The sequence below is a fragment of the Pseudomonas sp. ADAK21 genome (assembly GCF_012935735.1).
Taxonomy (GTDB): Bacteria; Pseudomonadota; Gammaproteobacteria; order Pseudomonadales; family Pseudomonadaceae; genus Aquipseudomonas; species Aquipseudomonas proteolytica.
The window spans coordinates 4757821-4988506 of sequence record NZ_CP052857.1 but is presented as its reverse complement, the minus strand read 5'-3'; the positions used below and the strand labels follow the sequence as shown (position 1 = coordinate 4988506).

Annotated in this window: 197 protein-coding genes and 1 pseudogene (2 of these 198 running past the window's edge); 98 read left to right on the top strand and 100 right to left on the bottom strand. The window is 61.9% G+C overall.

Translation table 11 applies throughout. The annotated features are described in order from the left end of the window. Window positions 1–580 carry the beginning of a fatty acid cis/trans isomerase gene (locus HKK57_RS22570; protein ID WP_169390803.1) on the bottom strand. Its footprint begins 1712 nt before the window's first position, so the window shows 580 of its 2292 coding nt (coding positions 1–580); it begins with the start codon at window positions 578–580; its stop codon lies off the left edge, out of view. Window positions 581–745: 165 nt separating this feature from the next. On the opposite strand from HKK57_RS22570, the gene metH reads away from it, so the two are divergent. Beyond that, window positions 746–4456: a methionine synthase gene (metH, locus tag HKK57_RS22565; protein WP_169390802.1), complete on the top strand. Its 3711-nt coding sequence runs from the start codon at window positions 746–748 to the stop codon at window positions 4454–4456. 880 nt (window positions 4457–5336) lie between these two features. Here metH and HKK57_RS22560 read toward each other — a convergent pair. Further along, the gene (locus HKK57_RS22560; RefSeq protein WP_169390801.1) at window positions 5337–12446 is read right to left on the bottom strand and encodes an NEL-type E3 ubiquitin ligase domain-containing protein; all 7110 of its coding nucleotides are present in this window, start codon (window positions 12444–12446) and stop codon (window positions 5337–5339) included. 132 nt (window positions 12447–12578) lie between these two features. On the opposite strand from HKK57_RS22560, the gene HKK57_RS22555 reads away from it, so the two are divergent. Next, a complete protein-coding gene (locus HKK57_RS22555) occupies window positions 12579–12794 on the top strand; it encodes a DUF2970 domain-containing protein (RefSeq protein ID WP_029291403.1) in 216 nt (71 codons plus the stop codon). A gap of 4 nt (window positions 12795–12798) precedes the next feature. On the opposite strand, the gene HKK57_RS22550 is transcribed toward HKK57_RS22555, so the two are convergent. Beyond that, entirely contained in the window at window positions 12799–13878 is a 1080-nt protein-coding gene (locus tag HKK57_RS22550; RefSeq protein ID WP_092236967.1) for an ABC transporter substrate-binding protein, read from the bottom strand. A gap of 452 nt (window positions 13879–14330) precedes the next feature. On the opposite strand from HKK57_RS22550, the gene HKK57_RS22545 reads away from it, so the two are divergent. Together HKK57_RS22545 and HKK57_RS22540 are read left to right on the top strand one after the other, a co-directional pair. Continuing rightward, window positions 14331–15989, top strand: a complete 1659-nt coding sequence (locus HKK57_RS22545) for a nitrite/sulfite reductase (RefSeq protein ID WP_029291399.1) — start codon at window positions 14331–14333, stop codon at window positions 15987–15989. After that, window positions 15973–16467, top strand: a complete 495-nt coding sequence (locus tag HKK57_RS22540; RefSeq protein ID WP_029291397.1) for a DUF934 domain-containing protein — start codon at window positions 15973–15975, stop codon at window positions 16465–16467. The genes HKK57_RS22545 and HKK57_RS22540 overlap by 17 nt, the downstream gene beginning before the upstream one ends. A gap of 84 nt (window positions 16468–16551) precedes the next feature. Here HKK57_RS22540 and HKK57_RS22535 read toward each other — a convergent pair whose 3' ends face one another. Then, window positions 16552–17109, bottom strand: coding sequence for an NADPH-dependent FMN reductase (locus HKK57_RS22535; RefSeq protein ID WP_169390800.1), 558 nt, complete (start codon window positions 17107–17109; stop codon window positions 16552–16554). Window positions 17110–17336: 227 nt separating this feature from the next. On the opposite strand from HKK57_RS22535, the gene HKK57_RS22530 reads away from it, so the two are divergent. Both HKK57_RS22530 and HKK57_RS22525 read left to right on the top strand, forming a co-directional pair. Continuing rightward, on the top strand, window positions 17337–17561 hold the full coding sequence (locus HKK57_RS22530; protein ID WP_029291392.1) for a hypothetical protein: 225 nt from the start codon (window positions 17337–17339) through the stop codon (window positions 17559–17561). A gap of 92 nt (window positions 17562–17653) precedes the next feature. Then, entirely contained in the window at window positions 17654–18553 is a 900-nt protein-coding gene (locus HKK57_RS22525) for a LysR substrate-binding domain-containing protein (protein ID WP_169390799.1), read from the top strand. A gap of 208 nt (window positions 18554–18761) precedes the next feature. Here the strand turns inward: HKK57_RS22525 and HKK57_RS22520 are convergent, their stop codons facing one another. The 3 genes from HKK57_RS22520 to dnaQ all read right to left on the bottom strand — a co-directional run bounded on the left by HKK57_RS22520 (window position 18762) and on the right by dnaQ (window position 22519). Further along, window positions 18762–19325 (bottom strand): GNAT family N-acetyltransferase, encoded by a 564-nt coding sequence (locus tag HKK57_RS22520; RefSeq protein WP_071609994.1) that lies wholly within the window; start codon window positions 19323–19325, stop codon window positions 18762–18764. An 8-nt stretch (window positions 19326–19333) separates the two neighbouring features. Continuing rightward, on the bottom strand, window positions 19334–21589 hold the full coding sequence (locus HKK57_RS22515) for an Orn/Lys/Arg decarboxylase N-terminal domain-containing protein (protein WP_159907789.1): 2256 nt from the start codon (window positions 21587–21589) through the stop codon (window positions 19334–19336). A 189-nt stretch (window positions 21590–21778) separates the two neighbouring features. Beyond that, window positions 21779–22519, bottom strand: a complete 741-nt coding sequence (gene dnaQ, locus HKK57_RS22510; protein WP_166647897.1) for a DNA polymerase III subunit epsilon — start codon at window positions 22517–22519, stop codon at window positions 21779–21781. 200 nt (window positions 22520–22719) lie between these two features. On the opposite strand from dnaQ, the gene HKK57_RS22505 reads away from it, so the two are divergent. Beyond that, the gene (locus HKK57_RS22505; protein ID WP_070994263.1) at window positions 22720–23025 is read left to right on the top strand and encodes a DUF2388 domain-containing protein; all 306 of its coding nucleotides are present in this window, start codon (window positions 22720–22722) and stop codon (window positions 23023–23025) included. Between the two features lie 29 nt (window positions 23026–23054). Here the strand turns inward: HKK57_RS22505 and rnhA are convergent, their stop codons facing one another. Together rnhA and HKK57_RS22495 are read right to left on the bottom strand one after the other, a co-directional pair. After that, the gene (rnhA, locus tag HKK57_RS22500) at window positions 23055–23507 is read right to left on the bottom strand and encodes a ribonuclease HI (protein WP_029291380.1); all 453 of its coding nucleotides are present in this window, start codon (window positions 23505–23507) and stop codon (window positions 23055–23057) included. An 84-nt stretch (window positions 23508–23591) separates the two neighbouring features. Further along, window positions 23592–24350 carry a class I SAM-dependent methyltransferase gene (locus HKK57_RS22495; RefSeq protein ID WP_029291378.1) on the bottom strand — a complete coding sequence of 253 codons (759 nt, stop codon included), beginning with the start codon at window positions 24348–24350 and terminating at the stop codon, window positions 23592–23594. A gap of 65 nt (window positions 24351–24415) precedes the next feature. Here HKK57_RS22495 and gloB point away from each other — a divergent pair, with 65 nt between their 5' ends. The 11 genes from gloB to HKK57_RS22440 all read left to right on the top strand — a co-directional run bounded on the left by gloB (window position 24416) and on the right by HKK57_RS22440 (window position 39653). Then, the gene (gene gloB / locus HKK57_RS22490; RefSeq protein ID WP_169390798.1) at window positions 24416–25183 is read left to right on the top strand and encodes a hydroxyacylglutathione hydrolase; all 768 of its coding nucleotides are present in this window, start codon (window positions 24416–24418) and stop codon (window positions 25181–25183) included. Between the two features lie 98 nt (window positions 25184–25281). Continuing rightward, complete coding sequence (locus tag HKK57_RS22485) at window positions 25282–26694, top strand: lytic transglycosylase domain-containing protein (RefSeq protein WP_029291374.1); 1413 nt, start codon at window positions 25282–25284, stop codon at window positions 26692–26694. 236 nt (window positions 26695–26930) lie between these two features. Continuing rightward, entirely contained in the window at window positions 26931–28760 is a 1830-nt protein-coding gene (locus tag HKK57_RS22480) for an extracellular solute-binding protein (protein WP_029291373.1), read from the top strand. Then, the gene (locus HKK57_RS22475; RefSeq protein WP_092236988.1) at window positions 28757–30595 is read left to right on the top strand and encodes an extracellular solute-binding protein; all 1839 of its coding nucleotides are present in this window, start codon (window positions 28757–28759) and stop codon (window positions 30593–30595) included. Before HKK57_RS22480 ends, HKK57_RS22475 begins: the two co-directional genes overlap by 4 nt. Window position 30596: 1 nt before the next feature. Continuing rightward, window positions 30597–31670 (top strand): microcin C ABC transporter permease YejB, encoded by a 1074-nt coding sequence (locus HKK57_RS22470; RefSeq protein ID WP_029291370.1) that lies wholly within the window; start codon window positions 30597–30599, stop codon window positions 31668–31670. A gap of 1 nt (window position 31671) precedes the next feature. Then, window positions 31672–32691, top strand: a complete 1020-nt coding sequence (locus HKK57_RS22465) for an ABC transporter permease (protein ID WP_029291368.1) — start codon at window positions 31672–31674, stop codon at window positions 32689–32691. Window position 32692: 1 nt separating this feature from the next. Next, window positions 32693–34303, top strand: a complete 1611-nt coding sequence (locus tag HKK57_RS22460; RefSeq protein WP_169390797.1) for an ABC transporter ATP-binding protein — start codon at window positions 32693–32695, stop codon at window positions 34301–34303. A gap of 218 nt (window positions 34304–34521) precedes the next feature. Then, on the top strand, window positions 34522–35052 hold the full coding sequence (locus HKK57_RS22455) for a sigma-70 family RNA polymerase sigma factor (RefSeq protein WP_169390796.1): 531 nt from the start codon (window positions 34522–34524) through the stop codon (window positions 35050–35052). Further along, window positions 35049–36017 carry a FecR domain-containing protein gene (locus HKK57_RS22450; protein WP_169390795.1) on the top strand — a complete coding sequence of 323 codons (969 nt, stop codon included), beginning with the start codon at window positions 35049–35051 and terminating at the stop codon, window positions 36015–36017. The genes HKK57_RS22455 and HKK57_RS22450 overlap by 4 nt, the downstream gene beginning before the upstream one ends. Window positions 36018–36258: 241 nt before the next feature. Beyond that, the gene (locus HKK57_RS22445) at window positions 36259–38727 is read left to right on the top strand and encodes a TonB-dependent siderophore receptor (RefSeq protein WP_169390794.1); all 2469 of its coding nucleotides are present in this window, start codon (window positions 36259–36261) and stop codon (window positions 38725–38727) included. Between the two features lie 104 nt (window positions 38728–38831). Further along, entirely contained in the window at window positions 38832–39653 is an 822-nt protein-coding gene (locus tag HKK57_RS22440; RefSeq protein ID WP_169390793.1) for an AraC family transcriptional regulator, read from the top strand. Window position 39654: 1 nt separating this feature from the next. Here the strand turns inward: HKK57_RS22440 and HKK57_RS22435 are convergent, their stop codons facing one another. Then, a complete protein-coding gene (locus HKK57_RS22435) occupies window positions 39655–40242 on the bottom strand; it encodes a LysE family translocator (RefSeq protein ID WP_029291356.1) in 588 nt (195 codons plus the stop codon). Window positions 40243–40338: 96 nt separating this feature from the next. After that, entirely contained in the window at window positions 40339–40935 is a 597-nt protein-coding gene (locus HKK57_RS22430; RefSeq protein ID WP_029291354.1) for an NUDIX domain-containing protein, read from the bottom strand. Between the two features lie 183 nt (window positions 40936–41118). Between HKK57_RS22430 and HKK57_RS22425 the strand changes: the two genes are divergently transcribed. Then, window positions 41119–42288: a GGDEF domain-containing protein gene (locus HKK57_RS22425; RefSeq protein WP_169390792.1), complete on the top strand. Its 1170-nt coding sequence runs from the start codon at window positions 41119–41121 to the stop codon at window positions 42286–42288. Between the two features lie 74 nt (window positions 42289–42362). Continuing rightward, on the top strand, window positions 42363–43241 hold the full coding sequence (locus HKK57_RS22420; protein ID WP_092237003.1) for an alpha/beta hydrolase: 879 nt from the start codon (window positions 42363–42365) through the stop codon (window positions 43239–43241). 202 nt (window positions 43242–43443) lie between these two features. Here the strand turns inward: HKK57_RS22420 and HKK57_RS22415 are convergent, their stop codons facing one another. Together HKK57_RS22415 and HKK57_RS22410 are read right to left on the bottom strand one after the other, a co-directional pair. Next, window positions 43444–43656: a PLDc N-terminal domain-containing protein gene (locus HKK57_RS22415; protein WP_029291348.1), complete on the bottom strand. Its 213-nt coding sequence runs from the start codon at window positions 43654–43656 to the stop codon at window positions 43444–43446. A gap of 289 nt (window positions 43657–43945) precedes the next feature. After that, the gene (locus tag HKK57_RS22410; RefSeq protein WP_029291346.1) at window positions 43946–44155 is read right to left on the bottom strand and encodes a DUF3079 domain-containing protein; all 210 of its coding nucleotides are present in this window, start codon (window positions 44153–44155) and stop codon (window positions 43946–43948) included. Window positions 44156–44331: 176 nt separating this feature from the next. Between HKK57_RS22410 and HKK57_RS22405 the strand changes: the two genes are divergently transcribed. The 4 genes from HKK57_RS22405 to HKK57_RS22390 are packed head-to-tail and all read left to right on the top strand — an operon-like array spanning window position 44332 to window position 47404. Then, window positions 44332–44862: an iron transporter gene (locus HKK57_RS22405; RefSeq protein ID WP_029291344.1), complete on the top strand. Its 531-nt coding sequence runs from the start codon at window positions 44332–44334 to the stop codon at window positions 44860–44862. After that, window positions 44863–45186: a cupredoxin domain-containing protein gene (locus HKK57_RS22400; protein WP_029291342.1), complete on the top strand. Its 324-nt coding sequence runs from the start codon at window positions 44863–44865 to the stop codon at window positions 45184–45186. It begins immediately after the preceding gene. Window positions 45187–45203: 17 nt separating this feature from the next. Further along, the gene (locus tag HKK57_RS22395; protein ID WP_070994255.1) at window positions 45204–46046 is read left to right on the top strand and encodes an FTR1 family iron permease; all 843 of its coding nucleotides are present in this window, start codon (window positions 45204–45206) and stop codon (window positions 46044–46046) included. A gap of 32 nt (window positions 46047–46078) precedes the next feature. Then, window positions 46079–47404 carry a 4Fe-4S binding protein gene (locus tag HKK57_RS22390; RefSeq protein ID WP_169391238.1) on the top strand — a complete coding sequence of 442 codons (1326 nt, stop codon included), beginning with the start codon at window positions 46079–46081 and terminating at the stop codon, window positions 47402–47404. A gap of 201 nt (window positions 47405–47605) precedes the next feature. Here HKK57_RS22390 and HKK57_RS22385 read toward each other — a convergent pair whose 3' ends face one another. The 13 genes from HKK57_RS22385 to HKK57_RS22325 form a co-directional block, all read right to left on the bottom strand. Continuing rightward, window positions 47606–49225 carry a methyl-accepting chemotaxis protein gene (locus HKK57_RS22385; protein ID WP_070994254.1) on the bottom strand — a complete coding sequence of 540 codons (1620 nt, stop codon included), beginning with the start codon at window positions 49223–49225 and terminating at the stop codon, window positions 47606–47608. Between the two features lie 99 nt (window positions 49226–49324). After that, the gene (locus HKK57_RS22380) at window positions 49325–50020 is read right to left on the bottom strand and encodes an anaerobic ribonucleoside-triphosphate reductase activating protein (protein ID WP_133715711.1); all 696 of its coding nucleotides are present in this window, start codon (window positions 50018–50020) and stop codon (window positions 49325–49327) included. After that, complete coding sequence (gene nrdD / locus HKK57_RS22375; RefSeq protein WP_029291331.1) at window positions 50017–50172, bottom strand: anaerobic ribonucleoside-triphosphate reductase; 156 nt, start codon at window positions 50170–50172, stop codon at window positions 50017–50019. Before nrdD ends, HKK57_RS22380 begins: the two co-directional genes overlap by 4 nt. Window positions 50173–50309: 137 nt before the next feature. Then, a complete protein-coding gene (locus tag HKK57_RS22370; protein WP_029291329.1) occupies window positions 50310–52310 on the bottom strand; it encodes a ribonucleoside triphosphate reductase in 2001 nt (666 codons plus the stop codon). Window positions 52311–52406: 96 nt separating this feature from the next. Beyond that, a complete protein-coding gene (locus HKK57_RS22365) occupies window positions 52407–53459 on the bottom strand; it encodes a PDDEXK nuclease domain-containing protein (protein ID WP_169391237.1) in 1053 nt (350 codons plus the stop codon). Window positions 53460–53592: 133 nt separating this feature from the next. Further along, window positions 53593–54579 carry a GTP 3',8-cyclase MoaA gene (gene moaA, locus HKK57_RS22360; RefSeq protein ID WP_029291325.1) on the bottom strand — a complete coding sequence of 329 codons (987 nt, stop codon included), beginning with the start codon at window positions 54577–54579 and terminating at the stop codon, window positions 53593–53595. Window position 54580: 1 nt separating this feature from the next. Next, window positions 54581–55477: a peptidylprolyl isomerase gene (locus tag HKK57_RS22355; protein WP_070994251.1), complete on the bottom strand. Its 897-nt coding sequence runs from the start codon at window positions 55475–55477 to the stop codon at window positions 54581–54583. 10 nt (window positions 55478–55487) lie between these two features. Beyond that, window positions 55488–56165, bottom strand: a complete 678-nt coding sequence (gene narI / locus HKK57_RS22350; RefSeq protein WP_169390791.1) for a respiratory nitrate reductase subunit gamma — start codon at window positions 56163–56165, stop codon at window positions 55488–55490. After that, complete coding sequence (narJ, locus tag HKK57_RS22345) at window positions 56158–56913, bottom strand: nitrate reductase molybdenum cofactor assembly chaperone (RefSeq protein WP_029291318.1); 756 nt, start codon at window positions 56911–56913, stop codon at window positions 56158–56160. Before narJ ends, narI begins: the two co-directional genes overlap by 8 nt. A 3-nt stretch (window positions 56914–56916) precedes the next feature. Continuing rightward, the gene (narH, locus tag HKK57_RS22340; RefSeq protein ID WP_029291316.1) at window positions 56917–58455 is read right to left on the bottom strand and encodes a nitrate reductase subunit beta; all 1539 of its coding nucleotides are present in this window, start codon (window positions 58453–58455) and stop codon (window positions 56917–56919) included. 1 nt (window position 58456) lies between these two features. Beyond that, a complete protein-coding gene (locus tag HKK57_RS22335; RefSeq protein ID WP_029291314.1) occupies window positions 58457–62230 on the bottom strand; it encodes a nitrate reductase subunit alpha in 3774 nt (1257 codons plus the stop codon). Window positions 62231–62300: 70 nt separating this feature from the next. Further along, the gene (locus tag HKK57_RS22330; RefSeq protein WP_070994248.1) at window positions 62301–63698 is read right to left on the bottom strand and encodes a NarK family nitrate/nitrite MFS transporter; all 1398 of its coding nucleotides are present in this window, start codon (window positions 63696–63698) and stop codon (window positions 62301–62303) included. Then, window positions 63695–64960 carry an MFS transporter gene (locus HKK57_RS22325; RefSeq protein ID WP_050492699.1) on the bottom strand — a complete coding sequence of 422 codons (1266 nt, stop codon included), beginning with the start codon at window positions 64958–64960 and terminating at the stop codon, window positions 63695–63697. Before HKK57_RS22325 ends, HKK57_RS22330 begins: the two co-directional genes overlap by 4 nt. Window positions 64961–65270: 310 nt before the next feature. Between HKK57_RS22325 and HKK57_RS22320 the strand changes: the two genes are divergently transcribed. Next, entirely contained in the window at window positions 65271–67076 is a 1806-nt protein-coding gene (locus HKK57_RS22320; protein WP_092237037.1) for a HAMP domain-containing protein, read from the top strand. Continuing rightward, window positions 67073–67720 (top strand): two-component system response regulator NarL, encoded by a 648-nt coding sequence (narL, locus tag HKK57_RS22315; RefSeq protein WP_029291304.1) that lies wholly within the window; start codon window positions 67073–67075, stop codon window positions 67718–67720. Before HKK57_RS22320 ends, narL begins: the two co-directional genes overlap by 4 nt. A 139-nt stretch (window positions 67721–67859) precedes the next feature. On the opposite strand, the gene HKK57_RS22310 is transcribed toward narL, so the two are convergent. After that, window positions 67860–68720: a DMT family transporter gene (locus HKK57_RS22310; RefSeq protein WP_237150437.1), complete on the bottom strand. Its 861-nt coding sequence runs from the start codon at window positions 68718–68720 to the stop codon at window positions 67860–67862. Window positions 68721–68833: 113 nt separating this feature from the next. Here HKK57_RS22310 and HKK57_RS22305 point away from each other — a divergent pair, with 113 nt between their 5' ends. The 3 genes from HKK57_RS22305 to HKK57_RS22295 are packed head-to-tail and all read left to right on the top strand — an operon-like array spanning window position 68834 to window position 71647. Further along, window positions 68834–69721, top strand: a complete 888-nt coding sequence (locus HKK57_RS22305; protein ID WP_070994245.1) for a LysR family transcriptional regulator — start codon at window positions 68834–68836, stop codon at window positions 69719–69721. A gap of 47 nt (window positions 69722–69768) precedes the next feature. Further along, on the top strand, window positions 69769–70449 hold the full coding sequence (locus HKK57_RS22300) for a Crp/Fnr family transcriptional regulator (RefSeq protein WP_029291299.1): 681 nt from the start codon (window positions 69769–69771) through the stop codon (window positions 70447–70449). Between the two features lie 49 nt (window positions 70450–70498). After that, entirely contained in the window at window positions 70499–71647 is a 1149-nt protein-coding gene (locus HKK57_RS22295; RefSeq protein WP_092237046.1) for a MalY/PatB family protein, read from the top strand. Window positions 71648–71666: 19 nt separating this feature from the next. Here HKK57_RS22295 and HKK57_RS22290 read toward each other — a convergent pair whose 3' ends face one another. From HKK57_RS22290 to HKK57_RS22270, 5 genes are all read right to left on the bottom strand, one after another. Then, the gene (locus tag HKK57_RS22290; RefSeq protein ID WP_003173733.1) at window positions 71667–71882 is read right to left on the bottom strand and encodes a TOBE domain-containing protein; all 216 of its coding nucleotides are present in this window, start codon (window positions 71880–71882) and stop codon (window positions 71667–71669) included. A 164-nt stretch (window positions 71883–72046) separates the two neighbouring features. Further along, window positions 72047–74437, bottom strand: a complete 2391-nt coding sequence (locus HKK57_RS22285) for a TonB-dependent receptor (RefSeq protein WP_029291281.1) — start codon at window positions 74435–74437, stop codon at window positions 72047–72049. Between the two features lie 221 nt (window positions 74438–74658). Beyond that, the gene (locus HKK57_RS22280; protein ID WP_169390789.1) at window positions 74659–75594 is read right to left on the bottom strand and encodes a FecR domain-containing protein; all 936 of its coding nucleotides are present in this window, start codon (window positions 75592–75594) and stop codon (window positions 74659–74661) included. After that, entirely contained in the window at window positions 75591–76109 is a 519-nt protein-coding gene (locus tag HKK57_RS22275) for a sigma-70 family RNA polymerase sigma factor (protein ID WP_029291277.1), read from the bottom strand. The genes HKK57_RS22280 and HKK57_RS22275 overlap by 4 nt, the downstream gene beginning before the upstream one ends. A 107-nt stretch (window positions 76110–76216) precedes the next feature. Beyond that, window positions 76217–77161 (bottom strand): LysR family transcriptional regulator, encoded by a 945-nt coding sequence (locus tag HKK57_RS22270; protein ID WP_029291275.1) that lies wholly within the window; start codon window positions 77159–77161, stop codon window positions 76217–76219. 122 nt (window positions 77162–77283) lie between these two features. On the opposite strand from HKK57_RS22270, the gene HKK57_RS22265 reads away from it, so the two are divergent. From HKK57_RS22265 to HKK57_RS22225, 9 genes are all read left to right on the top strand, one after another. Continuing rightward, window positions 77284–78579 carry an MFS transporter gene (locus tag HKK57_RS22265; RefSeq protein WP_169390788.1) on the top strand — a complete coding sequence of 432 codons (1296 nt, stop codon included), beginning with the start codon at window positions 77284–77286 and terminating at the stop codon, window positions 78577–78579. A 17-nt stretch (window positions 78580–78596) separates the two neighbouring features. After that, window positions 78597–79781, top strand: a complete 1185-nt coding sequence (gene rhmD / locus HKK57_RS22260) for an L-rhamnonate dehydratase (RefSeq protein WP_070994240.1) — start codon at window positions 78597–78599, stop codon at window positions 79779–79781. Window positions 79782–79792: 11 nt separating this feature from the next. Then, complete coding sequence (locus tag HKK57_RS22255) at window positions 79793–80593, top strand: aldolase/citrate lyase family protein (RefSeq protein WP_029291270.1); 801 nt, start codon at window positions 79793–79795, stop codon at window positions 80591–80593. Between the two features lie 10 nt (window positions 80594–80603). Continuing rightward, entirely contained in the window at window positions 80604–82037 is a 1434-nt protein-coding gene (gene aldA / locus HKK57_RS22250) for an aldehyde dehydrogenase (RefSeq protein ID WP_070994239.1), read from the top strand. A 67-nt stretch (window positions 82038–82104) separates the two neighbouring features. Further along, entirely contained in the window at window positions 82105–82989 is an 885-nt protein-coding gene (locus tag HKK57_RS22245; protein ID WP_029291267.1) for an amidohydrolase family protein, read from the top strand. Beyond that, a complete protein-coding gene (gene rhaM, locus HKK57_RS22240) occupies window positions 82989–83309 on the top strand; it encodes an L-rhamnose mutarotase (RefSeq protein ID WP_169851606.1) in 321 nt (106 codons plus the stop codon). The genes HKK57_RS22245 and rhaM overlap by 1 nt, the downstream gene beginning before the upstream one ends. 43 nt (window positions 83310–83352) lie before the next feature. Then, window positions 83353–84411, top strand: coding sequence for an L-rhamnose/proton symporter RhaT (rhaT, locus tag HKK57_RS22235; protein WP_070994237.1), 1059 nt, complete (start codon window positions 83353–83355; stop codon window positions 84409–84411). Between the two features lie 150 nt (window positions 84412–84561). Beyond that, entirely contained in the window at window positions 84562–85332 is a 771-nt protein-coding gene (locus HKK57_RS22230) for an SDR family NAD(P)-dependent oxidoreductase (protein WP_169391236.1), read from the top strand. A gap of 165 nt (window positions 85333–85497) precedes the next feature. Further along, a complete protein-coding gene (locus tag HKK57_RS22225) occupies window positions 85498–86820 on the top strand; it encodes a carbohydrate porin (RefSeq protein ID WP_169390787.1) in 1323 nt (440 codons plus the stop codon). 162 nt (window positions 86821–86982) lie between these two features. On the opposite strand, the gene HKK57_RS22220 is transcribed toward HKK57_RS22225, so the two are convergent. From HKK57_RS22220 to HKK57_RS22210, 3 genes are read right to left on the bottom strand one after another with little or no spacing between them, the layout of a single operon-like run. Next, window positions 86983–87204 (bottom strand): cytochrome C oxidase subunit IV family protein, encoded by a 222-nt coding sequence (locus HKK57_RS22220; protein WP_224791084.1) that lies wholly within the window; start codon window positions 87202–87204, stop codon window positions 86983–86985. Then, window positions 87201–87767 carry a cytochrome c oxidase subunit 3 gene (locus HKK57_RS22215; RefSeq protein WP_169390786.1) on the bottom strand — a complete coding sequence of 189 codons (567 nt, stop codon included), beginning with the start codon at window positions 87765–87767 and terminating at the stop codon, window positions 87201–87203. Before HKK57_RS22215 ends, HKK57_RS22220 begins: the two co-directional genes overlap by 4 nt. Further along, a complete protein-coding gene (locus HKK57_RS22210) occupies window positions 87751–88527 on the bottom strand; it encodes a CbbQ/NirQ/NorQ/GpvN family protein (protein ID WP_029291253.1) in 777 nt (258 codons plus the stop codon). Before HKK57_RS22210 ends, HKK57_RS22215 begins: the two co-directional genes overlap by 17 nt. A gap of 302 nt (window positions 88528–88829) precedes the next feature. Here HKK57_RS22210 and nirS point away from each other — a divergent pair, with 302 nt between their 5' ends. The 11 genes from nirS to HKK57_RS22155 all read left to right on the top strand — a co-directional run bounded on the left by nirS (window position 88830) and on the right by HKK57_RS22155 (window position 97783). Further along, the gene (gene nirS / locus HKK57_RS22205; protein WP_224791098.1) at window positions 88830–90398 is read left to right on the top strand and encodes a nitrite reductase; all 1569 of its coding nucleotides are present in this window, start codon (window positions 88830–88832) and stop codon (window positions 90396–90398) included. A gap of 24 nt (window positions 90399–90422) precedes the next feature. Next, window positions 90423–90737 carry a c-type cytochrome gene (locus HKK57_RS22200; protein WP_029291248.1) on the top strand — a complete coding sequence of 105 codons (315 nt, stop codon included), beginning with the start codon at window positions 90423–90425 and terminating at the stop codon, window positions 90735–90737. A 16-nt stretch (window positions 90738–90753) separates the two neighbouring features. After that, window positions 90754–91080: a c-type cytochrome gene (locus HKK57_RS22195; protein WP_178121973.1), complete on the top strand. Its 327-nt coding sequence runs from the start codon at window positions 90754–90756 to the stop codon at window positions 91078–91080. Continuing rightward, window positions 91077–92249, top strand: a complete 1173-nt coding sequence (locus HKK57_RS22190) for a cytochrome D1 domain-containing protein (RefSeq protein ID WP_169390785.1) — start codon at window positions 91077–91079, stop codon at window positions 92247–92249. The genes HKK57_RS22195 and HKK57_RS22190 overlap by 4 nt, the downstream gene beginning before the upstream one ends. Before the next feature lies 1 nt (window position 92250). Beyond that, the gene (locus HKK57_RS22185; protein WP_029291240.1) at window positions 92251–92709 is read left to right on the top strand and encodes an Lrp/AsnC family transcriptional regulator; all 459 of its coding nucleotides are present in this window, start codon (window positions 92251–92253) and stop codon (window positions 92707–92709) included. Continuing rightward, window positions 92706–93221, top strand: a complete 516-nt coding sequence (gene ahbB / locus HKK57_RS22180; RefSeq protein WP_029291237.1) for a siroheme decarboxylase subunit beta — start codon at window positions 92706–92708, stop codon at window positions 93219–93221. Before HKK57_RS22185 ends, ahbB (HKK57_RS22180) begins: the two co-directional genes overlap by 4 nt. After that, on the top strand, window positions 93214–93657 hold the full coding sequence (locus HKK57_RS22175) for an Lrp/AsnC family transcriptional regulator (protein WP_092237071.1): 444 nt from the start codon (window positions 93214–93216) through the stop codon (window positions 93655–93657). The genes ahbB (HKK57_RS22180) and HKK57_RS22175 overlap by 8 nt, the downstream gene beginning before the upstream one ends. Beyond that, the gene (ahbB, locus tag HKK57_RS22170) at window positions 93632–94165 is read left to right on the top strand and encodes a siroheme decarboxylase subunit beta (RefSeq protein ID WP_070994233.1); all 534 of its coding nucleotides are present in this window, start codon (window positions 93632–93634) and stop codon (window positions 94163–94165) included. Before HKK57_RS22175 ends, ahbB (HKK57_RS22170) begins: the two co-directional genes overlap by 26 nt. Before the next feature lie 81 nt (window positions 94166–94246). Continuing rightward, window positions 94247–95425 (top strand): heme d1 biosynthesis radical SAM protein NirJ, encoded by a 1179-nt coding sequence (gene nirJ / locus HKK57_RS22165; protein ID WP_029291229.1) that lies wholly within the window; start codon window positions 94247–94249, stop codon window positions 95423–95425. 67 nt (window positions 95426–95492) lie between these two features. After that, entirely contained in the window at window positions 95493–96326 is an 834-nt protein-coding gene (gene cobA, locus HKK57_RS22160; RefSeq protein ID WP_169390784.1) for a uroporphyrinogen-III C-methyltransferase, read from the top strand. Beyond that, window positions 96323–97783 (top strand): cytochrome D1 domain-containing protein, encoded by a 1461-nt coding sequence (locus HKK57_RS22155; RefSeq protein ID WP_169390783.1) that lies wholly within the window; start codon window positions 96323–96325, stop codon window positions 97781–97783. Before cobA ends, HKK57_RS22155 begins: the two co-directional genes overlap by 4 nt. Window positions 97784–97961: 178 nt before the next feature. Here HKK57_RS22155 and HKK57_RS22150 read toward each other — a convergent pair whose 3' ends face one another. Continuing rightward, on the bottom strand, window positions 97962–100064 hold the full coding sequence (locus HKK57_RS22150; RefSeq protein WP_169390782.1) for a PTS sugar transporter subunit IIC/EAL domain-containing protein: 2103 nt from the start codon (window positions 100062–100064) through the stop codon (window positions 97962–97964). 446 nt (window positions 100065–100510) lie between these two features. Between HKK57_RS22150 and HKK57_RS22145 the strand changes: the two genes are divergently transcribed. Continuing rightward, entirely contained in the window at window positions 100511–100723 is a 213-nt protein-coding gene (locus HKK57_RS22145; protein WP_224791085.1) for a hypothetical protein, read from the top strand. 32 nt (window positions 100724–100755) lie between these two features. Continuing rightward, complete coding sequence (locus HKK57_RS22140; RefSeq protein ID WP_092237085.1) at window positions 100756–101094, top strand: DUF6388 family protein; 339 nt, start codon at window positions 100756–100758, stop codon at window positions 101092–101094. Here the strand turns inward: HKK57_RS22140 and HKK57_RS22135 are convergent. From HKK57_RS22135 to tssA, 16 genes are read right to left on the bottom strand one after another with little or no spacing between them, the layout of a single operon-like run. Next, entirely contained in the window at window positions 101091–101978 is an 888-nt protein-coding gene (locus HKK57_RS22135) for a serine/threonine-protein kinase (protein ID WP_169390781.1), read from the bottom strand. The two genes, HKK57_RS22140 and HKK57_RS22135, sit on opposite strands and share 4 nt — an antisense overlap. After that, window positions 101975–102706, bottom strand: coding sequence for a PP2C family protein-serine/threonine phosphatase (locus HKK57_RS22130; protein ID WP_029291217.1), 732 nt, complete (start codon window positions 102704–102706; stop codon window positions 101975–101977). The genes HKK57_RS22135 and HKK57_RS22130 overlap by 4 nt, the downstream gene beginning before the upstream one ends. Next, window positions 102703–106101: a type VI secretion system membrane subunit TssM gene (gene tssM / locus HKK57_RS22125; protein ID WP_169390780.1), complete on the bottom strand. Its 3399-nt coding sequence runs from the start codon at window positions 106099–106101 to the stop codon at window positions 102703–102705. Before tssM ends, HKK57_RS22130 begins: the two co-directional genes overlap by 4 nt. Before the next feature lie 15 nt (window positions 106102–106116). Beyond that, window positions 106117–106983 (bottom strand): type IVB secretion system protein IcmH/DotU, encoded by an 867-nt coding sequence (icmH, locus tag HKK57_RS22120; protein ID WP_169390779.1) that lies wholly within the window; start codon window positions 106981–106983, stop codon window positions 106117–106119. A 4-nt stretch (window positions 106984–106987) separates the two neighbouring features. Further along, window positions 106988–108310 (bottom strand): type VI secretion system baseplate subunit TssK, encoded by a 1323-nt coding sequence (gene tssK / locus HKK57_RS22115; protein WP_169390778.1) that lies wholly within the window; start codon window positions 108308–108310, stop codon window positions 106988–106990. 1 nt (window position 108311) lies between these two features. After that, window positions 108312–108797: a type VI secretion system lipoprotein TssJ gene (gene tssJ, locus HKK57_RS22110; protein WP_070994223.1), complete on the bottom strand. Its 486-nt coding sequence runs from the start codon at window positions 108795–108797 to the stop codon at window positions 108312–108314. A gap of 5 nt (window positions 108798–108802) precedes the next feature. Further along, window positions 108803–109930, bottom strand: coding sequence for a type VI secretion system-associated FHA domain protein TagH (gene tagH, locus HKK57_RS22105; RefSeq protein WP_169390777.1), 1128 nt, complete (start codon window positions 109928–109930; stop codon window positions 108803–108805). Window positions 109931–109945: 15 nt separating this feature from the next. Further along, entirely contained in the window at window positions 109946–110083 is a 138-nt protein-coding gene (locus HKK57_RS22100; RefSeq protein WP_169390776.1) for a type VI secretion protein TagU, read from the bottom strand. Between the two features lie 41 nt (window positions 110084–110124). After that, entirely contained in the window at window positions 110125–111648 is a 1524-nt protein-coding gene (locus tag HKK57_RS22095; protein WP_169390775.1) for a sigma-54 interaction domain-containing protein, read from the bottom strand. Next, a complete protein-coding gene (gene tssH / locus HKK57_RS22090; protein WP_169391234.1) occupies window positions 111648–114221 on the bottom strand; it encodes a type VI secretion system ATPase TssH in 2574 nt (857 codons plus the stop codon). The genes HKK57_RS22095 and tssH overlap by 1 nt, the downstream gene beginning before the upstream one ends. Before the next feature lie 2 nt (window positions 114222–114223). Continuing rightward, the gene (gene tssG, locus HKK57_RS22085) at window positions 114224–115240 is read right to left on the bottom strand and encodes a type VI secretion system baseplate subunit TssG (protein WP_169390774.1); all 1017 of its coding nucleotides are present in this window, start codon (window positions 115238–115240) and stop codon (window positions 114224–114226) included. Continuing rightward, window positions 115204–116973 (bottom strand): type VI secretion system baseplate subunit TssF, encoded by a 1770-nt coding sequence (gene tssF / locus HKK57_RS22080; RefSeq protein WP_169390773.1) that lies wholly within the window; start codon window positions 116971–116973, stop codon window positions 115204–115206. Before tssF ends, tssG begins: the two co-directional genes overlap by 37 nt. Next, the gene (gene tssE, locus HKK57_RS22075; RefSeq protein ID WP_104912489.1) at window positions 116963–117382 is read right to left on the bottom strand and encodes a type VI secretion system baseplate subunit TssE; all 420 of its coding nucleotides are present in this window, start codon (window positions 117380–117382) and stop codon (window positions 116963–116965) included. Before tssE ends, tssF begins: the two co-directional genes overlap by 11 nt. A gap of 14 nt (window positions 117383–117396) precedes the next feature. After that, the gene (gene tssC / locus HKK57_RS22070) at window positions 117397–118872 is read right to left on the bottom strand and encodes a type VI secretion system contractile sheath large subunit (protein ID WP_029291196.1); all 1476 of its coding nucleotides are present in this window, start codon (window positions 118870–118872) and stop codon (window positions 117397–117399) included. Window positions 118873–118900: 28 nt separating this feature from the next. Next, on the bottom strand, window positions 118901–119398 hold the full coding sequence (gene tssB / locus HKK57_RS22065) for a type VI secretion system contractile sheath small subunit (protein ID WP_029291194.1): 498 nt from the start codon (window positions 119396–119398) through the stop codon (window positions 118901–118903). Between the two features lie 32 nt (window positions 119399–119430). Continuing rightward, entirely contained in the window at window positions 119431–120984 is a 1554-nt protein-coding gene (gene tssA, locus HKK57_RS22060; RefSeq protein ID WP_169390772.1) for a type VI secretion system protein TssA, read from the bottom strand. Window positions 120985–121527: 543 nt separating this feature from the next. Here tssA and HKK57_RS22055 point away from each other — a divergent pair. After that, a complete protein-coding gene (locus HKK57_RS22055) occupies window positions 121528–122043 on the top strand; it encodes an Hcp family type VI secretion system effector (protein ID WP_029291189.1) in 516 nt (171 codons plus the stop codon). Window positions 122044–122097: 54 nt separating this feature from the next. On the opposite strand, the gene HKK57_RS22050 is transcribed toward HKK57_RS22055, so the two are convergent. After that, window positions 122098–122919 carry an aldo/keto reductase gene (locus HKK57_RS22050; RefSeq protein WP_104912491.1) on the bottom strand — a complete coding sequence of 274 codons (822 nt, stop codon included), beginning with the start codon at window positions 122917–122919 and terminating at the stop codon, window positions 122098–122100. 87 nt (window positions 122920–123006) lie between these two features. Continuing rightward, window positions 123007–124032, bottom strand: a complete 1026-nt coding sequence (locus HKK57_RS22045) for an AraC family transcriptional regulator (protein WP_104912492.1) — start codon at window positions 124030–124032, stop codon at window positions 123007–123009. Between the two features lie 225 nt (window positions 124033–124257). Between HKK57_RS22045 and HKK57_RS22040 the strand changes: the two genes are divergently transcribed. Further along, complete coding sequence (locus HKK57_RS22040) at window positions 124258–125196, top strand: SphA family protein (RefSeq protein WP_092237133.1); 939 nt, start codon at window positions 124258–124260, stop codon at window positions 125194–125196. Window positions 125197–125279: 83 nt separating this feature from the next. Here the strand turns inward: HKK57_RS22040 and HKK57_RS22035 are convergent, their stop codons facing one another. From HKK57_RS22035 to HKK57_RS22015, 5 genes are all read right to left on the bottom strand, one after another. Further along, a complete protein-coding gene (locus tag HKK57_RS22035) occupies window positions 125280–126491 on the bottom strand; it encodes a DSD1 family PLP-dependent enzyme (protein ID WP_169391233.1) in 1212 nt (403 codons plus the stop codon). A 68-nt stretch (window positions 126492–126559) separates the two neighbouring features. Beyond that, window positions 126560–127888 (bottom strand): D-arabinono-1,4-lactone oxidase, encoded by a 1329-nt coding sequence (locus tag HKK57_RS22030; protein ID WP_169391232.1) that lies wholly within the window; start codon window positions 127886–127888, stop codon window positions 126560–126562. Between the two features lie 77 nt (window positions 127889–127965). Continuing rightward, a complete protein-coding gene (locus tag HKK57_RS22025; RefSeq protein ID WP_029291174.1) occupies window positions 127966–128322 on the bottom strand; it encodes a c-type cytochrome in 357 nt (118 codons plus the stop codon). Window positions 128323–128465: 143 nt separating this feature from the next. Continuing rightward, window positions 128466–129218, bottom strand: coding sequence for an outer membrane beta-barrel protein (locus HKK57_RS22020; RefSeq protein WP_029291171.1), 753 nt, complete (start codon window positions 129216–129218; stop codon window positions 128466–128468). Between the two features lie 148 nt (window positions 129219–129366). Further along, the gene (locus HKK57_RS22015; protein ID WP_169390771.1) at window positions 129367–130200 is read right to left on the bottom strand and encodes an arylamine N-acetyltransferase family protein; all 834 of its coding nucleotides are present in this window, start codon (window positions 130198–130200) and stop codon (window positions 129367–129369) included. Between the two features lie 160 nt (window positions 130201–130360). Here HKK57_RS22015 and HKK57_RS22010 point away from each other — a divergent pair, with 160 nt between their 5' ends. After that, window positions 130361–130603: a DUF6555 family protein gene (locus HKK57_RS22010; RefSeq protein WP_029291166.1), complete on the top strand. Its 243-nt coding sequence runs from the start codon at window positions 130361–130363 to the stop codon at window positions 130601–130603. A 59-nt stretch (window positions 130604–130662) separates the two neighbouring features. On the opposite strand, the gene HKK57_RS22005 is transcribed toward HKK57_RS22010, so the two are convergent. Then, complete coding sequence (locus tag HKK57_RS22005) at window positions 130663–130872, bottom strand: DUF6021 family protein (RefSeq protein WP_029291164.1); 210 nt, start codon at window positions 130870–130872, stop codon at window positions 130663–130665. A gap of 144 nt (window positions 130873–131016) precedes the next feature. On the opposite strand from HKK57_RS22005, the gene HKK57_RS22000 reads away from it, so the two are divergent. Then, the gene (locus tag HKK57_RS22000) at window positions 131017–131538 is read left to right on the top strand and encodes a DUF3087 domain-containing protein (RefSeq protein WP_169390770.1); all 522 of its coding nucleotides are present in this window, start codon (window positions 131017–131019) and stop codon (window positions 131536–131538) included. Window positions 131539–131574: 36 nt separating this feature from the next. Here HKK57_RS22000 and HKK57_RS21995 read toward each other — a convergent pair whose 3' ends face one another. Beyond that, a complete protein-coding gene (locus tag HKK57_RS21995) occupies window positions 131575–132441 on the bottom strand; it encodes a Dyp-type peroxidase (RefSeq protein ID WP_169390769.1) in 867 nt (288 codons plus the stop codon). Window positions 132442–132581: 140 nt separating this feature from the next. On the opposite strand from HKK57_RS21995, the gene HKK57_RS21990 reads away from it, so the two are divergent. Beyond that, entirely contained in the window at window positions 132582–134207 is a 1626-nt protein-coding gene (locus HKK57_RS21990) for an NADP-dependent glyceraldehyde-3-phosphate dehydrogenase (protein WP_169390768.1), read from the top strand. Between the two features lie 87 nt (window positions 134208–134294). Continuing rightward, window positions 134295–135356 carry an FUSC family protein gene (locus HKK57_RS21985; protein ID WP_159907860.1) on the top strand — a complete coding sequence of 354 codons (1062 nt, stop codon included), beginning with the start codon at window positions 134295–134297 and terminating at the stop codon, window positions 135354–135356. A 363-nt stretch (window positions 135357–135719) separates the two neighbouring features. Here HKK57_RS21985 and HKK57_RS21980 read toward each other — a convergent pair whose 3' ends face one another. Next, window positions 135720–136475 (bottom strand): TetR/AcrR family transcriptional regulator, encoded by a 756-nt coding sequence (locus tag HKK57_RS21980; protein WP_029291156.1) that lies wholly within the window; start codon window positions 136473–136475, stop codon window positions 135720–135722. Window positions 136476–136830: 355 nt separating this feature from the next. Here HKK57_RS21980 and HKK57_RS21975 point away from each other — a divergent pair, with 355 nt between their 5' ends. The 9 genes from HKK57_RS21975 to HKK57_RS21935 all read left to right on the top strand — a co-directional run bounded on the left by HKK57_RS21975 (window position 136831) and on the right by HKK57_RS21935 (window position 146330). After that, on the top strand, window positions 136831–137538 hold the full coding sequence (locus HKK57_RS21975) for an ABC transporter ATP-binding protein (RefSeq protein ID WP_029291154.1): 708 nt from the start codon (window positions 136831–136833) through the stop codon (window positions 137536–137538). Next, window positions 137535–138734, top strand: coding sequence for an ABC transporter permease (locus HKK57_RS21970; RefSeq protein WP_169390767.1), 1200 nt, complete (start codon window positions 137535–137537; stop codon window positions 138732–138734). The genes HKK57_RS21975 and HKK57_RS21970 overlap by 4 nt, the downstream gene beginning before the upstream one ends. Continuing rightward, complete coding sequence (locus HKK57_RS21965) at window positions 138727–140208, top strand: TolC family protein (RefSeq protein ID WP_169390766.1); 1482 nt, start codon at window positions 138727–138729, stop codon at window positions 140206–140208. Before HKK57_RS21970 ends, HKK57_RS21965 begins: the two co-directional genes overlap by 8 nt. Continuing rightward, entirely contained in the window at window positions 140198–141457 is a 1260-nt protein-coding gene (locus HKK57_RS21960; protein ID WP_070994206.1) for an efflux RND transporter periplasmic adaptor subunit, read from the top strand. The genes HKK57_RS21965 and HKK57_RS21960 overlap by 11 nt, the downstream gene beginning before the upstream one ends. A gap of 143 nt (window positions 141458–141600) precedes the next feature. Further along, window positions 141601–142785: an aminotransferase class I/II-fold pyridoxal phosphate-dependent enzyme gene (locus tag HKK57_RS21955; RefSeq protein ID WP_070994205.1), complete on the top strand. Its 1185-nt coding sequence runs from the start codon at window positions 141601–141603 to the stop codon at window positions 142783–142785. 43 nt (window positions 142786–142828) lie between these two features. Then, entirely contained in the window at window positions 142829–143995 is a 1167-nt protein-coding gene (locus HKK57_RS21950; RefSeq protein WP_169390765.1) for an MFS transporter, read from the top strand. A gap of 1 nt (window position 143996) precedes the next feature. Continuing rightward, entirely contained in the window at window positions 143997–144860 is an 864-nt protein-coding gene (locus HKK57_RS21945) for an HpcH/HpaI aldolase/citrate lyase family protein (RefSeq protein ID WP_420917541.1), read from the top strand. After that, the gene (locus tag HKK57_RS21940) at window positions 144857–145393 is read left to right on the top strand and encodes a MaoC family dehydratase (protein WP_070994202.1); all 537 of its coding nucleotides are present in this window, start codon (window positions 144857–144859) and stop codon (window positions 145391–145393) included. The genes HKK57_RS21945 and HKK57_RS21940 overlap by 4 nt, the downstream gene beginning before the upstream one ends. Window positions 145394–145400: 7 nt before the next feature. Continuing rightward, on the top strand, window positions 145401–146330 hold the full coding sequence (locus HKK57_RS21935; RefSeq protein ID WP_104912508.1) for an ornithine cyclodeaminase family protein: 930 nt from the start codon (window positions 145401–145403) through the stop codon (window positions 146328–146330). Window positions 146331–146335: 5 nt separating this feature from the next. Here the strand turns inward: HKK57_RS21935 and HKK57_RS21930 are convergent, their stop codons facing one another. Both HKK57_RS21930 and HKK57_RS21925 read right to left on the bottom strand, forming a co-directional pair. Further along, window positions 146336–147757, bottom strand: a complete 1422-nt coding sequence (locus tag HKK57_RS21930; protein ID WP_169390763.1) for an FAD/NAD(P)-binding protein — start codon at window positions 147755–147757, stop codon at window positions 146336–146338. A gap of 147 nt (window positions 147758–147904) precedes the next feature. Beyond that, window positions 147905–148555 (bottom strand): annotated as a pseudogene (locus HKK57_RS21925) (AMP-binding protein); the annotation flags it as partial. A 334-nt stretch (window positions 148556–148889) separates the two neighbouring features. Between HKK57_RS21925 and HKK57_RS21920 the strand changes: the two are divergent. Together HKK57_RS21920 and HKK57_RS21915 are read left to right on the top strand one after the other, a co-directional pair. After that, on the top strand, window positions 148890–150053 hold the full coding sequence (locus HKK57_RS21920; RefSeq protein WP_169390761.1) for an L-dopachrome tautomerase-related protein: 1164 nt from the start codon (window positions 148890–148892) through the stop codon (window positions 150051–150053). A 59-nt stretch (window positions 150054–150112) separates the two neighbouring features. After that, entirely contained in the window at window positions 150113–151006 is an 894-nt protein-coding gene (locus tag HKK57_RS21915) for a glycine betaine ABC transporter substrate-binding protein (protein WP_169390760.1), read from the top strand. Between the two features lie 42 nt (window positions 151007–151048). Here the strand turns inward: HKK57_RS21915 and HKK57_RS21910 are convergent, their stop codons facing one another. Continuing rightward, complete coding sequence (locus HKK57_RS21910) at window positions 151049–152224, bottom strand: integrase core domain-containing protein (RefSeq protein ID WP_169389806.1); 1176 nt, start codon at window positions 152222–152224, stop codon at window positions 151049–151051. A gap of 234 nt (window positions 152225–152458) precedes the next feature. On the opposite strand from HKK57_RS21910, the gene HKK57_RS21905 reads away from it, so the two are divergent. Beyond that, on the top strand, window positions 152459–153112 hold the full coding sequence (locus HKK57_RS21905; RefSeq protein ID WP_029291141.1) for an oxygen-insensitive NAD(P)H-dependent nitroreductase NfsB: 654 nt from the start codon (window positions 152459–152461) through the stop codon (window positions 153110–153112). Between the two features lie 135 nt (window positions 153113–153247). Here the strand turns inward: HKK57_RS21905 and HKK57_RS21900 are convergent, their stop codons facing one another. The 3 genes from HKK57_RS21900 to HKK57_RS21890 all read right to left on the bottom strand — a co-directional run bounded on the left by HKK57_RS21900 (window position 153248) and on the right by HKK57_RS21890 (window position 156891). Next, window positions 153248–154189 (bottom strand): p-hydroxyphenylacetate 3-hydroxylase reductase component, encoded by a 942-nt coding sequence (locus tag HKK57_RS21900; protein WP_070994197.1) that lies wholly within the window; start codon window positions 154187–154189, stop codon window positions 153248–153250. Between the two features lie 63 nt (window positions 154190–154252). Further along, complete coding sequence (locus HKK57_RS21895; protein ID WP_029291137.1) at window positions 154253–155422, bottom strand: p-hydroxyphenylacetate 3-hydroxylase oxygenase component; 1170 nt, start codon at window positions 155420–155422, stop codon at window positions 154253–154255. 377 nt (window positions 155423–155799) lie between these two features. Then, window positions 155800–156891, bottom strand: a complete 1092-nt coding sequence (locus tag HKK57_RS21890; protein WP_169390759.1) for an NADH:flavin oxidoreductase/NADH oxidase — start codon at window positions 156889–156891, stop codon at window positions 155800–155802. A 58-nt stretch (window positions 156892–156949) separates the two neighbouring features. On the opposite strand from HKK57_RS21890, the gene HKK57_RS21885 reads away from it, so the two are divergent. Next, window positions 156950–157285, top strand: coding sequence for an ArsR/SmtB family transcription factor (locus HKK57_RS21885; protein ID WP_169390758.1), 336 nt, complete (start codon window positions 156950–156952; stop codon window positions 157283–157285). Between the two features lie 64 nt (window positions 157286–157349). Here HKK57_RS21885 and HKK57_RS21880 read toward each other — a convergent pair whose 3' ends face one another. The 16 genes from HKK57_RS21880 to HKK57_RS21805 all read right to left on the bottom strand — a co-directional run bounded on the left by HKK57_RS21880 (window position 157350) and on the right by HKK57_RS21805 (window position 174998). After that, the gene (locus HKK57_RS21880; protein WP_029291130.1) at window positions 157350–158204 is read right to left on the bottom strand and encodes a transporter; all 855 of its coding nucleotides are present in this window, start codon (window positions 158202–158204) and stop codon (window positions 157350–157352) included. A gap of 86 nt (window positions 158205–158290) precedes the next feature. After that, window positions 158291–160390, bottom strand: coding sequence for a PQQ-dependent dehydrogenase, methanol/ethanol family (locus tag HKK57_RS21875; protein ID WP_169390757.1), 2100 nt, complete (start codon window positions 160388–160390; stop codon window positions 158291–158293). Between the two features lie 113 nt (window positions 160391–160503). Next, entirely contained in the window at window positions 160504–161445 is a 942-nt protein-coding gene (gene feaR, locus HKK57_RS21870; protein ID WP_104912515.1) for a transcriptional regulator FeaR, read from the bottom strand. Between the two features lie 80 nt (window positions 161446–161525). Further along, complete coding sequence (locus HKK57_RS21865; protein WP_169390756.1) at window positions 161526–164090, bottom strand: bifunctional diguanylate cyclase/phosphodiesterase; 2565 nt, start codon at window positions 164088–164090, stop codon at window positions 161526–161528. Window positions 164091–164207: 117 nt separating this feature from the next. After that, a complete protein-coding gene (gene gspN, locus HKK57_RS21860; protein ID WP_169390755.1) occupies window positions 164208–164870 on the bottom strand; it encodes a type II secretion system protein N in 663 nt (220 codons plus the stop codon). Next, window positions 164867–165298 carry a type II secretion system protein GspM gene (gene gspM / locus HKK57_RS21855; protein ID WP_081041723.1) on the bottom strand — a complete coding sequence of 144 codons (432 nt, stop codon included), beginning with the start codon at window positions 165296–165298 and terminating at the stop codon, window positions 164867–164869. Before gspM ends, gspN begins: the two co-directional genes overlap by 4 nt. Then, entirely contained in the window at window positions 165295–166404 is a 1110-nt protein-coding gene (locus HKK57_RS21850; protein ID WP_169390754.1) for a GspL/Epsl periplasmic domain-containing protein, read from the bottom strand. The genes gspM and HKK57_RS21850 overlap by 4 nt, the downstream gene beginning before the upstream one ends. Window positions 166405–166418: 14 nt before the next feature. Continuing rightward, a complete protein-coding gene (locus HKK57_RS21845; RefSeq protein ID WP_070994189.1) occupies window positions 166419–167009 on the bottom strand; it encodes a PulJ/GspJ family protein in 591 nt (196 codons plus the stop codon). After that, a complete protein-coding gene (locus HKK57_RS21840) occupies window positions 167006–167371 on the bottom strand; it encodes a type II secretion system protein (protein ID WP_029291117.1) in 366 nt (121 codons plus the stop codon). Before HKK57_RS21840 ends, HKK57_RS21845 begins: the two co-directional genes overlap by 4 nt. Next, window positions 167368–167817 carry a type II secretion system minor pseudopilin GspH gene (gspH, locus tag HKK57_RS21835; protein WP_169390753.1) on the bottom strand — a complete coding sequence of 150 codons (450 nt, stop codon included), beginning with the start codon at window positions 167815–167817 and terminating at the stop codon, window positions 167368–167370. The genes HKK57_RS21840 and gspH overlap by 4 nt, the downstream gene beginning before the upstream one ends. A gap of 2 nt (window positions 167818–167819) precedes the next feature. Continuing rightward, window positions 167820–168278 (bottom strand): type II secretion system major pseudopilin GspG, encoded by a 459-nt coding sequence (gspG, locus tag HKK57_RS21830; RefSeq protein WP_154906057.1) that lies wholly within the window; start codon window positions 168276–168278, stop codon window positions 167820–167822. A gap of 29 nt (window positions 168279–168307) precedes the next feature. Next, on the bottom strand, window positions 168308–169510 hold the full coding sequence (gspF, locus tag HKK57_RS21825) for a type II secretion system inner membrane protein GspF (RefSeq protein WP_070994187.1): 1203 nt from the start codon (window positions 169508–169510) through the stop codon (window positions 168308–168310). Next, on the bottom strand, window positions 169510–170958 hold the full coding sequence (locus HKK57_RS21820) for a GspE/PulE family protein (RefSeq protein ID WP_178121981.1): 1449 nt from the start codon (window positions 170956–170958) through the stop codon (window positions 169510–169512). Before HKK57_RS21820 ends, gspF begins: the two co-directional genes overlap by 1 nt. 5 nt (window positions 170959–170963) lie before the next feature. Further along, entirely contained in the window at window positions 170964–172913 is a 1950-nt protein-coding gene (gene gspD, locus HKK57_RS21815; RefSeq protein WP_442962258.1) for a type II secretion system secretin GspD, read from the bottom strand. A gap of 7 nt (window positions 172914–172920) precedes the next feature. Continuing rightward, window positions 172921–173373: a pilus assembly protein PilZ gene (locus HKK57_RS21810; protein ID WP_154906058.1), complete on the bottom strand. Its 453-nt coding sequence runs from the start codon at window positions 173371–173373 to the stop codon at window positions 172921–172923. Further along, complete coding sequence (locus HKK57_RS21805; protein ID WP_070994185.1) at window positions 173346–174998, bottom strand: lipoprotein UxpA; 1653 nt, start codon at window positions 174996–174998, stop codon at window positions 173346–173348. Before HKK57_RS21805 ends, HKK57_RS21810 begins: the two co-directional genes overlap by 28 nt. 232 nt (window positions 174999–175230) lie before the next feature. Between HKK57_RS21805 and HKK57_RS21800 the strand changes: the two genes are divergently transcribed. After that, entirely contained in the window at window positions 175231–177261 is a 2031-nt protein-coding gene (locus tag HKK57_RS21800) for a PhoX family protein (protein WP_169390751.1), read from the top strand. An 838-nt stretch (window positions 177262–178099) separates the two neighbouring features. Here the strand turns inward: HKK57_RS21800 and gspK are convergent. Further along, entirely contained in the window at window positions 178100–179062 is a 963-nt protein-coding gene (gene gspK, locus HKK57_RS21795) for a type II secretion system minor pseudopilin GspK (protein ID WP_169390750.1), read from the bottom strand. A 161-nt stretch (window positions 179063–179223) separates the two neighbouring features. On the opposite strand from gspK, the gene tatA reads away from it, so the two are divergent. Genes tatA through tatC form a run of 3 tightly spaced genes read left to right on the top strand, consistent with a single transcriptional unit; the run spans window position 179224 to window position 180478 of the window. Next, window positions 179224–179439 carry a twin-arginine translocase TatA/TatE family subunit gene (gene tatA, locus HKK57_RS21790; protein ID WP_029300590.1) on the top strand — a complete coding sequence of 72 codons (216 nt, stop codon included), beginning with the start codon at window positions 179224–179226 and terminating at the stop codon, window positions 179437–179439. Further along, entirely contained in the window at window positions 179439–179735 is a 297-nt protein-coding gene (tatB, locus tag HKK57_RS21785; RefSeq protein WP_169390749.1) for a Sec-independent protein translocase protein TatB, read from the top strand. Before tatA ends, tatB begins: the two co-directional genes overlap by 1 nt. After that, the gene (gene tatC, locus HKK57_RS21780) at window positions 179732–180478 is read left to right on the top strand and encodes a twin-arginine translocase subunit TatC (RefSeq protein ID WP_169390748.1); all 747 of its coding nucleotides are present in this window, start codon (window positions 179732–179734) and stop codon (window positions 180476–180478) included. Before tatB ends, tatC begins: the two co-directional genes overlap by 4 nt. Before the next feature lie 5 nt (window positions 180479–180483). Here tatC and HKK57_RS21775 read toward each other — a convergent pair whose 3' ends face one another. Then, window positions 180484–181467 (bottom strand): helix-turn-helix transcriptional regulator, encoded by a 984-nt coding sequence (locus tag HKK57_RS21775; protein WP_070995707.1) that lies wholly within the window; start codon window positions 181465–181467, stop codon window positions 180484–180486. A 280-nt stretch (window positions 181468–181747) separates the two neighbouring features. Here HKK57_RS21775 and HKK57_RS21770 point away from each other — a divergent pair, with 280 nt between their 5' ends. Both HKK57_RS21770 and HKK57_RS21765 read left to right on the top strand, forming a co-directional pair. Beyond that, window positions 181748–183751, top strand: a complete 2004-nt coding sequence (locus HKK57_RS21770; RefSeq protein ID WP_237150439.1) for a TonB-dependent receptor — start codon at window positions 181748–181750, stop codon at window positions 183749–183751. Between the two features lie 301 nt (window positions 183752–184052). Further along, window positions 184053–185228 carry an integrase core domain-containing protein gene (locus HKK57_RS21765; protein ID WP_169389806.1) on the top strand — a complete coding sequence of 392 codons (1176 nt, stop codon included), beginning with the start codon at window positions 184053–184055 and terminating at the stop codon, window positions 185226–185228. A gap of 388 nt (window positions 185229–185616) precedes the next feature. On the opposite strand, the gene HKK57_RS21760 is transcribed toward HKK57_RS21765, so the two are convergent. From HKK57_RS21760 to HKK57_RS21750, 3 genes are read right to left on the bottom strand one after another with little or no spacing between them, the layout of a single operon-like run. Next, entirely contained in the window at window positions 185617–187758 is a 2142-nt protein-coding gene (locus HKK57_RS21760) for a TonB-dependent receptor (RefSeq protein ID WP_169390747.1), read from the bottom strand. Window positions 187759–187791: 33 nt separating this feature from the next. Beyond that, complete coding sequence (locus HKK57_RS21755) at window positions 187792–190896, bottom strand: hypothetical protein (protein ID WP_169390746.1); 3105 nt, start codon at window positions 190894–190896, stop codon at window positions 187792–187794. Then, window positions 190893–192059, bottom strand: a complete 1167-nt coding sequence (locus HKK57_RS21750; RefSeq protein WP_224791090.1) for an ABC transporter ATP-binding protein — start codon at window positions 192057–192059, stop codon at window positions 190893–190895. The genes HKK57_RS21755 and HKK57_RS21750 overlap by 4 nt, the downstream gene beginning before the upstream one ends. Window positions 192060–192090: 31 nt before the next feature. Between HKK57_RS21750 and HKK57_RS21745 the strand changes: the two genes are divergently transcribed. The 11 genes from HKK57_RS21745 (at window position 192091) to HKK57_RS21695 (ending at window position 205689) form a co-directional block, all read left to right on the top strand. Then, window positions 192091–193812 (top strand): ABC transporter ATP-binding protein, encoded by a 1722-nt coding sequence (locus HKK57_RS21745; RefSeq protein ID WP_070995703.1) that lies wholly within the window; start codon window positions 192091–192093, stop codon window positions 193810–193812. After that, on the top strand, window positions 193809–195554 hold the full coding sequence (locus HKK57_RS21740) for an ABC transporter ATP-binding protein (RefSeq protein ID WP_169390745.1): 1746 nt from the start codon (window positions 193809–193811) through the stop codon (window positions 195552–195554). The genes HKK57_RS21745 and HKK57_RS21740 overlap by 4 nt, the downstream gene beginning before the upstream one ends. Window positions 195555–195673: 119 nt before the next feature. Then, on the top strand, window positions 195674–196186 hold the full coding sequence (locus tag HKK57_RS21735) for a MarR family winged helix-turn-helix transcriptional regulator (protein WP_154906067.1): 513 nt from the start codon (window positions 195674–195676) through the stop codon (window positions 196184–196186). A gap of 50 nt (window positions 196187–196236) precedes the next feature. Beyond that, on the top strand, window positions 196237–197166 hold the full coding sequence (locus tag HKK57_RS21730; RefSeq protein ID WP_169390744.1) for a GNAT family N-acetyltransferase: 930 nt from the start codon (window positions 196237–196239) through the stop codon (window positions 197164–197166). Window positions 197167–197200: 34 nt separating this feature from the next. Then, a complete protein-coding gene (locus HKK57_RS21725) occupies window positions 197201–198067 on the top strand; it encodes a class I SAM-dependent methyltransferase (protein ID WP_169390743.1) in 867 nt (288 codons plus the stop codon). Continuing rightward, window positions 198057–199694: an FAD-binding oxidoreductase gene (locus HKK57_RS21720; protein ID WP_169390742.1), complete on the top strand. Its 1638-nt coding sequence runs from the start codon at window positions 198057–198059 to the stop codon at window positions 199692–199694. Before HKK57_RS21725 ends, HKK57_RS21720 begins: the two co-directional genes overlap by 11 nt. Further along, window positions 199691–200455: a DNA alkylation repair protein gene (locus HKK57_RS21715; protein ID WP_169390741.1), complete on the top strand. Its 765-nt coding sequence runs from the start codon at window positions 199691–199693 to the stop codon at window positions 200453–200455. Before HKK57_RS21720 ends, HKK57_RS21715 begins: the two co-directional genes overlap by 4 nt. Window positions 200456–200474: 19 nt before the next feature. Further along, window positions 200475–201116, top strand: coding sequence for a peroxiredoxin-like family protein (locus tag HKK57_RS21710; protein ID WP_104912536.1), 642 nt, complete (start codon window positions 200475–200477; stop codon window positions 201114–201116). 63 nt (window positions 201117–201179) lie between these two features. After that, on the top strand, window positions 201180–202850 hold the full coding sequence (locus tag HKK57_RS21705) for an NAD(P)/FAD-dependent oxidoreductase (RefSeq protein WP_154906070.1): 1671 nt from the start codon (window positions 201180–201182) through the stop codon (window positions 202848–202850). Window positions 202851–202855: 5 nt separating this feature from the next. After that, on the top strand, window positions 202856–204328 hold the full coding sequence (locus HKK57_RS21700; RefSeq protein WP_070995709.1) for an amidase: 1473 nt from the start codon (window positions 202856–202858) through the stop codon (window positions 204326–204328). Window positions 204329–204351: 23 nt separating this feature from the next. Then, window positions 204352–205689: a cation:proton antiporter gene (locus HKK57_RS21695; RefSeq protein ID WP_050493066.1), complete on the top strand. Its 1338-nt coding sequence runs from the start codon at window positions 204352–204354 to the stop codon at window positions 205687–205689. A gap of 158 nt (window positions 205690–205847) precedes the next feature. Here HKK57_RS21695 and ycaC read toward each other — a convergent pair whose 3' ends face one another. Both ycaC and HKK57_RS21685 read right to left on the bottom strand, forming a co-directional pair. After that, window positions 205848–206474: an isochorismate family cysteine hydrolase YcaC gene (gene ycaC, locus HKK57_RS21690; protein WP_029300559.1), complete on the bottom strand. Its 627-nt coding sequence runs from the start codon at window positions 206472–206474 to the stop codon at window positions 205848–205850. A 63-nt stretch (window positions 206475–206537) separates the two neighbouring features. Continuing rightward, entirely contained in the window at window positions 206538–207227 is a 690-nt protein-coding gene (locus tag HKK57_RS21685) for an isochorismatase family protein (RefSeq protein WP_169390740.1), read from the bottom strand. A 305-nt stretch (window positions 207228–207532) separates the two neighbouring features. Between HKK57_RS21685 and HKK57_RS21680 the strand changes: the two genes are divergently transcribed. Together HKK57_RS21680 and HKK57_RS21675 are read left to right on the top strand one after the other, a co-directional pair. Next, window positions 207533–208522, top strand: a complete 990-nt coding sequence (locus tag HKK57_RS21680) for a LysR substrate-binding domain-containing protein (RefSeq protein WP_169390739.1) — start codon at window positions 207533–207535, stop codon at window positions 208520–208522. A 55-nt stretch (window positions 208523–208577) separates the two neighbouring features. Continuing rightward, window positions 208578–209099 (top strand): ClbS/DfsB family four-helix bundle protein, encoded by a 522-nt coding sequence (locus tag HKK57_RS21675; protein ID WP_169390738.1) that lies wholly within the window; start codon window positions 208578–208580, stop codon window positions 209097–209099. Window positions 209100–209178: 79 nt separating this feature from the next. Here HKK57_RS21675 and HKK57_RS21670 read toward each other — a convergent pair whose 3' ends face one another. Then, window positions 209179–209979 (bottom strand): AraC family transcriptional regulator, encoded by an 801-nt coding sequence (locus HKK57_RS21670; RefSeq protein WP_224791092.1) that lies wholly within the window; start codon window positions 209977–209979, stop codon window positions 209179–209181. Window positions 209980–210463: 484 nt separating this feature from the next. On the opposite strand from HKK57_RS21670, the gene HKK57_RS21665 reads away from it, so the two are divergent. Continuing rightward, window positions 210464–211720, top strand: a complete 1257-nt coding sequence (locus HKK57_RS21665; protein ID WP_029300551.1) for an MFS transporter — start codon at window positions 210464–210466, stop codon at window positions 211718–211720. 41 nt (window positions 211721–211761) lie between these two features. On the opposite strand, the gene HKK57_RS21660 is transcribed toward HKK57_RS21665, so the two are convergent. From HKK57_RS21660 to HKK57_RS21635, 6 genes are read right to left on the bottom strand one after another with little or no spacing between them, the layout of a single operon-like run. Next, on the bottom strand, window positions 211762–213105 hold the full coding sequence (locus tag HKK57_RS21660; protein WP_154906074.1) for an MFS transporter: 1344 nt from the start codon (window positions 213103–213105) through the stop codon (window positions 211762–211764). A gap of 16 nt (window positions 213106–213121) precedes the next feature. Then, window positions 213122–214336 carry an MFS transporter gene (locus tag HKK57_RS21655; RefSeq protein ID WP_070995692.1) on the bottom strand — a complete coding sequence of 405 codons (1215 nt, stop codon included), beginning with the start codon at window positions 214334–214336 and terminating at the stop codon, window positions 213122–213124. A gap of 60 nt (window positions 214337–214396) precedes the next feature. Further along, window positions 214397–217114, bottom strand: a complete 2718-nt coding sequence (locus HKK57_RS21650; protein WP_070995691.1) for an AMP-binding protein — start codon at window positions 217112–217114, stop codon at window positions 214397–214399. Continuing rightward, a complete protein-coding gene (locus tag HKK57_RS21645) occupies window positions 217111–218913 on the bottom strand; it encodes a CoA transferase (RefSeq protein ID WP_050492811.1) in 1803 nt (600 codons plus the stop codon). Before HKK57_RS21645 ends, HKK57_RS21650 begins: the two co-directional genes overlap by 4 nt. Then, complete coding sequence (locus HKK57_RS21640; RefSeq protein ID WP_029293811.1) at window positions 218910–219947, bottom strand: methyltransferase; 1038 nt, start codon at window positions 219945–219947, stop codon at window positions 218910–218912. Before HKK57_RS21640 ends, HKK57_RS21645 begins: the two co-directional genes overlap by 4 nt. Before the next feature lie 17 nt (window positions 219948–219964). After that, window positions 219965–221974, bottom strand: a complete 2010-nt coding sequence (locus HKK57_RS21635; protein WP_029293809.1) for a TonB-dependent receptor — start codon at window positions 221972–221974, stop codon at window positions 219965–219967. Window positions 221975–222300: 326 nt separating this feature from the next. On the opposite strand from HKK57_RS21635, the gene HKK57_RS21630 reads away from it, so the two are divergent. The 8 genes from HKK57_RS21630 to kynB all read left to right on the top strand — a co-directional run bounded on the left by HKK57_RS21630 (window position 222301) and on the right by kynB (window position 229197). Beyond that, window positions 222301–223119 carry a helix-turn-helix transcriptional regulator gene (locus HKK57_RS21630; RefSeq protein ID WP_237150452.1) on the top strand — a complete coding sequence of 273 codons (819 nt, stop codon included), beginning with the start codon at window positions 222301–222303 and terminating at the stop codon, window positions 223117–223119. Window positions 223120–223152: 33 nt separating this feature from the next. Beyond that, window positions 223153–224244: an aminotransferase class I/II-fold pyridoxal phosphate-dependent enzyme gene (locus HKK57_RS21625; RefSeq protein ID WP_050492808.1), complete on the top strand. Its 1092-nt coding sequence runs from the start codon at window positions 223153–223155 to the stop codon at window positions 224242–224244. Between the two features lie 106 nt (window positions 224245–224350). After that, window positions 224351–225514, top strand: coding sequence for a molybdopterin-synthase adenylyltransferase MoeB (gene moeB, locus HKK57_RS21620; RefSeq protein WP_070995689.1), 1164 nt, complete (start codon window positions 224351–224353; stop codon window positions 225512–225514). 10 nt (window positions 225515–225524) lie between these two features. Next, the gene (locus HKK57_RS21615) at window positions 225525–225938 is read left to right on the top strand and encodes a M67 family metallopeptidase (RefSeq protein ID WP_029293800.1); all 414 of its coding nucleotides are present in this window, start codon (window positions 225525–225527) and stop codon (window positions 225936–225938) included. Between the two features lie 21 nt (window positions 225939–225959). Continuing rightward, complete coding sequence (locus HKK57_RS21610; protein WP_029293797.1) at window positions 225960–226232, top strand: MoaD/ThiS family protein; 273 nt, start codon at window positions 225960–225962, stop codon at window positions 226230–226232. 24 nt (window positions 226233–226256) lie between these two features. Continuing rightward, window positions 226257–227111 carry a tryptophan 2,3-dioxygenase gene (locus tag HKK57_RS21605; protein ID WP_029293795.1) on the top strand — a complete coding sequence of 285 codons (855 nt, stop codon included), beginning with the start codon at window positions 226257–226259 and terminating at the stop codon, window positions 227109–227111. A gap of 23 nt (window positions 227112–227134) precedes the next feature. After that, window positions 227135–228520: an FAD-dependent oxidoreductase gene (locus tag HKK57_RS21600; RefSeq protein ID WP_029293793.1), complete on the top strand. Its 1386-nt coding sequence runs from the start codon at window positions 227135–227137 to the stop codon at window positions 228518–228520. Window positions 228521–228540: 20 nt separating this feature from the next. After that, on the top strand, window positions 228541–229197 hold the full coding sequence (kynB, locus tag HKK57_RS21595) for an arylformamidase (protein WP_070995688.1): 657 nt from the start codon (window positions 228541–228543) through the stop codon (window positions 229195–229197). 52 nt (window positions 229198–229249) lie between these two features. Here kynB and HKK57_RS21590 read toward each other — a convergent pair whose 3' ends face one another. Beyond that, the gene (locus tag HKK57_RS21590; protein ID WP_169390736.1) at window positions 229250–229768 is read right to left on the bottom strand and encodes a cysteine hydrolase family protein; all 519 of its coding nucleotides are present in this window, start codon (window positions 229766–229768) and stop codon (window positions 229250–229252) included. Between the two features lie 181 nt (window positions 229769–229949). Next, window positions 229950–230686: the 3' portion of a MocR-like pyridoxine biosynthesis transcription factor PdxR gene (gene pdxR, locus HKK57_RS21585; RefSeq protein WP_169390735.1), read on the bottom strand. Its footprint extends 712 nt past the window's final position; only the last 737 of its 1449 coding nucleotides appear in the window; the start codon falls outside the window, past its right edge; it ends in the stop codon at window positions 229950–229952.

Below are 230686 nucleotides of genomic sequence, written 5' to 3'. Positions count from 1 at the left end.
GGCCTTGCTCATCAATCGGCGCGCCGGACGCGAGCCAGCGCTGCAAGGTCTGGTATTGCTGGTCGGTCAGCCCAGTGACGGCCAGGGGCATGCCTTCCTTGGGATGCGCGCCTGCGTAGGCGTCGAACTCCCCCGGCAGCGGGCACATGTTCTGGCGGTTCAGGCCCAGCACAATGTCATCGGGCAACTTGGCATTGGGTGCCAAGGGGGTGTTATGGCCCAGTTCCAGCATGCGCGCCATCATCGCAGCCTGGGTGCCCTGGGCATCCAGTACCGAGGCAAAGCCCTGGCGTTGCCAGGCGGCCTTGCCAAAGGCGTCATAAAACAACCGGGTCGGCTGCGACGCCTGGCTGCGCTCGCCGTCATACACCGGCGCCTTGCTTGCGCCGCGTGCCGCGCCTTCGCCACTGCCCAGGTTGAGCTGGCAGGCAGAGTCATAGCAGGCATGGCAAGCCACGCATTTCTCGGTGAAGATCGGTTGAATGTCGCGGGTATAGGAAATCGCCGGGGCGGGTCCGTTGGCCTGTGCGATACAGGCAACCAGCGCCAAGGCGGCGCTGGTAATGAGGCGAAGTGACATGTATCCGGTCCCGATTCAATGCGTGCGCTGAAAAATTGCCGCGATTCTACCGGTGTCGGCACCCCATCAACATGAGCGATATTCATGCAAAACCAGGGCATGCTCTAAAAGCGCACAGGTTTGCTATGATCCACGCCCTCCGTAATGCCTGATTAGAGTAGTCCCATGTCCGATCGTAGCACTCGCCTGCAAGCCCTCCAGCAAGCCCTCAAGGAACGCATCCTGATCCTCGATGGCGGCATGGGCACGATGATCCAGAGCTACAAGCTGGAGGAAGAGGACTACCGCGGCAAACGCTTTGCCGACTGGCCAAGTGACGTCAAGGGCAATAACGACCTGTTGATCCTGACCCGCCCGGACGTAATCGGCGGGATCGAGAAGGCGTACCTGGATGCCGGCGCCGATATCCTCGAAACCAACACCTTCAACGCCACCCAGGTGTCCCAGGCCGACTACGGCATGGAGGCGCTGGCCTATGAGCTGAACCTGGAAGGCGCGCGCCTGGCGCGTAAAGTCGCCGACGCCAAGACCCTCGAGACCCCGGACAAACCGCGCTTTGTCGCCGGCGTGCTCGGCCCGACCAGCCGTACCTGCTCGCTGTCGCCCGACGTGAACAACCCCGGCTACCGCAACGTCACCTTCGATGAACTGGTGGAGAACTACACCGAGGCCACCAAAGGCCTGATCGAAGGCGGTGCGGACATGATCCTCATCGAAACCATCTTCGACACCCTCAACGCCAAGGCTGCAATCTTCGCCGTACAAGGCGTATATGAAGAGCTTGGCGTCGAGCTGCCGATCATGATTTCCGGGACCATCACCGACGCCTCCGGGCGCACCCTGTCGGGCCAGACCACCGAGGCGTTCTGGAACTCCATCGCCCACGCCAAGCCGATTTCCGTGGGTTTGAACTGCGCCCTGGGCGCCAGTGAGTTGCGGCCGTACCTCGAAGAGCTGTCGAACAAGGCCGACACCTACGTGTCCGCCCACCCCAACGCCGGCCTGCCCAACGAATTCGGCGAGTACGACGAGTTGCCCTCGGAAACCGCCAAGGTCATTGAAGAGTTTGCCCAGAGTGGCTTCCTCAATATCGTCGGCGGCTGCTGCGGCACCACGCCGGGGCATATCGAAGCCATCGCCAAGGCCGTGGCCGGCTACGCGCCGCGCCCAATCCCGGACATCCCCAAGGCCTGCCGCCTGTCGGGCCTGGAGCCGTTTACCATCGATCGCCAGTCGTTGTTCGTCAACGTCGGCGAACGCACCAACATCACCGGCTCGGCCAAGTTCGCCCGGTTGATCCGCGAAGACAACTACACCGAAGCCCTGGAAGTTGCCCTGCAGCAGGTGGAAGCCGGCGCCCAGGTGATCGATATCAACATGGACGAGGGCATGCTCGATTCGAAGAAGGCCATGGTGACCTTCCTCAATCTGATTGCCGGCGAACCGGATATCTCGCGGGTACCGATCATGATCGACTCCTCCAAGTGGGAAGTGATCGAGGCCGGCCTCAAATGCATCCAGGGCAAGGGCATCGTCAACTCCATCAGCATGAAGGAAGGCGTCGAGCAGTTCATCCATCACGCCAAGCTGTGCAAGCGCTACGGCGCGGCGGTGGTGGTGATGGCGTTCGACGAAGCCGGCCAGGCCGACACCGAGGCGCGCAAGAAAGAAATCTGCAAGCGCTCCTACGACATCCTGGTCAATGAGGTGGGCTTCCCGCCGCAAGACATTATCTTCGACCCGAACATCTTCGCCGTGGCCACCGGTATCGAAGAGCACAACAACTACGCCGTGGACTTTATCAACGCCTGTGCCTATATCCGCGATGAGCTGCCCTACGCGCTGACCTCGGGCGGCGTGTCCAACGTGTCGTTCTCGTTCCGTGGCAACAACCCGGTGCGCGAGGCGATCCACTCGGTGTTCCTGCTGTATGCGATCCGCAACGGCTTGACCATGGGCATCGTCAACGCCGGCCAGTTGGAGATCTACGACCAGATCCCCGCCGAGTTGCGCGACGCTGTCGAAGACGTGGTACTCAACCGCACGCCGGAAGGCACCGATGCCCTCCTCGCTATCGCCGACAAGTACAAGGGGGATGGCAGCGTCAAGGAAGCCGAGACCGAGGAATGGCGTGGCTGGGACGTCAACAAGCGCCTGGAACACGCGCTGGTCAAGGGCATCACTACCCATATCGTCGAAGACACTGAAGAGTCGCGGCTGTCCTTCGCGCGCCCGATCGAGGTGATCGAGGGCCCGCTGATGTCCGGCATGAACATCGTCGGCGACCTGTTCGGCGCCGGCAAAATGTTCCTGCCCCAGGTGGTCAAGTCCGCCCGGGTGATGAAGCAGGCCGTGGCTCACCTGATCCCGTTCATTGAACTTGAAAAGGGCGAAGAGCCGGAAGCCAAGGGCAAGATCCTCATGGCCACGGTCAAGGGTGACGTGCACGATATCGGCAAGAACATTGTCGGTGTGGTACTCGGGTGCAACGGCTACGACATCGTCGACCTGGGCGTGATGGTACCGGCGGAAAAAATCCTGCAGGTGGCCAAGGAGCAGAAGTGCGACATCATCGGCCTGTCCGGGCTGATCACGCCGTCCCTGGATGAAATGGTGCACGTGGCCCGCGAAATGCAGCGCCAGGACTTCCACCTACCATTGATGATCGGCGGCGCCACCACCTCCAAGGCGCATACGGCGGTGAAGATCGAACCCAAGTACAGCAACGATGCGGTGATCTACGTGACCGACGCCTCGCGTGCGGTGGGCGTAGCCACACAGCTGCTGTCCAAGGAACTGAAGGCCGGCTTTGTCGAGAAGACCCGCCTGGAATACATCGACGTGCGTGAGCGCACTTCGAACCGCAGCGCCCGCACCGAGCGCCTGAGCTACGCGGCGGCCATCGCCAAGAAGCCCCAGTTCGACTGGGGCACCTACACCCCGGTCAAGCCGACGTTTACCGGGGCCAAGGTGCTGGACAATATCGACCTCAAGGTCCTGGCCGAATACATCGACTGGACGCCGTTCTTTATTTCCTGGGATCTGGCCGGCAAATTCCCGCGCATCCTCACCGATGAAGTCGTGGGTGAAGCCGCCACCGCGCTGTACGCCGACGCCCAGGAGATGCTCAAGAAGCTGATCGACGAAAAACTCATCAGCGCCCGCGCGGTGTTCGGCTTCTGGCCGACCAACCAGGTGCAGGACGATGACCTGGAAGTGTACGGCGACGATGGCCAGCCGATTGCCAAGTTGCACCACCTGCGCCAGCAGATCATCAAGACCGACGGCAAGCCGAACTTCTCCCTGGCCGACTTTGTGGCGCCCAAGGACAGCGGCGTGACCGACTACATCGGCGGGTTTATCACCACCGCTGGCATCGGCGCCGAAGAGGTGGCCAAGGCCTACCAGGATGCGGGCGACGACTACAACTCGATCATGGTCAAGGCCCTGGCCGACCGCCTGGCCGAGGCCTGCGCCGAGTGGCTGCACCAGCAGGTGCGTAAGGACTACTGGGGTTACGCCAAGGACGAAGCGCTGGATAACGAGGCTCTGATCAAAGAGCAGTACAGCGGCATCCGCCCTGCCCCAGGCTACCCGGCGTGCCCGGATCACACCGAGAAGGCCCAATTGTTCCAGTTGCTGGACCCTGAGGCCCGCGAAATGCACGCTGGGCGCAGCGGTGTGTTCCTCACCGAGCACTACGCGATGTTCCCGGCAGCGGCGGTCAGCGGCTGGTACTTCGCCCACCCGCAGGCGCAGTACTTCGCCGTGGGCAAGATCGACAAGGACCAGGTAACGAGCTACACCGCACGCAAAGCGCAAGACCTGAGCGTGACCGAACGCTGGCTGGCGCCAAACCTGGGATACGACAACTAAGGGCTGCATGGGTCCCTCTGGCTAGAGGGACAAGCCCCCTCGGTGTATCTGGCAGGACTTGGTGAGGCTATTGGGGCGGCTTTGCCGCCCAGCGCGGGGCAAGCCCGCTCGCCACAAGAAAAGCCAGTGGTGGGCAGCGACGCCCAGGGTGCTGCGTAGACCTCTGTGGCAAGGGGGCTTGTCCCCCGCTGGGCTGCGCAGCAGGCCCAAAACCATTCCCCTCGGTGTATCTGACAGAGCGTGGTGAGGCTGTTGGGGCGGCTTTGCCGCCCAGCGCGGGGCAAGCCCGCTCGCCACAAGAAAAGCCAGTGGTGGGCAGCGACGCCCAGGGTGCTGCGTAGACCTCTGTGGCAAGGGGGCTTGTCCCCCGCTGGGCTGCGCAGCAGACCCAAAACCATTCCCCTCGATGTATCTGGTAGAACTTGGTGAGGGTGTTGGGGCGGCTTTGCCGCCCAGCGCGGGGCAAGCCCGCTCGCCACAAAAAAAGCCAGTGTTGGCAGCGACGTCCAGGGTGCTGCGTAGACCTCTGTGGCAAGGGGGCTTGTCCCCCGTTGGGCTGCGCAGCAGACCCAAAACCATTCCCCTCGATGTATCTGGTAGAACTTGGTGAGGGTGTTGGGGCGGCTTTGCCGCCCAGCGCGGGGCAAGCCCGCTCGCCACAAGAAAAGCCAGTGGTGGGCAGCGACGCCCAGGGTGCTGCATAGACCTCTGTGGCAAGGGGGCTTGTCCCCCGCTGGGCTGCGCAGCAGACCCAAAACCATTCCCCTCGGTGTATCTGGTAGAACGTGGTGAGGGTGTTGGGGCGGCTTTGCCGCCCAGCGCGGGGCAAGCCCGCTCGCCACAAAAAAACCAGTGCCGGGTCACGGTTCTCCTTGGCCGCTTAGAGGTTCAGCGCCTGTCGCTCCTGCCGGGTCAGGCGGATCGCCAGGGCCGTGCGCTGCTCTTTGCTCCAGGCTCCCAACGCAGCATAGTCTTGCAAGTAGTCCGAACCATTGTCGGGATAGCGCTCTTCCAAGGCTTCGGCCTTTTGCTCCACCTCCTGGGCCAACGCCGAAAAATCAGCGGCGTACTTCTGCTTCAGGTAATTGAGCCAATACTCCAGCCCCACCAGCTTTTCCTCGAACGTCGAGGTGCGCTCACGTTCCAGCACCGTGGCAAAGGCGCTGTCCAGATCGGCCGGGGTCACTTCCGATAACTCGTTGTACAGCATGCTCAACGGTTGCCGCGGCAGTTCCAGACGCTGGGCAAGACCGATGCGCAAGGCCAGGCGAATCTCTGCTGGGTCAATGTCCTCGCGGCTTTCGATAGTGGCCTGGGCAATCTCTTCCACAGCCTCCAGGCGCAGCATGCTGCGGGCAAATTTCAACAGCGTGGCACCGTCCTGGCCCTTTTCGGCGAGGGCCAGCGCATCGAACTCGAAGGCTCGGGTCTCAAGCTCATTGAACATCAGGATGCGGCCATCCCCACAGGTCACTTCGGGCATCAGCGCCGTGGCCCGGGCAAACAGATCGCGGCGCAAGGACGGCTTTTTATCCATCGCCTCCAGCAGCGCCCACACCCGTTGCGTCAGGTCCGCTGGCGTCTCAAGAAAGTCCTCGGTATTGCGCAATTGCGAGAGCGTGAAGAAAAAGTCACCACTGCCTTCCTGGGCGAACAGTTGATGCCACAGCCGGTGCTTTGACGAATACGGCGCGACACCGCCAAACCAGCGGGCTTTCTGCTCCTGAGGTGTTTCGATGTCGGGATGATTGAGGGAGTAATCCGGGGAGTCGAAAGCGGCCAGTTCGTCGCGTTCCTGATAGCTGCGGATCATGGCGTCGAGTTGCTCGGTGGAAAAGCCCAGGCCGCTGCCCGTCTGGGCCAGATAGACCTGCAGGCGCTCACAGGCAGGTTGCTCAAGGCGGTTGCGCGCCAGATTGGTCCCCGCCAGCAGTTGCCGATGCTGGGGTTCGAGTGCCGCCTCCGACAGGGTCTCGATCCAGTTGTCTTGCAAGTCCAGGGTGCGTAGGCGTGGCAGTTCCAGGACCGCCATGGGCCAATCTTCTAGCAGGTTGTACTGCAGACACAGCGTTTCCAGCCGGGCCAGGCCGCCCAGCTCCACCTCGGTCAACAGGTTCTCGCTCAAGTCCAGCCATTCCAGTTCGCCCAGGGCCGACAGTGGTGCCGTGGCCTGCAGTTCATTGCTGGCCATATCCAGGTGTCGCAGCCCCCGAAACTCAGCGATGGCATCGGGTATGGCGCGCAAGCCGTTGTGGCTCAGGGTCAATTTACGCACATGGGTAAAGGCCCGCAGAAACCCATTGGAGCCCTGGGCGGTAAGCCGGATTCGGCTCAGGTTCAGTTCGCTGACATGCGCAAAATAGTCAGGCAACCTGGGCAGATCCCCCAACGAGAGCTGGGAAAAGTCCAGCAATTGCAAGCCGTCCAGCCCAGGTGCGGGCGGTGTGGCGCGCAGGGTGTGCCGCCAACTCTCCAACAGGCGATCCGCCGCCCGGCGGCGATCCAGGGCACTGACCCAACTGCCGTCCAAATAGCCGTGAACATCCATCCAGTCGTTGAGCAGCGACACCCAATGCGCGTATTGCGCTTCCCATTCATCCAGGCGGGCGTGGACCTGCTGCGCATCCAGGCCCTGGCTGTGCAGCTCGTCTATGCGAGCCGCCGCCTGCAGGTCGTCCAGGGCTGGGGCCAGCCGTTGCAAGCGGGCGCTTGGCGCTAACCGCACCGCGTCGGCAGCGGACGCCGTGGGCAGCGCCACCAGCAGCTCAGGACGGCGCAAGGCATCTTCGGGAAAATATTCGGGCTTGCCCCCCGTCAGCCCCTGGGCAAGAAGGTCGCGGGGGATACCCAGGGGGTTTTCCAGCCGGGTTGCTGGGTACCGGCGCGCAAAAAGCCGCGCCTCGGCGCGCGTCGCCATGTCGAGGCGGCAACCCCGCAGGTGGGTGTTGAGCAACAAGGGGTCATGCCCGCTCAAAGCCGCCTCGGGGATACCGGTCACGGCGCTGTAACTCAGATCCAGACGTTGTAACGACGGCAGTTCCAGCACCCCTTGCGGCCACTCGTCGAGCGCACTGTGGCTCAGGTCCAGAGTGTGCAGGTCATGCAGGGCACTGACATCCAGGCTGCGGATCGGGTTATACGATAGGCGCAGCGACACCAGCCCCGTCAGTTGGCTGACCTGCGCCTGTATCGTCGGGCTGACGACCAGCCAGTTATGGGAAAGGTCCAAATGGCGCAGGGATGGGCATTGCACGAGCACTGACGGCAGTTCGATCAGGTTGTTTCGGGCCAGGCTCAATGTCTCGAGCTGGGCGAATTGGCCGATCCAGCCATTGATGCCTTCCAATGAGACGCCTATATCACTCAGGTCCAGGCTGCGCACATGGCTGAACCCAGGGGCAGGCAACCGTGGCAAATCGACCAGTCTGGCGCCGGACAGATCCAGGTGCGCGCCCATGGCAGGCAACTCGCCGTCGGTCACCAAGCGCGGCTGCAGCCCGTGGCGCCAGCAATCGAGGATTTTTTCAGTCGCCACCTGACGCTCGACCTCCACTCTACCGACACTGGACTCGTGATCCGACCATTGCTCCAGCACCTCGAACAACTCGCGGTATTCCTTGCGCAAGGTATTGACCCGATCCAAGCGTTGACGCGCGCTCAGGCCCTGTGCCCTGAACCCGGCGAGGACTTTATCGGCAAAGCCCTGGTCGCCATCTTTCAAGCCGGACAAGGCCCCCTCGCAATAGGTTTGCACCAGGCGCTGTTCATCCACCAGGTGGGCCGGGTTGTCGTGCAGGTGCTCATACACCCTCATGAAATCCTGGGGTTGGTATTCCGACCAATTCATGTGCAAGCCCCGCCACAGGCGATGGTGCCCGGCAAACATTTCGGGCGGCACGTTACGCAGCGGCGTGCCTGTGAAATCCACAAACTCCAAGTGCTCAAGTGCCAATAGCCCTTGAGGCCAGGCAGACAGCGTGCCGGATACGCTCAAGCGGCGTAATGAGGTCAGGCCACTGAGGTCCAGGGCCGGCAAGCTACCGACCAGGGACAGTTGCTGGAGGCCGGTCATGCGCTCAAGGGGCTGTAGCGCTTGCGGGGTGTAGGTCAGTTCCGGGCCGGTGATCGACACGGCCGTGAGGCCTGAAACGTCCGCCAGTCGCTGGGTCGCGGCCTCGAGTTGCTCGGGGCTCACGTACAACTCCAATTGCTGCACACGGGGAAACGGTCGCAGTAGCTGTGTTGGCTCTTCGGCCAGCAAGCGCGCCCCCGACAGGTTCAGGGTCTGCACATGGGAAAAGTCCGCCTCCCACTCAGGCAGCACCTGATCCGCGCGCAGATTCAATGTGGCGTGGGGAGCGCGTTCCCGATCCAGGCCCTGGCGCCAACAGTCAATGACATCGTTCACGGCGGGCAGGCGCGCCGCATCATCCCCTGCCCATTGCTCCAGCGTCGCGCGCAAGGTCGTCAATTCGCGCTGTCGGTTGGCAAACAACAGGGCGATTTTCCGCTCGCTTTCGCCGTCGCGTCGGCGGGCCTCGATGAACCCCAGGACCTCATCGTCCGCCAAGTTCGGATAGACACCCCGAGCCAGGACAATCAAATACTCATCCATGCCCAGCAGCGGGCCGCGACCGGACAACGCATAGCCCAGGCGCCCGCGCTGCAGGCGTAGCGAAGGCCGGGACCTGGGGACGCGCAGCTTCAGAAGCTGCTCGGCGACGATCTGCCGATGCGCCCTGGCGTAAGTCGCCAACAGCGTCTGCAAGTCCGTGCCCTGCCCCGTCAGCGCCAACGCCTGGCGGGTGTCATCGGGCAGCGCAGCAAGGATCGACGGGAACAAGTTACGCCCTGGGGCATCGGCGCTATTGAGCGCGTTGCCTGCGGCATCAAAGGCCTGGAAGTGATCGCCGTGCTTGACCAGGTAGCGGCGCACGGCGGCGTCGGCATCCCCGATGCTGTCCACCAGGGGCCCGCGATGACTGTCCAGGCGCAGCTCAAGACGCAGGCCCTGGGGCCAACCCGGCAGGCGCTCCAGGCCATGCAAGGCCAAGCGGTCGCTGTCAGGGCTGGCAAGCCGTTCGCGATGCAGCCCACTGATCGCACGGCTCACCCGGCCTTGTTGCACCGCGGTACGGGCCAGGTGATCAAGACGGGCACTGACCCGGGCGTGGTGGTGCAGGTTGGTCAGTTCCTGCGGGCTGGCATGGTTCAGCACCTCACTGCGGGCGCGGTGGGACAGCGAGGGAAACCGGCGCGCCAGTAACCCTGTATCGGCGGGGGGCGGCCCCTTGGCGCGCAGCAGGGCGTCAAACAGCGCCTGTTGCCTGTGCAGGGCATGCTCGGCGAGGCGCTCATTGAAGCGCTGCGCCCTGGTCAGCTCGCCTGTATTTGACGCAGTGCCTAACAGAGCGGCCGTTTCCTGCTCGTCCAGGCCCGCCAGTACCGCTTGGGCGAGCCTGCCTTGCAGCAGGTCGGCACGGGTGATTTTCAGGGTGGGCCGAAGGTCGTCGGCCGACGCCGAACTGCCATAACGCACAGAGCGGCCAGCGGGCTGCGGTGCCGTGCCGGCGGGGCTGCCCCACTCATCACTCAGGGGCACGCCCTGTAGGCTTTGACGATCAGGCGTGCCGAGCAGATGACGCGCCTGTGCTTCCCCCAAGCCTGACAAAGCCTGCCGCTCTTCAACGCCGGGAAGATCTGTGGCGGTCTGTTCAAACACCTCCAGCACCCGCCCCCGTGGCCAGCCGCGCATTTCAAGCGCAAGGGGCACGGCGTAGGTATCGCGGCTATCCAACCCGTCGCCACGGCGCAGCCGGCCAATCAGCGCTTCGACCTCCTGATCGACCTGGAACTGCTCCAGGGTATCGGCCAGCGCCGCAGGTACTGGCAAACCATCCATGTGTACCTTGCGCAACACGTCGTCATCAACGCCGCTGACCTCGCCAATAACCCTCAAGGTCTCATCCGCGAAGCTATCAGTGATGTGCCCCAGGCGCCGCAGCAAGGTCAGGCGGTCCCACGCCAGGGGCGACTCATGACGATGGCGCCAGGCGCCCAGCCCGTTGTGTTCGAGGACCGGCTGATAGGCCATGGGGTCATGGGGATGTTGGATGCGCCATTTTTTCAGCTGCGGGTCAAAGGCCTTCTCGTAGACGCCGTTATCGATACGCACGTAATGCCGGTTGCCGACCGTGTATTGCCCCAAGGCATTGGGCGTGTTCCCGGCAACAACGCTGTCGGCCTGCTTGTAGGGGGCCAGGTCAGGTTTCCACAGGCGTACCTTGGCGTTGGGCAACTGCACCGGCACCAGGCCCTCGATTACCGGCTCGGGCTTGAGCCGACTCAAGGCGGCGCCACCCGCTGCCGTCAGCCCGATCAAAGCCAGGTTTTGCGCCAGATCGATGATATGCGCCTTGGCAGCCTTGCGATCGCCCTCACTCCATTCCTGCGCGGCCTCGATCACCTCGCTCAACAGTTGCTCGACCATCACCGCCATCATGATTTCCCCCAGCACCGGCACGAACCCCGCAACCGCGCTGAGCCCGAACAGCCCCACATTCAGCAGCATCGCCAGTTTACGTTTGCGCACTCTGGCATCGACATCGGCCGTGGGCACCGCACGACTGGCTGCATCAGCGATACATTTTTGCCGGTGCTGTTCATACAAGTAGTTCCACAGGTCGACCTTGTCGCTGCCGTACACCTGGCCTTTTAACGCCAGCGCTATAGGTGCCAGATGAGGCTGCGGGTTCGGGACCTGCGGCGCTACCGGCATGGCCGGCAGATTGTTCACGGTGAATCGCGTCAGTTTGCTGATCAGTTCGTATGTCTGCCCAAGGCCAGCAAAGTTAGAACCGATTTTTTCCAGCAAGGTGGCATCGGCAGCATCCTCGGTGAACTCGCTGAAATAGTGAGGGCGATCGGCGTCGTCAACGAACTGACTGAAGAACCGTTGGTAATCCGTCGGGCGGGTCACGCGGGTTGACGCCGAGCCCGGCGTGATCAGGCGCTGTGTGAGGGTTTCCAGCATCTGCGTGAGGGAGGCGTAGCGCTTTAGCGGGGTATAGGGGTCGTGGGGGATGTACAAGATAGGGAAATGGGCGCGGGCGTGATCGAAAGCCAGAAACAACACGCACCCAGTCATGCGCAGCTTCATCAGGCCCAGGTCGCAGATCCATACCGGTTGGCCGCCACTGCGCGGCGAACGCTCGCCATCGATCACCGACAGCAGCATGTTGTAGTCGTCCTGGGTTATGTCCTCGCCCACCAGGGCCAGTTCGGCGGCCGCCCTCATCGCCGTCTTTTGACTGGCAATGAACTGTTGGCGCAGGGTTGTCTCGACTGCGGCATCGCTGGGGTTGAAGAATTTACTGATGTAACTGCGGTACTTGCCACCGAGGTCCAGGGTCCGGCACATGGTCATGAACTGATGGACTTCAAGGCCTCGCATGCGCAACGGCAACAAGGAATGTTGGGGTGATACACCGCGCGTCGGTACTTGCCACTTGAAACCCGATGACGGGTGAAACGCGCCCTGCTCGCACTCGGCTTCCTCAAAGTTATGCAGCGCCGCTTGCAGCAGTTCCAGTTTCAGAAAGTCATAGGCCAGCGTGTCCACGTTGAAGTGAGTCACTTGCAGTGATTTGCGCAGGCTCAGCCAGGTTTCGATCCGCGGGGCCAGCGTCACGCCGAACTGGTCTTTGAGGGCGTTGACCAGCAGCGGCCGGGCAAAGGTCTCTATGTCCTGCAGGGCTGACATCGTCTTGTCCAGAGCATTCTGCGCGGTGAAACTGGCGACAATGCAGTCGCGCACTCGCTGGCGTTGCTCGGGGGGCGCGCGCCGGTAGGCGGGCGGCACAGGCGCATCGCTGCGCTTGAGTGCCTCGCGGCGTGGGGAGGTGGCGTCGATCAGCCATTGCGGCGTACGTGTCTTCAACAACCGCCCGTGGATGCTGGGGGTTGGGGGCAATACAGGAGAGTCGGTCATGGTGCGGCTCCAGGAAAAGCCACAGCACACCACGCTCACTGGAAAGCGCGGCGGTAACTACGTCTGCACATTCCCGGGGGGTTGGCTATTCTCTGTGGAGTCGCCCACGTACCCACCCCAGCAGGAGGACTTATGGATGCCCCCGACAACAAACCGCCGACCTTCTGGCAGATGCTGCATAGCGTGATGGCCGCCGCGTTCGGCGTACAGAGCGGGAAAAACCGCGCCCGGGACTTTACCCACGGCAAGCCCAGTCATTTTGTGGTGCTGGGGATTGTGTTTACCGTGCTGTTTGCCCTGACCCTGTTTGCCATCGTCAAGCTGGTGGTGCATCTGGCCGGGGTCTAGGGGTTCAGTGCAGCACGCTCTGCATGCTGAAGGGATACTGATAGGCCGCAGGCTTGCCCTGGGCCGACAGCGCGCGAAAGTCCACGCCCTCGCCCTCGCGGCCCGCCCTGTCGAGCAAGCGTTGGGCCTGTGGCTCGGCGATCACCTGAAACAGCTTCACCTGGCGCTCGCGCCCGCCATGGCGCTGGATATCCACGCCCCGTGCATCATCATGCAGCAGCACCATCGCCCAGCCACCGACCGTGAAATGCCCAGCGACCAGGGCGCTGAGCTGCCCGTCGAGACGCGCTCGCAGGACGTCGGGCGAGCTGTTGACCGCGCTGAACAATACGTCCTTGCCGGGCGTGCGCCCACTGGCCTTGAGCGCCTGCATTGCGCCCAGGGCCATTTCATCATTGGCCGACCAGACGAGCGCGGTGCGCGGGTAGCGCTTGAACATTTGGATGGCCTGTTCAAACGCGCGCTCCCGCTTCCACTCGCCGTAGACCAGTTGGCGCAGATGCACTTGGGGATGTTCGCGCAGGGCACGCTGCAGGCCCTGTTCACGCAGTTGCGCGGTGGGGGTGTTCTTGGCGCCGGAAAACGCCAGCACGTCGAGGGTCGTGCCCGCCGGGACCGGACCGTATTGGCGCAATAACTCCGTGAACATCAGGTAGCCGCCCTCCTCGTCATTGGCGACCATGCTGCCCAGCAGGTTGGGGTATTTGCCCGCGTCCAGCAATTGCGCCTGGTCCGGCGTCAGCGCGTTGTTGACGATCAATAACTTGACCGTGCTGCCCTGGGCCATGCGCAGGATCTGCGGGGCAATGTATTGCTCGTTGACCAGCACCAGGTAATCCGGGCGCTGCGGCCCCTGCAATGCTTCGCGGGCCTGCTGCAGGGTATTTTGCGGATCACGCTCCGAATAGCGCACACGCAAATCCAGGCCGAGGTCCTTGGCCGCAGCCTGCATGAATTGCGCGTAACTGACCCAGAAGGCTTCAGTGGACATTCCAGGGTTGAGAAACACCACTGACGTGGCATGGGCCATCGCCCCGAACGTCATTCCCACCCACCACACGCACCCGCAGAGAACCTTCAACATTACAGCCCGAACCCCGGAAATTGACCGATCATGATAATGGCAACGAGCCTTTTGATCTTGGCTATTTACCGGCAGATCGGACAGCTTCGCAGGGATCAGCGCCGGTTATTGATGGCTGACCCAGAACACGGCGGTTGAAACCACCAGGATAATCAGGAACAGAATCGCCCAGGCGTCCACGGTACTGTCGGTTTTACGGGCTTTGATTGGATTGCTCATCGCATCGCCTCTTGTCGGTTTTATAGGTGATTGCACTAAGACTCGACCACAGTAAAGTCGATGATTGCCCTTATGACAAATGGGGGTATCGCGATAAACGTTCTCATTAGTCGATTTGGTTCTTTGCATATACTAAAACATCACTTTTGCGCATAAACGCAAGCTGGTATCGTGCGCCGGCTCCGTTGGGAGTGCGCGGCCGTGCGCGCAGATTTGCCGAGAACAGGACCTATATGTACGTATACGACGAATACGATCAGCGCATCATCGAGGACCGCGTCAAGCAGTTCCGTGATCAGACCCGACGCTATCTGGCAGGTGAACTGAGCGAAGAAGAGTTCCGCCCTCTGCGCCTGCAAAATGGCCTTTATGTTCAGCGCTTTGCGCCGATGCTGCGGGTGGCCGTGCCTTACGGCCAGTTGACCTCGCGCCAGACGCGCATGATGGCCAAGATTGCCCGCGACTTCGACAAGGGCTACGCCCACATCAGTACCCGCCAGAACGTACAGTTCAACTGGCCGGCCCTGGAAGACGTGCCAGACATCCTGGCTGAATTGGCCACCGTGCAGATGCACGCCATTCAGACCAGCGGTAACTGCTTGCGCAACGTGACCACCGACCAGTTCGCCGGTGTTGCCGCCGACGAAGTGATCGACCCGCGTCCGTGGTGCGAGATTGTTCGTCAGTGGACTACGTTCCACCCAGAATTTGCCTATCTGCCGCGCAAGTTCAAGATCGCCATCAACGGCTCGACTTCCGACCGCGCCGCGATCGAAGTCCACGATATCGGCCTGGAGCCGGTGTACAACGCCGCCGGCGAACTGGGCTTCCGCGTCCTGGTGGGTGGCGGCCTCGGTCGGACCCCGGTAGTTGGCGCGTTCATCAATGAATTCCTGCCCTGGCAAGACCTGTTGAGCTACCTCGACGCCATCCTGCGTGTGTACAACCGCTATGGCCGTCGTGACAACAAGTACAAGGCGCGCATCAAGATCCTGGTCAAGGCCCTCACTCCAGAGGTATTTGCCCAGAAGGTCGACGCCGAGATGGAACACCTGCGCGGCGGCCAGACCACCCTGACCGAAGCCGAAGTGCATCGCGTGGCCAAGCACTTCGTCGACCCGGACTACAAGGCCCTGGGCAACCAGGACGCCGAGTTGACCGCACTCGACCAGCAGCACCCCGGCTTTGCCCGCTGGCGGACCCGCAACACCCTGGCGCACAAGCAGCCGGGCTATGTGGCGGTGACCTTGTCACTCAAGCCCACCGGCGTGGCGCCTGGCGATATCACCGACAAGCAACTGGACGCCGTCGCCGACCTGGCCGACCGCTACAGCTTTGGCCAACTGCGCACCTCCCACGAGCAGAACATCATCCTTGCGGACGTTGAGCAGAGCCAACTGTTCACCCTGTGGGGCGAACTGCGCGAAGGCGGTTTCGCTACGCCGAACATCGGCCTGTTGACCGATATCATCTGCTGCCCGGGCGGCGACTTCTGCTCCCTGGCCAACGCCAAGTCAATTCCCATTGCCGAGTCGATCCAGCGCCGTTTCGACGACCTGGACTACCTGTTCGACATCGGCGAGCTGGACTTGAACATCTCTGGCTGCATGAACGCCTGTGGTCACCACCACGTTGGCCATATCGGCATCCTGGGGGTGGACAAGAAAGGCGAAGAATTCTACCAAGTGTCCCTGGGTGGCAGCGCCAGCCGTGATGCGAGCCTGGGCAAGATCCTCGGCCCATCCTTCGCCCAGGAAGCCATGCCCGAGGTGATCGGCAAGCTGATCGACGTCTACGTCGAACAGCGCACCGAAGATGAGCGCTTCATCGACACCTACCAGCGCATCGGCATTGACCTGTTCAAGGAGCGCGTCTATGCAGCGAATCATTAAGAACAACGAAGTCGTCGACGAAACCTGGCACCTGCTGCCCAAGGACGCGACGTTCGATGGCATCTCCAACTGCGACGACCTGATCGTACCGTTGGCCCTGTGGCGTGAGCATGGCCACGCCCTCAAGGCCCGCGATGGCGGCCTGGGTGTGTGGCTGGACGCCGATGAAGAAGCCGAAGAAATCGGTGATGACGTGCAGCACTTCCAGGTCATCGCGCTGAACTTCCCGGCCTTCACCGACGGGCGTAACTACTCCAACGCGCGCCTGCTGCGTGACCGCTATGGTTATAAAGGCGAACTGCGGGCGATTGGCGATGTGCTGCGCGATCAGCTGTTCTACCTGCACCGCTGCGGTTTCGATGCCTACGCCTTGCGCGCCGACAAAGACCCGTACGAAGCGCTGGAAAGCCTCAAGGACTTCTCGGTGACGTACCAGGCCGCAACCGACGAACCGCTGCCGCTGTTCCGTCGTCGCTAAGCCCTGACGGGAAACAAAAAAACCGAAACCTGGCGTCGCAGGTTTCGGTTTTTTTATGGGCTCCGAGAGGCGCCGTTGTGTACGTCAGCCCTTGTGCTGTTCGACCCAACGGCCATAGGCATCGATAAACGCCTGCAGGAACGGCTTGGTTTTCTCCGACAGCGTGCCCGACTCATCGAACGCGCCGCCCGCGCCTCCGAGGTAGGCTTCTGGCTGCTGCATGCAAGGCACATTCAGAAACACCAGGGACTGGCGCAAATGATGATTGGCGCCAAAGCCACCAATGGCCCCCGGCGAAACACTGATGACCGCCCCTGGCTTGCCGCTCCAGGCGCTCTGGCCGTAGGGGCGTGAGCCGACATCAATGGCATTTTTCAGGGCTGCCGGCACCGAACGGTTGTATTCAGGGGTGACGAACAGCACTCCATCGGCCGCCGCCACCTGCTGGCGGAACGTGGTGTAGGCCGCTGGTGGCGTTGCACCATCAAGGTCTTCGTTATAGAGCGCCAATTCGCCGATTTCGACGATGTTGAGCTTGAGATTGGCCGGCGCCAACTGTGCCAATGCCAAGGCGACCTTGCGGTTGATCGACTCTTTTCTCAAGCTGCCGACCAGTACGGCAATCGTATAGACCTTGCTCATGGGGCTTTCCCGACATCTGACTAAAGGAACCTGTAGTTATAGAGCCTTCGCCGGCCTATCACCAGCAGGTTTTGCTCAATCGGCAGCGGTTTGGCCCCGTCGCCGGCTCGTAGGAAAAATAAGCGGAACATCAACGAATAGTATTTTTTTGATGTAGGTAAACTACCCGCCTTAATGACGGTCTACAGAACCGCAAATCGGTGTTTTTCTCCAGAGGTTCTAAGCAGATGGCAGCAGTACTTGTCGGACAATTCCATGCTCGTGACGCGGAAGGTCGCGTTTATTCCGTGCATGAATTCCAGGAGTCCACCTCGTCAGGCGACGGTTCAGAACCGGTAATTTCCTACAAGCTGGCGATTGGCGACCGGGTCAACAAGGTCGATGAGAACACCTTCGTTTTGGTTCAGTCGCAGGTATCCCTGACCCGCGAGCCTGAAAACATGCCTGTTTGACAAGGCTGTGCCTCCAGGCAGAAGTCATATGAGCGGACTTGGGTTAGGATTCACCCGGTGAATCCCTTACCTGCTGAACATGGACTTCATGCATGCGTTTACGTCATATCGAAGTGATTCAAGCCATTTTGCAGACCGGACACCTCGGCACGGCCGCCGAATGGTTGCAACTGGCTGTGTCCGATGTGGACGCTACCCTAAGAGACGCTGAACAACAGTTGGGCTTCATGCTGTTTGCCAGCGTCCGCGGGCGATTGCAGGCCACCCGTGAAACCCTGGCCATGCAGGCGCAGATCGCCCACCTCTACGAAGCACTGGAACCCATACAGCGCCTGGCCAGCAGCCTCAAGCACCATCATGCCCCGCCGCTGCGCACGCTCTGTACCCCGCCTTTGGCCAACCAGCTATTGCCGCAAAGCATCGCGCTGTTGCGCCGCCGTTTCCAGGATACGCCCTGCAACCTGTCCAGCCAACCGACACGCGACATCGTCAGGAGCCTGCTGCTGCACGAGGCGGACCTGGGGATAAGCCTGCATGACCCCGAACACCCGCAAATCACCAGTACCCTGTTGGGCCAGGGCAAGCTGCAGTTGCTGGCGCCCCATGGCTGGCTCAAGCCACGGCAAAAATACATCGCCCTGCAAGAACTGGCCGGCCAGGCAATGATCGGCCTGGAGGGGCAAGACCCGTTGAGCCAGTTGCTGGACAGCAAGCTACAAGCGCTGCGGCCGTTGCCGGTGATCCAGACACGGGTGCAGACCTACCAGATGATGCGCAGCATGGTCGAAGCTGGCGAAGGGTTGGCAGTGGTCGACCCCTTCACCGCCAGTGGCGCACGAGAAGCCGGGCTGGATACTTGCCCATTGTCACCACCGATCCTGGTGAGTTTGTACGGGTTGACGGTCAAGGACAGCAACCCGAGCCCTGCGCTGAATGCGTTGCTGGAAATTGTCACGCAAAAGGCACAAGCCCTGCTGTCCCCGATCAACTAGCTGAGAGGGCCTATTGTGGAGTTGTGGGGGCCAGTTGTGGCGAGGGGGCTTGTCCCGCTGGGCTGCGCAGCAGCCCCAAATTCTGGCTATGCGGCCTGCCTGATAAACCGCGGCGGTCTTATTGGGGCTGCTGCGCAGCCCAGCGGGGGACAAGCCCCCTCGCCACAAAAAGCGCCATAAAAGACCCATAGCCACCACCTGTCTCTGGTCAGTGGAACAGCCGATACCAGAAAATCGCCACTTCACGCGTCTGCGGATCAATCCCGCGATAACGCAGGTGGTCGATGCCACCCATCACATAGCCGCTGCGTTCATACAGCCGGCACGCCCCCAGATTATTGTTCTGCGTCTCCAGCATCATCCCCGGCAGGTTTTTCTTGCGGCTCCAGAATTGCGCAACATCAAGCAAAGCCTTGGCCACGCCATGCCGACGGGCCGGGAGCACCACCGCCAGTTCATCGACATGGGCAAAGCCGTTCCAATTGGTACTGACAACAATATGCCCAACCGGCCGATCATCCAGGTACGCCATGAATACCGCACTGTCGGTGGCATTGCGGTAACTGGCGAACTCCTCGGGATCGATGCCGTAGCATTTGCGGTACGGCAATATCTGCTCCACCGCCCACTGGTCAACAGGCTTGCCCAGCTCCGGCGTGCCATATGTGCACACCTCGAAGCTGAAATCATTGCCCCACACGTAGGCGTCAAATCCCTCGTCGGCGACTCGCACACTGAGCCCCGGGTACTTCGGATTCATTACAGCTTGCATAACCATCCTTAACACTTGATGCAATCGACGGTGTAACAACGACCGTTGCCGTCGTCTTCGTGTTGTAAGCCATGCACATCGGCGACAAACCCAGGGAAACTGCTATCAAACTCCCGGGCGAAGGCCAGGTAGTCGATGATCGAGCGCGTCGATTCGGTAAAGCGCTCCCCCGGCATGATCAGCGGAATGCCGGGCGGATAAGGTACCAGCATTACGGCAGCGATACGCCCTGGCAAGGCGTCGATGGACACCGCCTCGACTTCGCCGCGCACCAACTGGTCATAGGCATCGGCCGGTTTCATGGCAATCTCCGGCAGCACCGTGTACATGCGTTTGAGGTGTTTGGCCGTGGCGTTGCTGCGATAGCAGCCGTGCAACTGGTCGCACAAGTCCTGCAAACCCATGCCCTGGTAGCGCGCCGGGCCTTGCTGGAACACCGACGGCAGGCAACTGGCCAGGCTGGTATTGGCGTCGTAACTGCGCTTGAACTCCAACAATTCGGTGAGCAGGGTACTCCACTTGCCTTTGGTAATGCCCATGGAGAACAGCACCAGGAACGAATACAGCCCGGTTTTTTCCACCACCAGGCCACGTTCCCAGAGGAATTTGCTGACCACCGCCGCCGGAATTCCGCAATCGCTCAAGGCGCCACCCGCGGTCAGGCCGGGCATGACCAGCGTGACCTTGATCGGGTCGAGCAATACATAGTCCTCGGCAATATCGCCAAAACCATGCCAGTCGGCCTCGGGCTGCAGCAACCAGTCAGCTGTCGCCACCCGGTCGATACCCGCCACCGAAGGCGGTTGCCAGATGGAAAACCACCAATCATCGGCGGCGATATGCTGGCGCAGATTGGCCAGAGCGCGGCGAAAGCTCAAGGCCTCATCGAACATTTCCTGAAGCAGCGAACGCCCAGCGGGCCCTTCCATCATGGCCGACGCCACGTCCAGCGAGGCGATGATGCTGTACTGCGGCGAGGTGGAGATGTGCATCATGAACGCCTCATTGAAGCGATCACGATCCAGCTGCCGAGCCCCACCGTCCTGGACATGGATCATCGAGGCCTGGCTGAACGCGGCCAGCAGCTTGTGGGTCGAGTGCGTGGTGAAGACCAGCGGGCTGTCGGGCGTACGCGAGGTCCCCATGCCATAGCGCCCGGCGAAAAACTCATGGAAGGCCGCGTAGGCGTACCAGGCTTCGTCAAAGTGCAGCACTTCGACACTGTTGCCCAATTGCTGCTTGATCAGCTCGGCGTTGTAACACAGGCCGTCATAGGTCGAGTTGGTCACCACCGCCAGCTTGACCTTGGGTTCGCGACCACGGGTCAACGGGCTGGCCTCGATCTTCGCGCGAATCGATTCGCGGCTGAACTCAGTCAGTGGGATGGGGCCGATGATTCCCAGTTCATTGCGCTCCGGGCACAAGTACAGTGGGATCGCCCCAGTCATGATGATCGAGTGCAATACCGATTTGTGGCAGTTGCGGTCCACCAGCACTAGGTCGTCACGCCCGACCATAGAGTGCCAGACGATCTTGTTAGCCGTGGAGGTGCCGTTGATCACAAAAAAGGTATGGTCGGCGCCAAAGTTACGCGCCGCGCGGGCTTCGGCTTCAGCCAAGGGGCCGGTGTGATCCAGCAGCGAACCCAGCTCCGGCACTGACACCGACAAGTCCGAGCGCAGGGTGTTTTCCCCGAAAAACTGATGAAACGCCTGCCCCACCGGGCTTTTACGATAGGCAACGCCGCCGCCGTGACCGGGGGTATGCCAGGAATAATTGGAGTCGGCGGTGTGTTGTACCAGGGCCTTGAAGAAGGGCGGCAACAGGCCATCGAGATAAGTACGCGCCGCGCGGGCCACCTGCCGGGCCAGGAACGGCACCGTGTCTTCGAACAGATAGAGAATGCCGCGCAGTTGGTTGAGCTCGCTCATGGCATCGGCCGGGGCGTTTTCCAGGGTGACTTGCTCGCCCAGGGCAAATATCGGCAGGTTGGGTGCACGCAGGCGCGCCAGGCGGATCAGTTCCACCATGTTCTGCAACAAATGGGTATTTTCCCCGGCACCTTCGGCGGCGATCAGCATGCACGCCAGACCATGGTGGGTCGAGGCCACCAAACGGCCCTCGGCGTAATCCATGGCGGAAAAGATGCTGAAACCCTCTTGCTCCAACTCCCGGGCGATCCCCCGGACCCGATCACCGGCGACGGTGTCGGCCTTGATGTCGCGATGCACGATCAGGATGGGAAACTTCAAGTCTTTGTACATGAGGGCTTGGCGTCCTGAGGGCGATGTACTCAGGGTAGAAGCTGGGAGCGAATGTGGCGAATGAAGATAATAACTAATGTAGGAATGGGCGTGTGTGGGCTTGCCCGCGATGGCGGTGGGTCAGTAACGAATGCGCTGACTGTCACACCGCAATCGCGGGCAAGCCCGCTCCCACATTTTTGACCGCGATTATTGCTGGGTCAGTTGGGTCCACAACGCCGGCGCACCTGCCGATTTGGCGATCGCCTCCAGGCGTGCCGCGTGCTCGGCCATGTCCTGCTCGCTGGCGCGGATGATGGCGGTGGGCTTACGGTCAGCCGGCAGGCGGCGGATTTCCGAAGGCCGGTTGCCCGAGCCTTCTGCCGAGCCGTTGCCATCGGAGGCGTTGCCGGCCAGGGACAGGCTGGTCTGCCCACCGGTCATGGTCAGGTAGACGTCCGCCAGAATCTCGGAGTCGAGCAAGGCGCCGTGCAGTTCACGGCCTGAGTTGTCGACGCCATAGCGCTTGCACAAGGCGTCGAGGCTGTTGCGCTGGCCCGGATGGCGCTCGCGGGCCATCATCAGGGTATCGAGGATCGAGCAGTGACGGGTGATGTCCGCGCGATCCGTCTGGCCCATCAGGGCGAATTCGTTGTTGATGAAGCCAACGTCGAACGCCGCGTTGTGGATGATCAACTGCGCGCCGTTGATGAACTCGAAAAACTCATCGGCAACTTCCGCAAAGCGCGGCTTGCCGACCAGGAATTCGTTGGTGATGCCGTGGACGCCAATGGCGCCTTCGTCACTTTCCCGGTCCGGTTGCAGGTACACGTGGAAATGGCGACCCGTGAGGCGACGGCCCATCAATTCGACACAGCCGATTTCAATGATCCGGTGGCCATCGGTCACCGGCATGCCGGTGGTTTCGGTATCGAGTACAACAGATCGGATGGCCATCAGGGTTCAGCTCTCAACGGTGTGTGTATTTCAAGGGGCGGGATATTAACACGCTCTATACCCGACGCGCCCCATGGCGGAGCGCCATGCCCCCTCGCCCAACAGTTTTTAACAAGGTTTAGCAAAGCTTGCGCAGTTTGCCATCACGCCCTTTGGTAGCCTGCGCCGCTCTTTACTATGCGTAAAAACTACCCATGTCCACACCAAACTACCTGCTCGCCCTGTGCCTGATCAGTGCCGCCAATGCCCAGGCCACCAGCTTTGTGATGACCACGGATGCCCTGGTCAGCCTGTCGATGAGTGCCACCAAGGGCACCAGCAGCAGTTTCAAGGATGACAAAATCGTATTGGCGGCAAAGGACGATGCGGCGGCTTACGTCGCAAGCGGGGGTGAAATACGCGGTGCGCGGCTGGAGTCTGCATTGCTGCATATCCGCCGCACTTTGCCGGCGTTGCGCGAGACAGACGAGCAACTCGCCTGCGCAATGCTGGCGCTGTAACTTCCAGCCCCGGCGAGGCGATGGGAGCTTCAGCTCTGTTTGTACCCGCGAACTTCATCCACGCCACGATTGGCCAACTGGTCTGCGCGCTCGTTGCCGGGGTGGCCGATGTGCCCGCGCACCCATTTCCAGGTGATGTTGTGGCGGTTGCACTGCTCGTCCAGCAACTGCCACAGGTCAGCGTTCTTCACCGGCTCCTTGGCGGCGGTTTTCCAGCCGCGCTTTTTCCAGTTGACCATCCACTCGTTGATGCCCTTCATGACGTATTGCGAGTCCGTCACCAGTAATACATCGCAACGGCGCTTGAGCTCTTCGAGGCCGCGAATCGCGCCCATCAGTTCCATGCGGTTATTGGTGGTGTTGGCTTCGCCGCCCCACAACTCCTTCTCCACCCCCTTGCACACCAGCAAGGCGCCCCAGCCCCCGGGACCAGGGTTGCCCTTGCAGGCGCCGTCGGTAAAGAGTTCTACGCTATCGGTCATTACGCTATCCATCAAAGCGGGTTACCGGCAATCGACCGGCAGTTCCCGAGGTCGAACATGGCGACCTGAATTCCAAAAAATGATTTATGGCTCGCTGGAGCGACGGTTGACCTTGGCCAGGGGCATCGGCACCAGTTTACCCATGGGCTCGCGCCTCACCTGGCTCACCGGCCGCAGCCCGACCACGATCTTGCGGGCTACCAACAGGTAGAAACCGCCACCGGACAACTGCCATGCGCCGGCCCGGCGCTCCCAGCCAGCCAGGCGGCCCTGCCACTTGGGCGAGGCAAGCGGCGGACGATAGCACCCGAAGCGGCGTTTCTCCAGCGCGAAGCCCAGCAGGTTCAACCAGTCGCTGACCCGCGAGGGCGAGATGCAGCGGGCCTGACGCAGCGCATCATGGGCAAAGACGTGCCGCAGGCCCCACGAACTCCAGGGGTTGATGCCAACGATCAATAAATGCCCGCCTGGGCGCACGGCGCTGGCCGCTTCACGCAACAAACCATGGGGCGACAGGCAGAAATCCAGGCCATGCTGCATCACCACCACATCGGCGGCATGCTCGCTCAAAGGCCAGGCCTGCTCTTCACAGACAATCTCGACCCCCGGCAACGGCGCACCCAGGCGCACATTGCGCTGCACCTGGGGTGCGGGCGGTGGGGTCTGGGCCGAAGGGCCGTAGTGCACCAAGTAACCGCCAAAGAAGCGTTCCAGCTCTTCTTCGAGCATAAGCCGCTCTTGTTCCAGCAGAAATTGCCCGATCGGCCCGGACAGCCACTCACGGGCTGCGCTGATCAAGGCCAGCCACTCAGGATCGGCCTGGGCGAACGCTTTATCAGTCATTGCATTCTCCAACTCGCCAAGACGTTCTAAGATGCACCAATGTGTTCAGCTTGGCGAATAGAAGAATGATACAGATCAGTGCCCTGCCCGCCTTCACCGATAACTACATCTGGTTGTTACAAGATCATCGCAGCCATCGCTGCGCGGTGGTTGACCCCGGTGATGCCGCGCCCGTACTGGCGTGGCTTGCGCAGCACCCCGGCTGGACCCTCAGCGACATCTTGGTGACCCATCATCACCCAGACCACGTCGGCGGTGTGGAGCAGCTCAAGCAGGCCTCGGGCGCCACGGTCTATGGCCCGGCCAACGAAAAGATCCCGGCCCGTGACGTCGCGCTCCACGATAACGACCGTATCGAGGTACTGGGCTGGAACCTCCAGGTGTTGGCGGTGCCCGGACATACCCTGGGACATATAGCTTTTTATCATCATGGCTTGCTGTTCTGCGGCGACACCCTGTTCGCCGCCGGTTGCGGGCGTTTGTTCGAGGGCACGCCAGAGCAGATGTACCACTCCCTGGAACGCCTGGCCGCCCTGCCCGCCGACACGCTGGTCTACTGCCCCCACGAATACACACAAAGCAACCTGCGCTTTGCCCAGGCAGTGGAACCGGATAACGCCGATATAGCCGAACGAGTGGCAAAGGTCAGCGAGCTGCGGGCAGGCGGCAAGATGACATTACCTTCGACCTTGGCCCTGGAAAAGTTGACTAACCCTTTTCTGCGCACCGCTGAAACATCCGTTAAACAAAAAGCGGACGAGCGGAATGGCCGCGATAACCGCTCTGGGAGCGAGGTGTTTGCTAGCTTGCGCGCTTGGAAAGATACGTTCTAAGCAGAGAGGTTCTGGTACGAAATTTCTGAATGGTTGACCGGAACCAAAGCGCTTTCTAGAATCGCCCGACATTTTTGCCCGGAACTAACTTCCAGCCAATGTCGTCATCTATTCGTAAATCCAACCATTCAGACGCATTGACCCGCCTGGCTCAAGCCATTGCGGTGGCCGTATCCGCAACTCTGGCGGGCTGCCAAACCAATAATTTCGCTGCACAATCCACCGTGCAACCCAAACCCGTATTTGCTGCCAAGATCAAGCAAAAACCCCTTTGGCTCTCAGAGAAGCCAAGCCCGCAGGTACCCCAGGATGTCTGGGAACGCATGCGCCAGGGGTTCCAATTGCAGGATGGTGTGGGCGTCAACCCGCGTATCGAGCAACAGCGCCTGTGGTTCGCCAGCAACCCATCGTTCCTGGAGAACGCCGGCGAACGCGGCAGTCTCTATATTCATTACATCGTAGAACGCCTGGAAGAACGCAACATGCCCCTGGAGCTGGCGCTGCTGCCAGTGATTGAAAGTGCCTACAACCCAATGGCCTATTCACGCAGCGATGCGGTCGGCCTGTGGCAGTTCATTCCCTCCACCGGGCGCTACTTCAACCTGCGCCAGACCCGCGCCTACGATGGCCGCCGCGACATCACCGCCTCCACCACTGCTGCCCTGGACTATCTGACACGTCTGCATGACATGTTCAACGGCGACTGGTTGCTGGCCCTGGCAGCCTACAACGCGGGCGAAGGCACGGTCAGCCGGGCCATCGAGCGCAACGAGAAGCTTGGCCTGCCCACCGACTACTGGAACCTGCCGCTGCCCCAGGAAACCAAGGACTACGTGCCTAAGTTCCTGGCGCTGTCCCAGGTGGTGCTGGCCCCCGAGGCCTACGGCGTCAACCTGAACCCGATTGCCAACACGCCGTACTTCGAAATGGTTGAAGTCAAGCAAAGCATGGACCTGTCCCGGGTCGCCGCGCTGGCCGAGATCGACGAAGACGAACTGTTCCAACTCAACCCGGCCTTCAAGCAACGCACCACCCTGGACGGCCCCCAGCATTTGCTGGTGCCCACTTCCAAGGCGCAATTGCTGGCCAGCAGCCTGTCCTCGATGAACCCCGAGGAACTGTTGAGCCTGCGCCCGAAAAAACCGGTGTTTGACGAAGTCGAGCACAAGGCCGTGGCCGGGCGTTCGCGCAGCTACAAGGTCAAGAGCGGCGACAACCTGACGCTGATTGCCAAGGCCAACAAGGTCGATGTGCATGACCTGCAGCGCTGGAACAAGCTCAATGGCCAGGCCTTGAAAGTCGGCCAGACCCTGGTGATGCAGGACACCCGCAAAGTCGTGGCCAAGGCTGGCGGCAAGAAGCCGGTGCAGTACAAGGTCAAGAAAGGTGACTCGCTTTACATGGTTGCCAAGCGCTTCAACGTAGAGATGCAACATCTCAAGCGCTGGAACCCACGCACTGGCCAGGCGCTGAAGCCGGGGCAGATGCTGGTGGTTTCCGGACCACGCTGACCCCTTGTGGGAGCGGGCTTGTGTGGGAGCTGGCTTGCCTGCGAATGCATCTACGCGGTGTGACTGATTCACCGCGGCACTTGCATCGCAGGCAAGCCAGCTCCCACATTGGGTCCGCGCACCACTCAAGATTTCGCCGGGCCTGAAAATGGCCTTTTCAACAGTCTTTTTCCAAGTGGAACAAGCTGTTACTGTACCGATCATAAAGCCCAAGCCGCCCGGATCGGATCTCTGACTTGAAGCGTTCCCTCCTTCTACTAATAAGTCTGGCCTTGAGCTTTTCCGCGAACGCGACCATTACCGAGAACCACGGTTATGCGCAGTTCGGTACGCTCAAGTACCCGGCCAAATTCACCCACTTCGATTGGGTAAACCCCGCAGCGCCCAAGGGCGGTACCTTGCGGGTCATGGCGTTTGGCACGTTTGACACCCTCAACCCGTACACCTTCAAGGGCTCAAGCCCGGTTTCCACCGCCAATTTCCTGCAATACGGCGTCAATGAGCTCAACGAGCCGTTGATGGTCGGCACCGGCCAATACGCCCCTTCCGGCGACGAGCCCACGTCCAGCTATGGCCTGATTGCGCAATCGGTGGAGTACAGCGAAGACCGCAGCTGGGTGGTGTTCAACTTGCGCCCGCAAGCGCGGTTTCATGACGGCAAGCCCATCACCGCCGACGATGTGGCGTTCTCCTACCGCACATTGCTGACCGAAGGCCATCCGCAGTACCGCACCAACCTGCAGGAAGTGGCCCGGGTAGATGTGCTCAACCCCCACCGCATTCGTTTTGTATTCAAGCGCGCCGGCAACCCGCTGTTGATCCTGCGCCTGGGCGAACTGCCGGTGCTGCCCCAGCACTACTGGAAGCACCGTGACTTCAAGGCCACCACCTTCGAGCCGCCGCTGGGCAGCGGGCCCTATCGGATCAGCCAGGTCCAGCCAGGCCGGCAATTGGTGTTCGAGCGGGTCAAGGACTACTGGGGCAAGGACCTGCCGGTCAATCGCGGGTTCTACAACTACGACAAGGTCGAGGTGGAGTTTTACCGCGACAGCGACGTGGCCTTCGAAGCGTTCAAGGCCGGCGAGTTTGATATCTACATCGAACACCAGGCCAAGAACTGGGCCAATGGCTACAACTTCCCGGCGGTCAACCGTGGCGAGGTGATCAAGGCACAGATTGCCCACCAGATCCCGACCCAAAGCCAGGGCCTGTTCATGAACAGCCGCCGCGCCACCTTCAGCCAGGCCAAGGTGCGCGAGGCACTGGGGCTGATGTTCGACTTCGAGTGGACCAACCGCACGCTGTTCAGCGGCGCCTATAAACGTACCTTGAGCTATTACCCCAACAGCGAATTCTCCGCCAGCGGCCTGCCGGTGGGCCATGAATGGCTGATGCTCTCGCCTTACCGCGAACAATTACCGGCCAATCTGTTTACCCAGGCATTCAGCTTGCCGCAGACCGACGGCCGCGGTATCCCCCGCGAAACCATGCGCCGCGCCCTCGGCCTGCTGGCCGAAGGGGGTTGGAAACTGTCCGGCCAGCGCCTGCTCAATAGCGACGGGCAGCCGCTGCGTTTCGAAATCCTGCTGGTCAATCCGAACCTGGAGCGGATCCTGCAGCCCTATGTGGAGAACCTGCGCTACATCGGCATCGATGCGCGCTTGCGCACCGTGGATCGCGCGCAGTACAAGCAGCGCCTCGACCAGTTCGACTTCGACATGATCCTGATGACGCTCAACCAGACCCTCAGCCCCGGCCTTGAGCAGTGGCAGTACTTCCACTCCAGCCAGGCCGGGATCAAGGGCAGCAAGAATTACGCGGGCATCGCCAACCCGGTGGTCGACCACCTGCTGGAGCAGTTGCTCGCCGCGCAGACCCGCGACCAACAAATCGCCGCCGGCCGGGCCCTGGATCGGGTCCTGCTGTGGCAGCACTACAGTATTCCCAATTGGTATCTCAACTATCATCGCCTGGCGTACCGTAACCGGTTCGCCTTCGTGACCACGCCGCCCTACAGCCTGGGCCTGAGCGCGTGGTGGCTGAAAGCATCGGAGAAACCCCAATGATGGCTTTGCGTACTGCGATTATCAGTGGCCTGTTGTTGTGCACCCAGGCTGTAGCCGCTCCCCAACATGCCTTGACCCTGTATGACGAACCGCCCAAGTACCCGGCCAATTTCAAGCACGTCGACTACGTCAATCCCGACGCACCCAAAGGCGGCACCTTCCGCGAGTCGGCCATGGGCAGCTTCGACAGCCTCAACCCGTTTATCAGCAAGGGCGTGCCGGCGGATAACATCTCCCTGGTCTTCGACACGCTGGCCCAGCAAGGCCTGGACGAACCCATCACCGAGTACGGCCTGATTGCCGGCAAGATCGAAAAAGCCCCGGATAACAGCTGGGTGCGCTTTTACCTGCGCCCCGAAGCGCGCTTCCACGATGGCCATCCGGTGCATGCCGAGGATGTGGTGTTCACCTTTGACACCCTGATCAAGCAAGGCAGCCCCATCTACCGTACCTACTACGCCGATGTCGCCGAAGTGGTGGCCGAAGACCCGCTGCGGGTGCTGTTCAAGTTCAAACACACCAGTAACCGCGAACTGCCACTGATCCTCGGCCAATTGCCCGTGCTGCCCAAGCATTGGTGGGCCGGCCGCGACTTTGCCAAGAGCAGCCTGGAGATCCCCCTGGGCAGCGGCCCGTACAAGGTGGCCGAGGTCAAGCCGGGGCGTTCGATCCGCTACGAGCGGGTCAAGGATTACTGGGCCAAGGACCTACCGATCAACAAGGGGCTGTACAACTTCGATTACCGCATCAGCGATTACTACCGGGACAGCACGGTGGCCCTGGAAGCACTCAAGGCCGGGCAGTTCGACTATTGGCAGGAAACCACGGCGAAGAACTGGGCCAATGCCTACAACGTCCCGGCCGTCGCCGAGGGGCGACTGATCAAGGAAGAACTGCCCAACGGCAATCCCACCGGGATGCAGGGCTTTGTGTTCAATATCCGCAAGCCGATGTTCCAGGACGTGCGGGTGCGCAAGGCCATCAGCCTGTTGCTGGACTTTGAATGGAGCAACAAGCAACTGTTCAACGGTGCCTACACCCGCACCCGCAGTTACTTCGAAAACTCGGACATGGCCGCCACCGGCCTGCCCGGCCCCGCCGAACTGGCGATTCTCGAACCGTTGCGCGGCCGCATCCCGCCCCAAGCGTTCACCGAAGCCTTCGCCCCGCCGAAAACCGATGCCAGCGGCATGATCCGCAGCCAGCAGCGCGAAGCCTACCAACTGCTGCAGGAAGCCGGCTGGCGCATCGTCGACGACAAGATGGTCGACACCAACGGCAAACCGGCGAGCATCGAATTCATGCTATTCCAGACCGACTTCGAGCGCATCCTGCTGCCCTTCAAGCGCAATCTGGCGGACCTGGGTATTGAACTGGTGATCCGCCGGGTCGACGTTTCACAGTACGTCAACCGCGTACGCTCGCGGGATTTCGACATGATGGTCGGCAGTTTCCCGCAGTCCTCGTCACCCGGTAACGAGCAGCGTGAATTCTGGCAATCGAGCAGTGCCGACAACCCCGGCAGCCGCAATTACATCGGCCTCAAGGACCCGGCCATCGACGAATTGGTGGAACAGTTGATCAACGCCGACTCACGCAACAGCCTGGTGGCCCACGCCAAGGCCCTGGACCGGGTCTTGCAGTTTGGCTACTACGTGATCCCCAACTGGCATATCAAGACCTACCGCGTGGCCTACTGGAATCACCTTGGTCACCCCGAAGTCCCGCCGCGCTATGACGTGGGTATCAATACCTGGTGGATCAAACCCAACACGCCACCGGCAATGACACCGCCCACAGACACCAGCGCCGACCCGGCGAGCGGAGGCGACTGACATGCTGGCATATATTTTTCGCAGGTTGCTGCTGATCATCCCGACGCTGTTCGGTATTTTGCTGATCAACTTTGTCATCATCCAGGCCGCGCCCGGCGGCCCGGTGGAGCAAATGATCGCCAAGCTCGAAGGCTTTGAAGGCGCCACCAGCCGTATCGCCGGTGGCGGCGCCGAAGTTTCGGTGGCAGGTTCCAGCTACCGCGGGGCCCAGGGCCTGGACCCGACGCTGATCAAGGAAATCGAGAAAATGTACGGCTTCGACAAGTCGGCGCCGGAACGCTTGTGGATCATGGTCAAGAACTACGCCCAGCTGGATTTTGGCGACAGCTTCTTTCGCGATGCCAAGGTCATCGACCTGATCAAGGAGAAGATGCCGGTGTCCATCTCCCTCGGGTTATGGAGCACCCTGATCATGTACCTGGTCTCGATCCCCCTGGGGATCGCCAAGGCCACCCGGCATGGCAGCCACTTTGACGTGTGGACCAGTTCGGCAATCATCGTTGGCTATGCAATCCCGGCGTTTCTGTTTGCCATCCTGTTGATCGTGGTGTTTGCCGGCGGCAGTTATTTCGACTGGTTCCCCTTGCGCGGGCTGACGTCCAACAACTTTGACGAACTGAGCTGGGGCGGCAAGGTCCTCGACTACTTCTGGCACCTGGCACTGCCGGTCACGGCCCTGGTGATCGGTAACTTCGCCACCATGACATTGCTGACCAAAAACAGTTTTCTCGACGAGATCAACAAGCAGTACGTGATCACCGCCAAGGCCAAGGGCCTGACCAATCACCGCGTGCTCTACGGCCACGTATTCCGCAACGCCATGTTGTTGGTGATCGCAGGCTTCCCTTCGGCGTTTATCGGGATCTTCTTTACCGGCTCGTTGCTGGTGGAAGTGATCTTCTCCCTCGACGGCCTGGGGCTGATGAGCTTCGAGGCGGCGATCAACCGCGATTACCCGGTGGTGTTCGGCACCCTGTTTATCTTCACCCTGTTGGGCCTGGTGGTGAAACTGATTGGTGATTTGACCTACACCCTGGTCGACCCACGCATCGACTTCGAAAGCCGGGAGCATTGAGATGAACCTATCCCCCCTCAATCGCCGCCGCTTCGAACGTTTCAAGGCCAACAAACGCGGCTGGTGGTCGCTATGGCTGTTCCTGATCCTGTTTGGCCTGAGCCTGGGCGCCGAGTTGATCGCCAACGACAAACCGCTGGCGGTGCATTACGACGGCGACTGGTACTTCCCGGCGCTCAAGCGCTACCCAGAGACCACCTTCGGCGGCGAATTCCCCCTGGAAGCCAACTACAAAAGCCCGTATATCCGCGAACTGCTCAAGGCCAAGGATGCCTGGACGCTCTGGGCGCCGATCCCCTACAGCTACCAGAGCATCAACTACGACCTGAAAGTCCCGGCACCGGCACCGCCGTCGGCCGATAACCTGCTGGGCACCGATGACCAAGGGCGCGATGTGCTGGCGCGGGTAATCTATGGCTTTCGGGTTTCGGTGCTGTTTGCCCTGACACTCACCGTATTGAGCTCGATCATCGGCGTGGCGGCCGGCGCCTTGCAGGGTTTCTATGGCGGCTGGGTCGACCTGGCCGGCCAGCGCTTCCTGGAAATCTGGTCCGGTTTGCCGGTGCTGTACCTGCTGATCATCCTGGCCAGCTTCGTCCAGCCCAACTTCTGGTGGTTGCTGGGGATCATGCTGCTGTTCTCGTGGATGAGCCTGGTGGACGTGGTGCGCGCCGAGTTCCTGCGCGGACGCAACCTGGAATACGTACGCGCCGCACGGGCCCTGGGCATGCAGAACGGGGCGATCATGTTCCGCCATATCCTGCCCAACGCCATGGTCTCGACCATGACGTTTATGCCGTTCATCCTCACCGGCGCGATTGGCACCCTGACTGCCCTGGACTTCCTGGGCTTCGGCCTGCCCGCCGGCTCGCCGTCCCTGGGCGAGTTGGTAGCCCAGGGCAAATCCAATCTGCAGGCACCGTGGCTGGGCATCAGCGCCTTTGCGGTGCTGGCGATTATGTTGAGTTTGCTGGTGTTTATCGGCGAGTCCGCTCGCGATGCCTTCGACCCGAGGAAATGAGATGAACCAGGACAATCTGATCGAAGTCCGCGACCTCAGTGTCGAGTTCGTCACCGGCGAGCAGCATCAGCGCGTGGTGGAAAACATCAGCTTCGATATCCGCCGTGGTGAAACCCTGGCCCTGGTCGGCGAAAGCGGCTCCGGCAAATCGGTGACTGCCCACTCGATCCTGCGTCTGCTGCCCTACCCCCTGGCGCGGCATCCGTCCGGCACGATCGGGTATGCCGGGCAGGATCTGCTGACCATGAAAGAAAAACCCTTGCGCCAGATCCGCGGCAACCGCATTGCGATGATCTTCCAGGAACCGATGACCTCGCTGAACCCGCTGCACTCCATCGAGAAGCAGATCAACGAGGTGCTGGGCCTGCACAAGGGCCTGACCGGCAAGGCCGCGACCCTGCGCACCCTGGAGTTGCTGGAGCTGGTGGGCATCCCGGAGCCACACAAGCGCCTCAAGGCCCTGCCCCATGAATTGTCCGGCGGCCAGCGCCAGCGGGTGATGATCGCCATGGCCCTGGCCAACGAGCCGGAACTGCTGATCGCCGATGAGCCAACTACCGCACTGGACGTAACCGTGCAGTTGAAGATCCTCGAACTGCTCAAGGAGCTGCAGGCGCGCCTGGGCATGGCGCTGCTGCTGATCAGCCATGACTTGAACCTGGTCCGGCGCATTGCCCACCGCGTGTGTGTGATGCAACGCGGTTGCATTGTCGAACAGGCGTCTTGTGAGGAGCTGTTCCGTTCCCCGCAGCATCCGTACACCCAGGAGCTGCTGGCCGCTGAACCTAGCGGCGGGCCAGCCAGCAACGCCATTGGTCCACCGTTGCTGGAAGTCGACGACCTTAAGGTCTGGTTCCCGATCAAGAAAGGCTTCTTGCGCAGCACCGTCGATTACGTCAAGGCCGTGGACGGTATCCACTTCAGCCTGCCCCAGGGCCAGACCCTGGGCATCGTCGGCGAAAGCGGCTCCGGCAAATCCACCCTTGGCCTGGCGATCCTGCGGTTGATCGGCAGCAAGGGCGGGATCCGTTTTGAAGGCCAGCAACTGGACCAACTGACCCAACAACAGGTGCGGCCATTGCGCCGGGAAATGCAGGTGGTGTTCCAGGACCCATTTGGCAGCCTGAGCCCGCGCATGTGCGTCAGCGAGATCGTCGGTGAAGGCTTGCGCATCCACAAGATCGGCACGGCGGTGGAGCAGGAAGCGGCGATTATCGCCGCGCTCAAGGAAGTGGGGCTGGACCCGCAGACCCGCCACCGCTACCCCCACGAATTCTCCGGCGGCCAGCGCCAGCGCATCGCCATCGCCCGCGCCCTGGTGCTCAAGCCACGCCTGATCCTGCTGGATGAGCCGACCTCGGCCCTGGACCGCACGGTGCAGCGCCAGGTGGTAGAACTGCTGCGCAACCTGCAGGCCAAGTACAACCTGACCTACCTGTTTATCAGCCACGACCTGGCGGTGGTCAAGGCGCTGAGTCACCAGTTGATGGTGGTCAAGCAAGGCCAGGTGGTGGAACAGGGCGATGCCAAGACCATCTTCGCCGCTCCCCAGCATGCCTATACCCGGCAGTTGCTGGAGGCCGCGTTCCTGGTGCCGACCTCTCGCATCTGATTCAGGGGATCCTGTGGGAGCTGTCTCGCCCGGCGAGGCTGCGATAGCGGTGGGTCAGGCAACACACCGCTATCGCAGGCAAGCCAGCTGCCACATTTGATCTGTGCAGATCTGCAGGCAAAGTCTTTCGCAAAAGCAAACCAATATCATTTGCGCTGCCCGCAGCCCTTTGCTTTAATCGCGACCAATTCCTATTCACGTCATGGCGTCAGCGCCGGTTGGATATTGTGTCGACTTCCCCCACTTCATTCAGTCAGCTCTATGGCAGCCACCACTCGTGGCTGCTCGGCCTGCTGCGCCGACGCCTGAGCAATCGCTGGGATGCAGCCGACCTGGCGCAAGACACTTTTATCCGCGTGCTCAAACGCCCACCCGAGCAGGCCGATGCGGTGCGCGAGCGCTCGTACCTGGCGACCATCGCTCGGGGCCTGTGCATCGACCATTGGCGCCGCCGCCAACTGGAGCAGGCCTGGCTGCAAAGCCTCGCCGACCGCCCGCAAGCGATGCAACCCTCGCCGGAGCAGCGGGCGATCATCGTCGAAACCCTGTACGAGGTAGACGCCATGCTCGCGCGCCTGCCGCGCAAGGTCAGCGACGCCTTCCTGCTGGCGCAACTGCATGGCCTGACCTACAAGCAAATCGCCGTGCAATTGGGGGTCTGTGAGCGCATGGTGAAAAAATACATGGCCCAGGCGCTGTTGCACTGCGCGGTGCTGGAAGCCGAACTCGACGGGTTGCTCGTGGAATGAACCCCAGCGCAAAACTCAGCCACGCCAGCTTGCAGCAGGCAGCCCTATGGTATGTGCGCCTGCAAGACCCTCAGGGCGGCAACCAGGCACAACAGCATTGGCAGACCTGGCTTGGACAGAGCCCAGAGCATCAGGCGGCTTGGCGGTACGTCGAGCGCGTCAGCCAGCGCTTTGCGCCCCTGACCGACGAGCCCATCGGCGCCAGCCGGGCCCTGCGCGGTACCCGACGGCAAACCCTCAAGACGCTACTGGTGCTGGGTGTAGGTTCGGCATTGGCCTGGGGCACCTGGCGCGGCACCGCCCTGCCCCGGGTGGTCGGCGGCTGGAGTGCCGACTACGCCACGGCCAGCGGCGAGATCCGCGATGCCTTGCTCGGTGACGGCACGCATATCTGGCTCAACGCATTAAGCGCCATGGACGTGCGCTTCGATACACATCAACGCTTGCTGCACCTGCGTTTTGGCGAAGTGCTGATCGACACCGCCAAGGACCTCCAGCGCCCGTTCCTGGTCGACACCGCGCACGGCCGCCTGCGTGCCCTGGGCACCCGCTTCAGCGTGCTGCAAGGCGAGCACGATACCGCCCTCAATGTCTTCGATGGCCGGGTAGAAGTGCGTACCGCCGACGGCCAACAGGTGCGCATTATCGAGGCAGGGCAACAGGCGGTATTCGATCGCCACGCCATCCGCGGCACCAGCACGGCATCCGCCACCCGCGAGGCCTGGAGCCGGGGCGTGCTGCTGGCGGACAACCTGCCACTGGGCCAATTGATCAGCGAACTGAATCGCTACCGCCCCGGCCACCTTGGATGCGATCCGGCCGTAGCGCACTTGCCGGTGATGGGCTCATTCCCACTCAAGGACAGCGAGCACGCGTTGCAACTGCTGGAGGCCGCGCTGCCGATCCAGATAGACAAAGTGATGCCGTGGTGGGTCAGCGTGGGACCGAAAATACACGCCACCTGACTGCCTGGTTGTTGTGGTGAGGGGGCTTGTGTGAGGGGCTTTGTGGCGAGGGGGCTTGTCCCCCGTTGGACTGCGTAGCAGGCCCACTTTTGGGGTCGCTGCGCAACCCAACGGGGACAAGCCCCCTCGCCACAAAGCCCCATTGCCATGCGAATTGCGTTCCCCCAGTTCCCCTTTTCAACGTTCGTTCGGTTAACCCAGCAGACGCTTTCAAATTCGCCGAACCCCTAGGGAACCTTCCATGCCGCAACCCGCTGCTTTCACGCTGCGCCCTCTGGCGCTGGCTATCACCGCAACCCTGCTCTGCCTGGGCCCGCTTACCGTGCAGGCGACAGAAACGCCGGCAACCCAGGAAACCGCCCGCAGCTACAGCATCGGCGCAGGATCCTTGGTCAGTGTGTTGAACCGCTTTGCCGAACAGTCGGGGATTTTCATCGCCGGCCACAATAGCCTGGCGGCAGGCAAGACCAGCCCGGGCCTGAGCGGCAGCTACACCCCGGCTGCCGGTCTACAACGCTTGTTGCAAGGCAGCGGTCTGCAGGCCCAGCCCCAGGGCAACAATGGCTATGTGCTGGAACTTGCGCCGCTCAATACCGGCGAACTTGAACTGGGCGCTACCACTATTTCCGGCGTGGCACTGGGGGCCACCACCGAAGACAGCCACTCCTACACCACCGGCTCGATGGCCTCGGCCACCGGCCTGCCATTGTCGATCCGCGAGACCCCACAGTCAGTCACCGTGATCACCCGCCAGCAGATGGACGACCAGGGTTCCAACAACATCGCCGACACCCTGCGCCGCGCCCCTGGGGTCAGCGTGCAGAACTACGACAGCGAGCGCTGGGAATTCTCCAGCCGGGGCCTGCCAATCACCAACTTCCAGTACGACGGCGTCAACTCCACCTATGACGGCGTGTATGACTACGGCACCACCAGCACCGACATGGCGGTGTACGACCATCTGGAAATCATCAAGGGCTCGTCGGGCCTGATGAGCGGTTCCGGCGATCCCTCGGCCACGGTCAACCTGATCCGCAAAAAGCCCACCAAGGAATTCAAGGCCTCGGTGACCGGCACCGTGGGCTCCTGGGACAACTACCGCACCGAAGGTGATATCTCCGGGCCGTTGACCGAGTCGGGCAATGTGCGTGGGCGTTTTGTCGGGGTCTATCAGGATCGCTCGTCCTACCTTGACCACTACCAGAACACCAAGGACATTGCCTACGGCATCCTCGAAGCCGATCTGACCCCCGACACCCTGCTGACCTTCGGTATCGACCAGCAGGACACCCGCTCCCGTGGCGCCAGCTGGACCGGGTTCCCGATGTACTTCAGCAACGGCAATCGCACGAACTTCTCGCGCTCGTTCAACCCGGCCGCCGACTGGAGCCGCCGCGACTTCCAGAACCAGACAATCTTCGCCTCGGTCCAGCAAAAGCTGGCCAACGACTGGTCACTCAAAGTCAGCCTGGACCGCAAGCACAGCCAGCACGACACCCTGCTCGCCTCCGCCAGCGGCGGCAACCCGGACCAGGTCACAGGCGAAGGCATGTACATGTTCATGGGCAAGTACAAGGGCGACCAGGTGCAGAACACCCTCGACGTCAACCTCAGCGGCCCGTTCAGCCTGTTTGGCCGCGAGCATGAGTTGATCATGGGCTTTATGGCGACCCGCTCCAAACAGGACGTGCCGGTCTACGGTTCGGTCTACCCGCCGGTGGGCGGCAGCATCTATGACTGGCGTGGCGAATATGCCAAGCCGAACATTCCACGCAGCGGCCAGAACGACATTGTGCAACGCCAGACCGGCGCCTACCTGGCGACCCGCCTGAAACCTACCGACGACTTGTCGGTGATCCTCGGCACCCGCGTGAGCAATTTCAGCAACAACGACACCACGGATTTCTACGATCCGACCGCCACCGACGCGCGCACCAGTTACAAGCAGACCGGCGTGGTGACACCCTATGCCGGGGTGGTCTACGACCTCAACGATATCTGGTCGGTGTACAGCAGCTACACCAAGATCTACCGCCCGCAGAACACCAAGGACGCCGACCGCAAGCTGCTTGACGCGATTGAAGGCGACACCTACGAAGCCGGGCTCAAGGCGGCCTTTTTCGACGGCCGCCTGAATGCCAGCTTCGCCGCCTTCCGTATTGAGCAGGACAATGTTGCGCAATACGTCTCGGGCTTTGAAAGCGATTCGATCTACCGCCCGATTGCCGGCGCCACGACCAAGGGCTTTGAAGTGGAACTGGCCGGCGAAGTGCTCGACGGCTGGAATGTCTCGGCCGGCTATACCTACCAGCACACCCGTGATGCCAACGACGACTATGTCTACAGCTCCGTCCTGCAAACCACCACGCCGCAGCAGGTAGTGCGCCTGTTCAACGCCTATCGCCTGCCGGGGGCGCTGGATAAGGTGACGATCGGTGCCGGGGTCAACTGGCAGAGCGAGTTCTTCGGCAATGTGTTCCAGCCCAACCCGAATGACACGGTCAACTTCGGCCAATACGCGCGCATCACCCAGGACAGCTATTACCTGGTGGACCTGATGGCACGCTATCGCTTCAACGAGCACTTGAGCACCACGTTGAACGTGAAGAACGCCTTCGACAAAAAGTACTACACAGGCCTGGGCAACTTCGGTACCGGTTTCTACGGCGAGCCACGTAGCCTGCAACTGGCCACACGCTGGGACTTCTAACCCAACACAAACGTAGGAGCCGGCTTGCCGGCGCCTAGATAAGGTCGGCGGCGTATTTATGTGCAATCATCGAGGCCCTACAAGGCCCATTGGAGATTGCCATCATGTCGCTGCCCGACCTGGCCGCCCCGCGCTTCTGGCGTGATGCCAGCCTGCCGTTTATCGAAGCACGTACCATCGATGATGGGCGCAAGGTCTGCTACACCCGGCATGCACACGACCATTTCTCGATTGGCGCGATCACCGCCGGGCAGAGCCTGTATATCCATGGCGCAGACACCTTCCATATCCATACCGGCACCGTGGTGCTGATGAACCCCGGCGACGTGCACGCCTGCAACCCGATCGACGACCAACCCTGGTCGTATCACATGCTCTACATAGACACGCCCTGGCTGACCGACCTGCAACACCAGTTGGGGTTTGCCAGCGAGTTGGACTTTCGCCGTTTCAGCACCCCCCATACCGATGATCCGCAGCTGTTTGCCGGCCTGCTCGAACTGTACGCCGTGCTGACCGACGAACACGCCGAGCACCTGCACAAACACAGCGCCGTGGTGAGTTTTTTCAGTGACGTGCAATTGCGCCTGAACCCAGCGGCAACAGTGGTACGGGAGGTCAATCACAAGTTGGAGCGCGCCGCCGAGTACATCCGCGAACAGTGCACCGAGGCGCTGAAACTCGAAGACATCTGCCAGGCCGCGCAGCTGTCGCCGTCGTACCTGATCCGCGCGTTCAAGCAGTATTACGGCATGACGCCCCACGTATTCCTGGTCAACCAGCGGATCCAGTTTGCCCGCCAGCAACTGCGCAGCGGCCAGTTGATTGCCGATGTGGCACTGGCCGCGGGGTTTGCCGACCAGGCGCACTTCCAGCGCACGTTCAAGCAGCACCTGGCAGCCACGCCGGGGCAATATCGCGGCTGAATCAGCCCAGCAACAGGTACGCCACACTGATCACCAGCAACAACGCCATCACCCGGTTGAACAGGCGCATGCCCCGCGCATTGCTCAGGTAACGCCGAAAAAACGTGCCCACATACGACCAGCACGCCACCGACAAGTAGCAAATCACCAGGTACACCGCCGCCAGTTGCCAGACCCGCGCGGCTTCGCCGTCGGCCGCAAACAGGCCCATACCGGCGACACATGCCAGCCAGGCCTTGGGGTTGAGCCACTGCATGACCGCGCCATACAGCATCGAAGGCGCAACGCTGGCATCTTGCGCATCCAGCCGGCCGTCATCGGTCGCCAGCTTGTAGGCCATGTACAGCAGGAATATCACCCCACCCCACTGGATGCCCTGGGTCAAGACCGGCCAACGGATCAATAATTCGTGCAAGCCCAGGCCGATCAACACCAGCAACAACGTAAACCCCAGCGCCGCGCCAGCCACGTGTTTCTGGCTGGCGACAAAACCAAAGCGCGCCCCCGAGCCGAGGGCGACGATATTGACTGGGCCGGGGGTGATAGAGGTCGCCAGGGCGAAGGCGGCCATGGACATGATCAAACTCATTGCATTTCCTTTTTCTACTCACAGGGAGCGGCGCCTGTACGCTACGTGCCTGTAGCCAATGCGTATTGAACAAAATGCCCCTGTAGCAGCCGGCTCCTACCTTCCCGCCAGGGTTGCCTTGAGCAATCGCAGCTCCAGGTATTGCAGGAGCATGATGGTCTTGCCATCGACAATCTCACCGCGCGCAACCATGGCGATAGCCTCGTCGAAGCCCAGTTCCAGCACGTCGATATCCTCGCCTTCCTCCGCAAGCCCACCGCCCTCGCTCACGCGGTCGCCGGGTTGATACTCACCGATAAAGAAATGAATGCGCTCGGTTACCGACCCGGGGCTCATGAACGCCGAGTAGATTTTTTCGACATGGCCGATGCGGTAGCCGGTCTCTTCCTCGGCTTCCAGGCGGATACGTTCCTCTGGGCTGGCGTTGTCCAGCAGGCCTGCAGCGGCTTCGATCAGGTAGCCGTCATGGCCATTGACGAAGGTCGGCATGCGGAACTGGCGAATCAGCAACACCGTGCGCTGCTGGGTGTTGTACAGCAGGATGGTCGCTCCGTTGCCACGGTCATACACCTCCCGCGTCTGGGCTTGCCAACTGCCATCACGGCGGCGCAGGTCAAAGCTGTACTTTTTCAGCAGGTACCAGTTGTCCGAGAGCAGCTCTTGGGAGGTGATGCGTACGGGGCTGTTGTCCATGGCAGGTCCTTTTGGTCGCAGGGGGCGCAGCATGTCGGGGACATCCTGTCAGCGTCAAGCTGTCCATCGGCCAGCATCGGCGCGCGTTATCCGGCTACAATCGCGCCCTTTCTGTACCGGATGACCGCCCACGCGTGTGGCTGACGGGGTTATCTCGACAGTGCATCTTGCGGGGTCAAGGACATGATGCTGCACATACCGACGCTCTTGATGGTCGCGGTTTTCGTTTTCTGCCTGATGGGCCTGCTTACCGTCCACGCCTGGCATCGCGTGCGTGAGCCGACCCTGGGCTACCTGGGGGTGATGCTGTTGCTGGCTTCCCTCGGCACCACGCTGATCGTGGTGCGCGGCGTGGGCGTGGATTTTGTCGCGCTGGTGCTGGGCAATGTGGTGCTGCTGCTCAGTGCCGCCATGAACTGGACCGCCATGCGCCTGTTCGTCCATGGCAGGCCGCACCTGCCGGGCATCCTCGCAGGCCCCGCGCTATGGCTGTTGATGTGCCTGGTGCCGCAGTTCTATGGGTCGATGTCCAGCCGGGTGTCGCTGTACTCCCTGCTGGCTGCCAGCTATGGCGTGCTGTCGGCGCTGGAGTTGTGGCGCCATCGCCGACACCTGGAAGTGGCCTATCTGCCAGCGATGGGGCTGATGCTGTTTCATACGACGTTTTACTGTGTACGGGCGGTGATTGACCCCGGCATGCCGCTCAAGAATGAACATGCGCTGATGGGCGAAGGCGTGCCGTTTTTTTCGTTCATGCTGTTCGAATCCATGCTGTATGCGATCGGCATCGCCTACGTCACCCTGGCGATGGTCAAGGAGCGCGCCGAACTCAACTTCAAGGCCGCTGCATTCAGCGATGTATTGACCGGCATCGGCAATCGCCGGGCGTTCATGCTGCATGGCGAGCAACTGCTGGCCGACAGCCAACAACGCGGCAAGCCGGTGACATTGCTGTTGTGTGACCTGGACTACTTCAAGCGCCTTAACGACAGTTTCGGCCACCCCATGGGCGACCAGGCATTGATAGCCTTCAGCAAACTGACCTCGTCGATTTTGCGCAAGCACGATCTGTTTGCGCGCATCGGCGGTGAAGAATTTGCCTGCCTGCTGGCCGACACCGATGAACAAGGCGCGGTGCAGGTGGCCGAACGTATCCGCCAGCGGTTCGCCGAACTGGACTTGTTGGCCCCCGGGTTCCTCAGTGTGAGTATCGGGGTGGTGACCAGCACCGCCGCGTGCCACGATCTGTCACGGCTGCTGTCCCAGGCAGACCAGGCGCTGTATCGCGCCAAGGATCAGGGGCGCAACCGCGTACAGACGGCCTGTAACACTTTGCAAGCAATCGCCCCCTGACGGCGGTCTGAATAATTCCTTCACGGGCAAGGCTTCTGGTAAAAAACCTGCTTCGCTTCTGTCCTGGAACCTCCATGTCCTCACGTTCTCTCTCGCGCTGGCGCTGGCTACCGCTGCTGTGCATGGCGCTACTGATCCTCGGCCTGCCGGTAGGGTGCAATGTGCTGCAACACAAGGAGCGGGAGCTGGTGTTTCGTATCGAACCCGGCCCTGCCAGTTGGTATCGCGGGCTGCCCAGTGATGTGCAGGAGTTCGAGCTCAAGCCCGCCAGCTTCAAGTCCGGGCAGAGCCTGCATGGCTGGTGGTGGCCGGCGGCGAAAAAAGACGCGCCGGCGATCCTGTATCTGCACGGCGTGCGCTGGAACCTTACCGGCCAGCTGTTTCGCATCGAGCAACTGCATGCCCAGGGTTACTCGGTGCTGGCCATCGACTATCGGGGCTTTGGCCAAAGCCGGGGCGACCTGCCCTCAGAATCCAGTGTCTACGAAGATGCACGGGTGGCCTGGGAGCGCTTCCAACTGCTGCAACCCGACCCGGGCAAGCGCCTGATCTACGGCCACTCCCTGGGCGGCGCCGTGGCCATTGACCTGGCGGCCGAACTGGGCCAGCAGGCCGTCGCTGAACACCTGCCGCCGCCGGTGCGTGGGCTGGTGATCGAATCCACCTTTACCTCCCTGGCCGATGTCGCGGCGGCGGTGGCCAACACCTCGCTGCCGGTGCGGTGGTTGCTGTCACAGAAGTTTGACTCCATCGACAAGATCGCCGATATCCACATGCCCTTGCTCGTCGTGCATGGCCTGGATGACCGCTACGTGCCGCCGCGTTTCAGCCAGCAACTGTTTGATGCCGCGCAAGAACCCAAGCACTTGCTGTTGGTACCGGGAGCCAGTCACAACAACAGCCTGAGCCTGGGCGGCCGCAGCTATCGCCAGGCACTCCAGGGTTTGCTGTAGAACGGCGAATCCGGCACCGGTTGGAGCGACGCGTGTCAAGCGCATGCCACGCGCCAAAAGGCTTGCAAACGTTCCTGATCAAATATTGATCGCAGGTCGAATCGCCAGTGGCACCGGGGCCACGCAAGGTTATCCACAGAGATACCCACGGTTTTCGTGGACAACTCTTTTTGCATTTAAACGATTTTTTTACGCTGATGGTTCACCGGCTGACGTCAGCCTTTTGCTTGGCAATCGCCTTGGGGCCAGTGATCGCCCACAGAATCACACCCAGCAGGGGTACGAAGACAATCACCACAACCCATAGCATTTTGGTTTCGGCTCGACTGGCACTGCGCAGTACACAGTTGATGGCCCACAACTCAACCAGCACCAACAGCGTGGCCAAAATAATCCAGACGTATTCGATTTGCATGGTTCACCTCCTGAGGTCATACACCTTAGGGCCAGGGGTGAACGCGAGGGTTCAGAAAAAATACCAACGACTGCTCAGGTTTGTGGCGAGGGCGCTTGTTGTGGGAGGGTGGCTTGTTGTGGCGAGGGGGCTTGTCCCCCGCTGGGCTGCGCAGCAGCCCCAAAGCCAGCCGCCTCGGTATATCTGGCAGAACGTGGTGAGGCTATTGGGGCGGCTTCGCCACCCAGCGCGGGGCAAGCCCGCTCGCCACAAAAAAAGCCAGCGGTGAGCTGCAAGTTGCAGGCTTAGGTCAACCAGGGTCTGGCACCTTGTCTGTCGCAATCGGCAGTTCAATCCCCCAATCGCCATGCAAGTACCAATCCTCACCGATCATTTCGGCCGGGTGCATGGTGCGGTCGGCACCGTTGCCGCAGGCCAGGGCGCTAGTCGCACAATAACGGTCGCAGCCCCAGCAGATACGCTCAGGGTGTTTGGGGTTTAGCGGGAATGGCTTGGCCATGAGCAGGCTCCACGGCAGTGGGCGGTGATTTGATCCTACGGCCGCCGCCCGCCCACAGCCTTGACCAACGTCAAGAATGGTTGTGGTTATATCCCTGGAAACTTGACAGGAATCATTATTATTTACAGCAAAGCTTTCTAGACTCGGACTCTCTTTTGCCCTGTCAGGAAGCCCCCATGCGTATCCCCTTCACGCTGTCACTGGCCTTGCTGTTGTCGACTGGCGCGGCCGTCGCCAAGGAATACCCGATCGGCGAGCCACAAATGTGCCCCGGCCTGGAAGTCGGTGCGGTCTATCTGCAACCGATCGAGATGGCGCCACCAGGCATGATGCGCGCCACCGCCGATTCGGATGTGCATCTGGAGGCCGATATCCGCGCCACTGCCGACAATCAACAGGGCTTCCAGGAAGGCAGTTTCGTGCCTTACCTCAACGTCTCGTTCCGTCTGCAGAAGCAAGGTGCAGCCAGCCCGATCATCGGTGAGTTCCACGCCATGGTGGCCAACGACGGGCCGCACTACGGCGATAACGTCAAGCTGCTGGGTCCTGGCAAGTACCAGCTGACTTTCACCGTGATGCCACCCAGCGGCCACGGCTCACTGGGCCGGCATACCGACAAAGAAACCGGGGTCGCGCCGTGGTTCGAGCGCTGCGAAGTGCACTACGAATTCGTCTACGCGGGTATTGGCAAGAAAGGCGGCTACTGAATGCGCCGCGCCCTCGCCCTGTGCGCCCTGCTGGCCGCTGGTGCGGCCCTGGCAGCACCTTTGCCGACCTATGAATTGACGCTGCAGGACGGCCACTTCAACCCGGCGCAGCTCAAGGTGCCGGCCGGCCAGCGCTTCAAGATCGTGTTGAAAAACATCGGCCAAGGCCCGGCCGAGTTCGAGAGCACGCCGCTGCGCGTAGAGAAAGTGCTGTCGCCTGGGGTGACCACCTTTGTGGTGATCCACCCGCTCAAACCGGGCACTTATGGGTTTTTCGACGAATTCAACCCACAGTTGCCCGAGGGCAGCATCCTCGCCGAATAACGGCCCAGGAGCATTTGATGAATCAATCGATGTTTATCGTCTGGCGCGAAAGCGTCGAGGCGTTGCTGGTGATCGGCATCCTCCAGGCCTGGATCAGCCAACAATCCGAGGCCTCGCGCCTGGGGCGTTTCCTGTGGGCCGGAGTGCTCCTGGGGCTGCTGTGTTCCGCCGGGTTGGCGGGCTTGATGCTGTGGGCCGGTGAAGCCATGAGCGGGCCCAGCGGTGAATGGTTCCAGGCCGGCATGACCCTGGTGGCAAGCCTGTTGATGGTGCAGATGGTGTTCTGGATGCACCGCCACGGGCCGGGCCTCAAGCACACACTGTTACGGGACGCCGAGCAGCGCGCGGCGCGCCAGGGCGGCCTCGGTGTGTTGTTGCTGGCGTTATTGGCAGTCAGCCGCGAAGGCAGCGAGACCGTGGTGTTCCTGTATGGCGCCGGCGCCCAACTGCATGGCCCGGCATTGGGCCTGTTCGCCATTGGCGGGGGGCTGGGCCTGGTGTTGGCCGGGTTGACAGTCATGCTGCTGCGCAGCACGCAGCGGTTGATTTCGTGGTCGCGTTTTTTCGCCCTCAGTGAGGTGCTGTTGCTGCTTTTGGCGGCCTCCTTGCTGGTCGCTGCCGCAGAACGCATCGGCGGGCAACTGTTGGCGATGGACATGCCCGATTGGGTCTACACCCTGGTGGGCGAAGCCTGGTGGGACAGCAGCGCCCTGCTCAGTGACAGCCACGGCCTGGGCGCAGTGCTCGCCGGCTTTGCCGGGTACCGCGCAACGCCCAGCACGGTCACCCTGCTGGTGCTGGCCGGCTATTGGTTGCTGGTGGGCCAAGGGCTGTATCGCACCCGGCGAGCAGCGCTGTGAACACCCCCTGGCTGCAACGCCTGGGGGATGGCATGCGCCGCCACGCGCGGCTGATTCGCGGTATGCAATGGGCGGTGGTGCTGTTCTACGCGGGATTGCTGGTGGTACCCGCGCTGCTGCCGCTGCCCGCCAGCCAGGCGCGTTTGTTGGATAACCTGACGCTACTGGCACAGTTCCTGTTCTGGGGCGTGTGGTGGCCGTTCGTGGTGCTGTCCATCGTCGTGTTCGGCCGCGTGTGGTGCGGCGTGCTCTGCCCTGAAGGCTCGTTGAGCGAATGGGCCAGCCGCCATGGGCGCGGCCTGGGCATTCCGGGGTGGATCCGCTGGGGCGGTTGGCCCACCGTGGGTTTCTGCCTGACCACCCTCTACGGGCAATTGATCAGTGTGTACGACTACGCCCAGGCGGCCCTGCTGATCCTCGGCGGCTCGACCGTCGCCGCCGTGCTGGTGGGGCTGCTGTTTGTGCGCGGCAAACGGGTGTGGTGCCGCTACCTGTGCCCGGTCAGCGGTGTATTCGCCCTGCTCGCGCGCCTGGCGCCCGTGCATTTCCAGGTTGATGAACAGCGTTGGAAAGCCAACGACGGCCCACGGCTGCCCCTGCCCAACTGCGCGCCGCTGCTGGACATCCGCCGCTTGCAAGGTGCCAGCGATTGCCACGCCTGTGGCCGCTGCAGTGGGCAACGCGGCGCGGTGCAGTTGATTGCGCGCTCGTGCAATAGCGAAATCCTCCAGGCCCCACGCAAACCCGCCTTGGCCTGGGATACGCGCTTGTTGTTGTTTGGCGTGATCGGCCTGGCGATGGGCGCCTTCCAGTGGACCGTCAGCCCGTGGTTCATCACGTTCAAGCAAGCCCTGGCGCAATGGTTGGTGGAGCACGACTGGTTGTGGCCGTTGCAGGACAACGCGCCCTGGTGGCTGTTGACCCATTACCCCCAGGCCAACGACAGCTTCAGCTGGTTGGATGGGTTTTGTATCGTTGCGTACCTGGGTGCCAGCAGCCTGCTGATCGGCGGCGCATTGATGGGGCTGGTGCACCTCGCCGCACGACTGAGCGGTGAGCGTGCACGGTATTGGGCCCTGGCGCTGACCTTCACGCCCCTTGGCGGTGCAGGACTGTTCCTGGGGCTGTCGGCAACCACCGTCAAGTTGTTGCGTTATGAAGGGTTGTTGCTCGACTGGGTACAGCCGGCACGCGGCGCGCTGCTGGTTGGGGCGATGGGCTGGTGTTTATGGCTGGGGTGGAAACAGCTGGCCGACACGCCACTGGCACGACAGTGCGCCGCCTGGACATGCCTGCTAGTGGGCAATGGGCTGGTGGGGTACGGCTGGTGGCTACAGTTCTGGGGTTGGAATCTCTAGGAGCCGGCTTGTCGCAGTGAGCGGGCTTATTGTGGCGAGCGGGCTTGCCCCGCGCTGGGCTGCGTAGCAGCCCCAACTGAGCCGGATACGGTGTATCAGATGCTCCGTAGCGTCTGGATTTAGGGCTGCTGCGCAGCCCAGCGCGGGGCAAGCCCGCTCGCCACAGCAAGCCCGCTCGCCACAATGGCCCGTCTTGCGCGGTTAGACGCGGAACCTGGCAACCGTCAGGTGCAGTTCCCCAGCCATTTGCGCCAGTTCATGGCCGGCCGTATCGGTATGCCGTGCGCCGAGCAAGACTTGCTCCGACAGATTGCGAATCCCCACCAGATTGCGGTCCACCTCCCGCGCCACCAATGCTTGCTCTTCGGTGGCGCTGGCGATCATCAGGTTGCGTTCGTTGATCTGCGAGATCGACTGGGTAATCGCTTCCAGGGCCTGGCCCGAACGCTCGGCCACGCTCAAGGTAGCCCGTACCAAATCACTGCTGCCCTGCATCGCGGTCACAGCTTGTTCGGTGTCCAGGCGGATGTTGCCGATCATCTGCTCGATCTCCTGGGTCGAGGCCTGGGTGCGATGGGCCAGGGCCCGCACCTCATCGGCCACCACGGCAAACCCGCGCCCGGCATCCCCGGCCCGTGCCGCCTCGATGGCGGCGTTGAGGGCCAGCAGGTTGGTCTGGTCGGCAATACTGCGGATCACCTCCAGCACGCCGCTGATGTCCTGCACCCGCCCGGCCAGTTGCTGGATGCGCACCGAGGTGCCACTGACGCCCTCTGCCAGGGTGTTGATGGACGCGACGGTTTCTTGCACCTGATCGCGCCCCAGTTGGGCCGTCTGCGCCGATAACCGTGAGGCTTCACTGGTGCTCACTGCATTGCGCGCCACTTCATCTACCGCCGCCGTCATCTCATTGACCGCCGTGGCGGCCTGTTCGATCTCCATGCCTTGCAGTTGCAAGCTGCTGCTGGTCTGGCTGCTGACCGCGCTCAACTCCTCGGAAGAACTGGCCACGCGGTCCACCGACGTGGCGATCTGGCGCACCATTTCATTGAGGTTGTCCTGCATCTGTTGCATGTTTTTCATCACGCTGCCGTCGGCGCTGCCCGCCGTTGGCACTTCGGTAGTCAGGTCGCCCTGGGCAATCTGGCTCAATACCCGCGCGGCCTCGTCGGGCTCGCCGCCCAGGGGCCGGGTCACGCTGCGGGTGACAATCACCCCCGCCGCCACCACCAGGGCCACGCACAGCAGGAACAGCCCCAGCATGTTGCGCCGCGCCTCGCTGTACAGGGTCTGCGCCGCGCGCTCGCGCTCGGTAAAGATCTGCCCCTGCAAGGCCATCATCGCCTCCAGGCTCTTGAATACGGCCTGCTCGGCGGGTTGCACATTCTGCTTGAGCTGCGCCACACCCTCGGCATGGGCGCCCTGGCGGATAAGTGCCTGCACCTGGGTAAAGGCGCCCACATAGGCTTCGCGCCGCTGCTTCAGGTCGGCATAGGCCGCCTGGCCCGCAGGTGTGTTGAACAGCGGCTCCAGTTGGGTGAAGGCATCGGTAATGCGTTGGCGGGTGGTACCAATGGCCTGTTGTGCGGCCTGGTTGTCCTCATCGATCAGCAAGTCGCGGGTATTACGGCCGTTGTCGCGCACACCGGTGGCAATCACCATGATCGGCGCGATTTTCGGCCAGTCCTGCTGCACGATCAGTTCCGATTGTTCCTTGAGGGTGCCCAGGTCGTGCAAGGCGTAGAGCGCCATGCCCGCCAGGGCCAAGGGGGCGATGGCAAAGCCGATCGCGATGCGGCGGGCGGTGGTTAGTCGAGTCATGTCATAAGCTCCCTGATGAATACCTGCCCCCAGGGGGCAGCATCTTTGATAATCCGGTGGGAGTTCAATCGCCACGCTTGAAAGGGCTCCGCGAAGGGATCAACCCCGTAAAACAAATGCCGGGAACAGTGCCCGCATTTTCTCCCATAGTTCAGGCAGCAAGGCCTGTGCCGAAACGCTCGGCAATTGCTCATCGAGCATGCGCGCGGTGCGCACCAGCTGTACGGCGAAGCGCTTGACTCCCCGCTCTTGCAAACGCTGGGCCAGCAGCAGCAGGCGCTGCGGGTCGATCAGGTGCCAATGCACGGTGGTGCGGCATTCGTAGTCCACATCGCTGTGCAGCAGCAGGTCGAGGCTGCGCCAATTGGCGGTGCCGCTGCCCTTGACCTGGGTGATCAACTGGCAGTCCTCGGCCAGGGACTTGACGTCAAAGCCAACCCAATCGGCATGGGCCAGGGCATTGGCGAACGCCGCAGGCTTGATCCCGGCACTGTGCAGGCCGATGCGAAAGCCCATTTTGCGCACTTCGTCCATGGCTGCCGGCAGGCCTTCCTGCAGGGTCGGTTCACCACCGCTGAACACCACGGCATCCAGCAGGTCCTGGCGCCGTTGCAGAAACAGCAAAACCCGGCGCCAATCCACCTCATCGCTACCGCGAGGGGGGATCAGGTCCGGGTTATGGCAATATCGACAACGCCAGGCACAGCCCTGGCAAAACAGCACGCAGGCGAGCATGCCGGGGTAGTCGAGGGTGGTCAGGGGCACGAGGCCCCCGACCCGTAGTGCTCGACTCATTGGCGCCCGGCCGCCGCCGCACTTTCGGTAAAGTGCGCGCGCTCACGGTGCTCCGATTGTTTGCCGGGGTTAAAGGCCGAAACCGGTCGGTGGTAGCCCATGACACGGGTCCAGACTTCACAGCGTTGGCGTTGTGGCTGGGTGGTTTGCATGGTGAATCTCCTTGGGGTTGGAAAACGGTTAGCACCTTGCTCTGTAGGAGCGAGCTTGCTCGCGAAGAACGTCAACGATCACGCGTGCTGCCTGGTTAAACGCGGTGTACTTGAGTGCTTCGCGAGCAAGCTCGCTCCTACAAGGTGGCGTTAAGGGCCAGGACCTCGTCGCACTTGGGGCAGAATTCATGTTCGCCCGCCAGGTAGCCGTGCACCGGGCAGATGGAGAACGTCGGCGTCACCGTCAGGTACGGCAGGCGGAAGCGCCCCAGGGCCTTGCGCACCAGCTGCTTGCAGGCCTGGGCCGAGGAAATCTGCTCGGCCATATACAGGTGCAGCACGGTGCCGCCGGTGTATTTGCATTGCAGTTCGTCTTGCAGCTCCAGGGCTTCGAACGGGTCTTCGGTGAAGCCCACTGGCAACTGCGAAGAGTTGGTGTAATACGGCGCGCCAAGGCTGCCGGCCTGGAGGATCGCGGGGAAACGCTTGAGGTCTTCCTTGGCAAACCGGTAGGTGGTGCCTTCGGCCGGCGTGGCCTCCAGGTTGTAGAGGTGGCCGGTGTCTTCCTGAAAGCGCAGCAACGTGGCGCGCACATGGTCCAGCACCTGCAGCGCAAACTCGCGCCCGCGGGCGGTATGGGTGCCCTCCTCGTCGCCAGTGAAATTGCGCAGCATCTCGTGCATGCCATTCAGGCCGATGGTTGAGAAGTGATTGCGCAAGGTCCCCAGGTAGCGCTTGGTGTAGGGGTACAGGCCGGCGTCCATATGGTGCTGGATCACCTTGCGCTTGACCTCCAGGCTCTCCATCGCCAGTTCCATTAGGTGGTCCAGGCGTTGCAGCAGGCCGCTGGTGTCGCCCTTGAACAGGTAACCCAGGCGGGCGCAGTTGATCGTCACCACCCCCAATGAGCCGGTCTGCTCCGCCGAACCGAACAACCCGCCGCCACGCTTGAGCAACTCGCGCACATCCAGCTGCAAGCGGCAGCACATCGAGCGCACCTGGTTGGGCTGCATATCGGAGTTGAGGAAGTTCTGGAAGTACGGCAGGCCGTAGCGCGCGGTCATCTCGAACAGGCGGTCGGCGTTTTCGCTGTCCCACGGGAAGTCATGGGTGATGTTGTAGGTGGGGATCGGGAAGGTGAACACCCGGCCCTTGGCGTCGCCGGCCTGCATCACTTCGATATAGGCGCGGTTGATCAGCTCCATCTCCGCTTGCAGGTCACCGTAGGCAAATGGCATTTCTTCACCGCCGATAATCGGGATCTGCTCGCGCAGGTCTTCCGGGCAGACCCAGTCGAATGTCAGGTTGGTAAACGGCGTTTGTGTGCCCCAGCGCGAGGGCACGTTGAGGTTGTAGATAAACTCCTGCACCGCCTGGCGAATCTCGGGGAACGTCAGTTGGTCCTTGCGCACAAAGGGCGCCAGGTAGGTGTCGAACGAGCTGAAAGCCTGGGCACCGGCCCACTCGTTCTGCAGGGTGCCGAGGAAGTTGACCATCTGCCCCAAGGCACTGCCCAGGTGCTTGGGCGGCCCGGCTTCGACGCGGCCGGGCACGCCATTGAGGCCTTCGTGCAGCAGCGTGCGCAGGGACCAGCCGGCGCAGTAGCCGGCGAGCATGTCCAGGTCATGGATATGCAAGTCCGCCTCGCGATGGGCCTGGCCGATCTCCTGGCTATAGACCTCGTCCAGCCAGTAATTGGCGGTGACCTTGCCCGACACGTTGAGCACCAGCCCACCCAGGGAGTAACCCTGGTTGGCGTTGGCCTGCACACGCCAGTCTTCACGGTCGAGGTACTCGTTCATCGAGGTGGCGACTTCCACCAGGGTCTTGCGATCCCGGCGCAGGCGCCCGTGCTGCTCGCGATAGACGATATAGGCACGCATCGCCAAAAAGTACCCGGCGTCCATCAACACCCGCTCGACACTGTCCTGGATCTGCTCCACATCCAGGCGGGTAATCCCGCGTAGTCGGGCGAGCACCGCCCCTAACAACAGATCGACTTCGGCGTCCTGATACTCACCGGTGGCGTTACCCGCGGCGATCATCGCCTGACGGATTTTCTCGGCGTCAAAGGCTACGAGGGTGCCATCGCGCTTGTGTAGGCGGGTACTGACCAGCGGGCTTGAGGTGATCTGCATGGGGGCTCCAAAACACTACATATAGATTTAATAGTTCGTATAGACACAAGATGCAGTGATGGTACGCAGTGAAAGGTGGGTTGCAATTGATCAGGGTCAAGTTTGCGCAGAGGTATCGTCACGGGCCAGTTCACGTTCAATCTGTTCGATGCTGGGTAAGCTGGTTTGGAGTTCTGCCGGGAGGGCGCCGACCAACTGGTACTCCGCCACCCCGATGGGTCGAGCGCTGTCACGCAAAGCATATTCAGCCACTATCTTGTTTTTGCTTTTGCACAGCAGCAAACCAATGGTGGGGCTGTCTTGCGGGTGCTTGAGTTGGGCGTCCACCGCTGCGAGGTAAAAACCCAACTGCCCCAGATGCTCTGGCTTGAACTTGCCGGCCTTGAGCTCAATAGCGACGTAACAGCGCAGTTTCAGGTGATAAAACAGCAGGTCAATGAAGAACTCCTCGCCGCCCACATCCAGCAGGACCTGCTTGCCGACAAAAGCAAAGCCTGCCCCCAACTCCAGCAAAAAGTCGGTGACATGCCTGATCAGAGCGCTTTCGATCTCACGCTCCTGCGCGTCCAGGGTCAGCCCCAGAAAATCGAAACGATAGGGATCTTTCAGTGACTCGCGGGCCAAGTCCGACTGGGGCTTGGGCAGCAGGGTTTCGAAGTTGCTGACAGCATTGCCACTGCGCTCCAGCAAACGGGTCTCGATCTGCATGACCAGAATGTTGCGTGACCAGTTGTGCTCAATGGCTTGGGCGGCGTACCAGCGGCGGGTTTCGGGGCCGGGCAGTTTATCGAGCAGGACCAAATTATGACCCCACGGCAATTGTGCAGCAGCCTGTTGCACAAACTGAACATCAGGCCAAGCCTCGGCAAATGCGCGCATGTACTTGAGGTTGCGCGGCGAAAAACCTTTCATATCAGGAAAAGCTGAACGCAAATCCTGCGCCAGGCGCTCAATGACTTTTGCTCCCCACCCTTGCTGCGCCTGGCGGGTCAAGATGTCCTGGCCAATCTGCCAGTACAGCAGCACAAGCTCACGGTTTACTGCCAGCGATGCACGCTGCTGGGCAGAGTGAATACGGTTTTTCAGCTCCTTCAACCAGTCGCCATATCCCTCAGGAGGTGTAGTGAGGCCTTCAGCGGATCGATTCATTCCGGGTTCCTTGTCGATATTGCCCGTTGTAGAAACCAGCAATGGTAACGACGGAAAAACGCCACGCGGGCCAGCGGAATGCCCTTGATACAAAACAACGGGAACTACTATGCGACAGGGTTCCAGCACCTCCTCACCCCCCACTCATGTTCATAAACCGCACCACCTGCACCTCGCCCTCCCCGGTAAAGTCATGGCGCAGTGGTTTACCCCGCAACGCCTTGTGCAACGCTTCCACCAACGGCCGGTCATCCAACGGATAGCGGCGCAGCAACGCACGAAAATCCACCGCGTTGTCCTGCCCCAGGCACAGCAGCAACTGCCCTTCCACCGTCATCCGTACCCGGTTGCAGCTGGCGCAGAAGTTGTGGGAGTTGGGCGAGATAAAGCCGATGCGCGTCTGCGCGTGCCTGGCCAGGCGCACGTAGCGTGCCGGGCCGCCGCTGTTTTCGGTGCTGTCGAGCAAAGCGTGGTGCTCGCTGATCAATGCACGCACCTGCTCGCTGGAGCAAAAGGATTCGCCCCGCGAACGCCCCACATCCCCCAACGGCATCTCTTCGATAAAGCTGATATCGATGCCCTGGTCGATGGCGTACTGCACCAGCGCCGGCACTTCATCAAAGTTGCGACCCTTCATCACCACGCAGTTGAGCTTGACCCGCTCGAACCCGGCATCCCGAGCGGCCTCGATGCCGTCCAGCACCTGGCGCAAGTCGCCGTTGCGGGTGATCGCGCGAAAACGTTCGGGGTCGAGGCTGTCGAGGCTGATATTCATGCGTTTGACCCCAGCCTCCACCAGCGGCCGCGCCAAGCGGCCCAGTTGCGAGCCGTTACTGGTCATGACCAGTTCGCGCAAGCCGGGCAACGCGGCGATGTGGCGGCACAGCTCGACAATGCCCGGACGGATCAGCGGCTCGCCCCCGGTCAGGCGGATCTTGCGCACACCCTGGCTGACGAACACCGTCGCCAGCCGTTGCAGCTCCTCCAGGGTCAACACCTGCTGGCGCGGCAGGAAGGTCATGTTTTTTGCCATGCAATACACACAGCGAAAATCACAACGATCAGTCACCGACAACCGCAGGTAGTCAATGGAACGGCCCACACCATCCACCAGGCTCATGTCACTGCACCAACGGCGAGTCGGCGCCCTGCAGCGCGATGCCACGTACATCGGCCGCGCCAATCAGGGTTTGCAGGTATTGCACCAGTGCCTTCTGCCACACCCCTTGCTGCAACTGGGTGCGAATCGCCGTGGCGACTGCCTCGTAGGGCAGCGGCTGGCCTTCGATGCGCTGATCGACGCAGATCACATGCCAGCCGTAGCGGCTTTCCAGGGGTTTGCTGGCCAGGCCCGGGGCCAGGGTAAACAATTGGCGCTCCAACTCTGGCACGGTCTGGCCTTTGCTCACCTGCCCCAACGAACCGCCCTGGGCCTTGGACGGACACGCCGAGTATTTCAAGGCCAGGTCGGCAAAGCTGGCCGGCGACTCTTGCAGGCTCAACAACAACACCTCGGCCTGGGAATGCGCGACATGCCGCGCCTCGGCGTCGTCCGGCGCACACTCCAGCAAAATGTGCCGTACCGCGAGCAACGGCGCGCTGTGAAAGCGCCCGCGGTTGCTTTCGAAGTAGCGCACACAGGTGGCCTCGTCGCAGTCCGGCACCTTGACTTCACGCTCCAGCAACAGGCGGGTCGCTGCCTCTTCTTCGTTCTCGCCGGCGCCAACTTCCAGCAACACTCCCAGCTCACGAATCCGCTGCTGTAGCAGCTCACGGATCACCAAGGCGCGGGCGGCGAGGAACACCGCCTCCTCGCGACTCTCAGCCGGGTGATATTGCAGTTCCTGAGCCATCGCCTCGGGGGCAATCTGCACCCCGTTGACGCTGACAATCGGCCATTCCTGTTCGCTGCTGGCGATCAGTTGAGGCTCGACGGCCACCACCACTTCCGGCTCTTTGGCCGAAGAGCTGCAACCACCACCGCCGCTGCCGCCACCACATCCGCATCCTGTAGTCATGACGTTCTCCTCACTTCTGCCGCACGATTTGATAACGACGGCCCAGGTACCAGATCGGCGCACTGACCATGTGCACCAGACGGGTAAACGGGAACAGTACAAACAGGGTCAGGCCCAGCGCCACGTGCGCCTTGTAGATCAGGCTCACCGGGGCAATCGCCGCCGCTGCTTCCACCGGCCGCAGCAACACCACGTTCTGCGCCCAGTCCGCGAGCATCACCATCACCGAACCGTCCATATGCCCGGTCGACGCAACGATAGTCAGCAAACCCAAGACCAGCTGCGCCAGCAACACCAGCAAGATCAGGATGTCCGATGGGCTTGATGTGGCCCGTACCCGTGGATCAGTGAGGCGACGATTGACCAGCATCACCAGGCCCACCAGGCACAGCAGGCCGAAGAAACCACCGGAGACCATCGCCAGCAGCTGCTTGTTTTCGGTACTGATCACATGGTGGTAGATCGACGCCGGCGTCAGCAGGCCGACAAAATGCCCGGCCAGCACGAACAGCACGCCGATATGGAAGAAGTTGCTCGCCACACGCATGCCACGGTTATTGAGCATCTGGCTGGAGCCGGCCTTCCAGGTGTACTGCGACAGGTCAAACCGCGCCCAACTGCCTAACAGGCAGATGGCCAGGGCGACATACGGATACACGCCAAATACCAGCAAATTCCACTTAGACATTACCCACCTCCTTGGCTGGCACGGCGGCCAGCCCTTCGTGCTGAAAATCCACCCAGTGCAACGGCACCGCACTTTCTTCGCGGGCCTTGCCCGGCGCGCTGGGCATGGCGCTGCAACGGTCCTGCTGCTCGGCCTGCATGAAGTCCACGGCCTCCTCTTCCCAGACCTTGTCCAGGGCTTCGAGGGAGTCGTCGCGCACTTCGGCGGCAACCTGGGCACGCAACTCGGCAATCGCCTGGTGCGGCTCGGCGCCGCTGATCTGCAACAGCGCACGGAAGCAACTGGCATAGGCGCTTTCGCGCTCGTCCAGGCGCGCCGCCAGCAAGGCCAGCAGGTGCGCCACATCCGCCAGGCCCTCGCGGGCCTCGATGTCTTCGCGGGTGGACAGAAACTCCAGGTACAACGGGATGTAGTCCGGCAGCTCCTTGACGCCGATGGCGAACCCGGCCTCCTGGTACTGGGCCATCATGTCGACCATGGCCTGGCCGCGATCGCGCGACTCGCCATGCACGTGTTCAAACAACAGCAGCGACAGCGAGCGACCGCGGCCAAACAGTGCACCGTAGTGCTCCTGGCCATCCATCAGGTCATTGCTGCAGATCAGCTCCAACAGCTCGAACAACGCACCACGCTGCTTGGGGCTGATTTCCCGCGATTCGAGAATCGCCTGCTCCAGTTCATCGCGGCCGTTCACCAGGGTTTCGGTGGGATAGTCCAGCAGCAACGAGATCACTTTAAGAATGCGCATGGCTCAGTCCTCCCAGATCTGTACGGTTTTCAGCACGTCGCGGCGGTTGGCCTTCTTCGCCCCGAACATATTGGTGTCGGAGCTGCCACTGCAGCCGCTGCCAAAGCTGAAACCACAACCGGAACGCTCGGCAAACGCATCGCTCATCGCGTCTTCACGGTGGGCGCTGGGCACTACAAAACGGTCTTCGTAGTTGGCAATCGCCAGGTAGCGGTACATCTCTTCCACCTGGGCAACGCTCAGGTCGACGTCGGCCAGCACTTGCAGGTCCTCCACACCGTCCACTTGCTGTGAGCGCTTGAAGGCGCGCATGGCCAGCAGGCGTTTAAGCGCACGCTTGACCGGCTTTTCGTCACCGGCAGTCAGCATATTGGCCAGGTAGCGCAGCGGGATGCGCAGGCTGTCGACATCCGGGATCACCCCGTTCATGCCCACGGTGCCAGCTGCGGCGGCGTTCTGGATCGGCGACAGCGGCGGCACGTACCAGACCATCGGCAAGGTGCGGTATTCCGGGTGCAGCGGCAGCGCCAGCTTCCAGTCCACGGCCATTTTGTACACCGGCGAACGCTGGGCCGAGTCGATCACCGACTGCGGTACACCATCGGCCAGGGCCTGGCGGATCACCGCCGGGTCATTGGGGTCGAGGAAGATTTCCAGCTGCTTCTCGTACAGGTCGTGCTCGTTGGCGGTGCTCGCCACTTCGCTGATGCGGTCGGCGTCATACAGCAACACGCCGAGGTAACGGATCCGCCCGACGCAGGTTTCTGCGCAGACGGTGGGCATGCCGGCTTCGATCCGTGGGTAGCAGAAGATGCACTTCTCGGATTTGCCGCTTTTCCAGTTGAAGTAGATTTTCTTGTACGGGCAACCGCTGATGCACATGCGCCAGCCGCGGCATTTTTCCTGGTCGATCAGGACGATGCCGTCCTCTTCACGCTTGTAGATCGCGCCGCTGGGGCACGACGCCGCGCACGCCGGGTTCAGGCAGTGCTCGCACAGGCGCGGCAGGTACATCATGAAGGTGTTTTCGTACTCGCCATAAATGTCGGCCTGGATCTGGTCGAAGTTCTTGTCCTTGCGGCGCTTGGCGAACTCGGTGCCGAGGATTTCTTCCCAGTTGGGGCCCCACTCGATTTTCTCCATGCGCTTGCCCGACACCACCGAACGCGGGCGCGCAGTGGGTTGGTGCTCGCCCAGGGGCGCGGTGTGCAGGTGCTGGTAGTCGAAGTCGAACGGCTCGTAGTAGTCGTCCAGGCTCGGCAGGTCCGGGTTGGCGAAGATGTTCGCCAACACGCGGAACTTGCCGCCGATACGTGGGTTGATCGAGCCGTTGGCGTTACGGATCCAGCCGCCCTTCCACTTGTCCTGGTTTTCCCACTCCTTGGGGTAGCCAATGCCCGGCTTGGATTCAACGTTGTTGAACCAGGCGTATTCCATGCCTTCGCGGCTGGTCCAGACGTTTTTGCAGGTGATGGAGCAGGTGTGGCAGCCGATGCACTTGTCCAGGTTCAGGACCATGCCGATTTGTGAGCGAATCTTCATCTCAGTTCTCCTCGATATCGGTCGGCAATGGACGCGGCAGATCATCACCGCTGGAACCATCGAGCCAATCGACCTTGACCATCTTGCGCACCACCACGAATTCATCGCGGTTGCAGCCGACTGTGCCGTAATAGTTGAAACCGTAGGCCTGCTGGGCATAGCCGCCGATCATGTGGGTCGGCTTGAGCACCACGCGGGTCACCGAGTTGTGGTGGCCGCCACGGGTCTTGGTGGTTTCCGAACCCGGTACGTTCACGATGCGTTCCTGGGCGTGGTACATCATCACCATGCCTTCCTTGACCCGCTGGCTGACCACCGCACGGGCGGTCAGGGCGCCGTTGACGTTGAAGCACTCGATCCAGTCGTTGTCCTCGATCCCGGCGCGCTTGGCGTCGATTTCCGAGAGCCACACAATCGGGCCGCCACGGCTGAGGGTGAGCATCAGCAGGTTGTCGCTGTAGGTGCTGTGGATCCCCCACTTCTGGTGCGGAGTAATCCAGTTCAGGACGATTTCGGTCTCGCCATTGCTGCGCTTGCCCTTCACCCCTTCGATGGTGCGGGTGTTGACCGGTGGCCGGTAGCTCATCAATTGCTCGCCGAACGCCTGCATCCACGGGTGATCCTGGTAGAACTGCTGGCGGCCGGTGATGGTGCGCCATGGGATGTTTTCATGGACGTTGGTGTAGCCGGCGTTGTAGCTCACGTGCTCGTCTTCGAGGCCCGACCAGGTGGGGCTGGAGATGATCTTGCGCGGCTGCGCCTGGATATCGCGAAAGCGGATCGCTTCGTGGGCCTTGGAAATCGCCAGGTGGCTGTGGTCGATGCCGGTGAATTCCGACAGCGCGGCCCAGGCTTTCAAGGCCACCTTGCCGTTGGTTTCCGGGGCCAGGGACAGGATCACTTCGGCGGCGTCGATGGCGGTGTCGATCTTTGGCCGGCCATGGCTGATGCCGGCATCGCCTTCGTGGTGGTTGAGTTCGCCAAGGAACTCGACCTCCTCATCGGTATTCCAGTTGATGCCCTTGCCGCCGTTGCCGAGTTTTTCCAGCATCGGGCCCAGGGACGAGAACTGCTTGTAGATGTTCGGGTAATCGCGCTCCACCACCGCCATGTTTGGCGCGTTCTTGCCCGGTACCGGCGCCACACCGGCGCTTTTCCAGTCGGTGCCGCCAAACGGCTGGGCCAGTTCGCCGACGCTGTCATGCATCAACGGCACGGTGACCAGGTCTTGTTCCACGCCCAAGTGGCCGACCGACATGGCCGAGAACGCCTTGGCGATACCTTTGTAGATTTCCCAGTCCGAACGCGACTCCCACGCCGGATCGATCGCCGCCGACAGCGGGTGAATGAACGGGTGCATGTCCGAGGTGTTCATGTCGTCTTTTTCGTACCAGGTTGCGGTCGGCAACACGATGTCGGAATAGACGCAGGTGGAGGACATACGGAAGTCCAGGGTGGTCACCAGGTCCAGCTTGCCGATGGCGCCGTCTTCGACCCACTCGGCCTCGGTCGGCTTGCATTCGGTGCTGTGGCCGATGTCTTCGTTCATCACCCCGTTCTTGGTGCCCAGCAGGTACTTGAGCATGTACTCATGGCCCTTGCCCGACGAACCGAGCAGGTTGGAACGCCAGATAAACATGTTGCGCGGGAAGTTCACCGGGCTGTCTGGCTGCTCGCAGGCAAAGCGCAAGCTGCCGTCCTGCCAGGACTTGACCACGTAGTCTTTCGGGTCCATGCCAGCGGCCGCCGCGTCGCGGCAGATATGCAGCGGGTTGGTATTGAGTTGTGGCGCGCTGGGCAACCAGCCGGCGCGTTCGGCGCGGATGTTGTAGTCCAGGGCATGCTCGGGGAACTGCGACTTGTCGGCCAGCGGCGAGAGGATGTCGTGCATGCTCATCTTCTCGTGGCGCCATTGCGAGCTGTGGCCATAGAAGAAGCTGGTGCCGTTCATTTGGCGTGGCGGACGGTTCCAGTCCAAACCAAAGGCCAGGGGCAGCCAGCCGCATTGCGGGCGCAGTTTTTCCTGGCCCACATAGTGCGCCCAACCGCCACCGGTCTGGCCGACGCAACCGCAGAGCATGAGCATATTGATCAGCCCGCGGTAGTTCATGTCCATGTGGTACCAGTGGTTCATCGCCGCGCCGACGATGATCATCGAGCGACCACGGGTCTTGTCGGCGTTGTCGGCAAACTCGCGGGCGATCTGGATCGCCTTCTCGCGGCTGACGCCGGTGATTGCTTCCTGCCAGGCCGGTGTACCCGGCACGCTGGCGTCGTTGTAGTCCTTGGCCACATTGCTGCCGCCCAGGCCACGGTCGATGGCCAGGTTGGCGGCGGACAGGTCGAACACCGTCGCCACTTTGGCCACCGTGCCATCAGCCAGGGTCACGCTGTGCACCGGCACCCGACGGAACTGCACGGCATCGCCGGCCACGTGCTGGAAGTAGTCGTGGGCTTCACCGGCAAAATACGGGAACGCCACTTCGGCGACGTCATCGCCGATCAGGCTCAGTTTCAGGTCGATCTCGCGGCCTTCACCGCCTTCTTTGGCGAGGATGTTCCACTTGCCCTTCTCGCCCCAGCGATAGCCGATGGCGCCTTGTGGCGAGACCAGTTCGCCGCTCTCGTCGAGGGCGATGGTTTTCCATTCCGGGTTGTTGTCCTGGCCCAGATTGTCGACCAGGTCCGACGCGCGCAAAAAGCGGTCGGGCTGGAAGCCTGCGCCCGGGGCAAAGCCGGTCATGGGCTTGAGCATCACCAGCACCGGCAAGTCGGTGTAGCGCTTGGCATAGTCGGTGAAGTACGCGCTGGGCTTGTCCAGGTGAAATTCTTTGAAGATCACATGGTTGAACGCCTGGGCCAACGCGGCGTCAGTGCCCTGCTTAGGGTTGAGCCACAGGTCGGTAAGCTTGGCCACTTCCGAATAGTCGGGGGTGATGGCCACGGTCTTGGTGCCCTTGTAGCGCACCTCGGTGAAGAAGTGCGCGTCTGGGGTACGGGTCTGCGGGACGTTGGAGCCCCAGGCAATGATGTAGTTGGAGTTGTACCAGTCGGCCGATTCCGGCACGTCGGTCTGCTCGCCCCAGACCATCGGCGAGGCCGGTGGCAGGTCGCAGTACCAGTCGTAGAAACTCAGGCACACGCCGCCAATCAACGACAGGTAACGGGAACCGGCGGCATAGCTGACCATGGACATGGCCGGGATCGGCGAGAAGCCAACGATGCGGTCCGGGCCATATTGCTTGATGGTGTAGACGTTGGACGCAGCGATGATCTCGTTGACTTCATCCCAGTTGGAACGGATGAAGCCGCCCATGCCGCGTTTGCTTTTATAGGAGTCGGCCTTGACCTTGTCCTCGACAATGCTCGCCCAGGCCTCGACCGGCGACAGGGTCAGGCGCGCCTCGCGCCACAGTTTGAGCAATGGCTTGCGGATCTTCGGGTACTTCAGGCGGTTGGCGCTGTAGATATACCAGCTGTAGCTCGCGCCACGGGGGCAGCCGCGCGGCTCATGGTTGGGCAAGTCGTTGCGGGTGCGCGGGTAATCGGTCTGCTGGGTTTCCCAGGTGATCAGGCCGTTCTTCACGTAGATCTTCCACGAGCACGAGCCGGTGCAGTTCACCCCGTGGGTGGAACGCACGATCTTGTCGTACTGCCAGCGCGAACGGTAGACGTTCTCCCAGTCGCGGGACTCTTTGCGGGTCTCGCCGTGACCTTCGGAGAATTCGTCTTGCTTGCGATTGAAGAACCGCAGTTGATCGAGTAAATGACTCATGGTGCTTTCCTCTCAGGCTTGCTGCGGGGTTCTGTGCCCCGCCCACGCAAGGTTTGAATTCGGGGTCGACTCAGCAGGGGGTCTCGGCGCCTTTGCGCGCATACCACCACCAGGTCACGACAATGCAGCTCAGGTAGAAGCCGACGAACATGTAGAAGGCCAATGCCGGGCTGCCGGTGTAGGCCATGGACGAGCCAAAGGTCTTGGGAATGAAGAACGCACCGAAGGCGCCCATGGCCGAACTGAAGCCCAGCACGGCTGCCGATTCCTTGGTCGCATCCTTGAGGGCTTGCTCACGCACGGCGGCAGGTTTGCCGGCGCTGGCTTTTTCATGCTGGGTGCGGAAGATCACCGGGATCATGCGGAAGGTGGAGCCGTTGCCGATGCCAGTGGTGATGAACAGCAGCATGAACAGGCCAAGGAAGCCGTAGAAGCTGCCGCCCTGGCCGTTCAGTGGCAGAAAGTGCAGGACGCCAAACACCATCACGATCATCAGCACGAAGTTCCACAGGGTCACCCGCGCACCGCCCAGTTTGTCTGCCAGCCAGCCGCCCAATGGGCGTACCAGGGCGCCTACCAGCGGGCCGAGGAATGCGAATTTCAAAGCGTTGACGTCCGGAAACGAAGTCTTGATCAGCATCGGGAAGGCGGCCGAGAAGCCGATGAAGGAACCGAAAGTCGCCAGGTACAACCAGCACATCAACCAGTTGTGCTTGCGCTTGAAGATCACTGCCTGCTCGCTGAACGAAGCACGGGCGCTGGACAGGTCGTTCATGCCGAACCAGGCAAACAGGGTCACGGTGATAATGAACGGCACCCAGATAAAGCCAGCGTTCTGCAGCCACAACTGGCTGCCGTCTTCCAGGGTCTGCGGCTGACCACCGAGCAGGCCGAACACACCAAAGGTGATCACCAGCGGCACGCAGAACTGCATCACCGACACGCCGAGGTTACCCAGGCCGGCGTTCAGGCCCAGGGCCGTGCCTTGCTGGGACTTGGGGTAGAAGAAGCTGATGTTGGACATGCTCGAGGCGAAGTTGCCGCCGCCGAAACCGCACAGCAGCGCGATCAGCACAAATACGCTGTAGGAAGTGCTGGGGTCCTGCACCGCAAAGCCCATCCACAACGAGGGAATCAGCAGCGACGCGGTGCTCAGGGCGGTCCAGCGGCGGCCACCGAAGATCGGCACCATGAACGAATAGAACACGCGCAAGGTGGCACCGGACAGGCCCGGCAAGGCGGCCAGCCAGAACAGCTGATCGGTGGTGAAGCTAAAGCCGATGGCGTTCAGGCGCACGATTACCGTGCTCCATACCATCCATACAGCGAAGGCCAACAGCAGCGCCGGGATCGAGATCCACAGGTTGCGGGTCGCGGTCTGTTTGCCGCTGGCGCCCCAGAATGCAGGGTCTTCGGGGCGCCAGTCGTGGATCACCGGGCCCGAATTGGGCTTTTGCGCGATAGTCATGCGGATTCTCCTTGGAGAGGCTGGGCCACCGCTTTACCGAGCAGCGGTTGCTTGCGGATTTCACTGAAGTACATCCAGGTCAGGGAGACCCAGACCACGCCGTACATCAACATGAAGCAGGAAGAGCGCACGCCGGTGAGGTCCACCAGGGCGCCGAACATGATCGGCAGCACGAAGCCACCCAGCCCCCCGGCCAGGCCGACGATGCCGGACACCGCGCCCATGTTTTGCGGGTAGTCATTGGCGATGTACTTGAACACCGAGGCCTTGCCGAAGGCGAAGGCGATGCCCATCACAAACAGCAGGATGGTGAAGACGGTGGCGTTGAGGCCGATATGGAAATCCAGCGGGCCGTTGACGGTCTGCACCTGCAATTGGGTCTGCGGGTAGCTGAGCAGGAACAGGCAGATCCAGCTCACCCACAACACCCACCAGGTCACGCTTTGTGCGCCCCAGCGGTCGGACATCCAGCCGCCTACGGCGCGCAACACCCCACCCGGCAGGGAAAAACACGCGGCCAGCAGCGCGGCACTTTGCAGGCTGAAGCCGTATTCCTGCACGTAGTACTTGGTCGCCCACAGCGCCAGGGCCACGTAGCCACCGAACACAATCGAGTAGTACTGGCAGTAGCGCCACACGGCCGGGTCCTTGAGGCACAGCAACTGCTCGCGAAAGGTCGCGCCACTGGCATTGCGGTGGGCCTTGTTTTCGCTGGTGAGGAACCAGAACAGCAGCGCGGTGATAAACAGGATCGCGCTGAACACCTTCGGCACCAGGTGCCAGGTACCCAGGGCGATCAGGGCCGGCGCAAGAAACTTGGTCACCGCCGCCCCGGCGTTGCCGGCACCGAACACGCCCATGGCAAAGCCCTGGTTGTCCTTGTCGAACCACTTGGCGACATAGGCGATGCCCACCGAGAACGAGCCGCCCGCCAGGCCGACAAACAGCCCCAGCACCAGGAATTGCCAGAAGGCGGTGGCATAGGTGATCAGGTACAGCGGCAGCACGCAGGTGAGCATCAGTACAAAGAACACGATGCGCCCGCCGAAGCGGTCCGTCAGCAGGCCCAGGGGCAGGCGCACCAGGGAGCCGGTCAACACGGGGGTGGCGGCCAGCAGGCCGAACTGGGTTTCGTTGAGTTGCAGCAGCTCTTTGATCGGCACGCCAAGGACGGCGAACATCATCCAGACCATAAAGCACACGGTGAAGGCCAGCGTACTCATGCCCAGCACCAGGCCTTGTCTTACACGGGGTTGAGTCACGGTTTGCGCTCCCAGAAGTGATTCCATGAGCGCAGGTTAGGGGCGACGTCCTCGCAGAACTTGACCCAGATCAACGTCCGCCTGGGGGGTATTGGCCTATGCTTGCCCCATCTACCTCCAAGGAGGTAGGCCAAATAACAAGAGAAAGTCTTTACTTATCAATGGATTGGTCTCTTGTGCCGGTTTTTTCCCGTGGGAGGGTTCGCCGGCAACTCTTTAGAGGTAGTGCGCCAGGGATTGCAGAATTCAATGCTGTTTTCCTTGCCAGGTGCCGCCATGCTGCTGTTCTTCCTCCTTCGATTACGCCGTGATGTTTAACTGGCTGCGCAGCTCCCTGCCCGCGCGGGCCGGTGTCGCGGTGATCCTGATTGCGATCCTGGCCCTGGCCAGTTCCCTGAGCGCCGGGCTGATCGCCTGGTTCAGCCAGGGCGACGGCGCGGCCATCAACACCGCAGGCTCGGTGCGCATGGAGACCTACCACCTGAGCTGGAAACTCGCCGACCATGCCCCCGCCGACGAGATCCAGGCCATCACCCAAAGCCTGCAACGGCGCCTGGACAGCCAGTCATTGAAAGCAGTGCTGGAAGACGGCCCCCAGAGCGCCCTGCAACAGAGCTACCAGCAGATCCAGCAACACTGGAACCTGGAGCTGCGCCCGGCCATCGAGCGTGGCGACGGCGCCCTGTTCCGCGAACGCGCGCCAGCCTTTGTCGAGCAACTGAACCAGTTCGTCAGCCTGTTGCAGCAGCAGAGCGAGCACAAACAAGGCTGGCAACAGCTGATCCAGGGCCTGGCGCTGTTCAGCACCCTGATCATCCTGCTGCTGGGGCTGTATGAATTGCAGTACGGCGTGGTCACGCCCTTGAAGGAGTTGGTGGATGCAACGCGACGCTTTCGTGAGGGTGACTACACGGCGCGGGTCAATCACCGCTCCCAAGACGAGCTTGGCCAGTTGGCCCTGAGCTTCAACACCCTGGCCGAAACCATCGAGCAGTCCCACCGCACCCTGGAAAGCCAGGTGCAGCACAAGACCCTCAACCTGCAACAAGCCAACGCCGCCCTCGAGTTGCTCTACGAGAGCAGCCGCAGCCTGGCCACGCGCCTGGCCAACGCCGAAGGCCTCGACGAATTGATCCGGCGCTTCCAGAAGCGCCTGCCGGGCCTGCGCCTGTCGCTGTGCCTGCAAGGGCACTTCCTCGCCCCGGCACAGCAGATGCTCGCGCTGCATGGTGAAAACAGCCGCAACGTCTGCGCCATTGGCGACTGCGCCACCTGCGAACGGCATCACGTGGCCCCGCCCCAGGTGTTCAGCATCAGCAACCAGGGCGCAGAGTTGGGCGAACTCAAGGCGCATTTCGTCGACGGGCATGCGCCCCAGGACTGGGAAAAACAGCTGATCCAGGCGCTGGCCAACCTGATTGGCACCTCGCTGTCCCTCAAGCGCCAGCGTGAACAGGACCACCGCCTGTTACTGCTGGATGAACGCACGATCATCGCCCGCGAACTGCATGACTCCCTGGCGCAAGCGCTGTCGTATATGAAGCTGCAAGTCAGCCGCATGCAGACCCTGCTGCGCCGTGACGAACCCAAGGCCACCCTGGAAACCGTCACCGGCGAACTGCGCGAAGGCCTGAACAACGCCTATCGGCAACTGCGTGAGTTGCTGACCACCTTCCGCCTGCAAATCCACGATGCCGGGCTGGTCCAGGAGCTCAAAGACACCGCCGAGGAGTTCTCGCGCCGTGGCGAATTCCAAGTGCACCTGCATGTGGACGCCCTCGCCTTCCAACTGTCAGCCAGTGAACAGATCCACCTGTTGCAGGTGACCCGTGAAGCCTTGTCCAACTGCCTGCGCCACGCCCATGCCGAGAACGCCTGGCTGCAACTGCGCCAGCACGGCGAAACCGTGAGCTTGAGCATTGAAGACGACGGCCGCGGCTTCAGCGAGCCGGTGGACCAACGCGAACACCACGGCCTGAACATCATGGATGAACGCGCCCGCAGCCTGCACGGCCAACTGGATATTTCTGCCCGCGAGCCCCAAGGCACACGGGTACATTTGCTGTTTCGCCCGGAATTCCTCGGGCAGTCTTTACAACAAGGTAGCCTGTCATGAACACCCCACACCGCCACGGCATCCTGCTCGTCGACGACCACCCGATGATGCGCCACGGCATGCGCCAGATGCTCGAACTGGAAGATGACCTGCACGTGGTGGGCGAAGCCGGCAATGGCGAGGAAGCCCTGGGGCTGATCGAATCGTTGCAACCGGACCTGGTGTTGCTGGACAACAACATGCCGCAAATGAACGGCCTGGAAACCCTGCGCCGCCTGCGCGCCATGGCCTATGGCGGCAAGGTCTTGCTGTTTACCGTGTCCGATGCCGAAGACGACATCCGCGACGCCCTGCGCCTGGATGCCAACGGTTATCTGCTCAAGGACATGGAGCCGGAACTGCTGATCCAGTACATCCGCGATGCCCTGCACGGCGCCCTGGTGATCAGCCCTGGCCTGACGCGCGTGCTGGCCCAGGCCCTGCGCTCACCCCAACCCCATGCCGCGGTTGAACTGACCGAGCGCGAGCGGCAGGTGTTGAAGACCATCGCCGGGGGTTACAGCAATAAGGTGATCGGGCACAAGCTGGGGATTACCGAGGGCACGGTGAAGGTGCATGTGAAGAATCTGCTGCACAAACTGGGGTTGCGCTCGCGGGTGGAGGCTGCGGTGTGGGCGATGGAGCATTTGCGCCAGGCTGGGTAGGGTTTTGTGGGAGCTGGCTTGCCTGCGAGGGTCGTTAACGATGACGTTGGGTATCTGACACCCCGAGGTGTTCTTGCTGGCGTGATCGCAGGCAAGCCAGCTCCTACAGGGGAATGCAGCTGCGCGCTCTGGCGTTGCATTACCGCACTTTCACCGTCAACGCCCCCACACTCGCCAAAACAATAACCGTCCCCACAATCACCATCATCGAAGGTCGCTGCGCCAATATCACCCATGCCATCACCATCGCCACCGGCGGTATGAGATAAAGCGCAATCGCTGCCCGACTGACCTGGCTGTGCGTCAGTACATAAGCCCAGGCCAGGTAGGCCAGCGCACTGGGAAAGATGCCCAGCACCAGCACTGCCAGGTTCACCGACACCGGAGCCTGGGCCACTTCCTCCGGTAATCCGGGCAGATACACCAGCAGCAACGCCGTACCTGACCAGAGGGTGAAACACACCATTGTCAGTCCGTCATAACGCTGTGAGTAACGCTTTTGCAGGGCGAAATACAGGCTCCAGGACGCCGCTGCCAGCAGGATCAACACGCCATGCCCATCCAGTTCGCCCAAGCCCCGATCCCCCACCGCCACGACTCCGGCACCGAGCAGGCCGCCGAGGACACAAGCCCATTGCCAGGCGCCGAGCCGCTCCCTGAACAACGTGCTGGCGAGCAATGCGCTGAACAGTGGCGTCGATTGCGCCAGGACGCTGGCGGCGCCGGCACTCACACCGCGCTGGCCGTAGTTGAGGGCGATGTGGTGCAGCGTCACCGCAAACAATCCCAACACCGCAAACAAAGGCAAATCCCGGACCCGGGGCCGTGCAATACCCTTGCACCAGGCCACCCCGGCCATAAACACCGAAGCAATCAAAAAGCGCAGCACAGCCAGATTGTCGGGCGCATAGGCCTGCAGCGCGATATGGATGCCGACAGGCGAATACGCCCAGCAGAGGATGACGAAGAGGGTCGCCAGGACAACTTTTGCGTGGGGCATGAGCATTCTCAAGGACGTGGCAGCACACAGGCACTGCCTGGCAAAAGTATGAGAAAACCCAAGCCCTGAAAAAAGTGACTTAAACTGAGCCCACTCTTCACTTCAGGTGAACCATGGAACTGTCCCAACTGCGCATGTTCAAGACGGTCTACGAGTTGGGCAGCATCGCCCGTGCAGCCGCAAAGCTGCATTGCGTGCCGTCCAATATCACCGCACGGCTCAAGTCCCTGGAGCAGGAGCTCGGGGTCGCGTTGTTCCTGCGTGAGGGCCGGGGCCTGCGGGTCAGTCCTGCGGGCGAAGTGTTTATCGAATACGCGACGAAAATCCTCGACCTCACCGAAGCCTCCCGGCGTGCCGTCGCACCTGGTGGCGCGCCCCATGGGCACCTGCGGATCGGGGCTATCGAGTCCAGTGCTACGGGGCGCTTGCCCCATTTGCTGGCGCGCTACCACGCGCTGTACCCACAAGTGTCGTTGGCGTTGAGCACCGGCACCTGGTCGCAGTTGCTCGATGATATCCAGCACCATCGGCTGGATGCGGCGATTGTCGCCGTGGATGTGCAACGCCCCGGGCTGGAAAGCACGCTGCTGTATAGCGAAGACCTGGTGCTGATCGCCCCCACGTCCCTGGGGCCGGTGCGCACCGTGACCGACCTGCAGGGCCTGACCCTGTTTATGTGGCCGACCGGCTGCCCGTATCGCCTGGCACTGGAGCAGTGGTTGTCACGCCACGGCCAAGTCGCGTCAATCGTCAGCATCGCCAGCTACGGTACGATTATCGGCTGTGTCAGCGCCGGCAGCGGCGCCGCGCTGGTACCACGGGGGATCTACGAGCAATATCGTCAGGGCGCCAACTGGCAAGGCCACGAGTTCGCGGAACTGACGCGCATCGACAACCGGTTTTACTGGCACGCCAACACAGGCTGCCATCCGGCCCGGGATGCATTTTCGGCACTGCTGCGCGATCACTGCCTCCTCGGGGCTACCTCCAACGAGGCATAGGCCCGGCAAGCCTTGCGCCCTACCATGGGGGGGAGCGGAGGTACGCCATGCTGACCCACCCATCCATCGTTTTAACCCTGCGCCGGCATCATCTGTTCAGCCCCTTGCCGGAAAAAATCTTCCAGGACGTCTGTACCCTGGCCAATCTCAAGCGCCTGCCCGGGCACGCGACCTTGATGCATCAGGGCGACCCCGCCGAGCGGTTTTTCCTGTTGATCAGTGGCCAGGTCAAGTTGCACCGGGTCACCGGTGAAGGCCAGGAGCATCTGGTGGAAGTCATTCGCCCCGGCCAGACCTTTGCCGAAGCCCTGCTGTTCAGTCAGGCCAAGGCCTACCCGGTGAGTGCCACGGCGCTCAAGGACAGCGTGCTGGTTACCATCGAGGGCCATCATTACCGCAAGGCCCTGGAAGACCAGCCGCAGATCTGCCTGGCAATCCTCGGCACCATGAGCATCCACCTGCATCAACGCCTCAAGGACATCGACACCCTGAGCCTGGCCAATGCCAGTCGCCGGGTCATCAACTTTCTGATCCAGGAGCGCGACCTGGCCAGCGGCGATGTGGTGCTGCAGGTGCCCAAGCGTCTGGTGGCCTCCAAACTGGGGATTCAGCCAGAGACGTTTTCGCGGATCCTGCATCGGCTGGTAGACGCCGGACTGATCGATGTACAACGGCGCACGATCCGCATCCTGTGCGAGGAGCAGTTGATGACCTATCAGGCCGGCTGACTTAGAATCGACGCCATTCTTCGCCCGCCTTCCTGACACGAGCGCCCCCATGAGCTTTGATTTCGACACGATCCACCCTCGCCTCGGCACCGGCAGCACCAAGTGGAGCCGCTACCCCGAAGACGTCTTGCCGATGTGGATTGCCGACATGGACATCGCCGCCCCGCCGGCGATCCTCAAGGCCCTGCACGCGCGCCTGGACCAGCAGATGCTCGGCTACAGCGTCGCCCGGCCTGAAGTGCGCGAGGCGATCATCAGCGACCTGTGGCACAAGTACGCCTGGCGCGTGCAGCCCGATGAATTGCTGTTCCTGCCGGGTGTCGAGCCAGGCTTCAACATGGCCTTGCATGCCTTTGTCCAACCGGGCCAGTCGGTGGTCTTGCAAACCCCCAACTACGCGCCGCTGCGCCATGCAGCGGGCAACTGGAACCTGCCGAAGATCGAAGTGCCGTTTGAACTGAGCGACCAGGGCGAATACCTCACCCCCCTGCCCGCCTTGCGCCAGGCCTTGAAAGGTGCCGGTGCACTGCTGTTGAGCAACCCCCACAACCCTCTGGGCAAGGTGTTTGCCCGCGAGGAACTGCTGGCCGTCGCCAATGCCTGCCTGGAACAAGGCACGCTGATTGTCTCCGATGAGATCCATGCCGAGCTGTGCTTCGACGGGCGCCGGCATATCCCTACCGCCTCGTTGAGTGCAGAGATCGCACGGCGCACCATCACCCTGATGTCCGCGAGCAAGGCCTACAACGTCGCCGGCCTGAAGACCTGCTTTGCGATTGTCCAGGACCCACTCATCCGCGAGCGCTTCAACAAGGCACGCTGCGGCATGGTCGATAGCGTCAGCCCGTTGGGCCTGGAAGCCACCTGGGCGGCGTATAGCCAATGTGGTGAGTGGTTGGAGGCGTTGGTCACGTACCTGCAAGGCAACCGCGACTACCTGGTGGATGCCGTGCAAAAACGCCTGCCGGGGGTGGTCATGCATGCGCCTCAAGGTACCTACCTGGCCTGGCTGGATTGCAGCGCCCTGGGCCTGGAAGACCCACAGCGGTTTTTCCTTGAGCAGGCCAAGGTAGGCTTGAGTGCGGGCGTGGAATTTGGCGATGACAGCCAACAGTTCGTACGCTTGAACTTTGGCTGCCCGCGGGCATTGCTCGAAGAAGGTATTTCACGCCTGGAACGCAGCCTGCAAAACCTGTAGGTGCGGCCCTGGCGGCTGATCAGAGCTTGGCGATGGACACCTCGGTGGATTTGACGAAGGCAATCACTTCACTGCCCACCTTCAACTCCAGGTCACGCACCGAACGTGTGGTGATCACCGAGGTGACAATCCCGGACGCGGTTTGCACGTCGATCTCGGACACCACTTCGCCGAGCAGGATTTCCTTGATCACGCCTTTGAACTGGTTGCGCACGTTGATCGCTTTGATGGTCATGTCGGTTTTCCTTTCACTGTTGGGTCAATCCGCACGAATGCGCAGGCCTTCAAAATGCGCCATTCGCACCAACAACAAAAGGAATAAATAACTATTTATTTATTCCATATAGGAATATGTAAAACCCTGTAGGAGCCGGCTTGCCGGCTCCTACATGGGTTTGGTCAAAAACCTACTGTTGCCGACACCAGCCAGGTACGCGGCGTAGACAGGGTCAGGCCTGGCGCGCTGTCGCTGGAGGTCGCGGCCGATGCCCAGTAGGTCGTGTTCAGCACGTTCTCCACAGTCGCACGCAGGGTCACTGGGTTTTCCTTGACCTTGAAGGTGTAGCGCGCCCCCAGGTCGTAGCGTTCCCAATTGTCGATCTTCTGCTGGTTGGCCGCGTCCAGGTACTGCGCGCCGGTATGAATCGCGCGGGCGGTCAGGGTCAGGCCTTGCAGGCGTGGGATATCCCATTCGGCACCCAGGTTGACGTTGGCCACTGGCGCACCGGTGCCGCGCTTGCCGTCGGTCAGGCCCTGGGCGGTCTTGGTCTGTTCGCTGTCGAGCAGCATCACCCCGCCGAGCAGGCGCACGCCGGCCAGGGGTTCGCCAAACACGTTCAGTTCCACGCCCTGGTTGCGCAATTCGCCATTGGGTTTGAAGAAGCCCTGGTTGTCGATGCCATAGGCCGGCTGCTTGATCTGGAACACGCTGGCCGTCATGCCAAAGCTGCCCATGTCGTACTTGGCGCCGACCTCCACCTGCTTGCTCTTGGTCGGTGGGAAGATCGCGTTTTCATTGTTTACCCCGCTCGAAGGTGCGGTCTCGCCCTGGCTCAGGCCTTCCATGTAGTTGGTGTACAGGGACAGTTGATCGGTGACTTTCACCACCAGGCCCAGGGCCGGCGAGGTCGCTTGTTCGTCGTACTCCGGCTGGTCCTTGATGCCATTGCTCCAGGACGTGACCTGGACCTTTTGCAGGCGTGCACCCAGGGTCAGCAGTACCCGTTCATCGAAGAAGGCCAGGGTGTCGGCCAAAGCCAGGCTGGTGAAGCGGTTTTCGGTGTGGGTGCTGGTGTCCCAGCGCACAGCCTGGCCTGGACGGGGCAACACCACCGGGTTGTAGAGGTTGCTCCTGCCGGGGGTATAGCGCTCGCCGGCATTGTCGAAATCCATGTTGAACTGGTTGAGGCTGACATTGAGCGTGTGCCCTACAGGACCGGTATTGAACCAACTGCGCGCGCCCACAGTGGCGGTCTTGACGTCTTCGTCGCGGCGGAAGCTGCGCGGCACTACCGTGAAGTCGCCATTGCTCTGGGTCGCCTGCACGCCGTGGCGCAGGAAGTCGTAGTTGCCTTTGCGCGCACCGGCGGCGGCGTAGACCATCAGCGAATCGCTGACATCAAACTCGCCACGCACCGCGCCAAAGGTGTCCTTGGTATGGGAGTACGTCCAGGATTGGGCAAAGTTGTCGCGGATGTCGCGGGCCTTGGGCATCACGCTGCCCCTGGCAACTTCCACGCGCTCCTGGGGCGCGTCGGCGGTGCGTTCCTGACGCCCGAGGTCGAGGGACAGGCGCACTCGCTCCTTGCGGTAGTCGAGGCCGATCACGGTCATTTCGCGGTCGACCTCCTGGTGATCCCATTCGGTATCGCCGGATTGCTTCACGCCATTGAAACGCACGCCAAACTGCTGCTCGTCGCCAAACCGCCGACCGATATCCACCGCACCACCGAACTGCCCGGCCGAGGCATAGCTGCCAGTGAACTCGGTAAGCGGTGCATCGGCGGCACGCTTGGGCTCGATATTGATCCCGCCACCGATACTGCCCCGCGGCGCGATACCACCGAGCAAGGCGCCGGGGCCCTTGAGGATATCGACGCGCTCGACCATTTCCATGTCGATGGCGTAAGTCGGCAGCACGCCATAGAGGCCGCCGTAGGACACATCGCTGTTGAACAGGCTGAAACCACGCACCGAAAACTGCTCGAAACGCCCACCGGCGGGGTTGGTGATGCGCACCGAAGGGTCGCTGGCAACCATCTCGCCGAGGGTCCGCGCCTGCAGGTTCTTCACCGCCTTGGCGGTGTAGGACGTGAGGTTGAACGGGGTATCCATAAAATCGTTATCGCCCAACAGGCCCTGGGCGCCTTTGCGTGTCACTTGGTCACCGGCGTAGGTTTGGGCAACGGGTGTGTTCGCGGTCCCCAGAATCGAGGTGGCTGGCAACTGATAAGCACCGCCCTGTGGTGCGGGGATCAAGGTGTAGGCACGCTCACCCACCGTTTGCAATTGCAGGCCCGAGCCTTGCAGCAGGCGTGCGAAGCCTTCTTCGACGGCAAACTCACCGGAAATCCCGGCGCTTTGGCGACCGCCGACCAGGGCCGGGTCCACCGACAGATTGACCCCGGCCAGCCCGGCAAAGCGGGTCAAGGCGCTGCCCAGGCTGCCGGCGGGCACTTGGTAACTGCGCCGGGCCGCGTCCTCGGCCCAGCTCACAGGGATAAACATTGGGCTGGCACTCAGGCTCAGGACCAGACTCAGGCGCAGTAGCGATGGCGGGACGACAGGCATTGAAAGGCTCTCTGTTTTCGTTCACTTGCCTTGGATGACAGGCGAGCCGAAAAAAAGGGACACGATCGTTCAAACTGGCCGAAAAAATGTTGGAGCCGCTTTGTGTGGGAGCGGGCTTGCTCGCGAAGGCGGTGTATCAGACATAGATGAGTTGGCTGACCCTGCGCCTTCGCGAGCAAGCCCGCTCCCACATTGGATCTGCCTCAACAATTAAATCGTGGTCAAGCCAGGGTTTTACGCGGTGCCAGCGTGACCCAATAGCGCGTGCGCCACTGCACCTGCAGCCCATGGGTGGTGGCCAGCAGGCTGAGGATGCGGTCGGTGTCGTCCAGGCGGAAACTGCCGGTGACGCGCAAGGCTTCCAGGCTCGGGTCCCAGCGCAAAACGCCCGGGCGATAGCGATCAAGCTCGCGCAGGAAGTCGCCCAGCCCCTGGTTCTGCGCCGTTAGCACGCCATCGCGCCAGCCCAGTTGCAGCGCGTCGAACGGAACCGGCGCCCCCAGCCCCGAAGCCTGTAGGCGTATCTGTTGCCCGCCGCGCACCAGGGCGCTATGCCCCGCTGCGTCGCGCACTTGCACCTGGCCCTTGAGCACCGACACCACACACGCCTGCGCCAACTGGCGCACACAGACCTCCGCCTGGCTGGCGACAACCTGGCCATAACGGGTGTGGACAGTCAGCGCCGCCGCGCCTGGCACACTCAGCGCCATCTCCCCGTCGACCAGGGTCAGGCGCCGCTGCGCAAGGTTTACATCCACCGCGCTGGCCGTGTTCAGTTGCAGGGCGCTGCCATCGGCCAGCGGCACGCGTTTGCGCTCGCCGGTGGCGGTATGCAGGTCGGCACGCCACACGTCGAGGGGTAACTGGCGACTGAGCAGCCATGCCGCCGGCACCAGCGCTGCCACGCCTAGGGCGCGTTTGAGTACGGCACGCCGCCCCGGTTGCGGGCGGTCGAGGCTGGCCATGGCCAGGGAGGATGGCAATTCGGCAAAACGCTGGCGCAGCAACTGCGCTTTTTGCCAGGCCTGTTCGTGCTGGGGATGGCTGTCGCGCCATTGCTGCAAGCCCGCGTGATCGCGCTCGCCGGCCGTGCCCGACTCCAGCAGCGCCAGCCACTGCGCCGCTGCCCGCGCCACATCCGGCGCGGTGCGGCTCACAGTTCCACCAGCAGGCAATGCTCATAGGCCTGGGCCATGTAGCGCTTGACCGTACGTTCCGAGACCTTGAGACGCTCGGCAATCTCCCGGTAGCCCAGGCCTTCGAGCTGGCTCCAGAGAAACGCCCGACGCACAACCGGCAGCAAACCGTCGAGCAATTCATCCAGTGCCTGCAGGGTTTCCAGCAGCAACCAGCGCTGCTCCGGCGATGGCACGCAGTCGTCGGGCAAGCGTGCCAAGGCATTCAGGTAGGCCTGCTCCAGGCTGCGGCGCTGATGGAAATTGACCAGCAGGCGCTTGCCCACTGTCACCAGATAGGCGCGTGGCTCCTGCAATTGCGCTACCGGCTGGGCACTGGCCAGCACCCGCAGGAACGTATCCTGGCTCAGGTCGGCGGCATCCCAGGCATTGCCCAGGCGCCGACGCAGCCAGCTTTCCAGCCAACTGCGGTGGTCGCGGTACAAGGTGCTCAGGCTGGGTTCGGCGGTGGTCGTTGGCGATACAGCATCATTCATGGCAAGCGAACCCTGAGCAGCGCGAGTGAGTCTCAAATGAGATTCATTCTATTTAATATCCCTGCGCTGCACCATGTTCTTTTTGCCGGGTAGACGGGCGGAGGCTGTTAATCAAGCGCCCTGGCCTTATGCCGCAGCAGATCAATAAACAACCCCAACTCGTGGCTCACCGGTTCACCCTTGCGCAGCAAGATACCGAATGGCGCAAGCGTCACTTCCAGCTCCACTGGCAACTCGACCACTAGGCCCATCTTCAGATAATCACGCAGGGCGCTTTCCGAAAGCACCATGATTGCATCGGTCAGTTGGATCAGTTGCTGCATGGAATACACCGAGCTGCATTCGATGATGTCCGCCGGCAGGGGCAAGGCCAGGCGCTGCAACGCTTCGTCAAAGCCGATGCGTGCCGGGCTGCTTTCCGGTTGCAGAATCCACGGCCAGTCGCTGACCAGTTCCTCCAACGGCAAGCTCGCGCGCTGCGCCAACGGATGCCCGGCATGTACCACCACCAGCAGGCGCTCGTTGCCCAACGGCTCAAAGCTGTAATGCTCGCTATTTGTGGCAGCGTTACGACGGGCGATGGCCAGGTCGATACGCCCTTGTTCCAGCAGTTGGATCACCTGGTCGCTGGTGTCGCCCATAATGCGAATGCGCAGTTGCGGGTTGAGTGACTTGATCTGGGCAATCGAGTCCATCACCAGGTCCGGCGCGGCGCCCATGATGGTGCCGATGGCCAGGTAGCCATAACCGCCCTGCTGGCGGGCCATCAAGTCTTCGGCGCAGCGGTCCAGGCCGCTGAGTGCCGATTCGGCGAAGCGAATCAACTCCTTGCCCAACGCCGTGGGGCGCATGCCACGGGGCAAGCGTTCGAACAGGTCACAGGCAAACATGTCCTCGATCTCGCGCAGCATGCGGGTGGCCGCCGGTTGCGACATGTTCAGGGCCTGGGAAGCACGGTGCAGGTTCTGGCTCGAACTCAAGGCCACCAGCATATGCAAATGCTTGTAGCGCAGGCGGTTGAACAGGCTGCGGGAGATCAGCGGACTACTCATTCTTTTCCTTACTATCGATACCCTGAGGTTATCGCTTATGAGCGAGATTCGATTTGTAGCGCATTGCTCGGCCGCCGTACAGTCCGGCCCATAAGAACAAAGCCCTACAAAAGGACTTCAAGATGACCACGCTACCCGTGTCCCTGCTCGCCAAAATTTCCTGGCGGCTGCTGCCCTTCCTGCTACTGATGTACATCATGGCCTTCCTCGACCGCGCCAACGTCGGGTTCGCCAAACAAGCCTTCCAGGCCGACACCGGCCTGAGCGACGCCGCCTTCGCCTTTGGCGCCGGGGTGTTTTTTATGGGCTACGCCTTGCTCGAAGTGCCGAGCAACCTGATCCTGCATCGCGTCGGTGCCCGCCTGTGGATGTGCCGGATCATGGTCAGTTGGGGCCTGGTCTCGGCGGCAATGATGTTTGCCCACAACGAAACCAGCTTCTACATCCTGCGCTTCTTGCTGGGTGTGGCCGAAGCCGGGTTTTTCCCTGGCGTAATCCTCTACCTCACCTACTGGTTTCCCCAGGCCGCACGCGGCAAGGCCATGGGTTTTTTCTACTTTGGCGCGCCACTGGCCTTCATCTTCGGCAGCCCGCTGTCTGGCCTGCTCCTGGAAATGGACGGCTTCGGCGGCCTGCATGGCTGGCAATGGCTGTTCGTCGTGGAGGGCCTGATGGCTTCGGCAGTGGGGATCTGGGCCTATTGGTACCTGGACAATCGCCCCGCCGACGCCAATTGGCTGACCGTTGAGGAGCGCCGCCAGATCCAGGACCTGCTGGACGCCGAAGACCAGCACAAAGGTTCCCATGGCCGCAGCCTGCTCAGCGTGCTGTGCCAGCCGTCAGTGCTTTACCTGTGCCTGGTCTACCTGCTGATCCAAGCCAGTGTGTACGGCGTGGTGTTTTACCTGCCGACCCAGGTCAGTGGTTTGCTTGGCACCAAGGTCGGCCTGATGGTCGGGCTGGTCTCGGCGATTCCCTGGGTGTGCGCGCTGTTCGCCGCGTGGTGGATCCCCGGTTATTCCGACCGCAGCGGCGAGCGCCGGCGCACCGCATCGCTCACCTTACTAATGGCTGCCGCCGGCATCGCCTGCTCAGTGACATTCGCCAACCCATTACTGGGCATGCTCGCCCTGTGCTTCGCCGCCTCGGGATTTATTGCCGTGCAGCCGGTGTTCTGGACCTTCCCGTCCAGCTACCTGGCAGGTAGCGCCGCAGCTGCAGGAATTGCCTTGATCAACTCCTTTGGCGCACTGGGCGGGTTTATCGCCCCGGTCCTGAAGAACTGGGCGGAAACCGCCTTCCACTCCCCGGCAGCCGGCCTGTACCTGCTGTCCGCCACCACGGTACTGGCTGCGTTGCTGGTGCTGGGTATCCATTCCCCCGGCCAAAAAGCGTCGAACACGCCGGCCACTGTTTAATTTTCAGGAGTCACACCATGGGCAACATCACCATCAAACACGTCCGCGCTTTTGTGTTGCGCGGCGGTGGCGCGGACTATCACGACCAGGCTGACGGTCACTGGATCGACGACCACATTTCCACGCCCATGAGCAAGTACCCCGAGTACCGCCAGAGCCGCCGCAGTTTCGGGATCAATGTGCTCGGCACGTTGGTAGTGGAGATAGAAGCCAGCGACGGCACCGTTGGGTTTGCCGTGACCACCGGTGGCGAACCTGCGGCCTATATCGTTGAGAAACACCTGGCACGTTTCCTTGAAGGCGCACGCGTCACTGATATCGAGAAAATCTGGGACCAGATGTACCAGTCCACTCTGTATTACGGGCGTAAGGGTCTGGTAATCAACACCATCTCCGGCGTGGACCTGGCGCTGTGGGACCTGCTCGGCAAGATCCGCCAGGAACCGGTACACCAATTGCTCGGCGGTGCGGTGCGCGATGAACTGCAGTTCTACGCCACCGGCGCGCGCCCGGACCTGGCGCAGAAGATGGGTTTTATCGGTGGCAAGATGCCCCTGCACCACGGCCCAGCCGAAGGTGAAGAAGGCTTGCGCAAAAACCTCGAAGAGCTGGCGACCATGCGTGAGCGGGTCGGCCCGGACTTCTGGCTGATGCTCGATTGCTGGATGAGCCTGGACCTCAACTACGCCACCAAACTGGCGATTGGCGCCCACGAATACGGCCTTAAATGGATTGAAGAGGCGCTGTCCCCCGACGATTACTGGGGCTACGCAGCACTGCGCAACAACGTACCCAAGGGCATGCTGGTCACCACCGGCGAACATGAAGCCACCCGCTGGGGCTTTCGCATGCTCCTGGAGATGGGCTGCTGCGACATTATCCAGCCGGATGTCGGCTGGTGCGGCGGCTTGACAGAACTGGTGAAAATTTCCGCCCTGGCCGACGCGCACAACGCCATGGTGGTGCCGCACGGTTCCTCGGTCTATAGCTACCACTTCGTCGCCACCCGGCAGAACAGCCCGTTCGCCGAATTCCTGATGATGGCGCCCAAGGCCGACGAAGTGGTGCCGATGTTCCACCCGCAACTGCTGGGCGAACCGGTGCCGATCAATGGCCGCATGCGCTTGTCGGTACTCGACAAGCCGGGCTTCGGCGTAGACCTGAACCCCGCTTGCCAACTGCACCGTCCGTATAACCGCTAAGGAATTTCACCATGAAAATGCCTCACAACGCGTTCAAGGCCGGCCTGCGGCAGGACGTCAGCCAATACGGGATCTGGGCGGGTTTTGCCAACGGCTACGCCGCAGAAATTGTCGCCAGCGTAGGTTACGACTGGATGCTGATTGACGGCGAACACGCGCCGAACACCGTTCCCAGCGTGCTCAATCAATTGCAGGCAGTGGCGCCGTACAGCACCGCGCCCGTGGTGCGTGCGGTCAGCGGCGATGCCAACCTGATCAAGCAACTGCTGGATCTCGGCGCGCAGACCCTGATGATCCCCATGGTCGAAACCGCCGAGCAAGCCCAGGCCCTGGTGCGCGCCATGCGTTATCCGCCCCACGGTATCCGTGGCGTGGGCGGCGGCCTGACCCGGGCGACGCGCTGGGATGGCGTCGACCATTACCTCACGACCGCCCATCAAGAGCTATGCCTGATCGTTCAGGTCGAGTCGCGCCTGGGCGTGGAAAACGTCGAGGCCATCGCCGCCGTCGAAGGCGTGGACGCGGTATTTATCGGCCCCGCTGACCTGTCCATCGGCCTCGGCCATGCCGGTAACCCCGGCCACCCCGAAGTCCAGGAGCGCATCCAGCACGCGGTCAGCGCTACGCTCGCGGCGGGCAAGGCCTGCGGCATTCTTGCACCCAATGAAGAAGACGCCCGACGTTACCAGGCCTGGGGCTGCCGCTTTATCGCGGTAGCCATTGATATCAGCCTGCTGCGCCAGAGCGCCCAAAGTACCCTCGCCCGCTACCGCCCTGCCGCCGACGCTAAAGCGCCTTCGCGCACTTACTAAGGAGCCTGCCATGCCATCCGTTCCGGTTTACCAGAACTTCATCAACGGCTGTTTTACCGCCAGCAGCGCGCACATCGACGTGCTGAACCCGGCCACCGGCGCACTGCTGTCCAAGGTGCCGGCCGCCACTGCCGAAGATGTCGACCAGGCCCTGGCCGCCGCCCGCGCAGCGCAAAAAGACTGGTCCCGCAAACCGGCCATCGAGCGCGCCGGGCACTTGCGACGAATCGCCGCCAAGCTGCGGGAAAACGTCGCGCACCTGGCCCGCACCGTCACACTAGAACAGGGCAAGATCAGCAGCCTGGCCGAAATCGAAGTCAACTTCACCGCAGACTACCTCGACTACATGGCCGAATGGGCGCGCCGCATCGAAGGCGAGATCATCACCAGCGACCGGCCCAACGAAAACATCTTCCTGTTCCGCAAACCCCTGGGCGTGGTGGCCGGGATCCTGCCGTGGAATTTCCCGTTCTTCCTCATCGCCCGCAAGATGGCCCCGGCTCTGCTGACCGGCAATACCATCGTGATCAAGCCCAGCGAAGAAACACCGAACAACTGCTTTGAGTTCGCCCGCCTGGTGGCCGAGACCGACTTGCCGGCCGGGGTATTCAACGTAGTCTGCGGCGACGGCCAGGTCGGCGGCGCCCTCACCGCCCACAAGGGCGTGGACATGATCAGCTTCACCGGCAGCGTCGCGACTGGCTCGCGGATCATGACCGCGGCGGCACCGAACATCACCAAGCTCAACCTGGAGCTGGGCGGCAAGGCGCCGGCCATCGTCCTGGCCGATGCCAACCTGGAGCTGGCCGTCAAAGCCATTCGTGACTCGCGGATCATCAACAGCGGCCAAGTGTGCAACTGCGCAGAACGTGTGTATGTACAACGCAGCGTCGCCGACCAGTTTATCGAGCGCATCAGCGCGGCGATGGCCGCCACCCGCTACGGCGACCCACTGGCCCAGGCCGATGTGGAAATGGGCCCGCTGATCAACCGCCAGGGTCTGGAGAGTGTCAACCGCAAGGTGCGCACGGCCCTGGCCCAAGGTGCCAGCCTGGTCACCGGCGGGCAGATTGCCGACCTCGGCGCCGGCTTTCACTTTCAGCCGACGGTATTGGCCGGTGGCCGCGCCGACATGGATATCATGCGCGAAGAAATCTTCGGCCCGGTGCTTCCGATCCAGATTATCGACGACCTCGACGAAGCCATCGCCCTGGCCAATGACTGCGACTATGGTCTGACCTCCTCGATCTACACCCGTGACCTGGGCAAGGCGATGCACGCAGTGCGCGAACTCGACTTTGGCGAAACCTACGTCAACCGCGAGAACTTCGAGGCGATGCAGGGCTTCCATGCCGGCGTGCGCAAATCCGGGATCGGCGGCGCCGATGGCAAACACGGCCTGTACGAGTACACCCATACCCACGTGGTGTACCTGCAGAGCTGAGGTGGTGCAACGGTCACGGCATGTGAGTGCCGGCCCTCACAACGACCCTTCCAACAAGGATTGCGCAATGAGCATTGCCAACCTCTACAGCGGCCCGATCATCGACAGCCATTTGCACCTGTTCGACCCACGCCGCCCTCAGGGTATCCCGTGGCCCGAGCCGGGCAACCGCCTGTACGCCGCACATTTGCCTGAAGACTACTGGGCGCTGGCGGCCCGACATAACGTGATCGGTGCCATTGCGGTGGAAGCCAGCCCGTGGCCCGACGATAACCGCTGGTTGCTGGAAACCCTGCGCAGCGATGCGCGAATGCTTGGCTTTGTCGGCAATCTCGACCCGCTGCACGCGCAGTTTGCCGGCGAACTTGCGGCACTGGCCTACGAGCCACTGTTCCTTGGCCTGCGCTACGGCAACCTGTGGGACCGTGATTTGCTGGTCGACCAAACACGTCCCGGGTTTATCGACGGCCTGCGCCAGCTTGCCGATTGCGGCCGTTGCCTGGACAGCGCCAACCCAGACCCGCGGCTGATCAAGGGCCTGTTGCACCTGAGCGATGCCCTCCCCGAGCTGCGCATCATTATCGATCACCTGCCCAACGCCCAGATCCCTGTGGGCCAGGAAACGGCCTACCATGCAGACCTGTTGCGCTTGGCCGAACGGCCCAATGTATTTGCCAAGCTGGCAGAAATCCCCCAGCACGGGCCCAACGGCTTGATTGTCGATAGCGCGTTTTACAACGACCGCCTGGCCGTACTGTGGGACGCGTTTGGCGAAGACCGCTGCTTCTTTGGCAGCGATTGGCCCAATAGCGATCACCTCGCCGATTTCGCCGCCACCCTGGGCCTGGTCAAACGCTGCATGGCTGATCAGCGACAGGCCGTCCAGGAAAAATTCTTCCTGCACAACGCCGTGCGCATCTACAGCCCGACCCTGCCCCCTGGAGGCCTCTGATGCCGACCCGTGCCTTTCGCATGAACCTCAACCCCGGCATGGCCGACGAATACCGTCGGCGCCATGACCAGATCTGGCCGGAGCTGGCCCAGGCCCTGCGCGATGCCGGCGTGGTGGATTACCGGATCTTCCTCGACGAGCCCAGCAACGCACTGTTTGCAGTGTTGACCCACGAAGCGGTGCATGGCCTCGACGCCCTGCCCGGCACTGCGCTGATGCAGCGCTGGTGGCACTACATGCACGACATCATGCCCAGCCACCCGGATAACTCGCCGGTCAGCATGGACCTGCTACCGATGTTCAGCCTCACGCCCGACTGATCCATTCATCTGCTTACCACCACAATAAAAAGGATTCGAACACGTGGAAATCATTCTCCTCGGTGTGATTCTGCATTTAATCGGCGGCTTTGCCTCCGGCAGTTTCTACATCCCCTACAAAAAAGTCGGTGGCTGGGCCTGGGAAAGCTACTGGATCACCGGTGGCCTGGTGTCGTGGCTGATCGTGCCGCTGATTGCCGCGCAATTGACCGTACCCGGCTGGGTCGAGATCCTGCGTAACGCCGACACCAGCACCCTGCTCTGGACTTATATGTTCGGCGTGCTGTGGGGCATCGGCGGGCTGACGTTCGGCCTGACCATGCGTTATCTGGGGCTGTCACTGGGCATGTCGCTGATCATGGGCCTGACCTCGGCCCTCGGTGCGTTGATGCCAGCGTTGTACCGCGACCTGTTCACCCACGAGACAGAGGGCACCCTGACCTCGATGCTGGCATCACAAGGCGGCCATTGGGTGCTATGGGGCGTGGCCGTGTCGCTGATCGGCATCGCGGTGTGCGGCAAGGCCGGGTTGATCAAGGAACGGGAAGTGTCCCAGGCAGTGAAGTTAGCCAGTGTCAGCGAGTTCGCCCTGGGCAAGGGCATGCTGGTGGCGGTGATTTCCGGGGTGCTGAGCGCGTGTTTCAGCTATGGCATTTCCGCCGGGCGCCCACTGGCCGCTGCAGCGGTGGAACATGGTGCCAACAGCCTGTTCCAGAACAACGTGACGTTCATGGTAATCATGTGGGGCGGCCTGACGACCAACGGCATCTGGTGCCTGTGGCTGAACTGGCGCAACCGCACGTTCCGCAACTACACCGACCGCAGCACCCCGCTGTTGCGCAACTACCTGCTGGTGGCGTGCGCCGGGACCCTGTGGTTCCTGCAATTTTTCTTCTATGGCATGGGCGAAAGCCGCTTGCAGAACGACGCCAGTTCATGGGTGCTGCACATGTCCTTCATCATCATTGTGTCCAATTGCTGGGGCCTGTATTTGCGCGAATGGCACGGCACCAGCGCGACCAACAAAAGCGTGCTGGTGGCCGGGATCGCGGTGATCCTCGGCGCGATTGCCATGGTTGGCTACGGTAATTACCTCGGCTGAGGCCGCAATGTCTTTTTGTAGGAGCGAGCTTGCTCGCGAAGAACCTGATGACGCCGCGTTTAGCCGCTAAGCCCGCGTTATCGTTGACGTTTTTCGCGAGCAAGCTCGCTCCTACAACAGCGTTAAATTTTTCTCAGGAGATTTCCCATGATGTTGCTAGCAGACAAAACCGTGATCATCACCGGCGCCTCCCGTGGCATCGGCCGCGCCGCCGCCCGCGAGTGCGCACGCCAGGGCGCCCGCGTAGTGATCGGCTATAGCGGCAGCGAACAAGGCACACACGCCGCGCTGTCGCTGATCGAAGAGATCCGCGCCTTCGGCGGCCAGGCCATTGAAGTGGGTGGCGATGCCGCCGACCCGGACACCGGCGACACGCTGGTGGCCGCTGCGGTCAAGGCCTTTGGCAGTGTCGATGTGTTCGTCAATAACGCCGGTATCTGCCCGTTCCACTCCTTCCTCGACATGCCGCGCGAGGTGTACCTCAAGACCGTCAACACCAACCTCAACGGCGCCTATTTTGCGGTGCAGGCAGCGGCCAACCAAATGAAGAACCAGGGGCGTGGCGGTGCGATCATTGCCGTCAGTTCCATCAGCGCCCTGGTGGGCGGCGGCATGCAGACCCACTACACGCCGACCAAGGCCGGCCTGCATTCGCTGATGCAGTCCTGCGCCATCGCCCTGGGGCCGTATGGCATCCGCTGCAACTCGGTCTTGCCGGGCACTATCGCCACCGACATCAACAAAGAAGACCTGGCTGACGAGGAAAAACTCGCCTACATGACCTCGCGCACGCCGTTGGGCCGCCTGGGTGAGCCGGACGACGTCGCCGGGCCGATCGTGTTCCTCGCCTCCGATATGGCGCGCTACGTGACCGGTGCATCGTTGCTGGTCGATGGCGGGTTGTTCGTCAACTTGCAGTAACCCTTCCCCCGACACCACACATCCACTGTAGGAGCCGGCTTGCCGGCGATAGCGGTCGCACTTCACACCGCCATCGCGAGCAAGCCCGCTGCCACATTGGGGGTCTGTGTGTGCCTGGAATTTGTGTTTTACCCCTGATAACAACAATAAAACCAAGGAGCATTCATGCGCATCAACCTCCCCCTGGCCCTACTTTGCAGCACGGTGTCCACCTACGCCCTGAGCGCCGGTTTGCTCGACCCTGCCTCGCCGGCCATGCTCGGCGACTGGAACGGCCTGCGCCCGCAACTGGCCGAGCAGGGCTACGACTTTACCCTCAAGTATGTCGGCGAAGCGGGCTCCAACCTCGGTGGCGGCTACGACTCCCACATGACCGCCCGCTGGAGCGACCAGTTGATCCTCGGCGTGACCATGGACCTGCAAAAACTCTGGGGTTGGCAGGACGCGACCTTTCGCATCGGCATCGGCGAGCGCCATGGCAAGGACATCACCAATGACCGTGTGCATCACCCCGACGCCACCGGCCTGACCTCGACCATGGAAGTGTTTGGCGGCGGCAATGCCTGGCGCCTATCGCAATTTTGGTACGAGCAGAAATTCTTCGAGCGCAAATTCGCCCTGAAACTGGGGCGCTTCGGCCATGGCGAGGACTTTGACCAGTTCCCCTGCGAATTCCAGAACGTCACCCTGTGCGGCTCCCAGGAAGGCAACTGGAATGGCGTGTGGAACAGCTTCCCCATCAGCCAGTGGGCGGTGCGCGCCAAGTACCAGTTCACCGATGAGTTCGCGATGCAGATTGGCGCCTACGACAAGAACCCTGGCAACGCTGAGGCGAGCAACGGCTTCAAGCCGTTTATCAGCGGCTCCCAAGGTACCAGCTTCCCTATCGAAGCCATCTGGAAGGGGCAGGTTGGCGGGCTGAGTTCGGAGTACCACGCCGGTTATTACTACGCCAATGCCGATACCAAGGACATGCTCAAGGACGCCGACGGTAACTACGCGGCCAGCAGCCAGAAGCCTTATCGGATGTATTCAGGCAATGCCGGCTGGTGGTTGTCGGGCCAACAGCAGTTGACCACGGTCGATGGCAACAACAAGCGCGGGCTTAACGTGTTTGCCAACCTGACCATGAATGATCCGCATAAAAGCGTGATCAAGAGCCTGGTACAGGTGGGGCTGATCTATCGAGGGCCCTTCGACTCGCGGCCAGATGACACTTTTGGCATCGGCGCTTCGAAGTTGCAGGTCAGTGACCGCTATACCGACAACACCCAGGCGCTCAACGCGCGCAATGGAGTGACGGGCATGGATGATCCGCTGTATGTGCCTGAGCAAAAGCGTGAGTACAGTTATGAGGTCAACTACGGGGTACAGGCCACCCAATGGCTGATGGTGCGGCCTAACCTGCAATACGTGAAATACCCTGGAGGGTTGACGCAAACCAACGGTGCAGTGGTGGGTGGGGTGCAGTTTATTGCCGACTTCTGAGAGAGGTTGGCCGCAGAGCCGGAGCGCGAAGCTGCAGTCCCGGTAGCAGCTGGCTTGCCAGCGATGGCGGCGTACCAGGCAACCTATGCTTGGGCTGACACACCGCCTTCGCGGGCAAGCCCGCTCCTACAGAGGTTGGATTTTGGTCGCACTACAGCGTTCTTAACGCATCACCACAATCCCCACCACCAACACCACCGGCCAGGCCAACATCGCGGCTCGCCATCCCAGGGGCGCGTGACGTAGTTCCATGAACCCATCGGCAATCACCCAGGCCTTGGCTACTGCGGCCAGCACCACTGCCCACCACCACCCCGCAGCACCGGACATGACGGTGCCCACGCTCAGCAGCACCAGCGCGACCCAGCACGCCAGCAGCCTCACAACACGTACACCAACGGAAACAACACTACCCACACCAGATCCACCATATGCCAATACAACACCCCGGACTCCATCCCCGACTGGCGCCCCGGCCCGTAAGCCCCGCGCCAACAGCGCAACGCCAACCACGCCAGGATCACCATCCCCAGCAGTACATGCAAAAAGTGAAAGCCGGTCAAAATCCAATACAGGGTAAAAAACGTACTGTGCTCCAGGCCCTGCCCCGCAGCGGCCAGGTGGCCGTACTCGCTGAGTTTGATCCACACATACACCAGCGCCACCAACAACCCCAGTACCAATAACCCAGCCGCCCGCCGCGAGCGGTCGGCGAGTGCCTGTTGCTGGGCCAACGCCGCAAGCAGGCCGGCCGTCAGCAGGCTCAGGGTCATCGCCAGGCCGGTGGAGGTGTCCAGTTGTGCGCGGCCTTCGGCAAAGACCTCGGGCCGTAGCGTCTGGGTCACGGCAAAGGCAAGGATCAGAATCGCAAACACCGAGAGTTCGGCAAGGATAAAAAACCACATCGCCAGGTCACCCGGCAGGCGCCGGTCAACTGAAGTGAACATCAACCACATCCATCAGGGCCGCGACGGTTTGCGGGTCGTCGCTCAGCGCTTCTGCCAGGCAGGCCATGCACGCCTCGCGGGGCGGCATGCCGGCGGCGATCAGGCGGGCGGTGAAGATCAGTAGGCGCGTAGAGGCCACCTCCTCCAGGTCATGCTGGTCAAGCCGGCGCAAGGCTTGCCCCAGGCGCACCACCTGGGCCGCCAGGGCGCTGTCGACCTGGGCTTCGCGGGCGACGATGCGTTCTTCTTCGAGTGTCGATGGATAGCCAAAGCGCATCGCCACAAAACGCTGGCGCGTGCTGGGTTTCATGCCCTTGAGCAGGTTCTGGTAACCCGGGTTATAGGACACCACCAACATGAACGACGGCGGCGCCTTGAGGACTTCGCCGGTGCGCTCCAGGAACAGCTCGCGACGGTCATCAGCCACCGGGTGCAAGACCACGGCGGTGTCCTGGCGCGCCTCGACCACTTCGTCGAGGTAGCAGATGCCCCCTTCGCGCACCGCGCGAGTCAGCGGGCCGTCCTGCCACCAGGTGCCTTGGGCGCCGATCAGGTGGCGGCCAATCAGGTCGGCCGCACTGAGGTCGTCGTGACAGGCCACGGTATACAGCGGCAATTGCAGACGGTGGGCCATGTGCTGCACGAAGCGGGTCTTGCCGCAGCCGGTTGGCCCCTTGATCAGCACCGGCATGCGGTGACGCCAGGCGTGTTCGAACAACTCATGTTCGTTGTTGACGGCTTGATAGAAGGGTTCGGTCATGGCGCACCTTGCATGGACAACGGGTTTGACCGCCACGCTACGGGGGCCTGCGACAACCTGGCAAGCCGTACTCAAGGCAAACTTGATCGCCGTCAAGCGGTCATTCACCCACCGCGACATAGTCTCTGCTGGCACTAAGAACCTGCGTTCTACCCGGATCGCAAAGGTCTTGCCTGAGGAGATATGGAATGCTGACTCGCAACAAAACACCCTTTGTACTGACGCTGGCCGGGCTCAGCTGCGCGCTGGCCCTGGCCCTCTCAACCCAGGCCTTCGCGGCGGCACCCGCACCGGCTGCAGCCATGGTCAAGAGCCCCGGCGCACCCGACTTGAGCCAAGCCGAGTTCGATGCCTCCAAGCAGATCTACTTCGAGCGCTGCGCCGGTTGCCATGGAGTGTTGCGCAAAGGCGCCACCGGCAAGCCGCTGACCCCGGACATCACCCAGGCCCGTGGCCAGGCGTACCTGGAGGCCTTGATCACCTATGGCTCCCCCGCCGGCATGCCGAACTGGGGCACCTCCAATGCGCTGACCAAAGCGCAGATCACCAGCATGGCCACCTTCATCCAGCACACCGCGCCAACGCCACCGGAATGGGGCATGGCCGAAACCCTCAAGACCTGGAAGGTACTGGTCAAGCCCGAAGACCGTCCGAAGAAGCAACTCAACAAGCTCAACCTGGAAAACCTGTTCTCCGTCACCCTGCGTGACGACGGCAAAATCGCCCTGATCGACGGCGACAGCAAGAAAATCGTCAAGCTCATCGACACCGGCTATGCCGTGCATATCTCGCGGATTTCCGCTTCGGGGCGCTACCTGCTGGTGATCGGCCGTGACGCCAAGATCGACATGATCGACCTGTGGCCCGTCGAGCCGACCAAAGTCGCCGAGATCAAGGTGGGCATCGAGGCCCGCTCGGTGGAGACCTCCAAGTTCAAGGGCTACGAAGACAAGTACGCGATCGCCGGTTCCTACTGGCCGCCGCAGTTCACCATCATGGACGGCGAAACCCTGGAGCCCAAGCAGATCGTCTCCACCCGTGGCATGACCGTGGACAAGCAGGAGTACCACCCGGAACCGCGTGTAGCGGCGATCATCGCCTCCCACGAATGGCCGGAGTTCATCGTCAACGTCAAGGAAACCGGCAAGGTGATGCTGGTCAATTACCAGGACATCAAGAACCTCACCATCACCACCATCGACGCCGCGCCGTTCCTGCATGACGGCGGTTGGGACAGTACCCATCGTTATTTCATGACGGCGGCGAACAACTCCAACAAGGTCGCGGTCATCGACTCCAAGGAGCGCAAGCTCACCGCTCTGGTGGATGTGGGCAAGACCCCGCACCCCGGTCGTGGCGCCAACTTTGTGCACCCGCAATATGGTCCGGTGTGGGCCACCAGCCACCTGGGTGACGGCGGTGTTTCAGTGATTGGTACCGACCCGGTCAAGCACCCGCAGTACGCCTGGAAGCAAGTGACATCGCTCAACGGCCAGGGCGGTGGCTCGCTGTTTATCAAGACCCACCCCAACTCGCGAAACCTCTACGTCGACACCACCCTCAACCCCGACACCAAGCTCAGCCAGTCGGTAGCCGTGTTCAACATCGACAAGCTCGACGCCGGCTACACCGTGCTGCCGATTGCCGAATGGTCCGGCATCAAGCAAGGCGCCCTGCGCGTGGTGCAGCCGGAATACAACAAGGCGGGTGATGAAGTGTGGTTCTCGGTGTGGAACGGCCAGGAAGAGGAGTCGGCGCTGGTCGTGGTCGATGACAAGACCCTCAAGCTCAAGAACGTGATCAGGGACAAGCGCCTGATTACCCCGACCGGCAAGTTCAACGTTTACAACACCCAATTCGATATCTATTGAGCTTCATCAACAAGAGGCAACCCAATGAAAAATATCCTGCTTGCACTCGCGGCCCTGGGCGCGGCGTTAAGCCTGTCCACGGCGCTTGCCGAGGATGGTGCGGCGCTGTTCAAGAGCAAACCCTGCGCCGCCTGCCACACCATCGACAGCAAGATGGTGGGGCCGGCGCTCAAGGAAGTCGCGGCGAAGAACGCCGGGGTCAAGGACGCAGACAAGACCCTGGCCGGCCATATCAAAAACGGTACCCAGGGTAACTGGGGGCCGATTCCGATGCCGCCAAACCAAGTCACCGATGCCGAAGCCCTGACCCTCGCCCAATGGGTGTTGAGCCTCAAATAAGCACAAGGAGCACGCCATGCAAGTCTCGATGATCGGTTCGGCCATGGCGCTGCTTTTTCTTATTCCCGCGCCGGTGCATGGAGCACCGGCGCCTGCACGCCAGGTCCAGCTGGAACACCTGCTGATCCAGGACTGCGGGGCCTGCCACGGCCTGCACCTGACCGGCGGCCTGGGCCCGGCCCTCACGCCCCAAGCCCTGGCCGGACAGACCCGCGACACCCTGATTGCCACCGTGACTTATGGCCGCCCTGCCCTGGCGATGCCCGGCTGGGCCCCGTTGCTCAATGCCGGCGAGATTGCCTGGCTGGTGGACCGCCTCCTGCAAGGAACCCCCGCGCCATGATCCGTCCCCTGCTTGCCTGCTTTGCCGGCCTGTTGCTCACGGCCTGTGCCCACCCCCCGCTGCGCGGCACCGGCGACCTGGGCCTGGTGGTGGAACGCGCCAGCGGCAGCCTGCTGATTATCGACAGCAGCAACCAGGCCCGCCTGGCCCGGGTCGAGGGGCTGGGCGACTTGTCCCATGCTTCGGCGGTGTTTTCCCGGGACCAACGCTACGCCTATCTGTTTGGCCGCGACGGCGGGTTGACCAAGGTTGACCTGCTGACCATGCGCATCGACCAACGCCTGATCCAGGGCGGCAACAGCATCGGCGGCGCGATCAGCCAGGATGGGCGCCTGATTGCGGTCTCCAACTACCAGCCAGGTGGGGTCAAGGTATTCGACGCCCAAACCCTCAAGCAGGTGGCCGATATCCCGGCCACACCCCTGGCCGACGGCAAGCGTTCGCGGGTGGTGGGCTTGGTGGATGCGCCAGGGCAACGCTTTGTGTTCAGCCTGTTCGATACCGACGAGATCTGGAGTGCCGATTTCAGCCAGGGCAACACCCCGGTCATCACCCGCTTCAGCGGTATTGGCCGCCAGCCCTATGACGCATTGATCACTGCCGATGGCCGTTACTACATGGCCGGCTTGTTTGGCGAGGATGGCATGGCCCAGCTCGACCTGTGGCACCCCGAGCACGGGGTCAAGCGCGTGCTCGCCGACTACGGCCGCGGCCAGGAAAAACTGCCGGTGTACAAGATGCCGCACCTGGAAGGCTGGGCCGTGGCCGACAACCAGGCCTTCGTGCCCGCCGTAGGTCGCCACCAAGTGCTGGTGATGGACGCCCGCACCTGGCAACAGACCGCCGCCATCGCCGTGGCCGGCCAGCCGATTTTTGTCACCGCGCGCCCCGACGGGCGCCAGTTGTGGGTCAACTTCGCCTACCCGGACAACGACCGGGTGCAGGTACTCGACACTGAGACCCACCAAGTGGTCGCGGACCTGCGCCCCGGCCCCGGGGTGTTGCACATGGAATTCACCGGGCGCGGTGAGCAGCTGTGGTTGTCGGTTCGCGACGGCCAGCAGGTGCAGGTTTGGGATCCTTATCGTTTGACCTTGCTCAAGACCCTGCCGGCCGAAAGCCCCAGCGGCATCTTCTTCAGCAGCCGCGCGCAAAAAATGGGGTACTGAGATGGAACTGGATGAACTGACCGCACGCCTGATCGACCGCTATCAACATGGCATGCCGCTGTGCGCCGAGCCTTACCTGGAGATGGCCAACACCCTGGGCTGCAGCGAGAAAGAGTTGATGGCCTGCCTGCAACGCCTGGAACTGGCGGGCGCGCTGTCGCGGGTCGGGCCGGTATTCGATCACAGCCGCGCCGGCGCCAGTACCCTCGCCGCCCTGGCGGTGCCCGCCGAGCGCCTGGAGCAGGTGGCGGCGCGCATCAGTCGCTACCCCGAGGTCAATCACAACTACGCCCGCGAACATCACTACAACCTGTGGTTTGTGCTGACCGGGCCCAATCGCCGCCATCTGGAACAGATTCTGGAGGAGCTGGAAAAGGACACCGGCCTGGTCCCCCTGGACCTGCCAATGCTCACCTCCTACCGCATCGATCTGGGTTTTGCCCTGGGAGGCCACCCGTGATCGCCCCGCTGAACCACGAGCAATTGCTCGACCTGCGCCAGTGCCTGGAGCGTGGGCTGCCGCGCGTTTCGCGGCCCTATGAAGACCTCGCCGAGCAGATCGGCGCCCACCATTTGCAGGTATTGAAGCAGATGCAGCAATGGCAGGAACAGGGCCTGTTCCGCCGCGTCGGCTTGGTGCTCAACCATCGCGCCCTGGGCTATGTGGCCAATGCGATGCTGGTGCTGGACGTGCCCGATGCGCTGATCGATGAAGTCGGCCAGCGCCTGGGCCGCGCGCCGGGCATCACCCTGTGCTACCAGCGGCCACGGCGCTTGCCGCACTGGCGCTACAACCTGTTTTGCATGGTCCACGGCCGTGAGCGCGCAGCAGTGCAGGCGCAGATCCAGGCACTGCTGGACCAGCACCTGCTCGCCGATCTGCCCCACCACCTGCTGTTCAGCACGCGCATGTTCAAACAATGCGGCGGGCGCTTTGCACCGCCACCGTCACAGGTATGGGCCCATGGATGAACTCGACCGGCAGTTGATCAACCGCCTGCAGCGGGGCCTGCCTCTGGTACGTCACCCCTGGCAGGCCGTGGCGGCAGAGCTGCGCAGCACGCCCGACGAGTTGCTCGACCGCCTGCATCTGTTGCTCGAAGACGGCGTGCTGACGCGCTTCGGGCCGATGTTTGATATCGAGCGCCTGGGTGGCGCGTTCACCCTCGCCGCCCTTGCGGTGCCCGAGTCCCGCTTTGAACAAGTGGCGGCGCAACTCAACGAACTGCCGCAAGTGGCCCACAACTACCGGCGCGAGCACCCCTGGAACATGTGGTTTGTGCTGGCCTGCGCGACCTGCGCCGACCTCGACCAGACCCTGGCCCATATCCACACCATTACCGGGCTTGAGGTGCTCAACCTGCCCAAGGAGCAAACCTACCATGTCGGTCTGTACTTCCCGGTTTGACGAAACCCTGGCCCAACGCTTGATCCAATTGACCGAGTCCGGCCTGCCCCTGGTGGAAGATCCCTGGACCTGGCTCGCCGAGCAACTGGGCATCAGCGTCGAATCCACCCTCGACCTGCTCAAGCGCCTGCAGGCGGAAGGCGCCATCCGCCGGATCGCCGCCGTGCCCAATCACTACCGCCTGGGCTACCGCCACAACGGCATGACCGTGTGGGATGTTTGCGATGAACAGATGCCGCGCCTGGGCGAGTTGATCGGCGCCCAACCCTTTGTCAGCCACTGCTATCGCAGGCCCAGGCGTGCGGACTGGCCCTACAACCTGTTCGCCATGGTGCATGGGCGCAGCCGTGAGGAAATCGACAGCTACCGTGAACACCTGCGCTTTCTGCTGGGCACTGCCAGCCGGGCCGACGAGATGTTGGTAAGCAGCCGCATCCTGAAAAAAACCGGCCTGCGCTTGGCCTCTCCTCGCTCCAGTAGAAGCTGGCTTGCCAGCGAAGGTCGTTAACGATAACGCGGGCATCCTGGATGAACGTGTCGCCGGGGCGTTTTTCGCGAGCACGCTCGCTCCTACAACAAGGAACATCTTATGCTTAGGATCAGTCATTACCTGCGCACCCTGGCCGGCCAGTGCCCGCCTCCACGCAGCGCCAAACCCGGCAGCCAGCGCGCGCCGGTGGTGATCTGGAACCTGCTGCGCCGTTGCAACCTGACCTGCAAGCACTGCTATGCCACCAGCGCCGACAGTGTGTTCCGCGATGAACTGGACACCGAAGCGGCACTGAAGGTAATCGATGATCTGCACGAGGCCGGGGTCAAGGTATTGATTCTCTCGGGTGGCGAGCCCCTGCTGCGCGAAGACCTGTTCCAGCTCAGCGCCTATGCCCGCAGCAAGGGTTTTTTCGTGGCGCTGTCGAGCAATGGCACGCTGATCGATGAGGGCAATATCCAGCAGATCGCCGCCGCACGCTTTGACTATGTGGGCATCAGCATCGATGGCTTGAAGGCCACCCACGATGCCTTCCGCCAATGCGAGGGCAGTTTCGAGCGCTCGATGCACGCCATCAACCTGTGCCGTCAGGCGGGGATCCGCGTCGGCCTGCGCACGACCCTGACCCAGGAAAACTACGCGCAACTCCCGCAACTGCTGGCCCTGATGCGTGAATACGATGTGCAGAAGTTCTACCTCTCGCACCTCAACTACAGCGGGCGCGGCAAGCGCAGCCGGCAGCTGGACGCCCATCAACAAATGAGCCGCGACGCCATGCTGATGCTGTTCCAGCAGGCCTGGGACGACATCCAGAATGGCGTGGCCAGCGATTTTGTCAGTGGCAACAACGACGCCGACGCCGTGCTGTTGCTGCAATGGGTGCACCAGCACCTGCCGGAACACTACCCGCAACTTGAACACCTGCTGCATGCCTGGGGCGGCAATGCCTCGGGCAGTGGCATCGCCAATATCGACAACACCGGCGAAGTGCACCCGGACACTTACTGGTGGCAACACTCGGTGGGCAATGTGCGCCACACCTCGTTCCGCGAAATCTGGCTGGAGCGTCCCGACCCGCTGCTGCTGCGCCTGCGCCAATACCCGCGCGAGATCGGTGGCCGTTGCACCGACTGCCGCTGGCTGGGCATTTGCAATGGCAACACCCGCACCCGCGCCTGGGCTGGCGGCGACCTTTGGGGCCCGGACCCCGGTTGCTACCTCAGCGACGCTGAAATCGCCCGCACGCCGCCCACCTTGATTCCTTGCTCGGCACGCTGAACCACCGGCCGGCTACCTGGTGAAACAACCGGGGGCCGCCAACCTGATGATGAACCAAGGAAGTCTCATGTACTCATCCCACGCGTTACCCTCCGTGCTGCACAGCCCCTTCCACCCCGGCGAAGTCGCCCTGGTCGGCGCCGGCCCCGGTGATCCGCGCCTGTTGACCCTGCGCGCCTGGAGCCTGCTGATGCAGGCCGATGCCGTGGTGTTCGACCGCCTGATCAGCGCCGACCTGCTGACCCTGATCCCGCTGACCTGTGCCCGCCATTACGTGGGCAAGGCCAGCGGGTATCACAGCCTGCCCCAGTCGCAGATCAACGAACTGCTGGCCGAGCTGGCCCAGCAGGGGCAGCGCGTGGTTCGGCTCAAGGGCGGCGACCCGTTCGTGTTTGGTCGCGGTGCCGAAGAACTGGAGTACCTGCTGGCACAAGGCGTTTCGTGCCAGGTGGTGCCAGGCATCACGGCGGCCTCCGGTTGCAGCGCCTATGCCGGCATCCCCCTGACCCACCGTGACCTGGTCAATTCGTGCCGCTTCGTCACCGGGCATTTGCAGCGCGACGGCGAATTGAAGTTGCCCTGGGCCAGCCTCGCCGACAGCACCCAGACCCTGGTGTTCTACATGGGTCTGTCGAACCTGGCGATGATCGCTGAGCGCCTGATCGATGCCGGCCTGCCCGCCGACACGCCCGCTGCGTTGATCTGCAACGGCGCCCGCGCCGACCAGCAGGTGCATCGCGGCACCCTGCGCCTGCTGCCAGCCCTGGCCTTGATGTGCGAGCCCGGGGTGCCGACCTTGACGGTGATCGGGCATGTGGTGGACCTGTTTGCCGATGCGGCCCTGCACTACCCCGCCAGCCTGGCGCCCGCACACCGCGCAGTGTCCTGGGTGGCGGTATGAAACGCCTGTGGCTGGTGCCAATGCTCTGGGCCAGCGCCGCCCACGGCGCAACCGATGCCGCCGCCGATTACCAGCAGCATTGCCAAAGCTGCCATGGCCTCAACCGGGTCGGCAGCAGCGGCCCGGCGTTGCTGCCCGAGAGCCTGGGGCGGATCAAGCCGGCCGAAATTCGCCAGGTGATCGAACAAGGCCGCCCGGCCAGCCAGATGGCGGCATTCGCCCCGCTGCTGACGGCGCAACAGATCGACGGCCTGGTGAGCTTCTTGCAACAGCCGCCCGCCACGCCCGCGACCTGGAGCGAGCAGGACATGCGCAGCAGCCATCGCCAATTGGCCGACCTCAGTCAACTGCCCAGCACCCCGCAGCACCACGCCGACCCGCTGAACCTGTTTGTGGTGGTGGAATCGGGCGATCATCACATCGATATTCTCGACGGGGATCGCTTTGAAGTGCTCGACCGTTTTGCCTCGCACTTTGCTGTACATGGCGGGCCGAAGTTCTCGCCGGACGGGCGCTTTGTGTACTTCGCTTCGCGCGACGGCTGGATCAGCCTGTATGACCTGCACAACCTCAAGCTGATCGCCGAGATCCGCGCCGGCCTCAATACCCGCAACCTCGCGGTGAGCAAGGATGGGCGCTGGGTGCTGGTGGGCAATTACCTGCCCGGCAATCTGGTGGTGCTGGATGCCCGCGACCTGTCACTGGTCAAGACGCTGCCGACGGGCTCACGGGTCAGCGCGGTGTACACCGCCCCGCCGCGCAACAGTTTTATCGTCGCCCTCAAGGATGTGAATGAAGTCTGGGAGTTGTCCTACGCGGCGCCCAAACCGGACTTCGAGCCCCGGCGCATCCAGGCCCAGGATGTGCTCGATGACTTTTCCTTTTCCCCCGACTACCGCCAACTGCTCGCCACCTCACGCAAGGCCGGCGGCGGGCAAGTGATCGACCTCGACTCCGGGCAAGTGGTGACCGACATTGCACTGGCGGGCATGCCGCACTTGGGCTCGGGCACTTACTGGCAACGCAACGGGCAGTGGGTATTTGCCACGCCGAATATCAGCAAGGGGCAGATTTCGGTGTTGGACCTCAAGACCTGGAAGCTGATCAAACAGATCCCCACCTTGGGGCCTGGGTTCTTTATGCGCAGCCACGCCAACTCGCGCTATGTATGGAGTGATGTGTTTTTTGGTCCGGACAACGACGCGATCCACTTGCTCGACAAGCAGACCCTGGAAATCGCCCACACCCTACGGCCGATGCCGGGCAAGACCGCGGCGCACGTGGAATTCACCCGGGATGGACGCTACCTGCTGCTGAGCATCTGGGACCGTGAGGGTGCGTTGATCGTGTACGACAGCCAGACCTTGCAGGAGGTCAAGCGCCTGCCCATGAACAAGCCATCGGGCAAGTACAACGTGGGCAACAAGATCGAGTTTGCCGAAGGGACTTCCCATTAGCCCGTGGCGAGCGGGCTTGCCCCGCGCTGGGCTGCGAAGCAGCCCCATTCAAGAACAATGAGGTGTGTCAGGCATTGCCAGTTGCCTGGTGTTGGGGCTGCTTCGCAGCCCAGCGCGGGCAAGCCCGCTCGCCACAACAAGCCCGCTCGCCATAACAGCCCCGCTCACCACGACAGGGCTATGCACCGGCCTCATCGCTGACCCTGTCCGCACGCTCGCGCACAAAGCCTTGCACGGCTTCGCCAGGCAGCGCTTTGCTGAAATACCAGCCCTGGATAATCAGCTCCGCCCCGGCGTGCCCCCTGCCCGACTGTAGGAACGCCAACTGCTCGGCCGTCTCCACGCCTTCCACCACCACGCCCAGGTTCAGTGCTTCACAAAAGCGCAACATGCCGGTCAAGACCTGCGCGCCCTTGGGGTCCTGCTGGGCCACCACAAAACTGCGGTCGATCTTGATGAAGTCGACCGGAAACTGGTGCAGATAACTCAGCGCGGAATACCCTGTGCCGAAGTCGTCGATATAAACCTTGGCCCCAATGGCCTGCAGTTTCTCGATTATCTGCCGGGTTATCTGGATATCGCCCACCAGCGCATCCTCGGTGATTTCCACTGACACCTGGCCGTTGGCCTGGGACAGGATCTGCACCAGTTGCTTGCCGTACGCCGGGGTCATCAGGGTAGCGCTGGAGATATTGATGGTGATTGGCAGCGCAAACCCGATTTTCTGCCACTTCTGGTACTGGCGCACCGCCTGGGAAGCCACCCACAGGTCGACGTCCGGCATCAAGCGGGCCTGGGCCAGCCACTGGAGGAACTCCCAGGGCGAATGCACCTTGCCTGCGCCATCACGGGCACGCATCAGGGCTTCGCAGCCGGTGCACAAGCCTGTCCGGGAGGACACTTGGGGCTGGTACTCCAGGTAGAACTCGTAGTCGCTGATCTGCTGGATCCTGCTTAAATCAAGGGCCTGGCGGGCCAGCGTCTTGTGCGACGTCAGCACCGGGTCCATTTCCAGCAGACGGCCTTTTTCTTCGAGCCCGCGAAAGGTCATGTCGAATGACTTGAGGTATACGGTCGCGCCCTCCAGGGTCTGCCGATGGATTGCCCGGATATAGGGCGCGTAGACCAGCGTCCCCACCCCCAGCAACACCAGTTGCAGGGCCACCGCGGCCAAATCGCCCTGGGTGCTCAGGTAGGCATTGAGCAGCACCGGCGCGGTGAACGGCACACTGGCCACCGCCGGCGAGACCCAACCGGCCTGCACCACGAGCAATGCCAGCAAGGTGTTGATCACCGGGACGGCTAAAAAGGGAATAAACAGGCGCGGATTGAGGATGATGGGCAAGCCAAACAGCAACACCTCGCTGACGTTGAACAGCGACAACGGCAGGCTGGCCACGGCGAGCAGGCGCATGGACTGGCTCTTGGAAAACAGCAGAATCGCCAGCAACAGACACAGGGAACCGCCAGCCCCGCCAATAAAGGCAAAGCACCCCAGCAGGCCGGCATTCAGCACATAGAGGATGGGCTCTCCCGCCGCCAACGCCGCCCCATTGAGCACCACCGCCTGATCCAGTGCGTCAAACAACGGCTGGATCGCATACACACCATGGATGCCAAAAAACCACAGCAGCGAATTGATCGCAGTAATAAACATCCCGCTGCCATAAGGCGACTGCAACGCATCGAGCATCACCGGGCCCTGGAACTGGGCCACATGGGGAACCTGCAACAGCAACAACAACGTCGCCACCAGCAGCAACGCGGTGATTGCCCCCGGTACGACCATGTTGATGGTGCCCTTGAGGTTGTGTCCCACCAGGTCCTCGTTGACCAGACGGGTCCAGCGGTACCGATGCAGCCAGGCAATCACCGGGACATTGATCAGCGGCGAGGCAATGGCAATGAACAAGACAAACGTCGCCGAGGCGCGGGGGTAGTCGCGCAGGACAAAGGTGGCGATGACGACGTGTGCCAGGCACAGGAAGGCCACTGGCAACTGGGGTAAGCGGTGCTGGATCGCCAACATATACCCGATGGAAGCCGCGACCAGCAGGGGGATCACGGAGCTGATCTGGGCATGCAGGCCCGCCAGGAATGCCACCGCCGGCGGTGGGAAATCGAGGATCCGGGCACATTCGGACAACAGCAGGAACCCTGCCGAGACCAGCAGGCACGGCAGGATCCACAACAGCCCCTCACGGATGGCCCGCAGCGACTCCGTGCTCGCCAGGGCCGCCAGGCGTTGGGTGAAAAAGAGTTTGAACAGCGTTTGCGCCATGATTTTCTCCTTACACCCTTCCTGGCCTTGAGGCTGCCTGATCGGGGGCAGCGCCTCAATCGGAGTCTTCAACGAGGGGTTAACGCTACACGCCCAGGCACCGGGAGTGAAAGGGTTTTGCCCCGCCTGGGCACGATAAATCGCCCCTCCATACCTGCGGGCGCACTGCCAAGGGTGTAATTTCCTACGCTTTTTGAAACAATAGCCCGCTTAAGGGCAGTACTGCCCGTGGGTGCGCCAGCTATTGTCGGAACCAATGGTCACCCACACAGGTCTTGAGCTGAGCAGGTCTACCGACCTAAAGGCCGGTATCGAATGAATCGATCCGCAGACCACTTCTACACGCGCGGGTGTCGGCACACCGACTGGCCCAGCAATCTCAGGGAGATGTATTGAACATGCAACGCAGGATCTCAAATCGCGCACGACCTCTGGTTTTCACTGTAGTGCTCTGGTTGTGTGGGGTCGCCGTACTGTTTTTGATCAAGGCCGCCGTCGAAGCCGTCCAAGGGCCTATCAGCAAGACCTGGGTCGACTTGACGCTGGTACTCGCCGCGTACCTGTTCTTTTTCTTGCTCGATCCACTGCAACAGTGGACGGCCAATCGCCTGCGCAAACGCGCCCGCCGCAAAAGCCGCTACGAACAAACCTCATCCTGACGTTGTAACCCCTGTACTCCTGGAGCAACCCCGTGTCTGAACCTGGCGAAAACCATCAACTGGCCCTGGATATCTTTTTGAACCAGCATCCCGAGTTGCGCGCCGAACTGGACACCCTCAACCCTCTGGCCGCCCAGGCCAAGCGCCAGACCATGGAGCAATACCGCCGCGAGCTTTTGCACGAAGCCTTCGAGGCCCAGGCAGAATCCCAGAACCTGTTTGCGTGGGAGCTGACACTGCAACTGATCAGCCAGTCGCCGCAGGAGTTCGCCGCCAGGCGCCTGGAGGTGCACAGGGAAGTCGCTCAAATGGCGGGCCTGGAGTGGGGTGAGTACTGTCAGTTGCATGGCCTGGCTGAGCACTCCTCTTAACGAGCACGGGCGGCGAACCAGCGGCCCACCACCGAGTGTTCACACTGCATGGCTGCCTGCAACTCGTCGGTGGTGATGGTTCGATGCTGCGGGTTGCTACTGAGCGCAACCCGCAACGCTGGCCAGCAACGCCGTGGCAGTTGCCGAGGAGGCTCCCGCCGCTCTCCTTGTGCACTACGCCCGCCCAGCGCCAAGTCGTACAGCAGGCACGCGGTTGCATAGAGCTCCGTGCTGGCCGACAGCGGCGCGCCGTCCAACAGTTCGGGGGCCGCGTAGGCCGGTGTCCAGGCGCTGAAGCGCCGGGGATTCAAAGCCGCCAGCTCCGTCAACGGCGCAGCCGTGGCTTGGGCCAGGCCAAAGTCAAACAGACGCAGCCCGTCATCCACCAACATGACATTGCTGGGTTTCACATCGCCGTGCAGCACACCTTGTCGATGGACATGACCCAGCGCATCCAGTAGCCCAGTTGCAATAGGCCGCAACTGCTGCCAGGACAGCCCGCGCGGACAGTCGAGCAACAATTGGTCCAGAGTCATGCCACTCATCAACTCCATGGTAAAGAACGCCACCCCAGCGACCGTGTCCACGTCAAACGCAAACACCCGCACCACGTGCTCATGTCGCAGGTAGCGGGTCAGGGAAAACTCGCTGTAGAGCAGCAGGTGCGCGTCCTGTGACTGGGCAAGGTTTTCACTGAGGACCTTGAGCGCCACCCGGGGCCTCGGTTCGCCGAATTGCTCATGGAGCAAGTCACGGGCCCGGTACACGGTGCCCATGCCACCCACCCCGAGCACCCGCTCCAGGTGATAGCGACCGGCAAGTAACTTCGGCATAGAAGCTCTGGCGCCGGGCGGAGCGCTAGACTGGGGTTGTTTTGCGATCATGGTTTTATAACCACCGCCGTCAGATTATCCCGCGCTTCACCGCGCAGGACCCCATCAAACAAACGATCCAGCATTGACTCAGGGGTTGCCAGGCTCAACGCCTGACCCAGTTCGGCATGGCTCAGCGCCTGGTACAGGCCGTCACTGCACAGCAGGAATACATCTCCTGGGTTATGGGTCAGCTCCAACACCTCCAGCGCCACCGGCTCATCGGCTCCGATCGCGCGGGTCAAGGCATTCGCGGCCGGATGGGCGCGGGCCTGTGCAGGGCTCAACTGCTGCTCGACCATCAGTTGCTCCTGTAGCGAGTGGTCGCGGGACAACTGGTACAACGTGCGTTCGCGCCATAGATAACAGCGGCTGTCCCCGGCCCAGATGCAGACGGCACGATCCCCCTCCAGCAACAGGACCACCACCGTACTGCCCATGGTGCAATCCACATTCGAGCTGGTTACGGTGATCTCCTGGCGCAAGCGCCGGTCAAGCCATTGCAGGCAAAGGCAGACTCTCTTGATCCGCGCATCGAGGCCGCCGCCGCTGGGCAGCGCAGCCAGGCTATCGACCACCCACTGGCTGGCGACATCCCCCGCGCGGTGGCCACCCATGCCATCGGCCACCGCCCAACAGCCCATCTGCGGGTGTTGAAGAAATGCATCCTCGTTACGCGGCCTGACCTTGCCACGATCTGTGCGCCCTGCACTGCTACAGGCATCGAGCCGCGGGCTCACAGTTGCTCCGGTATGCGGAAGGTGCGCCACGTCGCCATTTCAAACGGGTTCGGCGTGCGCTGGCTGGTCAGCAGGTAATTGGCGCGCAGGCCGCCGATATCGGCCTTGAGCAACCGCGCATCACGTCCATTCGACGGCTCGCCTTGCAGCACGTCGAACAGGCGGAACAGGGACCATGGCCCGGTGTTTTTTTCGATACCCATTGGCCGCTGCGCCATGCCTTCCAGTACCAGGCTGCTGCGACCGTCCTCGACGGTGGTTGGCCACTGGAACAGCATCGGCACGATCGGCCCGTGGCGGTACTCCATCTGTTGGTCACCGAATCGCAGGGTCGCCCGGCTGACCGTGGGATCCAGGCTGTAGGGCGCCAACGTAAAGCGCACCCCGGGTTCACTCGGGTCATCGGCAAAGAATGCCTGGCGGATAGTGCGCGCCTTTGCCAGTTGCTCCAGCAACGCCCGTGACATCGGCAGGCTACGGCCATCCAGGCTGCGCAACCGATAGCGATGGCCATCGCCAATCACAAAAGGCCGCAGATCCTCATCCAGGAACCGCGCCATCAACCCTTGGGGTTTGAAAAACTCGCGGAAATCGTTGAGCGCAACGTCGCTACTGGCATGGGCACTGAACGGGTAGCGCTGTTTGATCGCAGAAGAATAGAACCCATACACCTCGCTCTGATAACGCCGATTGAGGTGACGATAAGCATCATCGAGCACCAGGCGCCAACTGTCGTCGGCCATGGCGGCCAGCCAACCGTGGAGGGCTGCGGGCAGGCGCTCCGTGGCATTGCGCAGGTTGCCCAAAGCATCCTGTTGCCCCTGCATGCGCCGCTTGACCATCTCAAAGGCCGCCCGCTCAGGCTGGCTTTCCCGACCAAGGGCGGCCAACTGCGCCTGCAGTTGGTTGAGGGTTTGCAGCATCTGGGACAACGCAGGCCCTGGGTTGTCCTGCTCATCGAGCAAGTGATGCAGGGCTTCAAAGCGCCGCTGCAGTGCGCGCTGTGCGTTGTCGGGCGCACGTTGCGCAACATTGTCCAAGACGGTCTGGGCCACTGGCGAGCCCGGCTGGAGCGCTTCCAGGCGCTCGACCGGGCTTGCAAAGCGGGTGTTTTCCCTGACTTGCTGCAGTAACTGCACTAATGGCGAACGCGCGGACGTCAGGCTCGCCAACTGCCCGGCAACCTGTCGGGTGCTATCGCTTTGCTGCAAGCGCACCTGGCCCAGTGCGGCGCCCCAGGCCTGGGCGTAGTCGCTGAAATAGTGCTGTTCCAGCTCGACCATCAGTTGGCGCAAGCCCGTTGCACTCAGTTGCGTGCCCTCTCCCAGTACCCAGTTGTCGCGCACGATGGTATCGACCATCCGGCTCCCCTGTACCGCAAAGAACTGACGGTAGCCATGCTGGGTGAAGAAGCCTGGGATCGGCTGGTCGATGCCGGCGAATACCTGCTCATGCGGGTCCAGATGCTGGGTGAAACGGTAGGGTTCAAGCTCCGAACCCTGTTCGCGCAGCAGGCGGTAGACCACGCCCGCCAGGGGTTGCACCTTCAAGACCTGACGGGCATGGGCGACCAGTGTTTCGTCGAGCGGTCGCACAAAGGGCTGTTCGAGCAATTGCGCGAAATGTGCGTTCAACCGTGCCTGCAACCCAGGGTCCGCCGGGTAGTGCCCCGACCACAACCCGGCGACTCGATCCATCAACCAGGGTTTGTCGCGGTGCTCGGGCAGGTTGAGCATCAGGTACGCCCGCAGGCTGACAAGCAGTTGCTGACGGTCATGCACACTGTTGCGTACCTGGTCCTCCAACATCTCGCTGACCCGTGCCAGCAGGTGTTGCAGCAGTGCCTGCTGGTACGCCGTGTCCAGTACCGGGCGGCTCATGCTGCCCTGGAACAGGCCCGCGAACTGCCACCAACCCGCGCCTCGCGGCGCAGCAAAGACCTGGGTGGCTGCCAATCGACTGTCCAGTAACGCAACCATCGCCAAAACCGGGTCTTCTGCCGCCTGCCCAGGCACGGGCGGTCGCGCCAACTCGCGCAGTTGCTCCAGCCGTTGATGGTTCTGCGAATAACTGTACATCCACAACGAACCCATGCCTCCAAGCACCAGGAACGCGGCCAGCGCCAAGCCTCTCTGGCGGCGACGGATGTGCACCCGCTCCCGCTGGTCCAGGCCTGCCAGGTCGACGTCACCGAACACCACCCGCTTGAACAGGCCCTGGATAAACCGTGGACGGCTGTGTGCAGCGTTGCCGGAGCTGGTCAAGTAGACACCGCGCAATGCGTTGACGCGCTGGTAACGGTGAGCAGAAAACGCCAGTTCGATAAACAGACACAGCCGCTCACCGATCTGCGCCACCTGCCGGGGAAAGTCCAACATCCGGCCCCGGCGCTCGCCATTGCGCTCCAGATGCAGGCGCTGGATCAGTTCCGCGCTCAAGCGCTGCAGCAAGGTTTCAAAGGCCTGGCGTACTTCGGCAATATCGGTCCCGGTCTTGCCGGACAAGATGGGCTCGCCCCATAGGTCATCATGGGCATGCCCTTGCGTGTGCTCGAAAAACTCGGTAAAGCCAGGCAAATGATCGGCCTGCGTCAGCACCAGATAGACCGGCAGCTCCACGTGCAAGGTCTGTTGTAAATCGTGAAGGCGACTGTTGAATTGGCGCGCAGCGACGCTCAGTTCCTGCTCGCTGCCATTGAGCAAGCTATCGACTGATAGCGTCAGCAGCACGCCACTGAGCGGACGCGCGCGACGGCGGGCCTTCAGCAGATTTAACAGGGTCGCCCAGCCACCGCTATCAACGTCCGCATCGACGTGTGTCAGGTAGCGCGCCGGGGTTTCGATCAAAACCCCTTGCTCGGCAAAATACCACTCGCAATGACGCACTGCGCCCTCTGCGTGCGGGGCCCCGGAGTCAACGCGATCCAGCGGCTGTTGCAGCCCACCGGCCTGCAACAGCCGGGTCTTGCCACTGGCAATGCACCCCATCACCAGGTACCAGGGCAATTCGTTGCGCCAGCGCTTACCGCGCTTGCCATAGCGTCGCGACATCTTGAGGGCCTGTAGCGCCTCCGTGAAACGGCCGCGAACGTTGTTGTGCTCGTGCTCCACAAGTCCCTTGCGCTGTTTGGAATTCACCTGGCCCGGGCCGGCATCATCTGCAAAGGGTTGCACGGCGTCGCGCCGATTGACGAAAACCATCGTCAGGCCCCAGGCCAGGAACAATCCACTGATGGTCAGCAGGCGCGAAGTCGCGCCAAGCCAGAAACGCCGGTCATCCACCGCCAGCAGCGGCCCGATCCACCACACCACACACGCCAGCAACAACACCAGCAGCAGGCTCCAGACCCAGGTCAGCCCCAGGGCAGCGGCCAGCTTTTTGAATAGACTTTTCATTGATTGCTCCCTGCGTTAAAGCAGTGTCCGGGTGATGTCGGTGGTACTCGGCAGATAGGGCTGCAGCACGCTCTCGCGCTGTTCTCCAAGTACCCAGGCGAACCCCGAATACAGGATGGCCAGGCCGATCGCGACGGCGAGCCAAACCCAGGTTGCAGAAACAATACGTATCGCCTGCCGGGGAGCAGCGCTGGACGATTGCCCGGCGCCGGTGGCCTGGGGCGTGTCACCGCGCACATGGATGATCTGTCGGTACAACGCGTCACGAATACCGTCCAATTGCAGCAGCCCACGTTCCAAGACCCGGTACTTGCCTTCAAAGCCCAGCGCCAGGCACAGGTACATCAGCTCCAGCATCGCCAGGTGCTTGATCGGGTCCCTGGACAGTCGCTCAAGCAGTTCGAAGAATTTTTCGCCGCCAAAGGTTTCGTTGTGGAAACGGCTCAACAGGCTTGTTTGTGACCAGTCGCTCTGGCTACCCCATGCCGTGGTGACCACTGCCTCGTCTATTACGCTGCACAACACATAACGCGCCGCCATGATCTGGCTGTCGAGGATTGCCTCGTGCCGGGCCTGGTTTTCAAAGTGCGTAATACCCGCAGACAAACGTTCATTGAGTGCGCGCAGGCCTTCACGGGCCGGGCTGCCCTTGAGTCGAACCACCTCCGACAGCAGGTCCCAGGCCAACGTCACCAGAGGGTTGAGACCAAGCCTGAAGTGCTGGGCGCCGTGCAAATGAGCGGCATAGATCATTCGGTCCTCAAGCTGCTCAAAGCGCGGTGGCGCCTCGAAATCCGTCATGGCGCCCTGCGCCGGACCGACACCCTGACGGTCCAGCAGGATCGTTCTGTCGTCCTGCGGGTATGCATTTTCTGTAGTCATGGGTTCAGTTCCTGATAGCCCAGAATTTCAATTCAAGATCGACAAACTCACCACTCACATGGAAGGCGAACCCACCTGAGTGCTCCAACTGCTCCAGGTCACGGGCGCTGAGTTCGAGCATGAAATAGGTTTTCTCGGCATGGAACGGGATCTGCCGTGGTGCCACAGGCATCGGCTTGACCTGAATCCCCGCCAGGTGCAGGTTGACCAACTCGCGTATCCGCTCCACAGGCCCGACTTTCAGGTGCGCCGGCAGCCGCTGGCGCAACACCTCAGAATCGCAGTGCGCGCTGACCGCCAGAATGAAGGTCGCCGAACCCAGCAGGTTCAGGCCATTGACCGGGCACACCAGCACGCCGTATTGGCGCGACTGCAGCACCAGTTCAATGGCATGTTGCTCCAGCACCATCGACAGGACCGAACGAATCGCGGCCATCAATTCACGAAAGCTCGGCCCCTGGTCACTATGTCGGTAACGCCCTTCAAAACAGGCGCGCTTTGTCGTGCTGGAAAATGTCGAAAGCTCCCCCAGCAGCCCAAGCAGGGTTTGATACAGCACATCGGGGCCCACACGGGCCTGGTCCAGGCAGTGTCGCAGGGTCAACTCCATTCGGTTGATCAACTGCAACATCAAGAAGTCCCCCATTTCGGCCCCCGCCGCCTGGCCCGCGTCCTGCAAGCGCTCGGCAATCGCATCAGCGCGAAACGCCAACAGGCTGACCACCTCCTTGAGGCACGACAGCAAAAATGGCGAGTCATGCAGGTGCATGAACGTCGGGGAGAATGCGCTATCGAGCTGCACAACGCCTTGGGCGTCGCAATCCAGGACTTGTGCGACTTTGAGTCTGACGTAGGTCTGGACGTCGTGATCATCGCCCAGCACCAAGCGAAAATCCGCGCGTGCGCAGGTGATGGCGCAGCGCGTGTCTTCCCCGGCATTGGCGTCTCCTACCTCCACTTCGTAGCTGCTATAGCGGGCCAATACGTCAGTCTGCGCCGGGTGACGAACCTCGACCGCATGGCCGGCGAGCATGGGCAGGGCCAGGTACAGCGCCTGGCTGGCGCTGTTGGCTGGGACTTCCATCACCAGCGGCGCGGCCATCTCAAACAGGGTCCCGTCAGGCAATACCCCACTGGCCTGATTGACGACCACCTTGCCCATATCGAGGTATTGCGGGTCGATTTCCAATGTCAAGAACCCCCAGGCATAGCCCGGGGACAATTGGCTGCGGCGCGCCAGTTGCTGATGGTAATAGCGGTCGTTGTGCTGCAGGTGTTGAGGGCGCAGCAACATGCCTTCCTGCCAGATCACTTTATCAATCAGCATGTCAGCCACCTGCCTTGGCGGGCGGCACATCCGTCGCGTGCACGCCCGTTTCGTCGAGTACCAGATCGACACGGGTCCGTGACTCGACGGCCAACGGCACGACATGACGCCATCGCACCTGGGGCAAATCACGGTAGGCGGCCAACACCCCGATATAGCGACTGCCCGGCGTTGCACTGAGCTTGAGCGTCACCTGTTCACCGGGGCGCAGTTCCCACTCTTCGCTGCTGACCAGGTCCTTGGGCAAGGTATTTTCGACACGGCCATACAGGCTGAAAAAGTCCGCGTTCTCGAAGGCCACCGGGTTTCTGAGTTCCAGCAGGCGCACCACGATCGGTGACGGCCGGCCATGCAGATCCGGGTTGACCAGATCACTGGCGGCCAGCGTCAGATCGAGCTTGGTCAGCGTCGAATAGGGAGACAGATTGCTGCAGCCGGGCAACAGCCCCAGCACAGCGAGTAGCAGAACAGAGGTGGTGCGTGACATGCAGATCATCCAGAACAGGTGCTATGAAGGGTGGAAACCAGGCGTACCTGTTCCGTGTAGGCGTTGGCAAAGTCCTCGCTGAGTAAGCGCTCAGTCCAACCGTCTTCCTCGACCAGGCGTTGGTAATGAACCAGATAAGCCCGCCAATAGGCGCCACTGCTGGGGATCCACGGCGTGTTGCCCTGCTTTTGGAAACAAGCCAGCAGTTGCCCTGGCGCAAACGCTGCCAGAGCGCCGCGCATTGCCGCGCGACAGCCAGCGAGCACCGCGACCTGGTGAACCTGCAAATCACGATAGGCCTGGGTAATCATCTGTTCGGCGGGCAACTGCCCCTGGCGATCGGCCACCAACATGGCCTCCAGTGCTTGGGCGCCACACATCAACGGACGCTCGGCGCTGGTTGGTGCACAACCGAGTGCGGTGTTCAATTCACTTGTCAGCTCTTGATGGGTGTGCAGGTTCTGTTGCAGCCCTTCGATTGCCTGCCTGAGCAAGCCAGCTGCCTTGACTGCCAATGCTTGTCGCCCAGGCTCGTCGAGAGGTTCCAGGCACACGCCTAGCGCCTCGGAAAAATCCCGCCAGAACCGCTCATGCGTATCGACTGCCGGAACATGCACTGCGGCTGGCGCGCACGTCGCAGCAGGCTCGACCAGGGTCGGCACAATCACATGGTGACGCTCCACAGTGCTGGTATCCGTCCAGTTCGACGCCACACTCGGCGGGGCCGGGTCATTCATGGCACGCACGGAATCCAGCTGCAGGAACGCGTCATCCGGAATCAGGTTATCGCCAGGGCTCGTACCACCCGAGCGCTCCACCAGCTGCGCGCGAATTTCAAACGGGCCCATGCGAAATACAGTGCCAGGGGTGATAGGCCGAGCCTGGCCTTTGCGCAAACGCACGGCGCTGTCCCCCAGGCAAATGCCATTGCTGCTGATGTCAGTCAGAAAATACTGACCGTCGCGAAAGCTGACCAAGGCATGATGGCTGGACAACTGGCGACTGTGGTCGGCAATGACCCAATCGCAATCGGCACCACGGCCAATCACTCCTCCGGCGCCATCGAAGACTTTATTGCGGGCGCCGCCGGGTATGCCAGGCCCATGGCTACATAATTCAAATACCAACTGCATAGAAGGTCTCCTGGCTTACTGCCCGCGCTGGTGGGACCGTGGATCACCCAGCGGCCGGTAGTCATCGTCGTCAAACACGTAATTTGCCATGCACCCACTTAGCGCCAACACCAGCAGACCAAGCAGCAATACCTGCCCTCGAGAAACAACCATCAAGGCTCTCCCATTGAATTGAATTCGATTGAGCGGAACATTCAGCACCCTTCCTTGACGTCACCAAAGGGGATATTCAGCCGCGCCAGGCGGTACAACAGGGTGCGCCGGGCAACCCCCAGCTCGCGGGCGGTACGGGTACGATTGCCGCGATTCTTGTGCAGGCAATCAATCAGCAAGCCCCGCTCGACGCGCTCAAGGCGTTGGCGCAGCGTTGCGTCGGTGGCCTGTGCGGGTGACGCCAGTGGCAGCATGAGATGTTGCGGCAGGATTACCCCCTCGTCGCACATCAACACGGCACGTTCCACCAGGCATTTAAGTTCACGCACGTTGCCGGGGAAGCTGTGGCAGGAAAGCTGGTCCAGCGCCTGGTTTGACCAAGACACCGGTGATCGCCCCTGGGTGGCGCAGGCTTTACCTGCGAAGTGCCGGGCCAACTCTCGTATATCGCCTTCACGTTGGCGCAACGCCGGCAGCTCGATCGGGAACTGGGCGAGACGATAGTAGAGATCCTCACGAAAACTGCCCTGGGCCACCATCGCACGAAGGTCACGGTGGGTGGCGGCAACGATGCGCACATCCACTTTATGGGCGGTGCTGGCTCCCAGCGGGCGGATTTCCCCCTCCTGCAATACCCGCAGCAATTTGGCTTGCAGTGACAGGGGCATATCGCCGATTTCATCGAGCAGCAACGTACCGCCGTCGGCAGCATCGAACAGCCCAGGACGGTCACGGTCAGCACCAGTAAAGGCACCTTTGCGATAGCCAAACAGTTCGCTTTCGAGCAACCCCTCCGGGAATGCCGCGCAGTTTTGTACGACAAACGCCTTGGATCGGCGCGGGCCCATGGCATGGATCGCCCTGGCGACCACCTCCTTGCCCGTACCGGTTTCACCGCGCAGGAGCACGGTGTAGGTGCTGTCCAGCACCTTGCCGATCAAGCGGCAGGTATCATCCATCGCTGCGCTGTTGCCAATCAGGCCAAGGCCTGCGGGACGCACTACGCTACCGAGCGCCTGATGGGCCGCCGCTGGCCGACCGGGCTCCTGTAGCAGCGCCCGCTGGCGCAACGCAAAAACCCCCAACTGCCCCAGTGGCGTGGCGTACGACTGCAGGTCCAGGGCGCGCTCCGTGACGCATAGCAGCATGCCCCTCACCGGTAGGTGGTGATGGATGAGTGGGACGCACAACAGCGACTGCCATGGCACCAGGCCTGATGGAATGAAAGCGGTGTCATACATGCTGTCTTGCAGGCCGCAGAGGCTCAGGGGACGCTTATGTTCCAGGGCGAACCGCAGCAATTGCTGGCCCTGCTGATCCACTTCAGCGCCTGCACCGATTTCCCACGGCCCTGCTTGCGGCCTATGTTCGGCCGCCAGGAACAAACCATGACCCGCTTCATCTGACAGGTACACCTGGCTGAGCGAGCACTGGCTCAACTGCGCGGCGGCATGGGCAAGGTTGCCAGGCATACCTGCCCTATCGCTATCGAGGCCCAGGCGCATGAGCCACTGCACCAGTTGTTCGGCAACGTCCGGTGCCTGTAACAATGGGGTATCCCTCATCACGCAAACTCACAGGTGAGGTGATCGTCGCCGTCCAGCATGGCGTGGGCGCGCTGCACATGCTCATCCCTGGCCATTGCTTCAAGCAGGCGATCGACTATCAGGGGCAATAGATGGCTATCGATCCATTGATCGACATACCGCGCGCCACTGCCGTTGTGGGTACAGCGCTCTGCCAGGTAATCGACCAATCGCGGGCAATAGCTGAATGCGAGGTGCCGCTGCAGCAGACGTTGGCCCAGGCACTGCAACTTGCTTTGTACCAACTCCCGTAGCACCGCACCGCTCAGTGGGTAGTACGGCACGACACGCATGCGGGCCAGCAGTGCCGGCCTGAAATGCTGATTGAGCAGCGGCGCAAGGGCGTCCTGTAATACTTGTGCGCTGGGACGCTGCGTAGCGCCGCACAGGTCGATGGTGCAGTCGCTGCCAAGGTTGGAGGTCATCAGAATCAGCGTGTTGCGAAAGTCGATCTCGCGCCCCTCGCCATCATTGGCCCGCCCTTTGTCAAAGATCTGGTAGAACAGGTTCATGACACCCAAGTGTGCTTTCTCGACCTCATCGAGCAGCACCACCGAATAGGGCTTTTGCCTGACGGCTTCGGTCAGCACACCGCCCTCGCCATAACCGACATACCCGGGCGGAGCGCCAATCAGGCGCGACAGCGAATGCTTCTCCTGGTACTCGGACATGTTGATGGTGGTCAGGAACCGTTCGCCGCCATACAACAGGTCGGCCAAGGCCAGTGCCGTCTGCGTCTTGCCAACCCCACTGGGGCCGACCAGCAGAAACACGCCCACGGGTGCATCGGCACGGTTGATGCCCGCCGCAACCGCACGCATCGAACGGTCCAGCATCTGTACCGCCTGTTCCTGGCCGAGAATGCGCGTACGCAGATCGGTAGCGAAGTCGAGCACCTTGACGCTGTGTTCGCAAGCCACTTGGCTGAATGGAATCCCGGTCCAGGCACTGATCACTTGCGCCACCAGCCGCGGGCATACTTCGAAACTCACCAGGCGCTGCCGCGATTGCTCGGCCAGCAAGCTGCCATGGGCTTCGCACAGTTGCTGCTCAAGCACGTCGATGGCCTGGCCTGCCTGCCTGGCTTGATTCAACTGCATGCGCAGGGCCAGCACCCGCTCGGCCATCTCGCGCTGACGCGTCCAGGCCTGCGTGAGCTGCTCATGTTCGCAACCGGCGGCGTCCAGGCGCGCAGCCAGGACCTGCAGCGCACCTGGATCAATGGGCAACCCGGCATCCCTGTCGCGGCAAAGCGCCCGGTACTCACCAGTACTTTGCGCCAATTGGGTAGCCACGGCCTGCAACGCCGGTGGGGCTGTGACGAGGCTGATGCGCACGCGGGCGCAGGCGGTATCGAGCACATCCACGGCTTTGTCGGGCAACTGGCGCCCGGCCAGGTAGCGTGCCGACAACTGCGCGGCGGCAACCACGGCGTCATCGCGCACGTACACGCCGTGGCTGGCTTCATACACCGAAGTGAGACCGCGCAGGATCGTCACCGCCTCATCGACACTCGGCTCATGTACATGCACCGGCTGAAAGCGTCGGGCCAGTGCCGGATCCTTTTCGAAGTACTTCTTGTACTCCGACCAGGTGGTAGCAGCGATGGTACGCAGCTCGCCACGAGCCAGCGCTGGCTTGAGCAGGTTCGCCGCATCGCCGCTGCCCGCCGAGCCACCGGCACCGATCAAGGTGTGTGCCTCGTCAATGAACAGGATCACCGGCACCAACGCGGCATTGACCTCCTCGATAACGCCCTTGAGCCGCCGTTCGAACTCGCCCTTGATGCTGGCGCCCGCCTGCAACAGCCCCATATCGAGGATCAGCAGGCGGGTCTCCTTGAGCGCCGGTGGCACCTGTCCCTGGGCAATCTGCCTGGCCAGCCCCTCGACCAGCGCGGTCTTGCCGACACCGGCCTCACCCACAATGATCGGGTTATTCTTGCGCCGGCGTGCCAGGATATCGATCAACTGCGCGATCTCTGCGTCCCGGCACAACACCGGGTCGACCCGCCCTTCACGGGCCTGCTGGGTCAGGTCATGGGTGAAACGCTGCAACAGTGATTCATGCTGGGCACAAGCGGGTGTACGGGAAGCTTCGGCATGGTCGCTCAAGGCAAACTCAAGCAGGCGCTGCCCATCGAGGCGGGCCAACAACACCTGATAGCGGCTGCCTGCGTGATGCAGTGGGTTACGCAACAAGGCAAGGATCAAGGCCGCGTCACTGACATTCGATTGCGCCAACTCCAACTGGGCAACGACCAGCGCTTGCTGCAGCCATTGCACCAGCAGCGGTGCGAACACCGGGTTGCGCGTAGTCCCCTGCCCCATCCTGGGCTGCAGTGTCGCTTGCAGTTCGCCCAGTTCAACGCCAGCGTCTTGCAGAGCACGCGCCAGCAGCCCTTGTGGGCGCTCCAGCAGCGCCAGCAAGACATCCTCCACCAGGACTTCGGCGCCCCCACGGGCCACACAGCGTGCGGCGGCGTGCTCCAGGTCATGGCGAGTCTGAGGCGCCAGCACACGAATCAATTGCTGCAAATCCACATTCATCATATTCATCCGTCGCTCCCGAGTTGACTGGCCAGAATGAGCACGCCATCCGCGCGCGCCTGCCCCATCCAACTGGTCCATCCCAGCCGGCACACATTGCGTTGGCCTATATGCAGCGCCCGCACCTCGCCGGGGCGCAGGGCCAGGCGCAGGTCGAAGTCCAGAGGGTCGCGGACGGCGAAACGAACCAGCGCGCACAGCGGCGAGTAGCTTGCGCCGCCAGGTAAAAAGTCATGAAAACGCTGCCAGTCGAGGTCCTGCAGATGCACCCTGAACTTGCCGGCACGATCCACAACCTGCCGCCCAAGGACCAGGTCCTGCCCCAGGCGACTGTTCGCTTGCGCCAATTGGTTGCATTGCCTGGGGGCAATCACCACCTTGCGCTTGACGCATTGCTCGATCATCAGCTGCGAGTGTTTGAAGTAGTAACGCAGCACCGTTTCGATAAGCGCCGCCGAATGGGCGCGCATACCCAGCAAACCCAGGTAGGGCAGCAAGCGATTCCAATCCAGTTGTGTCGCACTGCGTATGGCCCGGCCGCCCAGGCCTATCAGGGCAAACATCTGCTCTGAAAACGAGTCGCTGGCACCCGCTCGAAAGCACACCCGGTAGCGGTACTTGCGCCACAGAGGCAGCATCAGCCGATGCAAACGGTGGTGAAACACATCGAGGAAATCCGCGACAGGATTACCGCCCGCACGCTCGCTCAATGCGTATTCGGCATAGAATGCCGGCAGTGGCGAGTTTGCCCCCACCAGCCCCAATACGTTGAGGCGCATGCGTGCCCGTAGTTGCCCGCGCTCGACAAAAAATGTCACTCGGTCAATGTCGTTGCCGGGAAACCCCAGCCCCGGATTAGCCTGGAACTCCAGGTGCTCATAAAGCGCCTCATCGTCAAGGGCGGGGTGGGCATCGCGTATACGCTCAATGACCTGCGAGACCGCCTGGAACAGCGAATACTCGCGAATGGTCCGGGATAATTCGGTTAAAGCAGGGCTTGCTGGCCCATCCGGGATGGCCATAGATACACCTCTCCTTGTGTGTTGGTGACACGCAGTTCGTGATACGAGTTAAGGCTCGCGTACAGCGCAAAAAACTCGTTGAGGACTGAAGCAAATACAAACAAATCGCCCTCTCCGAGAAAGTGCTGGAGATCGACGATCAGGTCGATTGCCACCCCCCGAATCGGCAAGCCACGATGCAACCGGTCGATGGGGCGCTGGCTTATGGAGCGCAATCCACCCAACCGACGGATGCTGACTTTTTCGGCCTGGCGATCGTGGTAGCGCGGCAAGTCATAGGTTTCGAGCACCACTTTCAGCGCATTGATATCGCTCAGGGACAGGTAGTTGAGCGACATGTTGCTGATCAGCTTCCACAGAAAACCGCTGTCCAGCGGAGGCGCGATGCCAGGGGTGGCGACCGTGATATTGCGAAAGGACAGGAACTCGGGTGTTTGTTCACAGGCTTGGTTGATGTCACCGATCCGCAATTTGCGCGGCAAATCATGGTTGGTACAGGTCAGTTCGACGGACAGGGTTTCCTGCTCCTGGGACTGACGAATGCCAAAGCTCAGGTAAGTATCCAGGCCGGTGTGTTGCACCGAGGGCCGCTGGCGAATGCTGTAGCTCGCCGTCTGCTGATCGTGCTCGAACGACTCGAACGGCACATAGGTCTGGTAGCCCAGGCCACCCGGACGCCATCCCGTGACCTGGTCTACGGAGAACACCCCGCAGTGGCCTGGTGCGTAGTCAGTTCCCTGCAGCAGGTACTCGTCCTGCTTGCCATCCAGTCGGATCGGTACCCCATCGTGTTTGAACAGGTTGACCACCGGCGTGCAAAACAGCTTCACGTTGTCCACTGTGGGGAGCACCTGCTCGGGATTGCGCTGACGCAGCTTGAAGCGCAACTCCAAACCCCGAGCCTGCTTGAGCAGGTCATCCGGCAAGCTTTGCAGCACATCCAGGCCATTGACGTCGACAAACAGGTACTTGTCAGGAAACGCGAAATACTCCTGTAGGTGCCGATACCCGGTGAAGGCATTCGGCGGATAGGGCAGCAGCGCCTCGTCTTGGGAAAAACCGGCGGGCCGAACGCCAGAAGCCGGTAATGGTAACGACAGGACCTGACCGTCGCGCCCCTGCAGGGGTTTGCACTCACCATCGAGCAGCAGCAGCTCAATGCCCTGCAGGTGACGCAGCAGGCTCACGTAAAGCATCTGGCTGACATAGCGCTCCCCGGCAAGATGCAAGCGCAGGTGTTCAAGTGCCAGTTCGCCCACATACCCTTCGGCGGTCATCTCCAGGCGCAGGCTCAGCAAGGCCCCCTTGCCTTGCGCGGAGTAATCCAGCGCTGTGAGTTCAAGTGGCAGCACCTGCGTTACATAACACGTACGAAAACGGCAGCGCTCACCCTCGATCGCCACGCTTTCCACCGGTGTATCGCGCTCGACCGTAATACCGGGCCCTGCGCGCAACAGCGGCGCAAACTGCAACATGCTGAACGCGGGTATTGGTCGCATGTAGTTGGGCCACAACAGGTGCATCAACGAATGGCTGAGCTCCGGCAACTGATCATCGAGTTTCTGTCGCAGGCGGCCCGTCAGGAACGCAAAGCCCTCAAGCAAACGCTCTACATCCGGGTCCCGGCCTCTGTCCCCGAGGAATGGGGCAAGCGCCGGGTTGCGTTCGCAGAAGCGCCGCCCCAATTGCCGCAAGGCATTGAGTTCACTTTGGTAATAGCGGTTAAAGGACACCTGGGGCGACCTCCACGCGTCCACTGCCGGCCAGGCTTGCGCTAAACACCACGTCCTGCATGACCCCGTCGATATTCAGCGCGCCCTGGATATCAAAGGCCAGCGCCAACGGATCGCGACCCTGGGGTAATGCGACGACCCGGACATTGCTCAGGCGCGGCTCGTAGGCCGCGATGAAGCGTTCGATCAGAAAGCGTGCCTGGCTCAGGGACTCGTGCAGGCTCAGGCGCATATCATTCAGGTCCGGCAAACCGTAGTCAGGCAGCGTCTGCACACTGCCTGCCCGGGTGCTGAGCATGTTACCCAAGTGGGTGGCCACCGATGCCGCAACGCAGGCGCGTGGCGTGCGCCCCGCCAACGCAGGCGCAGTACCGGCAAGGCGCTCAAGGAGACCGCTGTACTGACTCATCTCAAGTTCCCGGCTCATTCTTTATCGAGCTTGCCAACCAGGAACAGGGTGAAATCCGCCCCCATGTATTTGAAGTGCGGGCGTACGCTGAGGTTGATGCGATACCAGCCTGGCTCGCCGTCAACATCACTGACAACAATCCGCGCCGCCCGCAATGGACGTCGCCCCCGAACCTCGGCGCTGGGGTTTTCCTGGTCAGCGACGTACTGGCGAATCCACTTGTTGAGTTCCAACTCCAGGTCGGTACGTTCCTTCCACGAACCCAACTGCTCGCGCTGCAACACTTTCAAATAGTGCGCCAGGCGGTTGACGATCATCATGTACGGCAGCTGGGTGCCGAGCCTGTAGTTCAACTCGGCCGCCTTTCCCTCGGCGCTGATCCCGAAACGCTTGGGCTTCTGCACGGAACTGGCGGAAAAGAATGCGGCGTTGTCGCTGCCTTTGCGCATCGTCAGGGCGATGAAACCCTCCTGGGCCAACTCATATTCCCGACGGTCGGAGACCAGCACTTCGGTGGGGATCTTGGTTTCGATTTCACCCATGCTCTGGAAATGATGCAGCGGCAGGTCTTCCACCGTGCCCCCGCTTTGCGGGCCGATGATGTTGGGGCACCAGCGGAAACGGGCAAAGCTGTCAGTCAAGCGCGTGGCGAAGGCATAGGCAGTATTGCCCCAGAGATAATGCTCGTGGCTGCTGACGACATGTTCGTTATAGGCGAAGGTCTTGACCGGAGAATCCACCGGGTCGTAGGGCGTTCGCAGGAGAAAACGTGGCACCGTCAAGGCGACGTAACGGGCATCCTCGCTCTGGCGGAAGCTCTGCCACTTGGCAAATTGTGGCCCTTCGAAGTGGTCCTGCAGGTCCTTCAGGTCTGGCAGGCCGGTAAAGCTCTCCAGGCCGAAAAAGCCAGGCCCGGCAGCGGCTATGAATGGCGCATGGGCCATGCAAGCGACGCTGGAAACATACTGCATCAGCTTGACGTCGGGCGCGCTGGGTGAAAGGAAGTAGTTGGCGATGATCGCGCCCACGGGTTGACCACCGAACTGACCGTATTCGGCGCTGTAGGTGTGTTTGTAGAGCCCCGACTGAACGACCTCCGGTGAGTCTTCGAAATCATCCAGCAGGTCTTGGCGCGAGACGTTCAGCAACTCGATCTTGATGTTTTCGCGAAAGTCAGTGCGATCCACCAGCAACTGCAAGCCGCGCCAGGCCGATTCCAGTGCCTGGAATTCGGGGTGGTGGAGGATTTCGTCCATTTGCCGGCTGAGCTTGGTGTCGATCTCGGCAATCATCCGGTCTACCAGCTGCTTCTTGACTGGCTCCCCGCGGTTCTGTGGCTTGATCAATTCCTCGATAAACGCTGCGACGCCGCGCCTGGCGATGTCGTAGGTTTCATCATCGGCGGTCAGGCGGGTCTGGGCGATGATGTCGTCGAGAATGCTGTATCCGGTATCCAGGGGTGCCGCATAGGCGTTAGGGCTGGAGGTCATGCTATCAGTGTCCTTTTTACTGAGTGGGTCATGCGGCAGGGCTGTTCAGCCCCAGTTCGGCCAGCACCCGCGCGCGGGCTTGGTCATCGGCCAGCGCACTTTCTATGGCCTTGCGAAAACTCGGTGTATTGCCCAGGGGGCCTTTGAGCGCCACCAGCGCCTCACGCAGCGCCATCAGCTTGTGTAATTGCGGAACTTGCTCCACCAGTTGAGCCGGATTGAAATCCTTCATGGCGTTGATGCGCACCTGGATCGCCAACTCGTCGGCTTCGTCCGTTTCCTGCAGCCGATTGGGAACACTCAACGTCAGCATCAAGGCTTGTTTGGCCAGCACCTCGTCCAGGGTGTTCTTATCGATACTGATGGGCTTGCGGTCTTCAACCTTGCGCGTGTCTTCGCGCTGGGTGAAATCACCCACGACCAGCAGCTTCAAAGGCAGCTCTACTTCTTCCTGGGCACCGCCTATGGCCGGTTTGAACGTGATATTGATACGTTCCTTGGGGGCGACCGAACCTTCTTTGGCCATGTTGTTTCTCCTTTGCTTGATGACGGGAAAACCTATTCGAGTACCGCTTCCAGATCGACCTGGCACAGCTTGCGATGGACATCCTCCCTGCGCTCGCGCAGGCCATGGCCCTGGGGCAATACGTCGTAACAGGCGTACAACAGTTGCAATACCTCAAGGGTCAGATCGGGCTCCCAGCGATATAGGCCGGCGTGCTGTAACTCCTGCTCGAGCTGCTCAAGCTGGATCCTGGCCAAGTCGTGCTTGGCACCTTGGATACACAACCGAGCCAGGCCAAGGCGCCAGTAACACCGCGCCCGATCGCCCCGCGCCGCCTGCATGGCACTTTTGTAGGCCTGGACCGCAACTTTCAGCCCCTCCTTGCGCAGCAGCGGAGCAACCACCTGCAAGGCCTCCTCCCATGGCGCCGGACCGGCGCCGCCAGTGTTCCGGACCGGCACCCGTGCTTGCAGGTGGCGGCTGACCTGGGTGTCGATCCATCCGCGGGTGGCGGCATCGGCAAAGGGCGCTCCATCGTGGAAGCGCAACTGGGCGAGCCCGGGTAATCGTTGTAGCAACAGGGCGAACTGAATCTCTGTCTCGACCATTGCCAATTCGGCCTGCTGCGCTTGCAGGCACTCCCAGACCATGCGCACACCGTCAAACCAAAAAGGCGCACTCGCCAGGCTGGCTTCAAGCTCCAGCAGCAGGTCGGCGTAATGCCCTTGAGCAAATCGCTCCTGGTAGCGCTTGAGCTTGTCGGGCACCAGCCCGCGCAAGGGCGTTATCTGATCGCTGTTGCTATCGGGAAGACCGGTGATGCCCAGCCACGCCAGCGTGCGGTTGAGGCGCAAGGCCCGCAGGTCGGTGGCGTTCTGGCGCAGCCACCAGGCACACAGGGGGCGAGCGTTGTCTTGCAGTGCGCGCAGGAGCTTGTGTACGTCTTTTTCGTTGTTCACCACAGGCTCAGGCGCCAGCAGTTGAGTCGCCGCCTGCTTGACCTGGGCAACCACCGCGCTTACCCCGGACTGTGGCGCAGCGCTCTCCTGGGCTCGTTGCAGCTTGTCCGCGAGATGCCTGCGGGCTGCCAGCAGCAACGGAGCGTCGTCCCCCAGGTGCCCAACCCATAGCTCGTCAAGACACGCCAAATGCCCAGCCATGCACTGGAACAGGGAGCGTTGCTCTCTGAGGGCAACGCTCTGCGCCAGTACCGGCTCGATGCGCTGCATCAACCAGCCAAAGGCCGCGATGCGAGTCCGCTGCTTGATGGGGTGTACCGTCGCCCAGTGGTGTTCACAGAGGTAGCGCAACATGCCAAGCCCAGCCAACAGGCCAGGAAAGGACTCACACCGATACAGGGCCCACGTCAGCCAGGCAACGACCCGCAGATCCTTGGACTCGTGACGCAACAACGCCTCGCTTTTGTCCATGACCTGCTGCCAGTCGGGCTGGTTGTTGCCATGGATCAACCGGGCCTTGTCCAACTCGCTTTCCAGCGCTTCGTACGCTGGCGAATAACGGACGTCCGACCCTGCAAAACAGGCAATGGAGATCGGTGAGCGGGCAACTTCCAAGTAATGCGCAGAAAGTTTGTCTGAGTAAACCATGATGGGCTGCACTGTGCTGATCAATGCTGAATTAAAGTATGGCAAACAGCTATTAAGCGCCGAGACATACTTGCTGAATTCCATTTTCACGCTGGGACAAGTGCAAAAAATAGCAGCCATATTTTATTGGACAAGCCACTAAGGCGTAGTTAAGTAGAATCCTACAAAGATAATAAAATCTCGCAACTTTGTAAGCGCACGTAATCGATGCTCCTGCCACACCAAGAGGTTTCCAGCCTTAGCGAGGCTCATACAGCTTGCAGGGATGCGCAAAAAACTGCGCACTCTTTTCAATCAACTCACCTTGAAAGCAAACATTCACCTTTCAATATCGTGACGTGCCCAACAGTGCAAATATCTGCGCACTATTGCGCAAAGAAAACCAACTTATAAACCAGAAATCATACCGCCCATGCACCGTTACGGCCCCTCCCCCAAGAAACGCCCTTATTTTATTAGGCCAACTATTATCCGGCACACTTCTTGTTAGCGAGTAGTAGCGCCCTGTGGCGCCAACTTATCTATCAGGCAAGGAAACCAATTATGCCAACACCCGCATACCTCTCGATCACCGGTACCAAGCAAGGTTTGATCACGGCAGGCACGTTCACCCAGGATTCGGTAGGCAATATCTATCAGGAAGGCCACGAGGACCAGATCCTGGTCGAGGCCTTCCAGCATCAGGTCATCATTCCCCGTGATCCGCAGTCGGGCCAACCCACCGGCCAGCGTGTACATAAGCCGCTGATGATCAGCAAGGTATTCGATAAATCTTCACCGTTGCTGTTCAGCGCACTGACGTCGGGGGAAATGGTCAAGTGCCGCCTGGAGTGGTATCGCACCTCCTCCGCCGGCACCCAGGAGCATTACTTCACCATCGAGTTGGAGGACGCGATCATCGTCGACATCCAGTCGCGGATGCCCAACTGCCAGGACCCGGGAAATGCACACTTCACCCACCTTGAAGATGTGCACTTTACCTACCGCAAAATCGTCTGGACCCATGAGGTCTCGGGCACGTCCGGCTCTGACGACTGGCGCAGCCCGGTAGCGGGTTGAAACCGGCCACAGGTGAGGCGGTAGCGCGGCACGCGCGCCCGCCTCAGTAGGGCTTCAGACCATTGCCAGCGGATGCTTGCGTATCGGCGCACCGAATACTCGGTCGATAGCGTCAAGGTCGTGTTCGTCGAGAACCAGCCTGGCCGCGGCGGCATTGAGGCGCACGTGTTCGGGGGTGACGGCCTTGGGGATGGCGATGACACCGGTCTGCCGCAAGACCCACGCCAGCGCAACCTGGGCCGGTGTGACTTGATGTCGACGGGCGATCTGCTTGAGGGTGGGGCTGGCCAACAGTTCCCCACCCTGGGCGATTGGGCAGTAAGCCATCAACGGCAGGTGATGCTGTTGCCACCAGGGCAACAGGTCGAATTCAATGCCGCGCTGTTCGATGTTGTAGAGCACCTGATTGGTGGCGCAGGCGGGTGATGCCAGCTCCTGGAGGTCTGATACGTCGAAGTTGGAAACGCCCCAGCGCCCAATCTTGCCGGCCTCCCGCAGTCGTTCAAAGGCTTCAACCGTTTCGGCAAGCGGGTGTTGCCCACGCCAGTGCAGGAGATACAGATCGATATGATCGGTGCCCAAGCGTTTGAGGCTGGCCTCACAGGCACGGGGAACTCCCGCTTTGCTGGCGTTATGCGGGTAGACCTTGCTGACCAGGAATACCTGCTCCCGACGCCCTTGGATCGCCTGCCCGACCACTTCTTCAGCACCGCCTTCGCCGTACATCTCGGCGGTGTCGATCAGGGTCATGCCTTCGTCAATGCCCAATTGCAGCGCAGTCACTTGCGCTGTACGCCGTCCAGGGTCTTCACCCATACGCCAGGTGCCTTGGCCGATGACCGGGACTGGGGTACCCGCCAGATCGATGGTGCGCATGCCAACCTCCAGATAAGTGTGCGTTCCCCTAATGTGGCACTGGCCGGGCAATAGGGTTCAATGCAATTGCGCGGCCCGGCGTGGCCCTCATCCCACGCTGCGGAATGCGCTGGGACTGAGCCCCGTCCAGCGCTTGAACGCCCGGCGAAAGCTGCGCACATCACTGTAGCCCACCTCTTGGGTAATGCGTTCGATGGACAGGCTCGGGTTGCCCAGCAGCCCCATGCACCGGGCGCGACGCACCTGTTCCAGCAAGGCTTCGAAGGTCAGCCCATGCTCGGTCAGACGCCGGCGCAGGGTGCGGCCGCTCATGTTCAGGTCACTGGCGACCTTCTCCAGTTGGCTGCCCTGCAAGTCGCGGGAAATAGCGCGTTCCACCGCCTGGATGAGGTCCATTTTCCGGTGTAGTTGGGCACTTTCCAGCTCCAGCAGGCCAAGGGCCTGGCGCAATGCCAAGGCGTGGTGATTCGGCAGCGGCACGTCGAGCCACTGGGCCTCCAGGACCATGCGGTTGTGCAGGCAGCCAAAGCGCACATCGTCACCGAACAAACGCTGGTACTCGGCGGCATACGCCGGTGGCGCGTGCATGAACTCCATGCGCAGTGGCTTGAATTCACTGCCCACCAAGGTCCGCCCGTAGATCATGAGGCTTGCAAAAAACTCCTCGGCGGCAAATACCTGGACCTCGGCAAAGGGCAGCAGGCACTCGACATCGACCATGACCTGCTGGACGCCTTCGTGGATACGCGAGGTGGCGATGCCGCCGGAGGTGTGTTGGTGGCGCTCGCCCACGGCAAAGGCATCGCGCAGGGTCTTGCACAGTGAGATGACATGCCCGAGCAGGCCCAGGGTGCCCAGCACATTCTGATTGCCGACACACAGGCCCAGCCCCTGGTCTGGCAGGACTTTAAGTGCCCGCTGGATCATCGCCACGGCCTGGCGGTAGGAAATGCGCAGCGCCGGGTCATCCAGGTCTGCCAGGGTAAACCCCAGGCCACGGCACAGATGCTCGGCATTGGCGCCCTTCTGCGCCGCAACCTGCCCCAGGGTTTGCAGGAGAAAAGGCGAGACCAGCGCCAGTTCGTAGTGTGGATCAACGGTTTTGCTGTGCATGGATCTGCGATTCCCGACTCTATGCCCGGTTATTGTTTTAGAAACATCCTGACAATCATAGGTGCTTGCAAGGCTTGCCGCACTCTGAATGAACGCTGTCCGGCAAAGCCCCCCTATGTGGCCGCCAATACCCTGCCCTGCGGGGCGTCGAGGGCTTATTTCTATGGGCAAGGCTCCGATGAGGGCCGACGGTGCATTCATCCAACAATAATAATGAGCCCAGACATGAACCCGACCCGCGCGCTTGCCCCCCTGCCCCTTGCCCTGGCCCTTCTCAGCCTGCCGACCCTGGCCACCGAGGGCGGTGTGGACAATATCGGCCCCGGTACCGATGGCTTTTACATCCTGCCGCTGGATGTGGATCACCTGCCGGACCACATGTTCGCCTTCAACCTTTACTACAACCACTATGAAGCCACGAAGCTGGATATCAGTTCCCTCGGGGGCAAGGTGCCACAGGTGAAGATCCGCTCGGATGCAATTATCCCGCGCCTGGATTACCTGAGCCCGTTGCGGGTGTTTGGCGGGCGGTTGGGTGGCTATATCGCCCAGCCCTACCTCAAGCAACAAGTGGCCCTGTTTGGCATGTCTGACCAACGTGAAAGCATGGGCGACACCACTATCGCGCCGATTATCCTGTGGGACCTGGGCAAGAATCTGACCCTGGGCGCCGCGGTAGAAATCACCGTACCTACCGGTGAATACGACGCTTCGCGGCTGGCCAACACCAGCAATAATTTCTACACCTACAAGCCGCTGGTGTCAGTGACATGGTTGCCTGACGAGCGCACTGAGCTGTCGATCAAGACCACCTACAGTTTCAACCAGGAAAACCACGCTACGGACTACCGCTCGGGGCAGATTTTCCACTTCGATTACTCGGCCAGCTACAAAGTGACCGACAACCTGAGCCTGGGCATCAATGGCTACTACCTCAAGCAGACGACTGACGATAAGCAGTACGGACGCACCGTGACCAATATCTATGGCGAAGAAGTCAACGACGGTGTGCGTGGCCAGGTGTTTGCGATTGGGCCGGCGGTGTACTTCACCTTTCTCGAGTACGCCAGCGCAGAGGTGCGTTGGGCCAAGGAGTTTGATGTCGAGAACCGGCCGCAAGGCGATATGTTGTGGGCCAAGCTGACAATTCCGTTTGCCTTGTAGCAATCACCCGTGGCTAGGGGGCTTGCCCCCTAGCCACAACAAGGCCTTCACCACCGTCGGTGCCTACATAGGGACGCGGCATTTCATCCGGTGTAAACCGGCCAGCTGTCGACTATTTTGCCGCCGCGCACCGCCAGCAGATCGCCAAACTGCAAGAGTACCGACTCGGTCTGGGCCGGGCGCAGGAACACCTGGTCGTCGATGTTCAAGCCAACCCCAGGCGAACCGTTGACCATCTCCTGGTTGGAGCTACGGCCATACAAGCCATTGCTTTGCAGCCCCGCAGGCGACTCGAAATCGGCCATCCAGTTGCCGCCATAGATAAAAAACGTGGCGCGTTGGTTGCGATCCCACCACGACAGCAACCGGGACTTGTCGTCCAGCGCCGGGATGTTGACCGCACCGGTGCTTTTGAGGACGGGCGTGGCGATGTAGGCCGCCGGGACATGCTCACTCAAGGAAGGCAGATCGTAATGCGTAGGCTTGAGCAGCGCCGTGCCTACCGAGACTTCGCTGCTCAACTGTTCCTGCTCATGCATCCGGTAGCTGGGGCTGCCAGCGGTATTGAGTGTCAGGTCATCACGCCACAGCGTCGCAAACTGCTGGCGGCTGAAGTCGACAAAACCGTTGTAACGTTGCATGACCTTTTCGAACAGCGCCTGGGGCGATCCGAGAATGCCCGGCACGCCCATGCCGACAAATGGGTCGTAGCCCATGAAGCCGGCAAACTCCAGGTGCTGCGGATGCGCGCGGATCAACCCCAGCATTTGCCCCAGCACCGCGTTGTCACTGATACCGCCGCGATGCAGGCCCACATCCAGTTCGATATTGATCCGCAGCCGCGTGCCCAGGCCCTGGGCCAGCGCCAGGTATTGTTGCAGGCGCTGTGGCGTGTCCAGCAACCACTGCAATTGCCGGGCGGGATCGAATGCCCCTTGGTGGTGTTGATAGAACAGATCGGCCGAACGTACCGGCAACGGCTTGCCCAGCAGGATATCGGCGTCGGGAAACACCTGGGCGTCGTGGTTGAGAAAGGGTTGGTGAAACGACATCAAGCGGCGGGTACCCGCGCGCTTGGCGATGTAGGCCAAGAGCCCCGGTGCTGGCAGGGATTTCTCCACTAGCCGCAGGTGCTTGGCGCCGCGTTGCACCGATTGCATGACGATGTCGATGTTGTGATCCAGGCGATCCAGGTCTATCAGCAGCACCGGCCGCATGGGCCCATGGGCCTTGAGCTGCTGGTTCAACTGGCGAAAATACTCGCTGTACGGCGACCCTCGGTCAGCCGGACGCAGCAGCGCCGCGCCCGCCACCAGTAAGGCGCCGGCGCCCAGGGTACCGGCCATGAAGTGTCTGCGATTCATCAGGCGACTCCCAGGATGGATGACAGGTGTGCATTAAGGAATTTGCCGCTGGGGTCGAGGGCCTGGCGCACTCGCGCGAACTCATTCCAGCGCGGGTACAGGGCCTGCAAGGTGCGGGCATTGAGGGTGTGCAATTTGCCCCAATGGGGCCGCCCGGCGTATTTCCAGAAGATCGGCTCGACGGCCGCGAAGAAGTTGTGGTGGTCCATGGTGTAGTGCTGGTGCACCGAGATCGAACAGCTGTCGCGACCTTCAAACATGCTCAGGGGAATATCATCGGCCTTGACGTAGCGGTACTCGATGGGAAACCAGGTGCGCAGGTCCTTGTCGCGGATCAGCTTGAGGATTTCCCGCAGGCAGGCCGGGCCATGCTCGGCGGGCACCGAATACTCCATCTCGTTGAAACGCACGTTGCGTACGTTGGCGTAGATTTCGAATGACTCGGCCACCCGGTCCTGGAAACTGGCGAAATAACGCAGGCTGTTGAGCAGCGTGCGGCGTGCCTGGGGAAAGTCGCTGGCGTATTTGTCGAGGTTTTCGATGATCGACACAAACTCATTGCCGCCCGCCTCTGCCGGATCGATCGGTGGGGTCGGAGCGTCGGTGGTCTCGTTGAGAGCGATGGACAAGGCGTAGTCCGAATGTGTTACCACCAGCATCTCCCAATGCTGGTTTTCCCGGGTGTTTTTCGCCACATCCTCCAGCAGTTCTTCGGTGCGAGCGATCCATTGGCGCTCCCGCAGGCGGTAAGGCGTGCGGTTTTGCAGGCGCACGCGGGTGGTCACGCCCAGCGCGCCCAGTGACACCCTCGCGGCACTGAACACCTCGCGCTCACGGTTGGCGTCGCAGTCCAGCACTTCGCCCTGGGCCGTCACCAGTTGCAGGCCGGTGACACCGGCGGAATACGAGGAAAACCCGACGCCAGTGCCATGGGTCGAGGTGCTAATGGCCCCCGCCAGCGTCTGGTAGTCGATGTCTGCCATGTTCGGCAACGCCTGGCCAACCGCCTTGAGCGCTGGCCCCATGCGTGACATGGGTGTGCCAGCCGCGAAGGTGGCTTGCAGGGTGCTGGCGTCGTGGTCGAGCAAGCCGTTGAAAAAGCTCAGCGAGAGTAATGTGCCATCAGTCGGCACCAAGGCACTGAACGAGTGACCCGAGCCCACTGGACGGATCTTGCCCGGCGCCTGGCGAATGGCCTTTACCAACTCCCCCAGGTCCTTGGGTGCCAGCCGCTCAAGGGGCAGGCAGCTTTGTGCCCCCGACCAGTTACGCCAGGGGATCAAGCGCGGTGCCCGGGCCAATTGGGCCAGCGCCGGGTTACTGCTCATCGCCAGGAATGCACCGGCCACCGCCGAGCGCTGCAACAGTTGCCTGCGTGAAAGCACCATCACCTACCCCATTGTTGTTATTGGATATGAATACCGGCCATGAAACCGATCAGCCCCAGAAACTGCTCTTCGGAGCACTGCATGCACAGGCCCATCGGCGGCATGCCGTTGTAGCCGTTGAGGGTATGGTCCAACAGCGTATCCGCGCCCTGGGCGACACGCGGGCTCCAGGCCTGGCTATCGCCGGTCAGCGGCGCGCCGGATGCCGGGTTGGCGTGGCAGAGTTTGCAACTGCTGTCGTAAAGCTGGGCCAGGGTCGGATCGGTGGGTACGGCGTTGCGCGCCGTAGTCTGTTGCGGTTTGTCGTCACAGGCTGACAGCAGGCCAAGCAAGACCAGCAGCAAACCGATGCGACAGGAGGTCGTAGACCACATAGCCACCCTCTCTTTTTAGGTATGAACAGCTGGGTTCACACTAAGTCAGTGGCGGCGCGGTGTTGAGGGTATTGGCGGACATAAAGGGGGCTTGGGCGGACAGGGTTGGGCGACCGGCGAAGCCGGCGCCCGTAACAGCCGGCTTAGAAAGCCAGGCCGACCTTGAAGCCGTACTCATCGCGCTTGAGCTTGGTGTTATCGGCCACTTCCGAATCCGCATCGAGCTTGTACTCGGTGCGGGTGTAGTACAGGCCAGCCATCACTGGCAGGTCGCCATTCTGGTTCATCAGCAGGCTGACTTCGGCGTAAGGGTTGGTGCGGTCCTTGAGGTCCACGGTGTCGCTGCCAATGCCGTCGACCTTGAGCTTGGCGCGGCCGTCGAGGGTGTGGCGGGCGCCGACTTCGACGCGCATGGTCATGCTGTCGAACTGATGGTTGTACCCCACCGCGGCCTTGGCAAACGGCGACTTGCTGGTGAGTTTCATGTCGTAGTCGTCGGAGTCTGGTTCATAGCGAGTCCAGCTATAACCACCACCGACCAGCACATCGACAAAGTTGCGTGCATCCAGCGCAGCACGCCAACCCAGGTCGAGGTCAGCCTGGCCTTCCTTGAGCTTGTTGTCGCTTTTCTTGCCGAACTTGGCGTCTACACCGGCCTGGTAGATAAAGCCGGATTCGGCGGTCAGCTTGTTGCCGAAGTTATAGAACACGCCGGCTTCGGGCATGTGGTCCTTTTCGCTTTCGCTGCCGCCTTCAAGCTTGAAGTCGTTGTAGGCGCCCAGGATACCGAAGGTGGAAATCGGGTCGGTGGACGGTGCAGCGAAGACCACGGCCGGCGCAGCAACCAAGGCCAGGATCGAAGAATTCTTGAGGATTTTTCCGAATAGTTTGGACATCGTCTTACATCTCCATTTTAGGGTGGGCAAATTATTCAGGAACCGGTTCGAACCCCCTGCGGCGCGAAAGGTTCGAATTAATTTGCCTTGATTTGGAGGTAAAACGCTTCAGCGAAGGCTCTGGATCAAGCCTCTTTGAGCGGGCCCATCACGTATCGGCCAATAACTGCGCCAGTTTCGGGCGTAGCTGTGGGTGTTCGGGCAGGCGCAAACCGAACGCCTCTTGCAGCACGGCCAACAGTTCGTCGACATCGGTGATCCGACGTTTCTCACTGTCCCGGCCCAGGTGATGCACGGCGTAGTGGGCATTGTTCAAGGTACGCCGCAGCCCCGGTCCGATAAGGGCCACTTTCAACTGCCCGAGGAACGGCGAGTCGGGGTGAGTGGATACGTACCAGTTGCCGATTTCGTAGTCGAAGTGCGACTGCGGCTGCAGGTCAAACACGTATAGCCCGCGCCATTCCTCGCCAACCTGGGCCCGTAAGGTGTAGCTGCCGGCATTCGAGGTCAGTCGATAGGGTTCATGGGCGGTGGCCTGGGGCGCCTGATCGTCCAGGCGCAAGGGGCTGGTCGGCACCATGCCACCAAAGCCGACATCGGTGATGTAGCGTTCACCGTCCAGGGTCACCAGGCTCAGGCGATGCGTGCGGGCGGTCAACGCATCGGGTGGCCCGCCCATCACCACGCGGCCAGTGATACCCCGTGCGTCGAAACCCAGTTCTTGCAGCAACGCCAGGAACATCTGGTTGAGCTCGTAGCAGTAGCCACCTCGCCCCTCCAGCAGGACTTTTTTTTCGACGCTGGCCAGATCAATGGGGACCGGCACCTGCAAAAAGGTGCAAAGGCTTTCGAAAACGAAGGTACTGACATGGCGCAATTGCAACTGGGCCAAGGTCTCCAAGGTGGGCGCAGGCGGTGTGTCATACCCCAGGCGTTGCAGGTACAGGCTGCTGTGAGACAGGCTCGGTGAATCCTGGTGCATGGCGCATTCCTTGGGCGTAGAGCGAAGGTTTCACTAATACCTGTAACCGGTGCCGCTGCCAATACTGATCTGTAGCAAGAGGTCGGCGTGTCACACCACAAACTTTCTGAACCTTTCTGAACCTAATTGCATCAACTCCATATCAAAACAGGGAGGCAATATGGGCACGGCAACGATCTACACCATCCATTACAGGCTGCACGGCGAACCCAAGTCCTTTGTGGTGCGGGCGGAGGTGATGAACAACGCCGAAGCATGGCATTGGGCCAGCTGTGATGCTGGGGTGGCCCACGTCGGGCGCATTGGCCGTCAGGGCCATGAACGCACCAAGAAAACCACCCGGCCATGGGCGGAGAAATACGGCATCACCGAAGTTACCTGGATCGCACCCCAGCGCCTGTAGTCGCTGGGTGCTTGGCAAGGGGCTGGCGAAGACGCCGTATCGCCCCTCGACACGGGCCGCTATGGTTTTAGATTGCCCAAAGGATCATAAGCCGGCTGTTTGCCGGCTTTGTGTTTCTTGTCCAACGGGGCAATGGCCGGGCCGACCGGGTCTACCTGCGGGTCGGCCAGATCCGGGGAGTCCGGGTCAAAACCCAAGTCGTGCTGATCACTGGCATGTTCCGACGAGTGCGGGCCATCAGGCTTTTTCGATTGTTCAGTCACAGTCATCTCCTTCGCCTTGCTTACGATGCATACAGCTATTAGAGAAAACCCTGGCCGCCATCGTTCAACTTTCTCACGCCCGCCTACAAACCGTGAGAAGATGCCGCGCCGCGCAATACCCCTACTTAGCTCATGGAGACTGCATCCCGCATGTTTGAGATCAAACCCGTCGATCCGCAAACCTATCGCCAGCAGACCCGCCGCAGTACGTTGATCGTCGCGGTGATCTTCGTCGCCCTGGCCATGCTGCTGTCGAGCCTGGCCGTGATGCTGTTTGGCGAGCCCGGTGGTGACAACTTCCGCTTCAATATCGGTGGCGTGGTGGCTGGGGTGGTGCTGACCATTGCCTTGGTCCGGGGCCCGCTCTGGTCGCAGGCGTGGCTGGCGCCGGCGGTCTATGGCTGGCAGCTCAAGCGCAACCTGATGCGGGTGACCAACGTGATGCACAAGGTGACCGAGCGGGTACAGGCCAACGATCCGACGGCGCTCAAATTGCTGCGGTTCTATCACTTGGGGCTGACGCAGATGCACGAGCTGGACGCCAATTCCAGCGCACAGGCGCAGTTGGTCGGGGAGATCGAAAAGCATAAGGCGCACATGAAGGCGCTGGGGATCAAGGCCGAACAAACACGCCTGGATCCAGCGTGGCTGAAGGCCATGAAGGACAAGTGACCTTGTAGGAGCCCGCAAGCGGGCTCCTACAAGGGGTCAGGCGGGGAAGATCGCGCCAAGGTCCAGGTGCCCGTCCTTGAGCGGCGGGCACCAGTAGTAGCCACCGGTCAACGGCGTGCTGATGCGGTACAGGCCATCGACAACCCCGTCTTCCAGGCCGCTCATGCGGCGTAACTGGGCCTCAAAGGCATCGAAGGAGTGGCCGAACGCGAGGAACATCAACCCCGCCTGGCCATTTTCGGCCCAGGGCATGGAGCGGCGCACCACAAAGGCTTCGGGGGTGAAGCTCTCCTGGGCGGTGCGCTTGACGTGGGCGGACTCGGGGGCGTCGTCCAGTTCTTCGTTATCGCCATGACGACGACCGATGATGTGGTCGCGCTCCTGGGCCGGCAAGGCGGCGAAACCATCCAGGTCGTGCTGCCATTGCTGGATCGCGGCAAAGCTGGCGCCGCTACCGGCGACGGCGGCCTCGACGGCGGCGTCGTCGTGGGGGTTTTCGGTGCCGTCTTCGTAGTCGGTCAGGTCAAAACCAGTCTTGTAGCGGAAACCTTCAGTCATCTGCACCAGGCGAAACGCCGGTGCCAGGGCTTTCTCAAAGGCCCGGCTACGCAGGAGCAATTCACCCCGGTCTTCGCCATGCAGCCAGCACCACAACGCCTGCTGCGTGGACGGGTTGTGGGCACCAGGCCCCGAGATCTGCGGGAAACTGCGCAACCCTTCGATCTGTGCGCCAAGGGCCTTGACCAGCGGTTCACCCAACCCCACCACCACTGCCGAGTCGACCAACTGCACCAGCGCGTCGAGCGCTGCCGGCACGGCGTCAATGGACTCGATGGCAAAAAACAGATGGCGTGCCTGCAATGGCACCGGTGCGGCAAGAATGCCCGGCTGGTACTGACTCATATGAACTCCTTCAAGAAAGCCGCGTAGTTTACCCGGCACAGCCCCACTGTGCGTAGGGAAATGCGCGTAAGCCTTGCAACAGAGCCCTCGGATGGGGGAATCTCTGACTCAAGCTGTGCAACCACTCCAGGGGTAGCGACATGACCACCAATCACCTGCTTGCCAATCTGTTTCCCACCGCCAACGACATTCCCGAACAATTTCGCCTCGCCGCCCCCATCGAACAGCGCGACTATCTGGTCGACGGCCAGTTGCGCACCTGGAACGGCCCCTTGGCCCAAGTGCGCAGCCCGGTCCAATTGGTCGGCGCTGATGGTGACACGCCAGTGATTATCGGCAGCACCCCCCTGCTGGATGCCGACACCGCCCTGCTCGCCCTCGACGCAGCGGTGCGAGCCTATGATCGTGGCCAGGGCCAATGGCCGACCATGCGTGTGGTCGAGCGGATCCAGCACGTCGAGGCTTTTTTGCGCCGCATGCGCGAACAGCGCGATGCCGTGGTGAAACTTCTGATGTGGGAAATCGGCAAGAACCTCAAGGATTCCCAGAAAGAATTCGACCGCACCTGCGACTACATCACCGACACCATCAATGCCCTAAAGGAGCTGGACCGCCGCTCCAGCCGCTTCGAGCTGGAACAGGACACCCTGGGGCAGATCCGCCGCGTGCCCATGGGCGTGGCACTGTGCATGGGCCCCTACAACTACCCGCTCAACGAAACCTTCACCACGCTGATCCCGGCGCTGATCATGGGCAACACCGTAGTGTTCAAGCCGGCCAAGCTTGGCGTGCTGCTGATCCGTCCGTTGCTGGAGGCCTTTCGCGACAGTTTCCCGGCCGGGGTCATCAATGTGATCTACGGCAGCGGCCGCGAAACCGTCAGTGCGCTGATGGCCAGCGGCAAGGTGGATATCTTTGCGTTTATCGGCACCAACAAGGCAGCCAGTGATTTGAAGAAGCTGCACCCTCGCCCCCATCGCCTGCGCGCGGCCCTGGGGCTGGATGCGAAAAACCCCGGCATCGTATTGCCGGAGGTCGATCTGGATAACGCGGTCAACGAAGCCGTCACCGGCTCGTTGTCGTTCAACGGCCAGCGCTGCACCGCCTTGAAAATCCTGTTTGTGCATGAAGCGGTGGTCGAGCGTTTCATCGAGAAATTCAACCAGAAGCTCGCCACCCTCAAGCCGGGCATGCCCTGGGAGGACGGTGTGTCGCTGACACCGTTGCCGGAAGTAGGCAAGGTGGATTACCTCAACGGCCTGGTGGCCGATGCCGCGCAACACGGGGCCACGGTGGTGAACGCCAATGGAGGTGCCAGCCGTGGCTCGTTCTTTTACCCGGCGGTGCTGTACCCGGTGAACCCGCAGATGCGTGTGTATCACGAGGAGCAGTTTGGCCCGGTGGTGCCCATCGTGCCCTATCGCGACCTGGACACGGTGATCGACTACGTACTGGAGTCGGATTTCGGCCAACAGCTGAGTATTTTCGGCACCGACCCGGCGCAAGTCGGGCGCCTGGTGGACACCTTCGCCAACCAGGTGGGCCGGATCAATATCAACGCCCAATGCCAGCGTGGCCCCGATACGTTCCCGTTCAATGGTCGCAAGAACTCGGCCGAGGGCACGCTGTCGGTGCATGACGCGCTGCGGGTGTTCTCGATCCGCACCCTGGTGGCAACCAAGTTCCAGGACAGCAACAAGGCCCTGATCAGCGATATCATTCGTGACCGGGCGTCGAGCTTCCTGACCACCGACTATATTTTCTAGATTCGACATTGCTCCAATGTGGGAGCGGGCAAGTCCACTCCCACATTGGACTGCATGACATCTATAGATGAGGCCCTCTTAATCCCGATGAACCTGCCGCCCTTCGCCCGCCGCCTGTTGCGGCCCCTGCTCGACCCCTATCGCCGCTATCGCAACGCCAAGCTGATCCACGCCGTGCGCGTGTCCATCGGCCTGCTGGCCACCATCCTGCTCACCACCGGTCTGAACCTGCCCCATGGCGAATGGGCCTCGGTGACCATGCTGGTGGTCATCGGCGGCTTGCAGCACCACGGCAATATCGGCAAAAAGGCCGTGGAACGGGCCTATGGCACGCTGATCGGTGCCAGCGTCGGCCTGTTGCTGGTGGTGCAAGAAGCGTATGTGGGCCAGCCACTGCTCACTTATCTGCTGATGTCAGTGGTGTGCGGATTCTTCTCCTATCACGCCATCGGCAAGGGTGGATACACCGCACTGCTGTCGGCGATTACCGTGTTTATCGTGGCTGGGCATGGGGCTAACCCGCTGTCCGATGGCCTGTGGCGCACCGTGGATATCCTGATCGGCATTGCCCTGGCCCTGGCATTTTCCTTCGCCCTGCCGCTGTATGCGGTGTATTCCTGGCGCTACAACCTGGCCAGCGCCCTGCGCGATTGTGCCGCCATTTACAGCCGGATCATCAGTGGCCAGTCGGTCACCGATGATGAACATCTCAAGCTGCTCAACCGCTTGAATGCGGCGATGCTGCAACTGCGCTCGTTGATGCCGTCGGTGTCCAAGGAAGTGCGGATTTCCATGACCGAACTGGACGCGATCCAGCGGCATCTACGGATGTGCATCAGCACCCTAGAAATTCTCGGTAACACCCGTCCCGATCCACGAGATGAACAGGGCATGGCGCGCTTGCAACTGGCGCTCAAAACGCAGCACCGGCAAATTCGCGTGCAGTTGATCGCAATGGCGCGGGCACTACAAACCGGCGCCGCGCAACGCCTGGAGCGGGCCAGCCCGGTCCCCGCCGAACAGCCGTCGCCGGATACTCCCGTGCACAGTGCGCTGGATGGTTATCGAATGTTGACGGCACAACTGGCGGCAAATATCGATGAAATGCATGCGCGACTGGCGAAAAGTGTAAAGGCCTGGAATATCTGAAAAGCGTTGCGAAATAATATTGGATCCACATTTTTTTCACGTTTTATTCACATCCGCAAACGTAAGGTGAAGCCTCATCCGTTACAAATGTTGCATATCAAGCCCGCCGCCCCAGCGGGCTTTTTTTTGCGCGCGATTTGATCAGAACAGCACCGCCAAACTTGTGCGAGCACCTGTTGAGCCTAGCGCAGGCGATAGAGCCGACTCGATATGCCGGCGAAGCCGAGTCGCCCACCACTCTTGTCAAAAGTAAATAAGCTATTGATTTTAAATAACTATATTTTACTTGGATGGCCGTACTTGTGTGGCGAGCGGGCTTGCCACGAGAGGTAGTGGGGACTCCTCCATTTGATTGCGACGGGTTCAGCGGGCGACTTTGCTGCTCGCCGGCAGCGCCGACTGTTCACGAATCGCTCGCTGGGTATCGAGTACCCGCCCCAGCGCCGTTTCGGCTTCCGGGCTTTGCTGTGGCACACGAATGGCCGCCGAGACCAGCGTGATCAGCTTGGCCATGACTTCCGCGTCGGTCGCCGGGCGTCCCAGGCTCATGGAGTTCATCAGCAGGCGCAGCTCGGTGCCGGCCATCACCCCGGAAATCGCCTTGAGGGCAAATTGCAGGCGCACCCCCAGCTCATTGCGCGGCAGATCGGGCAACGCCAGGGCGAAGGCTTCGAAGAAGCGCTGGAACACCGGCTGGTAATGGACCTTGAGGTATTCCTGGATGAAGGGCGAAGTGTCGCTGTAGACCCGACCCAGGAACCGGATGAAGGAACGCCCTTCGCCGCTGGCCGGATCACTGCGCTCCAGGCCCATGGCCGGGGCGAACAATACGCCGAGCAAGGTATCGCAATCGAGCGGGCCGTCAGACTCTGCTTCGCAGCGGGCGAGCAACTCCAGGCGCTGCTCGTTGAGCGGCTCCAAGCGTTGCATCAATAACGTTTTCATCAGGGAATCCTTGTCCCCGAAGTGATAATTGACCGCGGCGAGATTGACCTGGGCCTTCTCGGTGATTTGCCGCAACAACACGGCGTCGTAGCCGTACTTGATGAAGAGAGCCTCTGTCGCATCCAGCAGTCGAGTCTTGGTTACATTTGGAGCGCTGAGTTTCTTCGCGACCATATAAGTTCCACGGAGGAAATATGTTTTAAAAAAAAATTTGATTTTTTATACCGGGGCGGGTGTCCGAAAGCAAGTAGTGACAGTGCGCCATACTATCCAAACCCAGGGCGGGTCGCCCTGTAAACGTTCCCCCCAGGGTGGGCCCAAGCCTTTTCCAAAGGCCAGAATCGGCTCCATAACCAGAAAAACCCGCTCTATCTCTGTGGCTGGCGAAGCCGCTGGATCACGGTTACTATTCAAACAATGTTTTTAAAAGAAGAATAAAAACCAGTTGTTGGCAGCCGCGGTGCGGTTCCTGAACATGTTTCAAATATTTTCAGGGATAGGCCGGATTGCCGCAGCGCAAGGCGTAGTCATGATGACAGATACCCCAACGCTCCCAGGCTTCATTTCCCTGCAAGGCATCGGTAAAAGCTATCAATTGGCTGGCCAGCACCTGGCCATTCTCAACGACGTCAGCCTGTCCATCGCCCGTGGCGACAGCTGCGGCATCCTCGGCGCATCCGGCTCCGGCAAAAGTACCCTGCTCAATATCCTCGGCCTGCTGGACCTTCCGGACTGCGGCGCCTATCGCTTTGCCGGCCACGACATTTTCAACGCTACACCGGACCAGCTGGCCGCGCTGCGCAACCAGCAGATCGGGTTTGTCTTCCAGAGCTTCAACCTACTGCCGCGTCTCAGCGCCCTGGACAATGTCGCCCTGCCCCTGGCTTATCGCGGCGTGTCGCGCCAGGAATCGGTAGTGCAGGCCCTGCATATGCTGGAGCAGGTTGGCCTGGCCGACAGGGCTCATCATCGCCCCGCCGACCTGTCCGGCGGCCAGCGCCAGCGGGTGGCGATTGCCCGGGCACTGGTAGGCGCGCCGGCGGTGATTCTGGCCGACGAACCCACCGGCAACCTCGACAGCCACACCGCCCAAGACATCATGGACCTGCTGCTGGCCCTGAACCGCGAGCAAGGCGTCACGCTGATCATCGTCACCCATGATGCGCAGATCGCCGAACGCCTGAATCGCCAGATCCTGGTACGCAACGGCGTGGTTCATCAGGCAGAGTGCGTATGAGCCTGCGGGTCGAACAGAGCCTGAGCCAGTTGCTGCACGAAGCATTTGTGAGCCTGCGAACCCTGGGCAAGCGCTCCATCCTGGCCTTGTTGGGGATTGTCATCGGCAGTTCATCGGTGGTCGCGCTGATCAATATCGGGCATAACGCCGCCGAGGATGCGGCGATGATTTTCAAGGACATGGGCACCGATACCCTGGTGGCCCAGTTCCCGCCCAAGGGCAACAGCACCGCGAAGATGCCCACCAGCCTCAACCTGCAAGCCGTGCGCCAGGCCGTGCCGGGCATCCTCCACATCGGTGCCATTTCCTCGTTCAGCGGGCCGGTCATCTTTCATGGTCGCACCACCAACGCCGGCTTGATTGGCAGTACGCCTGGCCTCAAGGATGCGATGCGCCTGGTACTGCGCGAAGGTCGCTTCCTGTCCGAGTTCGATAACGGCGAAACCTACGCCGTGGTCGGCGACCAGATCGCCCAGGCGTTGAGCACGCCCGGCGACCCACTGCGCCTGGGTGACCGGGTGCGGGTCAACGACTACCTGTTCTTGATCATCGGCATCCTGCAGAACCAGCCGCGATCAATGCTGATTCCGGTGCAAACCAACGACTCACTGTTTATCCCGGCGCCTGGCATGCGCCGCATCTATTCTGCGCCGCAGGTTGGCAGCGTGATCCTGCGCACGTCCGCCGGCCAGGACATGGAGCGTATCGCCGCCGATGCCACCCACGCCCTGGGCGCTCAACTCACAGACCACACCGTAGAGATCCAGATCCCCCAGCAAATGATCGACGGCATGACCCGCCAAAGCCGCACATTCGCCTATCTGTTACTGGCCCTGGGAGCGATCTCCCTGGTGGGTGGCGGCGTCGGCGTGATGAATGTGATGCTGATGAACGTCTCGCAACGGCGCCGGGAAATCGGCATTCGCATGGCCCTGGGGGCGCGCCAGCGCGATATCCGCAACCTGTTCCTGCTCGAAGCCGTCACCCTCACCGCCGTCGGTGCGCTGTGCGGCGCGGTACTGGGCATGGGCGCGGCTTATCTCTACGCCTGGCTGTCGGGCTGGCAGTTTGCCCTGGCCGTGTCGGCCCTGCCTCTGGGGGTGGGCAGTACGTTGCTGGTGGGGTTGTTTTTCGGCCTTTACCCGGCCGTCTCGGCGTCTCGCTTGCAGCCGGTGGAGGCCCTGCGCGATGAATAAACTCTGGCTGTTGCTGATCGCCCTGGTGAGCCTGCCCTGTGTGGCCGCCGATATCGTGATCCGCCCTTCGGCGCCGACCACCACACGCAGCGGCTATGAGCGCAGTGTCTCGCTCAATGCCCAACTCACCACCTTGACCCTGGGCGATGCGGTGTACCTGGGCCTGCGCAACAACCCGGCGATTCGCAGCGCGTACCTGCAACGGGTGGCACAGAAATTCGACCTGCGGGTGGCCGAAGATGCCTTCAACCCCAAGCTGGTGCTCAACAGTGCCTACCGCACCACCCAAGGCAGTGACGACCGCGCTCGTAACGCCAACCTGGCGCCCACCACCAGCTTGCTTGGCGAATACGGCACTCGGCTGAGCATGGGCTGGACCCAGCAACTGAACAACGCCAACCGCGCCGGGCGCTACCGCAGCGACGGCCTGGACCTGGCCATCATCCAACCGCTGATGCGCGGTGCCGGTTGGGACGCCACCACCGCACCGCTGCGCTTATCGCGCCTTTCCGAGCAGGCCAACCGCTTGAACCTCAAGGCCAACGTCGCGCAGACCATCAGCCAGATCATCGCCACCTACCGCGAATTGCTGCGCGCCCAGGAGCAACTGAGCATCGCCCAGGAAGCGCTCAAGCGCTCCAACACCTTGCTGGAGGTCAACAAGGCGTTGATCGCTGCCGGGCGCATGGCCGAGTTCGAAATCGTCCAGACCGAAGCCGACATTGCCTCGCAACAACTGGGGGTCGAGGAAGCCCAGAACCAGTTGGACATGAGTCGTCTGTCGTTGCTGCGCCTGCTGGCCTTGGACCTGGCCACACCGATCCGCGCCACCGAAGCCCTCGAAGCCTCGCCGATGGCGATCGACAAACGCGAGGCGTTCAACCTGGCGCAAACCCAGCAGCCCGAATACCTATCGGCCCTGCTGGGCAGCCAACAGGCCGACCTCAACCTGGTGCTGGCCAAGGATTCCGGGCGCTGGCAGGTCGACCTGGTGGGCGGCGCCAATCAGATCCGCGCCAATACCGATAACGATGCAGGCAGCACCAGCAATCGGCGCTGGGACAGTTATGCCGGTGTCCAGGTGCGCATTCCCATCGGCGATATCAGCACCCGGCAGGCCGAAGTCCGCGCGCGGGTGGATGTGGAAAACCAGGCCATCTTGATCACCGACGCACGCCAGGAGCTGGAACGCAGCGTCAATAACGTGGTGCGCGACCTCGGCACCCGCTGGCGCCAGTATGAAATTGCCCAGCGGGCCGTGGAACTGTCGCGGCGCAAGATCGAGATCGAGCGGGACAAACTGGGCGCCGGGCGCTCCACAAACTTCCAGGTGTTGAGTTTCGAAGCTGACTTGCGCAGCGCCGAAAACTCCCGTCTCAATGCGTTGATTGCTTATCTGAATGCCCAGACCCAGCTCGACCTGACGCTGGGCATGACTTTGGAAAGTTGGGAAATCGCCCTCAATGACTACTAAAAAAGCCCTGCTGGGCGCTGGACTGCTGATATTGCTGGGCGCTGGCGCATTTGCGCTGCTCAGCCGCCCAACGCCTGCCGCCGACCAGGCCGCCATGGCCGAGCAGTGGCTTGAGATAAAAAATGATGCCCTGGTACACCAGATTGGGCTGGTGGGCAGGATCGAACCCGACACCACCATTACCCTCACGGCCCCCTTCGACGGCAACGTGCAAGCCAACCTGGTGGAACAGGGACAACGGGTCGAGGCCGGCCAGGTCCTGCTGCGCATGGACCCCGCTACCCTTGAAGTGCAACTGCGTGAAGCGTTGTCTACCCAACTCAAGGCCCGGCGCACCGTGCAGGAAATGCAGGACTGGGACGCCAGCCCCACGGTCAGCCGCGCCCGACGCGGCCTGCGCACCTCGCAAATGAGTGCCGACAACACCCAGCGCAAACTGCTTGAAAGCGAGAACCTGTTCAAGCGCGGCATCATCCCGCGCAACGAATTGGACGACCTCAAGCAACAGGCCCAGCAGCAGCAGTTGGATCTGGCTGCCGCGCGCAGTGAACTGCAACAAGCCCTGGACCAGGGCAAGGGTGAGTACCGACAGATTGCGGATATGGAGTTGACCAACGCCACGGTCAAGTACGAGGCCCTGCGCAAGCTGCTCGAAGGCCAGGAGGTCAAGGCCCCGTTTTCCGGGATTGTCGTGCCCCCACCGGGCAGCAGCTCCCCCCAGGGCGGCAGCAACAGCAACGTACCGGTGCAAGCGGGAAGCAAGGTCAGCCAAGGCCAGGTGCTGTTCGGGCTGGCCAATATCGAACGCCTGAAAATCGTTGCCAAAGTCTCTGAACTGGATATCAACCAGCTGCATCAGGGCCAGCCGGTGGAAGTCATGGGCGACGGTTTTGATGGCGAGCGCCTGAGCGGTTCCGTCAGTGTGGTCAGCGGCCTGGCGATCGCCAATGACAGCCAGGGCAGCGCGCAATTCCCGGTGACCCTGGCCATTCCAAAATTGACCGATAAACAGCTGCAGAGGGTCCGCCTGGGCATGAGCGCGCGCCTGACTATCGTGACCTATAACAATGAGCAGGCGATTATCGTCCCGGCCCAGGCGATCAGGCATGAGGCAGGCGGGCTTTCGGTGGAATATCGGGCAGCCATGAACAAGCCGGTGGAACGGGTGAAAATCACCACGGGACAATCGACTGCCCTAGGGGTGGAAGTGTTTGGGCTCCAGCCTGGGTTTATCAAAACTGTCTTGTGAATCCCTTTGTATCGTGCCTAAAAAACACTTTAGGAATTTACCTACATCAGCATAGGAAACTTACCACGCCATAAAATATTGTAAAAAAATACTCCTTAGGAAAGTATTGTCATCCGTTTTGCCTTGGGCGACAGGTGCGCAATATGAATCGTTATTCAAACATCAAAAAAATGGTGGCTGGCGGTGATTTATTTTGGAGTCGAACACAAGAAGCCCGAATGAGCGGAATTGTCGCCGACAATCTCGGTGACGGCTTCATGCAAGTCGATGGTGACCCATTCATAAACATGTGCTCTTACTCCTACCTCGGCTTGGACTCCAACATAGAAATTTTGAAGGGAGCAATAACGGCACTAGACTCGTCGCAAACCTTAAACTCATCCACATCCCGTGTCCGAATTTGTTTACCGCTATTGGAAGAGGCAGAGCTTGCACTGTCAGATCTGTTTTCCGTCCAGGTGCTGACTACAGTTTCATGCGCTTCAGCCGCCGCAGCAATGCTTCCATTACTCGCCGCAGGTTTATTCACACAAAACATCCCCCCGCTAATGATTTTTGACCAGTCCGCGCACTTCTGCTTGAGTTTGATGAAAGCCGTTTGCGCAGATGAATCCGAAGTAGTGACAGCACCGCACAATGACTTAAACTTTCTGGAAGACTGCTGCAAACAAAAGCAACGGGTCGCTTACATCGCGGACGGCGTCTATAGCACGGGAGGATCCGCCAATGTATCGGAGCTTATGAGCCTGCAAGACAAGTACGGTCTATTTGTTCTATATGACGAGGCTCATGGCCTGTCGGCACAGGGTACAAATGGCTGCGGATTAGTTCTCAATACAATGGGCACACTAAATAGTAACACCATGATCATCGCATCATTGAACAAGGGCTTTGGTGCATCGGGCGGGGCGATCCTCTTTGATTCGTCGATTAGCAAATCAAATTTATTGCGGTTTGGCGGCCCTCTCTCTTGGTCCCAACGAATTAACACAGCAGGTTTGGGTGCAATTATCGCGTCCGCAAAGATACATAGATCCACAGAACTGCAACACCTGCAAAACAGATTGACGACCAACATCCAACTGTTCGATACACACATCAAGACCACCTTGGCAGGAGATGGATTACCTATCAGGTTGATTCCCATGAGTGATGAGCAACATGCAATCACCACCGCAACAAAACTCATGGAGCGTGGATTTTATACATCGCCGCTATTTTACCCTGTCGTTCCCAAATCAACTCCAGGCCTCCGCGTCATGCTCAGAGCAAACATGGCCTCAGACGACTTAAAACAGTTTTGCACAGCGGTAAACTCAATGCTGTAGATGCAACCCCGCACATTAGGACGTCGTGACAAAAGGAATTTACATGTCATCATCCCCCCAGCAAGTACTCCTACTCGCTTGTTGCACGACCATAATTGCCCAGCTTGGTATAACACTATATATACCTGCAACAACCCAACTCGCCTCGATACTGAATACAGAAGATACGGAAAGCTATAAAGTTCTACTATTTTATTTGGGCGGCGCTGTACTACCGATAGTATTTATGTCACGCCTTATTCGCAGTTTCGGGCGCCACACTGCAATTCTCGTTTGCTGCGCGACTTTATTCGTCGGTAGCGTGCTGTCCTTATTCAGTTTGGGCTCCGAGGTGTTCTTTTTCTCCCGGCTCATGCAAGGCATAGGTGCTGGCGGAGGAGCTCTGATCGGCAGAGCACTGTTAACGGATATCTCATCAGGGGCAGCCCTTGCGAAAAACCTGTCTGTATTATCCTATTCATTTATTCTTGCGCTTATCGGCGGGCAAGTAGTAGGCGGCTTTCTGATATCAAGCCTTAACTGGATCGCTCTGCCATACCTAATGATCATCGGATTGATACTTACCTACGCACTAGCTTTTAAAATACGCACCCACCTTTACAAACTAGACGCCGTGGAAAAAGAATCCGCATTAACGCCAAACTACTACTCCACTGCAACCCAGCCCAGTTTTTTTCTACCGGTCATTTTAGGAGGGTGCGGCTATGGTATTTTTATTATCTATCAAGGTATCGGAGCGTATGTATTTCACTCTAATTTCCGTTGGAACAGCGCCGATTACGGCACATTCGGCTTGTGGTTGGGCCTGGCTTATTACTTAGGCGCACTGACTGTAAGGCGAGCCTTGACTGTTGTCAGTGTTTGCCAATTATCAATTTTTGGCGCATGCCTATTAATCGCTTCGAGCAGCGTGTTGTTTCTGGCCGCCTGGCAAAACATGTCAATCCACTTGGTTGTTGGGACCTATCTGGTTATTTGGTACGCCCAAGCAACACTCTACCCATGTGCAGCAGCCATGGCAGTAAGCAGAATACCCGGCGCCCACCCAATGATGCTGTTTAGTTTCCTACAACAATTGGTAGCGTTAATATTTGGTGCTCTTGCGACTTTTTTTATCCCTTACGGCATTCAAACTGTGGCACTGCTCACCGCATGCCTGGGTGGACTTGGTGTACTCACCACACTGCTCATTCTGAAAAGAGAGGCTTGATATGGACATATTGACTAGAAGTTGGCTATGCATGCCCGCCAGCCAAAAGCATATAGAACGGACAATTATTGAGTCTAGCGCCGATATCGTATTATTGGACTTGGAAGACTCAGTCCCAATGTACAAAAAACAATTTGCACGAGAACAACTGCTGGCATTGGACCACTCTATCCACAATCGGCGCAATCTAGCGATAAGAGTTAACACACTCACCAAACCAGAAGGCATCAGAGACTTGGTTTTCTTGTTAGACCACAACATTATTCCCGAATATTTGATCATCCCCAAAGTAGAGTCGGCCGGAGAACTGAGAGTCCTTAATGAACTGATATCCGCTACTGGCCAACGAGTAAAAACCTTTGCAATCATCGAAACTTTAAAAGGATTGCGCTGCATCGACTCCATTATCAATGAAAGAACAAACCTGCGCGGCTTGATTTTAGGTAGCGCTGACCTCTCCTCGGAGATCAATTTCAAAATCGCAGAGCGCGCGCTTACCCATATAAAATGCGATATAGCCATCGCTGCCCTCAGCATGGGGCTAATGGTAATTGATTCGCCCTGTTTTAAACTGAACAACGAAAAAGCGCTTAGAACAGAAATTGAAACAGCGAAAGAATTTGGCTATTCCGGAAAAATCGCCATTCATCCAGCTCAAGTAGAACTGATAAACAAATTATTTACCCCGACAGCAATCGAACTGAAAAAAGCACGAGCAATTATCAAATGCCTCGAAGCTGCGGGCCCAACGACAGCCATATCCACCTTAGATGGGGAAATGCTAGGCCCTCCTTTCGAAATCATGGCCCGCAGGCTTTTGAAAATTAACGAATCGCTCTCAAGAACCAATAGGAAGCCAGCATGAACATCAACCAATCGCTCCCCGGCAGCAAGGCATTAAGCAAACTAACCAAAGTTGGGCCCGGACGCTATCGTGAGGATCATGGGCTTGGCTTTGACGACTTTATTATTGGTGACATATTTGAACATCGTCCAGGCCGTACGGTGACAGAGGCGGATAACGTCTGGATGTCGTTAATCTGCATGAATAACCATCCTGCCCACATCAATGCAGAATATGCGAAGCAAACCGAATTTGGACAAATACTGGTATCAAGCCTGGTGACCTTTTCGATAGTCGGTGGGATGAGCCTGGCGAGCACGAGCGCAAAGGCAATTGCCAATTTAGGCTGGGATAATGTTCGTCTGGTAGCCCCTGTATTTGTCGGCGATACATTGTATGCAGAAAGCGAAGTCATCCACAAACGTCCCTCTGCCAGTCGTCCCGGACAAGGCGTAGTAACAGTGCGAACAAAGGGGCTCAAGGCAAATGGACAAATATGTTTATCCTACGAGCGCAGCTTTCTGATCACTCTCGACCAAGTACCCTTGGCATGAGTAGCCTATGAAAATATTAGATGAGGTCTTGATAAAAAACACCATCAGTATGGAAGAGGCGATTGACGTACTTCGTGAAAACTATCGTCAATACAACAGCTCAAACGACAGTAACCCAACACGAACTATCGTGAGAGTCCAGGAGAAACATGCAACGTTTGGGGTAATGCCCTACTACTCTCATTCTCACAATCTATTTATGGTCAAGATTGTTTCTCATCATTTGCTCAACAAAGCCCATGGACGAACATCTATAAGTGGAGTGATCGTTATACAGGATGGCGCTACAGGGCAGATAAAAGCCCAAATGGATGCAGCAGCCATTACCGCGCTACGCACAGGCGCCACTGCAGGATTGGCGACTGATTTGCTGGCAATGGCCCACTCTAAAAAAGTTGCCGTCATCGGCGCAGGTGCTCAGGCAATGGCCGTATTTGAGGCTGTATTGAGCGTCAGAAAGATAAACCAGGTGGCCGTATGCTCTACAAGCAGGGCAAGCACAGAGCGTTTTATAGCTGACGCAAAAAATCGGTTCTTACGTGAAATTGAATACATCAGCCATCATAGCGCCCGCCAGGCAGTCTCAGGCGCCGACATCATCTGCACGGCGACCACCTGCGCAGCCCCTTTGTTCTCCGCCTGCGACGTAGTAAAGGGGGCCCATATAAACGCGGTAGGCAAGCACACACTGGTGTCGCGTGAGTTCCCGTTGGAGCTTCTGCATCGAGCTATCTTACTGGTGGAGGATAGAAAAGCTGCAATTGAAGAGGCTGGGGATTATCACCAAAACTCAACATCCATTGTTGACATGCTGAACAGCCAGTATGCAGCTCACCAAGGCGAGACCACGATTTTTTCTTCGGTAGGGACGGCTTTTCAGGACGCGTGCATCTGCATCGCAATCCTGAAGAAGTTAAAGCTGGTAAGCGAAGTTTGAAGATATTACGAGGCTCCTAATCGGCATGCCAGTGCCTTAGCCTGGATTGCCACATCCGTCACCGCCGTGCTTTCCCACCACATGCCGCGCAGCGGTGGGCCCATGGCGAAGAGTCGCTCACTGGCCACGCCCTGTGCGTCCAGCACCGCACCCGATGCATCCGCCGCAATCCCCAGCGCCAGTGGCCCAGGCTGGATCAAGCCTCGCGCCAACAGCTGCTGGGGCAGCGGGCGGGCCACACGGCGCCAGTCGTATTCGATCCCGCTGGAGTTGATCAGCGCTGCACCACTGACCTGCGTGGTGTGTTGCTCGCCACGCCGGCGCAGGCGCAGGGTTACTTCGCCGTTTAGCGTGGGCTCCAGGCCCTGGAACGATGCCGCCTGGATCCGCAGGCGCCCTTGCTTGTGCAGCCGCGCCACCAGCTCGGCGCTCAGCGGCGGCGAGCGATGGTGATGGCTCTCCCACCAGGGCCGAACATGGCGCACGAACTGGCGTTTCTGGCGTTCGCTGGCCTGGCTCCACAAACGGCCGATATGGGCGCGCACGGTATCCAATGGCGCTTGCCAGTCAATGCCCAGTGCCTGGGCTCCCTGGCATTGGCGGCGCACTTCCCGCAGCAATTGCAGCGGGCTGCGCAGGCTGTGATCTTCAGCGAGAAAATCCGGCCAGGTCGGTGGTTGCCGGCGCACATGGGGCAGCAGGCCATGGCGCGAAAAAATCTCGATCGGCCCACGATGACCGGCCTGCTCCAGGGACACCACGGCATCGACCATGGTCAAGCCGGAACCAATGATCAGCACCGTGGAGTGTGGGTCCAGTTGGGTCATGCCGCGCACGTCCCACGGGTCTACCGCCGCCGCATTCAGGCCGCTGGACTGGGTTTGTGGTGTGCGCGCCGCCGGGAACATGCCGGTGGCCAGTACCGCCTGGGCGCCCTGCAGTTGCTGGCCGTCATCCAGGGTCAGGAGTACACCGCCCGGCGCCACCTGCAGGTCGACTACCTCGGCGCGAACATGCTCCAGCGTCGACGCAGACCCCGCCCGAGCCTCTGCCAGGCGCTGTTGCGCGTACAGGCCGAAGATCCCCCGGGGTGGGAACAGCTCGCCCACGGGCACGTGCTGCTGGTCCGACTCCGGCCAGCCGCCGGCAGCAATGTAGTCGGTCAACCACTGGGTCAAGTCATCGGCGTTGTCCGGGTCTACGCTCATGCGCGCGGCATTGCCATTGAGCGTGTGCCCCAGCTCCACCGCGCTATAGGCTTCACCCCGCCCAAGTTCCGTGCGCGGCTCGATCACCAGGATCTGCCGTGTGCCAGGCAAACGCAGCAACTGCACGGCCAGCATGGTGCCGCTCAGCCCCCCTCCGATGATCAGCACATCCGCGTTGCGGATGGCCTTTGTCGCCTGTCCGCGTTCGGTTTCACTCATGAAAATGCGCCCTTACTGTTTGCCCGGATGAATATCATGCCAATTGCTTCGCGCCCAAAATCCGGCACGTCGCCGTGTGACGCATTGCCCGATCATGCACTATCGCGTTTCAGTTCATCCAGCCATTGGGCGCCTTGGCGCACACTGGAGGCCTTGGCCGCTGTTGAGCCATTGTTCGAGTAACACCGCCAGGCCACCTTGCCAGCGCGTGCCCTCCTCGCTCCATAACGCGGTTTCGCCGGCGGGTTGCCACCAGCGATTCAGGCGCTGTAGCGGCTCCACCGGGCCGAGCAATCGAGTGAAAGCGACCACCTCACTACCCGGTACTTGCTGGTCGCTGATCAATACCTGCGGTACGGCGCTGCTGCCCACGACCGTGAGCCAATGCTGCAGCTGCTGGCAGTCCGGGACATACGCATGGGTTGGGCGCAGCCGCCAGATTTGCCCGTGCAGCGCACTGGGCTCAAGGGTGTCAGCCAGCGTCAACACCTGCCCGCCAGTGGCCTCGGCCGCCAGGGCCAGCAGCAACAGATTGGGCTCAAAGGCCCCAGTCACCAGCAGCCGCGAGTATTGGCCAAACCCGTGCTGGCGCAAACCATCGGCCAGGCGTTCGACATCACGCAAGGCGTCGATCCAGCGCCAGGCATACCACCGGCCATGACGCTTGTGGCGCAACGCGCAGTGCAACGGGCGGAACTGGGCCCAGTGCTGCAATTGCTCCAAGGCCTCGGGCAAGCCGGCGACCCACTCGGCGGGCCAGTTCACATCCTGCGCTGGTTTGAGTGTATGCACGCTCATAGGGGACTGCTCCTCTCGTTGGAATGCGCGTGCGGTGGTCCGTGCTCCGCGTTCTTCAGTAGCCAGACCTGCCCCGTTGCAGATGTTGCGCCAAGATTGAAAAGCCCAATAAAACCGCGCATTCAGAGGGCCCCGTGAACATTTCACACCTGGGGAAACCAGCAAACTGTTGATTGACTGTTGGCTGGCGAACAGCGGCAGAGCAACGCGCAAGCGCCGTGCACTTTCTCGATTGCGATGAAACTGTTAGCGCCATTAGTGGGTTTTTCCATACGCCGGGAACGCACACCATAAGCCGCAACGCGCCTTTGCCTGCTGATTCCCGGAGTTTTTCATGCACCTCAAGCACCGCTTTATCTGGTCGATCCTGGCCTTGACGATTGCCAGCAACAGCCATGCAGCCCAGAGCCAGCCGTTGCCCAGCGAACAAACCGTTGGCGCCATCGAGCAGGTATTCGCTTTCCACGACGCCATGCCCACTGGCATCAGCGTTGCCGAGAACGGGCGGATTTTTGTCAACTTTCCACGTTGGGGCGATGCCGTGCCGTTTACCGTCGGTGAGCTGCGTGAAGGCAAGGTCGTGCCCTACCCTGACCTGGCCCTGAACCAGGCCGACCCGAAGGACCCGGCCAAGGGTTTTATCAGCGTGCAGAGTGTGGTGGCCGATGGTCGCGGGCGTATCTGGATATTGGATACCGCCGCCCCCGGCTTCGCATCACCAACGCCGGGCGGCGCCAAGCTGGTGGCGGTCGATCTGGCCAGCAATAAAGTGGTCAAGACCCTGGTCTTCCCGAAAAACGTGATGCTGCCCAGCACCTACGTCAATGACATGCGCTTTGATTTCCGGGTGGGCAATGAAGGGGTGATCTATATCACCGACTCCTCCCTCAGCGGTCCGGGGGCGATCATCGTCATGGACATTGCCAGCGGCACCGCCATACGCCGACTCAGTGGCGCCCCGTCGACCTCGGTAGACCCCAACTTCGTGCCCAAGGTCGAAGGCCAGGTCTTGCAGGTGCGCAACGCCGACGGCAGCACCCGGCCATTTGCGGTTGCCTCCGATGGCATCGCCCTGTCGGCTGACGGCCAGACGCTGTACTTCTGCCCGCTGTCCAGCCGCCATCTGTACTCGGTGCCAACTGCGCTGCTGCGTGATCCTTCGGTCAGCGAAGCGCGGCTCGATATGGCGGTCAAGGACCTTGGGGAAAAAGGCGCCTCCGATGGCCTCGAAGCCGACGCCGCCGGCGCCCTGTATGCCGGCGACTACGAACACAACAGCGTGCGCAAACGCCTGGCAGATGGGCAGTGGCAAACCATCGTCCACGACCCACGCGTGCTTTGGCCTGACACCCTATCCATCGGACCGGATGGCTACCTGTACTTCATGGCCAACCAGCTGCATCGCCAGGGCATTTTTCACGCGGGCAAGGATCTGCGCCAGAAACCCTACAGCCTGCTGCGGGTGAAGATTGATGCAGCGCCGGCGCCCACGCGCTAGACCGCGGATCTGTCCTGTTCATGCGTCCCACGCCGCTCAATCATCGTGAAGGAACAACCATGGGTAAAACCACACCAAGGCGTCCGGGTAAAAAGCTGCCTGTGACCCATCAAGACTTCGCCCGGGCCAATATCGCCAACGGCTCACGGCGGGTACGGCTGGGTGTCACGGACCTGTCGTTCCACCGCGCCACGGCCGCGGTAGTCGCCCAGGTCATGCAGCACATGGGCCTGACCGTGGAGCGCCAATATGCCCTGCACGAGGACAACTTCAAGCGATTGCGCGAAGGCGCGATCGACATGATTGCCTCGGCCTGGATTCCGTTCAGCCACGGCATCTACAAGCAGACCGTCGATGCGGTGACGCCCACCCGTGAACTGGGCCTGCATTACGAGCCCTATGCATTGTGGGGTGTACCTGACTACGTGAGCGAACAGGAGGTGGCCTCCATTGACGACCTGCTCAAGCCAGCAGTGCGCGCCCGGATGCACCCGCTGATCCAGGGCATCGGACCTGGGGCGGGGATTACCCGGTTCTCGTTGAAGATCATGGATGAGTACGGCTTGAACCGCGCCGGGTACCAGTTCCGCACCGGCTCCCAGGATGACTGCATTGACGCCTTTGAAGCCCTGTACCGCCAGCAGCGCTGGGGCGTCGTGCCGCTGTGGCATCCGCAGTTCCTGCATCACCGCTATCGCATCCGCGATCTCAGCGACCCCAAGGGTTTGCTCGGCAGCGTCGACCGGGCCGTGCTGCTGGCTCGCGAGGATCGCCTGGCGCTACTGACAACCGCCGAGATCCAGGTGCTGGACAACATTCGCCTGTCGAACGCCATCGTTGCCGAGCTCGACGACGCCTTCAATCGCGGCGAACAGTCGGCTGACGAAGCGGCAAGCGACTGGCTGGCAAGGCACCCGGAAACGTTGCGCCGCTGGTTGGCACCGCTGGCCTGAACAGGTGTACGGGACAACCACATGGGTTACAAAAAAGTGCATTCACATAGGTGACACTTTGATTGAGACATAACCGTTCTTTGCATCTCTCGCATTCACATGGCCCAAGATCACCGGACCGAAGATTACATTCCATACCCCATCACCAATCATCTCCATTCCGATGGTCTGGTGACGAAGTAAATTGCCGATATAAACCCGCATGCCTCCTCGATTGATGATTCCGCTACTGTCGGCCAGGTAACTCTCAATATGGCTCGCATAGGTCATTTCCGGTAGCTTCTCCGGGTACATTCGAGTTGAAGGCGTATAGCAAGCGGCAGGCGTTTTCTGGCCAAGCGCCTCGTGCCCACGCTCGTAATTATAGTGCTGCAGGAAGCGATCAAAGTGGCGCTGCTGGGCTTCCCAGGCAATTGCCGACGGGTGAGGTAACGTGCTTTTCAGCGTTCGGTGCATACGCTCATGCCGCCCATTCTGATCTGGGCGACCTGGCTCGATCCGCTCAGGAATGATCCCAAGTCTCATCCACCAGATCGACAGCTGTGACAACCCCGCTCGACTGGTGCTGGCAAACGGTATGCCGTTGTCGGTACGAATGCGCTCTGGCAGGCCGTATTCGCGAAAAACCCTTTCGAAGGTTTGCTGGGTTTCCTTCAGATTGGTGCTGCTCATGCTCTGGCACGCCAGCAAAAACCGGCTGGCATGATCCATGATCGTCAGCGGATAACACCAAATCCCTGCTCCGGTCAGGTATTGGCCTTTGTAATCAGCGCTGAATAACTGGTTGGGATTTTCTGCCTTGCGTAAAGGCTTGGGATACACAGCCACCCGTCGGCGCAATGGCTTGGGGGTAATCAAATCAGCTGCCTTGAGAATGTTGTAAATGGTCGTCTTCGAGGGCGGATCCTGATCTGGGAAACGCTGGATGAGACTATTCTGAATCTTTTTCGGGCCGGGAATCGTCTCGCCACTTAAGCGAAATTCAACGATTGCCTGTTTCACAGCCAAGGGCACCACGTAGGTTTGGTTGTGGCGGCAGCGGCTACGCTCATCAAGCCCACTCGGGCCCTCTGCCTCGTAACGCCTGATCCACTTATACCCAGTCTTGCGGCTGACCTCATAGTCCCGGCACAGCTGGCTAAGGCTGTGCTTCTGGGACAGGTAATCGGCAATGAACAGTACTTTAAGGTCCATAGGTTTCAGCTCTTTCCAGGGCATGGTCAGATCCTCGCGAAATCGACCCTGCCAGTTAAAAACTGTTACCTATGTGCGTGAACTGATTTGTAACCCATGTGGGTGAGTCATACCACAGGCGCGTCTTTAAACGTATTTGAAGATTTCTGAAAAAGCGGACCCGTCCATCCCCCACCAAAAGGCTGGACGGGACATCCGCGCCGCGCACCTGCGGCAACGCACCCAAGGCTTCAACTAACCAAGAACGGGGACTCAATGATGGACATGGTCACACTTTCCAAACGCCGTTACACCGCCAAACTCTTCGACGCTTCACGCAAGATTCCCAAAGCCACCCTGGAGCCGTTGCTGGAGCAACTGCGCAACAGCCCCTCGTCGGTCAACTCGCAACCCTGGCACTTTGTGGTCGCAGAAAGTGAGCATGCCAAAGCACGTATTGCCAAAAGTGCCGAAGGTGCCTTTGGCTTCAACCAGGCAAAAATCCTCGACGCCTCCCATGTGCTGGTGCTGTGTACCCGAACCCAGATGACCGAGGAGTACCTGCAGGCCCTGCTCAGCCAAGAGGCCAGCGATGGACGCTTTCACGACGAGCAAGCCAAGGCAGGCCAGGACAGAGGGCGGCACAATTTTGTCAACTTGCATCGCTATGACCTCAAGGACGTCCAGCACTGGATGGAGAAACAAACTTATCTGGCCCTGGGCACCCTGTTGCTGGGGGCTGCAGCCCTGGACCTTGATGCAACGCCCATGGAAGGTTTCGACAGCAAGGTGTTGGATATCGAACTGGGTTTGCGTGAGCGCGGGTTTACCAGTTCAGTGGTGGTAAGCCTGGGATATCGCAGCAACGAAGACTTCAACGCCCGCCTGGCAAAATCCCGGTTGCCTGCCCAGGTTCTGTTCGACTTTATCTGATCGCGGTGGCAACCAGCCGGCCAAGCGCATATTCCTGTGGGAGCGGGCTTGCCCGCGATTGTGGTGTGCCTGACCCACCGCTATCGCGGGCAAGCCCGCTCCTACAAGGGATAGGCTACGACTTTATCGTCATTATCAATGCTGGATCACCGCCTTGAGCACGGTCTTGAAGGTCTCCAACTGTTCATCGCTGAATTGGCTGAAGACCTTGTCCTGCTGCTCACGGGCGATGGTCCACAGCGACTCGGTTTCGTCGATGCCCTTGGTGGTCAGTTTGACCCGCTCCTGATCATCGCGTACCAAGGCCTTGCGCTTGAGGTTGTTGACCGCCTCTTCGATCTCGCGCGCCGGCATTGCTACTTCGCGCTGCAGCTCGGCCAGGCTCAGGCCGGCGTCGTTCTCCAGCACCATCAGCATCCGGGCTTCGCTGGTGCGCAGGCCCGTAGATAATTGACGCGGTTGGTAGCTGGCCTGATAGGCCCGCAGCGCCTGGGTCATCAGGTAGTACAGGTTATGGCTCAGGCGGCCCTGGAAATGGCTGCTCGGTGGCTGGCCTTCCTCGCGCTGGGTCATGCGGGTGTGCGGCAGCACCATGGAATAGGCGCCCTGGTGATACAGCAATGGCGAACGACCGCAGTCGTCGAAGGCAACCACTTTGCCAATCATGATCCAGTGGTCCCCCCCGTCGACCTGCTGGAACTTCTCACACTCAAAACGTGCCGAGCAGTCGGCCAGAATCGGTGCCCCGCCCTCGCCGGCCTGGTACTCGACTTCGGCAAACCGGTCTTCCTTGGGCCGGGCGAAGTTGTTGGACAGGTCGATCTGATCGGCGGCCAGCACGTTCACCGCAAAGTGGCTGGCCGTCTCGAACACTGCATGGCTGGTCGAGCGTTTGTCGATGCTCCACAGAATCAGCGGCGGGTCCAGGGACACCGAGTTGAAGCTATTGGCAGTCACCCCGACCTTGCGCCCGTGGGCATCAGCTGCGGTCACCACCGTGACACCGGTGGCGAAATTGCCCAGGGCGCGGCGAAATGCGCGGGTATCGAATGCGGTGCTTGGGTTTTCAGTAGACATGCAAGGCTCCCGGGCAGGCCGATGGCCCTGCCCTGATTGTTCTTATAGGTAAAGAGTGGTGGGTCAGACCATTGCCGGGTCCGGCTCCAGGCCCATCAGTTCACGTCCCAGGATCTGTGCGCAAACGTCGTAGTCGGTATAGGCATGCGCCCCAGTGAGGTGAGCGTCGCGGAACAGACGTTGCAGCTCGTTGGTTTCAAACCAGGCGCCGCCGCCCGCCGCTTCCATCAAGCGATCCACCGCCTGGATGCACATTTTGGTGGCATAGCCCTGGTTGGTCCGCCAGAACGCCAGGGTGCCGCGGCTGGGGTATTCATGGCGTTCGCTGTGCTCGGCGATGTCGTCCCAGCTCTTTTCCAGCAACGCCCGCGCGGCGGCCACCTGGTGGGTGGATTCGGCCAGGCGCATCAGCGCCGGTGTCGCAGCGCCGACTGCCGCACCGGTGTAGGCCCGTACGCGGTTTTTGGTTTTTTCACGGAAGACGTCGAGCATACGCTCGGCAATCCCCAGGCTGACGGTGGAGAAGCCGCTGGCAAAGTACGGACGGTACGGCGCGAAGAAAATCTTGCTGTCGGGGTACAGGCCAAAGCCCGCCGACTTGCCTTCCATCATGTCCTTGGCCTTCTGGATGCGGTGCTCGGGGACGAAGGCCTGGTCGACGATCAAGGTCTTGCTGCCACTGCCGCGCATGCCCACGGCAAACCAGTCGTCACGAATCGTGTAGTCACTGCGCGGCAGCACGGCGAAGCAATAATCCTGCGTGCCTTCGGCGTTTTTGCGGCGAAAGCCCATGATCGCCCATTCGGCGTGATCGCAGCCTGAGCTCCAGCCCATCTCGCCGCTGAAGGTCACGCCACCGGGCACTTCTTCGGTACGCCCGAACGGCGCGATGCTGCTGCTGGCGGTGGCGTCCGGGTCAGTGCCCCAGACCTCGTCCTGCAGCTTTGACGGGAACATTGCCATCTGATGGCTGTGAGTACACAGCAGGCTCATGGCCCAAGCGGTACTTGCGCACGAGCCCGCCAACAGGGCGATGCACTGGGCAAATTGCGGCAGGGAGATTTCCATGCCGCCGTATTTCTTCGGCAAGAACGCGCGGTGCATACCGATGCCCTTGAGCAACGCGATGTTCTCGGCAGGCACGCTACGGTCTTGCTCGGCGGCGAAGGCATTGGCAGCAATGGTGGGCAGGACTGACTTGAGGTCTTCGAGCAGAGGGTTTGGCTTTTTCATGGGTTGTCTCTTTATTATTGGATATCCCCATTCCTGGTGCGTCTGCGCCCTGTTCAAGCCAAAGGCAGGATAAAACAACCGGGAACGTTCGTAATGACGCGACCAGTATGTGGCGCTTGGTCGCAGCGCAAAATGCACGTTCCAAATGGAAGATTGTACTTTCCATTGCCCACAAAAAAGCCGCCGCAGAAACTGCGACGGCTCGGCCGAGGTGGAACAAGATCCAATGGGCGCTGCTTGCCTGCGATAGCTGTGTGTACCTGCCGGAAAAGTAGCGCCTGAACCACCGCTATCGCGGGCAAGCCCGCTCCCACACTTGACCGGGTTGGAACGGGATCAGTGTGGGAGCTGGCTTGCCTGCGATAGCGTCGTGTGCCTCAGCGATAGCGCTCAAGCCAGTGCGCATAAGGCGCCGGCAGGGTCCAGGAGGCCTTGTCCACGCCCAGTTCCTTGGCGGCGAAGTACGCCCAGTGCGGGTCGGCCAGGTGTGCGCGGCCCACGGAAACCAGGTCCAGATGACCGGCCTGCAGTGCCCCTTCGGCCAGTTGCGGCGTGCCGAAACCCCAGGCCGAGGTGACCGGCAGAGCGGCTTCACGACGTACACGCTCGGCAATCGGCCCCATGAACGCCGGACCCCAAGGGATATTGGTGTCGGGGATGGTGAAGCCAACGCTCACGCTCAACAAATCCAAACCGCCGTCCTTGAAGCGACGGGCCAGTTCAATGGATTCCTCCAGGGTCTGTTCGTCACGCCCGTCATATTCGATAACACCGAAACGCGCGGTCAGCGGCAGGTTTTCCGGCCAGACTTCACGCACGGCGGCCAGGGTTTCCAGGAGGAAGCGGCTGCGGTTGTCGAAGCTGCCACCGTAGGCATCGGTGCGCTGGTTGGAGTGTTCGGAGAAAAAGCTCTGGCCCAGGTAACCGTGGGCGAAATGCAGTTCGATCCACTCAAAGCCAGCGTCGCGGGCACGGCGTGCGGCATCGACAAAGTCCTGCTGTACCCGGGCGATATCTTCCAGGGTCATGGCCTGGGGGACTTTCGGCAGGTTCGCACCAAACGAGATCGCCGAGGGTGCCAGGGTTTGCCAGCCTCGGGCGTCGCCGGCGGGGATATGGTCGTCGCCTTCCCATGGGCGGTTGGAACTGGCCTTGCGCCCGGCGTGGGCGATCTGGATGCCGGGCACCGAGCCTGCTGCCTTGATCGCTTGCACCATGGGTACGAAGGCTTGCGCATGGGCATCGCTCCAGATACCGGTACAACCGGGAGTGATCCGGCCTTCAGGGGCCACGGCGGTCGCCTCGACCACCACCAGGCCGGCGCCACCACGGGCCAGGCTGGCGAGGTGGACGTGATGCCAGTCATTGACCATGCCGTCTTCGGCCATGTATTGGCACATCGGCGGAATAGCGATGCGATTGCGCAACGTAACGTCTTTGAGCGTAAAGGGTTCGAACAATGCAGCCATGGGAATGCTCCTGAAACGAGGGTAACGTTTGATTCGATAGTTCGATCTTAATCGAACTATGGTAATCAATGCTAGCCCTGTTATCATTCGTTTCATGCGAGCCTTTAAACATCCCTCCTCTGAAGAATTGACCCTCGAACGCCTGCTCTACGCGTTGAGCGACCCCGTGCGCCTGGACATCGTGCGTTGCCTGGCCGAGGTGGAAGAAGCCAGTTGTGGCGAGTTGGACGGCGGGCGTCCAAAGTCCAGCATGTCCCACCACTTCCGGGTTTTACGGGATGCGGGGTTGGTGCATACGCGCAGCGTTGGCACCACCCATATGAACTCCTTGCGGGCCGATGTGTTGGCCGTGCGGTTTCCTGGATTGCTGGAGTGCATTCTGTCCCAGCAGTGAGGAAATCAGGCGCCCTTCCGGGCGCCCTTCCGGGCGCCATCGCCGGCCAGCCGGCGCCTTCGGGTCAGTAGAAATACGCCAGGCGAAACTGCAGCGAATTATCGATCTTCACCCCTTCACGCACTGATGTGTCATGCATCAGTTGCCCCAATACCTGCACCTGTTTGCCCAGCATCGTGGCCACGGTAAAGCCCACCGTGCCATTGCTGCGGCTGGTGGCCAGGGTTTCATGGTCCAGCGTCTCGCGGGCGCCCCAATTGTGGCGATAGGAGACCGCCGCGTAAGTCTCTGGTGTGAAGTTGTAGCGCAGGTGGTTGTGCAGTTGCAGCAGCGGATCTTTCTTGGCATCGGTGGCGCGCTGTTCGCCGTAGAACTCCGTCTCGGCAATCACATCCCAGGTGATTTTGTCGGTCAGCCCCTTGATATAACCCACCTGGAAATCCACGGCCCAGCGGTTGCTGCTCAGGGCAAACCCCTGGTTCTTGTCACTGCCCGTGGGCGCGGTGACAAACGCCGACCAACCCAGATGCTCGTTGTTGGCCAGATCCGCAATGGTCCACACCGTGCCGCCAAACGTGATGTCGCCCAACCCCGAGTTCTTGCTGTCGCTGGCACCGATCTTCTGGTAGCCGAAAGGAATGACAATCTGCGGATCCCATGTCAGGCCGGTATTGAAGAACTCGGTGAAGTGGATCAGGCGCAACACGCCAACGGTCATGTCCAGGTCAAGGTTGTCGGCGACTTTCTTGCCGCCGGAGTAGACCTTGTCGCCCCGCGGGTTCTGCTGGTACAGCACCACCACATCGGTGCCCTGGGGCAAGGCCGTGTAGTCGCCGGGGTCGGGTTTGACGTCGGCATGGGCCAAAGGCGCCAGGCTGGCGAAAAGTGTGCCGAGGGTCAACGTGCTCAGTGTTTTCATGGCGAGTCCATCTTATTGTTATTGGAGGCAAAGCTTCGCCATGACGACTCCATGGGAAGTCGCCAGGCGCAGGTTTCAACGAGGGGTCAGTGGTGCGTCTTGAGATCGGCCTGCAAGTCCTGGGTCCGCTTGACCAGGTATTGGCGCAGCAGCTCCATGTCTTCGCGCTGCAGAATGTCAGAGAAGTTGGGCATGCCTTTATTGATCAACGCACCGCTGACATAGGCTGGAAATGCCGCGTGCTTGTTGTCGTCCAGATAGCGCAGGTCTGGCACCACCCCACCGCTGATCGCGTTCAAGCCATGGCAACCGGCGCACAGGCCGTTGAACATGTCACGCGCCTGGGCCAGTTGCCCGGGTGTCGCCGTGAGTACTTGGCGAGTGGTCGGCAGCACAGGCGCAGCCTTGGGCGGTGGCAGCTCGCCGGTGGCGCCGAGCTTGAAGGCAATCACCCGCGACTCGGCCCGTACCTTGCCCTTGTTGGTCAGCGGTCCGGTCAACAGCGGCAGGATCCCGCCCCACCCCACCGAAAACGCCACGTACTGCTCGCCGTTGACCGTATAAGTGACCGGTCCCGCCATCACGCCGGAATTGGCCCGGTGCTCCCACAGTGGCTTGCCGGTATCGGCACGGTAGGCCACCACCCGCCCGTCGGCGGTGCCCTGGAACACCAGATTGCCGGCGGTGGCGAGGGTGCCGCCGTTGCCGGCACTGACGTAGGGTTGTTTCCACGCGGCTTTCTGCGTCACCGGGTCCCAGGCGATCAACTCACCGCTCCAGGCATCACGGATCTGGTTGAGCACTTTCGGGTCTTCCGGCAGGTCCGGCACATCCAGGCCAAAGTTGACCACCGATTTGTTCGGCAGGAACTGCGGGGCCGTGGCCGCCTTCAATTCGGCCAGGGTGTACTGCGCCGGTATGTACACGTAACCGGTCTTCGGGCTGTAGGACATGGGGTGCCAGTTGTGCCCACCGAGGAAACTCGGCTGCACCACCTTCGGCTCCTTGGAATAGTCCGCCGCGCCGGTGAGGATCGGCCGCCCGGTCTGCAGGTCGATGCCACTGGCCCAGTTCACTGGCACGAAGTTGTTCGCTGACAGCAGTTTGCCGTTGGTGCGATCAAGGACGTAGAAGAAGCCGTTTTTCGGCGCCTGCATGATGACCTTGCGCACGCTGCCATCAATCTTGATATCGGCGAGAATCATGTGCTGGGTCGCGGTGAAGTCCCACTGGTCCTGTGGCGTGACCTGGTAGTGCCAGACGTATTCGCCGGTGTCCGGGCGCAGCGCGAGGATCGACGACACATACAGGTTGTCGCCCTTGCCATTGCTGCGGAACCGGTAATTCCACGGCGAGCCGTTGCCGGTGCCCACGTAGAGCAGGTCCAGTTGCGGGTCGTAGGCCATCGAGTCCCACACGGTGCCACCGCCGCCCCACTTGACCCAGCCGTCGCCATCCCAGGTTTTCATGGCCTTGGCCATCGCGGCGTTTTCCGCTGGCAGCTTGGGGTCGCCCGGCACGGTGTAGAAGCGCCACACTTGCTTGCCGGTGTCGGCATCGTAGGCGGTGACGTAACCGCGCACTCCGAATTCGGCGCCGCCGTTGCCGATCAACACCTTGCCCTTGACGATGCGTGGCGCACCGGTGATGGAGTAGCTTTTGCTGCGGTCAATGATCGTGTCCACGCTCCACACCGGCTGGCCAGTGCCCGCATCCAGCGCAATCAGGCGCCCATCAAAACTGCCCACGTAGACTTTGCCCTGCCACACCGCCACGCCGCGATTGACCGGGCCGCAGCAGCCCTGGCTGAGGTTTTCGGCGGGCACTTTCGGGTCGTATTTCCACAGCAACTCGCCGGTGGCCGCATTGATCGCATAGACGATGCTGAAGGCGCCCGTGGTGTACATCACCCCGTCGACCACCAGCGGCGTGGCTTCGGTGCCGCTGTCGATATCCAGCTTGGTGGTCCAGGCCATGCCCAACTGGCCGACGTTGCCGGCATTCACGCGGTCCAGGGGGCTGTAGCGTTGCTCATCGTAGGTGCGGCCGTGGCTCATCCAGTTACCGGGCTCCTGGTCGGCGGCGATGATTCGCGCCCCATCGACCTGGGCCGGCCCGGCCAAGGCGAGCGAAGCGCACGCGGCCATCAGCAGAGGCGTGCCCAACAGCAGGCTCCGTGTATTCATTGTTATTGTTCTCCAACATTAATCGGTTCTGGCCACGCTATTAGAGGGCCTGCCACGCGCGACCACTTGACTGAGGCTGCCAAAGCCCTTGGCATTCCCTGCCAAAGCGCTGCCTAAACCGGCTGCTGGCGAAAGTCCCGGGGCGCATGTTGGAAGTGCCGCTTGAAGGCCCGACTGAAATGCGCCGCGTCGACAAAGCCCCATTTGAAGGCGATCTGGGTGATCGACTCATGCCGCAAATCCCGAGCGCGCAGGTCCTGTGCCACCCGTTCCAGACGGCGCTGCTGGATATAACGCGCGATGCTTTCATGACGTTGCTCGAACAGCCGGTATAGCTGGCGCACCGAGACATTCAGGTGCCGCGCCAGGTACTCGGGGCCAAGGTCGGTTTCTTGCAGGGAAGCTTCCACCAGGCGCGTGGCCAGGCCGTAGATATCGTCCTGCCCCACGCAGGCAAAACCCGGCTGGCCTTCGGCACGCGCGTCCAGGCCGGCAGCCGCCAGGCCGATCATGGCTTGCTCCACGGCCGGGCCATCGTTCTCGCCGCCATAGCCCTCACTCAGTTGCGCATCCTCCAGGGAGCGCACCAGTGCACGGATCATATGGGTGGCGACGCTATTGCGCGCCAGCTTGCCAAACAAGCGCTGCTGGCCGAACTGGCGGGTAACCTCGGCGCGTGACAGGTGCACCGAGGTATTCTGCACCAGCCCCTGGGGCTCGATCTCGAAGGCCTGGGCCGAGTCCACCAGGGCGATATCGTCCGGCCCCAGTTCGATCACCCGGTGCTGCTGACGGATGCGCTGGTGCCCACTGCCCTGCAGGATCAGAAAGCAGTGGCGGTCATCGTCGCCATCGCCGTGGGTGTGATCGCGGCTGATCAGCCCGGCATTGGTGCGGATATGGGCCAACTCAAGGCCACACACATCCTGGCCATGGACGCTGCCGATAAACAGGCTGTGTCGATCTGAGCGCGCGGTGCTGAAATTGCCGCATACCGCACGCAAGTCACGATTCCAGTTGGCGAACTCAACGCAAGGGTTCAACAAGGCAGGCATACCCCCTCCCACAGACCATTTATAGTTATATTGTTAACATATTATCTATATAGGGTCAGCGCAAGCGTGGTAAGGCGCTGCTAATCATTCCGGCCCGTGATCAACGCACTGATCGCCTGGGCATTCACCGGCACGCTGAGGTAGAAGCCCTGCGCCTCATCGCACTGCACATCCTTCAGTGCCTTGAGCTGGTCGAGGGTTTCCACGCCTTCGGCGGTCACCGTCAGCGAGAGCGCGCGGCCCAGGCCGACGATCGCCTGGATGATCGACTGATCGCCGCCGCTGGCGGTCAGCCCACCGACAAAGCTGCGGTCGATCTTCAGCCCGTCGAAGGGGAATGAGCGCAGATAACTCAACGATGAATAGCCGGTGCCAAAGTCATCCATCAGCAAGCGCACGCCCAGGGCCTTGAGGCCTTGCATGGTGTCCAAGGCGATTTTCTCGTCGTTGAGCATCACACTTTCGGTCAACTCCAGCTCCAGTCGCGCCGGGTTCAAACCCGTCTCGACCAGCACTGCTTTGACCCGCGCCACCAGGTGTCCGCGCTGGAACTCGGTAGAGGACAGGTTGACCGAAATCATCACATCCTCAGGCCAGCCAGCGGCCGCCTGACAGGCCGCGTACAGTACCCAATTGCTCAACGGCAGGATCAACCCGGTTTCTTCGGCGATGGGGATAAACACGTCAGGGCCCAGCAGCCCGCGCCGCGGATGTTCCCAACGCACCAAGGCCTCGGCGCCGGCCAGGCGCTTGCCTTCGATGCGGTAGCGCGGCTGGAAATCCAGGCGCAGCTCACCGTTCTTGATGGCATGGCGCAAATCGGCTTCAAGCTGGCGCCGCTCAATGATCCGCGCGTTCATATCCCCCGCATAAAAACGCCAGGTATTGCGCCCGCTTTCCTTGGCTTCGTAGAGCGCAATATCGGCATAGCGCAGCAGGTCTTCGGCCAGGGTCGCATCCACCGGCGCCATGGCAATACCAATGCTGGCGCTGATGAATACTTCATGTTCAGTGATGTAAAACGGCTGCTCGATACAGTCGATCAGGCGCCGACACAGGCCTTCTACTTCCAACGGCGAACTCATGCCCGCCACCACCAACATAAACTCGTCGCCGCCAATGCGCGCGACCAGGTCGTCACCGCGCAGGCAACCCTGCAAGCGCCGCGACACCTGGTTGAGTACGTCATCGCCGGCGGCGTGCCCCAGCAGGTCATTGACCGGTTTGAAGCGATCGAGATCGATACTGAGCATGACCAGTGGCTGTTCCAGGGTCGGCACCGCCTTGAGCTTGCCCTCGAGGAATTCCTGCATGCGCGAGCGGTTGGCCAGCCCCGTCAAGGCATCGTGTTGCGACAGGTACTCAATGCGTCGCCGGGCCTGTACCTCTTCGGTGATGTCACTGGCGGTGCCCCGATAACCCTGCCCCGGTATCTCGCGCACCGACAATCGGCAGATCCGCGGCTCACCGTCACCCGACAGGTAGTTGCATTGCACGATGGCATTCGGGCGATGGGCGTGGTCCTTGAACCAACTGGACAGCAGGCCCTGATCCGAGGCCAATAGGTCATCCGCCGCCAGCCCCAGGCAGTTGGCGCCCTTGAGGCCGGTGATCATATCGAAACGCTCCGACAGGTAGGTGAAGCGCAAATGGGTGTCCAGCTCCCAGATCCAATCGGATGCCGCCTCGGCCACATCGCGAAAACGCGCCTCGCTGACCAGCAGCGCGGCACGACTGGCTTGCAGGGTGGCGTAGTTGCTGTCCATGATCCGCGCGGCGGCGGTGCTGCGGCGCTGGATCACCCAGGCCATCAGGGCGAAGATCAGCCCGGCGACCGTGACCAGGGGCACGACCAGCACCAGCAACTGGTGCCCCGGGTCATCCGAGTCCCATTGCACCACGCCGGCATTGTCCCTGAGGCTCAGGCTCGGGACGCCGGCCGGCGCCCCGCCAGGCGGGACGACCCGCAGGCCTTGCACGCCAAAGTCCTCGCCCAACGCGGCCAGACGTTGCGGCGTGAGCTTGGCAATGAAGATCAACACAGAGGCGGGCCCACTGTCGGCTTTCACGTCGGGGTCGGTGCCCGGCGTCAGCGCCGCAGCGGCCATCACGGCGGGCGTCCCGTCTGCCTGTATCAGCCGGCTCACCGATTGGCTGTTGACGGCGGCCTCCCTGGCCTGGGCCAGCAGTGGCTCGATCGGGATGTGCAACCAGTCCTGCACGGCCACGGTCTGCAACTGGCCATCAATCACCGAATACACCGTCCGGCCAGCAGGGTCGACAACAAAGACCCCCTGGAAGCCCAAGTCGGCAAATAGCGTCGAGCCCAGGTTCTGGCGGACAAACGCCCAATCCACATCCACCTGCTGATGCAGGTGGGTGTAGGCGTCCCCCCAAAATGCATAGTCCTTGACCGTAGCGCCGGCAACCCGCTCGACAGACAGCAAGGCGTTTTCGATATCGATCCGGCTGTGCTCGCCAGCATCGTGATTCAGGTGATCGGCAATCGAAACCAGCAGCACCCCGACCAACAGAAACATGGCCAGTAACAGCAGCGAACAGGCGAGCAGATAAGCCCGTGCGGTAGAGAGATTGGAAACTTTGCCTTCCAGCGACGACTTCGGATCAACGTTGAGCTTTTCCATAGCGCTCCAGGCGCCAAGGCGCCCTGACAACCCGCACCGAAAACCACACCACGCACACACAGCTGCGCGACTGCCTGCCCATAGAAGATAGACACTATTTCGCGATCCATCGAACGATCAGGGTTTACCCAGCACCTTACTGAAGCTTTGCGCGGCCGGTTGCAGCCAGCGCGCCTGCACCAACAGCGGGGTCACGGCGGCTCCCGGCTCGACCTGCCCGTCCACCTGCAACCGTTTTGCGGCGGCCTGGACCTTGAAATGGTGTTCGGCCGCTAATTGCACATCCGCCAGCAGCCGCAGGCCATCGCTGCACTGTAGTTCGATCCGGGCGTTGCCCAGCTTGACCAGCCACGGGCTCAACAGCGCAAGGTCGTGCCCCACCAACTGGCCTTCAGTGTTACGACAACTGGCCCCGGCGCCATTGACCTGCAATCGACCTTCCCAGCGACCGTCCAGCACGAACATCGGCGCCGGCAAGGTGTTGACCGCGCGCGGTGCCAGTTGCGCCTGCCACTTCCATGGCCAGCCTTGGATCGACAGCGCCCATATGCGCTGTTGAAAGCCCAGGTTCATCTGCGCCTTCCACGGCCGCAGGTGCCACTCCACCGGGCCCAGGGCGCCGACCCGCGCCGCGCGGCCATGCCATACGCTGCCCGCGACACCGCTGGGCTGCCAGCCCGCCGGCCAGGGTATTTGGCGGGCGACAAAGGTGGCTGGCAGTTCCAGCAGCAAGGTCAGGGCAAACACCAGAACGGCCCACGTGATAAGCGCGCGACTCATGGCCGCGCCGCCACTTCCAGGCTAAAGGCATACCTCTGGCCGCCCCCCTGTTCAAGGCTCCACTGCAGCGGCCGTGCCCCCTGCTCCTGCACGGTGCGCAGCAGTTGTTGCAGGGCCTGGGGCCCGGGCAGCTCGCCTTGCAATTGCCAGCGATCGCCCTGCTGTTCGACACGGGTCAACACCCATTGGCGCGACACCGCCAGCGCCTGCCATTGCTCGTTGGAAAACGCTGCGGGCGGTAGCAGCGCACTGGCTTGCTGCGCCAGTGCCTGCCACTGGCGCGCGTCCTGCCAGGCTGCCAACAGCGGCCGCGTCAGCAACACCAGCAGCAACAGCACAACGGTTGACCAGCCGGCCAGCAGGCTATAGCGGCGCTTGGGCGGCAGTTGGTTGAAGTGGGTCAGGTACGCTTGCATCCGGGCGTTCATGGTTGTTCTCCCAGATCAAAACTCAGGTGCAGTTGCCCGCCAGCGCCCTGTGCTTCATCCATCCATTGGGCACTCGCGAGTTGGGCAATGGCCTGCCATTCGGTCGGCTCCGGCCGGGGGCCATTGCCGCGCAGGCCGAGGCGCCAATGCTTGCCGTCAAACGCCATACTTGTCACCGACCAGCCAGGTTGCTGTTGCAACCAGGCCGAGAGTCCCTGCTCCAGGGCCACGATCTGTTGCTGGCGCACCTGCCACTCGTTCGCCGCGCCTTGCACCCGCGCCAACGCCGCACGGGCCTGTTGCGGGTTGCTGGCGGGCCCGGCCACCGCCTTGACCTGGGTTTTCCACACGTCGACCTGACGCACGCTCTGCAGCAGATACACCGCCCCCCAACAGGCCGCCAACACCATGCATCCCAGCAGCAAGTGGCGCTGCAAGCGGCTCATCATCGGCGCTCGCTGCGCGCGCACACGCGTCGGCCGCGAGCCTTCCAGCACACTGGGCAATTGCTCCAGGCGCGACAGCCGCGACGGCCAGTCGCCCGCAAGCGTCTGCGCAGGCAAGTCGCGCCAGGCCTGGGGCAAGCGCTCACCCAACGCCTGCGGCCACACCAACCATTGCCGGGAGTGGGCCTTCAGGCACAGCAGTTGTTCGCGCTGCCAACGCACCGCATGCCCCGGCTCGGCGTCTGGCAGCAACTGCAACTCCGCCCAGCCGTGGGTAATTTGCACGCCAAGTGCGGCACACTCGGCCAGCCATTGCTGCACCTGCTCGCGCTGCATCACCAATAGCTCCAACTGCCCAGCTTCGCGGGACAGGCAACTGACCAGTAACGCTTCGGCGGGCTGCTGCGCGTACTCTTCAAACAATTGCGGCCACTCATGGCGCTTGAGACCCGGCGGTGCCGGCAGGCAGAAATGGCTGCAGTCAAGCGCCGGGATAATCAAGGCGCCCGGCAGTTGCAGCAGTGCGGCCGGTGGCGGCCAGGCGCCGCTTGAGCAAGCCCGTTGCGCGCTGTAGTGCAGCCACTGCCAACGACCTTCGGCGAGGGTTGGCGGACGCATCAGCAACCATTCCCGGGGTTTGGCCCGCAGACGCTCAAACATACCGGTGCTCCCACTCACGGCTGGGTATCGGGCAAGGCGAAGGTACAGACATAAGGGGCTCCATGATGCTCGAACTCGATCCGCACGCCGCGATTGGGCTGGGCGGCAACAGTAGAAGGAAAGGCCAGCCAACGCGTGCCCTGATAAAAACTGAACGTGGCGCGCGCGACCGGCGCCAATGATTCCTTGAGCGTCCAGCGGGGCTTGCTGGCCGCGTACAGGTCGGCCGAGACCCACAGCTCGAGGCGCTGCTGCCGTGCATCGAACAACAGGCGCTGGCGTTGTACGCGCGATGCGCCGTCGGCGGGCGGCCATGCGGCCAGGGCCACCCACTGCAGTTGCCCCAGGCTCGGCTGCCACTCCAGCCAGGCCAATTCCAGGGGCAAGCGCTGCTCGTACAACTGGCGCAACACCAGGGCATCGAAGCGGCGCTCCAGGGCCATGCACAATTCCAGTACCTGGGGCTCGCCGCCGGGTTCCTCCAGGCGCTCACGCACCTTGACCCAGCCATTGACCAGAGCCGCCAGCAACACCCCGACCACCGCCGTGAGGGCCATCGCCACCAACAACTCCACCAGGGTCAAGCCGCGCTGCGTGGCCTTCATGGGCGCACCAGAAACAGGCTGAACTGACCCAGGGGCTGGCGCTGCTCGGGATCGGCAAAGAGCGTCAACTCACCACGACGCAAGCGGTTGACCCCGGTATTGCCCAGGGTCAATTGCCAATGACAGGTGCCAAGCCCCTGCCGCAACTGACCGCTCACCACATTGATCTGCGGCCAGTACTGCTCCACGCCAAACCGCGTCTCCAGCTCCCGCGCGCACAAACTGCCCAGACGATGCTGCGCGACGGCCTGGTGGGTAGCGATGCGCTGGCGCAGCAACTGGCTGACCATCACCGCCATCAGCGCGGCAATCCCCAGGGCGACCATGACTTCGAGCAAGGTAAAACCTCGTTGGCGCTTCATGGCAGGGTCGCGATATGCAAGGTGTTGTCGGCCTGCCATTGCCAGCGCTGGCGGCCCTCGGTCCAGCGCCAGGTCAATGACACCGGGCGGGCCAGCCCCGATGGGGTGAACATCACTTGGGGCTCGCTGCTCACGGGCCAGTCAGGTTGCAGGCCGGCCGGCCAGGGCGCGCCGCGCGAGGGTTCGACCTGCCATCCTGGCGCCCCCCTCCCGGCCTGCCAGCGCACGAACTCGGGGCGGCGGCCGTTCCAGCGCAAGCCCAGCAACTGCCCGGCATGCCGGGCCTGGGCGGCCTGGCTGCGCGCCTCGTTGGCCAGTTGGGCCAAGGCCTGGCGCATCGGCGCCTGACCGGCATCGAGGAAGGCCACGCCCAGGGCGCTGAACAAACCGACGATCAACAACACCACCAGCATTTCCAGGAGCGAAAACCCGCGACTGCGCCGCATACCTAGAGGTCCCAGTTACCGATATCGGCATCGGTGCCTTCACCGCCTTGCTGGCCGTCGGCCCCCAGGGAAAAGAGATCCACCCGGCCATGCTGGCCTGGCGTGCGGTAGCCATAGGCGTTGCCCCACGGGTCCTCGGGCAGCCGGCGGATATAGCCGTCGGCGCGCCAGCTGCGAGGCAACGGCTCCAGGGACGGTTTGCTGACCAGGGCCTGCAAACCCTGCTCGGAGGTAGGGAACCGCAGGTTGTCGAGGCGGTACATATCCAGCGCCTGCTCCAGAGTCGCCAGGTCAGCCAAGGCCTTCTGGCGCATGGCCTTGTCCTGGCTACCGAGCACGCTGGGGGCGACCACCGCGATCAGCAGGCCGATGATAAAAATCACCACCATGATTTCCATCAGGGTGAAACCGCGTTCGCGACGCTTGACCGCACGATTGCCTGGCAGGGCGTGCTTTTCCATTTCAAGTTCTCCAGTTTCAGGTTGTCTGTTCAAAGGCTAAGGCCCTGATTGAGCTGCATGATCGGCAGCAATACCGCCAGCACGATGAACAGCACCACCGCGCCCATCAGCAGAATCATCAGGGGTTCGAATAACGCCAGCAGCAGGTCGACCTGGCGCGCAAAACCACGTTCCTGGTTGTCGGCGACCCGCTCCAGCATGTCGGGCAAGGTGCCGCTGGCCTCGCCGCTGGCGACCATGTTCAGCAGCATCGGCGGAAAGTGCCCGCTGGCACTGAGGGCGCGGTACAGGGTCACGCCGCCTTCGACCTGCTCACGCACGGTTTCCAGGGCTTGGTGAATCTGCCGGTTGCCGACCGTGGCGGTGGCGACCTCCAGGGATTCAAGCAACGGCACCCCACTGCCGAGCAAAATCGCCAGGCTGCGCGACACCCGCGCGCTTTCCAGCACCGACAACAGCACGCCAATACGTGGCAGGCGCAGGGCCAGGCCGTCACGGCGCAAGCGCCACAGTGGCCGGCGCAGTAAAACCCGCGCCCCCAGCGCCAGCAGCAAACCCAGCCCCAGCAACCACGGGCCCAGCATCACCAGGCCTTCGCTGGCGCCGATCAGCACCCGGGTGATCAACGGCAGGCTTTGCCCGGTGTGGCTGAACTGCTCGGTGAGCTTGGGCACCACAAAGGTCATCAGGCCGATCACCACCGCTAGCGATACGAGGATCAGCACCGCCGGGTAGATCAACGCCGTGCGCGCCTTGTGCCGCTGTTTTTGTACTTGCTCCAGGTGCTCGGCCAGGCGCTCCAGCACCGGCGCCAATTTGCCCGAGCGCTCACCGGCCTCGACCAGTGCGCAATACAGCGTGTTGAACTGCCCACCCTGGCGACGCAGGCTCTGGGCCAGGCTCAAGCCTTCACCAAGGGCGCCGCGCACCGCCACCAGCAGGTTGCGGATCGCCGGCTCTGCCAATTGCCGTTCCAGGGTGCCCAGGGCATCCACCAGTGGGATGCCGGCACTCAACAGCGTGGCCAACTGGCGGGTCAATTCGCACAGTTGCCCATGGTTCAAACGTTGCCCACGCGGGCTCGACAGGCTCGCGCCCTGCACCTGCAGTTCACGGGCGAACAGGCCTTGCTCGCGCAGCAGTTGCCGGGCATGGCGCTCGCTTTCTGCCTGGATACTGGCTTTGCGGCGATTGCCGCGCAGGTCCAGCGCCTGGTAGCGATAGGTCGGCATCAGTCGCGCACCGCACGCAGGACCTGCTCCAGGCTGGTGTCGCCACGGCGCAGGCAGTCGGTGGCCATGGCGGTCAGGCTCTGGCGCTTGTCGGCCAGGTATTCGCGCATGGCCGCTTCGCTGGCGCCGTCGTACAGCAGGCTGATCAAGCCGGCATCCAGGGTGATGAATTCGTAGAGCCCGATCCGGCCGTTGTAGCCACTGCCCTGGCAGTCGTCGCAGCCCTGGGGGTGAAAGCTCTGTTCAAGGGTTGCCAGTTCCGGCCACAGCTGGCGCTCGGCGGCCTGCAATGGCGCAGGCGTTGCGCAATGGCACAACCGGCGCACCAGGCGCTGGGCCATGACGCCCTTGAGGCTGGAGGCGATCAGGAACGGTTCGATGCCCATGTCACGCAAGCGGGTGACCGCGCCCACCGCGCTGTTGGTGTGCAGCGTCGACAGCACCAAGTGCCCGGTGAGGCTGGCTTGCACGGCGATTTGCGCGGTCTCCTGGTCACGGATTTCGCCGAGCATGATCACGTCCGGGTCCTGGCGCAGGATCGCCCGCAGGCCACTGGCGAAGGTCATGCCGGCACGGGGGTTGATCGCGGTCTGGCCGATGCCGGTGATCGCGTATTCCACCGGGTCTTCGACGGTGAGGATGTTGCACGAGCCATCGTTCAGCGCATTGAGGCTGGCATACAGCGTGGTGGTCTTGCCCGAGCCGGTGGGCCCGGTGCTCAGCAGAATCCCGTTGGGCCGTGACAGGCAGGCGCGCAGAGCCTGCTCCACCTCGGCGGGCATCCCCAGGTTATTCAGGTCCAGCAGATTGGCCTGTTTATCCAGCACCCGCATCACCACGCGCTCGCCGTGGATGCCAGGCAAGGTCGAGACGCGGATATCCACCTCGCGCCCAGCGGAGCGCAGGGTAATGCGGCCGTCCTGGGGCTGGCGTTTTTCGGCGATGTCCAGGCGCGCCATGACCTTGATCCGCGACACCAGCATCGCCGACAAGGCCCGTGGCGGGCGCAGGATCTCGCGCAGATGGCCATCGACCCGCAGGCGCACCACCAGGCTCTGCTCGAAGGTTTCGATATGGATATCCGAGGCCCGCAGGCGCAGGCCTTCGGCGAACAGGCCGTTGATCAAGCGGATCACCGGCGCCTCGTTGTCGCTCTCCAGCAAGTCTTCGATACGCGGCAGTTCGTTGATCAGGCTGTCGAGGTCAACCTGCTCGCCGATGCCTTCGATCAACGCCGCCGTGGCTGACTCGCCAGCCTGGTACAAAGCGCCCAGGCGCAGTTCGTACTGGGCCGGGTCAAGGTGCTCGACCAGTGTCGGCAAGCCGTGCACACGCAACACTTCCTGCAAGGCGTCGGTGTCGACATCCTCGCGCAGGCACAAGGTCCAGCCCTGCGGGCCCGGCGCCCGTGCCAAACCCGCCTGGCGCGCCAGTCGATAAGGCAACAACGTACTCACCACACGCCCTCGTCCAGGCGTTCGCGGCTGGCCGGGAACAGGCGCAGCAAGGCGTTGTTATCGGAGATTGCGGGCAATGCCAGGTTGGAGTTGACCTTGAGGTTGCGGTACTTCTCGCTGCTCAGTTGGGCCAGGGTCTCGCCGTCGCGCATGATCCGCGGGCGGATAAATACCATCAGGTTCTGCTTGGTGCGCTGGCTGGCGTTGGAGCGGAACAGCCGCCCTACCCCCGGAATGTCGCCGAGCCACGGCACACGCTGGTCACTGTTCTTGGCCTCGTCGCCGATCAACCCACCGAGCACCACCAGGCCGTTGTCTTCGACCATGACCTTGGTCTTGATCTCGCGCTTGTTGGTGATCACATCGCTGGCGCCCGTGCTTTCGGCAATCGACGAGACCTCTTGCACGATGTCCAGGCGCACGGTGTTGTCGATATTGATCTGCGGCTTGATCCGCAGCTTGATCCCCACCTCCTTGCGCTCGATGGTCTGGTAGGGGTTGGTGTTGTTCTGCGTCACCGAGCCCGTCACAAAGGGCACTTCCTGGCCCACCAGGATCGACGCTTCGGCGTTGTCCAGGGTCAGCAGGGTCGGGGTCGAAAGCAGGTTGAAGCCGCTTTCGCTTTTCAATGCATTGAGCAGCGCAAGGAAGTTCAGCCCGCCGCCGTTGAGCTTGCCAAAGCCTGCGGTCGCGCCGGGCACATTGGCCAACAGCTTGCCCAGGCCAGCCGTGTCACCACTGGCAGCGGCCCCCGCCAGGCCGGCGATGCTCGTCCCGCCATTGGTAAAGTTCACCGCGCCGCCGCCAAACGAGTCACCCAAAAACAACCATTGCACCCCCAGTTCCTGGGCGCGGGTGTCGGAGACTTCGGCGATGATCGCCTCCACCACCACCTGGGCACGGCGGATATCCAGCTGTTCGACGATGGTGCGGTAGGCGGCGATTTCGCTGTCCGGGCCGACCATCACCACGGCATTGGTGCCCTCCTCCGACTCCATGCGAATCCCCGAGGCGCTGGCCGCCATCTGCTTGGGCGCGCCTTCCCCGGCCCCGCCCTCGCCACCGGCGCCGGGGGTGTCCTGGCTCAAGCCGCGCAGCACCTTGACCACTTCGGCGGCGTTGGCATGGCGCAGGTACATCACCACGGTATTCGACGGGCGCAAGGCATTTTGCGGCTGGTCCAGTTGTTTGAGCAGCGCGCGCACCCGTTGGCGGCTGTCGGCACTGCCGCGCACCAGCAAGGCGTTGCTGCGCGGGTCGGCCACCACCTGCGCGCCATCGGCGCCCTGCTCGCGGGCCAGCAAGCGGGTCATCAATTGCGCGGTGTCGTTGGCGCTGGCGTTGACCAGGGGCAGCACTTCCAGGGGCTCCTGGCTGACCTGGTCGAGTTGCTGCAACAGCGCGTCGATACGGTCGAGGTTGCTGCGCCAATCGGTGATCACCAACAGGTTGGCCGACGGGTATGGGCTGATCACCCCGACGCGAGGGTCGATCAGCGGTTTGAGGATATTGAGCATCTGTTCACTGGCGGCGTTGCGCACGCTGAATACCCGGGTGGCCATGCCGTCGTTGGCTTGCGCCACCTGGCGCGCCGACTCCACCGGCACCGGCTCCAGGCGTGCGGCCTGGTCCGGCACGATCTTCACGCTGCCATTGGGCAGGTTGACGGCGGCAAACCCCTGGGCGCGCAATTGGGCGAGGAAGATGTCGTAGATCGCCTCGCTACCGAGCATGTCTAGGCTGCGCACCGTGACCTTGCCCTTGACCCGCGGGTCGATGATGAAGGTGGTGTTGGTGATGCGCGATACGCTGTCGATAAAGTCGGTGAGTTCGGTATCGATGAAGTTCACTTCATACAAAGCCGGTGCTTCTTCGGCGCCGACCGGGGTCACGCTCAAGGCCAGGCACAATGCGCTCAGGCCCAGGCATTTATTGATCATGTGCATCGTCGGTTCATTCCTTGCGCTTGAGGCCGATCACCGGGCGCTCAGTCGGCCATGGCAAGCGCTCGCGCTGCCCTTGATTGTCGAAAATCAGCCCGCGTTCATCGATGTCCTGCAAGACGATGCCCGGGGCCAGGCGCTGACCCAGGGTCAGCGTGCGTTCTTGTTGCGCAAAGCGCAGGACCAGCACCGTGGCGCGCAACGGCGTGGCCTTGAGGCTGCCCAGGTAATCGACCTTGAGCGTGGTCAACGGCAGGTCGTCGCTGGGCGCTTGGCGTGGTGTCCAGTGGCTGCTCAACAGGTCGGCGACCGGTGCGGGAGCCGCAGTTGGCACGATCGGCTGGGCGATCCCGTGCCACAGTTGCAACACGCATTGCGCCGCGAGCCAGGCCAACAACGTAACCAGCAGCACGTTGAGCAGGCTGCCTGCGCGGTTCAACTGAGCAGGCTCCGTGGATGCCATCCTGGGTGCCCTTGCACGTAACGCACTTCGGGCAATTGCAACGGCGCCAGTTGCCAATCTGCCGGTTGCTCGCGCAACCAGCCTTCCAGGTGTTGCCACAACGGTTGCCCGGCATCGGCGGCAAAGCCCAGGCCAAAGGTGCGGCAGGTGCCTACGGGTTCGGCAAACTCACTGACCCTTTTGCCGCCGGGGCTATAAGTGACTTGCCAGGGCTGGCCGAGCCAGCGCGGCAGGTCCTGGCTGTTATCCAGCAGCAGCGGCTCGCCAAACAGTTGCTCGGCGCCGTTTTCCAGGACCTGGCGCACCTGCTGCGCCGGTACATCAACCACCGGCGCCGGGTAACTGGCACTGAGGCTGATCAAGTGTTCGCGGGTGATCATCTGGCCGCGCGCCAAGGGGCTGTCATAACGCAGGCCCGGTAGCAGCACCGCGCTCTTGGGCTCGCGGGCCAGGGCCTGGTGCAACAGGCGATCCCAACTGCCGGCGCGCACATCGCGGCGCCAGAGGTTTTCCGGGGCCTTGGCCAGGGGTTGGTCGAGCCAGGCCGCGTGGGCGGCGCGTTGTTGTTGCAGGCGCGGTTGCAGGCGCTGGGCATGGGCCTGGGCGCTGGCATCCAACGCACTGGCCTGGGCCGGAAAAAAGCGTGCATCAAACCGCCATTGCCCCGCCTGCGCCTGGCAACGGATGCGAAACGCGCCGCTGGCCCGGGTCCCACCCAGCACCACCGGTACACGTTTGCCGGAACTCTGCAGGATCTCCACCGGCTGCGGCCACAGGTCCTGGCCACGGGCGCACAACATCAAGTCCACCTGGCCCAGGCGCTCCGCCAGCCAGAACCCCGGCCCGGTGCCGACATCGGCCAGGGCCACCACCAGGTCGGCTTCTTCACGGGCTTGGGTGAGCACCGGTTGCAGGCTGTGCAACCATTGCTTCAAGGAACCTTGCTGGTCCCGCGCATAAGGGTCGGTGATGCCGACGACGGCGATACGCACGCCCCCCCGGCGGAACACCTGCATTCCCGGGGTGGCCAGGCGTTGCGCACTGGCGCTGGCCAGGCCGGCGCCGAGCACCGGATGACCGAATTGCTGATACAGGCCCTGGCATTGTTCGGGCCACAGCACGCGTTCATCGCTGCTGACCCGTACTTCGCTGCCCAGCAACTGGCTGCCCTGGACCCCGGACAAGCCACGGGTCAGGTAAGCCAGGCCGCTGCCGTTCCAGCACTGGCCGTTTTCCAGGGTCAGGCTATTCTCATGCCCGGCTTCATCACGCAGGCGTTGCAGCACCGCGCCGAGTACCGCATAGCCACCGGTTTGTACGCTGTCACTCAAGGAGGCATCCAGCAGGCCATCCAACTGGCTGCCATCGGCTTGGCGAAAACGTGCATTGGCCCCGGTGATCCACGGCGCCTGGCCGATCCGTGTCGCCGGCCCCAGGCGTGTGGCGGGGACCACCGGGCGACCCGGCAGGCGCGCATCGAGGGTGTCGGCGATGTACAACAGGTCGACCGGCTGGCTGTCCGCAGGCCCCGCCGCAGCCCCCAGGCTAGAGCAGCCGGCCAGCCACGGCGCGCAGGCGCCCAGCGTCATCCATCCCAATACATCGCGCCGCACCATTGAAGCCATTGTTCTCTCACCCTAGGGCTATCTCTTCTTTAAGGGCGGCATAGTGGGGGTCAATTAATGACGGTTTAATGTCAGTTTTTTAACAGGAGTGAAATAGGCATCCTTGTAACAAAAGGAAATAAAACAAATACACTTAAATACATTTTTAACAAAACCGACCGCGAATCATCACATTCGGCTCTTAGAGTTCGGGCTCCTTTCAAAAATCGTGATCTACAAAGGACCTGATGAAATGAGTCGAGAGACTGGCGACAACCAGAATCGCAACCTGAGCCTCAATGAGCCGATGGAATCGGTACTCACTGCCTACCTGAGCCGCCGCAGTGTGGTACGTGGCGGACTCGGCGCCGCGATCGCCATGATTGCCGGCACCGGCCTGACGGGCTGCTTCGACAGCGGCGGTGGCTCCGACCACGACACCCCGACCGAGCCCTCCAAGCCTGCGTTGAAACTGGGCTTCAACTCTATCCCCGGCTCCCTCACCGATGCCTGCACCGTGGCTGCCGGCTATACCGCCCACGTCCTGGCCCCGTGGGGCACGCCGTTGAACAGCAACGCAGCCCCGTGGAAAAGCGACGGCAGCAACACCTCCACCGACCAGGCCAACTCGGTGGGCATGCACCACGATGGCATGCACTTCTTCCCTATCAACGGCAGCTCCACCGACGGCCTGCTGGCGATCAACCACGAATACATCGACGCGCAAGCCCTGCACCCGGCTGGCCCGACCCTGGTTGGCGGTGTGCGTCCGGTCGAAGAAGTGCGCAAAGAGATCAACGCCCACGGCGCTGGCGTGATGCGCATCACCAAGGTCAACGGCCGTTGGCAGGTGATGGAAAACGACCCGTTGAACCGTCGTTTCACCACCGCCACGGTCATGGACCTGGCGGGCCCGATGAAAGGCACCGACCACGTAAAGACCAAGTTCTCCACTACCGGCACCCAGACCCGCGGCACCAACAACAACTGTGGTAACGGCTACACCCCGTGGGGCACCTACCTGACCTGCGAAGAAAACTGGCCAGGGATTTTCGTCAACAAAAGTGGCGCCCGTCCGGCAGACCAGGTGCGCATCGGCGTGGGCACCGGCAATGGCAACTATCGCTGGGAGTCGGTGGCTGGCGACCCGAGCGAAGTGAACGGCGAGTTCAGCCGCTTCAACGTGACCCCAAGCGGCGCCACCGCGACCGACGACTACCGCAACGAAGCCAGCACCTATGGCTACATCGTCGAGATCGACCCCTACAACGCTTCGACCCGCGCCGTGAAGCGCACCGCCCTGGGTCGTTTCCGCCACGAAGGTTGCTGGCCAGGCCTGACTACCGCTGACAAGCCAGTGGTGTTCTACAGCGGCGACGATTCGCAAAACGAGTACCTGTACAAGTTCGTCTCCACCGCCCTCTGGGACCCGGCCGATGCCAATCCCAGCGATCGCCTGGCCACCGGTGCCAAGTACATGGACAGCGGCAAGCTCTACGTGGCGCGCTTCAACGCCGATGGCAGTGGTAACTGGCTGCTGCTGGACGTGGCCACCAGCACCACCGACGGCAGCACCCTGGGCGCGAAATTCACCGACCTGCCGGGGATCATCCTCAACACCCGCGGTGCAGCCGATGCCGTGGGCGCCACGCCGATGGACCGCCCGGAGTGGACCTCGGTCAACCCACTCAATGGCGACGTGTACCTGACGCTCACCAACAACACCAGCCGCACGGTGGCCAACCCCGCCAACCCACGGGTGAACAACAAGCACGGGCACATCATTCGCTGGCATGACGCCGATAACCAGGTGTCGTTCACCTGGGACATCTTTGTGTTTGGCGCCAACGCGGCTGGCAGCCCGGACCTCAACCGCTCCGGCCTGACCACCCTGAACCAGTTCGCCAGCCCGGACGGCATGACCTTCGACAGCCGTGGTGTGATGTGGATCCAGACCGATAACGGCGAAAAAACCCTGACCGACTACACCAACGACCAGATGCTGGTGGTAATCCCCACCAACATGGTCGATGCCCAGGGCAAGCAAGTGCCGGTCAATGCCCAGAACCAGGCCGACCTGCGCCGCTTCTTCGTCGGGCCTAATGGTTCGGAAGTGACTGGGGTGACCTTTACTCCGGATAACAAGACGGTGTTCGTCAACATTCAGCACCCGGAAAACTGGCCGTCGACCACGGTCGCCACGGACGTCACGGTTGGGACTGTGCGTCCACGTGCATCCACGGTGGTGATCCAGCGGGCCGATGGGGGGGAATTGGCGATCTGATCAGGCTGCAGGAGCCGACCTGGTTCCTGCTTTACTGTTCTGGTGGGAGCTTTCGAGCCCCGGTGAGGCTGCGATGACGCGGTAATTGCCAGCATTGATGCTGACTGACCTACCGCTTTCGCAGCCTCGCCGAGGCTCGACAGCTCCCACATTTGTTTTGTGGTGCAGGCAAACCCCGCAACGGGCAACACTGCATGCGGGAGCTGGCTTAGCTCTTTGATGGTTCTTGGGGGTGTGTACATATCCGTTGCTGCGGTTATGGCGGCTTAGGGTTCCGCCCTTACGGCGGGTCACTTTCGAGAAGCGCGAAAGTAACCAAAGCGCTCTTGCCCCACCACTCGGCACCTCGCCTAGGCTCGGTGTGCCCGTCATCCGACATTGATTTGGGGGGCCGCCGCGATGGGCCATCCATGGCCCAGCGCGGCTAAACCGGCGTCCTGCCGGTTTAGCCCCCAAATCAATATCGGATGACGGCCAGCGTGGTTTAACGGGGCGCCTAAGATCAAAATCACAAGCAGAGCGAGGCGGCCTGACAGCCGACCTGATCGGTGAGGCTTACGCGTATACCTGTGGGAGCTGGCTTGCCTGCGATAGCGGTCGATCAGTCAATATATTTATCGGCTGATACACCGCTATCGCAGGCAAGCCAGCTCCCACAGGGGAATGCAGCTCCGCGCTCTGGCTTTGTTGTTGCTGTTGCTCTGCTTTTGATCTTGGGCGCCCCGTTAAACCACGATGGCCGCAGCAACGGATATGTACACAACCCCAAAAACCATCAAAGAGTTCTATGGAATCTAGCCACCGCCATCGCGGGCAAGCCCGGCCACATTGTTTACCGCTACGGCAACGGCTCCCGCGAGCGTAACAGCATGCCCTGCGCCGGCACCCGAGCATGCCACTTCACCACACCCTGGGCTTCGACACGGTACTGGCTGCGAAAGCGCTGGCCATCCAGGTCAACATCCAGTTGCAACAGGAAGTGGTCACCATTGAGCTGCAATCCTTCGCTCAGCCGCTCGAACATCGCATCATCCATCGCCCCCAGGGCCTGGCGCAGTTCGCCCGCATCACGATAGCCCCCTGCCGGGCGCGCGCTGATCAGCCGGGTCAGCACCGAACGCGAGACCTCGCCCTCGTACAACGCATCCAGCAGCGGCAGCATCTCCAGATTCAGCGCATTGGCGTTCAGCCGCCAGCCTGCGGTCTCGTCGAGGCTGCATAATTGCGGATAGCGCACAGCCCGGAGCGCGTCGGGCACCGCCAACAGGTTCAGCTCGCTGATATCGCGCATCCGTTGATTGGCCGCCAGGCGCGGGGGGGATTGGCGCAGGTATTCGTTGCTTTCGGCGCCTTGCAGGCGGGTCTGCTGGTCGGCGTCAAGCCAGTCGGCCAGGGTCTGGGCCAGGCGCTCGGCGGCCATGTCGGCTCCCAGCAGATGCACCAGTTGGCGCTGGGCGCGCTCGGCTTCGGGGCCGATCAGCGCGTTGACGTTGAAGCAGGTGTGCAGGTCGCGAATCTGGATGCTCGCCTTGCCACCCTTGAAGTCATAAGCCAACGGTTGCCCGCGCATGGCCTGCCAGAACAACGGGCTAGCGCGCCACAGGGGGTCTTGCAGGGCCTGCTCGGTAAAGGCCAGTGCCGCCCGCTCGATCGCCCGCGCCTGTACTCGCTGCTGCACCAGCCGCACGCTATCGACCTGTTGGCGCCCCTGCTCGACCATCCAGGCCATGCCGCCCGCGAGCATGGCCAGGGCCACCAGCACCATCAACAACGCCGCGCCCTGCTGCCGCTTCCTGTCCATTGCCACGCCACCTTTTATGTAGAACCTGGCGACAGTCAACACACCGGATGTTTCAACCAGGTGGCAGGCTCACACAATTCCCGCAAAAACGTCACCGCAGCGTCATAAAGCCTCGGCAAACTGCGCCTTCATATTTCAAATCAATGGCTTGGAGTGTCGATATGGGTGGTATAGGGATTTGGCAACTGGTCATCGTGCTGCTGATCGTGATGATGCTGTTCGGCACTCGGCGCCTCAAGGGCCTGGGCAGTGATGTGGGTGAAGCGATCAAGGGCTTTCGCTCCTCCATGGGCAGCGAGCCCGGTGCCCAGGCGGCGCAAAAGACCAGCCTTGAGGTGCAAGCCGAACCTCAGCCACCTGCCGACAGCAAACACTGATGTTCGATATCGGTTTTAGCGAACTGTTGCTGGTGGGCCTGGTGGCGCTGCTGGTACTGGGGCCCGAGCGCCTGCCGATTGCCGCGCGCAATGCCGGGCTGTGGCTGGGCCGGGCCAAGCGGGCGATGAATACGCTCAAGGCCCAGGTCACCCAGGAACTGGATCACGAACACCTGCTGCAGGGCATCGATCAGCAACCCTTGCGGCAATTGGAGCAGCAACTGCGCGACGGCATCCGCCTGGACGCTACACCGCTGCCAGAACCCACCACTGCTCCAGGAAAAACTGCCCCATGAGCGACCTGCCCTTGCCTGCCCCGCGTCTGTCGGTGACGGGCCACCTGACCCGGTTGCGCTCGCGCCTGGTGCGCTGCGTCCTGGCGATCCTCCTGGTGTTTTGCGCCCTCTTCCCTTTTGCCCAGCAGCTGTACAGCTTTGTCTCGCAACCGTTGCGCGACTTCCTGCCCAGCGGCGCAACCATGATCGCCACCGGGGTGACCTCACCGTTTCTGGCGCCGCTCAAATTGACCATGATGATCGCCCTGTTCATCAGCATGCCGCTGTTGCTGCACCAGACCTGGGGCATGATTGCGCCGGCGGTGTACCGCCAGGAACGCCGCACCGCCGCCTGGTTGCTGGCCGCCAGTGTGGTGCTGTTTTACGCGGGCATGGCGTTCGCGTTTTTCCTGGTGTTCCCGATGATGTTCGGTTTCTTTACCAGCGTGACTCCGGACGGCGTGGCGATGATGACCGATATCGCCCTGTACCTGGATTTCATCCTCGCGCTATTGCTGGCGTTCGGCCTGGCATTTGAAATCCCGGTGGCCACCTTCCTGGTGATCTGGGCCGGGATCACGGACGTGCAGACCCTGCAAAAAAGCCGGCCGTATGTGATCGTCGGCTGCTTTGTGGTGGGCATGCTGCTGACCCCGCCGGATGTGTTTTCGCAAACCATGCTGGCGGTGCCGATGTGGATTCTGTTTGAGCTGGGGCTGTTGGCCAGCCGGTCCGTGAACAAGCCGCGTACCGAGGCGCCGTAGGCCGCTTACGACTCAGGGGAAGGCCGCAGCAACGAGGCGCTGCGCCCGCCTTGCTTGAGCAGGGATGGATTGATCCCGAATTGCTTGCGAAATGCCGTGGCAAAGTGGCTGGCGTTGGCATAGCCCAGGTCTGAGGCCACGCGCATCACCGACTCGTCACCTTCCAGCAAGCGACTGCGGGCCTGGGTCATGCGGGCTTGCTGGAACACCCCATACACACTGTTGAGGAACAGCTGGCGGAACCCGCGTGTCAACTTGGGCTGGCTCATTCCGGATTCGCGGGCCAGTTCAGACAGGCTGGGCGCTTTGCCCAGGTCAAGCAGCAAGCGCTCGCGGGCGCGCAGCAGGCGTTGACGATCAAGGGCGCTCAGGCGACAGGCGCAGTCCACGCTGCGCCGCGCTTCCAGAAACAGGCTGACCAGCGTCACGCTCTGGCCATACAGCCACAAGCGGCTGCGAGGCTGGCCAGGCGCGTACGCCAGGGCATTGGATAACTGGTGGGCAGTGGCAGTCATTTCGCCGCTACGGTGGCCGTCAAGAAAGCAATGGTCACAGGCAAGCGCGCTGTACAGGCTCGGATCGATCTCCAGGTCCCACTGGGTCAACAGGTCGGGATGAATCATCACCGTGATGTTGTCGATTTCGCCCTGCTGCTGATAGAGGCCGTCGCGGCAACGCCCGTAACTGATGCTGCCGCAACCCTGGTCAATGACATAGCGGCGCTGGCGCCTGCCATCGCGGAAGCTGCAGGAAGCCTTGCCCTTGAGCAGGTTGGTAAAACTGAAGTGGATGCGCTCGCTATCGTCGTGCAGGGGCATTTCTACCGGGTGCTCGAAGGTGCTTTGCCAGCGCACGATATCCAGCCCGCCCTGCAAGGTCACGCGGGTGACCCGGCACTGGTTGCCGGGCCCGAAATCGCCCCCGTAACCGTCGGCAATAATCCGCGAGACCGGCATGAACGCCCGCGCCTCTTCCTCAGTGGCTGACATCTTGGATCTCCTTGCTGACCGGATACGGCTCGAATCAGACCACATCGGGGTAGAGGCGCGCAATTGATAATCACTAGCATCTGACGCGCTGCAGTTGCTCCCTTAGCCGCCGTCGCCCGCCGCGACGCGCATTGCCCGAAACCTCAGTCAAGGCCCCATCATGTCTGCACCCAGCCCATCGACGACCAGCCGTGGATCACCGTACATTCGTTATACTATAACAACTCTTATCGGTTGCACACTCACTCATTCAGCCTTGGCCGACACGGTCAGCCAAACCGTGCAGTTGCCGGCTTCGACCGTCACCGCGCGCATGGAGCAAGAGGACCCCAAGGAAGTACCGATCAGCCTCAGCGTAATCAGCGGCGAACAGTTGCGCACCCAGCGCCTTGATACCCTGGAGAGCGCCCTGCGCAACACGTCCGGTGTCAGCGTCAACTCCTCCGGCGGGCCCAATGATTTCAATGTGCTGATCCGTGGCGTGGGCTCGCTGTACCAGATGTCAATGGATGACAGCTCGGTGGCGTTCAATATCGATGGTGTGCCGGTTTCATCACGCAGCCTGGGTTTTGAAACCCTGGATGTGGACCGCATCGAAGTCCTCAAGGGGCCCCAGGGCACCTTGTCCGGAGCGATTGGCCAAGCCGGCGCGGTGAATATCACCACACGCCAGCCGACTCGCGAATTGGAAGGTTATGTGCGCGGCGAAGTCGGCCAGCAAGGCCAGTTCCTCACCGAAGGCGCAGTGGGCGGGCCGCTTACCGACAACGTCAGCGGCCGCCTGGCGGTGCGCCGGGCCGGGTACGACAGTTGGATCGACAACGACCAGACCCATCACCCCCAGACCAAACCCCGCAACGAAGCGTACCGGGGCAGCCTGCTGTGGGATATCAACGACGACACCCGCGCGCTGTTCAGCGCCGAGCGCCAGAAGACCACCCGCGCCACCAATTCCCTGGTGCTGCGCCCATACGGCAGCGACCCGAGCCTGGACCTCACTCCCGGCCTGTTCGACGACAACTACAAGACCACCGAACGTTATGCGATCAAGGTCGAACATGACTTCGCCAACAGCCGCCTGACCTCAACCAGCGCCACCTCCACCGCCGACTTCGAAGGGCTGATCGCCTATGACAGCAAGCTGATGGGCGCTCTCTATGGCACCCCCAGCGAGTTCTGGGTGGTGGACAAATCCTTTGAGCGCTCCTGGAGCCAGGACGTGCACCTGAGCTCCCTGCCGGGCGCCGAGGTGTTCTGGGTCACAGGGCTGGCCGCCGCGCGCAACGAGCGCACCTACGACACCCCGCGCAATACCTACGGCACCTCGGGCGCCAAGTTTCGCGACTTCACCACGACCACCTATGCCGGCTACGGCGAAGTCACTTTCCCCTTGACCGAGCAGTTGAAACTGACCACCGGCTATCGTCACTCCTGGGACCGCAAGACCTATGACGGCGAGTATTTCTCTGCAAATGCTTCAGTCAATGACTCACGCAAACTCACGGACAACTACGGCACCGGTCGCGCCGCCCTGAGCTATGCGCTTACCCCACAAACCAACGTGTATGTGCAATTGGCGCGAGGCTATAAATCCGGCGGTTTCAATGATTACGCGTCACAGGTCAGCGACAGCGAACCCTACAAGGCGGCTGTCAGCAAGGCAGCCGAACTGGGCTTCAAAAGTCAAACCGATGACCATCGTGGCAGCCTCAACGGCGCGTTGTTCTTCACTCGCGTACACGACGACCATCTGCTGGGGTACGACGCCGCAACCTTCGCCACCAACGCCTTCAATGCCGACACCCGTAGCCGTGGCGCCGAACTGGAAGGCAGCTGGCGCTTCGACTACGGCTTGACCGTGGCCGCCAGTGCCACCTACCTCGACGCGAAAATCACCAGTGCTGTGAATGGCATCCAGGCCGGTGACGTCGCCGCCGGCAACCGGACCCCGGATGTACCCCGCTGGAGTGGCAACTTCAACGTCGCCTGGGAACACCCATTGGGCAATGTCGCCGGCCTGGGTGACACCACCCTCAACACCAGCCTCAACTACCACCTGGTGGGCGAACGGGCGGCCGATCCGCAGAACCATTTCAACCTGGATAACTACGAGAAACTCGACCTGCGCGCCGGCCTGCAAAGCAAGTTCGGCGAGGTGTATGCCTATGCCGACAATCTGCTGAACCAGACCTACGACACCTATGGTTTCTACAGCGACCCAGTGGCCTACGGCGCACCCGCGCGCCGTCGTACCCTGGGCGTCGGCTACACCTATCAGTTCTGATCAATCCCCTTGTAGGAGCTGGCTTGCCTGCGAAGGCGGCAGGTCAGCCAACATCCTTGACAGCGCCGACGCCATCGCAGCATGAGTATCTACACAACTCTCTCTTCTGGGGATGTGTACATATCCGTTGCTGCGGTTATGGCGGCTATGGGTTCCGCCCTGACGGCGGGTCACTTTCGAAAAGCGCGAAAGTAACCAAAGCGCTCAGCCCGGTATGACTCACCCACATGGGTTACAAATCAGTTCACGCACATAGGTAACAGTTTTTAACTGGCAGGGTCGATTTCGCGAGGATCTGACCATGCCCTGGAAAGAGCTGAAACCTATGGACCTTAAAGTACTGTTCATTGCCGATTACCTGTCCCAGAAGCACAGCCTTAGCCAGCTGTGCCGGGACTATGAGGTCAGCCGCAAGACTGGGTATAAGTGGATCAGGCGTTACGAGGCAGAGGGCCCGAGTGGGCTTGATGAGCGTAGCCGCTGCCGCCACAACCAAACCTACGTGGTGCCCTTGGCTGTGAAACAGGCAATCGTTGAATTTCGCTTAAGTGGCGAGACGATTCCCGGCCCGAAAAAGATTCAGAATAGTCTCATCCAGCGTTTCCCAGATCAGGATCCGCCCTCGAAGACGACCATTTACAACATTCTCAAGGCAGCTGATTTGATTACCCCCAAGCCATTGCGCCGACGGGTGGCTGTGTATCCCAAGCCTTTACGCAAGGCAGAAAATCCCAACCAGTTATTCAGCGCTGATTACAAAGGCCAATACCTGACCGGAGCAGGGATTTGGTGTTATCCGCTGACGATCATGGATCATGCCAGCCGGTTTTTGCTGGCGTGCCAGAGCATGAGCAGCACCAATCTGAAGGAAACCCAGCAAACCTTCGAAAGGGTTTTTCGCGAATACGGCCTGCCAGAGCGCATTCGTACCGACAACGGCATACCGTTTGCCAGCACCAGTCGAGCGGGGTTGTCACAGCTGTCGATCTGGTGGATGAGACTTGGGATCATTCCTGAGCGGATCGAGCCAGGTCGCCCAGATCAGAATGGGCGGCATGAGCGTATGCACCGAACGCTGAAAAGCACGTTACCTCACCCGTCGGCAATTGCCTGGGAAGCCCAGCAGCGCCACTTTGATCGCTTCCTGCAGCACTATAATTACGAGCGTGGGCACGAGGCGCTTGGCCAGAAAACGCCTGCCGCTTGCTATACGCCTTCAACTCGAATGTACCCGGAGAAGCTACCGGAAATGACCTATGCGAGCCATATTGAGAGTTACCTGGCCGACAGTAGCGGAATCATCAATCGAGGAGGCATGCGGGTTTATATCGGCAATTTACTTCGTCACCAGACCATCGGAATGGAGATGATTGGTGATGGGGTATGGAATGTAATCTTCGGTCCGGTGATCTTGGGCCATGTGAATGCGAGAGATGCAAAGAACGGTTATGTCTCAATCAAAGTGTCACCTATGTGAATGCACTTTTTTGTAACCCATGTGGTTGTCCCGTACAGCCCCACCACTCGGTGCCTCGCCTAGGCTCGGCATGCCCGCAGTCAGGCATTGCTCCGTGGGCCCGCCGCGATCGGCCATCCATGGCCGTGTCGCGGCTACCCCGGCATCCTGCCGGGGTGCCCACTGCGCAATACCTGACTGCGGCCATCGTGGTTTGACGGGGCGCCTAAGATCAAAAGCCAGATCAAAAGCAGAGCAACAGCAACAGCAAAGCCAGAGCGCGAAGCTGCATTCCCCTGTGGGAGCTGGCTTGCCTGCGATAGCGGTGTATCAGCCGATAAATATATTGACTGATACACCGCTATCGCTGGCAAGCCAGCTCCTACAAGGTTTGTTGGCTAAGCCTCTGTCAGAACGAATAGCTGTAACCCACGCCCGCCGACCGTCCCCTGGCCGGCATCCCGGTCAGTACTTGGTCGGTGGAGTAGGAACCGTACAAGTCATAGCGTGCATTCAGCAGGTTGTCGCCCCACAGGTAGACTTCCGAGCCGCCGCTTTCCAGGCCCAGGTGCAGGTCCAGCTTGGCGTAGCCCTTGAGGTCATAGTGGTTCTGCGGGTCTGCCGGGCGGTTTTTCTGCAGGCGGTAATTGAGCAATGTATTGAGCCGCGGTGCCGGCAGGCCCAGGAGGTTGGGCAGATCCTTGTGCCAGGCCACGCTGAAGTTGCCACTCCACAACGGCACGTCCGGCACTCGGCTGCCTGCCACCACGTCGCCGCCAGAAACACCCGGCGCATCGGAGGTCACCAGCGCGTTGGTGTAGCTCACGGCACTGCCCAGGGTCAGTTGATCAGTAACGTGCCAGGTGCTCGACAGCTCGGCACCCTTGCTGCGAGTGTCGGCATTCACCGCACTGACGGCCACGGTCTTGAAGTCATACCCCAACAAATGGTCATCGCGTACCCGGGTGAAGAACAACGCGCCCTCCAGGCTCAACGCACCGCCCTCGCTTTCATGCTTGAACCCCACTTCGGCCGCACTCACCTTGGCCGCCTTGTACGGCTCACTGTCCGCGACCGAGGTCGCGTAATCATTGAAGCCGGCAGACTTGTAGCCACGGGAAAGCACCGCATAGAGATTGGTCTGCGGCGTCAACGCATAGGCCAGCGCCACGCGCCCGGTGCTGTAGTTGTCTTGCAGTTGGCGGCTGTCGCTGGCCTGATTGCCTGCACTCGTATATTCACCGCCGTAGGTCTTGCGATCCCAGGTGTGGCGCAGGCCGGTGGTGAGTTTCCAGTCCTCGGCAATCGGGAAGGTGATCTCGCCATACGCCGCGTAGCTGTTGGTACTGAACTCACGTTGCTGAAGCGCGCCGTTGGTGAAGTTGCTCGAGTCGAAATTGCGCTCGGAACGGGACAGATTGACCCCACCCACCCAGAACACTTCGGCCTCTGGCAGAGAGCCCAGGCGCAGGTCCTGGCTCCAGACCCGTTCGTGGGCCGAGTCCTCAATGAGGTATTCAAAGGGTGAGCCGTACAGTGCACGGGTGATGTTGCGGTCATAACCCTTGACGGCCTTGAAGTCGGTGCTGGTGTAGGCCGTGATCGAGGTGATCCGCGCTCGCGCCAGATCGTGGTTGAGCTCAAAGGAATAGCGCTCATTGGTCTTCTGGTTGCCGTCAAATACGCCGGGGGTGTAGTCCAGGCGTGGGCTGTTGCCAAAGGGCCGCAACATTTCCAGGCCAGCGTAGTGCTCGGCGCGCTGGCGTTCGGCAACCAGCAGCCCCGTGGTGCCGGCGTCGTTGTCCCACAGCAGGCTGCCACGCAAGGCCAGGTCACGAGGCGTGGTCATCGGGTCGCCATCCTGCTGGTTGTCGACCCAGTTATCGAAGCCACTGCGACGCACCGCAATGCGCCCGGCCAGGGTCTCGGTCAAGGGGCCGCCCACCGCGCCTTCGCTCATGAACTGGCCTTGCTGGCCGACTTCACCCCGCACGTAGCCTTCTACCTCACGGGTGGGTTTGCGGGTGGTGACGTTGATCGCCCCGGCCTCGCTGTTGCGCCCCAGCAAGGTGCCCTGGGGCCCCTTGAGCACTTCGACCTGTTGCACATCGAGGGTGGCCATGGCTGCGTTGCGCACCGACATCGGAACGCCATCGACGTTCAGCACCACCGAGCCGTCATCCATGCTCATCTGGTTCAGCGAGCCCACGCCACGAATCCGCACATTGGCGTCATTCGCTCCACCCCAGGAATTGACATCCACACCCGGGGTGCCGCGCAACGCGTCCTCCAGGGTGCGCAGGCGCCGGGTTTGCAGGGTGTGCTCGTCAAGCACCGAAAGGCCAAAGGGAATGTCCCTGGCACTTTCCTGGTTCAACCGCGCACTGACGGTCACCGGCGCCAGCTCCAGGGCCTGCGCGGGGGGCTGGTAGTCGGCCGCAAACGCGCTGCACGCCTGGCTGGACAAGGCCAGCGCCAGGGCTTGGGTGAGGACGTTGGCGCGCCAACCCTGCGGGTGGTGTAACGGTTTGAGTAGCCACTGATCAAGCATGCAAAACTCCAGGCAGATAAGAGAGGGATAGGTTCATTGCGGCGTGCCCCAACGCTGGCGCGCCTGGGCGATCACCTGATCCGAGGGCGCACCCAGCAGCCCTTGAATCAAGGGGGGCCATCCCTGGCCTGTACGGATTTGTGCAGTCATGTCCAGAAGTTGGGCAGCGCTCTGGCTGGCAGCCCAGTCGAGGCTGGCCAGGGCCGCATAAGGCGCGGCCCAGCCCTGCTGCCGGGCGTTGGCCAGGGTGCCGATCGGCTCGCCGTCACTGCCCAGCAAGCGGGTCAGGTCATCGGCCTTGAGCCCGATCAGTGCGGCACGGGCCTGGGGACCGTCGACTTCGCCGACACACAGCAAACCCAGCGCTCCGGCAACCCCCTGACTCAGCCATACATGACCCGGTTGTTCGCGCAGGTCGCTGGCGCTGAGCAGTCGCTGGCGGGCCAACAGTTCGGCGATGTGGGCGCGTCGTGCCCAGCGCCCGACGCCGGCTGGCGCCACGTCCCAGTCCGGGGTCTGGGCCAGCAGCAGGTGGTCGTTGCTCAGGCGACTGTCCCCCATGCCGCTGGGCCATTGGCTCACCTCGCTGACCGGTGGACTGGCGCCCAGATGCTGCGCGACACAGGCAGACATGGCGGCGAGGTCCTCGCGCACCTCGCGGGCGGTGGTCTGGCGACTGGCATCGGCCAGCACTCGTACACCGTCCAGTTCATGGGTCACGGTCGCCGAGGTCAGGGCATAGGCGAAATCCAGCGGCTGTTCACTGCGACCACTGAGGGACTGCCCCTGGGCGTCGATGGTCCAGTGCCAGGCCCCGGCCGGTGCAACCGCTTGCGCGGCCACCGCCGCCCCCTCGGGCAGCACGGGTGCCACAGCAGGCAAGCCGGCGGCCAGACGCTGTACTGGCGCACGCAAGCCACGTTCCGGGTCCAGGCCCAGGCGCGGCACCACCTGCCGCGCTTGCAGCCATACCGCCCGAGGGCTCAGCCAGATCCCCTCGCCCTCGCTCGACCAACCGCTGGCACTCAGGGTCCAGTGCAAGGTCACCTGGCAACCGCTCGACGCACAGGCACCCAGGGCCAGCCGCAGATGATCATGGGCTTGCTCAACCACCACCGGCTGGCCCATCACCCTGGCGTCCGTCACCTGCAGCCCCACTGGTAACTCGGCATCCAGGTGACCGTTGGCGGCGATCACGCCCTCCAGGGTCCATTGCCCCTGCACGTGGCGTTGGGCACTGTCGATCTGCAACTGCAATTGCCCGCCGGCCACCTGGAAGGCACCCGCGCCACCCAGCCAGCGCTGCTCCCAGGCGGCGCTGTCGGCACGGGCCTGGGCAGCGGTCTGGTAATCGCCCTGTACCACCAATTGGCGGTGCAACACGCTACCGCTGCCGAACATCACCAGCACACCCACTGCCAGCAACACACCGGGCACGCCCCGTAGCCGCGCACCCAAGTCGGCAAGACGCCGCCGCTCCGGTCCACGGGGCACTGCCAGCGCCGCCAGTGCGACCAGCACCAGGCACAGCGCAAGCTTCCAACTGGCCAGCGTGCCGAGATAGGCCAGCCATGGGGCCCAGCCGGTCAACGCCGACAACGCCACGTGGCCCGGGATCGCCATTTCATAGGCCGGGTAACTTACCAGTCCCAGTTCGTGATTGAGCACCAGGAAAAACGTCAGCAACATCGACGTGGCGTATGCCAGGCCGGACCGCCGGATCAGCGCATGCACCAGCACCGTCAGCATCGCCAACTCCAACAATGGCGGGGCGAACACCAACAGCGAGTAGATCAGCGCAAACCCTGGGGCCAGGCTGGCTGGCGCAACCACCGCGCTGATCACCAGGCTGGCGATGCCAGGCACCAAGGCCAGCGCCAGCGTGGCGAGCACCACACACAGCACCTGACCGAAGGTACGCAACCACACGGGCGCCGGCGTGGCGTGCAGCATTGCCCCCAGCCCCTCAACATCATCACGCCGGCAGATCAGGCCCACCAGCGCCGCTACCATAAAGGCAATCACCAGGAACAACGCGCTGGCCAGCAGCGGCAACGTCAAGTCAGCGCGCGGCACCATCGGCCCACGGGCATGCCACACCCCATGCACAAGGCCGCTGAGCACGCCCATCACCACCAGCAGGCCGAGGGCCAGCCACCAGACCTTGCGTGCAAACACCTGGCGGGTCTGCCAACAGGTTTCCAGCCATAGCGCCCGCGGCCAGTGGCTGGCCAACACCGGGCCAGGCAAGCACACATCCAGGGCCAGTTGCATCGGTGGCTCTGCCAGTACCGCACCGCTGCGCCGGCCCATCAAACCCTGGCGCGTCGCGCGGGCCAGGGACCAGGCCAACAGCAGCAGCGGCAGCACACACCACAGGCCCCGGTTGAGCCAGAACCCCGGCGTGAGGTCCAGCAGTGCCTGGGATTTTTGCGCTGCGGTCCAGGTTTCCACCTGGGCCTGGGCGAAAGTGAACAGCGACGGATCGAGGCTGGTCGCCAGCAGCGGGTTGATATGCCCACCCTTGAGCACCACCACGGCGAACATCCACAGCAACATCAACACCGTCGCCAGGGCAAACGGCGCGGCCAGGCCCCGACTGCGCAGCGCCAGCCAGTAATACAGTGCGCCTACGCCGGTACTGACCGGCAACAGCAACGCGACCCAGGCAAAGCCCAGCGCCGACCAGGCCGGCGCGCCGATACTCGCCGCCGGCACCCAGCCCAGCCAGGCGAGGACCGGGCTCAATAAGAAACCGACAATCAGCGAACTGGCCAGCAGCCCACCGACCACGGCGGCGCCGATGAAGCGCCCCCATAACAACGCCGGCAACGACACCGGCAGTGCCAGCAACACCTCTTCCAATTGCGCCTTGCGGTCCCGCAGGGCGGGCTGGGCGAACACCCAGGCCCAGGCAAAAAACAGGAAAAACATACAGCCGCAGGCCATCAAGTAGATCAGGCTCGGGGCATTGCGCGGGATGTCGCTGGCGCCCATTTTCTGCACGTAATCGGCATTGGTCAGGGACATCAACAGGTAGCCGGCCAGGCCCAGAAACACCAGCAAGGGAATACCACTGCGCAGCCCGGCGCGCACTTCCACCCAGGCTTCACGCATCATCAGGGCGAAGGTGCTCATGCGTCGACCGCCTCGCCGGCCTGGGCCAGCGCCAGGTAATAAATATCTTCCAGGCGCGGTGCGTGGGGCATGAAGCGTGGGTCGGCCGGCCGTTCACCCTGCACAATCACCCGACTGCCCTCGGGGCTGGCCGCCACGTGCAAGGCCGCCGGCAAGGTTTCGCCGCGCCCAAACGACGCCGCCCACAGGCGCCCCTGCTCCGCGCCCAGCAACGCCTGAGGGCTACCCTCCACCAGGATCTGCCCGCCAGCCAACACCGCAAGGCGGCTGCACAGGTTCTCGACGTCTTCGACAATATGGGTCGACAACAACACAATCGACTCAGCGGCCACGTCCGCCAACACCCGGTGAAACCGGTTGCGCTCCGCCGGATCAAGGCCCGCCGTCGGCTCATCGACAATCAACAAGCGCGGCGAACCCACCAGCGCCATGGCGATGCCAAAGCGGCGCAGCATGCCTCCCGAATAAGTGGCTAGCGCACGGTGCGCGGCATCCTGCAGATTGACCTTGGCCAACAGGCCTTCGATTTCTGCGCGGCGTTGGCGACTATCGGTACGGCCCTTGAGCCAGGCGAAGCGGTCCAGCAAGTCGCGTGCGCTGACACCCGGATATGCCCCCAGTTGTTGCGGCAGGTAGCCAAGGCGGCGGCGCAGGTGGTTGGAGTCGGCCAGCACATCCACGCCATCCAGATGGATGCTGCCCGCGTCGGGCTGCTGCAAGGTCGCCAAGGTGCGCATCAGGCTACTTTTGCCGGCGCCATTGGGGCCGAGCAACCCGTACATACCGGGGCCGACGCTCAGGTCCACGCCGCGCAGCGCTTGTACGCCGTTGTTGTAGCGCTTGCGCAGGCCGCGCACCTGCAAACCCGAATCGACTGACATCTGCAACTCCATGGGCAGCGCGCCGATACCGGCTCCCGATCCAGGGATAGCGGGCCTGCCGGGCGGCACTTGTTTGGGAATGATTGCCCTTAAGAGGGACAGCCCGGGACGGTAGCCACGCACGCGGGTGCGCTCTACCCGATTCAAGTCAATTTCCAACCGTATCGCGCAGTCACCAGCGCCGCGGCCCACCGCAGCGCTGCTCAAGCCCGACACCGGCATGCGGATTGGAGGGGCAATCGACTCGATACGGGTAGCGGCCAACGTGACAGCGATTAGCATCGTTGCCCGTGTAAACGCCAACGGAAATCCCATGACTAGCGCCCTAGACACCCTGCAACGCCCGGTCAACCACCTGATTCGCCTTGGCGTGGCGCTCGCCGCCGTCGGGGCCTTGGTGAACCTGGTGCCCTATGTTGCCTTGACCGAACTGGCGCGCCTGCTCCTGGCCGGCACTGCCGAACCGCAAGCCCTGTGGCTGTGCGCCGGCTGGGTGGTGATTGCCCTGAGTGTCGGCTGGATGGCCTGCGGCGCCGCCCTGTGGCTGACACACCTGGCCGACCATCGCTTGCAAGCCAGCCTGCGCGAAGCGCTGGTTGGCAAGCTCGCACGCGTGCCGCTGGGCTGGTACACCGAGTCGAGTTCCGGCGCCGTGCGCAAGGTAGTCCAGGACGATCTTGAAGACCTGCATCACCTGATCGCCCACCACGCCGTGGAACGCACCGCCGCCATCGTCACGCCCCTGGCAGGGCTGGTGTGGCTGGCCAGCCTGAACTGGCGACTGGCGCTGCTGGCAGTGCTGACCCTGCCGCTCTATAGCCTGGCCTATGCCCTGATGATGCGCGGCTTCGGCAGCAAGATGCAGTTGCTGGACCAGAGCATGACCCGTATCAGCGCAGCCATTGTCGAGTTCGTCCACGGGATTGCCGTAGTCAAGGCATTCGGTCGCGTCGGCCAGGCCCATCGCGGCTATCAACAGGCCGTCAACCAGTTCAGCCAGCAGTACGCCGGCTGGGTGCGGCCCTTGCTGCGCCTGGAGGCCATTTCGTCCATGGCCCTGAGCGTGCCGGTGATTCTGCTGGTGAGCCTGGGGGTGGGCAGCCTATGGTTGAGTCGCGGCTGGATCACCCCACTGCAATTGTTTGCCGAAACGCTGGTGGCGGTGGTCATTCCACAGTCCCTGCTGGTGATCAACCAGAGCCTGGCCGCCCAGCGCACTGCCCAGGCCGCCGCCGGGCGGATCGAAGCCCTGTTGAACGTAGAAGAACTGCCCACGCCGGACCGCTGCCGCGAACCGGTGGGGCACGATGTGAGGTTCGAACAGGTCGAGTTTGGCTACGACGCCGCGCACCCGATCCTCAAGGGCATCGACCTGTATTGCCCGGCCGGTACGATCACCGCTTTAGTGGGCAGCTCCGGTGCCGGTAAATCGACCCTGGCCAAGTTGGTGCCGCGTTTTCATGACGTCAACGCTGGCCGGGTGCTGGTGGGCGGTGTCGATGTGCGGCAGATCGACCCGGGGCAGTTGTACCGGCACATCGGTTTTGTTTTGCAGGATGCGCAACTGGTGCATGGCAGCGTGGCCGATAACCTGCGCCTGGGCTGCCCCGGTGCCAGCGATGAGCAATTGCAGGCGGCCGCCCGCGCGGCGCAGATTGATCAGCGCATCCTGGCCCTGCCCCGGGGTTATCAGTCCGTGATTGGCGAAGACGCGATTCTTTCCGGCGGCGAGGCCCAGCGCCTGTCAATCGCCCGTACGCTGCTGGCGGACACCCCGGTGCTAGTCCTCGACGAAGCCACCTCCCACGCCGACCCGCAATCCGAGGCGCTGATCCAGGATGCGCTATCTGCGCTGGCGCGCGGGCGCACGGTCCTGGTGATTGCCCATCGCCTGGCGAGTATTCGCGATGTGGACCAAATCGTCGTGCTCGATGAGGGTCGCGTTGTGGAATGTGGTCGCCATCAGCAACTGCTGCAGGCCAACGGCGCCTACTCTCGGTTATGGCACGCCAGCGCGCTGGAGGCCTCGTTATGATCCGCAGCCTGTCGACCTTGTTAGGCCCGGCCCACGCCACCCGCCTGTATCGCTACCTCGCCTGGCTGGTGGCCAGTGCCATGCTGCAAGGCTTGGCGGTGGCGTTACTGGTGCCGATCCTCCACGCGCTGTTTGCCGGCGACCTGCCGACGGCCATGACCTGGCTCGCCGGCCTCGCGGCGATGGTGGTGCTGACCTGCATTGCCCACTACCAGCAGGCGATGCAGGGGTTCGCCCTGGCGCTGCTGGTGCTTACCACTTTGCATGAGCGCCTTGGCCAGCACCTGATGCGCCTGCCCCTGGGCTGGTTCGACAGCGAGAAGGTCGGCCAACTGTCGCGTAGCGCCACCAGCGGCACGCTGATGGTCACCGGGTTGTTTGCCCATTATCTGGGTCCGGTGGTGTCCGGCGTGGTGGTACCTGCCACCGTGGCGCTGACCCTGTTTGTGTTTGACTGGCGACTGGGGCTGACGGCGGTGCTGTGCGCGCCGCTGATTTATTTCACCCATCATTGGTCGGCCAATGCCATTGGCGCCAATGACGCGCGGGTCGAAGCTGCCGCCAGCGAAGCCGGCAACCGCGTGGTGGAATTTGCCCGCTATCAGCAAGTGCTGCGCGCCTTTGGCCAGGCCCAGGGCGGCTATCGGCCGTTGCAGGCGGCCAACCACGCACAACAACAGGCCGGGGGCTCGATGCTGGCGCAGACCTTTCCCAAGTTGCTGGCCGGAGGCCTGAGCGTGCAATTGGCGTTCGCCCTGCTGGTTGGCGTAGGCATTGCCCTGGCCGTGACCCAACAGATCGACGCCATTGAGTTGGTGGCCTTGCTGGCCCTGGCCGCACGGTTCGTCGGGCCCCTGGCGGAGGCCGCCGCGCGCAGTGGTTTGTTGCGTATGGCCGGCAACGACCTGGAGCAACTGGTGAGCATCCTGCGCCAACCACCGCTGACGGAACCGACGCACAGCCAACCCATGACCGCCCCCGGCAGCCTCGAATTTGAACACGTGGGCTTTGCCTACCCCAGTGGCCCGCCGGTGCTCAAGAACCTGAGTTTCAGCGCCCAGCCCAACACGATGACCGCGATTGTCGGCGCGTCGGGCTCGGGCAAGACCACTGTCACCCGCCTGCTGATGCGCTTCTTCGATGCCAGCTCGGGCTGCGTCAAGGTGGGCGGCGTGGATGTGCGCGCGCTGTCCAGCGAAGCCCTGATGGGGCAGCTGTCTTTGGTGATGCAGGACGTGTATCTGTTCGACGACAGCCTGGAGGCCAACATCCGCGTCGGCAACCCGGATGCCAGCCCTCGGCAGTTGGCGCAAGCGGCAACATTGGCTGGCGTCGATGAGATCGTCGCGCGCCTGCCACAAGGCTGGGACACCCCGGTCGGTGAAGGGGGTGCCAGCCTGTCCGGCGGTGAACGCCAACGCGTGTCCCTGGCGCGTGCCCTGCTCAAGCGCGCGCCGATTGTGCTGCTGGATGAAGCCACGGCGGCACTCGATCCGCAGAATGAGGCTTACGTGCAAGCCGCCATTGGCACGCTGATCCAGCGCGCCACCGTGCTGGTGATCGCCCATCGCCTGCCGACCATCATGGCTGCCGACCAGATCCTGGTGCTCGATGAAGGTCGCCTCGTGGAATCGGGTACCCACCGTCAGTTGCTCACTAACAACGGGCGTTACGCCGGTTTTTGGCACGAGCGTCAACGGGCCGGCGGCTGGCGACTGAAACAGGAGCGGCCCTCGTTGTAGAAGCCGGCTTGCCGGCGATGGCGCCCTATAAAGCGACACGCATCCCGATGACGAAGGCGCCCAGCATCGACATTAAACAAAATGTTGACTTAGTAAGGCGCCAAGATAAACTGCGCCTTATGAATATTTTAGAGAACAAACACCACATCATGCTGCGCGAGCTTGATGGGGTGCCAGCCGAGGTCAGGGACAGTGTCAAGCTGTGCTTCGAGCTGCTGTCGGCCGCGGCCGCGATCAATCGTGTGTGTGCCATCCGCCTGGCGCGCTACAACCTGTCGGAGGGCCGCTTCGTCATCATGCTCACCCTCAAGAGTGCCGGCGGCAAGCTGTCGCCGCTGGAGTTGGCGACGCGCCTGTCGATTACCACCGGCACCGTCACCGGCTTGCTTGATGGCTTGCAGGGCGACAGGTTTATCAAGCGCAAGACCGACCCAACCGACCGGCGCAAGCTGATCATCAGCCTGACCGCCGACGGCAAGCGCGTGGTCGATGAGGTGTTTGCCGAACACACCGATTGGATCAGCGCCATCATCCAGGGCTTGAGCCTTGAGCAGCGCCAGGCGTTGTCCGAGTCGATCTATTGCATCTCGGCTAGCCACGCGCTGTCTCAGCAACTGCCGGATGAGCATTAGGCCCGGGGTTCAATTGCTTCAATCGCGGTAGTCACACAAGGAGGTGTTTGATGCTGCACAGTCAACGAGTGATGACCAATTTCGGCAGGAAGCCACGTATTCACAGCGGCGTCGATGTCATCCGCCACAGCGTGGTTTCCCTGGAACGCTACATCCCTCCCACGCTTTACCGGCGCTTGTTCATCAAGCGTATCGCCCGCCATTCCCTGGCCATCGAAGGTTTTGAGTTTCGCCCGGTGCAAAGCCTGTTCGAACTGGAAGAGGCCCTGCGCCTGGTCAACGACAGCTATGCACGGCGCGGTATCTCCACGGTGTGCCGGGCCGGAATGCGCTTTTCGGCGTTCCACCTGTTGCCGGGCACCACCACCTTTGTAGCGATCAAGGATCAACAGATCGTCGGCACCGTCTCGTTGATCGAGGACTCCATGCTCGGTTTGCCCCTGGAAGAAGTGCATGGCAACGAGGTCGTCATGCAGCGCCTGGCCGGCGGCCGGCTGGCAGAGGTCGGCACCCTGGCGGTGGCTGCAGGTTACCGGGGCAAAGGGGTGCCCTTGATGCTCTACAACGCGATGTTTCGCTGGGCCATGCATTTTCGCGGGGTACAGCGCTTGCTGATCGCCGTGCATCCGCGGGCGGGGGCGTTTTATCGCAATGTATTGTTCTTTTCGCCCATGGGCCGGGTGCAGCCCTACACCAAGCTAAACAATGCCCTGTCGCTGCCCTTGTGTCTGGATCTGGGCAACGCGCCGGCAATTTTCCAGCAGGCCTATGAGCGCCCTGCCCTGGGGTTTACCGTCGAAGGCCAGCGCACGCATTTCTTCGATTTTTTCTGCCGCAGTGACTACGCCCATATCCGCCTGCCCGCTACCGGCAGCGTACGCCGCTGGGACGCACAAGAAGTGCTGACCCATATGGCGCGCTGTGGCGTGCACGGCCGAAACCTGTCGCCACGGGTTCAGCGAGCACTGGCCCTGGCGTAAGCACGTTCAAACGTCATTTCATGGAGGAAGCAGTATGGACAGCGGATTGCTGCGCGCGATATTCAGGGAGATAACGATCAAGCAACCGTTCGAGCGCATACCCGAACCGGCCTTGGTCATGGAAGAACAACAGAGTGTGGCGTCTTATGCCGACAGTGCCGCCCAGGGCCAGGCCTTGTCCGGCACCCACCTTTATCACTGTGCGCAGATGTGCGCGCTGATCAAGCCCGGCGACGTGGTGCTGGACATCGGCTGCGGTCCGGCGGCGCTGTTGCTGCAAGTCGCACGGCTCAACCCACGGGCCGAGTTCATTGGCATGGACCTGTCGCAGACGATGCTGGAAGTGGCGCGCGAAGCGTGTCATCAGCAAGGCATCGACAACGTGCAACTGGTTGAAGATGACATGACCCGGCTCAGCATGATCGCTGACCGCAGCGTGGATGTAGTGATCTCGTCAATGGCCCTGCATCACCTGGAAAACCTTGGCCAGCTGGAAAGTACTTTTCGCAATATCTCCCGGGTACTGCGCAATGACCGGGCGATTTACCTGAATGACTTCGGGCGCCTGAAAACCATCGAGTCCGTCGACTACTTTGTCCAGCGTGCCAGCGACGGTGCGGACGCGGAAACCTTGCTGGACTATCGCAATTCACTGCTCGCGGCGTTCTCGCTGGAAGAGTTCCAGACCCTGGCCGCCAGTTACCTGGGCCCGTGTGCCAAGGTCTACAGCACCGCGTTCAGCCCGTTGATGATGGTGATTCGCACGCCCAAGCGGCGCTGTGTGAAGGTGATGAAACCCGAGTTCCGCCGCCGCTACACTGCGCTGCCCGCCAGTCGCCAGGCGGATGTGAACCAGTTGCGCCTGTTCCTGCGTTTGGGAGGCCTGGCCAGTGCCTTTTGAACCCGCCCACCTGACACTTGCCCAGCAGCAATGGCGCGAGGTACTCGGTGACGCGGGTGTGCGCGTCGACCCGGAAAGCATCGAGCGTTTCGCGCAAGACACCATGTGCTCCCCTGCGTATGCCAGGGTGGTGATTGCGCCACGCTCAACCGAGCACGTCTCGGCGTGCATGGTGATCGCGCGGCGTTATGGGGTTGCCGTGCATCCGATCAGCACCGGGCACAACTGGGGTTATGGCAGCGCCTCGACCAGCGACGCCCGCTGTGTGCTGATGGATTTGTCCGGGATGAACCGGATTCTGGGGTTCGATGAGGAGCTGTCGGTGGTGACCCTGGAGCCTGGGGTGACCCAGGGCGATCTGGCCCGTTATCTACAAGAGTACAACTTGCCCTGGCTGACACCCGTCACCGGTGCCGGCCCGACCTGCAGCGTGCTGGGCAATGCACTGGAGCGCGGTTTTGGCATCACCCCCCACACCGACCACTTCCAGGCGGTACTCGGCATCGAGGCGGTGCTGGCCGACGGTACGCTGTACCGCTCGCCCATGGCCCTGGGGGGCACCGCGCCCTGCTTCAAATGGGGTGTGGGCCCGTACCTGGACGGGCTGTTCAGCCAGAGCGGGCTGGGGGTGGTGACGCAGATGTCGATTGCCCTGGTGCGCAAGCCCGAGGTTATCCAGCCGTTTTATTTCTGGGTGGATGAAGAGCAAGGGCTGGAACCCGCGTTGGCAGGTATCAAGCGCATGCTGGACCTGGCCCCTGGGCAGATTGGTGGTATCAACCTGATGAACCGTACGCGGCTGTTGACCATGGCCAGCGAAGACACCCAGGTGGTGGGCATGAATGAAGAGCAGCAACGGGCCGCCGCCGATGCCCTGGGCCTGCCCGCGTGGATGGGTGTCGGTTCGATCTATTGCCAGAAAGCCCAGCACGCTCCGCTCAAACACATGATCAGCCGGGAACTTGAGGCTTTCGCCAGCAAATCGATGTTCAAGACCCGTGGTCAGTTGACCGCCGCCCGACGCTTGCTGGGCCATCTGCCCGGCGGCTGGTCCCAGCGCTGGCAACGGACCCTGGGCAAGATGCTGCAAGGCATCGACCTGATGGAAGGCCAACCCAGCGAAGTGGCCCTGCCGTTGGCCTACACCGCCGGCGCCAAGCCGCTGCCCGATGCGCCCCTGAACCCGGCGCGGGATAACTGCGGGCTGATCTGGTACGCGCCGATCCTGCCGCTGAAAATCCAGGAAGTCGCCGATTTTGTGCGCGCCATGGAGCGTCGGTGCCGCCAGCAGCAAATGCCTTGCCCGGTGACGCTGACCAGCCTGTCGAGCCGTGCCATCGATTGCACCGTGCCGCTGCTGTTCGACCGTACGGATGCCCTGGCGTCGAACCGGGCCCATGAGTGCTATCGCCAGCTGTTCGCCCACGGCAAGGCACAGGGCGTATTGCCGTATCGCGTGCCCGCCAGTTTCATGCACCTGCTGACCGACGCCCAGGGGCCTGCCTGGCAGCTCGGGGCGCGGATCAAGGCAGCATTGGATCCGGACAACCTGCTTTCACCCGGGCGCTACTGCGCCACAAACCCAACGCCTGACCAGGCCATGACCGCGTCGGTGGTATCGAGATGAGTGAAGATCGCAAGGACCTGATTGACCAGGGCCGCCTGCCCACCCGCAATCTGGGCGAGTGCCTGGCCGTTGACCAGGTAGCGCTGGCAACGGCCCTTGGCGCGCAGTTGGAACCGTCCCTGGCGCAAACACTTTACAGCGCAGCCGAGGCCGGCCAGTCCCTGGGCATTTCCAAGAACGTCGCCGCCCTGGGCCTTGCACTGGGGCAGTGGCTGGAAAGCGCCGCCCTGCCCCTGCGCGAGCACACCTGGCGCCTGCTGCTGGAGCATCCGTCCGACACCGTGCGCAGTTGGGCGGCTTTCGCCAACGCCTACTGCCAACGCAACAGCGAACTGGAACAAGCTTTGCTGAGCCAGTTCCAGTTCGCCACCGACGCGCATTTTGGCGTGCGCGAATGGGCCTGGATTGCCTTGCGACCGCTGCTGGCCCAGGACCTGACGCACGCACTGGAACTGCTACGCCGCCATGCCCGCAGCGATGACCCGCTGATCCGCCGTTTCTGCGTTGAAATCCTGCGCCCGCGTGGGGTCTGGTGCGAGCACATCGCCCCGCTCAAAGCCGAGCCGCAGATGGCCGAACCCTTGCTGATTGCCATGCTCGATGAAGCCGACAAATACGCCCAGGACTCGGTCGCCAACTGGATCAACGACGCCAGCAAGACCCGGCCGGATTGGGTCCGGCAGTTGTTCGAGCGCCACCCACCCAGCGGCAAAGCCGCCACCAGGATTTTTACCCGGGCTACCCGCAGCCTTTCTCAATAGACGTGAACAGGAGTCACAAATGTCGCTCAAGGAAAAGCTACAAACCGTCAAGGACCAGATGGCCCAGTTGCCTGCCGAAGTCCTGCACAAGTTCCAGGCATCGCTACAGACGCTGCTCGACAGCCATTTGGGCGACAAGGCCCTGAAGGCCAACGACAAGGCGCCCCTGGCGGTGCTCAAGGATGCTGACGAGCAGGATGTGGACCTGCGTCAGTTGCTGGATAAAGGCCCATTGGTGCTGGTGTTCTACCGAGGCCTGTGGTGCCCCTTCTGCGGCCAGGCATTGACCGCCTACCAACAGATGGTCGCAGACCTGGCCGCCTCCGGCGCCACCCTGGTGGCGGTGTCGGCCCAGACCCCGGAGTTCTCGCGCAAGACCCGCGAAGCCCTCGGCGTCAAATACCTGTTGCTCAGCGATACCGATAACCAGCTGGCGCGCCAGTACGGCATCGTGTTCAAGCTCGAAGACGAGCTGGATGAGGTCTATCGCTCCCTGGGTGCCGACCTCAAGCTGTTCAACGGCTCCGACGCCCTGACCTTGCCCATGGCCAGCGCCTTTGTGATCGGCCAGGACGGGCTGATCCGCGCTGCCTTCGTCAACGTGGACTACTCGCAACGGGTAGAGCCACAGCAATTGATCACGGCCGCCAGCCGCGCATAACCGGCAATTCTCGCCGAAGGCGCCCACGCCTTTGGCGAACCCACTTGTTCAGGGACTGACGACATGAAACGAATCGCAATCATGGGGGCCGGCGTAGCCGGTCACCTGGCCGCGCTGTACTTCAAAAAAAGGCTACCGGGTGTCGAAGTCATCCTGATCGGGCGCCCGGACCGCAAGCGCCCGATTGTCGGCGAGTCCACCGTCGAGTTGACCACCCACTTCTTCAAGGGCCTGGGGCTGGGGCGCCTGCTGGAAGAAAAGCACTACCACAAGTACGGCCTGACCTATTACCTGAAGCTGCGCAACAACCCCGAGTGCCGCAACTACGTGGTGCACGAGGCACCGGGCGTGATCCGCATGCCGGCCTACAACCTCAACCGCTTCAGCTTCGACAAGGACCTGCGCCAGATTGTCGGTGATCACCAGGTACACATGATTGAGGCCGACGTCACCGCCGTCGACCTCAATGCCGGTGAGCACGCCACCCACCTGCTGACCCTGCGTAGCGCCGCCGATGAGCAACAGCAACTGACCGCCGATTGGGTAGTGGACGCCACCGGCCGCAATCGTTTCATGGCGAAAAAGCTCAAGCTGCACAAAGAGGCCACGTACCAGCGCAGCACCTTCTGGCTCAGGCTCAAGGACTTCGACCGCAGCATCTTGTCCAGCATCACCGCGCACAAGGACAAGCATCACTGCTACGACCCGTACTACGTGACTCATCATTTTTATGGCAAGGGCTACTGGATCTGGATGATCCCGATGCGCAGCGATGACGGCAACGAGATGATCAGCATCGGCATCACCTACCGGCCGGACATGATCGAGCAGAAAATCAGCACCCTGGAGGCCTTCAAGGAAAAGGTCATGGCCGACCATCCGGTGATTACCGAGTTGATCGAGTCGGGCCAACTGGTCGATACCCAGGCCATGCACAACTACATGTACGAGGCGCGGCAATACTACTCGACCGAGGGTTGGTTCCTGCTGGGCGACGCGGCCTTTACCTTCGACCCGGCCAACAGCGCCGGGCTGGCCTATGTGGCGCAGCAGATCCCGCAAGTCGCGGCGATGATCGAGAAGGATATCCACGGCAGCCTGACCCCCGCCTACGTCAATTGCCTGGAATCGCACATCCAGGCGCAACTGGCCCTGCAGGACACCTGGAGCAAGTGGTACGAGGTGATGGACGACCCGTTCATGATGGGCTGGACCCTGCTGTTCGCCAACATGGCGTACTTCCATGTGGTGTTGCCGATGTACATGACCGGGGATTTTCTCGATGGTCATCAGGCCCAGCAATTTGCCGACCTGCTGCCGCGCTACACCCGCGAGATGCAACCCTCGCCCCTGCCGTTTGCCTGCCTGCTGCAAGAGATCCGCCGCTCCAACCCGGGCTTGAGCCCGACGATGATGCCCAACCTCTATTCGCGCACCATCAACTTCGACCTGTACAAGGCCGACAACCGCGCACGGCCGATTTACGCGTCCAACTATTACCTGCGCTCGGCCTTGCTCCGGGTGCGGCTGATGAAAATGGTCAAGTGGTCGCTGTCTACGCGCCACCTCAGGTTGTTGCTGCGCCATGGCTGTGGCGCCGTGCAGGACCTGGCGCGGGCTGCGGTCCTGCGCCTGCGCCCTTCGCTGTTCTACAAATATGGCGAGTCGCCGGAGTTGCTCAAGTCGCCGTTTGGCAAGGACGGTGGCTTCCTCGACCTGGTACGTCGCGGATGAACGGCATGGCGCAGGTCCGCACAGACCTGCTGGAACTGAGTGCCGTGCAACTGGCGTGGTTGATCCGCGGCAAGCAGATCTCCCCGGTGGAGCTGATCGAGCAATGCATTGCGCGCCTGGAGCAGGTCCAGCCGTTATGCAATGCCATGGCAGTCGACCTGTTCGACGACGCCCGCGCCGCAGCACGCCGGGCCGAAGAGGATGTGCTCAAAGGGCGGCCATTGGGACGCCTGCATGGCGTGCCCTTCTCCATGAAAGAAGGCCTGGGCCTTGCGGGGTACCCCAAGACCTGCGGTTCACGCCTGCGCAGCAACAGCCGCGCCCGCAGCACCGCCACGGTCGCCACGCGGCTGCTGGCGGCCGGCGCCATCCCCCTGGCCCTGGGCAATCAGGCCGAGATGGCGTTGTGGCCCGAGACGGACAACCTGGTGTATGGCCGCACGCTCAACCCCTACGACCCCTTACGCACCGCCGGTGGCAGCAGCGGTGGCGACTCTGTAATGGTCGCCAGCGGTTGCGTGCCCTTTGCCCTGGGCACCGACGGCGGCGGCTCGATCCGCATCCCGGCGGCGTTCAATGGGATCTTTGGCTTGAAGCCGTCGCGGGGGCTGGTGCCGCTGAGCGGGCATCTGCCACTGGATGAGCAGCGTGTGTCACTGCCGGTGTCCCAAGCCGTTGCCAGCCACTTTGCAGCGGGCCCCCTGTGCCGGTACGCAGAGGACCTGGGCGCAGTGCTGGAGGTCATCGCCGGCAGCGACGGCATCGACCGCAATATCCATTCGAGCTACCAACAACCGGCCCAGGCGACACCGCTCAAGCGTGTATTCGTCTGCCTGCCGGCCCCTCTCAAATGGGGCACGCCACTCTCGGCCGCCGTGACTGGCGGGGTGATCGAGACCGGCCAGCGTTATGCAGACCAGGGGGTGGAGGTGCAAGCCTGGAATGAAGGCTGTTTGACCAACGCCTTTTTTATCTGGCTGGCCGTCCTCAAGTGCGAGACCCGCATTCACCTGGCCGATTACCTCGGGGATGGGCAGCCACTGAATTATCCACGGGCGTTGTATGCAGCCCTGGCTGGCAGGCCGCAGTTCTCCCGGGGGCCACTGCTTGCCAGCTTGATGGACAGCTGCGGCGATCGGCTGGGCAACCCGGGGCTCGCGCGGTTCCTCAAGCAGCGCGATCACTTGCAGCAGGCCCTGGCCGGGCTGTTCGACGGCCAGAGCATTCTGGTGTTGCCGGCCACCCCGAGCGTGGCGCCGGCCCATGGCAGCGCCCTGCATCGCCCGTTCGATATCGGCTATTGCGCGCTGTTCAATGTTCTCGGTTTTCCGGCCCTGTGCGTGCCCATCGGGCGCCTCGACCACGGCTGCCCGGTGGCCGTGCAACTGGTGGCCGGGCTGGGCCAGGACGCGTTGTTACTGGAAGCCGCGCGCTTTCTGGAAATGGAATTGGGCGGTTGGCGCAAGCCTGCGCTCTAACACTTCAAGCACTAGGACACCCCATGCAAACCAACACCAGCGCTATCACGCTCCAACCCCCTGCGCCTGCGGGCGGACAATCGGCCGTGGGTTCCCAGGCCGAGCACTTGACCCTATTGTTCCTGATCCAACTGATCGTGATTTTCAGCGCCAGCCGCCTGATCTCCTGGCTCAGCACCCGCTGCCTGGGACAAACCCCGGTGGCTGGGGAGATTCTCGCAGGGCTAGTCCTGGGCCCGAGCCTGCTGGGGTATTTTTTCCCGGAGCTGCTGAGCAGCATTTTTGTGCCGCAAACCTCCACGGCCTTTGTCGCCACCGCTCAGGTCGGCCTGATTCTGCTGATGTTCCAGGTGGGCCTGGAATTTGAGTTCGGTGCCCACCTCAAGGGGCGTAAGCGCTCGATCATGGCCATCAGCTTGGGTGGCCTGCTGGTGCCGTTTGTCAGTGGCTTCCTGGTGGCCGAGTATTTCTGGCAACAGATCGTCGGCGACAAGCCGCCACTGCTGGCCTTCCAACTGTTTTTTGCCACGGCGTTGTCGATCACGGCCCTGCCGATCCTCGGGCGGATCTTCATGGAGCTGGGGCTGTCCCGCTCCCGCGTGGCCACCCTGACGGTTGGCGCGGCGGCCATCGATGATGTGTGCGGCTGGCTGATCCTCGGTGGGGTAACGTCGATCATTGCATCCAACTTCAGCGTGTGGGCGTCACTGGGCAGGATCCTTGCGCTGGCGGTGTTTATCGTGTTGGTGCTGTGGGTGGTGCGGCCCTTGGTGCTGCGCTGGATCATCGGCGACCTGGAGCGCAAACCACTGTCGGCCCAGGGCATATCCCTGATGCTGATCGTGCTGTTTGGCAGTGCGGTGATTACCAACCTGATCGGCGTGTTTTCGATCATTGGTGGTTTTATCATCGGCGTCGCCCTGCACACCCACCGGCCCTTTGTCACACAGTGGAATGCCAAGGTCAGTGGCTTGGTCAATGCGTTTTTCCTACCGGTGTTCTTTGCCTACACCGGCCTGCGCACCGACATCGGTTCGCTCAACGGCGACACGGCGCTGCTCAATTGCTTTTTGGTGTGCCTGGTGGCGTTTGCCAGCAAATTTTTCGGGGCCTATGGCGCCAGCCGCTGGCTGGGCGAAACACCGCGCAACAGCGCGCTGATCGGCGTGTGCATGAACACCCGAGCGCTGATGGAATTGGTGGTGCTTAACGTGGGCTATGACCTGGGTGTTTTGCCCAAGGAGTACTTCACCATGCTGGTGATCATGGCCATTATCAGCACCTTTATCGCCTCGCCGCTGATCCGCCTGCTGACGAGTGAGGAGCGACGGGTGCCGGTGGGCCAGCCTGCGGTGAAATAAGAGACCAGACACCCCGCGTTATCGTTAACGATTTTCGCCAGCCTCTTTTGTAGGAGCTGGCTTGCCAGCGAAAAACTCAAGCACGCCGCGGTTCTTCAGGTTTCCCGCGTTATCGTTGACGTTTTTCGCCGGCAAGCCGGCTCCTACAGGAGGTGGGGCTATTTGCCTTCGGTCAGCGCGTTGTAGCTGGTGAATAGGTTGCGATAGTCAGGAATGTGGTTGGAGAACAAGGTCCCCAAACCTTCGATATCGTTGCGCCAGTCGCGGTGCAGTTCACAGGCCAGGCCAAACCAGGTCATCAACTGCGCACCATTGGCCGACATACGGTTCCAGGCCGATTGCTGGGTCAGCTCGTTGAAGGTACCGGAGGCATCGGTCACCACAAACACTTCATACCCTTCCGCCAGGGCCGACAGTGCCGGGAACGCTACGCACACCTCGGTCACCACGCCAGCGATGATCAGTTGCTTCTTGCCAGTGGCCTTGATGGCCTTGACGAAGTCTTCGTTGTCCCAGGCGTTGATCTGACCCGGGCGGGCAATGTACGGCGCGTCCGGGAACAGGGCCTTGAGCTCGGGCACCAGCGGGCCGTTGGGGCCGGTTTCGAAGCTGGTGGTGAGGATGGTCGGCAGCTTGAAGTATTTGGCCAGGTCAGCCAGGGCCAGGACGTTGTTCTTGAACTTGTCGGGTTCGATATCGCGGACCAGTGACAGCAAGCCAGCCTGATGGTCAACCAGCAGGACAGCTGCGTTGTCTTTGTCCAAGCGAACGTAGGGTTTAGACATCTTGATGCTCCTGGTAAAAAGGCGCGTCCCGAAATGGGCCGCACCGGGGAAGGTCAGCCGTATTTACTTGCGCTGGGAGTCTAGCTCTTCGTGGTTATTTGCCACTTCCTGCGCCTTGATGTAGCTCTCGATCAGCAATTGATAGTGCGGCATCGCCTGGGTATAGACGTTCGCCCACTCCTGGGCATCCGGACGGTTCCACGAGCCTTGCAGCTCCGACAGCGTGCCCATGATGTCGATCGGCACCACGCCGGCCTGGGCCAGGCGTGCGACAGTCAGGTCGGTGGCCAGTTTCGAGTGGTTGCCCGAGGCGTCGACCACGGCGAATACCTTGTAGCCTTCATGCACTGCGGCAATGGACGGGAACGCCAGGCACACGCTGGTCAGGGTGCCGGCAATCACCAGGGTCTTCTTGCCGGTGGCTTTGACGGCGGCACGGAATTCAGGGTTGTCCCAGGCGTTGATCTCGCCACGGCGGGCAACGTATTGGGCGTGGGGCGCCGATTCATGGATTTCCGGGATCAGCGGGCCATTCGGTCCCTGAGGCACCGAAGCGGTGGTGATCACCGGGATTTTCAACAGCGTCGCCGCCCTGGCTAAGGCGATGGCGTTGGCACGCAATTGAGGAACATCAATGTCCTTGACGATCTGGAACAGGCCACTCTGGTGGTCGATCAGCAACATCGCGGTGTCGGTGGGATCAATCGTCGGCTTCTGACCATTAAAGTTTGCAGCGTTACCTGAAGCGCTCATTTGCATATCCTCTTGCGTGGATGAACCTCCCTGGTGTCATTGCCTGCCAAATTCCCGGCAAGCTCTGCACGTCCTGTGCAGATACGAATGGGGTGTGACTCGACAGATCAGTTCGCTAGCGGGGCCTCTGGCTTCACAGCGCCTGACCACAGCTGACAATTCCAACAATGGAACGCCCCCGCCCGCTGCCGTCTTCGCCGCACATCGGCAGCCGGGAAGAAACAGCCGCTCCACCTTAGTCATCACGCTAGGTATCCGGTAGTGGTTGAATTAAACTTCAGAATCTCAAAAATGGAACGATCCCCATGTTCGACCTCAATGAACTCTTCCTCTACGCCAAGGTGGTTGAGCATGGTGGTTTCGCGGCGGCCGGTCGGGCGCTGAACATGCCCAAGTCGACCTTGAGCCGCCGGGTCAGCCAGCTAGAAGCGCGGCTGGGGGCACGCCTGATCCAGCGCTCTACCCGTCAATTCCAGGTCACCGATATTGGCCTGGCCTACTACCGCCACTGCGTGGCGATGACCGCCGAAGCCGAGTCCGCCGAAGACCTGATTGCCTTCAACAAAGCAGAGCCGCGTGGGGTGATTCGCCTGAGCTGCACCACCGCACTGCTCAATTACTGGGTGGCGCCGATGCTGGCCCAGTTCATGGCCCAGTGCCCCAGCGTCGAACTCAACGTGAAGAGCTTCAACCGTAAGGTCGATGTGATCAGCGAGGGCTATGACATTGCGCTGAACCTGTGCTTTCCCCCCCTGGAAAGCAGTGACCTGGTGATGAAGTTGCTCGCCAGGAGTTCCCAGGTACTGGTGGCAAGCCCAGGTTTTTTGCAGGAGCACCCACTGCCGCAACACCCCACTGACTTATCAGGACTGCCGACCATCAGTTGGGGCAACCCGATGGTGCAGTACGTGTGGGCGCTGACCGGCCCAGAAGGTGTGACGGCTGAGATCAGCCACGTGCCCAGGCTGATCAGCGATGACATGCCCACCCTGAAAAGCGCGGTGCTGCTGGGCGTCGGGATCGCCAACCTGCCGCTGGCGGTGGTCGAGGATGAATTAAAAGAAGGCCGCCTGGTCCGCGTGCTCGCGCAATGGCAACCCACCGAAGGCGTGATCAGTGCGGTTTTCCCTTCACGGCGGGGGCTGCTGCCTTCAGTGCGGACCTTGATCGACTTCCTGGCCCAGGCGTTTGAGGCACAACAACAAAGCCAGGCGCACGAACGAACACTAGCAGCAGTCACGCCTCTGAATCGCCCGCCCGCCGATCCCCCCGGGAAGAACGCCCCGAATGGCTGATACCCATGCAGGACACATTTCTGACGAATAGAATTTTTTGCATGACAGGTGATATATGGCGGTCCCTCAGAACAAACAAGAACTGCTTGATGCCATCAACACCCAGTACGAAAAACTGCTCACTGTCATCAAGCAGGTGCCGATGCAACGGGTCAACGAATGCAGCCTGGAGGGGCATGCCAAGGGAACGCAGATGAGCGTCGCCAACCTGCTCGCCTACCTGGTGGGCTGGAACGAATTGGTGCTCAAGTGGCTGGACGCAGACGCCGCCGGCAACGCCATAGACTTCCCGGAAACCGGCTTCAAGTGGAACCAGTTAGGCCAGCTTGCACAGAAGTTTTACCGCGACTACGAGGGCATCGCTTTTGAGCCACTGCTCGATCGACTCGACACAGCAAAGCAGCGCATCGTCTCCATCATCCAGAGCCGCGACAATACCGAGCTTTATGAATGCCCGTGGTATGAGCACTGGACGATGGGGCGGATGATCCAGTTCAACACCGCGTCCCCTTATGAAAATGCACGCGGGCGCTTGCGAAAATGGCTTAAAACGCAAGGCACGCTGAACCTATCCTAAGCGCCGAAACGCTCCCGTTGTTCAAGGAGTACGCGCTCAGCCTGCACCTGCGTAGCAACCTTAGGCAGCGGCCCGCTATTCAAACGACGCGGTTGCCACATACCGACTTGGGCGTGTGGCCAAAGTGACGGGTAAACGCCGCCGTCAGGTTATTAGGATGCTGGTAACCCACTTTGTATGCCACCTCGGACACCCGGTAGCCGGCGGCCAACAACTCCCGTGCGCGGGTCATGCGCAGTTCCAGCAAATAGCGCCCCGGGCTGATGCCGTGGACCTGGCGGAAGTATTCCTTGAGCCGGTATTCGCTCACGCCCATGGCCGTGCACAAGTAGGCGTTGTTCAGTGGCTTGTCCAGATTGGACTGCATGAAGAGGTCAATGCGGTCCAGGGTGTCGAGGTCCCTGGCCGTCAATTTGGCTTGTCGGCTCGACGTCACTTCGAGGGCTTGCAGTTGCTCCGACAGCAGGCTCAAGGCGTGAATGCGCTGGGTCAGGCCGTCTTCTTGGTGAATGCTCGGGCTTTTCAGGCGCCGCAGGTGTTCGCTGGGGTTGATGTCGCAGCAGGCCACCTGACGAAAACTTTCATGCGGGCCCAGGGCACTGCCGAGCAGGCCTTGGCAACGCTGCGGGCCAATAAAGCGCGCCAGGGCCGATTCGGTAACCACCAGGCGCAGTTGCTGGATCGGCGTATCGGCGGCATACACCCGCTGGCCCTGGCCCTCGCGAAAAATCGATACGGTGGCCTGGTTGGGCTGGAATTTCATTTCCCGGCCCTTCGGGCAACGGAACTCCGATTGCCCGGACAAGGCGAAGGCAATCACCAGCATGCGCTCTGCGCCCTCGTGCTGGCACAGTTCGGCGCAGATCTTATGGGCAGTCATCTGTGACTTGATCACCGTGAATCCCGCTTCGCAGTCCAACCGTTCAACCTGAAATGTGCCCGTCCCCGCCGCCCCTTCAAACTGGGTCCAATTGGAAGACTCCGACGTTTCCTGGCTTGCCCGGGCCGGGCTCGATAACTCTCGCATATCCATCCCCCTTAAATACGCGCGCCTGGCTCGACCGGCCGCGCTTGCCTACCTTCCTTGCGGTGCCATGACCAAGCAGGCACCGGTCTTATGGCTGCGGATCAGACTACAGGGCGCGGCAAATGCCTGGGCACCTGCCGTTTGCCATATGTAATTCACCGCCGCGCACACACAATGCTAATCATTCTCATCTCCGATTGCACTAACATCCCTTCCTGGCCGGCCATATCCGCCTGCGCCACTGCGCCCTGGGTTGCCAGGGCACCGCTGCCACAGCCTGCAGCCCGATCCGGGAGGTGGGCCTGCGCCTGATCGGGCGCCAATAAGGAATGCCGCAATGCCGACCCCTGCTCTACGCACTTCATGGTGGCCCCAGCAACTGTTGCTGGGCTGGCTCAACCTGGCGCTCACCGCGCCGCTGATCTACCTCTATATCGGCCTGCCCCTGGTCATGCGCCAGAACGGCTGGAGTGGCACGCAGATCGGCCTGATGCAATTGGCCGGCCTGCCCGCCATGCTCAAGTTCCTGTTTGCCACCCCAGTGGATCGTTACCGGCTGGGCCAGGCCAGCTACCGCAACTGGACCCTGTTGCTGATGCTCTGCTACGCCGCCGCCCTGGGCCTGCTCGCCGCCCATGACCTGGGTAACACGCCAGCGAGCCGGATGTTCCTGCTGGCGATGCTGGTCAGCGTACTCGGCACCTGGGCCGACGTGCCGTTGAACGCTCTGGCGATCCAGATCCTGCCGGAGTCGGAACGGGTACGTGCCGGCGCCATCCGTTCTGCAGCCATGTCCCTGGGCGCGATAGTCGGCGGTGGTGTGATGTTGCTGCTGCACACCCGCGCCGGCTGGGCCTGGCCCTTCTACGTGCTGGCGCTGGGTTTGCTGTCGGGGGTCTTGCTGCTGCCCTGGCTCAAGCCCCAGGCCACGCCATGCCAGAGCCTGCCCGCCCCACTCGCGCCCCTGGCCGGCTGGCGCCAGTGGCCCGGTTACTTCGCCATTGCCGAACATCGCACCTGGGCCTTGCTGGTGCTGGTGTATTACCCGTTCCTGGGCGCGGTGTGGCTGTACCTCAAGCCATTGATGCTCGACCAGGGCTTTGCGGCGGACCGCATTGCCTTGATTGTCGGGATCGTCGGCGGCCTGGCCGGCGCCCTCTCCAGCATGCTCGCCGGGCGCTTGACCCGGCGGATCGGCGCCAGTATCAGCCTGCCGCTGCTGGCCCTGGGCAATCTCGTGGCTATCGGCTTTCTGACACTGGTGATAATCGCGGGCCTGGGGCACAACGCGCTGATTGCCGCCGCCCTGCTAGTGGCCCTGGCTATGGGAGCCTCAGCCGGCCTGATGTTTGGTTTGATGATGTACCACACCCGTCCTGGGCTCGCAGCCGTGGACTACGGCATCCAATCGAGCCTGTTTGTCGCCGCGCGCACCCTGGTGCCCATACTCGCCGGGGTGTTGCTCGACCGTCTTGGCTACCCCGGCATGCTCGGCTGCCTGCTGGTGGGGCTGGTCCTGGTGCTGCTGCTGGCCTGGCATAGCCGCAGGCGAATCTTCAGCCTTGACCGCCCCGCTCAACTGCAAGGCGTATAAGGCTTCTACTGCAGGAGCGGGCTCGCCCGCCCCTACAGCCGTCACCCCAGCACCTGGCCCCGGGTTTCCCGGGCCTGTAAAGCGATGGCGCTGGCCAGCAGCAACAGCCCGCCAAGCAAGATAAAAATCGCCGTCGCGCCCCAATGCAGAGCCAGCACCCAGCCCATGCCCACCGCCCCCAACAAAGCCCCGCTGCGGTTGCACAGCGCGCCCCAGGCCGCCCCCTTGCCCCGCAACAACGTGGGATACAACTCGGGCGTGTACAGGTGCAGGCTCATGTTCGCCGCGTAAAGAAAAAATGAACAACTGGCGGCCAGCAACGCTACCAGCAGCACTTGCTGCCAGGCCACAGTCAAGGCGATCAGCAGCAGGCTCAGGCCGGCTCCCAGGTAGCCGCCAAACAACAAGCGCACACGCCCGATCCGGTCCACGCACCAGGCTGCGGCCATGCAGCCGCCGAGGCCGGCGATGTTGCTCCACAGCGTAAAGTTCAGGGCTTGTGCCAGGGAAGTGGAAAACACCTCCACATAAAGGCTCGGTAGCCAGATCAACAAGGCGAAATTCACCAGATAGCCGAGGAACCACAGCAACCCGACACTGCCCGAGGCATGACGCAGCACCGGGTCGAACAGCTGCCGCCAACGCCCGCTGTCCCGAGGCCGTGCTACAGGGGCTTCGGTCAACAGCGGCGTGGCCACCGCATGGCCGCTGGCGCGCTCCATATACGCCATGCACGCCTGCGCCCGGCGCAGTTGCCCCCGCGCCGCCAGCCAGCGCGCCGACTCGGGCACATAGAGGTAGACCGCCACCGCCAACACCATCGGCACGCTGCCCAGCCAGTACAGTGGTCGCCAGCCCATCACCGGCAATGCCCAGGTGCAAGCCACCCCAGCGAACATCAAGCCACAGGGGAAGGACAGCTCATACAGCAGTACAAAGCGCCCGCGTACCTTGGAGGTGATGATTTCGCTGAGGTACAGCGCGGCAATCGGCACCTCGGCGCCAATCCCCAGCCCTTGCAGCAGGCGCCCCACCAGCAGCCCTTGCCAATCACTGGCACAGGCAATCAATGCACTGAACAACCCGGTCAGGAGCATCGCCGCCAGTAATACCGGCTTGCGCCCTACCCGGTCTGCCAGCGCCCCGGCGCACAATGCGCCCAGCAACATGCCAAAGGTGCCACTGCCAACGATCAGGCCGACCTGGGTTGGGTCCAGTTGCCATTGCTGCTTGAGCAACGGCAGGGTGAACGAAATCAACAGCAGGTCAAAGGCTTCAAAAAAGGTGATCACCCCCAGCAACAACCGCACCCGGGCCTGCCAGCCAACCACCGGCAGGCCTTCGATGCGTGCGTTGATCTGGGCACTCAATGCAGTTTGCGACATGACGGCTCTCCTGTGCTCAATCAGCCAGGGTGCCGGGCTTGCCGGCGCGCAACGAGACGCACAACTCGCACAGCAAGATGACAATCAACGCCTGCAACGGCAGGTCCCAGCCACCTGAGTACTGATGCAACAAGCCCATGCCCAGGGGGCCCAGCACCGCAATCATAAATCCAAAGCCCTGGGCCATCGCCGACAGCTGGGTCGTGACCTGCTGATCGGGGCTGCGCAGCACAAACAGCAAGGCACTCAGCGCCGGTCCCGCCCCCTGGCCGATCCCCAGTACCAGCATCGCCAGCCAAGCCAGGGACAATGGCCCGTACAGCAAGCCCAGGCACCCGGCAAGGCACAAGCCTACGGTCGCGGCAATATAGCCACGCTGGTCCTTGACCCGGGCTGCCAGCACCGGCGCGAAGTAGCCGCCCAGTACCAGGCCTACCTGAGACACTGCCAAGTACAGCGCCGCCTCGGCAACCGTGGCACCGCGCTCGATATAGATGCTCGGCAACCAGGCCAGCAAGGCGTAGAGGTTCAAGGCCTGGAAGCCGAAGAACAGGGTGATCGACCAAGCCGTACGGTTTCCCAGGACTCGCGGGCGGGCCGCGCTCAATGCGGTGGGCGCAGCGGCAAGCGGTTGGCCATGCCCCAGTTGGGGGATCCAGAACACCAGGGCGACCACCGCAGGAATGGCCCAGGCGCCCAAGGTCAGGTAGGCCGCATCGACATTCGCGCCCAGGCCCTGGTAGATCGGCACGGTCAAGCCAGCCGTCAACACTGCGCCGCCGCCGAGCATCAGCGAAAACACCCCCATCATGTGGCCGATCTGCCTGGGCTGGAAGCGCTTGCGCACCAGGGCCGGTACCACCACGTTCATCACCGCGATCCCCACCCCGGCCAGCAAGGTCCCGGCAAACAGGCCACCCACCCCCAGGGCACGCACCCCACAGCCCACGGCCAATACCAGCAACGCGGCAAACAGCGTACGTTCCTCGCCGAAGCGCTGGCGCAGGCGCACGCCGACCAGGGCAAACAGGCTCAGGCAGATCGGCGGCAGCGAGGCGACCAGGGTGGCCTGGATCGTACTCAGGTGCAGCTCGCCGAGGATCGGTCCGACCCCGGCAAAAGCGATGCGCAGGTTCAGCGTTACCACAATAAAACCCAGGAGCAGCCACAGCTCGCCGCCTGCCGCAGCACGTGGCCGCAGCCCGCTGGTGGCGGATTGTTCAATGCTCATGTAAACCTCCAGACAATAAAAAGCCCTACCCATGGTGGTCCATGGGCAAGGTTGAACAGATCAGGTCGGGGAGCTGGCCAGCAGGCAGTGGATCGGCAGGCCTTTGAGGGGCTGGGCCGTGACCTCGGTAAAGCCCTGCTCCAACAGCAACGACTGGATAAAGCTCACGGCGTAGGTGTCGCCACAGTCGGTCAGGCCGAGCATCTGCGCAGCGAACAAACGGGGCAGCGGATCGAGGGCCGGGTCGAGGCCGGTGGTCATGAAATCGCTGATCAGCAGCTTGCCACCGGGCGCCAGCACCCCACGGGCGCGGGCGATCAACTGGCGGCAACGTTCTGGGTCGAAGTGGTGGAGAATCTGGCTCATGATCACCAGTTCGTACTGGCCGGGGATCTGCAGCGAAAAGATATCGCCACCGATCACTCGCGCCCGCTCGGCCACACCGAACTGCCTGGCAAAACCCTCGGTGACACTGGCCACCGACGGCCAATCGAGGCCAGTGACCTGAGCCTGAGGGTACTGCTGGGCGAAGGTAAAGCCATAGATGCCATTGCCACACGCCACATCAAGAATCCGCAGGGGCGTCTGCCGTGCCGTCCAGTCATCCAACAGCTTCACCAGCCGCCGCGCCGTGGTGCGGCTGGTACTCTCGATCCCGGCGGCAAACTCCTGCCAGTAAGGATGGTCATCGGCCTCGATGTTCTGCGCCAGGGTACTTTTGCCGGCGATTACCGCACTTTTGAAATCGCGGAAGGTTTCCCACATCAGGTCGGCGCTGTAGACATGGGCCAGGCCTCCCACATACTGCTGGCTCTGGCTCAGCAAGTAGCGACGCGACAGGTCGTTGAGGCCGTAGCACCCGTTATCGCCAATGTGCAGCAGGCCCAACCCGGCCAGGGCCGAGAGCAGGATGCGCATGCCGCGCTCGCTGGTGCCCAGCTGCCGGGCCAGGGTCGCGGCGCTGGCGGGGTGTTCGGCAAGGCCATCGAAGACCTTCAGTTCAATGGCGGCGCGCAGCACCCCGGCCCGTTCGACCCCGGTCAGGAGGTCGAGAATCGGCGCGGCACTGAGGGTTACGCAAGAAGCAGATACGTTCATGTTAGTGCTCGAGAGTTCGTCACGTAGGGTGGCTTTGTCGACTTTCCCCGAAGGCGCCAGGGGAAATGCCCGGTGCACGCTGATAGCGTCCGGCCATTTGAAGCGTTCCAGGCCAATCTGGTGTTGCAGGAAATGATTGACGGCCTCCAGGCTCAAGCCCTCGCGGGGATCACGCAGCACCACACAGGCTTGCACCCAACCCTCGCCGCTTGCCTGGGGTACGGCGACCACCGCGACATCCAGTACCTGTGGATGTTCGTGCAAGAGCATTTCCAACTCACCGGCATTGACCTTGACCCCCTTGCGCAGGATCACGTCGGACTTGCGCCCCACCACTTGCAGGCGGCCCTCGGCATCGAGTCGGCCTTTGTCACCGGTCTTGACCCAACCACCGGCTGCCCGTGCGCTCTGGTTCAGCTCTGGGGCGCCGTAATAGCACAGCGGGGTCATGGGGCCGAGGGCCCAGATTTCACCGACTTCGCCCAGCGCCAGCGCTTGCTGCTGCTCGTCCATGATCCGCACGCTGACCACGCGTGGGTCCGGCTTGCCCACACTGCTCACCAGCACCGACGCAGGGTCGTCGAGGGCGGTATGGCAGGCCACGCCATCCGCCGAGCCGTAAGACTGGATCAGGCTGCAACCCAACAGGCGCTTCACGCCACGGGCGGTCTCGGCACTGAGGGCCGACCCGCCGCTAATGATGGCCTCAAGCGCCAGCGCGCCCTTGGACCAGGGTTTTTGCTGCAACAACGGGCTGGCCAGCAACAGGTCGACCATATTCGGCCCCGCATACAGGTGGGTGACCTGGTACCTGACCACCGCGCGCAGCACTTCATCGGGGTCAAAGCGCGGCAGGGTAACCAGCGCCCCGCCCTGGGCGGCCATCACACAGGAGGTGGCCAGTGAGCCGAATGGCGAGGCCAGGGGCACGCAAAACAGCGCCCGCACCGGTGCGCCGCTCTGGCTCAGGCTATCGAGATAAGCCGCCTGGCCACCGAGCAAACCATTGTGGGAATAGGCCACCAGCTTTGGCTCCGATTCCGAACCCGAGGACGCAATCAGCCGCGCCGGGCCATCGGCATCAATCCACCCCGCTTCATAGGCCAACTGCGGTCCATCCCACAGTTGCTCCAGATCGAGCCAGCCCTCCAGGCACGGCCCCTGCAGAATGCGGATGCGCAAGGCCGGCAACTGCGCGCCCAGCTCATCGATCATCGCCCCATAGTCGCTTTCGCCGACCCAGCGCGCGCAGACCAGCGCCTTGGCCCCGGAGCGCTGCAACAGCGAACGGCTTTCATGCTTCTTGCGACCAATGGGAAACGGCAGCACTACCGCCCCCAGCGCCGCCACGGCCAGGTCCAGGGCACAGGCCTGCCAACCATTGGCCAGGTTCACCGCCACCACATCACCGGCGACCACGCCCTGTTGCTGCAAGACCTTGGCCAGGCTCAAGGCGCGCGCCAGCAACTGTTGGTAATTCAGGCAGTAGTGGGCATCCGCCACTGCCAGCGCCTGGGGTTGTTGCATGGCCAGGCGATAAAACGAGGAGAACAGATCCAGGCCCTGATACAACCCCTGTTCACGCCACTGCTGTCGCAGGGCGCGGGGCACCAGGTCAATAAATTCGGGGTGGCCTGGGTGGCTGTCGACAGCCGCCCGGGCCAATAAGGCGCCATTCATAAGTTGGAAATCTCCCAGGGGTTGTTCACATGTAGGTAGGCCGATTGGCGCAAGGCGCCCGCCAGCAGAGGTAGATCGGGCAATTGGCGCAGGTCGGCAGTGACGGCCACGGCCATCACGCCCATAGCCTGCAACGCGCGGCAGCAGGCATGGGTGTCTTGCTCGGCGCACCAGGGCGCCAGGCCCGGGTCGGCTTGGAGACGGGCCAGGCCATCGCGCCCTCGGGCGCTCTGCGCGCGGTCGAGCATCAACCAACCGTCGCGACAGGCGAAGGCCTCGGCCGGTTCCGGTGCCTGCCCATCGGGTTGCCCGGCCAGCAGCAGCGCGGCGGCGCCGGCCATACAGGAATCGAGGTAGCGCCCGCGGCCATCGCGTTGCCGGGCGTAGAGCGCGGCGACAATACCTTCGGCCGCCGCCACTGCGCCGAGTACGTCGACCAGGGTAATCAGCGCTCCGCCAGCAGCGCCGTGGGGCTGGCGAATCCGCTCGGCCAGACCGCTGTAGGCCTGGATCATAAAGTCGGTACCGAGGGGCTGGTCCGATGTCGGTGCGGGCCCGGTGCCCGAGGCCGAGACATAGATCAACCGCGGCAGCAGGCGTGCAAGGGTGTGCGGCTGCAAGGCCAATTGTTCGTCCCGCCCCGGAGCCCAGTTATGCAGAAACACGTCGGCGTGAGCCAGCAGAGCCAGCAGTTCGGCGCGCCCGGTGGGGGCTTTCAAATCGATCTGTACAGTCTGTTTGCCCCGATTGATCGCGTCGAAATGCGCCGAGATTTCACCGGCCATTGGCGGCATGCCGCGCATCGGATCGCCTCCCGGCGGTTCGACCTTGATCACCGTTGCGCCCAACAGCCGCAGCACATGCCCGGCCAATGGTCCCTGGATCAAGCGACAGCACTCCACCACGGTGATCCCTTGCAACGGCAGACCGGCATGCTGTGGTGGCTGCTGCTCGTCGGGCCCGTTCACGCCTGGCCCTGGGGCGAATTCGGTGCAGCGCCAGCCACCGCTCTGAATCCATGGTTGGAACACCGGTTGGTTACGGCAATCCTGCCAACGCTGCAAGGCGCACAGTGCAGTGCCCGCCTCCTTCGCCATGGCTTGCAACTGGGCAAAATCATGTTCACTGGCGGCGCGCATCAGTGCGGCCGGCAACCAAGCCGTGGCTCGGGTGTAGCGTTGCATAAAGGGACGCCAGCCCTTGCCAGCCACGGCAATATCGACCCCGGCCTGCTGCCAGAATCGCAGCCAGGCATCCGGGTTCAGGGCTTCGAGTTCGAACACCACGCCATCGGCACTGGTAAAGGGAGGCCGCACCGCATCCGCCGGGGGAGCGGGCTCGGGTGGGTAGCCGCCGTCGGCGCTGTCCATGGCCAGATATTGGCCGATCGCCAACAGCGCCGCACCGCCATGGCTCATGGCAAGCCGCGCCGCAGGCAGACCACGCGCCTGCCCCAGCAGGCTGGCCAGTGCGGCAGTCAACAACAGCGAGGCCGTGAACGTCGCGCAGTAATCCACGCCCAGGGGTAAAGGCTCGCCGCTGGAGCGTTGGTGCAAGGCGGTCAGGCCGACCACCGCCTCCACCAGCGCAGCGCTAGCGGCCACGGTCGAGGGCGCGGGCCATGGCCGCAGGTGCAATTGGACCTGATGCCCTGCGTCATCGCACAAGGTTTGGCCACCTGTCGCCACTTGCCCACCCTGAGCCTTCAAGCGGCGGGCCAGGGCCTCGGCCACGGGGGCCAGTTCTGCCGACCAGGCCGACGCCGAGAGGTGCAAGGTCAGGTGCTTGAGCAGGCTCATCGCACACCCTTGCGGGCCAGCCGTACGGTCAGCGGCGCCATCGGGAAGTCGCACTCACCGGCATGCTCTACCGTGGCGAAGCCGGCCTGGGTCAGCAGCCCGACCAATTCCCCGGCACGCGGGACGAAGCGCCCGGCCATGAGCATCGGTAGGTAGTAAGGCATGACTCGGGCATTCATCGCCGGTTGTTCGGAACGCTCGGCGTGGGCGCAGACAAACACCCCGCCGGGGCGCAGGGCGCCATGCACGCGACGCAGCAGGCCAAGGCAATCGGGCACGAAATGCAGCACCGAAGAGCACCAGATCACGTCATAGCCTTCACCGAATCCGTCCTTGGCCAGATCGCCACCGATGATTGCGACCCGCTCCTGCAAACCCGCTTCGGCCGCCAGTTGCCCGGCCACCGCCGCCGTCGGTGGCCAGTCGAAGACTGTCGCGTGCAGGCCGGGGTAGCGCTGCGCCAGAGCCTGGGCCACCAACCCCGGCCCGCCGCCAAGATCCAGCACCCGCTCGGCGTGCTGCACCTCGGGCAGCATCTGCAACAACCCCAACACTGCGGGCACACTGATCGCCCGCTGCTCCTGGGCAATATGGGTGGCTGCCGCCGCGGCCCAATCCTGACCACCGCTGACGGGTTTGGCGGGCGCCGTGACCGGTTCGCCAAACACCCGCTGGCGCAGGCCGGCACCTGCCTGGCGCAGGGCCTTGACCCGATAATGCCAGGCGTCGACGCAGCCCTGCGGCCCCGGCAGCCAATAGCGCCGGGAGGTTTCGCTGAGGCCATAGCGGCTGCCGTTCGGGCCGTCGATGCGCTGCAACAGCGCCATGCTCCACAGCAGTTCAAGCCAATGCCCGGTGTTACCCGGCGCCAGTTGCAGGCGCGCAGCCACGGTCGGCACGTCGAGGGGCTGCGCCAGCACACTGAACAGGTCCAGCTCCAGGGCCAGCGTCAGGGCTTCGGCCTGGACCGCAGCGCCGGCCAGTTGCCAATAGGCCTGCAGCGGATGGCTGTGGTTGAAATCAATAATATTCACGGTCTGGATTCCCTTGTTTACATGTCGAACGTCAGGCGCAATCCCAACTCCCGAGGGGGGCTGTACACGTCCACGAAACCATTCTGGTAGCCCACGGCGTCGTAGCGTTTGTTGGCCAGGTTGTTGACGTAGGCGCTGACTTCAAAACGCTCGAAGCTGCGCCCCACGTCGAGGTCGATCAGGCCGTAGCCGGCGCGGCGGTTGCTGTTGGCCGCGTCCAGGTAGGTGCGGCTGACGGCGCTCAGGTTGAGCTGGGTGTACCAGCGGTTCTCGGCGTCGTAGCGCAGGCCCAGGTTGCCGGTCAGGTCCGGGGCGAAGGGGTTGTGATTGCCGGAATAGTCATTGGCAGCATCGGTAAACGTGTCGAAGCGGGTGCGGTTGAGGGCCACGGCACCCTGGAGCTTCCAGCCCTCGCCCAACAGGTAGTCGGCTTGTAATTCCAGGCCACTGGAGCGCGCGGACGCGGCATTGGCGATGTACACCACGCCGGGGGTGAGCATCTGCTGGACCTGCATATCATCGATATCCATGGTGTACAGGGCCACCGAGTACAGCAGGCGACGGTCAAGGGCACCGCCCTTGAGGCCGATCTCCCAGGAGCGGACTTTTTCCGGGGCGTAGGCCGGGTAGTTGGCGGCCGGGCTGAAGGTATTGAAACTGCCGGCGCGGAAACCATCGGCAACGCTGGCATAGACGAAGGCGTCGTCCATCCATTCGTATTGCAACGCAACCTTGGGCGAGAAGCGCTTCCAGGACGCATCGCGGGAGTCGCCGCCCTGCGGGGTAAAGCGTACGAAGTCACGTTCGGCGCGACCGCCCAGGGTCAGGGTCCAGCGCTCGGCCACAGGGATCATCCAGTGGCTGAACAGCGCGGCGCTGTGCCCTTGCAGTTTGGCGCTGTAGGGCAGCAGGCGCATCGGGGTTTTTTGCTCGCCGCCCAGGTCGTGGCGGTCGCGGTCGAAGTACACCCCGGTAACCCATTGGCTGTCGCCCAGAGTGCCCTCCACGGTGAACTGCTGGGACAAGGTATTGAAGTGGTTATCACGCCCGATATGCAGGGCGTCGGCGGGGCGAAAGTCGGTGTCCTGCAGGACCCGGTCATAGAAGTCGCTGTTGCCGGTCACCGAGCGAAACTTCAAGCCCGAAGCCAGTTCGGTGCTCAGGTCCAGGGACACGCTGCGCGCGCTGGAATGATCCCAGCCACGCACACCAGAACTGACCCGCGTGCGCCGGGTACCGGATGCCCCCCATTGAGCTGCGCCGTCGTCATAGTCCTGGCGCGAGTAACGCAGGATGGCCTCGGAGGTGTCATTCGGTGTCCAGCGCAAGGCCATGCGGCCGCCGTGCTTCTTGCGGTCGTCGGCCTGGCCGCCGTGGTAGCGGTCATCGATAAAGCCATCCTGCTCGCTCCAGTTACCGGTGACCCCAAGGAACAAGCGGTCCTCGACCAGCGGACCACTGAGATCGGCGCGCGCTACGCGCTTGTTGCGGCTGCCCAACTCGGTGGAGAGCCGGGCGTGGGGGGTGTTATCCGGGGCGCGGGTATAAATGTTCACAACCCCGGCTTCGGCGTTGCGTCCGTACAGCGCCGATTGCGGCCCACGCAGCACCTCGACGCGTTCGATGCCGAGCATGTCATGGTCAAAACCCTGTGCCATGAACGTCGGAACGCCATCGACCATCATCAGCGCCGATGAAGAATAAGATGCAAAGTTGGAGCTGATACCGCGTACCACCGGTGGCTGAATCGCCGATTGGCCGAAGGGCTGAAAGCCAAAACCCGGCACCCGCCGCAACACGCTCGGCAGGTCCTGCACATGTTCACGCTCCAGGGTCTGGCCATCGAACACACTCATCGCCGCCGGCACCGACTCGGCACTCTGGGACAAGGCATTGGCGGTCACGGTGATCGCCGGCAACTCTTCCTGCGCGTTGGCCGGCGGGGCCGTAACGACCAACAAGGCGGCCCATAGCGATGTACTTTTTCCCCAGGCGTAACGACCGGCCCCAGGCTGATTGACGTTCATTTGATGCGCTCCCAAACGTGCTCATTGGTTCAATGGCAAAAATGGTATCAGTCGCGCAAAATGATAATGATTCTTGTTTGTATGCCATTCAACGAATTTCGTATGGGTTCCGGCGCGACCTATTCCACCCTTTTGGGAATAGCTCTAACGTGTGGTCAATCCCGACGAGACAACTCGAGATAACAGTGATGCTAGAAAGGATATCGGCTAGACAGGCTTACCCGACCACGCGGTGCCAGACCCAGGACTGGGTGGCTTATCGGCTGCCCTCACAGGTGGGTGAATGCCACTTCGAACGGCACCTGTTGGAACCAGGTTTGAGCCTGGTGCGCTCACGCTACATGCCCCATGCCGACCTGGTGGAAACCAGCCATCAGGAAACCGAACAACGCACCCTGGTGATCACCTTCGGTTTACGCGGCGAGTCCGAATATTGCGACCAGCACGGCAACCGAGTGACCTTCAAGGCCGGCCAGACTTCAATCAACAGCTTTCGCGATGGCCGTGGCGAGCGACGCTTCAGCGCTCGCCAGGATGTGCAACAGCTGCGCCTGATCGTCAGTGAAAACACCCTGGCCGACTACATAGGCGAGGAGCGCTGCGCACAGTTGCTATGCGAGGCCCACGCCCCCAACAGTGGCCTGCGGCAGTTGACCTTCCATGCCAACACCAGCAGCAGCCGTGCGCATATCCAGGCCTTGACCCAACTGAAAGAAATCAACAACCCGGACAAACTGGGCCTGCGCATCCATGCCCTGAGCCTGCTATCGGAGCAGTTGCAGATACTCACACCGGCCACCGCCACCCAGCGCCGCCTGAGCGATCCTGAGCAGGACAAGCTTGAGCGGGCGCGCCAGATCATCTTCGCGCAGATGGCCCAACCCCTGACCAACCATTACCTGTGCAGTTGTGTGGGGCTTAGCGAATTCCGCTTGAAGGACGGTTTTCGCCGGTACTTCGGCGTGACGCCGCGACGCTGCCTGTTGGAAGCGCGGATGCACAAAGCCTGGCAATTGCTCGAAGCCGGCCGGCAAGTCGCCGAGGCGGCCTATAGCGTCGGCTATTCGCACCCCAGCAACTTCAGCACGGCGTTCAGCCAGTTTTTCGGGCGCACACCCAAGTCGGTGTCGGGCACACGTAATTGAGCACGCTCCCTTATTTCAGGACGTACAACCCAGATGAAATTCTCCAACTTCTTTAGAAACAGCCAGCTCTTCTCGCCCCAGAGCGCCAGCGTCGGCAGTGGCAGCCAGGGGGCAAGCCGCGTGGTCTACCTGAACTTCAACGAGTCACCCTTCGGCCCCCTGCCCCCGGCCCTGGACGCTGCGCGCGACAGCCTGCCGGGCTGCGGGCGCTATGGCTTCGGGGCGATCGACCAACTGCACCAGGCACTGGCGCTGGAGCTGGCGGTGCCGGCGGATCACCTGACCCTATACCCAGGCTCCAACCGTGCCCTGCACTATGCGGCGGCGACCTTTACCGGGCCCGGCCGCTCCCTGGTCGTGGCCACCCCGGGCTACCCGATCTGCGAATTGGCGGCCCGACGCGCAGGGGCAGACGTCCATAAAGTGCCACTGCGCAAGGACGGTGCCCACGACCTGGCTCGCATGTGCGCCGTCGAAGACGCCGGCCTGATCTACCTCTGCAACCCCAATAACCCCACGGGCACCATTACCCCGCACAACGCCATCCTCCAGGCCTTGGCGCAGAAGCCCGGGGACGCGGTCTTGCTGGTGGACGAGGCCTACCTGCAGTTCTGCGATGAACCCTCGATGTTGCCCTGGATCGAGCAACGCGCGGACCTGATCGTGCTCCGCACCTTCTCCAAGATCTATGGCCTGGCGGGCCTGCGGATCGGCATGGCGATGGCCCAACCGCAGACCTTGCAGCGCATCACCACCCTGCCGGCAGATGACGTCTCGATCACCGCCGCCCAGGCTGCGCTGGCCAGCCTCGGCCATGGCCACCAGGTAGCGCAGCGCAAGCAGGCGATTATCCGGGCGCGCAACGAAACCATCGACTGGCTGCAATCACGGGACATTCCATGCACGCGCTCGCAGTCGAGCTGTTTCATGATGAAAGTCGGCGAACAGGCCCCGCAGATTATTCAAACCCTGGCGGACAACGGCGTGCATATCGGCCGTACGTGGCCCGAAGCCCCGGAGTGGGTGCGCGTCACCGTGGGCAGCCTGGAGGAAATGGAGGTATTCAAGTCGGTGATGAGCCTCACCGTTTGCGCGCACCATCACGGGCTCTTCTACCCGATCTGAACATTCGTTAATCAGTAGAACTTTTTTAACTGCAAACGCCTGCGCCACTCGCTGATCAAGGTGCGGACTTTTCTCATCCAAAATTTCATTCAAGACAGGAACAGTCATGCAACTTCCACCCTTGGTAGAAGCCGGCGCCACATTAAGTGCCAGTGAAATAAGCCGTTATAGCCGGCATCTGTTATTACCGGAAATCGGCCTTGAGGGACAACAACGCTTAAAACACAGCCGAGTCCTGGTAATTGGTGCCGGCGGCCTCGGCTCGCCGACGTTGTTGTACTTGGCGGCGGCCGGCGTTGGCACCCTGGGCATCATCGACTTCGATGTCGTGGACGACTCCAACTTGCAACGACAAGTAATTCATCGACTTGCAGAAATCGGCCAACTCAAGACGCAAAGTGCCAAGCGTACTTTGCAAGCGCTCAATCCACACATCCAGATCAACTTGCATAACGAACGGCTGGACAACGACAACGCCGTGGCGCTGTTTTCCAACTATGACTTGATGCTCGACGGCACCGATAACTTCGCCACCCGCTACCTGGTCAACGACGCCTGCGTGCTGGCGCGCAAGCCGTATGTCTGGGGCTCGATCTATCGCTTCGAGGGCCAGGCTTCGGTGTTCTGGGAACAGGCCCCCAGCGGGGGGATCAACTACCGCGACCTGTACCCCGAGCCGCCCCCCGCCCATCTGGCGCCGTCGTGCTCGGAAGGTGGTGTGTTGGGAGTGCTCTGCGCGTCCATCGGGGCGATCATGGCTACCGAGGCGATCAAGCTGATCACCGGCATCGGCAACTCCCTACTCGGACGCCTGGCGGTGTACGACGCCCTGGAGATGAGCTATCGCTTCCTGCCCTTGCGCCCGGCCCCCCAGCGCCAGCCCATCACCGCGCTACTGGACTACCAGCACCTGTGCGGCCTGGGCAGCACAGCGCCCCCCGCCAGCGTGCCCAGCCTGGATGCCCATGCCCTGCAGGCCCTGCGACTGAGCAAGCAGCCCCTGCAATTGATCGATGTGCGCGAAAAAAACGAGTGGGACATCCTGCATATCCCCCAGGCGCAACTGATCCCGATGCAGCAGATGCTCAGCGGTGCGCACACCGCCCAGCTCTCGCCAGACGCCGAGATCGTCGTGTATTGCAAGGCCGGCAGCCGCTCCCGGACGGTGGTCCAGGCCTTGGCCGAGCAAGGTTTGCGTAACGTGCGCAGCCTCGAAGGCGGAGTGCTGGCCTGGGCCGCGGCCTATGCGCCGACACTGCCGGCCTACTGAGGACCCGCTTATGTTGCTGCTCAGCCAAGACATCATCACTGCGATCTTTGACCAGGCCCGCCAGGCGCACCCACTCGAGTGCTGCGGCATCATCGCCGCGGCCATCGACAGTGAGCGCGCCACACGCTTGATCCCGATGACCAACAGTGCCTGCTCCCCGGTGTACTTCGCCTTCGACCCACGGCAACAACTCCAGGTCTGGCGCGAGATGGATGCCCGCGATGAAGAGCCACGGGTGTTCTATCACTCCCATACCGCATCGCGGGCCTACCCCAGCGCTACCGATATCGAGTTCGCCACCGACGCCAACGCCCATTACCTGATTGTGACTACTGCGGACTACGACCCGCCGCTGCGCAGCTTCCGGATTGCCCAAGGCTGCGTCAGCGAAGAAGAAGTACGTGTCGAAACACCGCCCTATTAACCCTCCACGGAGTTCCATCCCATGAAGATCACTGTCCCCACCCTGATGCGTAACTTGACCGCCAACCAGAAAACCGTCGAGGCCCAAGGGCAAACGGTCAGGCAAGTTATCGACGCACTTGAGCAGCAGTATCCCGGCATCGCGGCGCGCCTGGTCGAGGGTAATAAAGTGCATAAGTTCATCAATATTTATATCAACGATGACGATATCCGCTTCTTGCAAAGTCTCGACAGCGCCGTCGCCCAACATGACCAAATCACCATCTTGCCTGCCGTCGCCGGCGGATGTTTTTAATTCCCCCCGGGGAGGAATAATTCCATGTGCCCTTGCCCCTACATGCACCAAGCCAAACCCCAACAGTGGCATGACGCCAAACTGGACTTCGCCGAAAGCATGAGTTACGGCGATTACCTGGGACTGGATAAAGTGCTGGACGCACAAGTTCCACGCTCCCAACAACATAACGAAATGCTCTTTATCATCCAGCACCAGGCCTCGGAACTGTGGATGAAGTTACTGTTGCATGAACTGCGGCACGCCCGCCAGTTGATCGATCAGGGCCAATTGGCGGGCAGTCACCGGGTGCTGGCCAGGGTGTTGCGGATCATGGAGCAGATGGTCAGCTCATGGGCGATCCTCGCGACCCTGAGCCCCATGGAGTTCATCAGTTTTCGCTCGGACCTGGGCAATGCCTCTGGCTTCCAGTCCTATCAGTACCGTGAGATCGAGTTCATTTTCGGCAATAAAAACCGCGCCATGCTTCTTCCACACCAGCACACCCCGCAGATCGCCAAAAACCTTGAACAGTGCCTGCACACCCCGTCGTTATACGACGCGATCATCCAGCAGATGACCCGCCAGGACCTGCCCATCTGCGCACTGCGGCTGGACGCCGACCCCAGCGAGCCGACCCGCAGCGATGCTTCGGTGGAGGCCGCATGGGTCCAGGTCTACCGCCAACCGGAGCGCTACTGGGACCTGTACCAGTTGGGCGAAAAGCTGATGGATATCGAAGACGCCTTTCGCCAATGGCGCTTTCGCCACGTCACGGTGGTCGAGCGGGTCATCGGTTTCAAGAAAGGCACCGGCGGCACCGAAGGCGTCGAGTACCTGCGCAAGATGCTCGGCACCGTGCTGTTCCCTGAACTCTGGAGCCTGCGCTCAAGCCTCTGACCCCTCCCCCACGAGAATTCGCCATGACTGCTACAGACAACGCTCGTCAAGTCACCATTATCGGCGCAGGGCTCGCCGGAACCCTGGTCGCGCGCCTGCTGGCCCGCAACGGCTGGCAGGTCAACCTGTTCGAGCGACGCCCCGACCCGCGCATCGAAACCGGCGCCCGGGGGCGCTCCATCAACCTGGCGCTGGCCGAACGAGGCGCCCATGCCTTGCGTTTGGCCGGGCTAGAGCGCGAAGTACTGGCAGAAGCGGTGATGATGCGCGGGCGCATGGTGCATGTGCCCGGCACGCCCCCCAACCTGCAGCCATACGGGCGTGATGACAGCGAGGTGATCTGGTCGATCAATCGGGATCGCTTGAACCGCATTTTGCTCGACGGCGCCGAAGCGGCCGGCGCGAGTATCCACTTCAACCTGGGGCTCGACAGCGTGGACTTTGCGCGCCAACGCCTGACCCTCAGCAACGTGTCGGGGGAGCGCCTGGAGAAACGCTTCCATCTGCTGATCGGCGCCGATGGCTGCAACTCGGCGGTGCGCCAGGCCATGGCCAGCGTCGTCGACCTGGGCGAGCACCTGGAAACCCAGCCCCATGGCTACAAGGAACTGCAGATCACTCCCGAGGCCAGCGCGCAATTCAACCTGGAGCCCAACGCCCTGCATATCTGGCCCCATGGCGACTACATGTGCATCGCCCTGCCGAACCTGGACCGCAGCTTCACGGTGACGTTGTTCCTGCATCACCAGAGCCCGGCGGCACAACCCGCCAGCCCGTGTTTTGCGCAACTGGTGGATGGGCATGCCGCGCGAAGGTTTTTCCAGCGCCAGTTCCCCGACCTGTCACCGATGCTCGACAGCCTGGAGCAAGACTTCGAGCACCACCCCACCGGCAAGCTCGCAACCCTGCGCCTGACCACCTGGCATGTCGGCGGCCAGGCCGTGCTGCTGGGCGATGCGGCCCATCCCATGGTGCCGTTCCATGGCCAGGGCATGAACTGTGCACTGGAAGACGCCGTAGCCCTCGCCGAACACCTGCAATCGGCCGCCGACAACGCCAGCGCACTCGCGGCGTTCACCGCCCAGCGCCAACCCGATGCGTTGGCGATCCAGGCCATGGCCCTGGAAAACTACGTGGAGATGAGCAGTAAAGTGGCCAGCCCCACCTACTTGCTGGAGCGCGAACTGGGCCAAATCATGGCCCAGCGCCAACCGACGCGTTTTATCCCGCGTTACAGCATGGTCACCTTCAGCCGCCTGCCCTACGCCCAGGCAATGGCTCGCGGGCAGATCCAGGAGCAACTGCTGAAATTCGCAGTGGCCAACCACAGCGACCTGACCTCGATCAACCTCGACGCCGTGGAGCACGAAGTGACCCGCTGCCTGCCACCCTTGAGCCACCTGTGCTGAGCCTTCCAGGAGCGCCGTCAGTGCCTACGCGCAAACTCTTCGATATCAGCCCGCCGATCACCACGGCCATCGCCACCTGGCCCGGCGACACCGACTACCAGCAGGAGCCCGTGTGGGTGCTGGATCATCAATGCCCGGTAAACGTCGGCAAGATCACCCTTTCCGCCCACACCGGGGCCCACGCCGATGCGCCACTGCACTACAGCAACAGCGGCGCCGCCATTGGCTCGGTGCCGTTGGAGCCTTACCTGGGGACCTGCCGGGTGATTCATTGTTTCGATAGCGACGGCCTAGTCCGGCCGGCCCAGCTTTTGCCACACCTGGCCCAGGCGCCCGAACGCATCCTGTTGCGCACCTATCGCCACAGTGACCCCTGCATTTGGGATCAACACTCCACGGCGATTGCCGTGGCTGCCATCGAACTCCTGGCCCGCCACGGAGTAAAACTGGTGGGCATCGACACCCCCTCGGTGGATCCGCAGCACTCCAAGACGCTGGATGCGCATCACGCGATCCAGCGCCATGGCATGGCCATTCTCGAAGGGTTGGTATTGGATGAGGTGCCGGCCGGCGACTATGAGCTGATCGCCCTGCCCCTCAAGTTCATGGCGCTGGACGCGAGCCCGGTGCGGGCGGTGTTGCGCAGCTTGCCAACGCAGGCGCCGCGCAGCGGTTAAATCACCCGCGCTGCTGGAACCACGCTGCGCGGTACCCAGCTCTTGGCGGCTCCTAGAAACACCATTCCTCAGCCCGGACCACCCGGCAGAACGGCCCGTCGAGCGTGGCATTGTGGTGCGCGACGATGTCCTGGGCGTTAATCTCTGGCGTGTCTGAACAGCTATGGCCGTCGGCGATGAGTACGGCGTCAAAACCAAGATCGCGTGCTGCACGGCAGGTGCTGTCGACGCAGTATTGAGTTTTCAGCCCAGTGATCACCACGCCCGTAGCACCGCAGGCGCGCAAATTGTCCGCCAGGCCAGTTGATGCAAAGGCGTTGGGCCGCTGTTTATCGAACACCGTTTCATCACCCAGCAGCTTCAATTCCTGCACGACTTCGGTCAACGAGCTACCGGGTTCGATGGCTGAACCCACCGGCCCGGTGTGGCGGGCGAGAAAAACCGGCGCGCCCGCGTTGCGCGCCTTGTCCATCAAGGCGTTCACCGTGTCCAGCAGCGCTTCGCAGCGCCATGGCTTTTGCGGGCCGTGAACCAACCCCACTTGCATATCGAGTACTAAAAGGGCGTACATAGGTGCATCTCCTTGCGTGTGAACCAGCGACACAAGGGCATGAAAAAAGGCCCTGTCCATCGCTGGCGGGCCTTTGAAGTTCGTTGGCTATTGGCTCACGACACCTCGCACGCTCCGCCTTCAGCGGTGGTGGTGGTCGTGGTCGAGGTCGAGGTCGAGGTCGAGGTCAGGCAATAGTCGGTCATGGGTCGACACTAGCACAGATCTTCTCGGGATCGTGTGCACAAACCGGGATCACTTGAGCCAATCGAAGCGCCACCGTCGCCGCCTGCTCGGCAGTGGCGATGTTGGTAAAGCCCAGTACCAACCCGTGCCTGGGCTTGGCCTCCAGGTACCACTGTGACAGTGGCTCGACGGCGATACCAATGGCCCGGGCACGTTGGGCCAGTTCAACATCATCGCCGTCGCGCAGGCCCGCGATCAGGTGCATGCCGCCGGCCTGGGGGTTGATCGACAGGCGTTCGCCAAACTGTTGTTGCAGCGCCGCGACCAGCCACTGGCGGCGGCGGGCGTAAAGGGTGCGCATTTTTTTTAGGTGCCGTGCAAAGTGACCCTCGCAGAGGAACGCGCTGACGGTCGCCTGGAGGAGCTGCGGGCAGTGATTATGCAAACGATCCGCCTGACGGGCAAAGGCCTCGCTCTGTGCCTGCGGCACCACCAGATAGGCCAGGCGCAGGCCTGGAAACATCACCTTGCTGAAGGTCCCGGTGTAGAGCACGCGGCCCTGCTGGTCAAGGCTCTTGAGCGCAGGCAAGGGCTTGCCCTGATAGCGGTACTCACTGTCGTAATCATCCTCGATGATCCAACTGCCCTGGCGATTGGCCCAGTCCAGGAGCGCCAACCGACGCGGCAGTGACAGCGACACTCCCAGCGGGCTCTGGTGGGTCGGCGTGACCACAGCAAAGCGCGCATCCGGGC

Bases quoted from the DNA above. Each gene is read 5' to 3' on its own strand.
- HKK57_RS22405 (WP_029291344.1), top strand. From the start codon at position 44,332: ATGCGTATCCCCTTCACGCTGTCACTGGCCTTGCTGTTGTCGACTGGC.
- HKK57_RS21930 (WP_169390763.1), bottom strand. From the start codon at position 147,757: ATGAGTGAAACCGAACGCGGACAGGCGACAAAGGCCATCCGCAACGCG.
- HKK57_RS21970 (WP_169390767.1), top strand. From the start codon at position 137,535: ATGAGCCTGCGGGTCGAACAGAGCCTGAGCCAGTTGCTGCACGAAGCA.
- HKK57_RS22200 (WP_029291248.1), top strand. From the start codon at position 90,423: ATGAAAAATATCCTGCTTGCACTCGCGGCCCTGGGCGCGGCGTTAAGC.
- HKK57_RS21850 (WP_169390754.1), bottom strand. From the start codon at position 166,404: ATGTTTGAGCGTCTGCGGGCCAAACCCCGGGAATGGTTGCTGATGCGT.
- tssC (WP_029291196.1), bottom strand. From the start codon at position 118,872: ATGACCTCCAGCCCTAACGCCTATGCGGCACCCCTGGATACCGGATAC.
- HKK57_RS21940 (WP_070994202.1), top strand. From the start codon at position 144,857: ATGAACATCAACCAATCGCTCCCCGGCAGCAAGGCATTAAGCAAACTA.
- HKK57_RS21760 (WP_169390747.1), bottom strand. From the start codon at position 187,758: ATGCTTGATCAGTGGCTACTCAAACCGTTACACCACCCGCAGGGTTGG.
- icmH (WP_169390779.1), bottom strand. From the start codon at position 106,983: ATGACTACAGAAAATGCATACCCGCAGGACGACAGAACGATCCTGCTG.
- gspK (WP_169390750.1), bottom strand. From the start codon at position 179,062: ATGGACAGGAAGCGGCAGCAGGGCGCGGCGTTGTTGATGGTGCTGGTG.
- HKK57_RS22355 (WP_070994251.1), bottom strand. From the start codon at position 55,477: ATGACTACAGGATGCGGATGTGGTGGCGGCAGCGGCGGTGGTGGTTGC.
- HKK57_RS22520 (WP_071609994.1), bottom strand. From the start codon at position 19,325: ATGCAAGCTGTAATGAATCCGAAGTACCCGGGGCTCAGTGTGCGAGTC.
- HKK57_RS22150 (WP_169390782.1), bottom strand. From the start codon at position 100,064: ATGGCGCAAACGCTGTTCAAACTCTTTTTCACCCAACGCCTGGCGGCC.
- HKK57_RS21910 (WP_169389806.1), bottom strand. From the start codon at position 152,224: ATGCCCTGGAAAGAGCTGAAACCTATGGACCTTAAAGTACTGTTCATT.
- gspH (WP_169390753.1), bottom strand. From the start codon at position 167,817: ATGCGGCGCAGTCGCGGGTTTTCGCTCCTGGAAATGCTGGTGGTGTTG.
- tssH (WP_169391234.1), bottom strand. From the start codon at position 114,221: ATGATGAATGTGGATTTGCAGCAATTGATTCGTGTGCTGGCGCCTCAG.
- HKK57_RS21865 (WP_169390756.1), bottom strand. From the start codon at position 164,090: ATGGAAAAGCTCAACGTTGATCCGAAGTCGTCGCTGGAAGGCAAAGTT.
- HKK57_RS22175 (WP_092237071.1), top strand. From the start codon at position 93,214: ATGGATGAACTCGACCGGCAGTTGATCAACCGCCTGCAGCGGGGCCTG.
- HKK57_RS22055 (WP_029291189.1), top strand. From the start codon at position 121,528: ATGCCAACACCCGCATACCTCTCGATCACCGGTACCAAGCAAGGTTTG.
- gspM (WP_081041723.1), bottom strand. From the start codon at position 165,298: ATGAACGCCCGGATGCAAGCGTACCTGACCCACTTCAACCAACTGCCG.
- HKK57_RS22225 (WP_169390787.1), top strand. From the start codon at position 85,498: ATGCGCATCAACCTCCCCCTGGCCCTACTTTGCAGCACGGTGTCCACC.
- HKK57_RS22505 (WP_070994263.1), top strand. From the start codon at position 22,720: ATGTCCACACCAAACTACCTGCTCGCCCTGTGCCTGATCAGTGCCGCC.
- tatA (WP_029300590.1), top strand. From the start codon at position 179,224: ATGGGTGGTATAGGGATTTGGCAACTGGTCATCGTGCTGCTGATCGTG.
- HKK57_RS21895 (WP_029291137.1), bottom strand. From the start codon at position 155,422: ATGAAAAAGCCAAACCCTCTGCTCGAAGACCTCAAGTCAGTCCTGCCC.
- nirJ (WP_029291229.1), top strand. From the start codon at position 94,247: ATGCTTAGGATCAGTCATTACCTGCGCACCCTGGCCGGCCAGTGCCCG.
- tssJ (WP_070994223.1), bottom strand. From the start codon at position 108,797: ATGTCACGCACCACCTCTGTTCTGCTACTCGCTGTGCTGGGGCTGTTG.
- HKK57_RS22030 (WP_169391232.1), bottom strand. From the start codon at position 127,888: ATGAGCAGTAACCCGGCGCTGGCCCAATTGGCCCGGGCACCGCGCTTG.
- HKK57_RS21675 (WP_169390738.1), top strand. From the start codon at position 208,578: ATGGCGGTCCCTCAGAACAAACAAGAACTGCTTGATGCCATCAACACC.
- HKK57_RS22440 (WP_169390793.1), top strand. From the start codon at position 38,832: ATGTCGCTGCCCGACCTGGCCGCCCCGCGCTTCTGGCGTGATGCCAGC.
- tssB (WP_029291194.1), bottom strand. From the start codon at position 119,398: ATGGCCAAAGAAGGTTCGGTCGCCCCCAAGGAACGTATCAATATCACG.
- HKK57_RS22385 (WP_070994254.1), bottom strand. From the start codon at position 49,225: ATGACTCGACTAACCACCGCCCGCCGCATCGCGATCGGCTTTGCCATC.
- HKK57_RS22390 (WP_169391238.1), top strand. From the start codon at position 46,079: ATGCGCCGCCACGCGCGGCTGATTCGCGGTATGCAATGGGCGGTGGTG.
- HKK57_RS21875 (WP_169390757.1), bottom strand. From the start codon at position 160,390: ATGAATACACGGAGCCTGCTGTTGGGCACGCCTCTGCTGATGGCCGCG.
- HKK57_RS22295 (WP_092237046.1), top strand. From the start codon at position 70,499: ATGAGCTTTGATTTCGACACGATCCACCCTCGCCTCGGCACCGGCAGC.
- HKK57_RS22415 (WP_029291348.1), bottom strand. From the start codon at position 43,656: ATGCAAATCGAATACGTCTGGATTATTTTGGCCACGCTGTTGGTGCTG.
- HKK57_RS21840 (WP_029291117.1), bottom strand. From the start codon at position 167,371: ATGAAGCGCCAACGAGGTTTTACCTTGCTCGAAGTCATGGTCGCCCTG.
- HKK57_RS22290 (WP_003173733.1), bottom strand. From the start codon at position 71,882: ATGACCATCAAAGCGATCAACGTGCGCAACCAGTTCAAAGGCGTGATC.
- HKK57_RS21725 (WP_169390743.1), top strand. From the start codon at position 197,201: ATGGACAGCGGATTGCTGCGCGCGATATTCAGGGAGATAACGATCAAG.
- HKK57_RS21935 (WP_104912508.1), top strand. From the start codon at position 145,401: ATGAAAATATTAGATGAGGTCTTGATAAAAAACACCATCAGTATGGAA.
- HKK57_RS21920 (WP_169390761.1), top strand. From the start codon at position 148,890: ATGCACCTCAAGCACCGCTTTATCTGGTCGATCCTGGCCTTGACGATT.
- HKK57_RS22560 (WP_169390801.1), bottom strand. From the start codon at position 12,446: ATGACCGACTCTCCTGTATTGCCCCCAACCCCCAGCATCCACGGGCGG.
- HKK57_RS21775 (WP_070995707.1), bottom strand. From the start codon at position 181,467: ATGTCAGCCACTGAGGAAGAGGCGCGGGCGTTCATGCCGGTCTCGCGG.
- HKK57_RS22465 (WP_029291368.1), top strand. From the start codon at position 31,672: ATGAACCTATCCCCCCTCAATCGCCGCCGCTTCGAACGTTTCAAGGCC.
- HKK57_RS22475 (WP_092236988.1), top strand. From the start codon at position 28,757: ATGATGGCTTTGCGTACTGCGATTATCAGTGGCCTGTTGTTGTGCACC.
- HKK57_RS21965 (WP_169390766.1), top strand. From the start codon at position 138,727: ATGAATAAACTCTGGCTGTTGCTGATCGCCCTGGTGAGCCTGCCCTGT.
- tatB (WP_169390749.1), top strand. From the start codon at position 179,439: ATGTTCGATATCGGTTTTAGCGAACTGTTGCTGGTGGGCCTGGTGGCG.
- HKK57_RS22555 (WP_029291403.1), top strand. From the start codon at position 12,579: ATGGATGCCCCCGACAACAAACCGCCGACCTTCTGGCAGATGCTGCAT.
- HKK57_RS22265 (WP_169390788.1), top strand. From the start codon at position 77,284: ATGACCACGCTACCCGTGTCCCTGCTCGCCAAAATTTCCTGGCGGCTG.
- HKK57_RS22025 (WP_029291174.1), bottom strand. From the start codon at position 128,322: ATGTGGTCTACGACCTCCTGTCGCATCGGTTTGCTGCTGGTCTTGCTT.
- tssK (WP_169390778.1), bottom strand. From the start codon at position 108,310: ATGCTGATTGATAAAGTGATCTGGCAGGAAGGCATGTTGCTGCGCCCT.
- HKK57_RS21755 (WP_169390746.1), bottom strand. From the start codon at position 190,896: ATGAGCACCTTCGCCCTGATGATGCGTGAAGCCTGGGTGGAAGTGCGC.
- nrdD (WP_029291331.1), bottom strand. From the start codon at position 50,172: ATGCAAACCACCCAGCCACAACGCCAACGCTGTGAAGTCTGGACCCGT.
- tssG (WP_169390774.1), bottom strand. From the start codon at position 115,240: ATGGCCATCCCGGATGGGCCAGCAAGCCCTGCTTTAACCGAATTATCC.
- HKK57_RS22380 (WP_133715711.1), bottom strand. From the start codon at position 50,020: ATGAGTCGAGCACTACGGGTCGGGGGCCTCGTGCCCCTGACCACCCTC.
- HKK57_RS22420 (WP_092237003.1), top strand. From the start codon at position 42,363: ATGTCCTCACGTTCTCTCTCGCGCTGGCGCTGGCTACCGCTGCTGTGC.
- HKK57_RS22000 (WP_169390770.1), top strand. From the start codon at position 131,017: ATGTTTGAGATCAAACCCGTCGATCCGCAAACCTATCGCCAGCAGACC.
- tssE (WP_104912489.1), bottom strand. From the start codon at position 117,382: ATGAGTCAGTACAGCGGTCTCCTTGAGCGCCTTGCCGGTACTGCGCCT.
- HKK57_RS22185 (WP_029291240.1), top strand. From the start codon at position 92,251: ATGGAACTGGATGAACTGACCGCACGCCTGATCGACCGCTATCAACAT.
- HKK57_RS22195 (WP_178121973.1), top strand. From the start codon at position 90,754: ATGCAAGTCTCGATGATCGGTTCGGCCATGGCGCTGCTTTTTCTTATT.
- gspG (WP_154906057.1), bottom strand. From the start codon at position 168,278: ATGGAAAAGCACGCCCTGCCAGGCAATCGTGCGGTCAAGCGTCGCGAA.
- HKK57_RS22245 (WP_029291267.1), top strand. From the start codon at position 82,105: ATGAGCATTGCCAACCTCTACAGCGGCCCGATCATCGACAGCCATTTG.
- gspD (WP_442962258.1), bottom strand. From the start codon at position 172,913: ATGCACATGATCAATAAATGCCTGGGCCTGAGCGCATTGTGCCTGGCC.
- HKK57_RS22095 (WP_169390775.1), bottom strand. From the start codon at position 111,648: ATGAGGGATACCCCATTGTTACAGGCACCGGACGTTGCCGAACAACTG.
- HKK57_RS21765 (WP_169389806.1), top strand. From the start codon at position 184,053: ATGCCCTGGAAAGAGCTGAAACCTATGGACCTTAAAGTACTGTTCATT.
- HKK57_RS21605 (WP_029293795.1), top strand. From the start codon at position 226,257: ATGTGCCCTTGCCCCTACATGCACCAAGCCAAACCCCAACAGTGGCAT.
- HKK57_RS22460 (WP_169390797.1), top strand. From the start codon at position 32,693: ATGAACCAGGACAATCTGATCGAAGTCCGCGACCTCAGTGTCGAGTTC.
- HKK57_RS22540 (WP_029291397.1), top strand. From the start codon at position 15,973: ATGCAGCGAATCATTAAGAACAACGAAGTCGTCGACGAAACCTGGCAC.
- rhaM (WP_169851606.1), top strand. From the start codon at position 82,989: ATGCCGACCCGTGCCTTTCGCATGAACCTCAACCCCGGCATGGCCGAC.
- HKK57_RS22450 (WP_169390795.1), top strand. From the start codon at position 35,049: ATGAACCCCAGCGCAAAACTCAGCCACGCCAGCTTGCAGCAGGCAGCC.
- HKK57_RS21685 (WP_169390740.1), bottom strand. From the start codon at position 207,227: ATGAGCGCTTCAGGTAACGCTGCAAACTTTAATGGTCAGAAGCCGACG.
- HKK57_RS21730 (WP_169390744.1), top strand. From the start codon at position 196,237: ATGCTGCACAGTCAACGAGTGATGACCAATTTCGGCAGGAAGCCACGT.
- HKK57_RS21985 (WP_159907860.1), top strand. From the start codon at position 134,295: ATGAACCTGCCGCCCTTCGCCCGCCGCCTGTTGCGGCCCCTGCTCGAC.
- HKK57_RS21800 (WP_169390751.1), top strand. From the start codon at position 175,231: ATGAGTCGAGAGACTGGCGACAACCAGAATCGCAACCTGAGCCTCAAT.
- HKK57_RS22015 (WP_169390771.1), bottom strand. From the start codon at position 130,200: ATGCACCAGGATTCACCGAGCCTGTCTCACAGCAGCCTGTACCTGCAA.
- HKK57_RS21650 (WP_070995691.1), bottom strand. From the start codon at position 217,114: ATGAATGGCGCCTTATTGGCCCGGGCGGCTGTCGACAGCCACCCAGGC.
- HKK57_RS22525 (WP_169390799.1), top strand. From the start codon at position 17,654: ATGCGTTTACGTCATATCGAAGTGATTCAAGCCATTTTGCAGACCGGA.
- HKK57_RS21615 (WP_029293800.1), top strand. From the start codon at position 225,525: ATGTTGCTGCTCAGCCAAGACATCATCACTGCGATCTTTGACCAGGCC.
- HKK57_RS21710 (WP_104912536.1), top strand. From the start codon at position 200,475: ATGTCGCTCAAGGAAAAGCTACAAACCGTCAAGGACCAGATGGCCCAG.
- moaA (WP_029291325.1), bottom strand. From the start codon at position 54,579: ATGAGCCTGGTGGATGGTGTGGGCCGTTCCATTGACTACCTGCGGTTG.
- HKK57_RS21955 (WP_070994205.1), top strand. From the start codon at position 141,601: ATGAATCGTTATTCAAACATCAAAAAAATGGTGGCTGGCGGTGATTTA.
- HKK57_RS22005 (WP_029291164.1), bottom strand. From the start codon at position 130,872: ATGACTGTGACTGAACAATCGAAAAAGCCTGATGGCCCGCACTCGTCG.
- gloB (WP_169390798.1), top strand. From the start codon at position 24,416: ATGATACAGATCAGTGCCCTGCCCGCCTTCACCGATAACTACATCTGG.
- HKK57_RS21695 (WP_050493066.1), top strand. From the start codon at position 204,352: ATGCAAACCAACACCAGCGCTATCACGCTCCAACCCCCTGCGCCTGCG.
- HKK57_RS21915 (WP_169390760.1), top strand. From the start codon at position 150,113: ATGGGTAAAACCACACCAAGGCGTCCGGGTAAAAAGCTGCCTGTGACC.
- HKK57_RS22400 (WP_029291342.1), top strand. From the start codon at position 44,863: ATGCGCCGCGCCCTCGCCCTGTGCGCCCTGCTGGCCGCTGGTGCGGCC.
- cobA (WP_169390784.1), top strand. From the start codon at position 95,493: ATGTACTCATCCCACGCGTTACCCTCCGTGCTGCACAGCCCCTTCCAC.
- rhmD (WP_070994240.1), top strand. From the start codon at position 78,597: ATGGGCAACATCACCATCAAACACGTCCGCGCTTTTGTGTTGCGCGGC.
- HKK57_RS22370 (WP_029291329.1), bottom strand. From the start codon at position 52,310: ATGCAGATCACCTCAAGCCCGCTGGTCAGTACCCGCCTACACAAGCGC.
- HKK57_RS21885 (WP_169390758.1), top strand. From the start codon at position 156,950: ATGGTAATCAATGCTAGCCCTGTTATCATTCGTTTCATGCGAGCCTTT.
- HKK57_RS22255 (WP_029291270.1), top strand. From the start codon at position 79,793: ATGAAAATGCCTCACAACGCGTTCAAGGCCGGCCTGCGGCAGGACGTC.
- HKK57_RS22485 (WP_029291374.1), top strand. From the start codon at position 25,282: ATGTCGTCATCTATTCGTAAATCCAACCATTCAGACGCATTGACCCGC.
- HKK57_RS22040 (WP_092237133.1), top strand. From the start codon at position 124,258: ATGAACCCGACCCGCGCGCTTGCCCCCCTGCCCCTTGCCCTGGCCCTT.
- narL (WP_029291304.1), top strand. From the start codon at position 67,073: ATGAACACCCCACACCGCCACGGCATCCTGCTCGTCGACGACCACCCG.
- HKK57_RS21705 (WP_154906070.1), top strand. From the start codon at position 201,180: ATGAAACGAATCGCAATCATGGGGGCCGGCGTAGCCGGTCACCTGGCC.
- HKK57_RS22330 (WP_070994248.1), bottom strand. From the start codon at position 63,698: ATGACTATCGCGCAAAAGCCCAATTCGGGCCCGGTGATCCACGACTGG.
- tatC (WP_169390748.1), top strand. From the start codon at position 179,732: ATGAGCGACCTGCCCTTGCCTGCCCCGCGTCTGTCGGTGACGGGCCAC.
- HKK57_RS21750 (WP_224791090.1), bottom strand. From the start codon at position 192,059: ATGCTAATCGCTGTCACGTTGGCCGCTACCCGTATCGAGTCGATTGCC.
- HKK57_RS22545 (WP_029291399.1), top strand. From the start codon at position 14,331: ATGTACGTATACGACGAATACGATCAGCGCATCATCGAGGACCGCGTC.
- HKK57_RS22010 (WP_029291166.1), top strand. From the start codon at position 130,361: ATGGGCACGGCAACGATCTACACCATCCATTACAGGCTGCACGGCGAA.
- HKK57_RS22135 (WP_169390781.1), bottom strand. From the start codon at position 101,978: ATGATCGCAAAACAACCCCAGTCTAGCGCTCCGCCCGGCGCCAGAGCT.
- HKK57_RS21625 (WP_050492808.1), top strand. From the start codon at position 223,153: ATGAAATTCTCCAACTTCTTTAGAAACAGCCAGCTCTTCTCGCCCCAG.
- HKK57_RS21645 (WP_050492811.1), bottom strand. From the start codon at position 218,913: ATGAGCCTGCTCAAGCACCTGACCTTGCACCTCTCGGCGTCGGCCTGG.
- HKK57_RS21680 (WP_169390739.1), top strand. From the start codon at position 207,533: ATGTTCGACCTCAATGAACTCTTCCTCTACGCCAAGGTGGTTGAGCAT.
- metH (WP_169390802.1), top strand. From the start codon at position 746: ATGTCCGATCGTAGCACTCGCCTGCAAGCCCTCCAGCAAGCCCTCAAG.
- HKK57_RS22365 (WP_169391237.1), bottom strand. From the start codon at position 53,459: ATGAATCGATCCGCTGAAGGCCTCACTACACCTCCTGAGGGATATGGC.
- HKK57_RS22045 (WP_104912492.1), bottom strand. From the start codon at position 124,032: ATGCACAGCAAAACCGTTGATCCACACTACGAACTGGCGCTGGTCTCG.
- ycaC (WP_029300559.1), bottom strand. From the start codon at position 206,474: ATGTCTAAACCCTACGTTCGCTTGGACAAAGACAACGCAGCTGTCCTG.
- HKK57_RS21980 (WP_029291156.1), bottom strand. From the start codon at position 136,475: ATGGTCGCGAAGAAACTCAGCGCTCCAAATGTAACCAAGACTCGACTG.
- HKK57_RS21665 (WP_029300551.1), top strand. From the start codon at position 210,464: ATGCCGACCCCTGCTCTACGCACTTCATGGTGGCCCCAGCAACTGTTG.
- HKK57_RS22210 (WP_029291253.1), bottom strand. From the start codon at position 88,527: ATGACCGAACCCTTCTATCAAGCCGTCAACAACGAACATGAGTTGTTC.
- HKK57_RS21715 (WP_169390741.1), top strand. From the start codon at position 199,691: ATGAGTGAAGATCGCAAGGACCTGATTGACCAGGGCCGCCTGCCCACC.
- HKK57_RS21890 (WP_169390759.1), bottom strand. From the start codon at position 156,891: ATGGCTGCATTGTTCGAACCCTTTACGCTCAAAGACGTTACGTTGCGC.
- HKK57_RS22445 (WP_169390794.1), top strand. From the start codon at position 36,259: ATGCCGCAACCCGCTGCTTTCACGCTGCGCCCTCTGGCGCTGGCTATC.
- HKK57_RS22270 (WP_029291275.1), bottom strand. From the start codon at position 77,161: ATGAGTAGTCCGCTGATCTCCCGCAGCCTGTTCAACCGCCTGCGCTAC.
- HKK57_RS22155 (WP_169390783.1), top strand. From the start codon at position 96,323: ATGAAACGCCTGTGGCTGGTGCCAATGCTCTGGGCCAGCGCCGCCCAC.
- gspN (WP_169390755.1), bottom strand. From the start codon at position 164,870: ATGAGTCGCGCGCTTATCACGTGGGCCGTTCTGGTGTTTGCCCTGACC.
- HKK57_RS21975 (WP_029291154.1), top strand. From the start codon at position 136,831: ATGATGACAGATACCCCAACGCTCCCAGGCTTCATTTCCCTGCAAGGC.
- HKK57_RS21660 (WP_154906074.1), bottom strand. From the start codon at position 213,105: ATGTCGCAAACTGCATTGAGTGCCCAGATCAACGCACGCATCGAAGGC.
- moeB (WP_070995689.1), top strand. From the start codon at position 224,351: ATGCAACTTCCACCCTTGGTAGAAGCCGGCGCCACATTAAGTGCCAGT.
- HKK57_RS21995 (WP_169390769.1), bottom strand. From the start codon at position 132,441: ATGAGTCAGTACCAGCCGGGCATTCTTGCCGCACCGGTGCCATTGCAG.
- HKK57_RS22305 (WP_070994245.1), top strand. From the start codon at position 68,834: ATGGAACTGTCCCAACTGCGCATGTTCAAGACGGTCTACGAGTTGGGC.
- HKK57_RS21990 (WP_169390768.1), top strand. From the start codon at position 132,582: ATGACCACCAATCACCTGCTTGCCAATCTGTTTCCCACCGCCAACGAC.
- gspF (WP_070994187.1), bottom strand. From the start codon at position 169,510: ATGCCGACCTATCGCTACCAGGCGCTGGACCTGCGCGGCAATCGCCGC.
- HKK57_RS22470 (WP_029291370.1), top strand. From the start codon at position 30,597: ATGCTGGCATATATTTTTCGCAGGTTGCTGCTGATCATCCCGACGCTG.
- rnhA (WP_029291380.1), bottom strand. From the start codon at position 23,507: ATGACCGATAGCGTAGAACTCTTTACCGACGGCGCCTGCAAGGGCAAC.
- HKK57_RS21945 (WP_420917541.1), top strand. From the start codon at position 143,997: ATGGACATATTGACTAGAAGTTGGCTATGCATGCCCGCCAGCCAAAAG.
- HKK57_RS21635 (WP_029293809.1), bottom strand. From the start codon at position 221,974: ATGAACGTCAATCAGCCTGGGGCCGGTCGTTACGCCTGGGGAAAAAGT.
- HKK57_RS22320 (WP_092237037.1), top strand. From the start codon at position 65,271: ATGTTTAACTGGCTGCGCAGCTCCCTGCCCGCGCGGGCCGGTGTCGCG.
- HKK57_RS21845 (WP_070994189.1), bottom strand. From the start codon at position 167,009: ATGAAGGCCACGCAGCGCGGCTTGACCCTGGTGGAGTTGTTGGTGGCG.
- HKK57_RS22550 (WP_092236967.1), bottom strand. From the start codon at position 13,878: ATGTTGAAGGTTCTCTGCGGGTGCGTGTGGTGGGTGGGAATGACGTTC.
- HKK57_RS22495 (WP_029291378.1), bottom strand. From the start codon at position 24,350: ATGACTGATAAAGCGTTCGCCCAGGCCGATCCTGAGTGGCTGGCCTTG.
- HKK57_RS21880 (WP_029291130.1), bottom strand. From the start codon at position 158,204: ATGAAAACACTGAGCACGTTGACCCTCGGCACACTTTTCGCCAGCCTG.
- HKK57_RS22100 (WP_169390776.1), bottom strand. From the start codon at position 110,083: ATGGTTGTTTCTCGAGGGCAGGTATTGCTGCTTGGTCTGCTGGTGTTG.
- HKK57_RS21590 (WP_169390736.1), bottom strand. From the start codon at position 229,768: ATGTACGCCCTTTTAGTACTCGATATGCAAGTGGGGTTGGTTCACGGC.
- HKK57_RS22050 (WP_104912491.1), bottom strand. From the start codon at position 122,919: ATGCGCACCATCGATCTGGCGGGTACCCCAGTCCCGGTCATCGGCCAA.
- HKK57_RS22335 (WP_029291314.1), bottom strand. From the start codon at position 62,230: ATGAGTCATTTACTCGATCAACTGCGGTTCTTCAATCGCAAGCAAGAC.
- HKK57_RS21735 (WP_154906067.1), top strand. From the start codon at position 195,674: ATGAATATTTTAGAGAACAAACACCACATCATGCTGCGCGAGCTTGAT.
- HKK57_RS21745 (WP_070995703.1), top strand. From the start codon at position 192,091: ATGACTAGCGCCCTAGACACCCTGCAACGCCCGGTCAACCACCTGATT.
- HKK57_RS21960 (WP_070994206.1), top strand. From the start codon at position 140,198: ATGACTACTAAAAAAGCCCTGCTGGGCGCTGGACTGCTGATATTGCTG.
- aldA (WP_070994239.1), top strand. From the start codon at position 80,604: ATGCCATCCGTTCCGGTTTACCAGAACTTCATCAACGGCTGTTTTACC.
- HKK57_RS22300 (WP_029291299.1), top strand. From the start codon at position 69,769: ATGCTGACCCACCCATCCATCGTTTTAACCCTGCGCCGGCATCATCTG.
- HKK57_RS21805 (WP_070994185.1), bottom strand. From the start codon at position 174,998: ATGGCTTCAATGGTGCGGCGCGATGTATTGGGATGGATGACGCTGGGC.
- tagH (WP_169390777.1), bottom strand. From the start codon at position 109,930: ATGCAGTTGGTATTTGAATTATGTAGCCATGGGCCTGGCATACCCGGC.
- feaR (WP_104912515.1), bottom strand. From the start codon at position 161,445: ATGCCTGCCTTGTTGAACCCTTGCGTTGAGTTCGCCAACTGGAATCGT.
- nirS (WP_224791098.1), top strand. From the start codon at position 88,830: ATGGTCAAGAGCCCCGGCGCACCCGACTTGAGCCAAGCCGAGTTCGAT.
- narI (WP_169390791.1), bottom strand. From the start codon at position 56,165: ATGTCTAAGTGGAATTTGCTGGTATTTGGCGTGTATCCGTATGTCGCC.
- tssA (WP_169390772.1), bottom strand. From the start codon at position 120,984: ATGGTTTACTCAGACAAACTTTCTGCGCATTACTTGGAAGTTGCCCGC.
- HKK57_RS22020 (WP_029291171.1), bottom strand. From the start codon at position 129,218: ATGTCCAAACTATTCGGAAAAATCCTCAAGAATTCTTCGATCCTGGCC.
- HKK57_RS22285 (WP_029291281.1), bottom strand. From the start codon at position 74,437: ATGCCTGTCGTCCCGCCATCGCTACTGCGCCTGAGTCTGGTCCTGAGC.
- narJ (WP_029291318.1), bottom strand. From the start codon at position 56,913: ATGCGCATTCTTAAAGTGATCTCGTTGCTGCTGGACTATCCCACCGAA.
- HKK57_RS22215 (WP_169390786.1), bottom strand. From the start codon at position 87,767: ATGTTCACTTCAGTTGACCGGCGCCTGCCGGGTGACCTGGCGATGTGG.
- HKK57_RS22425 (WP_169390792.1), top strand. From the start codon at position 41,119: ATGATGCTGCACATACCGACGCTCTTGATGGTCGCGGTTTTCGTTTTC.
- HKK57_RS22410 (WP_029291346.1), bottom strand. From the start codon at position 44,155: ATGGCCAAGCCATTCCCGCTAAACCCCAAACACCCTGAGCGTATCTGC.
- HKK57_RS21700 (WP_070995709.1), top strand. From the start codon at position 202,856: ATGGCGCAGGTCCGCACAGACCTGCTGGAACTGAGTGCCGTGCAACTG.
- HKK57_RS21905 (WP_029291141.1), top strand. From the start codon at position 152,459: ATGGACATGGTCACACTTTCCAAACGCCGTTACACCGCCAAACTCTTC.
- HKK57_RS22515 (WP_159907789.1), bottom strand. From the start codon at position 21,589: ATGTACAAAGACTTGAAGTTTCCCATCCTGATCGTGCATCGCGACATC.
- HKK57_RS22230 (WP_169391236.1), top strand. From the start codon at position 84,562: ATGTTGCTAGCAGACAAAACCGTGATCATCACCGGCGCCTCCCGTGGC.
- HKK57_RS22395 (WP_070994255.1), top strand. From the start codon at position 45,204: ATGAATCAATCGATGTTTATCGTCTGGCGCGAAAGCGTCGAGGCGTTG.
- HKK57_RS21950 (WP_169390765.1), top strand. From the start codon at position 142,829: ATGTCATCATCCCCCCAGCAAGTACTCCTACTCGCTTGTTGCACGACC.
- HKK57_RS21900 (WP_070994197.1), bottom strand. From the start codon at position 154,189: ATGTCTACTGAAAACCCAAGCACCGCATTCGATACCCGCGCATTTCGC.
- HKK57_RS22535 (WP_169390800.1), bottom strand. From the start codon at position 17,109: ATGAGCAAGGTCTATACGATTGCCGTACTGGTCGGCAGCTTGAGAAAA.
- tssM (WP_169390780.1), bottom strand. From the start codon at position 106,101: ATGAAAAGTCTATTCAAAAAGCTGGCCGCTGCCCTGGGGCTGACCTGG.
- HKK57_RS21670 (WP_224791092.1), bottom strand. From the start codon at position 209,979: ATGACTGCCCATAAGATCTGCGCCGAACTGTGCCAGCACGAGGGCGCA.
- ahbB (WP_070994233.1), top strand. From the start codon at position 93,632: ATGTCGGTCTGTACTTCCCGGTTTGACGAAACCCTGGCCCAACGCTTG.
- HKK57_RS22530 (WP_029291392.1), top strand. From the start codon at position 17,337: ATGGCAGCAGTACTTGTCGGACAATTCCATGCTCGTGACGCGGAAGGT.
- HKK57_RS21600 (WP_029293793.1), top strand. From the start codon at position 227,135: ATGACTGCTACAGACAACGCTCGTCAAGTCACCATTATCGGCGCAGGG.
- HKK57_RS22190 (WP_169390785.1), top strand. From the start codon at position 91,077: ATGATCCGTCCCCTGCTTGCCTGCTTTGCCGGCCTGTTGCTCACGGCC.
- HKK57_RS22275 (WP_029291277.1), bottom strand. From the start codon at position 76,109: ATGAATGATGCTGTATCGCCAACGACCACCGCCGAACCCAGCCTGAGC.
- HKK57_RS21610 (WP_029293797.1), top strand. From the start codon at position 225,960: ATGAAGATCACTGTCCCCACCCTGATGCGTAACTTGACCGCCAACCAG.
- HKK57_RS22435 (WP_029291356.1), bottom strand. From the start codon at position 40,242: ATGAGTTTGATCATGTCCATGGCCGCCTTCGCCCTGGCGACCTCTATC.
- HKK57_RS21740 (WP_169390745.1), top strand. From the start codon at position 193,809: ATGATCCGCAGCCTGTCGACCTTGTTAGGCCCGGCCCACGCCACCCGC.
- HKK57_RS22430 (WP_029291354.1), bottom strand. From the start codon at position 40,935: ATGGACAACAGCCCCGTACGCATCACCTCCCAAGAGCTGCTCTCGGAC.
- HKK57_RS21655 (WP_070995692.1), bottom strand. From the start codon at position 214,336: ATGAGCATTGAACAATCCGCCACCAGCGGGCTGCGGCCACGTGCTGCG.
- HKK57_RS21810 (WP_154906058.1), bottom strand. From the start codon at position 173,373: ATGGCATCCACGGAGCCTGCTCAGTTGAACCGCGCAGGCAGCCTGCTC.
- HKK57_RS22310 (WP_237150437.1), bottom strand. From the start codon at position 68,720: ATGCCCCACGCAAAAGTTGTCCTGGCGACCCTCTTCGTCATCCTCTGC.
- narH (WP_029291316.1), bottom strand. From the start codon at position 58,455: ATGAAGATTCGCTCACAAATCGGCATGGTCCTGAACCTGGACAAGTGC.